The sequence below is a fragment of the Paracoccus zhejiangensis genome (assembly GCF_002847445.1).
Lineage (GTDB): Bacteria > Pseudomonadota > Alphaproteobacteria > Rhodobacterales > Rhodobacteraceae > Paracoccus > Paracoccus zhejiangensis.
In genome coordinates this window covers 1,852,751-2,078,561 of the sequence record NZ_CP025430.1, presented here as the reverse complement: position 1 = coordinate 2,078,561, position 225,811 = coordinate 1,852,751, and the positions used below count along the sequence as shown (strand labels likewise).

Genomic DNA, 225,811 nt, shown 5'->3' with positions numbered 1-225,811 from the left:
GGGTGGTAGATTTCGCACTGGTCGAGGGCGACGGCCATCTGGACCGCGCCATCGCCGATTCTGCGCTGACCCGGTTGGGCGTCGATGATCTGGGCCTTGACGGTGCCGACCGCCGTTACCTGACCTTGATGGCCGAGCATTACGGCGGCGGGCCGGTCGGGGTGGAAACCCTGTCGGCGGCCTTGTCGGAAAGCCGCGATGCCATCGAGGAGGTGATCGAGCCCTACCTGCTGCAGCAGGGCCTGATCGCCCGCACCCCCCGCGGCCGCCAGCTTGCCCCGCGCGCCTGGCGCCATCTTGGCATCGCCGCCCCCAGAACGGACCTGTTTGATGACTGAGCTTGCCCCCGAGATCGCCCCCGAGATTGCTGCCAAGGTGCGTGCCAGCTTTGACCGTCAGACGATGATGCAGACGCTTGGCGCCGAGATGGTCGAAATCGGCCCGGGCCGCATCATCATCACGGCGCCGATCCTGCCCACGGTCCTGCAGCAGCAGGGTGCGGGTCATGCCGGGCTGACATTCTCCATCGGTGATTCGGCGGCGGGCTTTGCCGCGCTCACGCTGATGCCGTCCGAGGCCGAGGTGATGACGGTCGAGATGAAGTTGAACCTGATGTCACCGGCCATTGGCGAGCGGCTGGTGGCCGAGGGCCGGGTGATCCGGCCGGGACGGCGCATCATGGTGGTCGCCGCCGATGTCTGGGCCGAGACCGGCGGCGCGCGCAAGCATGTGGCGATGCTGCAGGGGACGATGATCCCGGTGTGAAGAGGGCAGGGCGGCCTAGCGCCGCCGCACCCATTTCCAGCCGGTGATCATCGGTCGGACCAGGTCCTCGTTCTTCCAGACGCGGTAGAAGAGGATGATCGCCACGTGCAGCAGCACGAGGATCAGGATCAGGTTTGCGCCCAACTCGTGCCAGCCCGGGGCCTCGGTGGCGATATCGCTGCCCACCGCGCCGGCCAGCGGCCCGACATTGACGAAATCCTCGGGGTCCGAGATCAGACCGGTCACCACCTGGTAGATCAGCACCACCAGCATCGCGATGACCGACAGCCCGCCAAGCGGGTTATGTCCGGGCCAGTTGCTCGGCTCGCGGCGGAACATGTGGCCGAGGTAATCGCGGATCGCGCCCGGCCCGCGCAGGAAGCTGGAAAACCGCGCCGGCTCGGGGCCGACAAAGCCCCAGATCACCCGAAAGACCAGCAGCCCCGCGATCGTGTAGCCGAGATAGAAATGCAGCGACATGTCATTGGGCCCGAGCTTGCCCAGCAGCCAGTTCGCGATGACCAGTGTCGCCAGAAGCCAGTGGAACCCCCTGAGCAGGGGGTCCCAGATTCTGACCCGCTCAGTCTTTGCAGGGGCATCAGTCCTTGCGGTAGTCATCGTGGCAGGCCTTGCAGGCTTCACCCAGCTTCTGCACCACCGGCCCGACGGCCTCCTGACCGCCGCCGACAGCCGCGCCGGCCCCGGTCGCGGCCTCCTGCAGTCCGGCGAACTTGGTGGCGAAATCCTCGCTGTTCGCCCAGATCGCCGGCAGCGCCTCGGTCTCAACGCCGTCATCGGTCGAGGTGCCGTCGATGAACAGAGCCGGCAGGCCGTATTGGCTCAGCGCCTCGAGATTGGTGCACGCCTGCGTGGCGGCGGCGGCGTCATAGGCGATGTCACCCTTGGCCATGCCAGCCAGCGTGCCCATGTTGATGCTCAGCATTTTCATGAAGCCCTGCCGCGCTTCCAGCGCGTCCTCGACGGCATCGGCATGGGCAAGAACGGGAAAGGCCGCGATCGCGGCAACGAGGAACAGTTTCATCAAAACCTCCTGTTGGACGGCTCTCGGCCGTCCGACCAGTCTGGCAGGAGGTTTTTCACCGATCAACTGCAAGCTACATGCTGGCGAAAATGTGACCGGATTTCAGGAGCTTCGGACTGTTTCGCGCCGGGTGATAACGCCGGAAAGCCGCGCGGTTATCCCGCGCGGCGTCCAGTTCAGCAAATTGCCACGCCGTCAGGCGTAGAGGTTTTGCACACCGACCTGTTCGTGGATCTGGTTCACCACTTGCTGGTTCAGGCCCAGGCCCTGCGCGAGGCTGTGCAGGTATTCCGCCTCGGCCTTGCTGTCGAAATCGATCGCCATCAGCGACATCAGGTAGACCTGCGCTTCCAGCCCCGAGGGGACCTCGCGGGCCAGACCCTGCGCATCGATCGGCGCGGCCATTTGTTCGCGGATGAACTGGCGTTCCTCGTCGTCCAGATCACCCAGCTCGCTGGTCAGCCGCTGCTTCTCGGCATCGTCGATCTTGCCGTCCGACTTGGCGGCCTGGATCATCGCCCGCAGCATCAGCCCGGCGACGGCGTTCTGTTCGGGGGTCGGCGCCACTTCGGGCTCGTCCCCGCGCTGCAGCGAATCGTTGAACAGCTCGCCGAAGCTGGCATCATTGGTCTGCTGCGATCCCTTGCGCGACAGCGCATCCGCCGCACCTGCACCGGCCGCACCGCCCAGCACTGCACCCAGAATATCGCCGAGACCGCCGCCGCCCGAGGTGGAGCGGGTCTTGCTGCCGCCGGTCAACTGGCCGAGGATGTCACCCAGACCGCCGCCGGAACTGCCGCTGCGGCTGTTGCGGGCCTGGTTGGTCAGGTTGTCGAGGATGCCCCCCAGGCCGCCCTGCGCGCCGGTCGAGTTCGGCCCGCCATAACGCCGACCGGTCCCGGCCCCGCCGGCAGCGCCGCCACCCAGAACCTGGCCCAGAATATCGCCCAAGCCACCCGAACCGCTGCTGCGTCCGCCCGGCTGGCCGGTATTGTTGCCCAGAAGATCGCCCAGGATCCCGCCGCCGGTCTGGCGGCTGGAGGTGGTGCGGGTCGGCGTGCGCGAACGATCCCCTTGGGCGTTCTTCATCACCGTGCCGATGCCCTTGGCCAGCATCACACCAGCGGCCACGCGGGCGAGGGTTTTCATCAGACTCATGACTTCCTCCTGCATTCGGCCGCCTTGACCGTCAGGCCGGCGGCATCTATCGGAATTGCAACGCGATTTGACCGCCAGAAGTTCCCGGCGGCAAGCCGGTTTCGAAGCGCACGACCTGCCCTTGATTTTTCGCCGGGGGGCTTATACATCGCGGCGGATGTTTAACCGGGGTGTGGACCGTCTGCGCCCCGCGATAGGAGGCCGACATGGCAAAGGCAAAGTTTGAACGCAACAAGCCGCACGTCAACATCGGGACCATTGGTCACGTTGACCACGGCAAGACGACGCTGACGGCTGCGATCACGAAGTATTTCGGCGAGTTCCGGGCCTATGACCAGATCGATGGTGCGCCGGAAGAGAAAGCGCGCGGGATCACCATTTCGACCGCTCACGTCGAATACGAGTCGCCCAACCGTCACTACGCCCATGTCGACTGCCCGGGCCACGCCGACTATGTGAAGAACATGATCACCGGTGCGGCGCAGATGGACGGCGCGATCCTGGTGGTGAACGCGGCTGACGGCCCGATGCCGCAGACCCGCGAGCACATCCTGCTCGGCCGCCAGGTCGGCATCCCCTACATGGTCGTCTACCTGAACAAGGTCGACCAGGTGGATGACGAAGAGCTGCTGGAACTGGTCGAGATGGAAGTCCGCGAGCTGCTGAGCTCGTATGACTACCCGGGCGACGATATTCCGATCATCAAGGGCTCGGCCCTGGCGGCGATGGAAGGCCGTGATCCGGAGATCGGCGAGAACTCGATCCGCGCGCTGATCGCCGCGGTCGACGAATACATCCCGACGCCCGAGCGCGCCGTGGACCAGCCGTTCCTGCTGCCGATCGAAGACGTGTTCTCGATCTCGGGCCGCGGCACGGTTGTGACCGGCCGGATCGAGCGTGGCGCGGTGAACGTCGGCGACGAACTGGAAATCGTGGGCATCCGCGACACCAAGAAAACCACCTGCACCGGCGTGGAAATGTTCCGCAAGCTGCTGGACCGCGGGGAGGCTGGCGACAACGTCGGCGTTCTGCTGCGCGGCATCGACCGTGACGGCGTCGAGCGTGGCCAGGTGCTGGTGAAGCCGAAATCGGTGACCCCGCACACCACCTTCGAAGCCGAAGCCTACATCCTGACCAAGGAAGAGGGTGGCCGTCACACGCCGTTCTTCGCCAACTACCGTCCGCAGTTCTACTTCCGCACGACCGACGTGACCGGGACGGTGAAACTGCCGGAAGGCACCGAGATGGTGATGCCGGGCGACAACCTGAAGTTCGAGGTCGAGCTGATCGCCCCGATCGCGATGGAAGAAAAGCTGCGCTTCGCCATCCGCGAAGGCGGCCGCACCGTCGGCGCCGGCGTGGTGTCGAAGATCATCAAGTGATCTGACGCATCCGCGTGAGAGATGAGAAGGCCGCCCCGCGAGGGGCGGCCTTTTTCGTGGCAGATAGCGATACCAATTAAATATTTTCCGATACCTAGCGGATCCCTTGCAGATCGTGCAGTCTGGCCTGAAGGCCCGTTCGGGCCTGACCAAAAACACCAAATTCACGTCATGATCTGGAAGGGGAGACCATGCCGCAAAGACCTGCAATCGTTCTTGTCCACGGCTTCTGGGGCGGTGCCGCCCATTGGGCCGGCGTCATCAAGGAGCTGCACAAGCGTGGCTACAAAGACGTTCACGCCGTCGAAAACCCGCTGACCTCGCTGGCCGATGATGCCGAGCGCACGCGCAAGATGGTCAAGCAGATCCACGGCCCGGTGATCCTGGTCGGCCATTCCTATGGCGGTGCGGTCATCACCGAGATGGGCGACCTGCCGAACGTCAAGGGCCTGGTCTATGTCGCGGCCTTTGCACCCGATGCCGGCGAAAGCCCCGGCGGCATCAGCCAGGCGCACCCGCCGCAGGCCTTCCCGAACCTGGCACCGGACAGCGACGGCTATCTGTGGATCAAGCAGGACAAGTTCCACGAGAGCTTCTGCCAGGATCTGCCCGAAGCTGACGCGCTGGTCATGGCCGTGACGCAAAAGGCGCCGCTGGCCAGCACCTTCGGCGACAATGTCACCGCGCCGGCCTGGAAGGCCAAGCCCTGCTGGTACCAGCTGTCGACCCATGACCACAGATCCACCCGGACAACCAGAAGATGATGGCCGAGCGGATGAACCCGAAGAACCTGGTGCAACTGGCAGCCAGCCACGCCTCGCTCGCCTCGCATCCCGAAGAGATCGCCGACCTGATCGACGAGGCCTCGAGCGAATCCGGCTACTGATCAGCGGATCGCACTGACAGGAGGGGCCGTCCCGAGAGGGGCGGCCCCTTTTCCTTTGCGTCGCGTCCTTGCCTCCGGGTGAAACCCTCGCGGACCGGGCGTGTTATGTCCCGACACAAGCAGAGCAGGACACCATGGCGGACACCCCATTCGATCTGTCGCAAAGCCGCGTTTGCGTGATCCTGAACCTCGGTTCGGGCAGCAAGGACGATGACAGCTATGCCACCACCACCCGCGAGGCGCTGGAACCGGCCTGTGCAGAGTTCGACCTGCGCAAGACGGCGAAGGGCAGCGATATCGTCGCTCTGACCCGCAAGGCGGTTGATGACGGATTTGACGTCATCGTTGCCGCCGGCGGGGACGGGACGCAATCGGCGGTGGCCGGGGTGCTGGCCGATACCGATGTCGTCATGGGCGTGCTGCCGGCCGGCACTTTCAACTATTTCGCGCGCGATCTGGGCGTCGGCGAGGAGCTTGAACCCGCGCTGGAGACGATCCTCGACGCCCGGGTCGAGACGGTGGATATCGGCGAGATCGAGGGGCTGGTCTTTCTGAACAATGTCAGCCTCGGCATCTATCCCCATATCCTCAAGACCCGCGAAAGCATCTATCGCCGCTGGGGACGCTCGCGCATTGCGGCCTATTGGTCCGTGCTGGTGGCGATGCGCCGGCTGCGCCGCCCGATGTCGCTGACCGCGAAAGTGGATGGCGAAGAGAAGCATTTCACCACCGCGCTCGTCTTCGTTGCGCGCAGTGCCTACCAGCTGGAGAGCTTCGGGCTCGATGGCGCCGATGCGATCCGGGACGGGCAATTCGCCGTGCTGATCGCCAAGGCCCGCAAGCCGCTGCCGCTGATGCGCTCGGCCCTGCGGCTGGCGCTGGGGTTCTCGGCGCAGGACAATGATTTCGACCTGATCCAGACCGACGAGCTGACCATCGAGACGCCGAAGAAGCGTCGGCAGCTGGTCGCCCATGACGGCGAGAAATCCGCCATGGCCTCGCCCTTGTATCTGAAGGTGCGGCACGAGGCGTTGAAGGTGCTGCTGCCGGCGGATGGCACCAACAAGACGGCGGAGGCCGAGGCGTGACCCGTATCGCGCATCTGTCCGACCTGCATTTCGGCTTTCATCGCGAGGATCTGGTCGAGCCGCTGCTTGAGCGCGTGAACGGCTCTGGGGCCGATTTGGTTGTGGTGACGGGCGACCTGACCCATCGCGGCCGGCCCGGCCAGTTCCGGCAGGCAGCCGAGTTCCTCGCCCGCCTCACCGCGCCGCACATGGCGGTGCCGGGCAATCATGACGTGCCGCTCTACAATATCCCGGTGCGCTTCCTCAGGCCCTATGCGGATTACGACGAGGCGATCAGCCCTGACCGCGCGCCGACCGGGGCGGCGGGCTGGGCGCGGGTGCATGGCATCAACAGCGTCGATCCCTTTGCCTGGCAGCGCGGCGTGGTGCACGAGGACGACATCGGCCGGGTGCTTGGCAGTCTCGACGCGCTGGCCGTGAATATCGTGGCGCTGCATCATCCGCTGCAGCAACTGCCGCAGGTCGACAAGGAACTGGCCCGCCGCGCGCCCGAGGCGCTGGCGCGCTTCGAGGCAGGGGGTGTCAGGATCGCGCTGACCGGGCATCTGCATCTCTGGGCAGTGGGTTCGCTTCTGGGCCTGGGTCATCCGCATCTGTTGCAGGTCCAGGCCGGTACCGCGCTCTGCGCAAGGCTGGACGACCGGCAGAACGAGTTCGCGGTGCTGGAGATCGAGGGCGACGACCTTCGGATCGAGCGGCATGTCGCGCCGATGGACGAGGCCGGGTTCAGGGCGCCGGAGCTGTTGGATTTCACCCGGGGCGAGGGCGGCTGGATCGAGTTGGAAACGGATCGCGGCATCACGCCCTGAGCCGTTCGGGTGGTATTGACACCGCAGCGCCAATACGCCAAAAGCCGCCATCGCTACCGAATCCGCATCTTCTGCACAGGAATCGGTTGCCATTGTCAGGGCCGCCCGCTATGGGGGCGGCCTTGCAATTTTGTTATACGGTTCGACGCTGGCGCCACATGGGGTGTCGTCAGCCTCTCAACTGGAACTCCCCGCAAGAGGGATGACTATGCAAAGCCAAAACATCCGGATTCGGCTGAAGGCGTTTGACTATCGGGTTCTGGATGCCAGCACCCAGGAGATCGTCAACACCGCCAAGCGCACCGGCGCGACCGTTCGCGGCCCGATTCCTCTGCCGAACAAGATCGAGAAATTCACCGTTCTGCGCGGCCCGCACATCGACAAGAAATCGCGTGACCAGTGGGAGATCCGTACCCACAAGCGTCTGCTGGACATCGTCGATCCGACCCCGCAGACCGTTGACGCCCTGATGAAGCTCGACCTCGCCGCTGGCGTGGATGTCGAGATCAAGGTCTGAGGGGGCGAACATGCTGCGTACCGGTATTATCGCCAAGAAGCTGGGCATGACCCGGCTGTTCCTGGAAGACGGCCGTCAGGTCCCCGTCACCGTCCTGCAACTGGACGGTCTGCAAGTCGTTGATCAGCGCACCATCGAGCGTGACGGCTATACCGCCGTCCAGCTGGGCGCTGGTGAAGCCAAGGCCAAGCGCACCACTGCGGCGCTGCGTGGCCATTTCGCGAAAGCCTCGGTCGCGCCCAAGCGCAAGATCGCGGAATTCCGCGTCGCCGAAGAAAACCTGATCAAGGTTGGTGAAGAGATCACCGCTGACCATTACTTCGCCGGTCAGTTCGTGGACATCGCCGGCACCTCGATCGGTAAGGGTTTCGCCGGTGCGATGAAGCGCCACAACTTCGGTGGTCTGCGCGCCTCGCACGGCGTGTCGATCAGCCACCGTTCGCACGGTTCGACCGGCCAGTGCCAGGACCCCGGCAAGGTGTTCAAGGGCAAGAAGATGGCGGGTCACCTGGGTGCCGTTCGCGTCACCACGCAGAACCTGCAGGTTGTTCGCACCGACGCTGACCGTGGCCTGATCATGGTCAAGGGTTCGGTTCCGGGTTCGAAAGGTGGCTGGGTCACCGTCAAGGACGCCGTGAAGAAAGCGACGCCCGAGAACCTGATCTATCCCGCCGCGCTGAAATCGGCTGCTGCCGAAGCCAAGCGCCTGGCCGAGGAAGCTGCTGCCGCTGCTGCCGCCGAGGAAGAAGCCGCCCGCGAGGAAGCCGCCCGTCTGGCCGCCGAGCAGGAAGCTGCGGCGCTGGCCGAGGCCGAAGCCTCGATCGCTGCCGACAAGGAAGCTGCAGATCCGAATGCCGATCCGGCTGCCGACAAAGCCGATGACGCGGCCAAAGGCGATGCTCCGGAAGGAGAAGATAAATGAAACTCGATGTGATCAAGCTGGAAACCGGCAAAGCCGGTTCGATCGATCTCAGCGACGAGATCTTCGGGCTCGAGCCGCGCGGCGACCTGCTGCAGCGCGTCGTGCGCTGGCAGCACGCCAAGGCACAGGCCGGGACGCACTCGGTGCTGGGCAAGTCCGAGGTCAGCTACTCGACCAAGAAGATCTATCGCCAGAAGGGCACCGGCGGCGCTCGCCACGGGTCGCGCAAGGCGCCGATCTTCCGCAAGGGTGGTGTCTACAAGGGCCCGACCCCGCGCAGCCACGCCTTTGACCTGCCCAAGAAGGTCCGGGCTCTGGGTCTGAAGCACGCGCTGTCGGCCAAGGCCACCGCGGGCGAGCTGGTCATCATCGACAATCTCGATCTGGCCAATGCCAAGACCTCGGTCGTCGCCAAGGCAGTTCGCGAGAACGGCTGGAAGCGCGTCCTGATCATCGATGGTGCGGAAGTGAACGAGGGCTTTGCCCGCGCCGCCCGCAATGTCGAGGGCGTCGATGTGCTGCCGTCGATGGGCGCAAACGTGTATGACATCCTGAAGCGCGACACGCTGGTGATCACGCGGGCGGGCGTCGAAGCTCTGGAGGCTCGTCTGAAATGAGCGCGAAAGCTGAACATTACGACGTGATCGTCAAGCCGATCATCACCGAAAAGGCCACCATGACCTCGGACAACAACGGCGTTGTCTTCCAGGTCGCCAAGTCGGCCAGCAAACCCGAGATCAAATCTGCGGTCGAGGCGCTGTTCGGTGTGAAGGTGAAGGCGGTCAACACCACCATCACCAAGGGCAAGACCAAGCGCTTCAAGGGCATCAAAGGTGTCCGCAGCGACGTCAAGAAAGCCTATGTGACGCTGGAAGAAGGCAACACCATCGACGTCTCGACGGGACTCTGATAGGTAGCCGCTGATTTGCGGCCCCTGTGAAAACGGGGGCCGCGTGACTTTTGACTGAAACGGACCCTTGCTTCGAGAACGTGGGGCAGGTCCAAAGCAACGGAAGACAGAAAGATGGCATTGAAGTCGTATAAACCGACGACGCCTGGCCAGCGTGGGCTGGTTCTGATCGACCGTTCGGAGCTTTGGAAAGGGCGTCCGGTCAAATCCCTCACCGAGGGTTTGACCAAGAAGGGCGGTCGGAACAACACCGGACGGATCACCATGCGCCGCCAGGGCGGCGGGGCAAAGCGCCTGTATCGCATCGTCGATTTCAAGCGCAACAAGTTCGACGTGGCCGCCACGGTCGAGCGGATCGAATACGATCCCAACCGCACCGCCTTCATCGCGCTGGTGAAGTACGAAGACGGCGAGCAGGCCTATATCCTCGCGCCGCAGCGTCTGGCCGTGGGTGACAGCGTCATCGCCGGCGCCAAGGTCGACGTGAAGCCCGGTAACGCCATGCCCTTCAGCGGCATGCCGATCGGTACCATCGTCCACAACGTCGAGCTGAAGCCCGGCAAGGGTGGCCAGATCGCCCGTTCGGCTGGCACCTATGCCCAGTTCGTCGGCCGTGACGGTGGCTATGCCCAGATCCGCCTGAGCTCGGGTGAACTGCGCCTGGTCCGCCAGGAATGCATCGCCTCGATCGGCGCTGTGTCGAATGCCGACCACTCGAACCAGAACCTCGGTAAAGCCGGCCGGAACCGCCACAAGGGCATCCGTCCCTCGGTCCGTGGTGTCGCCATGAACCCGATCGATCACCCGCATGGTGGTGGTGAGGGTCGTACCTCGGGTGGCCGTACGCCGGTCACGCCCTGGGGTAAGGACACCAAGGGCAAGAAGACTCGCTCGAACAAGGCGACCGACAAGTACATCCTGCGGTCGCGTCACGCGAAGAAGAAGGGGCGTTAATCAATGGCACGTTCTGTTTGGAAGGGGCCTTTTGTCGACGCATATGTGCTTCGCAAGGCCGAGAAAGCTCGCGAGGCGGGCAAGTCGGACGTTATCAAGATCTGGTCGCGTCGCTCGACCATCCTGCCGCAATTCGTTGGCCTGACCTTCGGGGTCTACAACGGTCACAAGCACATTCCGGTCAACGTGTCGGAAGAGATGATCGGCCAGAAATTCGGTGAATATTCGCCCACGCGCACCTATTACGGTCACGCGGCGGACAAGAAAGCCAAGAGGAAGTAATCGTCATGGGTAAGGAAAACAATCCGCGCCGCGTGGCGGAGAACGAAGCCTTCGCGAAAACGAAGATGCTGCGCACCTCGCCGCAGAAGCTGAACCTCGTGGCTCAGCTGATCCGCGGCAAGAAGGTTGACAAGGCCCTGGCCGACCTCACCTTCTCGCACAAGCGCATCGCCGGCGACGTGAAGAAATGCCTTCAGTCGGCCATCGCCAACGCTGAAAACAACCACGGTCTCGACGTCGACAGCCTGATCGTCGCCGAAGCCTGGGTCGGCAAGAACCTGGTGATGAAGCGTGGCCGTCCGCGGGCACGTGGCCGCTATGGCAAGATCATGAAGCCGTTTTCGGAAATCACCATCAAGGTGCGTCAAGTCGAGGAGCAAGCGTAATGGGTCAGAAGGTTAACCCCATCGGGATGCGCCTCCAGGTCAACCGCACCTGGGACAGCCGCTGGTATGCGGATGACAAGGATTACGGCAATCTGCTGCTGGAAGACCTGAAGATTCGGGACTTCATCCACAAAGAAGCCAAGCAGGCCGGCATCAGCCGCGTCATCATCGAGCGTCCGCACAAGAAGTGCCGCGTGACCATTCACGCAGCGCGTCCGGGCGTCATCATCGGCAAGAAGGGCGCCGACATCGAGACTCTGCGCAAGAAAGTCGCAAAGTTCACCGATTCGGAACTGCACCTGAACATCGTCGAAGTGCGCAAGCCCGAGCTGGACGCCCAGCTGGTGGCCGAGTCGATCGCCCAGCAGCTCGAGCGTCGGGTCTCGTTCCGCCGCGCGATGAAGCGTGCCGTGCAGAACGCCATGCGCATGGGCGCCCTGGGTATCCGGGTGAACGTCGCCGGTCGTCTGGGTGGTGCGGAGATCGCGCGGACCGAATGGTACCGCGAGGGCCGCGTGCCGCTGCATACGCTGCGCGCCGACATCGACTATGCGCTGTCCGAAGCCACGACCCCCTATGGGATCATCGGCGTGAAGGTCTGGATCTTCAAAGGCGAGATCATGGAACATGATCCGCAGGCTCGCGACCGCAAGGCCGCCGAGGCCCAGGAAGGTCCGGCGCCCCGTGGCCCGCGTCGCGACGCCCGGTAAGGAGTAGATACAATGCTGCAACCGAAACGGACGAAGTTCCGCAAACAGTTCAAGGGCCGGATCCACGGCGAGGCGAAGGGCGGTTTCGACCTGAACTTCGGCCATTACGCCCTGAAGGCCACCGAACCCGAGCGCGTCACCGCCCGCCAGATCGAAGCGGCCCGCCGCGCGATCACCCGCCACATGAAGCGTCAGGGCCGGGTCTGGATCCGGATTTTCCCGGACCTGCCGGTCACCGGCAAGCCGACGGAAGTGCGGATGGGTAAAGGCAAGGGCTCGGTCGATTTCTGGGCTGCCCGCGTCCACCCGGGCCGGATCATGTTCGAGATCGACGGCGTGAACGACACCGTCGCCCGCGAGGCCCTGCGCCTCGGTGCGATGAAACTGCCGATCAAGTGCCGCATCGTCGAGCGCGCTGACTGGTAAGAATCTTGCGCTGACAGCGCAGGCAACGAAAGACCCCGCCGGGCAACTGGCGGGGTCAGGCTTTTCCGGAGGATCGGCCCGAAAACCCCTTGCAAGACTGGCCTTTGGGGGGTATGGGCAGGCCTTCATCACGAAACTCCACCGGAATCAGGGTGGCCCGGTATGACCGGGGCTCTCCGGTGATGTTGAAAGGACGAGGCGCATGAAAGCGCAGGAACTGAAAGACAAGACGCCCGACCAGCTGAAAGACCAGCTGATCGCGCTGAAAAAGGAAGCGTTCAACCTTCGCTTCCAGCAGGCCACCGGCCAGATCGAATCGACCGCCCGTATGCGTGCCGTCCGTCGTGACGTCGCGCGGGTGAAAACCATTCTGAACCAGAAGGCCGCCGACGCGGCCGCCCAGCAGTAAGGAGGCCGCCATGCCCAAACGCATCCTGCAAGGCACGGTGACCAGCGACAAGAACGAGCAGACCGTCACGGTCCTGGTCGAGCGTCGCTTCAAGCATCCGGTGCTGCACAAGATCGTCCGTTCGTCCAAGAAATACCGGGCGCATGACGCGGACAACCAGTTCAAGATCGGTGACACCGTTCGCATCATCGAATGCGCGCCGATCTCGAAGACGAAACGCTGGACCGTTCTGACGGAGGAAGCTGCTCAGTCCTGAGCGCTTCCTGATCCAGTTTGATCGAAACCCTGGGGCTGTAAGAGTAAGTCCCCAAAGGTCGGGAGTAACCAAATGATCCAGATGCAGACCAATCTGGATGTTGCTGACAACTCCGGCGCTCGCCGAGTTCAGTGCATCAAGGTCCTGGGTGGTTCGCACCGTCGCTATGCGTCGGTGGGCGACATCATTGTCGTGTCCGTCAAGGAAGCCATCCCGCGCGGTCGCGTGAAGAAAGGTGACGTCCGCAAGGCCGTCGTCGTGCGCACCGCCAAAGAAGTCACCCGTGAAGACGGCACTTCGATCCGCTTCGACCGCAACGCCGCCGTCATCCTGAACAACCAGGGCGAACCGGTCGGCACCCGTATTTTCGGGCCGGTCGTGCGCGAGCTGCGTGCGAAGAACTTCATGAAGATCATCTCGCTCGCTCCGGAGGTGCTGTGATGGCTGCCAAGCTGAAAAAAGGTGACAAGGTCGTCGTCCTTGCCGGCAAGGACAAGGGCCGTCAGGGTGAAATCACCGCCGTGTTCCCGAAAGAGAACAAGGCCGTGGTTGATGGCGTGAACATCGCCATCCGTCACCGCAAGCAAACCCAGTCCAGCCAGGGTGGCCGTGTGCCGGTCGCGATGCCGATCGACCTGTCGAACCTGTCGCTGCTGGACAAGAACGGCAAAGCGACCCGCGTCGGCTTCCGCCTGGAAGAAGACGGCAGCAAGGTCCGTTTCGCCAAGACCACGGGAGACGTGATCTGATGCTGGACCAATCCAAATACACGCCGCGTCTGAAAACGCTGTTCCGCGAGCAGATCCGGGCCGCGCTGAAAGAAGAATTCGGCTACAAGAACGACATGCAGATCCCGCGTCTGGACAAGATCGTCCTGAACATGGGCATCGGCGAAGCCGTGAAAGACACCAAGAAGGTCAAGCAGGGCGCAGAAGAACTGTCGCTGATCGCTGGCCAGAAGGCTGTCATCACCAAGGCGAAGAACTCGATCGCCGGCTTCCGCGTTCGCGAGGAAATGCCGCTTGGCGCCAAGGTCACCCTGCGCGGCGACCGGATGTATGAATTCCTCGATCGCCTGATCAACATCGCGCTGCCCCGCGTCCGCGACTTCCGCGGCGTGAAAGGCACCTCCTTCGACGGCCGCGGCAACTATGCCATGGGCCTGAAGGAACAGATCGTGTTCCCGGAAATCAACTTCGACAAGGTCGACGAAGTTCTGGGGATGGACATCATCATCTGCACCACCGCGAAGACCGACGCGGAAGCGAAGTCGCTGTTGAAGGCTTTCAACATGCCGTTCAACAGCTGATCGCGGAGGGAAAGAAGATATGGCTAAGAAATCCATGATCGAGCGCGAAGTGAAGCGCGAGAAGCTGGTCCAGAAATACGCCGCCAAGCGCGCTGCCCTGAACGAAATCGTCCGCAACCAGGACCTTCCGATGGAAGAGCGTTTCAAGGCCTCGCTGAAGCTCGCGGAACTGCCGCGCAACAGCTCGGCCACGCGCCTGCACAACCGGTGCCAACTGACCGGTCGTCCGCATGCGTATTACCGCAAACTGAAACTGTCGCGGATCATGCTGCGCGAGCTCGGCTCGAACGGCAAGATCCCCGGCCTGGTGAAATCCAGCTGGTAAGGGGGCGAAAATGAACATGAACGATCCTCTCGGCGATATGCTGACCCGTATCCGCAACTCGCAGATGCGCGGCAAATCGACCGTCCGTACGCCCGCCTCGAAACTGCGCGCCTGGGTTCTGGATGTGCTGAAATCCGAAGGCTACATCCGTGGTTATGAAGAAGTGACCACGCCCGAGGGCCACAAAGAGCTGGAAATCGGCCTGAAGTACCACGACGGCACTCCGGTCATCCGCGAGTTGGCTCGGGTCTCGAAGCCCGGTCGTCGCGTCTATGCCGGCGCCACGGAAATCCCGCAGGTCCGTCAGGGCCTGGGCGTCTCCATCGTCTCGACGCCGAAAGGCGTGATGTCGGATGCAGCGGCTCGCAACGCCAATGTTGGCGGCGAAGTCCTCTGCACCGTATTCTAAGGAGGGCAGGATGTCTCGTATTGGTAAGAAACCGGTCGAACTGCCCAAGGGCGTGACGGCGGAAATCAAGGGCCAGACCATCGAGGTCAAGGGTCCGAAGGGCTCGCGTTCCTTCACCGCGACCGACGATGTCGATCTGGTGCTGGAAGAGGGTGCCGTTTCGGTGAAGCCGCGCGGCCTCAGCAAGCGCGCGCGCCAGCAGTGGGGCATGACCCGCAGCATGGTGTCGAACCTCGCGACGGGCGTGTCGGAAGGCTTCAAGCGCGAGCTGGAGATCCAGGGTGTGGGTTACCGCGCCGCGATGCAGGGCAAGACCCTGAAGCTGTCGCTGGGTTACAGCCACGAGGTGAATTTCGAAACGCCCGAGGGCGTGACGATCACCGCGCCGAAGCAGACCGAGATCGTGGTGGAAGGCATCGACCAGCAGCTGGTCGGCCAGGTCGCCGCGAACATCCGCGAGTGGCGTCAGCCCGAGCCCTACAAGGGCAAAGGCATTCGCTACAAGGGCGAGTATGTCTTCCGCAAAGAAGGCAAGAAGAAGTAAGGGGCGCGAAAATGGCACTGAAAAAGCAAGAGCTGTTCCAGAAGCGCCGCCTGCGCGTGCGGAACAAACTGCGGGCCGAGGCCAATGGCCGCCCGCGTCTGTCGGTTCACCGGTCGTCGAAGAACATCAGCGTTCAGCTGATCGACGATGCTCGTGGCGTGACCCTGGCCTCGGCCAGCACGCTCGAGAAGGACTTCGGTCTGGTGGGCACGAACAACGTCGAAGCCGCTGCCAAGATCGGCGCGGCGATTGCCGAGCGGGCCAAGAAGGCCGGCGTGGAAGAAGTCTACTTCGACCGCGGCGGTTTCCTGTTCCACGGCAAGGTCAAGGCTTTGGCCGACGCAGCCCGCGAAGGCGGTCTGAAGTTCTGATCCTGCGGGTGGCGGTTTCGCCACCCCGATGATCCGGGGGTTGCCCATGCGGGTGACCCACCTGGATTGACATTTACGGCGCGGTTGATGCGCCAGATAAGAAGGAATGCCTTATGGCAGAACGTGAAAACCGTCGGGGCCGCCGCGAAGAGCGCGAGGAAACCCCGGAATTCGCCGATCGTCTGGTCGCGATCAACCGCGTGTCGAAAACCGTGAAGGGCGGCAAGCGCTTTGGCTTTGCGGCTCTCGTGGTTGTCGGTGACCAGCGCGGTCGCGTCGGCTTCGGCAAGGGCAAGGCCAAAGAGGTCCCCGAGGCGATCCGCAAGGCGACCGAGCAGGCCAAGCGCAACATGGTTCGCGTGCCGCTGCGCGACGGCCGGACTCTGCATCACGACATCGAGGGCCGCCATGGTGCGGGCCGCGTGGTGATGCGCACCGCCGTTCCGGGTACCGGGATCATCGCCGGTGGTCCGATGCGCGCCGTGTTCGAGATGCTGGGCGTTCAGGACGTCGTGGCCAAGTCGCTGGGGTCGCAGAACCCCTACAACATGATCCGCGCCACGCTGGACGGCCTGAAAGCCGAAGCCAGCCCCCGTTCGGTTGCGCAGCGTCGCGGCAAGAAAGTGGCTGACATCCTGGGCACCAACGACAAGCCGGCTGACGCCGCTGTCGAAGCGTAAGGAGAGGCTGCAATGGCTAAAACCATCGTCGTGAAGCAGATCGGCTCGCCGATCCGCCGCCCCGCCATCCAGCGCGAGACGCTGAAAGGCCTCGGGCTGAACAAGATGAACCGGACCCGCGAGTTGCAGGACACCCCTGCGATCCGCGGCATGGTCGCCAAGATCCCGCATCTGGCCGTCATCATCGAAGAGCGCGGCTGATCCCAGCCCGCTACTTTCGGAATACGAAACGCCCCGACCGCAAGGCCGGGGCGTTTTGCTGTGTCGTGCGCCGGAAGCGCATGGCGCAGATCACCGCTTGACCCGTGAGGCCCGGCAAGGGAACCTCGGCCCCATGAGGCAGACGGGGAGAGACGAGTAATGAAAATGACGATCACCGCCCTCGGCGCGCTGGCCGTGCTGACGGGCTGCGCCGCGCCCACAACGACCGCGCAGCGACCGCCGGTGCAGGTTACCCCGGGCCAGCCACAACCGAACGAGTTGACCATCGACACCATGGGCGGCGGCAATTTCCGCGGTCGCGCCGGCTCGGCCTGGACCCGCGAGGAAGTGCAGGCACAAGCGGCCAGCATGGAATGCGGCGGCAAGCGGCCGCGCGCCATCGATATCCAGCCCGTTTCCGGCGGTGGCCTCGGCTTCTCCGGGCGCTGCTGAGCAGGGCGGGGCCGGGCGTCAGGGCATCAGGAATTCGACACCGGGAAGGACGGCGATCTCGGCGATGTCGGCGTGATACTGGCGGGTCATCTCGTCGACCATCTCCTGCGTCCAGCCGGGCAGGGTGACGATCTCCTCGACCCGGCCGGACAGCGCGTGCTGCGCCAGGTGCGCAATGCACAGATCGCGGCGGGCGGCGATCGACAGCTGGTCGCGCTCTGCCATGGCCTTGGCAAGGCTGTCGCGCCCGGCATCGCTGAGCAGGTCGTAGACCGGTGCCAGGCCTTCCTTCAGCGGCGCCTCGATCGGCATCTGCGCCACCAGCCGAACGATCTCGGGCCAGACCAGCGGCCCGTCCTCGTTGCGCCAGAGAACCAGCCGCCGGCCCTGCAGGCTTTGCACCATGCGCCGGACCGTCGGCGCCCATCGCAGCGTGGAAAGGTCGATGCCCTGCATCACCTGGTCGTAACTGCGCCCGGGCGTCAGCGTGTAAAGCGCCTGCAGCAGCGTAACCGGGTTCTTCAGCGCCAGGAAGAACTCGGTCTCGCTGCTTGGAAACAGGTTCGCCATCGCGGCCATACGGGCGGGCGCCGCGGGATAGAGGCCCTCGGGTGCCACCACCTTGGACATGGCGCCGATAAAGCCGGGGATCGAGCAGATCACCCGCTCGGGATGATCGCTTTCCAGGATCGCGTCCAGCATGATCTGTTCCATCGCCGGGGTCGCGCTGCCGCCCTGCAGCGCCGCGAGCGATTCATCAAGCACCCCGCGCAGGCGGTTCGGCGTCAGCACCTCGGTATCGTTCTGATGCAGCCAGTCGCGGTTCATCAGCAGCGACTTGACCATGCGGTCATCGTCGGTGCCGTGTACACGCATGTGATAGACGATCTGCATCCTGCCCTGCCTGCCCGATTGCTCAACTTTTGCGGTACATTAGCCAGCATTCGTGGACAGGGAAACCGCTTTGCTGTAACCCGCCCGCATGGCCAGACACCCGCGAAACCCAACCGGCTCCGAGTCCCTGCGGCATGGCAGCGGCTGGGGCTGGTCGGCGGCTTCGGTGCTGATCGCGGCGCTGGTGCTGATGCCGGTTCTGGCGGTGGGCTGGATGGCGCTGTTCCCCAGCGAGAACATCTGGCCGCATCTCGTTTCGACCACCCTGCCGCGCTATGGGCTCAACACGCTGATCCTCGCGCTTGGCACCGGGCTTCTGTCGGCGGCGATGGGCACGGGCGCGGCCTGGTTGGTTTCGATCTTCGATTTCCCGGGGCGGCGGGGGCTGGAATGGCTGTTGCTGCTGCCGCTGGCGGTGCCGGCCTATATCGGCGCCTATGCGCTGTCTGATTTCCTCGACTATTCCGGCCCGGTGCAGATTGCCCTGCGCGAGGCCTTTGGCTGGACCTCGGCCCGGGATTACTGGTTCCCGGCGATCCATTCGCGTTGGGCGGCGGTACTGGTCCTGTCGGCGGCGCTCTATCCCTATGTCTACCTGCTGACCCGCGCCGCGTTGCATGAACAATCCGCCGGCGCCTACGAGGTCGCCCGCGCCCTCGGCACCGGCCCGTGGCGGCTGTTCTGGCGCGTCGGCCTGCCGCTCGCACGCCCGGCGATTGTCGCCGGTTCGGCCATCGCCATGATGGAGAGCGTCGCCGATTACGGCGTCGTCAGCTATTTCGGCATCCAGACGCTGAACACCGGCATCTTCACCACTTGGCTCGAGGCCCGCAATGCCGGGGGGGCGGCGCAGATCGCCTGCGTCATTCTGCTGATCATCGCGCTTCTGGCGGTGTGGGAGCGCGTCAGCCGCAGCCATGCCCGCTATCACCAGAGCGCGCGGCACAGCCGCCCGATCATCCGGCAGCGGTTGTCCGGGCTGAAGGGTTGGGCCGCCTTCATCGCCTGCGCCATTCCCTTTGTCCTCGGCTTCGTCATGCCGGTGGCGATCATCGGGCGCTATGCGCTGTCCTATCCGCAGGGCTGGCTGACGCCGGGTCTGGGCAGCGCGCTGTGGCACACCCTGTCGCTTGGCGCGGCGGCCTCGGTGCTGGCGGTGCTGCTGGCGCTGGTCATGGTCTATGGCGTCCGGCTGTCGAACCGGCGCCTGCCGCGTCTGCTTCTGCCGATCACAACCATCGGCTATGCCGCACCGGGCGCGGTGCTGGCGGTGGGCATCCTGATCCCGCTGGCGGCGCTGGATCACCGCGTGGCCGATGCCTGGCTGGCGCTGACCGGCACCGATCCGGGGCTGATGATGACCGGCACCGGCTTTGCCATCATCCTTGCCTATATCGTGCGCTTCTTTGCCATCGCGCAGGGGGCGGTGGACGGCGCGTTCACCCGCATCCCGCCCTCGCTGCCCATGGCCGCGCGCTCGCTGGGGCGCGATGCGCGCGGGGTGCTGCGCGATGTGCTGCTGCCGCTGATGAAGGGCTCGGTCGGCTCGGCACTGCTGCTGGTGTTCGTCGATTGCACCAAGGAACTGCCCGCCACGCTGCTGCTGCGGCCCTTCAACTACGAGACGCTGGCGACGCGGGTGCATGAAAAGGCCAGCCTCGAGGACCTGGGCAATGCCTCGCCCGCCGCGCTGCTGGTCGTCGGCGTCGGCCTCGTCGCCGTGGCGCTTCTGGCGCGGGCGAACCTTGGCTTGCGTCGTGGCCCGTCTCGCGCTATCGCAGCAGGGTCGGCGGCCCCCGAGGCCCAGTGACAAGGCCGGTTTAGCTCAGCAGGTAGAGCAGCTGATTTGTAATCAGAAGGTCGCGGGTTCGATTCCTGCAACCGGCACCAGCTTCCTCCTTCGCTTCGCTCTGGCGGGAATCTGCGATCCGCGACATGCTGCGCGCGTCATGGCGTGGGCGAGGGACGAGATGATCGACGGCAGGCGCAAGACCGGGCGGGCGCTCCGCTGGGGAATGATCGGTGGCGGTCAGGGCAGCCAGATTGGCTATATCCACAGATCAGCCGCGCTGCGGGACCGCTATTTCGATCTGCAGGCCGGGGCGCTGGACCTGAACCCGGAACGCGGGCGGTCCTTCGCGGCTGAACTGGGCATCGCGCATGACCGCGCCTATGCGGATTACGGTGCGCTGCTGGCGGGCGAGGCCGCGCGGCCCGACGGGGTCGAGGTCGTCACCATCGCCACGCCCAACAACACCCATTACCCGATCACCAGGGCGGCGTTGCAGGCCGGGCTGCATGTGATCTGCGAGAAGCCCCTGACCTTCACAAGTGCCGAGGCCGAGGAGTTGCGCAACATCGCGCAGCTGCGCGGGCTGATCGTCGGCGTCACCTATGGCTATGGCTTCTACCAGACCATCGAGCAGGCCCGGGCACTGGTCGCCAGTGGCGCGCTTGGCAAGGTAAGGCTGGTCAACATGACCTTTGCCCATGGCTTTCACTCGGCCCCGGTCGAAGACCTGAACCCGGCGATCCGCTGGCGTGTCGATCCGACCTTCGCCGGTCCGTCCTATGTGCTGGGCGATCTGGCGACGCATCCGCTGTACCTGTCGCAGGTGATCTGCCCCGATCTGAAGATCCGCCGGTTGCTTTGCGCAAGGCAAAGCTTCGTCGCCTCGCGCGCACCGCTGGAAGACAATGCCATGGTGTTGATGGACTACGGGTGCGGGGCCTTCGGCACGCTTTGGACCTCGGCCGTGAATGCCGGGGCGATGCACAGCCAGAAGCTGCGGATCGTGGGCGAGCAGGCCTCGCTGGAATGGTGGGACGAGTTTCCGAACCAGCTGCGGCTGGAGGTGCAGGGCCAGCCGGCGCAGGTGCTGGAGCGTGGCATGCCCTATCTGCACCCCGAGGCGCTGGCCGATGACCGCATCGGCGGCGGCCATCCCGAGGGCCTGTTTGAAAGCTGGGCGACCATGTACGAACGCATCGCCTGCGCCATCGAGGCGGCGCAGCAGGGTGACCACGCGCGGCTTGCCGGCATCCGCTATCCCGATGTCAGCGCCGGGATCGCCGGGGTCCGCTGGGTCGAGCATTGCGTCCGCTCGGCCGACAAGGGCGGCGTCTGGATCGATTACCGCTGATCGCCGCCGTCGAGCTTGCGATTCGATCCGGCTGTGATGTAATTCACTCACGACTGTGAGGGATTACGATCATGGCGCGCGTCACCATTGCCGATCTGGCCGAGGCTGCCGGCGTCAGCGTGGCGACGGTCGACCGGGTGCTGAACGGGCGACTGAAAGTGCGCGGCGAGACCGCGCTCAAGGTGCACGAGGCGGCGCGGCGGATTGGCTATCACGGCGCCAATGCCATCCACAGCCGCATTCTGGCCGACCGGCCCGAGCTGCAATTCGGAATCATCCTGCAAAAGCCGCGCCATGCCTTCTATCGCAATTTCGCGGCGCTGATCGAACAGCGCATGATGGCCGAAACCGGCTATCGCCTGCGCCCGACGATCCAGTTCGCCGAAACCACCATGCCCGGCGAACTGGCCGAACTGCTGAACGGGATGGCGGGCAAGGTTCATGCCGTTGCCGCCACCGGGCTCGATCATCACGAGGTGACGGCAGCGGTCAGCAATCTGAGGGCGCGGGGTATTCCGACCTCTTCGATGCTCTCGGATTTCGCCCAAGGCGTGCGGGAAAACTATATCGGCCTCAATAACTTGAAGGTCGGACGCGCGGTGGGTTGGCTGATGTCGAAGCTGGCCGACAAGCCGGGTCGGGTGGGTATCTTCCTGGGCGGGCATCGCTTTCACGGGCATGAATTGCGCGAGACCGGCTTTCGCAGCGCCCTGCGTGAATACGGGCCGGGCTTCGACCTGTTGAACCCACAGATCAATCTCGAGACCCGGCAACTGACCTACGAGGCGACGGTCGAGATGATCGAGACCCATCCCGATCTGGTCGGCATCTATTGCGCGGGCGGCGGCATGGAGGGTGCGATTGCGGCCCTGCGCGAGCTGCGGCCTGCGGGAGGGGTAACGCTGATCGTGAACGAGCTGACCGACGAGACCCGGCAGGCACTGCTGGACCGGACGGTCTCGATCGTCATGGGCACGCCGCTGGCCGCGCTTTGCAACGAGCTTGTGCCGATGATGATCGGCACGGTGCAGAACGGCATGGCCGAGACACCCGGCCAGCGCTTCCTGCCCTTTGACCTGTGGACGCCCGAGTCGCTGGTCTGATGGGTTTCCATCATTATTGGCGTCGTTTTCCATCAGGGATGATGGGATCAGATGATCTGCGCCGTTGACCGCGGGGGGCCAGATCGGGAATCCTTTGGCACGGAAGCGCAGGGAGGCGCGTCCACAAGGGAGGTTCTGCCAGCACGCATCCTGCCAGACCCGCGATTTTTGCGGGGCGGATGTCAGTGTCCGGCTGATCGGATTGGCAAGCCTGCAACTGAGAACAAGGCCCCGGGATGGGCCGACAGTGGAGGAACTAGCATGAAGAAATTCCTGATCTCGACCGCGTTCGTCGCGTCGATGGCGGGCGGGGCATCGGCCGAGAGCATTGGTGTTTCGATGGCGCTGTTCGACGACAATTTCCTGACCGTGCTGCGCAACGGCATGATCGAGACGGCCAAGGGCATGGAGGGGGTCGATCTGCAGGTCGAGGATGCCCAGAACGACGTGGCCAAGCAGCTTGACCAGATCAACAACTTCATCGCCTCTGGCGTGGACGCGATCATCGTGAACCCGGTCGACACCTCGGCCACCGAGGCCATGTCGGCTGCGGCCGAGGCCGCCGGTGTGCCGCTGGTCTATGTGAACCGCGAGCCGGTCAACGTCGACACGCTGCCCGACAACCAGGCTTTCGTTGCCTCGGACGAGCGTGAATCCGGCACGCTGGAGACCAAGGAGGTCTGCCGGCTGCTGGGTGAGAAGGGCAAGAACCCGGCCAAGATCTATATCATGATGGGCGAGCTGTCGAACCAGGCCGCCGTGCAGCGCACGCAGGACATCAAGGACGTGATGGCCTCGGGCGATTGCGAGGTGACGCTGGAGGTGGTGGACGAGCAGACCGCCAACTGGTCGCGCGACGAGGCGCAGAACCTGATGACCAACTGGCTCAGCTCGGGCGAGGCGTTCGACGCGCTGATCTCGAACAATGACGAGATGGCCATCGGCGCGATCCAGGCGATGAAGGCGGCCGGGCTGGACATGGGAGAGGTTGTCGTCGGCGGGGTCGATGCCACGCAGGACGCGCTGCAGGCGATGTCGGCGGGCGATCTGGACGTGACGGTGTTCCAGAACGCCGCCGGGCAGGGTGCCGGCGCGCTGGACGCGGCGCTGAAGCTGTCCAAGGGCGAGGCGGTCGAGCAGAAGGTCTACATCCCCTTCGAACTCGTGACGCCGGCCAATATCGGCGACTACATGGCCAAGAACTGAGGCCCGCCCCTCTGATCATCCGGCGCGCGGCCAACGTCGCGCGCCCATCCTGAGACAGTGGAAAGGACCAGCCGGCATGTCGGACACGTCCCACGGGATCGGTGGACTGAGCTTCGATTCCTCGAAACGCTCCTGGCCGCCAGAGATGAGCGTCTTCATCGCCCTGATCGCCATCGTCGCGATCTTCGAGATCCTCGGGCGGCTGTTCATGCATGACAGCTTCCTCTTCAACACCCGCGAGAACGTCGACACGCTGTTCAACGAGCAGCGGCTGAAGATCATCATCCTGCAGGTCGCCATTATCGGCATCATCGCGCTGGGGGTGACGCAGGTCATCATCACCGGCGGCATCGACCTCAGTTCCGGCTCGATCGTCGGCGCGACGGCGATGATCGCGATGAGCTTTGCGCAGGTCGGGCTGGTCAACGGCAATCCGAACCCCAAGGCCATGTTCGGCGCGCAGGGCTGGGTGGACCTGCCGGTGATCGTGCCGATCCTTGTCGGGTTGCTCTGTGGCTTTGTCGCGGGCTGCATCAACGGCATGCTGGTCGCCTATACCCGCATCCCGCCCTTCATCGCCACGCTGGGGATGATGGTCTCGGCCCGCGGGCTGGCGAAATGGTGGTCAAAGGGCCAGCCGATCTCGTTCCCGACCGACAGCTATGCCGCCATCGGCAAGGGAATGATGCCGGTCTTCATCTTCATCGTCCTCGCCATCCTGTTTCACCTGATCCTGAAATACACGGTCTACGGCAAGCACACCTATGCCATCGGCTCGAACGAGGATGCCGCGCGAATGTCGGGCATCAAGGTCGCCCGCCACAAGGTCATGGTCTATACCATCGCCGGGCTACTGGCCGCCGTCGCCGCCATCGTGCTGAGTTCCAAGAACCTGACCGCGCAGGCCGGCATGGGCGTGATGTATGAGCTGGATGCCATCGCCATGGCGGTGATCGGGGGCATCTCGCTGCAGGGCGGGCGCGGCTCGATCCTTGGCACCGTGCTGGGGGCGCTGATCTTTGGCGTCATCATCTCGGGTTTCACCTTTCTCAAGCTCGACGCCTATTACCAGGAGATGGTGAAGGGCGTGATCATCGTTGGCGCGGTGGTGCTGGACCAGTGGCGCCAGCGGCGTGCCGCGGCACGGATGTAGGGGGACAGGATCATGACCACCGATCAGGACATCGTTCTGGAAACCCGCGACCTGACCAAGCATTACGGCGGTGTTCACGCGCTGGAGGCGGCCGATTTCATCCTGCGCAAGGGCGAGCATGTCGCCATCATGGGCGATAACGGCGCCGGCAAATCGACCTTCGTGCGCCAGATCACCGCGGTCGAGCAGCGCACGCGGGGCGATGTGATCTTCGATGGCAGGCCGGTGCATTTCGCCGGCCCGCTCGAGGCGCGCGAGGCGGGGATCGAGACGGTGTTCCAGAACCTCGCGCTGGCCGATGACCTGGACGTGCCGTCGAACATGTTCCTTGGGCGCGAGAAGATCCTGTTCAACCTTGGCCCCTTCTCGATCCTCGACCGCCGCGCCATGCGCGAGGCGACCATGCGGGGCTTGCAGAAGACCGGGGTGAAGATCCCCAATATCAACAACACCATCCGCAACATGTCGGGCGGCCAGCGACAATGCGTGGCGATCGCCCGGACGGCGGCCTTTGCGTCAAAACTGACGATCATGGACGAGCCGACGGCCGCGCTTGGCGTACAGGAAACCGCGCAGGTCGAGAACATCATCCGCACGCTGAAGCAGCAGGGGGAATCGCTGATCCTCATCAGCCACAACATGCGGCAGGTCTTTGACCTGGTGGACCGCATCGTGGTGTTCCGCCGTGGTCGCATCTGCGCCAACTTGGCGGTGCAGGAGACCGATCCGCAGGATGTCGTGGCCTATATCACCGGCGCCAAGACCGGGGCCGACTATGCCGGCGCCGCCTGACCCCTTCCCATTCCAGAGGCTTCCGAGAACCCCATGAAAATCGCGCTCGACCCCTTCATGCACCGGCATCTGCCCCTGGAGGCGCTGCCCTCGAAAGTCGCCGAACTGGGCTATGACTGGATCGAGCTTAGCCCGCGCGGGGATTTCCTCGAATGGTTCAAGGCGCCACGGGTGTTCCCCGAGCGGGTGAAGGGCTTCAAGCGCGCCTTGCGTGACGCCAATGTCGGCATTGCCAGCCTGCTGCCGATGTATCGGTGGGCCAGTAATGACGAGGTCGAACGTCAGGCCGCCGTCCGACACTGGAAACGCGCCATCCACATTGCCGTGGAACTGGGCGTCGATACGATGAACAGCGAATTCGGCCGCGGACCGCATCCCGACAAAGGCAGCTGCTATTGCTGCCATACCGGGTCGATGATCGAGACCTGCGAGGATGCCTGGTGGCGGTCGATGGAGGAGCTTGTCCCGATCTTCGAGGCCGAGGGGATCAACCTCCATATCGAGCCGCATCCCGAGGATTGGTGCGAAACCCTGCAACCGGCGCTGGACATCATCCGCACCGTGAATTCGAAGCGGGTGAAATTCCTCTACTGCGCGCCCCATACCTTCTATTTCGGCGATGACACGGCACTGATGCTGCGCGAGGCCGCCGATGTGCTGGCCCATGTCCATGTCGGCGATACCTTCAACCACAAGGCCAGCTCGGGCCTGCGCTATATCCTGAACCCGCCGGGCACGCAGGCGCGGGTGCATCAGCATCTGGATATCGGGCAGGGCGAGGTGCCCTGGGACGATTTCTTCGGCACGCTGGCCGAGATCGGCTTTGACGGCATCATGACCGCCTGCGTCTTCGCGTGGGAGGATCGGGCCGACAAGTCGAGCCGCTTCATGCGGGACGAAATGCAACGCTATGTCGATCAATACTGGGGCAAGACATGAGTTTGAATATCGGTGTCATCGGGACCGGCGCCATCGGGCAGGACCACACGCGGCGGATCAACCAGGTGCTGGCAGGTGCCCGCGTCGTGGCGGTGAATGACGTGAACCGCGCCAACGCGGAAAAATGCGTGGCCGATTATGCCCCCGGCGCCACGATCTTCGACGATCCGAACGCGCTGATCGCGGATGCCGGCATCGATGCGGTGCTGGTCTGTTCCTGGGGCCAGACGCACGAGGAATACGTGCTGGCGACCATCGCCGCCGGGAAACCCTGCTTCTGCGAGAAACCGTTGGCCACCACCGCCGAGGGCGCGCGCCGCATCGTCGATGCCGAGGTGGCTGCCGGCAAGCGGCTGGTGCAGGTGGGCTTCATGCGCCGCTATGATCCCGGCTACCGGGCGCTGAAGCGCGCGGTCGACAGCCAGACCGGCGCGCCGCTGATGGTCCATGCCGCGCATCGCAACCCGCGCGTCGGCAATGCCTATGTCACCCCGATGGCGATCCATGACACGCTGATCCACGAGATCGACGTGCTGCGCTGGCTTCTGGATGACGACTATGTCAGCGCGCAGGTGCTGTTCCCGCGCAAATCGCCCCATGCACACGAGGCGCTGCGCGATCCGCAGGTGGTGATCCTGCAGACCGCGAAGGGCGTGGTCATCGATGTCGAGATCTTCGTCAACTCCCGTTACGGCTATGACATCCAGTGCGAGGTTGTGGGCGAGGAGGGCATTGCCCGCCTGCCCGAGCCGATGGGCATCCAGACCCGGCTGAACGCCACGCTTGGTCAGCCGATCCTGATGGACTGGAAGGACCGTTTCATCGACAGCTATGATTACGAGCTGACGGATTTCATCCGCGCAGCCAGCGCTGGCACCGCCGCCGGTCCGACCGCCTGGGATGGCTATGTCGCGGCCGTCACCTCGGATGCCTGCGTCGCCGCGCAGGAGGCCGAGGGCACCACCATCGCCATCGACCTGCCGGCGCGTCCGGCGATGTACGGGTAAGGGGATCGCCATGCGCTTTGCCATGAACCATATCGCTGCGCCCGGCCTGTCGGTCGAGAAGTTCTTTGCCATGGCCCGCAGTCTTGGCGTGACCGAGGTCGAGATCCGGAATGACCTGCCCGACGTTGTGGGAACCATCGCGCCGGATCGGGTGAAGGCAGCCGCCGAGGCCGCCGGCGTGACGATCCTGACGATCAACGCCCTCTATCCCTTCAACCTCTGGTCCGGCGACCTGCCCGAGCGGGCCGAACGGATGGCCGATTATGCGAGCGCCTGCGGGGCAGGGGCGCTGGTCATGTGCCCGCTGAACGATGGCCGCAAGGTCGCGCATTCGCGGGTAGTCGAGGCGTTGGACGCGATGAAACCGATCCTGACCACTCGCGGGTTGACCGGGCTGGTCGAGCCTCTGGGCTTTCCCGTCAGTTCGCTGCGCACCAAGGCCGAGGCCATTGCTGCGATCACCGAGGCGGGCGATGACGGCACCTATCGGTTGCTGCATGACACCTTCCACCACCATCTGTCCGGCGAAGTGCAGATCTATCCGCATCGCACCGGGCTGGTGCATGTCTCGGGCGTGACCGATCCGGCGTTGGCGGTGGCCGAGATGCTGGACGAGCACCGGGTGCTGATCGATGGCGAGGACCGGCTGGACAATGCCGGCCAGGTCCGCGCGCTGATCGACGGGGATTACGAGGGGCCGTTCAGCTTTGAACCCTTCGCGCCTGAGATCCATGCGCTGACCGATCCCGAGGCGGCGCTGCGCGCCAGCATTGCGCATCTGGTGAAGGTCGTCTGACTGGCGGGCAGGAAGGGGCAGAATATGGGCAAGAAACTGGATGTCATCACCATCGGCCGGTCCTCGGTCGACCTCTACGGCGCGCAGGTCGGTGGCCGGCTGGAAGATATGGGGTCGTTCCAGAAATATATCGGCGGCTCGCCCACCAATATCGCCTGCGGCGCGGCGCGGCTGGGGCTGCGCTCGGCCGTCATCACCAAGGTCGGTGACGAGCATATGGGCCGCTTCATCCGCGAGCAGCTGGCCCGCGAGGGCGTGGATACACGCGGCGTCATCACCGACCCCGCGCGGCTGACGGCGCTGGTGCTGCTGGGCATCCGCGATCAGGACCAGTTCCCGCTGATCTTCTACCGCGAGAACTGCGCCGACATGGCGCTGACCGAGGCGGATATCGACCCGAACTTCATCGCCGAGGCCCGCGCGGTCGTCGCCACCGGCACGCATCTGTCGAACCCGAAGACCGAGGCGGCGGTGCTGAAGGCGCTGCATCTGGCGCGCGATCAGGGCGCGCAGCTTGCGCTCGACATCGACTATCGCCCGAACCTCTGGGGCGTGGCGGGGCATGGTGCCGGCGAAAGCCGCTTTGTCGAAAGCGCCCGGGTGACCGAGAAGTTGCAATCGACGCTGCCGCTGTTCGATCTGATCGTGGGAACCGAGGAAGAGTTTCACATCGCCGGCGGCTCGACCGATACGATCGCCGCGCTCAGGGCCGTGCGGGCGGTGACCGATGCCACGCTGGTCTGCAAGCGCGGGGCCAAGGGGGCGGTGGCGATCACCGGCGCGGTTCCGGGCGATCTGGACGAGGCCGAAAGTGGCCCCGGTTTCCCGATCGAGGTGTTCAACGTGCTGGGCGCGGGTGACGGCTTCTTCGCCGGTCTGCTGAAGGGCTGGCTCGACGGGGAAAGCTGGCCCCGGGCGCTGGAATATGCCAATGCCTGCGGCGCTTTCGCGGTCAGCCGGCATGGCTGCACCCCGGCCTATCCCTCGCTGGTCGAGCTGGATTTCTTCCTTCGCCGCGGCATCATCCGCCCCGACCTGCGCAACGATCCCGAGCTGGAGCAGCTGCACTGGTCCACCAACCGGCAGGGGCGGATGGGGGGAGACTGGCGGCAATGCCGGGTCTTTGCCTTCGACCATCGCGCGCAGCTGGAGGAGATGCCCGGCTATACGCCGGCGCGAGGCGGGGCCTTCAAGCGGCTCTGCCTGCAGGCGGCGCTGCAGGTTCAGGGCGGGCGGCCGGGCTATGGCATTCTCTGCGACAGCCGCATCGGTCGGGACGCGCTGCACGCGGCCTCCGGGACGGGGCTGTGGATTGGCCGTCCGGCGGAATGGCCGGGTTCGCGGCCCCTGGCGCTCGAGCCGGAGCTCGGCCCGGATTGTGGTGGCTTGCAGGAATGGGCGCGCGAGAATGTGGTCAAGCTGCTGTGCTTCTGCCACCCCGAGGATGCGCCCGAGTTGCGGGCGGAACAGGAGGCGACCGTCAGGCGACTGTTCACCGCCGCCCGTCGCAACGGGCTGGAGTTCCTGCTGGAGATCATCCCCTCGAAGTCAGGTCCGGTCGATGATCGGAGCACCGCGACCCTGATCCGTCAGTTCTATGCTGCTGGCATCTATCCAGACTGGTGGAAGCTAGAGCCGATGACCACACGTGCCGCCTGGCAGAACGCCATCGACGCCATCGAGAGCCATGACCGCCATACGCGCGGCATCGTGGTGCTGGGTCTCGACGCGCCCGAGGAGGAACTGGCCGCCAGTTTCGAGGTCGCTGCCGGCTTCCCGCTGGTGCGCGGCTTTGCCGTCGGGCGCACGATTTTCGGCGCCGTTGCCCGCGCCTGGTTCGAAGAGGACCTGTCGGATGCCGAGGCGGTGGCCGAGATGGCCCGCCGCTATGGCCGGCTTTGCGATATCTGGGACAAGGCACGGCTGGCGGCGCAGGTGGCGGCGTGAGTGTTGAGATAACGGGCAGGAGTGAGTTGGTGATGAGCGGGACAATCAGGCTGACGGCGGCGCAGGCAATGGTGCGCTGGCTGTCCGTGCAGATGACGGAAGAGGGCGAACGCTTCATCGACGGGGTCTGGGCGATCTTCGGTCATGGCAATGTCGCGGGTCTGGGCGAGGCCTTGCACGGGATCGGTGATACGCTGCCCACATGGCGAGGGCAGAACGAACAGACCATGGCCCATGCCGCCATTGCCTATGCCAAGACCAAGAAGCGCCGCCGGGCGCAGGCGGTGACCAGTTCCATCGGGCCGGGGGCGACCAACATGGTCACGGCGGCGGCGCTGGCGCATGTGAACCGGCTGCCGCTGTTGCTCATTCCCGGCGATGTCTTTGCCAACCGCCGTCCCGACCCGGTATTGCAGCAGATCGAGGATTTCGACGATGGCACGGTCAGCGCCAATGACTGCTTTCGCCCGGTGGTGCGCTATTTCGACCGCATCGCCCGGCCCGAGCATCTCTTGACCTGCCTGCCGCGGGCGCTGTCGGTGATGACCGATCCGGCCAATTGCGGGCCGGTCTGCCTGGCCTTCTGTCAGGACGTGCAGGCCGAGGCCTATGATTACCCCGCCCAGTTCTTCGCGCCGAAGGTCTGGCGCATCCGCCGCCCCGAACCCGACCCGCGCGAGTTGGCCGAGGCGGCGGAGTTGATCCGTGCGGCCAAGGCACCGGTCATCATCTCGGGCGGGGGCGTGATCTATTCCGGGGCCGAGGCCGTGCTGGCCGAGTTTGCGCGCGCCCATAACATCCCCTTCGTCGAAACGCAGGCGGGCAAGGGGGCGAATGGCTGCGAGGACACGCTCAATTTCGGCTCCCCCGGCGTCACCGGCTCGGAGTCTGCGAACAAGCTCTGTGCAGAGGCGGACCTGGTGATCGGCGTCGGTACGCGGTTCCAGGATTTCACCACCGGCAGTTGGGCGCTGTTCCAGAACCCCGAGCGGCGGCTGGTCAGTATCAACCTGCATGGCTATGACGCGACCAAGCATGGCGCGCTGCCTGTGGTCGGAGACGCTCGGGTGGCGATGGAAAAACTTTCCACCCTTCTGGGCAGCCACCGCGCCCCGGATTTCGACGCGCAGTCGCGGCTCGACTGGTTCGAGGCAGTTGCCGGCGTGACCGCCGCGCCCTCCGACAGCAACGCCCTTCCCACCGATGCGCAGGTGATCGGTGCGGTGCAGCGGGTGGCCACGCCCGAAACCGTGGTGATGTGCGCCGCCGGCACCATGCCCGGCGCGCTGCAGGTGCTGTGGCAGGCGGCTCCCGGCGGCTATCACATGGAATACGGCTACAGCTGCATGGGCTACGAGGTCGCGGGCGCCATGGGCATCAAGCTGGCCGAGCCCGATAAGGAGGTCGTCTGCTTCGTCGGGGATGGCAGCTACATGATGGCCAATAGCGAGCTGGCCACGGCGGTCATGCGCCGGGTCCCCTTCACCATCGTTCTGACCGACAATCGCGGTTATGGCTGCATCAACCGCCTGCAGATCGCCTGCGGCGGGGCCGAGTTCAACAACCTCTACCGCGACAGTGCAGTCGAGGTGCAGCCACAGATCGATTTCGCCGCCCATGCCGCCAGCATGGGAGCCCATGCCGAGAAGGTCGATGGCATTGCCGGGCTGCAGGCCGCGATCGTGGCGGCACGGGCGCGCGACATTCCCTCGGTCATCGTCATCGACACCGATCCCGTACCCGGCACCGGTGCTGGCGGGGCGTGGTGGGATGTGGCCGTGCCGCAGGCGGGTGGGCCAGAGCGGCTGGAACGTGCCCGCGCCGAATACAACGACAACAGCGCGCAGCAGCGCAGCTTTGACTGAGTGAGTGACATGATCCTTTACGGTACCAACCCCATCGCCTGGTCCAATGACGACGACTGGTCCATCGGCGATCACCTGTCTCTGGACGATTGCCTGTCCGATTGCCGCGAGATCGGCTTCGACGGCATCGAGAAGGGCCACAAGATGCCCGATGACGGCAGCGTGCTGAAGGCGAAGCTGGGCGATTACGGGCTGCGCTTTGCCGCCGGCTGGTTCTCGACCAACCTGCTGGTCAATGATCTCGAGACCGAGATCGCCCGGCTGCAGGACTGGATCGACTTCACCCGTGCGGCTGGTGGCGATCACATCAATGCCTGCGAATGCTCGAATACAGTGCACGGCAATGACGCGGTGCCGGTGAATGACCGGCCGATCATGTCCGATGCCGAATGGGACCGTTTCTCGACCGGATACGAGGCCTTGTCGGCCCATGCGGCGGGGCAGGGGGTCAAGATGGGTTATCACCACCACATGGGCACGATCATCGAAAGCGGCGAGGATATCGATCGCTTCATGGCGATGGCGGGTCCGGCGACGCGGCTGCTGCTGGACACCGGGCACGCGCAGTTCGGCGGGGCCGATCCGGTGGCGCTGGCGCGGAACTACATGGACCGCGTGACCCATATCCATTGCAAGAACATCCGCCCGGCGATGATGGCCGAGGTGCGCGCGCAGAACCTGTCCTTTCTAGAGGGCGTCCGGCGTGGTGCCTTTACCGTGCCCGGCGATCCCGAGGGCTGCATCGATTTCGAGCCGGTGCTGAAACTCGCCGCCGATGCCGGCTACAAGGGTTGGGTGGTGATCGAGGCCGAACAGGACAGCGCCATCCGCAACCCGCTGCAGTACCAGGGTCTGGGTCTGAGGACGCTGAAGGAGATCGCGGGCCGCGTCGGTCTGCGCTAGGCTGGCATGACAGTGAAGGAGGCGCGTTTGCTCGTAGACCCCAAGGCCCCGTTCTTTCGCCCGCTCTGGGTCCGCATCCTCTGTGTGTTGCTGCCGCTGATCTGGGCCGGAGTCGAGGTTTCGACCGGCAAAATCGGCTGGGGGCTGATCTTTGGCGCGGCGGGGATCTACCTGCTCTACGTCCTGTTCCTGTCGGCGGACAAGCCATGAGACTGCTGCGGAAACCCTTTGGCACGCATGGCAAGGTGCACCAGATCACGCCCGAATCCGCCGGCTGGCGCTATGTCGGCTTCTCGCTCTACCGGTTGCGGGCGGGCGAGGTTGCTGCAGAGGCGACCGGGGATCGCGAGGTCATTCTGGTGATGGTCGAAGGCAAGGCCAGCCTTCAGGCCGCCGGGCAGGACTGGGGTGTGCTGGGTGACAGGATGTCGGTCTTCGAGCGCAGCGCGCCGCATTGCCTCTATGTGCCGAACGGGCAGGACTGGCGGGCAGAGGCGATGACGGATTGCACCATCGCTGTCTGTTCGGCGCCCGGCCACGGCACCCATCCGGCGCGGCGGCTTGGACCCGAGGGCATCACGCTGACCGAGCGGGGCAAGGGCACGAACACGCGCTACATCAACAATATCGCCATGGAGGATCGCGAGGTCGCCGACAGCCTCTTGGTGACCGAGGTCTTCACCCCGGCGGGCCATTGGTCATCCTATCCCAGCCATCGCCATGACGAGGACGACTTTCCGCGCATCACCTACCTGGAGGAGACCTATTATCACCGGCTCGAGCCGGCCGAGGGCTTCGGCATCCAGCGGGTCTATACCGACGATGGCGGGCTGGACGAGGTGATGGCGGTCAAGGACGGCGATGTGGTGCTGGTGCCGCGCGGGCATCATCCCTGCGGCGCGCCCTATGGGTTCCAGATGTATTACCTGAACGTCATGGCCGGGCCGCTGCGCAAATGGCGCTTCGTGCCGGCCCCCGAGGTAGACTGGATTCTGAAGCGCGACGCCTAACGCCGCCCGCCATTGATCCGCGCGGCTTCTGGCAGGCGACGCAGCCATATCATTGCGCTCGCGCCGATCACCGGGCCGGGAACCAGAAGCAGGAAGGCCCATTGCCAGCCGCCGATCCACTGCGCGAAGGCCGGCATCAGCCGCAGGGTGATGACGGTCAGGCCGAAGCCCACGCCCATCTGAAAGGCCAGTGCGGTGCCGACCAGCCGGCGCTCGGACAGCTCGGTGACCATGGTCGAGAACTGGGCCGAATCCGCCACGATGGTGAAGCCCCAGACCAGCGCCAGCAGCACCAGCAGCCAGCCCGGACCGGTGAAGGCAAAGCCGATCAGCGCGGCGCAGCCGCCGGACAGGATCAGCATGATCGCCGTCGTCGCCGTCCGCCCGATCCGGTCGGCCAGACAGCCGCCGGCAACGCAGCCGACGGCGCCCGCCGCGATCACCCAGAAGGTCAGCCACGAGGCCAGCGCGCCACCCAGTCCCGCCTGCGCCAGCGCGCCCGAGGCAAAGGCAAGAAACCAGCCCCACATGGCATAAAGCTCCCACATATGGCCGAAATAGCCGGTATTGGCGAGCATCAGGGGTTTGTTCAGGACGATGTTCTTCAGCTCGGACAGGCTGAAGGCGGCGGGGACATAGCCATGCGGCCCCTCGCGCACGATCAGCGCCACCATCAGCGCCGAGGTCAGGGCGGCGGCCGAGGTGATGACGACGACGACCCGCCAGTCCAGCCCGGCGCTGGCGGCGCGGACCAGGTGGGGAAAGGCCGAGCCAAAGGTCAGCGCCCCGGTCACCATGCCAAGCGCCAGCCCGCGTCCGCCGATGAACCAAGTCGTCACCAGCTTCATCGCGGGCGGGTAGACCCCGGCCAGCGCCATGCCGGTCAGGAAGCGCAGCAGGGTGGCGCTGCCCGGTCCCGGCGCGGCCAGCAGGGCGAGGTTGCAGAGGCCCGCCGCGCAGGCCGACCAGCCGATCAGCTGCCGCATCGGCAGCCGGTCGGCAAGGCCGGTCACGGTCAGCCCCAGCGCGCCGGTGACGAAGCCCAGCTGCACGGCAATGGTCATCCAAGAGGCCGTCACCTCATCCATCTGCCAGCGGGCGCTGAGTTCAGGCAGGATCGCAGTGGCGGAAAACCACGGCGTCATCGACAGCACCACAGCGGCGCAGATCAGCGCCAAGGCACGCCAGCGCCCGGTTGCGGGCGCCGGCAGGGTCGCAGAGACGCTCACCGCCCGCGGATGCGCGGATCCATCGCGTCGCGGAGGCCGTCGCCGATATAGTTCACGCAGAGCACCGTCAGCGAGATGAACAGCCCCGGCAGGATCACCCGCCACGGGTAAAGCACCATCTGGTCAACGGCGTCGAACAGAAGCCGCCCCCAGGTCGGGAAGTCGGGCGGGAAGCCCAGGCCGAGGAAGCTCAGCGCGCTTTCGGTGATGATCGCCGTGGCGATCCCCAGCGTCGCGGCCACCATGATCGGCGACAGGACGTTTGGCAGGATATGCCGCAGGATCATCCGCCGGGGCGGCGTGCCGATGGACTTGGCCGCCAGGATGAACTCGCGTTCCTTCAGGCCCAGCACCTCGCCCCGAACGATCCGGGCAGACTGCATCCAGCTGGTCGCGCCGATGGCGGTGACGATCAGCAGGAAAATCCCCATCGCCGGGCCGAAGGTCTGCGACAGCGGCTCGCGGAAAAGCGTGACCATCAGCAGCAAGAGCGGAAGAAGGGGCAGGGCCAGGAACAGCTCGGTCATGCGCATCAAGGGCGCGTCGAGGCGGCGGAAATAGCCCGACATGACGCCGATGAAACTGCCCAAGGTGATGGCGAGCGTCATCGCCGTCAGCCCGACCGCGATCGAGACCCGCCCGCCCGACATCAGCCGGGCCAGCATGTCGCGGCCCAACTGATCGGTGCCAAGCGGATGGGCAGCGGTGAAGCCGCTGTTGCGGGCGCGGATGTCCACATAGGTCGGGTCGATGGTCCAGATCAGCGGCCCGATGGTGACGAACAGGATCACGCCGAGGAACAGGACCAGCGCGACCATGGCGCCGGTATGGCTGCGGAACTGGCGCCACACGTCCAGCCACTGGCTGCGCGTCTCGCCGTCGGCATGGACCGGGTTGTTCGGCGGCAGCTCGCCGGTGACTGGGGCGGGGCCGGCGGTCTCGGCGACCAGCTCGGCGGTGTCCAGCTGCTGCTGGCGTTCGGTCTCAGTCATAGCGGATCCGCGGGTCTAGTAGGCCATAGACGATATCGGCGATCAGGGTGAAGGCGACGATCAGGATGGCGAAGATGAAGGTCAGGGTCAGCACCATCGGAATGTCATTCGCATGGATGGCCGAGATCAGAAGCTGGCCAAGCCCGTTCACCTTGAACACCTGCTCGGTGATGATGGCCCCGCCGAAGACGGCGGGCAGCCCCAGCGCGATGACGGTGACGACCGGGATCAGGCTGTTCCTGAGCACGTGTTTCAGCACCACGGTCTTTTCCGACAGGCCCTTGGCGCGGGCGGTGCGGACGTAATCCTGGTTCAGGTTGTCCAGCATCGAGGCACGCATGAAGCGGCTGATCTGGGCGGCGTTGTAGAGCGCCAGCACCGTCACCGGCATGACCATCTGCTTCACCTGCACAAGGAAGCTGGGCCAGTCCCTGACCACATGGGTGGTGTCATAGATCGAGGGGAACCATTGCAACTTGACCCCGAAGATGATGATCAGCACCACCCCGGTGAAGAAGGTCGGCATCGAGAAGCCGACCATCGACACGAAGGTGCCCAGCTGGTCGAACCAGCTGTATTGCTTGTAGGCCGAGATGATCCCGATCGGGATCGCGATCAGCACGCCGATCACGTAGGACATGCCGACCACGGTCAGGGTCTGCGGCACGCGCTGCGCGATCACGTCGAAGACCGGGCTGCGCGACTGGAAGCTGATGACGCGCTGCATCCCGGCGCTGTAGCTGGTGCCGAAGACCTGGTCGAACCAGTGCAGCGGTTCCACCCAGAAGAACTGCTTCAGCCACAGGACATAGCGGATGTACCAGGCCTGACCGAGGCCAAGCGCCTCGCGCATCCGCTCTTTCACCTCGGGCGGCACGGTCAGCGGCACATCGCCAAGCGGATCGCCGGGCGAGGCTTCCAGCAGCAGGAAGATCACCAGCGAGATGAACAGCAAGGTCGGAATGGCCAGCAGGGTCCGGCGAATGGTGAAGTTCAGCATCGCCACGCCCTCCGCATCCGGGGTCGTGACCCATGCCTCATGTCTTTGGTTCCGTTCATCAGACCACCCCCAGTGTCATGCGATCCGCGGCTTCTTGCCGTCCGCGGATCGCCTGTTTCATGTTATTCGGCCGCGCGCGACCAGTCGGCGACATTCCAGAACTCGCTGTCCCAAGCGTTCATCTGGACACCCGCCAGCGCGTTCGAGCTGACCGAGACGCGGCCCCGCGCGATCAGCGGCAGCAGCACCATCTCGTCGCGGGTCAGCATAAGGTTCATCGTCTTGGCCAGCTCCGCCCGTGCCTCGAGCCCGGCCGTCTTGCCCATCTCGACCGACATGGCATCGAAGGTCTCGCTGCAGAAGCGGGCGGCGTTCTCGCCCTGCCACTGGTTCTCGGGGCTGGGGATCGAGGCGCAGGTATGTTCCGACAGGAAGCTGCCCGGATCGGTGCCGTCATAGACATCCGTGTACATCTCGACATCGGCATAGAACTTGACCAGCGTGTCGGGCGAGCCGGGATCGCTGCCAAAGAAGACGCTGGCATCGATGGTCTTCAGCTCGGTCTCCACGCCGATCTCGGTCCACCATTGCTTGATCAACGCCTGGAAGTCCTGACGCACCGGGTTCACCGAGGTCTGGAACAGCATCTTCAGGCGCTGGCCATCCTTCTCGCGGATGCCATCAGCACCCGGCACCCAGCCGGCCTCGTCCAGCAGCGCCTTGGCGCCCTCGATGTCCTGGGTCAGGCAGTCGGGATTGTCGGCGGCGAAGATCTCGGGGGCGGGGACCATGTTGCAGGTCGCGCGGCCGGTATCGCCATAGCCGATCTCGTTCAAGAGCTGACGGTCGATCGCCATGGACAGCGCCCGGCGGACCTTCACATCCGAGAGGATCGGGTGCGGATGGGCCAGCGTCGAGCGTTCGCCTTCGGGCAGGCTCGACGAGGGATCGGTCATGTTCAGCTTGATATGCTCGACCGTGGCGCCGAAATCGACCTCGAGCTTGCCCTTGCCGGCGGCCAGCATCCCGTCCAGCACGTCGGGCGCGATCTGGATGTTCCAGGCATAGTCATATTCGCCGGTTTCCAGCACCGCCCGCGCCGCGGCCGAACTGTCGCCGCCGCCCTTCAGGTTCACCGTGGCAAAGGCGGGCTTGTCGGCCTCGCGATATTCGGGATTGGCCTCCAGCGAGGCCACGTCATTGGTGCGGAAATCGGTTACGCGGAAGGGGCCGGTGCCGATGGGGCCGAAATTCTGCGCGGTGCAGCTGGCCGAGGCGGCACCCATGCAGGATTCGAACTGCGCCTTTTGCAGCACCGGGGCCTGGCTGCCGACGAAGGCGTCGAAGGGATTGGGGCGCGGGCCGTCATAGGTGATCTTGACGGTCAGCGGATCGACCGCTTCGATCGAGGTAATGCCGCTGAACTTGGCGGCCTGGGCACAGCCACCCTCATCATTCATGCAGTAATCGGCGGTGAACTTCACGTCATCGGCGGTGACCGGCGTGCCGTCCGACCATTTAAGGCCTTCCTTCAGCTTCCAGGTGATGCTGGTCATGTCTTCCGAGATGCCGCCATTCTCGAGGCTGGGGATCTCGGCCGCAAGCCGGGGAATGATGCTGCCATCGGGACCGAAGGCGGCCAGGGGTTCGAGGATCAGGGACGAGGCCAGCATGTCCTTGGTGCCGGTCGACAGGTAGACGTTCAGGGTCGAAGGGGCCTGCCACAGAAGCAGATTCAACTGCCCATCGCTGCCGCGCTCGGCCATCGCGGTTGATGCTAGGCCCATGCCGGCCAATGCGGTTGCCGCGAAGAGTTGCGTGGTTCGTCTGGTCATCGGATCATACCTCCCTGTGGTTCCGAAAAACTGTGCGGCCCTGCAGGGCGCAGGGCCGCACATCGGGTCAAGGATGCATCACTGTGCGGCGCGATGCCAGTCTGCGGCGTTCCACAGCTCGCTGTCCCAGGTGTTCAGGATGACACCGCCAAGCGTGTTCGAATGCGCCGAGACGCGACCGCGATCGACCAGCGGGACGATGACCATGCTGTCCTTGGTCAGCATGTCGTTCATCTGTTTCGCCAGCGTGGCGCGGGCCTCGATCTCGCCGGTCTTGCCGAGTTCGACGACCTTGGCGTCATAGGCCTCGTCGCAGAAACGGTTCACGTTCTCGCCCTGCCACTGATCCTCGGGGCTGGGGATCTTCTCGCAGGTATATTGCGCCAGGTAGGGCTCGGGATCGGTGCCGTCGAAGTTGTTGGCGTACATTTCCACGTCGGCATAGAACTTCTGGAAGGTGTCGGGCGAACCCGCGTCACCGCCGAAGAACACCGAGCCATCGACGGTCTTCAGCTCGGTATCGACACCGATTTCCGACCACCACTGCTTGACCAGCGCCTGGAAGTCCTGGCGCACGGCATTGACGCTGGTCTGGTAGAGCAGCTTCAGCTTCATGCCGTCCTTTTCGCGGATGCCGTCGCCGCCGACGGTCCAGCCGGCCTCCTCCAGCAGTGCCTTGGCGCCTTCGATATCCTGCGGGATGCAGTCGGTATTGTCCGAGGCAAACAGCTCGGGTGCCGGCACCAGGTTGCAGGTCGGGCGGCCGGCGGTGCCATAGCCCACTTCCGTCAGCAGGGTGCGGTCGATGGCCATGGACAGCGCCCGGCGGACCTTCTCATCCGACAGGATCGGGTGCGGGTGCTTGGTGGTCGAGCGCTCGCCCTCGGGCAGGCTCGAGGAGGGGTCGGTCAGGTTCATCTCGATCCGTTCGACCAGCGTGCCGAAACCGGTGACCAGCTTGCCCTTGCCGGCGGCTTCCATGCTGGCCAGCACGTCGGGGGCCAGCTGCAGGTTCCAGGCATAGTCGAACTCGCCGGTTTCCAGCACCGCGCGACCGGCTGCCGCTGCATCGCCGCCGCCCTTGAGGTTCACCGTGGCGAAGGCCGGCTTGGCAGCATCGCGATATTCCGGGTTGGCTTCCAGCGACACCACGTCATTGGTCTTGAATTCGGTGACGCGGAAGGGGCCGGTGCCGATCGGGTTGAAGTTCTGCTCGGTGCAGCTCGACGCATTCGAGCCGAGGCAGGGCTCGAACTGGGCTTTCTGCAGGATCGGCGAGGTGGCACCGGTGAAGGCCGTGAACGGGTTCGGACGCGGTTCCTTGAAGTTGATCTTGATGGTCAGCGGGTCCGGCGTCTCGATATTGTCGATGCCCTCGTAACGCGCGGCCTGGGCGCAGCCCACATCGGGGTTGATGCAATAGCTGGCGGTGAACTTGGCATCTTCCGAGGTCACCGGCGTGCCGTCGGACCATTTCAGCCCTTCCTGCAGCTTCCAGGTGATCGACTTCAGGTCCTCGCTGATGCCGCCGTTCTCGAGGCTCGGGATCTCGGCCGCCAGTTTCGGGATCACCTCGCCCTTCTCGTTGAAGCCGGCCAGCCCTTCCAGCACCAGGCTCGAGGCTTCCACGTCCTTGGTGCCCGACGACAGGTAGGGGTTCATCGTCGACGGCGCCTGCCAGTAGATGATGTTCACCTGTCCGTCGGTGCCGCGCTCGGCAAAGGCGGCGGGAGCCATGACCGCGGTTGCGGCGGCGCCCAGCAGGATGGTTCTGAGTTTCATGAAACAAGCTCCTTGTTGGAAAACCCGGTCAGCGGGCAGTCAAACGCAGGGCGCGCGTCTTTGTGGCGTCGTTCTGACTTGGCGGCGTCGATGGCCGTCACTCCCCTGGCGTTCACCTTCCGGCCTCGTTGAGCGGGCGGAATGGGGTGAGTTTCAGCCGAGACCGTTTCGGAAATCAAGCTTAATTGCGGTTCGAGCTGATCGGGGTTTCAGGTTTGACTTTTGAGGCCGACCCGTTAACCATCTGCCGATCATCATGGATGGGAACGCCGATGCTGGACGAAAAACCCCTTGTTTCCATTGAGAAACTGCGCGTCGAGTTTGAAACCAACGATGGCGTGGTCGTCGGCGTCAAGGATATCAGCTTTGACATCAAGCCGGGCGAATGCGTCTGTGTGGTGGGCGAATCCGGTTCGGGCAAGTCGGTCAGCTCGCTGTCGCTGATGCGGCTGGTCGAATTCGGCGGTGGCACCATCACCAATGGCAAGCTGATGTTCGACCGTGGCAATGGCGAGGTGATCGACCTTGCCAAGCAGAATTCGCCGGTCATGCGCGACATTCGCGGCAACCAGATCGGCATGATCTTCCAGGAGCCGATGACGGCGCTGAACCCGGTCTTTACCGTCGGCGATCAGCTGACCGAGGGGCTGATGGTCCATCGCGGTATGGACAAGAAACAGGCGCGCGCGCGGGCGCTGGAGATTCTGAAACAGGTCCGCATTCCCGAGCCCGAGCGGCGGCTGGACCAGTACCCGCATGAACTGTCGGGCGGGATGCGCCAGCGCGTGGTCATCGCCATTGCCATGGCCTGCGAACCGCGCCTCCTGATCTGCGACGAGCCGACCACGGCGCTGGATGTGACCATCCAGGCCGAGATTCTGGCGCTGATCGACCGGCTGAAGCGCGAAAAGCAGATCGCCGTGCTGTTCATCACCCATGACATGGCGGTGGTGGCGCAGATGGCCGACCGGGTGGTGGTCATGTATCGCGGTGACAAGGTCGAAGAGGGCCCGGTCGAACAGATCTTCGAGGCGCCGCGCGAGGATTATACCAAGATGCTCCTGGCCGCCGTGCCGCGGCTGGGGGAAATGACCGGCAAGGCCGCACCCGAGCCGATGCGGCTGATGCGCGACGGCACGCGAGAGGCGGCGGCGCCGGTGATTTCCAAGGATCCGCGTCCGCTCTTGAAGGTCGAACACCTGACGACGCGCTTTGCCGTCAAGGGCGGGGTGCTGCGCCGCACCGTCGCGCGGGTCCATGCTGTCGAGGATGTCAGCTTCACCATCAACAACGGCGAAACCATGTCGCTGGTTGGCGAATCGGGCTCGGGCAAGTCGACGGTGGCGCGCTCGATCCTGCGGCTGGTGGAGCCGGAATCGGGCAGCGTCACGTTGGACGGCACCGATATCCTGGCGCTGTCGCAGGGCGGGCTGCGCAAGGCCCGGCGCGACATGCAGATGATCTTCCAGGACCCCTTCGCCAGCCTCGACCCGCATATGAAGCTGTACGATCAGGTGGCCGAGCCGCTGTTGAACTATGGCATCGGCAATCGCTCGGAACGGCAGGACCGGATTGCCGGTCTGTTTGACCGGGTGGAGCTGCCACGCAGCTTCATGCGCCGCTATCCGCACGAGATGTCAGGCGGTCAGCGTCAGCGCATCGCCATCGCCCGGGCGCTTGCGCTGAACCCCAAGCTGATCGTTGCCGACGAGGCCGTCAGCGCGCTGGATGTGTCGGTGCAGGCGCAGGTGCTGAACCTGCTGATGGAGTTGCAGCAGGAACTGGGCATCTCGATGCTGTTCATCAGCCATGACATGGCCGTGGTCGAGCGTGTCAGCCATTATGTCGGCGTCATGTATCTGGGTCGCATCGTCGAGATGGGCACCCGCCAGCAGGTCTTCGAGAACCCGCAGCACAGCTATACGCGGCAGCTGATGCTGGCGGTGCCGGTGGCCGATCCGCGCGAGAAGAAGATCAGCGAGGATCTGAACTTCAAACCGATTCCCTCGCCGATGCATCCGGTGGATTACGAGGCCCAGCCCTCGCGCTATCGCGAGATCGCGCCGGGGCATCGGGTGCTGATCGACCCGGTCACCCATTCCTGAGCAGGCGGACGGCGCCGGCTCAGGCGCTGGCCACCACCGCCAGATTGCCATGCGTGACCGGCGCGCGGCGCTGCTGTTTTTCCTTCATCATCAACAGGTCCGAGAGGTTCAGCCCGTCCTGCAGCGCGGCCTGCGACCGGGCGTAATGGCTGCCGAAGGTCAGCGTGACCGGCAGGCGCGTGCCGCCACCCAGATCGACTGTGATGCCGGCGATCTGGTGGCAGACCCGCTCCATCACCCGGCGGCTGTCCTCGGGGGCGACATCGCGCAGGATCATGACGAACTCGTCCCCGCCGACGCGGGCGGCCAGATCGCCGGTGTGCAATACCCGGCGCATCGCCTCGGCAACCGCGATCAGGCAGCGATCGCCGACCTGATGACCGTGGCTTTCGTTGAACGCCTTGAACTGGTCGATATCGGCGCTGATGACCAGCGCGCCCGCGTCTCTGGGCGCAACCGCCTGCCATTTCTCATAGGCGACGCTGAGACCGCGCCGGTTCAAGAGCCCGGTCAGCGGGTCGCGCATCGCAAGGCGCGAGAACTTGCGCTCCATCGAGATGGTGCGCAGCGCGCCGATCAGCAGCGAGCCGAGGAAGACCATGCCGACGACATTGCCGATGGCGACATAGTGCAGGTAGCCATGGGCAAGGGCGCGCAGGAAATAGTCGGGCCAGATCAGCGCCACGACCAGATAGGCCGACATCGACAGGCCCAGCAGTGCCAGCGGAATGGTGGCGTCGGCATCCCGCTCGACAAGCGAGGCGAAGGCCCTGCGCCAGACGACCGAGACGATGAAGCTGACCACCATCGACGAGACCCCGATCACCACGCCGTCGCCGCCGATCTGGACCCGGAACAGGATCGCAACGACGACCGTCGCCGTACCGGCGACCAGCCCGAAAAGGCCGGTGCTGAGACCGATGAACAGGCTGCGCAGATCGAAGAACACCCCCTCCTGCAGATGCAGCGGCGACAACATGGCGGTGCAGCAACCGATGCCGAAAATCAGCCCGAGCAGGGTCGAGCGCAGATGACCCGGTCCGGTCCGACGGATCAGGCCCCCAGCCATGAGCGAGCAGATCGACACGAGGCCGAACTGGTTGAGGACCACAAGTGCATCGCCGATCATTCAGCCTGCTTTCCGGGCAACGGCCCCTGACTGCCGCCCGGACCAACAGGGCGGACCGGGCGGACCTCGTTAACGATTCCGATCAGCCTGTTTAGAGCCAGGAGAGTTAACAAATAATTAATTGATTAATTTTGGGCTCGAAAGCGGCGGAATTTTGCTGCGACATAATGCGCAAGGGCGATAGTCTTTCGATGAAGGTCCGGCGCCGGGGCTGATCCGCGCCCGGCCCATTGCGACCCGCGCCGAAATCCTTACCCTGTCCGGCGAAGGAGAACCGAGATGCCAGTCAAGAACCGATTTGCCGAACTGCTGCCCGAGATCACGGCATGGCGACGCGACTTCCACGAACACCCAGAGCTTCTCTATGAAGTTCATCGCACCGCAGGCCGGGTCGCCGATCTGCTGCGCGAGTTCGGCGTGGACGAGGTGGTCGAGGGTATCGGCCAGACGGGCGTGGTCGGGGTGATCCGCGGCAAAACCGACAGCAAGGGCCGGGTCATCGGGCTGCGCGCCGACATGGACGCGCTGCCGATCATCGAGCAGACCGGCGTGGAATATGCCTCGAAGACCCCGGGCAAGATGCATGCCTGCGGCCATGACGGACATACGGCGATGCTGCTGGGCGCGGCCAAGTACCTGGCCGAGACGCGCAACTTCGACGGCACCGCCGTCGTCATCTTCCAGCCGGCCGAAGAGGGCGGGGCCGGGGGGCTGGCGATGATCGAGGACGGGCTGGTCGATCGCTGGGGCATCCAGGAATTCTATGGCATGCACAACATGCCGGGGATGCCGGTCGGCAGCTTCTCGATCCGTCCGGGCGCGATGATGGCGGCGGCCGACCAGTTCGACATCACCGTCACCGGCAAGGGCGGCCATGCGGCCAAGCCGCAATCGACCATCGATCCGGTGCTGGTCTCGGCCCAGATCATCACCGCGCTGCAGTCGATCGTCTCGCGCAATGTCGATCCGCTGAAGAATGCCGTGGTCTCGACCTGCGTGGTCTCGACCGATTCCACCGCCTATAACGTCATCCCGCAGGTGGTGCAGCTGAAGGGCACGGCGCGCAGCCTTGACCCGGATGTCCGCACCCAGCTGGAGGAGGGGATCACCCGCATCGCCACCAACGTCGCCGCAGCCTTCGGCGCCAAGGCCGAGGTGGTCTATCATCGGGGCTATCCGGTGACGATGAACAATGAAGAGGCGACGGTCTGGGCCGCCGACGTGGCGCGCGGCATTGCCGGTGACATCAACATGGACATGGAGCCGATGATGGGCGGCGAGGATTTCAGCTATATGCTGAACGAACGCCCCGGCGCCTATATCTGGGTCGGCAATGGCGATACGGCCATGGTCCATCACCCGGCCTATAATTTCAACGACGAGACCATTCCGGCCGGCAGCAGCTGGTATGCGGGCATGGTCGAGGCACGGATGCCTGCGGCCTGATGTCGCGCCGGGGATGATCCCGGACAAAGGAAAGCGCCCCGGAAGCCTGGCTCCGGGGCGCTTTTTCTTGAACGGTGACGCGACGTATCAGGCGCGCTCGCTGTATTCGAACAGTTCGGTATTGACAATGATGTCCTCGCCCTCGCCGACGAAGGGCGGGATCATGACGCGGACGCCATTGTCCAGAATCGCCGGCTTGTAGCTGTTGGCGGCGGTCTGACCCTTCACCACCGGCTCGGTCTCGACGACCTTGCAGGTGACCTTTTGCGGGATCGACACCGACAGCGCCTCGTCGCCGTAATATTCGACGGTTGCGGTCATGCCGTCCTGCAGGAAGGGGCGGCGGTCGCCCAGCAGGTCGGAATCCAGCTCGGTCTGTTCGAAGGTCTCGCTGTCCATGAAGACCAGCTTGCCATCGGATTCATACAGGAATTGCTGGTCTTTCTGCTCCAGCCGAACCTGCTCGACCTTGTCTTCGCTGCGGAAGCGCTCGTTCAGCTTGCGGCCGTCGCGCAGGTTCTTCAGCTCGACCTGGGCGAAGGCACCGCCCTTGCCGGGCTTCACATGGTTGACCTTGACGGCTGCCCAGAGGCCCCCGTCATGCTCCAGCGTATTGCCGGGACGAATCTCGTTGCCGTTGATCTTGGGCATTTGAAACCTTGAAACTGTGGTGATTTTTTGGGCAGGCGCCGGTTGACCGGCAATCGCGCGCACCTATATCGGTGCCGGGCCGGGCTGGCAACCTTTTGCGGGTTGACGGCGTTGGCCCTTGCTTACCGGCGCTGTCGCGCAACTGCAAGAAGATGTCGGTCTCGGAATAAAGTCTTGCCGGATGTGGCGATATGCAGTTACTGCATGGCTGTTCTGCACTGGGGGGCATACCGAATCAGGGGTTTGATCGGCTAATCAATGCGGCACCGCAGAAACGCCGGTCGAGCAAAACGAACGGCAGGCCCGATGGGCCGGCTGCTAATCAGAATAACAGGACGAACGACATGCGTGATTTCGTTGACGGTTCCGCTTTCAATTTCGAACAAGGTCAGCGCGCCCGCAAGCTTTTTGCCGCCGTCGTACTGGCGGCGCTGGATGATGCGATTGCCGATGACAAGAAATATGGCAATGGCCCGGAACAGATTGCCCGTTGGGCGCGCTCGCGCGATGGCCGCGAAGTGCTGTCCTGCGCCGGCATCGACCCGAACGAGCGGGTGGTGAAGGGGCTGATGGAATTCGTGTCCAAGGGCGTGCGCACCTCGGTCGCGCTGTCGCGCGAGGAAAGCGAACGCCGCATGGCCGCCGAGGCGGACGAGGCCGAAGCCGCCTGATCCAACAGGACCAACGCCGGTGAACAGGGACCGCCGCAGGGCGGTCCTTTTCGTTTCGGCGGGTCGCTATAGCTGCGTCACCACCCGCTGCTCGTAGAAGCGCCAGACATCCTCGGCCCGGCAGAGATCGGTGGCGGGCGTCATGCAGGCTGCCGAGGCGGCGGCGGCACCAAGCGCCAGCGTCTCATGGACCGGCTGGTTGCGGGCGGTGGCCAGCAGGAAGCCGGCGACGAAGCTGTCACCTGCGCCCACGGCGCTGACCACCGGCACCGAGATCGCCTCGGCGTGCCAGACGCCCTCGTCCCCGGCGATCACGGAACCATCCGCCCCGCGTGCCACGATCACCGCCCGGGCCACGCCGTCGCGCACCAGCCCGGCGGCGAACTCGGCGCTGTCGCGGCGATGGGGCAGGGGGCGGCCCGCCAGCCCCTCGGCCTCGAGACTGTCCATGCGCAGCACGTCGACCGGGGTGGACGAGGCGGCAATGGCCCGCAGCGCCTCGCCCGAGGTATCGACCAGCAGCCGCGCCGCGCTGTCCTTCAGCCGCACCGCCAGCATCTGCGCAAAGCCTGCCGGCACACCGGGCGGGTTCGAGCCCGACAGCACCACCCAGCCTCCCGCCCGCGCCGCCTCGGCGATGGCTGACATGGCATCGGCCACATGGGCGCGGTGCCATTCCGGCCCCGGCAGGACAAAGCGGAACTGATGGCCGGTCTCGCGTTCCGACACTGCCAGCGATTGCCGGGTCTCGCCCGGCGCGGTCAGGCGCATGACGCTGAGCCCGTCGGATTTCAGCATGTCGGCGATGCGCGTGCCTGTGGCGCCGCCAAGCGCGACCAGCGCCGTCGATTGCCCGCCGAGGATCTGGATGGCGCGGCTGACATTGATGCCGCCGCCACCCGGATCGACCTCGGGCTTCTCGCAGCGCAGCTTCTGGTCCGGCACCACGCGCTCGATCCCCGTGGACAGGTCCAGCGCCGGGTTCAGCGTGATGGTCAGGATCGGTTCCTGCATCACTCCCACCAGCGGTCGATGGTGGCGATGTCCTCGTCGGACCAGCCGAAATGATGCGCCAATTCGTGCACGACGATATGCCCGACCAGATCGCCGAGGGTGACATTCCCGCGCGAAGCCCATTCGTCCAGGATCGCCCGGCGGAACAGCCAGATGATGTCCGGCGAGCCCGGTTGGTCGGCAAAGGACTTCTCGGTCAGCGGGATGCCCTCGTAGAGCCCGGTCAGCTCGAAGGCATCATCCACTTGCAGCTCGTCCAGCACCTCTTCGGGGGCGAATTCGGCCACCTGCACAGCCACGTTCTGCGCATGGGCGGTGAAGGCCTCGGGCAGGGCGGCCATCGCGGCGCGGGCCATCGCCTCGATTTCGGCGGCGTCGGGGGCGGTCAGATCGGTCCAGTCGGCCATTCGTTACCTCGCTTCTCTGCCCCTCATATGGACAAAATCCGGCCATTGTGAAAGAGCGGGCGGGTACAGGAGACCGCCATGACCACCACCCGCTTCGCCCCGTCGCCCACCGGCCACATCCATGTGGGCAACCTGCGCACGGCGCTGTTCAACTATCTGATCGCACGCAAGGCGGGCGGCAGCTTCATCCTGCGGCTGGACGATACCGACCAGGAACGCAGCAAGGAAGAATATGCCGATGGCATCAAGCGCGATCTGGACTGGCTGGGCCTGAACTGGGACCGTGTCGAGCGCCAGTCGCTGCGTCTTGACCGCTATGCCGAGGCGGCGAACCAGCTGCGCGGCAGCGGCCGGCTTTACGAGGTGTTCGAGACCCCGACCGAGCTGGACCTGAAGCGCAAGAAGCAGCTGAACATGGGCAAGCCCCCGGTCTATGACCGTGCCGGACACGCGCTGTCCGAGGCCGACAAGGACCGCCTGCGGGCCGAGGGGCGCGAGGGCTACTGGCGCTTCCTCTTGGACCAGGAGCGCATCGAATGGACGGATGGCATCCTGGGCGATATTTCCATCGACGCGGCCTCGGTCAGCGATCCGGTGCTGATCCGCGCCGACGGGCAGGTGCTGTATACCTTCGCCAGTTCCGTCGATGACACCGACATGGGCGTCACCGACATCGTGCGCGGTGCCGACCATGTGACCAATACCGCCACCCAGATCCAGATCATCAAGGCCATCGGCGGCACGCCCCCGCGTTTCGCCCATCACAGCCTTCTGACCGGGGCGCAGGGCGAGGAATTGTCGAAGCGCATCGGCGCGCTGTCGATCCGCGATCTGCGCGAGGCGGGCGTGGCGCCCGAGGCGCTTCTGTCGATGATGGCGCGCCTGGGTTCGAGCCAGCCGGTCGAACTGCGCATGTCGCTGGACGAATTGGCGGACGGGTTTGATCTGTCGCAATTCGGTGCCTCGCCGACCAAGTTCGACGCCGATGACCTGTGGCCGCTGACCCGCGAGCGGAACCAGCACCTGCCCTTCGCCGCCGTGCAGGACCGTATCGCCGCGCTTGGCGTGCCGGCCGATCTGGCGGAACGTTTCTGGCGCGTGGCCAGCCACAATATCACCAAGCTGAACGATCTGGCCGGCTGGTGGACGATCTTCAGCGAGGGCGCCGAGCCGCAGATCGAGCCCGAGGATGCCGATTTCATCGCCGAGGCGATGAAACTGCTGCCGCCGCCGCCCTATACCGATGCGACCTGGGGCGAGTGGACCGCCGCGGTGAAAGAGGCGACGGGCCGCAAGGGCAAGGGCCTGTTCATGCCGCTGAGGAAGGCGGTGACCGGGCAGGCGCATGGTCCCGAGATGGCTGATGTGATGCCGCTTCTGCAGGTCGTCCGGGCGCGGGGCTGAAAGCCCGAGAGGCTGAGGCGCTGGAAAAACAGCGATAACGGTGGGCGTGAATGTCGAGTGTCGAAAAATCGGTAATTCGTGACGCGTCTCGCCTGTCCGTCGCCCCGATGATGGACTGGACGGATCGCAATTGCCGGATCTTCCACCGGATGATCTCGCGCCGCGCGCTGCTTTATACCGAGATGGTCACGGCGCCGGCGGTCATCCATGGCGACCGGGGGCGTCTGCTGGATTATGCGGCGGTCGAGCATCCCTTGGCCCTGCAACTGGGTGGGTCGGACCCGGCGGAGCTCCGGGCGGCGACGCGGATCGCGGCGGATTGGGGCTATGACGAGATCAACCTGAATGTCGGCTGCCCCAGCGACCGGGTGCAGTCGGGCTGTTTCGGCGCGGTGCTGATGAAGACGCCCGACCTGGTCGCCGATTGCGTTGCGGGCATGATCGCGGAAAGCCCGGTCGAGGTGACGGTGAAATGCCGCATCGGCGTGGACGAGCAGGACCCCGAGGAGGTGCTGCCCGCTTTTCTGGAGAAGATGCAGGCGGCAGGTGTGCGTCGCATCGCCATCCACGCCCGCAAGGCCTGGCTGCAGGGGCTGAGCCCCAAGGACAACCGCGAGATCCCGCCGCTGGACTATCCGCTGGTCCACCGGATGAAGGCGGCCTTTCCCGATCTCCACCTGTCGATCAATGGCGGGATCGAGACGCTGGACGCCGCGCGGGATCATCTGGAAGTGATGGACGGGGCGATGCTGGGCCGGGCGGCCTATCACCGGCCCTGGGATATTCTGGGCGAGGCTGACCGGCTGTGGGGCGACACGCCGCCCTTTGCCGATCCGGTCGATGTGGCGCTGGCGATGCGGCCGCTGCTGCTCGATCATCTCGCAGCGGGCGGACGGCTGCACCAGATGACCCGCCACATGCTGGGCCTGTTCCACGGCCGCAGTGGCGCGCGGAACTGGCGGCGGGTGCTGTCGGAGGGCGCGAGCCGCGGCGGGATCGAGGTCTATGACGCGGCGCTGGCCGAGGTGGCGCAGCCGGTCGGCTGAGCCTCAGTGACTGCCGCACATCGCGTGGCGATAGTCCTGCGCGACCACATAGCGGCCATCCTGCAGCACCAACTGCCGCCCGGCGATGGCCTGTTGCAGATGGTCCGTCTCGGCCTTGATGCGCGCCTCATTGTCGATCCGCTGGCGCACGATCATCTGCGGATCGCCCTGCGGTCCCAGGATCAGCGTCGCCCCGCCGCGCAAACGCACGGTGCCACCATCGATGGTCACCAGCCGATCCTGCGTCACCTCGGCGATGATCGAGAAATCCACATAGCCCTCGCGCCCAACCCGCAGCGTCGGGCGGATCGAGGTGACAACTGGCGGGGACACGTCACCACCCTTGACCTCGCCGGGGTCGGCCAGCCCCATCTCGCGCGCCAGTCGCGGATCGTCATCGATAGCCAGCGCCAGCGCCTGTGCCTGCCGGCGCACCTCATCCGCCGAACGCGGCAGCACCGGTGAGATGTCGAAGCGCAGTTCCGACAGGGCAAGACCCGGGATGCGCGAGACCGGGATGCTGGGCGCGTTCCATCGTAGCTCGGCCTCGGAGACGACATCGATATCCTCGGGATAGATGCCACGGTTGCGAAAGGCCTCGATCAGGCTCTCGCGATAGCCATAGCGATCATCCGCGACCAGGATCTGGTCGGCGGTGATCAGCGCGCGCAGGTAATCGGCAAAGCGGATCGAGGCCGGCGGGCAATAGTCCAGCGCCCGGATGCAGATTTCCAGAAAATGCCCTGCGGTGGTGGCGGCGATGTGCTGGATCTGCTCGATCAGATAGCGGTCTGCGACGCCGTTGCCCTGCGGCGCGACCAGATCCACCAGCGGCTTGATCCGCCGCATCAGCGCCTGAAGAAAGGCCTCGAACACCGCCGAGGACAACAGGCCACCGCGCTCATGGGCGGCAAGCTCGGCGGTGACATAGCGCGGCGTGTCGAAGGGCGCGAGACCGGCGTCGTAGTCGTTCGGCTCCACCGTCAGCGTCCGCAGCCCCGATTTCCGCACCAACCGGCCCAGTTCGGGCGCGAGACTGGTCATGAAGTCATATTTCAGCCCGCGCTTGCGGAAATCGGCCAGCACATAGGCCAGGTAATTCTGCCGGGTAAAGCGCGACAGCAGCGCCACGATATCGGCGACGGCCTCGTGAAAGGCAAAGACATCTGGATGCACCGGCAAGTCGTAATCCGGTCGCAGCCCGTCCAGCAGCGCGTGTGTCACCTCATGGGCCACCACGTCGCTGGACAGCGCGGTAAAGCGCAGCAGCCGGGCATCGGCCCGGGCGCTGTCGGGGCTGGCGCGGTCGAAGCCAAAGCCGATCTCGGCCCGGTCGCGGTCGTAATAGGCGTTCAGCGCCCTCTGGGCGAAGGGTCGCAGGCGCAGCGGCGGGTGCTTGTCCTCGCTCCAGAAGGCCCAGGCCACCGGCCGCCCCAGCGCGCGGCGGAACAGTTCATAGACCGACATGGCCGAGAAATAGACATTGCGGCAATGGGTCTCGAAATCGCCCTGGTCAAAGCCGAACTCACCGCCCCTGCTGCGGTCGAGATCGGGAAAACTGCGGTCCAGCCCGGTCTCGAAATCGGTGGCGCTGACGGCGAACAGCTTGCCCTCGGGTCCGGGCCGCAGCGGCTCGTGCGGGATGCTGATCTCGGAGAACGCGCCTTCGGAAATGCGGATCGCGCTGTCGACCGTATAGACCTGACCCTTGCGCAGCGCCGCGGGGATGTTGCCCTTCAGCAGGTAACAGGCCGCGGCCACCCCGGCCTCGCGGCCGATGAACGCGGAGACGGTGCAGCGGGGAAGATCGCCCATGGCTCAGCGCCCGGCCAGCGGAAAGGCAAGGTCGCGCCGGGATGGGTCGCAGTAGAGGCCCGGGGTCTGGTCATTGCCGGGGATCAGCTCGTTCACGCGCAGGCAGAAGTTCGCGTTGCTCAGCGTCGCTCCCGGGTTCTGCAGCAGGTCGCGAACCGCGCGCGTGAACAGGCCCTGCGGCGGCGTGCCGTCCTCCATCGCCGTCTGCGTGGCCGAGCAGGCGCTGAACAGCACATGGCCGGTGCCGTCATAGGCGCTGCGGATTCCGGGGTTGATCGGCGCGGTCAGCCCCCTGCCGCGACCGCTGCGGCCCGCCATGCGCAGGGTTCCCAGGCTGCGCTTGCGACCGCGAACCGAGAAGCGGGTGGCCGAGCCGGAAAAGCAGCTGTCCAGAAACACATAGCAGGCCGCCTGCGGGTTCACGCCCTGCAGGATGGCGTGCAGCTCGTCATCCATGATCGCATGGGACAATTGTCCGGTCAGGGTTTCGCTGGCATTCGCGGCAACAATGGCCTGATCGACGCCGCGGATCTCGGCATCATTGTCATCGCCCACGACCCCCTCTATCTCCATCCCGTGGCCCGAGAAATGCCAGACCAGGCTATCGCCCGGCGCCGATTGCCCGACAAAGTCGCGCAATTGCCGGGTGATCTGGTCGCGCCCCGTCTCTTCGCCCCGGATCAGTTGCGTGACGTTGTACCCCTGCGCCAACAGAAGGTCGCGCCAGATGTTCGAGTCGTTCACGCAACCCTGCAGCCGGTTCATCACGTCATAGTCGTTGATGCCGATGGTCAGCGCCAGCTTGCGACCCTGCCGCGCTTCGGCCGGAAGCGAGGGCGCGGGCGCCGGGTCAGTCGAGCCTGTGCCGCCCGCAGGCACGCCGGATCGTGCGAGCGCAAGATAGGTACGAACCTCCTCGGGCAGATCAAAGCTAGGGCTGTGCGCGCTGTCCCCGCGCGCGCTGTCCTCGAGCTTCGGGAATTCGGTGATCCTGTCCGGATCGCCGTCGCCGCGGATCAGCGCCATGACCGACCACATGGTTTCCGAGTCAGTGTCAAACGCGCCGTGACTGATCGCGCCGGACTTGAGCCGCTTGGGCGCATCCGGGGGCGTCGGCGAGAACACCATCGCCTCGCGTGTGACGCCCCCCGACCAATTCGACAGCAAGCCGACAAGGCGCCGGTCCGCGAGCAAATCCTTTTGCAGACCCGAAATCGGCTCGCCGAACTGTTCTTCGAAACCGCGCGACACCAGGTAGAGCAGCGACTTGCCATAGAGGCCCATGACATTGTCGTCACGCTCGAACCGATCCTGCATCGCGTATATGCGGGTTTTCAGCACGTCACCATGCGCAGCCAATCCATCGGCGTAGAGCCTGCAACTCGCCGCCGGGGCCAGGGTCTGGAGTGTTTCCACCGGGATCTTCTCGACCCGAAGCCGTGCGAGGAAGGCAAGATGCAGGATCGAACCGGCGCTGTGACCGACCAGATCGATCGGCGGGAAACCGGTGCCAAACGCCTCGTTCAACTTGGCGGCGAACAGCGTCAGTCCGAATTGCCGGCCATCGGCGGAACAGCGCGCCGCGCTGCGCTTGATCACGTCCCAGACCTGTTGGCCCAGCAGGTGAACCAGCCGCTCGATCGCCGCGTCGCGCATCTCGCCCCAGTCGAAGGGACCGCGCCGGTCGCCGCCCAGGGATTCGCGGACCAACTGCAGGATGCTGGTCAGGGCGTCGCTCTCCCAGATGCAGAAGACCGGGTAGACATCGTTCTCCAGCCACCAGCCAACGGTGTCGCGCGCGTATCTGACCGCGTCTTCCTCGCTGACCAACCCGCCATGGGCATAGACCACCAGCCTCCGCCCGTTGCCTGCCGCGATCCAGTCGCGGGCCTCGGCGGCGATGCGCGCCACATCGCTTTCCGTGGTCTGGAAATAGCCCCGATCCGACAGCTCGCCTTGCCGCATGTTGATGATGTGCAGCTTCATGTCGACATCTGCGCCGGCGGTGCGCATGGCTGGCGAGGCCGCGCGCTTGGGCGTTGAGGCCGCCGCCTTTTCCCGGGCAAGGCTCTCGTCATCATCCTTGCGCCGCTCGGCAAACCAGCGGACATGCGCTTCGACCACGTCGCGGTGACGCGATGTGAGCCGCTGCACGCCGGTGCTCTCCCGCTGCTCTGCCAGCTGGTTATAAGCCGCCTCGACCGCGTCGCGCGTAAAGAGTGCCGCAACCGCTTCCGGCCAGGCCATCTCCCGGCGTCCGCGCAGGGGCGCGCGCCCCGGCTTGTCGCCGACACAGTCGCGCAGGCCCAGCAGGGCCTGTGCCAGTGCCGCCAGCATGGGCGCGGCCTGATCGGGCGCGGCGGGGCAGATCATCACCCGGATGATCGTGTCGACCGGCTTCTCCTTGTCCTGCTGTTCGAGCCGGCCGAAATAGCCCATCACCGCCAGCGAGCCAGAGGGCAGAAGGATCAGTTGCGGCAGACCCCTGCCATTGCTGGCCCGGGCGATCTCATGGGTGATCTCTTCCTCGGCGGCGGTCCGCCCGGCGCGATCGACCAGCGCCTCATAGCTGCCGATCCGCGTCAGGGCGGGGCCATGCTCGACCAAGGCACGGATGCCCTGGGCGTCGACGAAGGGGGCGATGCGCCAGAAAAAGGCCTCGATCTCGGTCGGGCTGCGCAGGATGCGGAAATCGGTGACCAGTGACATGGGTATTCTCCCCACGGGATCGGGCGAGCGATTATTATATTATGATTTAATATTGGCAGAAATAGAAGATATTTATTACAATTATGATCGGTGGATGAACTCTATGTTGGAAATGCCAATAATTATATTAACGCATTGTAAATCAACATGAAATTCCGCCGTATGACTGCGCGATGGAGAATATTTCCGGATTGCTCGCGATCTCATGCCCGAAGGCCCCTTGGCCTATTGCCTGCAATAGCTCGCGCACCATCCGGCAGCTCATCTTGGATCGCGGGTACGCCGAGGCGCATTTGTCCTCGGGGATGCGGGGCTGCTCTCCCCCACAACCCTTGGCTGCGCCGCTGGCTCTGGTCAGCAACCGCGACAATGGGCTAGGACTTGGACCTGCGTCCTGATGTCCATGACCACCGAGGTTCCGGAATGAGTCGTTTTCTCGCCCCCATCTTTCTCCTGATGCTCGCGCAGGCCGCGAACGCGCACGCCGGCCATTCGCATGGCGATGCGCCCGCGCCGGTCGAGCCCGCAGCCGAGGCCGCCCAGGCCATGCCGCAAGATGCCGAAACCAGCGCGGCCTGCGACGAGGCTGCGGAGGTGCAGGATGCGTCGGCGCAGAACGCCACCGAAACGGGCGATCAGGCCGAGGCTGACGGGGCGACGACCGAGCGCGAGAGCACTGTCTGCCGCTGATTGTCACCGCCCTCCGTTGCGGGACTGCCCGCGCGGGGTTGGCGACTAAAGTGGCAGGGTGAAACCCGACGATCTCTGCTAGGCTGTCCCAAGATCGGGGGGCCGCACCGGATGAGCGACAAGGTCCATATCGAGGAAATCGAGCACGCGCTGCGGGGGCGGGCGACCGGGCGTGACGATCTGGTGTCCGAGTCCTGGCGGCGCTGTGTCGAGCTTTACGGCCTTGACCCCGCGCGGCGCGACCCGGCGCATATCGTCACCGATACCGAATTGCGCGAACATCGCGAGCAATCCGAGCGGCTGATCGCCACCGCAAGGTCCGGGCTGCAATCGCTGTTCCGGCAGGTGGCCGGGCAGAATTACGTGCTGCTTCTCTCGGATGCCAAGGGCGTCTGCGTCGACTATTTCGGCGATCCGCAATTCGAGGATGAATTGCGCGGCTCAGGTCTTTTTCTCGGCTCGGACTGGGCCGAGGACCGGGCGGGCACCAGCGCGGTCGGGGCCTGCCTCTATACCGGCCAGCCGCTGACCATCCATCAGACCGACCATTTCGGCATCGCCCATACGCCCTTGTCCTGCACCGCCGCGCCGATCTTTGACAGTCTGGGCAAGCTGACGGCGGTGCTGGACATCTCGCTGCTGCGTTCGCCGGGGCCGAAATCCAGCCAGCGTCTGGCGATGACGCTGGTGACATCCTCCGCGCGCCGGGTGGAACTGGCGAACCTGATGGCCGAGAGCCGCCGCGAATGGGTGTTGCGCTTGGCCGAGCGGCCCGAGTTTCTGGACGTGGACCCCGAGGCCGCGATCACGCTGGACGGGTCGGGCCGCATTGTCGGCTTTACCGGTGGGGCGGCGGCGATGCTGGCCGAGGGCGGGGCGGGGGCGCTGCTGGGGCAAAGCATCGACAGCTATCTGGACCTGTCGGTCGATGAACTGCCCGACCTGATGCGCGACCGCCCGACCGAGCAGCGGCTGATCCGCACCCGCAACGGGGGCGCGCTCTTCGGCCATGCCATCGCGCCGCAGAACCCGCGCGTCGGGCGCGCAGCGCCGGCGGCAACCCGGCGCGGGGGCGCGCTGGCCGATCTGGCCGGTGCCGATCCGGCGATGGATGCGCTTCTGGGTCAGGCCGAGCGGCTGGCACCGACCGATATTCCGCTCGTCCTGGCCGGCGAGACCGGCACCGGCAAGGCGCGGCTGGCGCGTGCCATCCATACGATCGGGCGCCCCGGTGCGCGCCTGCTGGTCGAGGATTGCGCCCGGCTGGACATCGCCCGGCTCGAGGCGGCGATGGCGGGCGGCGAGGGTCGGGCAGGCACGCTGCTTCTGCGTGGGCTCGATGACCTGCCGCAGGATCAGCAGCCGCAGCTGTCGGCCCTCCTCGACGCGCATCCCGAATGGCGGATCGTCACATCGGCCCGGCGCGATCTGGCGGGGCTCTTGCGGCCCGATCTCCTCTACCGCGTCAGCGGCGCGGTGCTGGCGGTTCCGCCCCTGCGGCAGCGGCGGGATTTCGACTGGCTGGTCGACCGGTTGCTGCGCCGGCGCATGTCGGACGATCCGCGCCTGTCGCCCGCCGCCCGCGCCGAACTGGCCGGCCGCAACTGGCCCGGCAATATCCGCGAGCTTGAGCGGGTGCTGGATGTGGCCGTGGCACTCGCCGGCAGCCCCGTCATCGACCTGACCGACCTGCCGCCTCCGCTTGCTGCCCCGGTCGCGGCGGACGAGGCCCCGGATGACGAGCTGGAACGGGTGCTGGAAGCCTGCGGCTGGAACATGTCCAAGGCGGCGCGCCGGCTGGGAGTCAACCGCTCGACCATCCTCAGGCGGATGCGCAAGGCCGGGATTGCCGTGCCGCAGTGACGGGTTGTTGCGCGTTCTGTTGCGCGCGCAACATCGCCCGCCGGCAAGGCTAGACCAAGGTCGTAAGCGCCGGATTTGGGGACTGCCCGGAATCGCGCCCTTGCGTCACCTTGGACCCATGTTGACAGACGGGAGGAGACGATGCTCGACACAACCGCAAGCGATCGCGTCCAGATCATTCTGGACCGGCTGAACGAGGCGCTGGCCAAGGGTGACACCGCCGCCGCCGCCGCGCTGTTCCTGACCGACAGCTACTGGCGCGATCTGGTCGCCATTACCTGGAACCTCAAGACTGTCGAGGGGCCCGAGGCGGTCAAGGCCATGCTCGACGCGCAGCTGTCGCAAGTGCAGCCGGTGCGCTTCCAGATCCAGGACGGCGAGGTGCCGGCGGAAGACGGCGGCGTCACCACCGGCTGGATCACCTTCGAGACCGCCAAGGGGCGCGGCTGGGGGCTGGTAAGAATTCGCGAGGACCGCATCTGGACCCTGCTCACTGCGTTGCAGGAGCTGAAGGATCACGAGGAGCCGAAGAACTTCCGCCGCCCGATGGGGGCCGAACATGGCGCCGACAAGGATCGCCAGACATGGAAGGAAAAGCGCGAGCACGAGGATGCGACCCTCGGCTACGAGACCCAGCCCTATACGGTCATCATCGGCGGCGGGCAGGGCGGCATCGCCCTTGGCGCGCGGCTGCGGCAGATGGGCGTTCCGACCATCATCCTCGACAAGCACAACCGTCCGGGCGACCAGTGGCGCAGCCGTTACAAGTCGCTGTGCCTGCATGACCCGATCTGGTACGACCACCTGCCCTATCTGAAGTTTCCCGACAATTGGCCGGTTTTTACCCCCAAGGACAAGATCGGCGACTGGCTGGAAATGTACACCAAGGTGATGGAGCTGAACTATTGGACCCGCTCCGAGGTGACAAAGGCCAGCTTCGACGAGGCCAGTGGTAAATGGACGGTCGAGGTCAATCGCGACGGTGAAAAGGTCGTGCTGCAGCCGACGCAGCTGGTGCTGGCCACCGGCATGTCGGGCAAGGCCAACAAGCCGAAATTCCCCGGCATGGACGACTTCAAGGGCGAGATCCAGCACAGCTCGGAGCACGAGGGGCCGGACCGCTGGAGCGGCAAGAAGGTGGTGGTCATCGGCTCGAACAACTCGGCCCATGATATCTGCGCCGCCTTGTGGGAAAACGGCGCAGACGTGACCATGGTGCAGCGGTCCTCCACCCATATCGTGCGCTCGGATTCGCTGATGGAGATCGGGCTGGGCTCGCTCTATTCCGAAGAGGCGGTGCAGAACGGCATGACGACCGAGAAGGCCGACATGATCTTTGCCTCGCTGCCCTACAAGATCATGCACGAATTCCAGATCCCGCTTTACGACCAGATGCGGGAACGGGATGCCGAATTCTATGCCGGTCTGGAACGGGCCGGCTTTGATCTCGACTGGGGCGATGACGGTTCGGGCCTGTTCATGAAATACCTGCGCCGCGGCTCGGGCTATTACATCGACGTCGGCGCCAGCCAGCTGATCATCGACGGCAAGGTGAAGCTGGTGAAGGGGCAGGTGGATCACTTCGAGGCTGACGGCGTGGTGCTGTCGGATGGCACGAAGCTCGAGGCCGATCTGATCGTGCTGGCCACCGGCTATGGCTCGATGAATGGCTGGGCCGCCGACCTGATCAGCCGCGAGGTTGCGGACAAGGTGGGCAAGGTCTGGGGCCTCGGCTCGGACACGACCAAGGACCCCGGCCCCTGGGAGGGAGAGCAGCGCAACATGTGGAAGCCGACCCGGCAGCAGAACCTGTGGTTCCACGGCGGCAACCTGCACCAGTCGCGGCACTATTCGCTGTATCTCGCGCTGCAATTGAAGGCGCGGCATGAGGGGATCGATACCCCCGTCTATGCGCTGCAAGAGGTGCATCACAAGGGGTAGCCAAAGCGGTATGGCCCGTGCGACCAGCACGGGCCGCGCCCGACCCTCCCACCGGGAGGGCGCATTGCAACGCCGCCATCAGCACAAGGCTTGGATGTGGCTTGCACCATAAAGTTCTGCAACCGAGTCGCCGCGAGCGCCCACCCGAGGGACGGTCGCGGCCCTCAACCCTGCAAGCGTAGCTTTGCTATGCCGTCATCTCATGCGCCCAGGGCGGGTTCGCCCCGTGGCGCGAGACGGTGATCGAGGCGGCCTGTGCGCCAAGGGTCAGCGCCGCCAGCAGATGCTCGGCTGCAAGCGACTCCAGCCCCTCGGGGGTCAGCATCCCCTGGCGCGACAGGCTGGTCAGCACGCCGGCATTGAAGGTATCGCCGGCGCCGATGGTGTCGGCGACCTGCACCCGGAACGAGGGGGCAAAGACCGTCTCGCCCGCCCAATGCGCCCGCGCGCCCTCGGAACCGCCGGTCTGCAGCACCACCTTGGGACCAAGGCCAAGCACGGCGCGCGCGGCCTCTTCATGCGAGGCGCCCGGATGCAGCCATTCCAGATCGTCGCCCGACAGCTTCACGATATCGGCCATGGGCAGCATCCGCGAAAGCCGGGCGCGATAGGCGGCCTCGTCCTGGATGAAGAAGGGGCGGATGTTCGGGTCGAGCATGATCGGCAAGCGCCCGCGTTCCCGCGCCACCAGCGATTCGACCGCCGCGCCGCAGGGATCGGGGACAAGGCTGATGCCACCGGCGAAAAGCGCGGTGATCTGCGAGGGAAGGGCGGGCACTTCGTCCGGGTGCAGCATCCGCCCCGCCGATCCCTCGTCATAGAAGGAATAGCGCGCCTCGCCGCCCGTCAGGGTGACGAAGGCCAGCGTGGTCAGCCGGTCGGTACGCGGGCAGAGGTCGATATCCACCCCGGCCTCGACCAGCGGGCGCAGCAATTGCTCGCCAAAGGGATCGCGCGAGATCGGCCAGAAATAGGCCGTGGGGACACCAAGCCGGCCAAGCGCGACGGTGGTGTTATAGACCGCCCCGCCCGACAGCGGACGGTACTGGCCGTTCTCCGGCACCATGTCGATCAGCGATTCGCCCGTGCACAGGATCATTCTGGCCCTCCCTCGAATAATGCCGGTATGTTAGCGTATGACAATGGCGCGAAACAGCCCCCTTGAGAGGTTGCGGCAAGGAAGGGCGGATTGTCCAGAACTTGCGCCACCTGGGCGCGCCCCAGACCCGCTAATAGCCCTGGATGATGTAGTCGCCATCGCGGTCGAACCCGCCCGGCAGGTTCAGCCCGCCGCCGCCGTCGAACTGGACATAGCCGCCCTCGTTCGCCAGCCAGACCATCGCCGCGATCGCCAGCGCCGCCAGCAGCACCGCCATTGCGATCTTCCACGCCGAATAGGGCCGTTCGCCCTGCACCCGGCCCGACTGGCCGTTGACGATGAAGCGATAGCTTTTGCCGTTGTATTTATAGGCGGCGGTCCAGACCGGCAGCAGGATGTGCTTGAAGGTCTCGCCCGAGAAATCGGTGCGGATCTGCTCCACCCGTTGCTCGTCCCCGCCGATGTCGCGGCGCGCATCCATCATGATCACCCCGGCCATCTCCTGCCGGGCGATGCCATGCCCCTCGGACAGCGGGATGGTGTAACGCTCGGCCTCGAAACCGGCGAGGTATTCGGGCCGGTAATCGACCAGATGCGACAGGTCCCAGGGCGTCAGCCCGTCGGTGAAGCGGCGCGGCAGTGACGATGAGGCCAGAACCAGAACATCGTTGAAATCCCGCGCCACCTGTCCCGCACTGCGGCGCCAGCGAATGCGGCGCACCTGCTGGGCGACCCGCTGGCTGCGGCCATTCACCTGCTGGGTGACATAGACCGTCTCGTAATAGTAATCGCCGCGCTGACCGGAATAGTCCGACCGCGTGCGCGCGTCGAAGGTCCAGAAGGGCGAATAGACCCCGGTCATCTTCCGCCCGCGCCGGGCATAGGCCAGAAGGCCCGAGGGCGCGAACCACAGCCGGCCCATCCAGTCCTCCATCGCAGCCCGCGCCTTGCCCTCGTCCAGCACGAAAGGCAGCACGCCCTGCGGCTTCAACTGCCGGGTGACGCCGGTATCTGTGACGACCGGGGTGGCGCAGAAGGGGCATTCGGTGGCGTGGCTGTCGGCATCCACCTCGATCTTGGCGCCGCAATTCGGGCAGGAGAGGGTTCGCACCTCCTCGACGAACTCGCTGCCCTGATCCAGCCGAAGGCCCTTGTCGAGCGGGATCTCGACCAGTCCCGGTGACTTGTGCTGCGCGTCCCATTGCAGCGCCCGGCCGGTCGAGGGATCCAGCAGGATCGCCGCCTCGCCATCTGCCCCGCCCTGTTTCTGCCGGGCGGGGGCGCGGGATTGGCCCTGTCCGATGCGCTGCGTGTGCCCGCAATAGTCGCAGACCAGCACCTCCTGACCCGGCTGGAAGCGCAGGCTGGCCCCGCAATTCTCGCAGGGATAGCGGTATTCGGACTGCGGCGTCGGCATTTACGCCTGCGGCGGTGCGGGCGGCGTGGGCAGGGGCGGCGGCATGTTGGTGAAAAGCTGCGCCAGTTCCGTCACCTCGTCGGCGGGTTTCCAGCCGTCCTGACCGGGGGTCCAGACCAGCGTCTCGCGGGTGAACGTGCCCTCGGCGGCCAGACGACCCAGATGGCCCCGTCCATAGGGACCCTGCGCTGCGCCATCGACGGCGATGTGCCAGACCGTTTCCGAAGCTTTGGGCATTGGCGGAGGAGTCGCCGCGCCCGCCTGCGCTGGACGGGCACCCCATGGCCCCATGGCCATCCCGCCCATCGCCATGCCCATGCCCATGCCTGCGCCAAGCCCGGCACCCAGACCTGCGCCCGCGCCGCCCGGATTGGTGCTGGCATTCAGCATCGCCTCGCCGGTCGCATATTGGTTGAAGCGGTCCAGATCGCCGATGATTCCCATGCTGGTGCGCTTGTCCAGCATCTTCTCGACCTCATCCGGCAGGCTTATATTCTCGATGTAGAATTCCGGGATGGTCAGCCCGTAGGCTGCGACGGTGGGCGCGATGGCCTTGGCGACCATCTTGCCCAGCTGTTCGGTATTCGCCGCCATATCGAGCACCGGAATCCCCGAACCAGCGATCATGCGCGAGAATTCCTGCACGATGATATTGCGCAGCTGGAAGCTGATTTCGTCCTTGGTGAATTCGCCATCGGTGCCGACAATCTCGGCCATGAACTTGGCCGGGTCGGTGACGCGCATGGAATAGGTGCCGAAGGCGCGAAGCCGCACCGGGCCGAATTCCGGGTCGCGGGCGATGATCGGGTTCTTCGTCCCCCATTTCAGATCGTTGAACCGCGTCGTGTTGACGAAATAGATCTCGGACTTGAACGGGCTTTTGAAGCCGTGATCCCAATGCTGCAGCTTGGTCAGGATCGGCAGGTTGTTGGTTTCCAGAAGATAGAGCCCCGGCCCGAAGACATCGGCCAGTTGCCCCTCGTGGATGAAGACGGCGGCCTGCCCCTCGCGCACGGTCAGCTTGGCGCCGTACTTGATCTCGTGGCCGTAACGCTCGAACCGCCAGACCATGGTGTCGCGGGTGTCATCGGTCCATTCGATGACATCGATGAACTCGCCAGAGAGGAAATCGAGAATGCCCATGGGATGCTCCGTCGGGAAAGGGGTTGCGATCAGCCGTCCAGCAACTCGGCAGCGATCTGCCGCACGATCGGGGCGGCTTCGGCCTGCGACATGCCGGGGCGCAGGCGGCGGTCATAGAGGATCCTCAGCAGCAATTCGTCATGCAGCGTCAACAGCGCGAATTCCTCGTCATCGTTGAAGATCGAGGGGCGGGACTCGGGGCTGTCATTGGCCAGACCCATGCCCTGCGCCAGTTCCTCGTGGATGCAGGAGCTGCGCAGGCGCGGCGGCAGTTCGGCCCGGATCAGCGCCACGGCATTCACATAGGTCGAGCCAGCACCGCGCGAATAGGCGAAGACGGTGCAGAAATTGCCTCGGTCCAGATCGCGCAGCGCCGCCACGTCGGTATTCGGGATGCCGGGCAGCAGGCGTTCCAGCCTCGGGCCCATCTCGCGGCGCTCGTCCTCGTTCAGGATCATGACGGCGAAATTTCCGCCCTCGCTGACCAGCCCGACCTCGTGGCCGGTGACACGGGCGAGGCGCGAGGCGAAGGCGGCGATCTCGCCCCGGTCGCGGCGTTGGGTGGCGATGTCGCTGGACGGCCCCCATTCGATCTGCATCCGCACCGGGTCCTGCCAGCGGCGCAGTGGCGCGGTGTGATGATCGGCGACGAGGCGCTGGCCGTCGCGGCCATATTCGTCGCGCAGGGCGACCTGCAGGAAATCGCGGGCCAGATCCTCGGCGGTGAAGGAGACATCCTCGGGCACGCGCTCGGTCCTGAGCTTGCCACGGGCAATCAGCGCGGCCTCGCTGCTGGCCAGATAGCTGCGGATATTGCCGACCGGGGCGCTGTCCTCCAAACGGGCGGCGGCATTGGTGGCGCGGGCACGTTCGGCCCGTGCCTCGCGGATCTCGGCCTGACGCAGCGAGGCGAGTTCCTCGGGCGTCGGTCCCTCGGGTTCCGGTTCGGGTTCGACCACCGGTGGCGGGGCAGGGGGTGGGGTGTCGGTGCAGGCGGTCAGGGCCAGCAATGCAGCCAGAAACGGGGCGGCCGGAACGCGGGGACGAAAACTCATGAACAGGCCAGCCGCCATCGGTTTACCTCGGGGACGTGATGCGGGCGGGCTGACCGGCGGCGGAGACCGGACGGGCGCGGGCCGAGGCCAGCGCGTCGCGCAGATCGCCCTCCATCTGCCGCAACTCCTCTTCGGCGGCAGCACGGCGGGCCTTGCCCTCGTCGGCGATGCGCAGGCTGTCCTCGATCGTGGCGATCAGATGGGCATTGGCGGTGCGGACGGATTCGATGTCGAAGACGCCGCGCTCCATCTCGGTGCGGATGGCGCTGTTGGCCTGGCGCAGGTTCTCGGCATTGCGGGTCAGAAGCTCGTTGGTCAGGTCGGTGGCCGCCTTCACCGCACCGGCGGCCTGTGCGCTGCGCTGGATGGTCACGGCCTGCGCCAGCTGGGTTTCCCACAGCGGCACGGTGTTCACCAGCGTCGAGTTGATCTTGGTCACCAGCGACTTGTCGTTCTCCTGAACCAGCCGGATCGAAGGCAGCGACTGCATGGTTACCTGCCGGGTCAGCTTCAGGTCATGGGTGCGGCGTTCCAGATCATCGCGCAGCGCCCGAAGGTCGCGCAGTTCCTGCGCCTCCATCACCTGATCGGCACCGCCGGCGGCCTGCAACTCGGCATCCTTGGCGGGAATGGTCTCGTAGTCCAACTCGCGCAGCTTTTCCTCGCCGGCGGCGATGTAGAGTGCCAGCTCGTCATAGAAGGCCAGCGTGCGTTCATAGAGCACGTCGAGCGACTTGATATCGACCAAGAGCCGCTGTTCGTGGCTTTCGAGATCGGTGGTGATCTTGTCGATCTGGGTCTGAACCTCTTCGTAATTCGCCACGAAACGGGCAAAGGGCGCTGCGCGGCCGGTCAGCTTTTCCCACCAGCTGCGGTTGCGGCGCATGTCGAGCTCGTTGACCGAGAAGCCGCGAATGGTGGTGACGATCTCGCGCAGCGATTCCCCGGCGGGTCCGACATCCTTGTTCTTCACATCGGCCAGCATCTTCTGGCTGATCTCTTGCAGGCCGGCCTGCGCGCGGCTGCCGAAATTCACCACCGAGCCGGTATTCTTCAGGTCGATCTCGTCCATCCGCTTGCGGATTTCCTCGGCCACCGGGGCGGGCGCATCGGTCAGCGGCACGATCTCGGGCGCAGGCTCGGGCAGGACCACGGCGGTCAGCTCTTCGATGTCCTTCGCCGCGGCCTCGGCGCGCGTCTTGCTGTCAGTGCTCATGGGCCGGTCCTTTGTCTGCGTCGGCTGTTGCGGGGCAGCATAGGCTGAAATCCCGGCGGTTCAACAGCATGTGCCCGGGGAAAGTTCCGGTCACGACCTACCGGATCGCAGCGCAAATGCAGCCGGGACAAGGGCCGCGGCGGCCAGCAGACCGGCCAGACCCAGCCCCGAGGCCTGCCAGCCCCAATGCGCGATGGCGGGGATGCTGAGCAGAGGCGAGAGGAACTGGCCCAGAAAGACCGAAGCGGTCAACATCGCCGCCATAGTGCCGCGACGATGGGCCGGGCTGTGCTGCAGCGACAGCGCGGTAAAGCCGGGAATGGTCAGGGCATAGCCGGCGCCGATGGCAGCGGCGGCCGTGCCAATGGTGGCGATGTCGCTGCCGCTGACGAGGAGCGCGAAGCCCAGAGCCATCAGCGCCAGGCCGATGGCCCAGTTTCCAAGGTTGCCGATGCGCGCACGCAGACGCGGATAGAACAGCGCGGAAATGCCACCGGCGATCATCAGCACGCCCAGAACCGCGCCGGTCAGCGCGGGTTCGGCATATCCGCGCACTTCGAGATAGAAGGGCAGTTGCGTTGGCATGGTGAAGAAGATCGTGGTGACGAGCATCTGCCCCAGCGACAACAGGCCGACGCCCAGCCCCCAGCCCGGTGCTGCCGCCGGATCAGTTGCGATCCTGTCGCCACGAATGCGGCGTGGTGGTTCGGTGATGGCGCGCGCCATGAAGGGCAAGACCAGCGTCGGCAGCGCGTAGATGGCGAAGGGTAGCCGGGCCGAGAGGCTGGCCAAGGCACCCGCAAGGGTGATGAAGGCGAAGCCGCCGAAATTCCGCGCGGCAACCTGCGCGCCGCTCAGCGCATGAAGCGCCGCACCGGAGAAATAGTCGCCCAGCAGCGCCGATTGCGCGGTCATGATCAGTGCCAGCGCCACGCCGAGAACCAGCCGGCTGGCGAGCATGTGGTTCAGGTCCTGTAGAACCAGCCCAGCACTGCCGGCCAGTGCGAAAAGGGTGATGCCGGTTAGCAGCAGCGGCCTGCGCCCGATCCGCTCGGCGGCGATGCCACAGAGCGCGGCGGTCAGGATGACCGCCAGCGAGGGCGCGGGCACCAGAAGCCGGATCAGCCAGGCATTCGCGGCGGTGTCGGGGAATTGTCGTTCCAGCCCCGGTAAGGCCGGGCTGATCGTCGCCGCCGCCATCACCGTCAGGCTCGCGGCCAGCAGCAGCGCGAGGGCGCGGGGATCATGGCGAAGCGCCTTGCTTTCGGGGAATTCGGTCTCGGTCATCGGGCTGCCCTCTTGCAGATTCGGGGTCTGACGGGCAGGCTACGAATTCAAGTCAACTTGAGGTCAAGTATGAAACTTCTGGATATTGCCGAGGTGGTCGAGGCCAGCGGCGTGCCGGCCTCGACGCTGCGCTATTACGAGGAACAGGGGCTGGTTCTGTCGGCGGCGCGGCACGGGCTGAGGCGGCAATACCTGCCGGGCGTGGTGCTGCAACTGGGCCTCATCAATATGGGCAAGGCCGCCGGCTTTTCGCTGGCCGAGATCGGCGCGATGTTCGGCGGCGATGGTCGGCCCGAGCTACCGCGCGACGATTTGCATCGTCGCGCCGACGCGCTGCAGGCGCAGGTGCGGCAGTTGGAGGCGCTTGCGGATGCCTTGCGCCATGTCGCCGACTGTCCGGCGCCCTCGCATCTCGAATGCCCGAAATTCCAGCGCCTGATGCGGGTCAGCACCGAGGCCGCGCGGCGTCGGACAAAAAGAAACGGGGGCCCGAAGGCCCCCGCGTCGTCTCGGACCTGAGGGATCAGGCCGCTTTCTTCTGCTGGCCGAAGCGGCCGTAGAAGCTTTCGCCCTTGGCGGCCATGTCGCGCAGCAGGGCGGGCGTCTTGAAGCGATCGCCATGGGCGGCAGTCAGACGGTCGCAGATCTCAACCGCGCGGGTTGCGCCCAGCATGTCGAGCCAGCTGAACGGGCCGCCCGACCAGGGCGCAAAGCCCCAGCCGAGGATGGCGCCGACATCGCCTTCGCGGATGTCTTCCAGCACGCCCTCTTCCAGCGCCCGGACGGCCTCCAGCGACTGCGCGAACATCAGGCGATGCTGAACGTCGGTCAGTTCGGGCTGCTCGTCCGAGACCGGCCATTCGGTGGCGAGGCCGGACCAGAAGTCACCGCGCTTGCCCTTCTCGTCATAGTCATAGAAGCCCGAGTTCGACTTCCGACCCAGACGGCCCTGATCGTAGAGCTTGAACAGCACCTCATCGACCGCGCCATCGGGATAGGCATCGCCCATCGCCGCGCGGGTCGCCTTGGCGATCTTCACGCCCAGATCGATCGAGGTTTCGTCGACCAGTTGCAGCGGACCGAGCGGCATCCCCATCAGCTTGGCGGCATTCTCGATCAGGGTCGGGCTGACGCCCTCGCCGACCATGCGGATGCCTTCGTTGATATAGGGGATGATGCAGCGGTTGGCATAGAAGAAGCGGGCGTCGTTGACGACGATCGGGGTCTTCTTGATCTGGCGGACGAAATCCAACGCCTTGGCGACGGCGCGCGGGCCGGTTTGCTTGCCCTTGATGATCTCGACCAGCAGCATCTTGTCGACCGGCGAGAAGAAGTGGATGCCGATGAACTGGTCCGGACGGCTGCTGGCCTTCGCCAACTCGCTGATCGGCAGGGTCGAGGTGTTGGTGGCGAAGATCGCGTCGGCGGGGATCACCGCCTCGGTCTTCTTGGTCACCTCGGCCTTCACGGCCACGTCCTCGAACACGGCTTCCACGATCAGGTCGCAGCCGTCCAGCGCGGCATAATCGGTGGTCGCGGTGATGCGGGCCAGAACTTCGGCCTTCTTCTCCTCGGTCGACTTCTTGCGGCTGATCGCCTTGTCCAGCAGACCTTCCGAATAGGCCTTGCCCTTGTCGGCCGACTCTTGCTTGGCGTCGATCAGCACGACCTGAATGCCGGCCATGGCCGAGACATAGGCAATGCCCGCGCCCATCATGCCGGCGCCAAGGATGCCGACCTTCTTCACCGACTGGTCCGGCGCTTCGGGACGGTTCGCGCCCTTCTCCAAGGCTTCCTTGTTGATGAACAGGCTGCGGATCATCGCGGTCGAGGAGGGGTTCATCAGCACATTGGTGAACCAGCGCGCCTCGATCTTCAGCGCCTGATCGAAGGGCACCATCGCGCCTTCATAGACCGCCGACAGCAGCGCCTTGGCCGCCGGATAGACACCCATGGTCTTGCCATGCACCATCGCGCTGGCGCCGACGAAGGTCGGGAAGCCTGGCGCGCTGTAGGGGTCGCCGCCCGGCATCTTGTAGCCCTTGGCATCCCAGGGTTTGACGATTTCGGCGTCAGTGGCCTTCAGCACCCAGTCGCGCGCAGCGGCAACCGGATCATCGACGACCTCGTCGATCAGCCCTGCAGCCTTGGCCTTGGCCGGGTCGGACATCTTGCCTTCCAGCAGGAAGGGGGCCGCCGCCATCGCGCCCAGCTTGCGCGACAGGCGGGTGGTGCCGCCGGCGCCGGGGAAGATGCCAACCAGGATCTCGGGCAGGCCGATCTTGGCCTTGGGGTTGTTCGCCGCGAAGATGCGATGGGTCGAGAGCGGCAGCTCCAGCCCGATCCCCAGCGCGGTGCCGGGCAGGGCGCTCGCGATCGGCTTGCCGCCCTTCAGGGTTTTGGCATCCATGCCGGCGCGCTCGATCTTGCGCAGCAGGTGATGCAGGGTCATCACGCCGTCGAACACGCCCTGCGCGCCGCCGTTAAGCTTCATCCCGGCGATGACGTTCAGGTCCATGCCGCCGGCAAAGTCCTTCTTGCCCGAGGTGATGACGATGCCCTTCACGGCCGCATCGGCCAGAGCGTCATCGATGAGGCCGTTCAGCGTGGCCGCGCCGTCAAGGCTCAGCACGTTCATCGACTTGTTGGGAACGTCCCAGGTGATCAGGGCGACGCCGTCGGCGTCCTTGGTCATGGTGAAATCGGTCATGTCGGAAACCTCCCCTTACACGCGTTCGATGATGGTGGCCGCGCCCATGCCGGACGCGATGCAGAGCGTGGCGAGGCCGACGTTCTTGTCCTGACGGTCCAGCTCGTCCAGCAGCGTGCCGATGATGATCGCGCCGGTCGCCCCCAGCGGGTGACCCATGGCGATCGAGCCGCCATTGACGTTGACCAGCGCCGGATCGACCTGGAAGGCCTGCATGAAGCGCAGGACGACCGAGGCGAAGGCCTCGTTCACTTCGAAGAGGTCGATGTCCTTGATGGACATGCCGCTGTCACGCAGGATCTTCTCGGTCACCGGCACCGGGCCGGTCAGCATGATCGTGGGATCGGTGCCGATCTTGGCGGTGGCGCGGATGCGGGCGCGGGGCTTCAGCCCATAGGCCTTGCCGAATTCCTCGTTGCCGATCAGCACGGCGCCGGCGCCATCGACGATGCCCGAGCTGTTGCCGGCATGGTGGATGTGGTTGATGCGGTCGAGATGGGGGTATTTCAGCATCGCCACCTTGTCGAAACCGGGCATCACCTCGCCCATGTCCTTGAAGCTGGCCTTCAGCTTGCCCAGGTCCTCGACCGTGGTGCCGGGGCGCATGTATTCGTCGCGGTCCAGGATGGTCAGGCCGTTCTGGTCCAGAACCGGCACGATCGAGCGGGCAAAACGGTTGTCGGCCCAGGCCTCGGCGGCGCGGCGCTGCGATTCAACCGCCAGCGCATCGGCCTCTTCGCGGGAGAAACCGTATTCGGTGGCGATGATGTCGGCGCTGATGCCCTGCGGCACGAAATAGGTGCCAAAGGTCAGCGTCGGGTCAACGGCAATGGCGGCGCCGTCGCTGCCCATCGGCACGCGGCTCATCATTTCCACGCCGCCGGCGATATAGGCCTGACCGGCCCCGCCCTTGACCTGGTTGGCGGCCAGGTTCACCGCCTCCATGCCGGACGCGCAGAAACGGTTGATCGCCAGACCCGGGATCGATTCATCGAGGTTCGAGGCCAGCACGGCCGAGCGGGCAAGGCAGGCGCCCTGTTCCTTGACCTGGGTGACATTGCCCCAGATGACGTCCTCAACCGCGTGACCTTCCAGGTTGTTGCGGTCCTTCACGGCATTCAGGAGGCGGGCGGACAGCGCCAGCGAGGTGACTTCGTGCAGGCTGCCATCGGCGCGGCCCTTGCCGCGCGGGGTGCGGACGGCGTCATAGATAAAGGCTTCGGTCATTGGTCCTCCTTTAGGCCCGGTCGGAGGGATTGCCGGGCATCAGATCATAGGGGTGTTTCCAGCCGGGCAGGGCGGCGATCGCGTCCAGCCAGCGGTTGATATGGGGCCAGTCGGCACGGTCGAAACCGAAAGGCTCGGGGTAATAGAGATAGCCGCAGCAGGCGAAGTCGGCGATGCTGGGATCCGTGCCCGCAACCCAGGTGCTGCGCGACAGGTGGTCGTTCAGGATCTTGTAGGTGCTTTTCAGCCGGCCCTGCTGGAAGGCGATGACCTCGGCCGGGCGCTTGTCCTCGGGCAGGAAATTCATCAGGAAACGGGTCGAACCCGCCACGCCCGACAGCTTGTGATTGTCGAACATCAGCCAGCGCAGGGTCTCGTTGCGGTCGGTGCCGAGGAATTTCCCGGTCTTCTCGGCGATGTGCAACTGGATCACCGCCGACTGGGTCAGGGTCAGGTCATCCTCGCGGAAGACCGGCACCTCGCCCATCTCGTTGAGGGCGCGGAAGGCCGGGCTGCGGGATTCGCCGCCGAAGAAATCGACATAGACCGGCTGCCAGTCGTAACCGGCCAGTTCCATGGTCAGCGCTGCCTTGTAGGCATTGCCGCTTTCGCCAAAGCACCAGAGTGTCGCGGTCATCTGCGGTTCCTCCTCGACAGCGGGGGCCTGCGCGGTCCCCGCACTCCCGCGGGATATTTTCCTGAAGAAGAAAGGGCGGATTAACCGTCCCGCAACCCTTCTTCCCTCGTCTCGGCCTCGCGGTCGAGGCTGGGAAGCCGATGACCGCTGAAGGAGAAAGCCCCGGTTTTCACCGCCCGCCGGTAACGCGCGGGCCGGGGCGGCCCTTCTTTCTCACTCAAATATCCCCGGCGGCGGCACACGGCACTCCGCCGGGGATGAGGGATCAGAACTGCTCGGCGTCCAGCGCCATGACCGGCTCGGCGCCCGACTGGATGCGCGCCAGGTGGGTGGCGGTGATCGGCAGCTGGCGCTTCATGAAATAGCGACCGGTGGCCAGCTTGGTGTTCAGGAACTGGGCATCGCCTTCGCCGGCATCCAGCTTGGCCTGAGCCGCAACCGCCATCTGCGCCCACATCAGGCCCATCACGGTCTGGCCGAAGAGATGCATGAAGTCATAGCTGCCCGACAGCGCCGCGTTCGGGTTCTTCATGCCGTTCTGCATGAAGAACATGCCGGCAGTCTGCAGATCCTTCGAGGCGGCCTTCAGCGGTTCTATGAAATCGGCGGCCAGCTTCTCGTTGGCGCCATGTTCCTTGCAGAAGCCCTTGACCATCTCGAAGAAGGCCATGACCGGCTTGCCGCCATCGGCTGCCAGCTTGCGGCCCACCAGGTCCAGCGCCTGCACGCCATTGGCGCCTTCGTAGATCATGGTGATCCGGGCGTCGCGGACGAACTGGCTCATGCCATGTTCCTCGATATAGCCGTGACCGCCGAAGACTTGCTGCGCCATGACCGCGGTGTCAAAGCCCTTGTCGGTCAGGAAGCCTTTCAGCACCGGGGTCAGCAGCGAGATCATGCCCTCGGCTGCGGCATCGCCCGAATGGGCGCGGTCGATCATGTGGGCGCCCCAGAACGTCATCATCCGCGCGCCTTCAAGAAAGCTTTTCTGATCCATCAGCGAGCGGCGGATATCGGGATGCACGATCAGCGGATCGGCCGGGCCCTTGGGATTGGCGTCACCGGTGACGGCGCGGCCCTGCAGGCGGTCCTTGGCATAGGCGACGGCGTTCTGGTAGGCGGGCACCGCCACGGCGTAGCCCTGCAGGCCGACGCCGACGCGGGCCTCGTTCATCATGGTGAACATGGCGCGCATGCCCTTGTGCAGATCACCAAGGAGCCAGCCCTTGGCCCCGTCATAGTTCATGACGCAGGTCGAGTTGCCGTGGATGCCCATCTTTTCTTCGATATTGCCGACGCTGACCGCGTTGCGCTCGCCAAGCGAACCATCCTCGTTCACCAGGAATTTCGGCACGATGAACAGCGAGATGCCCTTGGTGCTTTCGCCACCGCCCGGGGCCTTGGCCAGCACCAGGTGGATGACGTTCTCGGACATGTCATGGTCGCCCGCCGAGATGAAGATCTTCTGCCCGGTGATCAGGTAGCTGCCATCCGCCTGCGGTTCGGCCTTGGTGCGCAGCATGCCCAGATCGGTGCCGGCATGTGGCTCGGTCAGGTTCATGGTGCCGGTCCATTCGCAGCTGACCATCTTCGGCAGATAGGTCTGCTTCTGCGCGTCGGTGCCATGGGCATGGATCGCCGAATAGGCGCCGTGGGTCAGGCCCTGGTACATGTTGAACGCCATGTTGGCCGAGACGAACAGCTCGCCCGTGGCGACACCCAGCAGGTAGGGCATGCCCTGACCGCCATATTCCGGGTCGCAGTCGAGCGCGGTCCAGCCGCCTTCCTTCATCTGCTCGAAGGCTTCCGAAAAGCCCTTCGGCGTGCGGACCACGCCGTTCTCCAGTACGCAGCCCTGCTGGTCGCCCACCGTGTTCAGCGGCGCCAGCACTTCCTCGGCCAGCTTGCCGGCGGCTTCCAGGATAGCGTCGGTAAAGTCGCGATCCAGCTCGTCATGGCCGGGCAGGCCGGATTGCGACACGTTCAGCACGTCGTGAAGGATGAACTGCATGTCGCGGGTAGGGGCGTTGTAGATGGGCATGGTGTTATCCTGTTGTCTCGTCATCAGCCGTGATGGCGGCAAGGCGCCGTTCGGATTCGATCAATTGGTCTTTCAGTTCCTCGATCGCGCCGCGCAGTTCGGCATATTGCCGTTCCATGTCGGTCAGTCTTTCGCGCGAGGCGGAAATCGTGGCTTCGATCTGCGCCCGGTTATTCGGCCCGGGTTCGTAAAGTTCCAGCAGCTGGCGGATCTGCTCGAGGCTGAAGCCAAAGCGCTTGCCGCGCAGGATCAGCGTCAGCCGGGCGCGGTCGCGCCGGTCATACAGGCGGTGTTGCCCGCGGCGTTCGGGGAAGATCAGCTCTCGCGCCTCGTAGAAGCGCAGGGTGCGCGGCGTCACATCGAACGCGTCGCACATCTGGCGGATCGTCATCAATGAGTCTGGCATGTGTGGCGGCCTTTCGCGGGCTGCGGCTCCTCTGAACCCCGCTATAGACCAAAGTTTACGTTCGCGTAAGCGTAACGCGGCGTCACGACTTTCGGCGATCGAAAGGGCGACGCCGGGGGCCGGCTCAGCCGAGTTTGCTCAGCTCCTGCGCGGATTCGTCGCGGAGCTGCTTGAGGTCGGTGCGCGCCACTTCAAGCTCCAGGATCTGCTCGTTCAGCGCGTCAAGCTGTTCGTCCGCCCGGCGAATCCAGTATTGCAGCTGATCGCGGTTGCCCGCTTGCTCGTACATCAGCAGCCATTGCCGGATTTCCTCGAGCGAGAAGCCAAAGCGCCGCCCGCGCAGGATCAGGGTCATCCGGGCGATTTCCCGGGGTCCGTAAAAGCGGGCGCGGCCAACCTTGTTGGGGCTCAGCAGTTCAATATATTCGTAATAGCGCAGGGTGCGTGGCGTTACTTCAAATCGCGCGCACATTTCCTTGAAACTGACAAGCTGATTGTCTGGCATCCCGGTCCTCCGCACGCTTACATCGCAAGACTAAGTACTTGTCTCTCATATCACAACCACCGCATAGATTGCATAGACTTGTCGATGGTATGAAGGGACCGCAAGGCGAAAGCCGGTGAATCTGGATGGTAAGGCAATGACGGACGCGACAGACGGCCCGGTGAAAATCGATCGGGCGCAGCAATTCATAACCGCGCTGCCCTATGCAAGGGCGCTCGGGATGCGGATCGACGAGCTGGGCGAGGGCGTGGCGGTGGTGTCGATGCCGTTTGCCGATCACCTTGTCGGTGACCCACACAGCGGCGTGATTCATGGCGGTGTGGTCTCGGCGCTGATGGATACCTGCTGCGGCGCGGCGGTGCTGAGCCATCCGTCCGTCCGCTCGAGCACGGCGACGCTGGACCTGCGCATCGACTACATGCGCGCGGCGAAACCCGGCCAGCGGCTGAGTGCGCGGGCCGAATGCTATCACATCACCCGCTCGGTCGCCTTCGTGCGGGCGGTGACCACCGACGAGGACAGCGAGAACCCGGTGGCCAGCGCCACTGGCGCCTTCACCATCGAGGCGCCGCGCCATGGCTGACCGCAACGAACCCCTGTCGCAGATCAAGAGCCGCCGCGATGCGGCCCTGCAGGCGCTGGTCGCAGGCGTGCCGTTCATCCGCTGGCTGGGCATCCATTTCGACCGCCGCGGCAACGAACTGACGGCGGTGCTGCCCTTTGACGAGAAGCTGATCGGCAACCCGATGCTGCCGGCGCTGCATGGCGGGGCCACGGCGGCCTTTCTGGAAATCGCCGCCATCATCGAGCTGTCATGGACCGCCTCCTGGGCCGATGTGGAGGAAGGCCGGCTGACCCCCGATCCGGCCGATCCGAGCAGCATGCCGCGCCTGCCGAAGACCGTGGACATGACCGTCGACTACCTGCGCTCGGGCCTGCCGCGTGATGCCTATGCACGGGCGCGGGTGGTGCGGTCGGGCCGGCGTTATGCCAGCGTGCAGGTCGAGGCCTGGCAGGATGACCGCAGCCGCCCGATCGCGCAGGCTACCGGGCATTTCGTCATGCCGAAGAATGGTTGAACCCGTCCCGCAAGGGGCGGTGCCGGTCGAAGGGGCACCACTGACCAATCGCCGGGTGCTGGCGATCGCGTTGCCGATCGTGCTGTCGAATGCGACCGTGCCGCTGCTGGGGCTGGTCGATACCGGCGTGGTCGGCCAACTGGGTCAGGCCGCGCCCATCGGGGCGGTCGGCATCGGCGCGGTGGTGCTGACCTCGATCTACTGGGTCTTCGGCTTCCTGCGCATGGGCACCTCGGGGCTGGTGGCACAAAGCCACGGCGCCGGCGACGGGGCCGAGGTCGGTGCGCACCTTTTGCGGGCGCTGGTCATTGCCGGCGGGGCCGGGCTGGCGATGATCCTGCTGCAACTGCCGCTGTTCTGGGCGGCCTTCCAACTGGCACCGGCGACGCCCGAGGTCGAGGCGATGGCCCGCGACTACCTGGCGATTCGCATCTGGGGTGCGCCGGCCAGCATCGGGCTTTACGCCATCACCGGCTGGCTGATCGCCATTGAGCGGACCCGCGCGGTGCTGGCGCTGCAACTGTTGCAGAACGGGCTGAATGTCGGCCTCGACATCTGGTTCGTGCTGGGGCTTGGCCTCGGCGTGCCGGGGGTGGCCTGGGCCACGCTGATTGCCGAATGGTCGGGGCTGGCGCTTGGCCTCTGGTTCGCGCGCCACGCCCTGCGCGCGGCCATCGCTGCCGCGCGCAATGCCGCCACGCTGTTCGCCCGCGACAAGCTGTCGCGCTTTGCCCGCGTGAATGGCGATATCATGATCCGTTCGGTCATCCTGCAGGCCAGCTTCACCACCTTCATGTTCATGGCCGCGGGGCAGGGGGATGTGACGCTGGCCGCCAATCAGGTGCTGCTGCAATTCCTGTCGATCACCGCCTATGCGCTGGACGGCTTTGCCTTTGCCGCCGAGAGCCTTGTCGGGCAGGCGGTCGGCGCGCGCCAGCCGGCGCGGGTGCGGCGGGCCTCGATCCTGACCTCGCAATGGGGTGTTGCGGGGGCGGCGGCGCTGGGCGCGGTGTTCCTGCTGGGCGGGCCGGCGATCATCGATCTGCTGACCACCTCGCCCGAGGTCCGGGCCGAGGCGCGGCATTACCTGCTCTGGCTCGCCATCGCGCCGCTGATCGGCATTGCCAGCTGGATGTTCGACGGGATTTTCATCGGCGCCACCCTGACGCGCGAGATGCGGATCGCGATGCTGCAATCGGTGGCGGTCTATGCCGTGGCGCTGCTGGTGCTGCCGCCGCTTCTCGGAAATCACGGGCTCTGGGCGGCGCTGATGGTCTTGAACATAATGCGCGGCCTCAGCATGGCGCGGCTTTATCCGCGGGCCGAGGCGGCCGCCCAACCTGTCGCTGGCTGACGAATCAGCCCTACGCAGATCTTCTCGGGATGCGGGGGCAGGGCCCCCGCCGCCATGTCGGGCGCTCAGCGCGCCTCGTCGATGACCTGTTTCTTGGCCTCGATCATCAGCTCGACCATCTTGGTGCGGATGGTCTTCTCGTCGGCACGGCCTTCCAGGTCGCCGGCGAGCTTGCGATAGACATCGTCATCGCCGGGCTCTTCGAAATCCGAGGTGACCACGGTCATGGCATAGGCGCGCACGGCGTCGCCCTCCTTGCCCAGAAGCCCGGCCGCCCATTCGCCCAGAAGCCGGTTGCGCCGGGCCTCGGCCTTGAAGCGCAGTTCCGCATCCAGCGCGAATTTCGTCTCGTAGGAACGTTCGCGGTCGTCAAAGGTGGTCATTCAGGCCTCCAGCAAAAAACGTGAACCTGATATGCCCATTGCCGGGCCTTGCCGCAACCCTTATTGCCCCTGACCCCGTCCATGCCCTATAGCGCAAGCTCAGGGGCGACACCCGAAAGGACAGGTCACGCATGGCACCGCGGCGCAAGAAGATTTACGAAGGCAAGGCCAAGATCCTTTACGAAGGCACCGAGCCCGGCACGCTGATCCAGTATTTCAAGGATGATGCGACCGCCTTCAACGCCCAGAAAAAGGCCACGATCGAAGGCAAGGGCGTGCTGAACAACCGCCTGTCGGAATATTTCATGAACGGGCTGACCAATATCGGTGTGCCCAACCATTTCATCCGCCGCATCAATATGCGCGAGCAATTGATCCGCCAGGTCGAGATCATCCCGCTCGAGGTGATCGTGCGCAACTTTGCCGCGGGTTCGCTGTCCAAGCGCCTGGGGCTGGAAGAGGGTACCGCGCTGCCGCGCCCCATCGTCGAATACAGCTTCAAGAATGACGAGCTGGGCGACCCGATGGTCAGCGAGGAATACATCGTCGCCTTTGGCTGGGCCAGCCAGCAGGATCTGGACGATATCGTGTCGCTGGCGCTGCGCGTGAACGACTTCCTCTCGGGCGTGTTCTACGGTGTCGGTATCAAGCTGATCGACTTCAAGATCGAGATCGGCCGCATCTGGGACGGCGATTTCATGCGCCTGATCGTGGCCGACGAGATCAGCCCCGACAGCTGCCGGCTGTGGGACGTGAAGACCGGCCAGAAGCTGGACAAGGACGTGTTCCGCCGCGATCTGGGCAACCTGACCGACGCCTATACCGAGGTGGCCCGCCGCCTTGGCGTTCTGCCCGCCAATACCGCCAATCTGACCAAACCGACGCTGATCAACTAAAGGACTGCCGCCGATGAAAGCCCGTGTCACCATCATGCTGAAAGACGGCGTCCTTGATCCCCAGGGCGAGGCGATCCGCCATGCCCTGGCCGGGCTGGGCCACAAGGGGGTCAGCGGCGTGCGTCAGGGCAAGGTGATCGAGCTTGACCTGACGGGTGCCGACAAGGCCGCCGCCGAGGCCGAGGTCGCCCGGATGTGCGAGGGTCTGCTGGCCAATACGGTCATCGAGAAATACAGCGTCGAGATCCTCTGAGACGCCGCTCCGGCCGGAATTCCGGGCAGATTGCCCGAATTAACCGACATGGCGAGAGCGATGTGACCGTTGCATTTGGCGAAATAATATCGCCCTATGCCCGAACGATGCAGACAAACGCGCCCCAATCCCCCGCCCCGGTCATCGAGATCCGGGATCTCCACAAGGCCTATGGCTCTCTTGAGGTGCTCAAGGGCGTGTCCCTGACCGCGCCGCGCGGTCATGTGCTTAGCCTGATCGGGTCCTCCGGTTCGGGCAAGTCGACCTTGCTGCGCTGTTGCAACCTTCTGGAAAACAGCCAGCAGGGCCAGATCCTGTTCAATGGCGAAGAGGTTCGCTGGAAGGGAACGGGGCTTCACCGCCATCCGGCTGACCGGGCGCAGGTGACCCGGTTCCGTACCAACCTGTCCATGGTGTTCCAGCAGTTCAATCTGTGGTCGCACATGACCATCCTGCAGAACGTGATGGAGGCGCCGGTGACGGTGCTGGGCGAGAACCCGGCGGAGGTCGAGACCCGCGCCCGTTCGCTGCTGGCCAAGGTCGGCATCGGCGACAAGGCCGACAACTGGCCAGCCCAGCTTTCAGGCGGGCAGCAACAGCGCGCGGCCATCGCCCGGGCGCTCTGCATGCAGCCCACCGCGCTTCTCTTTGACGAGCCGACCAGCGCGCTGGACCCGGAACTTCAGCAGGAAGTGGTCAAGGTCATCAAGGACCTGGCCGGCGAGCATCGCACCATGATCATCGTCACCCATGACATGCGCCTTGCGGCGGATGTCAGTGACCATGTCGTCTTTCTGCATCAGGGCCTGATCTGCGAGGAAGGCCCGCCCGCCGAACTGTTCGGCGCCCCCAAGACCGAACGGTTGCAGCAATTTCTCAGCGCCACCATGGTCGCTTGATAAAGATTCCAACAGGAGAGTAAAAAAACATGAAGAAACTGATGCTTGCCGCCGCCGCTCTGGCCCTGACCGCGGGCATGGGCCTGGCGCAGGACACTGTCCGCATGGGCACCGAGGGCGCCTATCCTCCGTACAACTTCATCAATGACCAGACCGGCGAGGTCGACGGCTTCGAGCGCGAGCTGGGCGACGAGCTGTGCAAGCGGGCCGAACTGACCTGCACCTGGGTCAAGAACGACTGGGATTCGATCATCCCGAACCTCGTTTCCTCGAACTATGACACGATCATGGCGGGCATGAACATCAACGAGGAACGCAAGAAGGTCATCCAGTTCACCCAGCCCTACACGCCGGGCCTGCCTTCGGCCTATGCCGCGCTGGCCGCGGATGCCGACATCAAGGGCGGCGTCGTTGCCGCGCAGACCAGTACCATTCAGGCCAGCCATGTCGCCGAATCGGGCGCGACGCTGATGGAATTCGCCACCCCCGACGAGACTGTGGCCGCCGTCCGCAATGGCGAGGCTGACGCCGTCTTTGCCGACAAGGACTATCTGAAGCCGCTGGTCGAGCAGTCGAATGGCGAGCTGGTCTGGGTCGATGGCTTTGACACGGTGAAGCTGGGCGAGGGCATCGGCATGGGCCTGCGCCAGTCGGATAACGAGCTGAAGGAAAAATTCGACGCGGCCATTACCGCGATGAAGGAAGACGGCTCGCTGAACGAGATGCTGAAGAAGTGGTTCGGCGAAGACTCGCAGCTGTTCGAATGATCTGAAGCCGCCGCCGCCGGCCTGACACCGGCGGCGGCAAGCCAGGACTTATCATGTTCGCCCATTGCTCCGATCCGGCCTCGCTTGAAGGCCTGTCCTGGCTGATGTGTTATCTCACATCCAGCACGCATCTGCAGTTCTATGCCAGTTTCGGCACGGTTCTGGCGCTTCTGGCCATCACCGCCCCTATCGCGCTGCTGTTCGGATTTGGTGGGGCGATGGCCGCGCGATCAGGCTTCGCGCCGCTGCGGCTTTTCGGCAAAACCTATACCGCCATGGTGCGCGGCATTCCCGATATCATCTTCTTCCTCTTCGTGCCCATCGCGCTGGACCAGGGGCTGGAATGGATGCGCCACAAGGTGCTGTGCGACAGCGATGCGCCGGTGCGGCAGGGCAATGACTTCATCGTCTGCGCCGCGGCCAAGCTGCCGCTGTCGAACAGCCCCGAATGGGTGCATCAGGCCTATGGCTTTACCACCGCTGTCGTGGCCTTTGCCGTGGTCTTCGGCGCTTTCGCCGCCAACGTCCTTTACGGCGCCATGCAGGCGGTCCCGCGCGCGCAGCTGGAAACCGCCGAGGCCTATGGTATGTCGCCCCGCCAGGTGAATCGCCGGGTGCTGATCCCGCAGATGTGGACCTATGCCATTCCGGGCCTGTCGAACCTGTGGATGATCCTCATCAAGGCGACGCCGCTGCTGTTCATCCTTGGCATCGAGGACATCGTCTACTGGGCGCGCGAACTGGGCGGCACTAAGACCAGCGCCTTTGCCTATCCCCATCCCGACTGGCGGCTCTACTACTTCCTGTTCCTGCTGGTCTTCTACCTGTTCATGACCTGGATCTCGGAAAAGATCATCCATCGGCTGACCGGGCGGCTGTCGCGCGGACAGGCGACACTGGCAGGCGAAGCGCTGCGCAAGGCAGGTACGACATGAGCTGCGCTCAGACCTTCCAAGACTATGCCCTGCGCTCGATCGGCATTGGCGAGCGGCTGCTGCCGCGTTCGGATTTCGACCTCTGCCAGCAATTCGTGCTGATCGGCTCGGGCCTGATCTGGAACCTCTATTTCGGCATCCTGGCGCTGTTCTTCGGCTTCTTCCTCGCCAATGGCTTGGCCTTGGCCAAGGCCAGCCCCAATCCCTGGCTGAGAAAACCCGCGAACGGCTTCATCTTCCTGTTCCGGGGCAGCCCGCTGTTCATCCAGTTCTTCCTCGCCTATGCGGCGCTCGTCATGCTGCCCAAGCAGGGGATCAACATCTTCGGCATCACCATTGCAACGGGCTGGCTGACCCGGGCCTGGGCTGGCGCGCTGATCGTGCTGATCCTGAACACCGCCGCCTATTCGGCGCAGATCTTCTATGGTGCGCTGCAATCGGTGCCCAAGGGCGATCTCGAAGCGGCCGATGCCTATGGCATGACCGGCTGGAAACGCTTCCGCAAGATCGTCTGGCCGACCATGATGCGGCTGGCCTGGCCCTCCTATACCAACGAGGCGATCTTCCTGTTCCACGCCACCACGCTGGTCTTCTTCGCCAGCTTCCCGGCCTTCCAGCAGAGGGGCGACAGCCTCTATTACGCCGACTACTTCGCCGACAATACCTTCAACCCCTTCGTCGCCTATCCCATCGTCGCAGGCTACTTCATCCTGCTGACGCTGCTTCTGATCGGATTGTTCGGAATCGTGAACCGGCGGCTGAACCGGCATCTGCCCGGCGCCACCAGGCGCATCAAATACCGACCGCAACTGATCAGGTGAATTCATGGACTGGCTGAGGGAACACCCTGAGGTCAAGACGATCCGCATTGCCGCCGCCGACCTGAACGGGGTCGCGCGCGGCAAGCGTGTGCCCGCCCGCTTTGCCGAGAAGGTGCTGACCGAGGGGACCAAGTTCCCCTATTCGGTGCTCAACCTCGACATCTGGGGCGAGGATATCGAGGACAGCCCGCTGGTCTTCGAATCCGGCGATCCCGATGGCGTGCTCTTGCCGACCGAGCGCGGCTTCCTGCCCATGCCGTGGCTCGATGCGCCGACGGCGCTGCTGCCCCTGTGGATGTTTCATCCCGATGGCCGGCCCTATGACGGCGACCCGCGGCAGGCGCTGGCGCAGGTGGTCGCGCGCTATGACGCCGCCGGTCTGGTGCCGGTGGTGGCGACCGAACTGGAGTTTTACCTGATCGACGATTCCGGCCGCACGCTGCGCGTGCCGCCGAGCCCGCGTTCGGGCAAGCGCCGGACCGGGGGCGAGGTGCTGTCCTTGCGCGCGCTCGACGCCTTCGACCAGTTCTTCACCTCGCTCTACGATGCCTGCGAATCGATGGACATCCTTGCCGATACCGCCATCTCCGAGGCCGGGCCGGGGCAGTTCGAGATCAACCTGATGCATCAGGCCGACCCGCTCAAGGCCGCCGATGACACCTGGCTGTTCAAGATGCTGGTCAAGGGCGTCGCCCGGCAATACGGCTTTGCCGCCAGCTTCATGGCCAAGCCCTATAACATGTGGCCCGGCAACGGGATGCACATGCATTTCTCGGTGCTGACCAAAGCGGGCAAGAACATCTTCGACAATGGCGGCGATGCGGGCACCGACCAGTTGCGCCACGCCGTCGGCGGCTGCCTGCGCGCCATGCCCGGCTCGACCCTGCTTTTTGCCCCGCACGAGAATTCCTATGACCGGCTGGTCCCCAATGCCCACGCGCCGACCGGCATTGGCTGGGCCTACGAGAACCGCACCGCCGCGATCCGCATCCCCTCATCCGGTCCCAAGGCCCGCCGGATCGAGCATCGGGTGGCCGGCGGTGACGTGAACCCCTACCTGACCGTCGCCGCCATCCTCGGTGCGGCGCTGAACGGGATCGAGGAAAAGCTGGAACCGACCCCGGCCTTCCAGGGCAACGCCTATGACCAGAAGCTCGACCAGCTGCCCGGCACCTGGCAGGAAGCGATCGAGGCCTTCGCCAGCTGCCCCGACATCAAGAGTATCTTCCCCGCCCATCTCATCGAGAACTACCTGATGACCAAGCGCCAGGAACTGCACTACATGGCGGAACTGTCGGACGAGGAGACGGTGGAGCTGTATCTCGATACGGTGTGATTCTTCCGCGCCAGCGAACCGCGCATCACCAACCTAGGTTCGATCATCAGGTCGGCCGGGTGATCGTCGGCGACCGTTGACAGCCAGGCCACGCTTTTCGCCGCGATCTCGTCGACCGGCTGGCGGAAGGTTGACAGGTCATAGCCGTCCCATCCGGCCTGGGCGATGTCGTCGAAACCGATCAGCGACAGTTGCTGCGGGATCGCCAGCCCCAGCCGCCAGCGGGCCACATCCGCAATCCCGCAGGCCATCAGGTCGGTGGTGCAAAAGATCGCGTCCGGCCGCTCGGGCCGGGTCAAGAGGTCCATGCCCAGGTCCTGCCCGGTCTGGTACGAGGTCGGCCCGCCGCGCAGTGCCGTCCAGTCGATCCCTGCCCCCCGCGCCGCCTCGATGAAACCGCGTTCACGTTCCTTGAGGCTCGGCGTATCGGCGCTCGAGGTGGCGACGGCCAGCCGGCGGCAGCCGGCGGCGACCAGCAGGGCAACGGCGCGACGGCCAGCCTCGGCATCGGCGATGCGTACGCGCAGCGATCCCGGGCGCTCTTCGTCGCGGTTGATCAGCACCAGCCGCATCCCGTTCCTGAGGCAGGTCTCGCTGAGCGAACGCGCCGGCATACCGGAAAGGAAGATCGCCGCGTCGGTGCGATAGCTGATCGCCTGCCGCAGCGCGCGTTCCACGCTGTCATCCGAGCGGTCGGTATTGATGACCAGCGCCAGCTTGCCGGCCTGCTGCAGCGCCTGCGTCAGCGCCGACAGCAGTTCCGAGCGATAGGGGGTGGCGATCTCCGAGGCGATCAGCGCCACCAGCCCGCTTTCATTGCGGATCAGTCCGCTGGCCAGCCGGTTCACCTGGTAGCCCAGCTGATCGGCGGCCTTCAGGATGCGCGCACGGGTCTCGGCTGAGATGCTGGCCCCGGGGGTAAAGCAGCGCGACACCGCCGCCCGCGAGACGCCCGCCAACTCGGCGACATCCTTGGCGCTGACGGCGTTCTTGCGCAATCGGTGGCTCCCTCAGCGAGCGGCTGCAATCCTGTGCAGAACCATACCGACGGGAGCGATAGCAAGAAAGCGAAACCTTCCTGAAATTTCTTGACAGATTGGCGATTCGCAACGGAACCTGATTGCACAGCTTTGCAAAAAGGGCTGCCCCGACAGGGGCAAGGGAGGAACATCATGAAGATCCGTATTGCCGCCGCCACCGCCGGCGCCGTTCTGGCCTTGCCGGCCTCGGGCGCGCTCGCTGCCGAACTGAACCTGATCTGCTCGGCCGATGTGGTCATCTGCGAGAAGCTGGTGGCCGAGTTCGAGGCGTCCCATTCCGATATCAGCGTGAACATGGTCCGCATGTCCTCGGGCGAGGCCTATGCCAAGGTTCGTGCCGAGGCGCGCAATCCGCAGACCGACCTATGGTGGGGCGGCACCGGCGATCCGCATCTGCAGGCGGCCGCCGACGGGCTGACCGCGGAATACCAGTCGCCGCTGCTGCCGGACCTGCAGGACTGGGCGGTCGAGCAGGCCGAGACCTCGGGCTATCGCACCGTCGGCGTCTACAGTGGCGCATTGGGCTGGGGCTATAATACCGAGATCTTCGAGAAGAAGGGCTTGAAGGAACCGACCTGCTGGGCGGATCTTCTGGACCCTTCGCTGAAGGGCGAGATCCAGATCGCCGATCCGAACTCCTCGGGCACGGCTTACACGGCGCTCGCGACGCTGGTGCAGTTGATGGGCGAGGAGGAGGCTTTCACTTATCTGAAAAGCCTGAACGCCAACGTGTCGCAATATACCAAGTCGGGTTCAGCCCCGGTCAAGGCGGCGGCGCGGGGCGAGGCGGGGCTGGGCATCGTCTTCATGCATGACGCCGTGTCGCAATCGGTCGAGGGCTTCCCGATCAAGACCGTCGCGCCCTGCGAGGGCACCGGCTACGAGGTCGGCTCGATGTCGCTGATCGAGGGGGCGCAGAACCCGGACGAGGCCAAGGTCTTCTACGACTGGGTGCTGACTCCCGAGGTGCAGAACCTGATGCCCGCAGCCGGCTCGTTCCAATTGCCCTCGAACAAGGCGGCCGTGGCCTCGGAACATGCACCCGATCTCAGCCAGATCAAGCTGATCGACTATGACTTCGCCGAGTATGGCTCGTCCGAGCGGCGGCAGGCGCTGCTGTCGCGTTGGGACAGCGATGTCGGCGGGCGTGCCGCGGCTGAATGATCGGCGGAAAGGGCTGCCCTGCCGTCCGATCCAGATGGAAAGGGGATGCCGCTGATGCGTGCTGACGACCGGCGGCTGGACAGGGCGCTTGCGGTGGCGATCCTCGCGCTGCTGATCCTGCCCTGGTACAAGGTCCGGGGCGGCATCTTCGGTCTTGGCTGGCTGGGCGACCTGCCGGGCAAGGCCGATCTCTGGCCAGGCGCGCTGCAGGCAGCGATAGGCCGCTGGCAGCTCTGGCCGGTGCTGGTCCTTGTCGCGCTGGCCCTGTGGCTGCGGCTGACACGCCCGGCCGGTCCGGCGCGTGGGCACTGGCTGATGCGGCTCGGCGTTGCCGGGCTGATCTGGCTGGCGGTCGAGGGACTGTCGGTCGGCACGCGCGGCTGGAACTGGGGCCTGCTCGAATCCACCCTGGGCGAGGTCGCGGGCCAGCCGGCTTTCGGCGCGGGGGCGGTGTTGCTGGGGCTGGTCTTCACCTGCCTCATTTCCTTCGGCGCGGCCGAGCGCGGGGCGCTGAAGGGCGATGCCTTCATCCTGACCGCGATCGCGGTGCTGATCCTGCTGGTCGCGGTCTTCGTCTTCTACCCGATCCTGTCGATCTTCATCGTCGCCTTCCAGGATTTCGATGGCTCCTTCACCTCGGCAGGCGTGCTGAAGAATATCGGCGATCCGAAGATCTGGAGCCTCTCCTGCCTGACAGGCGGCTATTGCGGCGTGGCCTGGCGGACGCTGTTCCTGGCGCTCTGCACCGCCTCGGCGACCACCGCGCTCGGGCTGGCCTTCGCGCTGGCCGCCACTCGCACCCGCTTTCCCTTCAAGAAGGGTCTGCGGCTGCTGACCGTGCTGCCGATCATCACCCCGCCCTTCGTCGTCGGTCTGGCGCTGACCATGCTGCTGGGGCGCTCGGGCACGCTGACCCAGATGATCGAGGCCGCCACCGGATGGGAGCTGGGGCGCTGGCTTTACGGCCTCACCGGCATCTGGTTGGCGCAGGTGCTCAGCTTTACCCCCATCGCATTCCTTGTGCTGATTGGCGTGGTCGATGGCGTCAGCCCCTCGATGGAGGAAGCCAGCCAGACCCTGCGCGCGGACCGCTGGCGCACCTTCCGCCGGGTCTCTTTGCCGCTGATGGCGCCGGGGCTGGCCAATGCCTTCCTGATCGGCTTCATCGAGAGCATGGCCGATTTCGGCAATCCGCTGGTTTTGGGCGGCTCGGGCGGGGTGCTGTCGACCGAGATCTTCTTCTCGGTCGTCGGCGCACAGAACGATCCCTCGCGGGCGGCGGTGCTGGCGGCGGTTCTGCTGATGTTCACCCTCTCGGCCTTTCTGGCCCAGAGGCTCTGGCTCTCGGGGCGCAATTTCGCCACCGTCGGCGGCAAGGGCGATGGCGGCAGCCATGCCATGCTGCCGGCGCGTGTCGCCGTGCCGGTGATCGGCATTGTCACCGCGTGGGCTGCTTTCACCGTCATCGTCTACGCGATGATCCTGTTCGGCGGTTTCGTGAAGATCTGGGGTCTGGATCACAGCCTGACGCTGGACCATTACGCCCGCGCCTTCGGCGTCACCTTCGAGGGCGGCTTCCGCTGGACCGGCGTGGCGTGGAACAGTTTCTGGACCACCATGCTGATCGCGCTGATCGCGGCGCCGCTGACCGCCGCCGTGGGCCTCGTGACCGGATGGCTGATCGCGCGGCAGAAATTCCCCGGCAAATCGGTGTTCGAATTCATGCTGATGATGAGCTTTGCCATCCCCGGTACGGTGATCGGCATCAGCTACATCATGGCCTTCAACCTGCCGCCGATCCAGATGACCGGCACCGCGCTGATCCTGATCGTCTGCTTTGTCTTCCGTAACATGCCGGTCGGTGTGCGTGGCGGGGTGGCGGCGATGGCGCAGCTGGATGGCAGTCTCGACGAGGCCTCGCTGACGCTTGGCGCGACTTCGGGGCGAACGCTTCGGCGGGTGATCCTGCCGCTGCTGCGCCCGGCGATCATCGCCGCGCTGGTCTACAGCTTCGTGCGCGCGATCACCTCGATCTCGGCGGTGATCTTTCTCGTCTCGGCCAAGTACAACATGGCGACGGCCTATATCGTCGGGCTGGTCGAGAATGGGCAATATGGCGTGGCCATCGCCTATTCCTCGGTTCTGATCGTGGTGATGATCAGTGTCATCGGCGGCTTTCAACTCCTGGTCGGAGAGCGCCGGCTGCGCCGCCGCCCCACCCCTCCTGTCGCAAGCGAGGCAAGCGCATGAACAACGCCCAGAGAGGCGCGGTCGAGTTTCGCGCCGTGCGCAAGAATTACGGCGCCTTCACCGCCATCCCGCAGCTGGACCTGCGGATCGAGCCGGGGCAACTGGTCACGCTGCTGGGCCCCTCGGGCTGCGGCAAGACCACGACGCTCAGGATGCTGGCGGGGCTGGAGACGCCGAGCGAAGGCGCGATCCTGATCGGTGGCGAGGATGTGACCCGCCTGCCGCCCAACCGGCGCGACGTGACCATGGTGTTTCAAAGCTATGCGCTGTTCCCGCATATGAGCGTGATCGACAATGTTGCCTACGGGCTGGAATCGGGCGGGCTGAAACGGGCCGAGGCGCGGACGGCGGCAGGGCAGGGGCTGGAGCTTGTGGGCCTCTCGGGTCTCGGCGACCGGCTGCCCTCGGAACTGTCGGGCGGGCAGCAGCAGCGGGTGGCCGTCGCGCGCGCGCTGGTGCTGGAGCCGCAGGTCCTGCTGCTCGACGAGCCGCTGTCGAACCTCGATGCGCGCCTGCGCCGCCGGGTGCGCACCGAGATCCGCGAGCTGCAGCAGCGGCTGGGGTTCACCGCCGTCTATGTGACCCATGACCAGGACGAGGCGCTGGCGGTCTCGGACCGGATCGTGGTGATGAAGGACGGTCGCATCGCGCAGGACGGCACCCCGCGCGAACTTTATGAATCCCCCGCCTCGGAGTTCATCGCCGATTTCATCGGCGAGGCGAATGTCATCGATTGCGAGGTGCTGGCGGTGGGCGGCGATCAGGCGCGCATCCGCGTCGGAACGGCAGAGCTTGACCTGCCCGCACGCAGGGCGGCGCCCGGTCCGGCACGTCTGGCGGTTCGGCCGAATGCCTTTGCCGTCACGGGGGAGGGGCCGGGGCTCGAGGGGCGCGTGGTCAGCGCCGCCTATCTGGGTGACCATATCGAATACGAGATCGACGGACCGGCCGGCCGGCTGTTCGTCATGGACAGCAGCGGCACCGACCCGCTGCCGCAGGGGGCACCGGTCAGGCTGGGCCTGCGGCCGGGCGGCGCGGCTTTGATCGCCTGAGGGGACAACATGCTGACAGAGATCGACCTTGCCGCACGGCTGGCGCAGGTGGAGCAGATCGCCCGAAAGGCGGGGGCGTTGGCCCTGCGCCATTTCCATAGCCGCGACGCGCTGGAGATCGAGACCAAGCGGTCGCTGACCGACATGGTCTCGATTGCCGACCGCGAGGTCGAGGAGCTGATCCGGTCTGAACTGCTCTCCGCCTATCCCGAGGATGCGATGCTGGGCGAGGAATATGGGTTAATGCCCGGGCGTAGCGGGCTGACCTGGGTGGTGGACCCGATCGACGGCACCGCGCCCTTCCTGAACGGTCTGCCCGGCTGGTGCGTCTCGATCGGGCTGATGGATGCCGATGGCCCGCTGATGGGCGCGATCTTCGCGCCGGTTCTGGACGAGATGTTCCTGGGCGGGCGCGGCCTTGGGGCGACACTGAACGGGCGGGCGATCCGGGTGACCGAACGCTTCGATCTCACCTCGGGCCTGCTGGGGCTGGGCGCGAATGACCGCGTGCCACCGGCGCGGCTCGCGGACCTGCATGGCGAGCTTGCGGCCCGCAACATCGCCTGGGTTCGCTATGGCTCGGGGGCGCTGATGCTGGCCTATGTCGCCGCTGGCCGGCTGGTCGGCTATTGCGAGCCGCGCATGAGCCTCTGGGATTGCCTCGCTGCCTATGCGCTGATCGAGGCGGCAGGCGGTCGCGTGGCCAGCACCGCCGACAGCGCCCGGCACGCGACCGGCTTTGCCGTCCTTGGCGCGACCCGGCGTGATTATGATGCCATCGCCGCGCTGACCCGTTTTGACGAGGCCGACTGGGTGCTGCCGACATGAGAACGGGCGGGCCAATGGCCCGCCCGTCTCCGTGTGTCATCCGTGTTGGGATCCTCAGTTCATGCCCAGCATCTGTGGCAGGAACAGAGATATCTCGGGGATATAGGTCACCAGCATCAGGAAGATCAGCGCCGTCAGCAGCCACGGGATCGCCGCCTTGCTGACCTGCGTCAGCCCAAGCCGGGAGATCGCCGAGCCGACATAGAGGTTTAGCCCCACGGGTGGCGTACACAGCCCGATCTCCATGTTGACCACCATCATGATCCCGAAATGCACCGGATCGACGCCCAGCTTGACGGCGACCGGATAGAGGATCGGCGCCATGATCAGGACGATGGCCGAAGGCTCCATCACCATGCCGATCAACAGCAGCAGCACGTTGACGATCAACAGGAAGCCGATCTTGCCAAGGCCCAGGTCGACGATCCAGGACGACATCGCCTGCGGGATCTGTTCGCTGGTCAGGATGAAGGCGAACATGACCGCATTGGTGATGATATAGAGCAGCATCGCCGCCATCGCCGCCGAGCTGAGCAGCACCCGCGGCACGTCGCGCAGCTTGATGTCCTTGTAGACCCAGACGGCGATGACGAAGGCATAGACGGCGCTGACAGCAGCGGCCTCGGTCGGCGTGAAGATCCCGCCATAGATGCCGCCCATGATGATGACGATCAGCATCAGACCCCAGACCGAGGACCGGAAGGCCTGCCAACGCTCACCCCAGCTTGCGCGTGGCATGCGCGGATAGCCGTTCTTCCAGGCGCGGTAGGTGGTCGTGCCGCCGAGCATCGTCGCCAGCATCAGGCCGGGAATGACGCCGGCCATGAACAGCGTGCCGATCGAGGCCGACAGCACCGTCTCGCCATCGGGGCCGGTAACGACCATGCCCGAGGTGGCGACCGAATACATCACCATCACGATCGAGGGCGGGATCAGGATGCCAAGCCCGCCGGCGGTGGCGATGGAACCCACGCCGAATTGTGGCGGATAGCCCTGCTTGACCATGGCCGGGATCAGGATCGAGCCGACCGCCATCACGGTTGCGGGCGAGGAGCCCGAGATCGCCGCGAAGAGGGCGCAGGCGAAGACCGCGGCCAGACCCATGCCGCCATACCAGTGCCCGATCATCGCCGTGGCAAAGCGGATCATCCGCCGCGCCACCCCGCCATGGGTCAGGAAGTTGCCGGCGAGGATGAAGAACGGGATTGCCATGATCTCGAACTTCTCGATGCCGGTGAACAGCTTCAGCGCGATGCTGTCCATCGGGATCTGGGTAAAGCCGAAGAGGAAGGAAAAGACCGTCAGGCCAAGCGCGATCGAGACCGGCATGCCGGTGACCAGCAGGGCCGCAAGGATCAGAAAGATGATGAGTGCGGTCATGCCTTGCCCTCCGCGGCCGTCTCGGCCTCGTCCTCGATGCCATCCACCGCGCCGAGGTCGTGATGGGCGATGTAGCCGGTGGTCAGATAGAGATAGAGCGCCTGGATGAAGCGGAAGCACATCAGCGCCGAACCCAGCGGCACGGCCAGATAGATGATCCACATCTTCAGCTCGAGATCGGGCGAGGTCTGTCCGCCGTGATAGACATGCCAGACGAAATCGGTGCCGATCCAGGCGATGATGGCGGTGAAGAGGATGCCCCCCGACATGGCGATGGTGGTGATGATGGTCTTGGCCCGGCCCTCCAGCTTCTCGGCGAGGATATCGACGCCGACATGGATGCCGATCCGCACGCCATAAGCGGCGCCGAACTTGGCCATCCAGACGAACAGGTAGATGCAGGCCTCTTGCGCCCAGGTCAGCTTGATCGAGTTGATCGCCTTGAAGACCGAGCGGGCGGTGTCTTGCAGGCCGGGCATCTCATGGGCGCGGGCCCAACCGACCAGATCGGCGGCAAAGCCGATCGAGAAACGATGAACGACCGCAACGAAGATCAGGATGACCGCGAGGGCCATCAGCACCGAGATGAGGATTTCTTCGAAGCGGTCGAGGATGCGCAGGAACATGGCAAACCTCGGGGGTATGGGGGCGCCGCAGCGGGGCGCCCCACGTGTCAGGGAAGTTGGTCAGGAAAGGGTGGTCCGTGTGCCGGGTTCAGCGACCCCGGGGTCAGCTGTTGGTCCCCAGCGCGTCATAGACCTTTTGCAGCAGCTCGGGCCCGACGCGGTCGGCCATTTCCTCGTGCACTGGGCGCAGCACTTCCTGCCATTCGGCGCGCTCTTCCTCGGTCAGCTCGTGGAACTCGGTGGTGCCGGCATCCATCATCGCCTGCAGCGCCAGCTTGTTCTCTTCCTCGGCGATGCCATTGGCATAGACGGTCGCCTCGGCCATCGCCTTGTCCAGCTCGGCCCGCACGTCCTCGGGCAGCCCGTCCCAGAAGGCCTTGTTCACGATCACCGCGTAGCCGAGATAGCCGTGGTTCGACAGCGTGGCGTGCTTCTGAACCTCGTTCATCTTCTGCGTATACATGTTCGAGGGCGGGTTCTCGGTGCCGTCGACCACGCCGGTCTGCAGCGCCTGGTAAACCTCCGAGAAGGCCATGACCTGCGGCACGGCGCCAAGCGCCTCCATCTGCGCCTCGAGGATCTTCGAGGACTGGATGCGCATCTTCAACCCGAGGAAGTCATCGGGCACCTGCAGCGGGCTGTTGGCCGACATGATCTTGAAGCCGTTGTCCCAATAGGCCAGCCCGGTGATGCCCTTGTCCTGCAGAAGGCCCAGCATTTCCTTGCCGATCTCGCCCTCGGTCACCTTGCGCAGCTGGTCGCGGCCATCAAACAGCATCGGCAGGTCGAACAGTTCGAACTGCTGGACGCCAAGCGGACCGAACTTCGCCAGCGACGGGGCCAGCATCTGCACCGCGCCCAGTTGCAGCGCCTCGAGTTCTTCCTTGTCCTTGTAGAGCTGGCTGTTGGGATAGATTTCGACCGTGACCCGGCCCTCGGTATATTGCTCGGCCAGTTCCTTGAACTTCTCGGCGCCCTTGCCCTTGGGCGTATCGGGCGCGACGACATGGCTGAATTTGATGGTGATCGGTTCCTGCGCCAGCGCCGGCAGCGCGGCAGACAGGGCAATCACGGCAGCGCCGGCAAGGCGCGCAAAGCTGCGACGGTTCAGCATGGGATATCCTCCGTTGGTTCCGCCCTCCCGGCGGTCCGGAAGCTCTTGCCACGACGAAACCTGCATCGCTATTGTGGGTTCCCGCAATAGGGGGATCTGCGGCGTGCGCGACAGGATCGGTCTGGCGAAGGGCAGCCGCGGTGGCCGCGTGCAAGGCGCACTGCCCGGCGACCCCTGGTTGCCCGAAGGCGGGCAGCAGCCGGGTCGTCGTTGGGACATGCTGTCCATCGTGCCGCTGGTGGCGATCATCGCGCTGGTGACGCTGGTTGCGGCGGTGGTCTGGGCCGTCAGCCGCAACGAGACGGAACAGGCGCGGATCAAGCTGGCCACCGATGCGCTCTGGGTCGAGCAGACGCTGCGCTTCCAGATGTCGATGGACGAGGACATGCTGGCCCGGCTGTCGCTGGAATCGGCGGGCGGCGCCGATGTGGCGGCGCTGGATGCCCGCACCCGGCTGCACATCGCCAACAATCCCGAGATCCTGTCGGTCAACTGGTATGACGGCGCCGGCCAGCCCTTGCGGGTGGTGCCGGGGCTGGGGCCAACCGGCGATCCCGACCTGCTGCGGCTCCTGGCCGGTTCGGCCCGCAAGGCCGTGCGCCCGGTTTACGGCGCGGTGCAGCCCGATGGCACGGTGACGATGGGACTGCCGCTGGAAGGTGGCGCGGGCTTCGTGACCGCCACGACCTCGCTCAAGCTGCTGCTCGACCGGCATGTGCCCTGGTGGATCGCCGAGCAATATGGCGCGCGCATCCGAGATGCGGCCGGAACCGATTTCGCCACCCGCCAGCGGGTCGAGCCGCCGGACAGCAACCCCTCGCACAGCATCAGCTTCGACCCGCCCTTGCGCGGCACGCTGTTGACCATCACCGCCTATGACGCCCCCGCCGCCGTCCGCTCTGCGCTCATGATGGGGGCGATCGCGGCGCTGGCCAGCTTTGCCATCCTTGCCCTGCTGGTCCTTTTCCGCAACGCCGCCCGCCGCCGCGCGGCCGAGGCACGCTGGCGCGGCGAGACGGCGTTCCGTCGCTCGATGGAGGAAAGCCTGACCGTCGGGCTCAGGGCGCGCGACCATGACGGGCGCATCCTCTATGTCAATTCCGCCTTCTGCGATCTGGTTGGCTGGGAGGCCGCGGAGCTGGTCGGGCGCGAGCCGCCGATGCCCTATTGGGACCCACTGCGGATCGAGGAGACCGAGGCCCGGCACCGAAAGCTGGAAGAGGGCGGTCCGGTCCAGCAAAGCTTCGAGTCCCGCTTTCGTCACCGCGACGGAAAGATGATCGATGTGCAGGTCTTCGAATCGCCGCTGATCGATGCGGCGGGCCGGCATCGCGGCTGGATGGGCTCGATCATCGACATCACCGAGCAAAAGCGCGCCGCACGCAATGCCCGCCAGCAGGACGAGACGCTGGCCCGCACCGGCCGGCTGGTGACCCTGGGCGAGATGGCCTCGACTCTTGCCCATGAGCTGAACCAGCCGCTGTCCGCCATCGCCTCCTATTCCGCCGGCATGTCGAACCTGCTCGAGCGGCCGGGCAGCAATCCGGCGATGCTGGCCGAGGCCAATCGCAAGCTGGGGGTGCAGGCGGACCGCGCCGGCAAGATCATCCGCCATATCCAGGATCTGGTGAAGAAGCGCGAACCGCGCTTTGCCCCCACGCCACTGGATGCCGTGGTCGCCGAGACGGTGGGCTTCCTGGCCGCCGATGCGCGCGAGCACCGGGTCACGCTGGAGACACGGATCGAGGTCGCGCCGGTCATCGAGGCCGACCGCATCCTGTTGGAACAGGTGCTGATCAACCTGATCCGCAACGGCATGGAGGCCATGGCCGAGACCCGCAGCGGCGACACCGTGCAGATCCGGCTGGCTGTCGAGGAAGGGCAGGCGGTGATCGAGGTGACCGATCGCGGCGCCGGGATTTCCGACGAGATCGCCGGGCGCCTGTTCGACGCCTTCGCCAGCACCAAGGCGCAGGGCATGGGCATGGGGCTGAAGATCTGCCGCTCGGTCGCGGAATTGCATCGCGGGCAGCTGAGCTTTGCCGCGGCGCCGGGCGGCGGGACCGTGTTCCGGGTCGCCTTGCCGTTGCAGCGATCCGCGCAGCACGAGGAAGAGGAAGGGACATGATCCATATTGTCGATGACGACGAGGCCATCCGCGACGCGCTGGCCTTTCTCTTCGCCTCGCGCGGGCTCGACTCGCAGGTCTGGCCCTCGGGCGAGGCGTTTCTGGCGGCGCAGCCACTGGGAGATTGTGCCTGTGTCATCCTCGACGTGCGCATGGGCGGGCTCAGCGGCCCCGAGGTCTTTCCACGGCTGCGCGCGGCGGGAATGACCGCCCCGGTGATCTTCCTGACCGGCCATGCCGATGTGCCGATTGCCGTCGAGGCACTGAAGGCCGGGGCGTTCGACTTCCTCGAAAAGCCCTTCAACGACAACCAGATCGTCGATCTGGCCCTGCGCGCCATCGACCAGCATCAGGCCGACGAGACCGAGGCCGCGCAGCAGCGCGATCTGGCAGCGCGCCGGGCCTCGCTGTCGGGCCGCGAGGAAGAGGTGATGGAGGAGATGCTGAAAGGCGCGCTGAATAAGCAGATCGCCGACACGCTGAACATCGCCATCCGCACGGTCGAGGTGCATCGCAGCCGGGTCTTGCAGAAGATGGGCGCGCGGAACGGCATCGAGCTGGCGACGATGATGAACGGCGAGACCAAGCGATAGCGGCGTTTCCCGCCTATCGCGGTAATCCACAATAGTCCGCGGCGGCGACCGGCGGTTACTCTCCTCCCGAGGAATGTCATTGAGAGGAGGAACGATGACCTATCACAATCCGAAAGGTCGTATGGGACGGCGGCTGATTGCGCTGACGCTTGGCGGGACGGTTGCGGGCTTTGCCACGCTGGCCGCAGCGCAGTCCGAACCCGAACAACGGGATGAATTCTTCTGGCTCTCGCAGATCAACAAGGCCAGCGTCGTCATCAACAGCCAGGAGGGGCTGTTGGACCCGGCGCTCGCCCCCGAGATCGCCGGAGCCCTGACACAGGTCATCGCCGATGGCGACCAGCCCGATGCCGAGCGGCCCGGAACGGTCATCAGTTTCGAGCCGCTGTGGATAGAGAAGGGCGGCATCGATGTCACCCTCGTCCATGCCGGGCGGTCCAGCCAGGACATGCACGCCACCTATCGCGCCGCGATGCTGCGCGACAAGCTGCTGGACCTGGCCAGCCAGTTGGACGCGACCTCGACCACGCTGGTCGATCTGGCCGAGACCCATGCCGAGACCGTGGTGCCGAACTATACCAATGGCGTGGCTGCCCAGCCCAACAGCTATGGTCACTATCTGCTGGGCCATGCGGCGGGCCTTGCCCGCGACGCCGAACGCATCCGCGAGGCCTATGCCCGGATCGACCGCTCGGCGATGGGCACGACCGTTCTCAACGGCACCAGCTGGCCGCTGAACCGCCAGCGCATGGCCGACTATCTGGGCTTCGCCGCGCTGGTCGACAACGCTTATGATGCCTCGCAGATCTCGTCCATGGACCAGCCGGTCGAGGTTGCCGGCATCGTCACCTCGGTCTCGTTGCACGTGGGGAACTTCGTCGAGGACGTGATGACCCAATATGCCCAGACCCGGCCGTGGATCCTGCTGGAGGAGGGTGGCGATAACACCTATGTCAGCAGCGCCATGCCGCAGAAGCGCAATCCCGGCATCCTGAACAATGCCCGCAGCGATGCCTCGCAGGCGATCGCGCTGGCAATGGGCCCGGTGATCCAGACCCACAACATCACCCCCGGCATGTCCGACCCGAAATCGGTCGAAGACAATGCCGCCATGGTCGATGCCGGCATCTCCGCGCTGGGGCGGCTCGACCGGGTGCTGAAGGCGCTGCGGATCAATCCCGAACGGGCGCTGGAGGAACTGAACAGCGACTGGACCGCCTCGCAGGAACTGGCCGACCTCTTGATGCGCGAACATGGGCTGCCCTTCCGCGAGGGCCATCACTTCGCCTCGGAAGTGGTCACCTATGCCCGCGCGAATAATCTTGGCCCGCTGGATTTCCCCTATGCCGAGGCACAGCGCATCTATGCCGAGACCGTGGCCGAAACTGATCACGCGAAAGAACTGCCGCTGACCGAAGAGGTCTTCCGCGCCACGCTGGACCCGGTGGCAATCATCCGCAACCGCGCCACTGCCGGCGGCCCGCAACCGGCCGAGATGACCCGCATGATCACCGAGGCCCGTGCCGACCTGACGGAGCGGCAAGACTGGGTCAAGGCCCGGCGCGATCACATCGCCACCGCATTGTCGACGCTGGATGCCGATTTCGGCGCATTGCTGACCGAGTAAGCGGCACTCTCACAACTGCCGGCCCCGGACGCATGTCCTCCGGGGCCGGTCTGCATTCTGCCCCCGACCGCGATGGCTGCGCCGCATTCCCGCCGCGATCAGCAGAATGTCATTTCCTCAAAGCCTGACGATGCGTAAGAGAACAGCATGGATATCGTTGTTATCACGACAATCATTGCGTCGCTGTTCCTGGTCATTGGTCTTTCCGAACCGCTGGCCATTCGCCTGCGTCTGCCCTTCAGCGTGGTTCTGGCGCTGATCGGGGTCATCATCGCCACCGGGGCAGGGTTCCTGCTCAGGACCGAGCTGACCGACGCCTTCAACCAGCAGGCGGCGGCGATCCTGATGCTGCCGATCCGCTCGAACGTCTTCCTGTACATCTTCCTGCCGACGCTGATCTTTCAGGCGGTGATCGAGATGAACCTGCGCCGCATGGCCGATGACTGGGTGCCGATCCTCGTCCTCGCCGTGGTGGCGGTGCTGATCGCCACCTTCTTCGTCGGCATGGCGCTCAGCTGGACCGGGGCCATGCCCTTCGCCGCGGCCTTCCTGATCGGCGCCATTGTCTCGACCACCGACCCCTCGGCCGTCGTCGCCATCTTCCGCTCACTCGCGGCACCCCGGCGGCTGGCGCGGATCATCGAGGGCGAGAGCCTGTTGAACGACGCCGCCGCCATCGCGCTTTTCTCGCTGTTCATGGGGCTGGTGATGACCGGCGAGACCGCCCCGACCATCGGCTCGGCGCTGCTGCGCCTGCCGGTGCTGATGCTGGGCGGCGCGCTGATCGGCTGGCTGGCGGCGCGGGTTGCTGCTGCGGTCATGGCCATGGTGGCCGAGCACGAATTGGCCGTGATCTCGCTCTCCATTGCCTTGCCCTACCTTGCCTTCATCGCCGCCGAACAAAGCGGCTATGCCTCTGGCGTGATCGCGGTGGTCGTTTCGGCCATGACGCTGAACTTCCTCGGGCCGGGCCGGATGTCACCGGCGATCTGGGCCAACTTGCGGCAGATCTGGGCGGCGCTGGCGCATTGGGCCGGGGCGCTGATCTTCATCCTTGCCGCGCTGCTGATCCCGCGCCTTCTGGGCGACGCGCGGCTGAACGACCTGTTGCTGATCGGCGTGGTCATCGTCGCGGCCTTCGTGGCCCGCGCGGTGATCCTGTGGGGCGTGCTGCCGATCCTATCCCGGCTGCGCCTTTCGCCGGAAGTGCAGCGGCCCTACCGCGTGGCAATCCTGTGGGGCGGCCTTCGCGGCGCGGTGACGCTGGCGCTGGCGCTGGCGGTGACCGAGAATTTCCGCGTCGATCCTGACATCAAGCGGCAGGTCGGTATCCTGGCCACCGGCTTCACCCTTTTCACCCTCTTCGTGCAAGGGACGACCTTGCGGCGGGTCATCCGCCGGCTGGGGCTCAGCAAGCTGTCGCCCCTGGACAGCGCGCTCTCCAATCAGGTGGTCGCCGTGGCGCTGCAGCAGGTGCGCGAGGATATCGCCCAGACCGCCGAGGGCTTCCGCCTGACCCGCGAGACCGTCCGATCCGAGGCAAAACGATTTGCACAGCGGCTGGACGAAGCCGTGTCCAAGGCCGAGGAATCCGAGTCCATCCTGGACCGCGACCGGGTGACGCTTGGCCTGATCGCGCTGGCCGGGGCCGAGAGGGACCTGGTGCTGAAAGCCTTCCGCGAGCGCGAGATCTCCGCCCGCATTCTGGAAACGGTGCTGGCCCAGGCCGATCGGGTGATGGAGGGCGCGCGCACCGGTGGGCGGTTGGGCTATGCCCGGGCCGCGCGCGATTGGTTGCAACCGGGGATACGCTTGCGCGTGGCCATGACGCTCCACAACCGCCTCGGCCTGTCGCGGGGGCTGGAGCGGATGACCGCGAACGGCTTCGAGGAACTGATCGCACAGCGCCAGATCCTGTCGGAACTGCATGGCTTCATCGACCGCCGCATTCGCCGCATCCATGGCCGCCGGGTCTCGGACCTGCTGCACGAGATGCTGGAACGTCGCATGGAAGAGGTCGAGCAGACGCTGGAGGGGCTGCGGCTGCAGTTCCCGGAATTCGCCGAAGAACTGGAACGCCGGCTGATCCGCCGCACGGCCCTGCGGCTGGAGGAGCGCGAATACGAATCCTTCTACGAGGACGGGCTGATCGGGGACGAGCTGCACCTGTCGCTCAACCAGGGCATCGCCGCCCGCCGTGCCAGTTCCGAGGCCCGCCCGCACCTTGATCTGGCGGTGCAGAAGCTCGAACTGGTCCGCCGCCTGCCGGCCTTTGCCGGGCTGGATGATGCCACGCTGAAGCCGCTGTCCCGGGCGCTTCTGACCCGCTATGCCGCGCCGGGGCAGGTGATCCAGAGCAAGGATGCGCATGAGCGCGCGGTCTATTTCATCTCCTCGGGCGCGGTCGAGGCCGAGACGGCGGGCGTCCGCCACCGGCTTGGCCGGGGCGAGATGTTCGGGCAGATGTTCTTGCTGATGAAGAACCCGCTGCGGACCGAGGTGAAGGCCATCGTGCCCTCGACCCTGCTGAAGCTGGACGAGGAGCGCTTTCGCAAGCTGTTGAAGCGCAGCCCGGCCCTGCGTCAGGTCGTGCGCGACGCCGCAGTAAAGCGCGGCGTCGATCCCGATGCACTGGATGTGGCGCTCTGACCCATAGGGGTCAGAGGAGCTTGTCCACCGCCGGCTTGAGCCGCGCCAGCGTTCCGGCGACATCCTTCAGCTTGTCGAGGCCGAAAAGGCCAAGCCGGAAGGTCGAGAAGCCATCGCCTTCGCCCACCTGAAGCGGCACCCCGGCCGCGATCTGCAACCCCTCGGCGGCAAATTTCTTGCCGGTCTTGATCTCGGGATCGTCGGTATAGCTGACCACCACGCCCGGCGCGCCGAAGCCCTGTGCGGCCACCGAGCGGATGCCCTTCTCGGCCAGCATCTCGCGCACGCTGTCGCCCAGCTGCCATTGCGCCGCCCGCGCCGCCTCGAACCCCAGCGCCTCGGTCTCGGCCATCGCTGCGTGCAGCGCCAGCAGCGAGTCGGTCGGCATGGTGGCGTGATAGGCGTGCCCGCCGTCTTCATAGGCCTTCATGATCGCGCGCCATTTCGTCAAATCGAGCGCGAAGCTGTCGCTTTCGGTCTCGGCCAGCCGCCGCGCGCCCTCGGCCGAGAACATCACCAGCCCGGCGGCAGGGGTCGAGGACCAGCCCTTTTGCGGGGCCGAGATCAGCACATCGACGCCCGTTGCCGCCATGTCGACCCAGATCGCGCCCGAGGCAATGCAATCGAGCACCATCAGCGCGCCGACCTCATGCGCCGCCGCCGCCATGGCGGTGATGTAATCGTCGGGCAGGATCAGCCCGGCGGAAGTCTCGACATGGGGCGCAAAGACCGCATCGGGCCGTGCCTCGCGGATGCGGGCCACGACCTCCTCGATGGGTGGGGGCGCATAGGCGGGCTTGGCCTCGTTGCCGGCAGGCCGGGCATTGACCACGGTGGTTTCCCCGGCAAAGCCCCCGGCCTCGAAAATCTGCGTCCAGCGATAGCTGAACCAGCCGTTGCGGACGATCAGCGCATGGCCGCCACGGGCGAATTGCCGGGCCACCGATTCCATCGCATAGGTGCCGCCGCCCGGCACGATGGCCACGGAATCGGCCTTGTAGACGCCTTTCAGCGTGTCGTTCAGCCCGCGCATGACGCGCTGGAACTTCTGCGACATATGGTTCAGCGAACGGTCGGTGAAGACGACCGAGAATTCCTGCAATCCATCGGGGTCGATCTCGGGGCGCAGTCCGGGCATGGCGGGTCCTTTCCGTCAGGGTTGGGCGCAGGTTAGCGCGGCCAGCGAGGGCCGACCAGTCCGCCTTGCGGTGCAGAAGCGGGCTGGCTAGCCTGCCCGCGACAGAGGGGGTGCCATGTTCGATCGCAGGGAATTGGAAGAGGCGGCCGCGCTGGTTCACGCGCAGGTGCCGGCAACGCCGACCCATCACTGGCCGCAGCTGTCCACGCGGATCGGTGCCGAGGTCTGGGTCAAGCACGAGAACCACCTGCCCACCGGCGCCTTCAAGGTGCGGGGCGGCATCACCTTGATCGACTGGCTGCGGCGGACACAGCCCGATTGTCCCGGTGTCATCACCGCCACGCGCGGCAATCACGGCCAGAGCCAGTCGCGGGCGGCGACGGCGGCGGGTCTGCGCGCCGTCATTTATGTGCCGCGCGGCAATTCGCCCGAGAAGAACGCCGCCATGCGCGCCTATGGTGCCGAGCTGCGCGAGCATGGCGACGATTTCGACGAGGCGCGGCTGGCCGCCATGGCCGCCGCCGAGGCCGAGGGCCTGTTCCCGGTGCCGCCGTTCCACCGCGAGCTGGTGCGGGGCGTCGCCACCTATGGGTTCGAGATGTTCAACGACGCCCCGCCGCTCGATACGGTCTATGTCCCCATCGGTTGCGGATCGGGCATCTGCGGGGTGATCGCTGCCCGCGATGCGCTGGGGCTTGAGACGGAAGTGGTCGGCGTGGTGGCCGAAGGTGCAGCCGGGGCAAAGCTGTCGGTCGAGGCCGGGCGGGTGGTCGAGACGAACAGTGCCACCACCTTCGCCGATGGCATGGCGGTGCGGGTGCCGGTGGCCGAGGCGCTGGCGATCTATGGCAAGGGTGCGTCGCGGATCGTGGCAGTCAGCGATGCGCAGATTGCCGACGCGGCGCGGGCGCTGTTCACCGATACCCATAACATCGCCGAGGGGGCAGGGGCGGCGGCTTTGGCCGCGCTGATGGCCGAACGCGACCGGCAGGCGGGTAAACGGGTGGCGGTGATCCTCTCGGGCGGGAATATCGACAGCGCCAAGGCCGCGCGCCTGCTGTCGGGCGAGACGCCGGTCCCCTGAACCGTTCCGTCACTCGCTGCGGTCCCCCTTGCGGCAAAGGGGGGGACGGGCATAGGTTACAGGAATTGTTCATCTACAGGCCCCACATGCGCATCGGCATTCTTCAATGCGGTCAGTCCCCGGACGTTCTGAAAGCTTCGCTTGGGGACTACCCCGACATGTTCGTGAAGCTGCTGGCCGATCGCGGCTTTGACTTCCGCACCTTTCATGTCGAGGAGATGCAGTTTCCCGCGACCATCCACGATGCCGATGGCTGGCTGCTGACCGGCTCGCGCCACGGCGCCTACGAGGATCACGCCTTCATCCCGCCGCTCGAGGATTTCATCCGCCGCGCCTATGCCGAGGGCGTGCCGATGGTCGGCGTCTGCTTTGGGCACCAGATCATCGCGCAGGCGCTTGGCGGCAAAGTCATCAAGAATCCCGATGGCTGGGCCGTGGGGGCGCAGGATTACGATTTCGAGGGCGAAAAGGTCACGCTGAACGCCTGGCATCAGGATCAGGTGGTCAGCCTGCCCGAGGGGGCCGAGATCGTCGGCCGCAATGCCTTCTGCGAGAATGCGGCGCTGGTCTATGGCGACCGTGCCTATACCGTGCAGGCCCATCCCGAGTTTGACGACACCTTCATTCGTGGCCTGATCGAGCATCGCGCCAAGGGCAAGGTGGCACAGGAGCTTCTGGATGCCGCCGAGGCGCGGATGGGGCAGCAGAATGACAATGCCGGGCTGGCCGACCGTATCGAGGCCTTCTTCAAACAACCCCGCAGCGCTGCCCGCGGTGCTGCATGACGCCATGTCCCGCGACTCTCGCGGAAGCCCGGTCCGGTGTTCCGGCCGGGCAAAACAGGTCGCCGGCTGATCCTGCCGGCGTCGCAAACGCGCTGACCGGCCCGCATCCCGCGCCGGCCCGTGCGCTCGAGGAAACATGACCCAACCCGAATGGATCGCGCGCATCCCCAAAGCCGCGCAGGACTATATCAAGGACATCCGGCTGGACGAGGTGGAATGCATCGTCGCCGACATTGCCGGGGTCGCCCGGGGCAAGGCGATGCCGGCCTCGAAATTCGCCCGGCAGGACAAGTTCTTCCTGCCGAACTCGATCTTCCTGCAGACGATCACCGGCGAATGGGCCGATAACCCGACCGGCGCCTTTACCGAACCCGACATGATCCTGACGCCGGATTTCAGCACGGCGACCGCCGCTCCCTGGACGGCGGATTACACCGTGCAGGTGATCCATGACGTCTTCGATCAGGCCGGCAAGCCGGTGCCGGTCGCCCCGCGCAACGTGCTGAAGCGGATCGTCAGCCTTTACGAGGAGAAGGGCTGGAAACCCATCGTCGCTCCCGAGATGGAGTTTTTCCTCGTCGCCCGCAACATCGACCCGAACCAGCCGATCATCCCGCCCATGGGCCGCTCGGGCCGGCGCGCGGCGGCCAAGCAGGCCTATTCCATGTCGGCGGTGGACGAATATGGCAAGGTCATCGACGACATCTATGATTTCGCCGAGGCGCAGGGTTTCGAGATCGACGGCATCCTGCAGGAAGGCGGGGCCGGGCAGATCGAGATCAACCTGAACCACGGCGATCCGGTGGCGCTGGCCGACGAGATCTTCTATTTCAAGCGGCTGATCCGCGAGGCCGCGCTGCGCCATGACTGCTTTGCCACCTTCATGGCCAAACCCATCGAGGGCGAGCCGGGCAGCGCCATGCATATCCATCACTCGGTGGTGGATCTGAAGACCGGCCAGAACATCTTTTCCGACGAACGCGGTCGCGAGACGCCGGAATTCATGCATTTCATTGCCGGGATGCAGAAACACCTGCCCGCCGCCGTGGCGCTGCTGGCGCCCTATGTGAACAGCTATCGCCGCTATGTCCCCGACTTCGCCGCGCCGATCAATCTGGAATGGGGCCGCGACAACCGCACCACCGGCCTGCGCGTGCCGATCTCGGGCCCCGAAGCGCGGCGTATCGAGAACCGGCTGGCGGGGATGGATTGCAACCCCTATCTCGGCATCGCCGCATCGCTGGCCTGCGGCTATCTGGGTCTGATCGAGGCCGAGAACCCGCGCGCCGAATGTCTGGGCGACGCCTATATGTCCGAGGACGAGCTGCCGCTGACGCTTGGCGACGCGCTGGACATCATGGTCGAGAGCGAGCCGATGCGGGGCGTCTTGGGTGACGAATTCGTCTCGGTCTACGAATCGGTGAAGCGGAACGAGTACAAGGAATTCCTGCAGGTGATCTCGCCCTGGGAGCGGGAACATCTGCTGCTGAACGTCTAAAATCTCGGCTGAACGGTGAAAAAAAGGGGGGCGCATTGCGCCCCCTTTCGTGTTGGTCCGTCTAGTTCAGCCTTTCGCCGAATCCAGTTCTTCGCCCTCGTGCTCGACTTCGCGGGCCTTCGCATAGCTCTCGATCAGCAGCTGATATTCCGGGAAGATCTTCGTATAGATCTCGGCCCATTTCTCGGCGTCGTCGCGGTGCCAGGTCTTCTGGATCTCCGAGGCAACGGCGGCGGTATCCATCGGCACCGCACCGGCCTGCACCACGCGGGCGAGGGTGATTTCCTCGGCCATCTTCGAATAGGTGCCCGAGGCGTCGATCACCACGAAGACTTTGTAACCCTCGGCGATGGCGCTGATGGCGGGGAAGGCCATGCAAACGCTGGTGATGGTGCCGGCGATGATCAGGGTCTTGCGGCCGGTGGCCTCGACCGCCTTCACGAAGGCCGGGTTGTCCCAGGCATTGATCTCGCCGCGGCGGGCGACATAGACGGCATGGGGCGCGTTCTGGTGGATCTCGGGGATCAGCGGGCCGTTCGGGCCCTGCGGTACCGAAGCCGTGGTGATGACCGGGATGTTTGCCAGCGTCGCGATCGAGGCCAGAGCGCCGGCATGGCGGCGCAGCGTCGTCATCGGCATGTCGTTCACGGTCTGGAACAGCCCGCTCTGGTGATCGATCAGCAGCAGCACCGCATCATCGGGATTGATGACCGGCTTGGCGCCGTTGAAATTGGCAGGAGCACTCATCGCATTTCCTTTCAGTCGCTTTGGTTGGGGGCAGGGGCCTGTCAGGTCTTCCCTGCCGATGATCGAAAGATAGTTCACAAATCAGAACGAACAATTATAAATATGTTCGATAAAATAGAACACTGGGGTTCCCGCGACTGGATTGACAGGACCAACGCGCCAATGCCGGGGGCCTAGAGCTTTGCGCCGGGCTCTGGCAGAAAGGCGGAACGGTCCGGGGAAGGGCCGGGCAAGCGGAGGCGGCCTTGGACCTGCTTTATGTCAATGACCGGCGCGGGGAATACCCGCAGAGCCTCTATGCCGAGACCCGCGACCCACTGGAGCCTTTCCCGCAGCTGAAGGGCGAGACCCGGGCCGATGTGGCGGTGATCGGCGGCGGCTATACCGGCCTTTCGGCGGCGCTGCATCTGGCGCAGGCAGGGCTGGACGTGGTGCTGGTCGAGGCGCATCGGGTGGGCTTTGGCGCCTCGGGACGCAATGGCGGGCAGTTGGGCTCGGGCCAGCGGCAGGAGGTCGACTGGCTGGAGAAGAACCTCGGCCGCGATCAGGCGCGGCGGCTGTGGGATCTGGCCGAAGAGGCCAAGGCGTTGACCCGTGGCCTGGCCTGGGCGGCGGATGTGCCGGTGCATGATGGCGTTGCCCATGCTTGCCGCAGCGCCGATGAGGTCAGCCATGCCCGCAAGCTGGCCGGGCATCTGGCCCGGCATTACGACTACGACAAGGTGCAGCCGCTGGACCGCGACGCCTTCCGCGCGCTAGTGCCCTCGGACGCCTATATCGGCGGGGATCTGGATCGCGGGGCAGGGCATCTGCATCCGCTGAACCTCGCCATCGGCATGGCGCGGCTGGCCCGCGATGCGGGGGCGCGGCTTTACGAGAACAGCCATGTCCACCATGTCGAGCACGCGCGCGAGGCGACGGGCAAGACCATCGTGCGCTGCGATACCGGGCGGGTGATCTGCGATCAGGTCATCTATGCGGGGAATGGCTATCTTGGCCGGCTCAGCGCCCCGGTGGCGCGGCGGGTCATGCCGATCAACAATTACATCGTCGCGACCGAACCGCTGGGGGATCGCGCCGCCGAGGTGCTGACCCAGAACATCGCCGTCGCCGATACCAAGTTCGTGGTGAATTACTGGCGGCTCAGCGAGGACAGGCGGCTGATCTTTGGCGGTGGGGAATCGGTCGGCTATCGCTTCCCGAAGGACATCCGCGCGAAGGTGCGGCCGCATCTGCTGTCGGTCTATCCGGGCCTCAAGGATGTGGCGCTGACCCATGGCTGGGGCGGCACGCTGGCGATCACCATGAACCGGATGCCCTATTTCACCCGCCCGGCGCTGAATGCGCTGTCGGCCAGCGGCTATTCCGGTCATGGCGTGGCGCTGGCGACGCTGGCGGGCAAGCTGATGGCCAATGCCGTGGCGGGGCAGGCGGCGGGGTTTGATGCCATGTCCGCGGTGCCCAGCCACAACTTCCCCGGCGGCGCCATGCTGCGCAGTCCGCTGCTGGTCGCGGGGATGAGCTGGTACGCTTTGCGGGACCGTTTGGGATTCTGACCCACTTTGGCGGGACGGCGGTCCAGCTCTGGGAATTCGCCCCACTGGACCCGAAAATCCGAATCACCGGCCTGTGATCCGGCGTGATTCCGCCGGGAATTTCCGTGTAGAGCCGGGCTGGGGCGCAGCATCTGGCTTGGGCTGGGATTTTGCGCCACTTTTTTCAGACCGATCGGTCTGCACTAAATGTAGTGTGTTTGTCTCAAATGTGCGCAATAATTATGCTCGACAGCGACCGTCAATCGTAATGTTCTTGCCTCGTTCGATGCAATCGAGGTAGTCGTGACCCAAGGCTGCCCGCAAATTTCCATTGCGTCCCATATAATCCCATGTCACAACTGAATCACGAAGACGGGCAGTGAAGGGGCATCAAGACCCCGGAAGGCGAAGCAGGCTTCATACAGGCACCCGTTTTCCAATATCGCCGACCCGGCGCGCGAGCAGCACCTCCCCCAGGTGGCGCGCAAGGGCCAGGCCAACCCCGAAAATCGGGGCCCAGGAATGGGAACGAGGGCGGCGGATCGAGCAGTGGCAGCGGCTCGATCCGCCCTTTCTCTTTCGGGCGACCGGAAGAGTGGACGGTGAGGTAAGGAGCAGGCCCCGGTGGCGCGCAGGTTCAGAGGCTCGGAAGAGGTCAAGGTCGACGCGAAAGGCCGCGTTTCGATTCCGGCCAAGTTCCGTCGCGTCTTCGAGCAGTGCGATCCCGATTGGCAGGCCGGCGGTCGCCCGCAACTGGTCATCGTCTACGGCTCCAGCAAGCAAACCCATCTGCAGCTTTATACCATCGAGGCGATCGAGGATATTGACCGCCAGATCGACCGGATGCCGCGCGGCAGCCCCGAGCGGGGCGTGCTGGAAGCAACGATGAACGGCTTTGCCGAAGAGGCCGAGATCGACAATGACGGGCGGCTGCTGCTGCCCCTGAAGCTGCGCGAGAAGATCGGCCTTGCCGACCGCGCCTTCTTCATCGCCTCGGGCGAATATCTGAAGCTCTGGACGCCCGAGATCTATGCCGAAGAGGCCGAGGCGCTCGAGGCGCGGATACCCGATTTCGAACCCGGCGCCGATCCGCTGTCCCTGTTGCCGCCGCCGCTGGCGCGGGACGAGGGGTAAAGCCATGGCACAGCCGCATATCCCCGTCCTGCTGAAGTCGCTTCTCAGGGCGGTTGATCCCGTCTCGGGCACTTGGGTCGATGGCACCTTTGGCGCCGGCGGTTACGCGCGCGGGCTTCTGGAGGCCGGCGCCGATCAGGTCATCGGCATCGACCGCGACCCTTCGGTCTTTCGCATGGCCGAGGGCTGGAAGGGCCAGTATGGCGACCGGCTGCGTCTGGTTGAGGGGACATTCTCGAATCTGGATGAACTCGCGGGCGAGCCGGTCGATGGCGTGGTGCTGGACCTTGGCGTCAGCTCGATGCAGCTCGATCAGGCCGAGCGCGGCTTTTCCTTCCTGCGCGATGGACCGCTGGACATGCGCATGGGCGACAGCGGCCCCTCGGCCGCCGATCTGTTGAACAGCGCCGAGGAAAGCCAGATCGCCGATGTGCTCTATCACTATGGTGAGGAACGCGCCGCGCGCCGCATCGCCCGCGCCATCGTCGCCGCCCGGCCGCTGACCCGCACCGCCGAACTGGCCGAGATCGTGGCCTCCTGCCTGCCGCGCGCAAAGCCAGGCCAAAGCCACCCGGCGACCCGCAGCTTTCAGGCCATCCGCATCTGGGTGAACGACGAATTCGGCCAGCTTCTGGCCGGGCTCGAGGCCGCCGAGCGTGCGCTTCGCGCCGGGGGCAAGCTGGCCGTGGTCAGCTTCCATTCGCTGGAAGACCGCATCGTGAAGCGTTTCATGCAGGCCCGCGCCAATGCTGCCGGCGGCGGCAGCCGCTATGCCCCGCAGGCCGAGACGGCGCCCGCCGCCTTCAAGCTGCCCTTCCGCAAGGCCATCGGTCCCGATCCCGACGAACTGGACGGAAATCCCCGCGCGCGCTCGGCCCTCTTGCGCGTCGCCATCCGCACCGACGCGCCTGCCGGCCGCGCCGATGCGGCCACGCTTGGACTGCCAAGACTGCCGGCCATGGGGGGGGCGTGATGCGCTCGGTTATCTATTTGTCCTGTGTTCTGGCGGTGATGGGTCTGGCCTTCTGGGCCTATCGCGAAAACTACCGCACCCAGGCGGCCATCGACGAGATGCGGCAGGTCCAGCGCGAGATCGGCCAGATGCGCGAGGATCTGGGCGTCTTGCGCGCTGAATGGGCCTATCTGAACCGGCCCGAGCGGCTGCGCGACCTGGTGAACCTGAACTTCGACCGGCTGCGGCTGGTGCCGATCGAGGCCGGGCAGTTCGTGCAGTTGGCCCAGATCGACTATCCCGCGCCGCCGCCGGTGCCGCCCAAGCGTCCGCAGGCGCGCCCGCAATTCATCAGTGATCGTGCCGCCGGGATGCTCGTCCCGACGTCGAGCGAGGTTCAACCATGATCCGTACCCCCCTTCGCCCGCTGGCCCGCATCCTGCGCGCGCGTGAAACCGGCGCCGATCCCGACGAGATCGAGGCCGAGAACCGCGCCCGCCGCCATGCCGAGATCCAGGACAAGGCCCGCCGCCGTGCCGAGGGCCGGCTGATCCTGATGGCCGCCGTGTTCATCTGTGCCTTCGGCACGGTCGGCGTCCGAATGGGCAGCCTTGCCGCCAGCGAGCCGGTGGAACCGCAGGCCCAGGCCTCGACCGCGCGGATCATGTCGCAACGCGCCGACATCACCGACCGCAACGGCATGGTGCTGGCAACGAACCTGCTGACCTATTCGCTTTATGCCCATCCCCATCAGCTGGTCGATGCCGAGAACACCATCACCCAGCTGACCCGGATCTTCCCCGATCTCGACCCGGCGCGGCTGCGCACGGACCTGACCGGCGATCGCAAGTTCCTGTGGATCAAGAAGAAGATCAGCCCCGAGCAGATGCAGGAGGTGCATGACATCGGCGAGCCGGGGCTTCTGTTCGGTCCGCGCGAGATGCGGCTTTACCCCAACGGCCATATCGCCAGCCATATCCTTGGCGGCTCGGCCTTCGGCAAGGAGGGCGTCAGCAGCGCTGAGGTTCTGGGCGTCGCCGGGGTCGAGAAGGCCTTTGACGGCTGGCTGCGCGATCCTGCGAACGAGGGCGCACCGCTGGCGCTTTCCATCGACCTGACCGCGCAGGCGGCGATGGAGGAGGTGCTGGCCTCGGGCATGAGCGTGATGAACGCCAAGGGTGCCGCCGGAATACTGATGGAGGTCAAGACCGGTGAGATCGTCGCCATGGCGAGCCTGCCGGATTTCGACCCCAACGACCGGCCGAAGCCGCTGTTGAAGGGCGATCCGTCGGACAGCCCGCTGTTCAACCGGGCGGTGCAGGGCCAGTATGAGCTGGGCTCGACCTTCAAGATCTTCCCGGTGGCGCAGGCGATGGACCTGGGGCTGATCAACCCGAACACGATGATCAATGCCTCGAGCCCGATGCGCATCGGCAAGTATCGCATCAACGATTTCCACAATTACGGCGGGCAGCTGTCGGTCACCGATATCATCGTGAAATCCTCGAACGTGGGCACGGTGCGGATCGCCCAGATCCTCGGCCCCGACCGGCAGAAGGACTTCCTCGAGAAGCTGGGTTTCTTCGAGCCGACGCCGATCGAGATGGTCGAGGCCCCGACCGGCAAGCCGCTGGTCCCCACCCGCTGGCCCGCCGTCACCTCGGCCACGGTGGCCTTCGGTCACGGTCTGGCCGCCAGCCCGCTGCACCTTGCCGCCGCCTATGCCACCATCGCAAATGACGGCCGCAAGGTCACGCCCACGCTGGTCCATCGCCGGACCCGCCCCGAGGGCGCGCAGGTGCTGTCACCGCAGGCGGCCGATCTGGCCATCTCGATGCTGCGCCAGGTGGTGACGCGCGGCACCGCCCGCGCCTCGGAAGTGCCGGGCTACGAAATCGCCGGCAAGACCGGCACCGCCGACAAGCCGCGCCCGAGCGGTGGCTATTACGAGAACAAGGTGGTCTCGACCTTCGCCTCGGTCTTCCCGGCGTCGAACCCGCAATATGTGCTGCTGGTGACGCTTGACGAGCCCTCGATCAACCGCGGTGGCGGCGAGGCCCGCACCGCCGGCGTCACCGCCGCCCCGGTCGCGGCCGAACTGCTGCGCCGTTTGGCGCCGCTGGTCGGCCTGGCGCCGATCACCGAAGAAAAGCTGCCCGAGATCGCTGCTCGCTTCGAGCCGCGTGTTGAACAGACCGCCCCTGCTGCAGTAAAGCTCGTCGCAAATAACTGACGGGTGGCAGGGACTGTGACGATTAGCGACAAGAAGCTCTCGGATCTGGGGCTGAGGGCAAGGGACGGGCGCGACCCGCAGATCACCGGCATTTCGCTGGACAGCCGGCAGGTGCGCCCCGGCCACCTGTTCGCCGCGCTGCCGGGGTCGGAACGCCACGGTGCCGATTTCATCCAATATGCGCTGCGCATGGACGCGGGTGCCGTGCTGACCGACCGCAAGGGCGCCGAGATCGCGGCCGATGTGCTGAAAGGCTGGCCCGGTGCACTGATCATCGCCGAGGACCCGCGCGCCGCGCTGGCCGGTGCCGCCGCCTTGTGGTTCGAGACCCAGCCCGAGCATGTCGTGGCCGTCACCGGCACCGCCGGCAAGACCTCGGTCGCCAGCTTCACCCGGCAGATCTGGCAGGCGCTCGGCTGCAGCGCGATCTCGCTTGGCACGATGGGGGTGCAGGGCGACTATCAGGCGAAACTGGCCCATACCACGCCCGATCCGCTGACGCTGCACCGCATCCTGTCCGAAGCCGCCGAGGCCGGCGTGACCCATGCGGCGATGGAAGCCTCGTCCCACGGGCTCGACCAGCGGCGTCTGGACGGGGTGCGGGTGGAAGCCGCCGCCTTTACCAATTTCAGCCAGGACCACCTGGATTACCACAAAAACTTCGATGACTACTTCGCCGCCAAGGCATTGCTGTTCAACCATATTCTGGAAGAAGGCGCGAAGGCGGTCATCAATGTCGATGGCGAGCGTGGCCGCCAGATGGCGGGCATTGCCAAGGATCGCGGCCTGACGCTGACCACCTATGGCAAGGCCGAGGGCGCCGATCTGCGCATCCTCGATCAGCGTTATGACGCCACCGGGCAGGACCTGCGCTTCTCGATCAGCGGAAAGCCCTATCTGGTGCGCCTGCCGCTGATCGGCGGGTTCCAGGCCGAGAACGTGCTCGCCGCGATGGGGCTGGTCATGGCTGCCGGCAATACGGCGGACGAGATCATCCCGGCGCTCTCCGGCCTGACCACGGTGCGCGGCCGGATGGAGCTGGCGGCGCGGCGCGACAATGGCGCGACAGTGTTCGTGGACTACGCCCACAAGCCCGGCGCGGTGATCGCGGCGCTGCAATCGCTGCGCCCGCATGTCATGGGCCGGATCGTGGTGGTGATCGGGGCAGGGGGCGACCGCGACAGCGGCAAGCGCCCGCTGATGGGCGAGGCGGCACGGCAATTCGCCGATGTGGTCATCGTCACCGACGACAATCCCCGCACCGAGGACCCGGCGCTGATCCGCGCCGCCGTCATGGCGGGCGCCGGCCCCGAGGCGACCGAGGTTGCCGACCGGGCCGAGGCGATCCTGCGCGGTGTCGATGCGCTGCAGCCGGGCGATGCCCTGCTGATCGCAGGCAAGGGCCATGAAAGCGGCCAGATCATCGGTCAGGATGTCTATCCCTTTGACGATGCCGAACAGGCTTCGGTCGCCGTCGCGGCACTGGATGGCAAGATATGAGCCTCTGGACCTCAGCCGACGCCGCAGCCGCCACGGGTGGCCGCGCACAGGGCGACTGGACCGCTTCGGGTGTCAGCATCGACACCCGCACTCTGCAAAAGGGCGATCTCTTCGTCGCACTGCAGGCCGAACGCGACGGGCATGATTTCGTCGCGCAGGCGCTGGAAAAGGGTGCCAGCGCCGCGCTTGTCAGCCGCATTCCCGAAGGGGTCGCGCCCACCGCGCCGCTGCTGATCGTGCCTGAGGTGCTGCCCGCGCTGGAAGCCCTGGGCCGCGCCGGTCGCGCGCGGACGCAGGCCAAGGTCATCGCCATCACCGGCTCGGTCGGCAAGACCTCGACCAAGGACATGGCCCGCACCGCGCTCGTCGGGCAGGGCCGCATCCACGCCGCCGAAGCCTCCTACAACAACCATTGGGGCGTGCCGCTGACGCTGGCGCGGATGCCCGCCGCCACCGATTTCGCCATCATCGAGCTTGGCATGAACCATCCGGGCGAGATCGCTCCCTTGGCCCGCATGGCGCGGCCGCATGTGGCGATGATCACCACCATTGCGGCGGCGCATATGGAGGCCTTCGGCGCGCTGGAGGGCATCGCCCGCGAGAAGGGCGCGATCTTCGAGGGGCTTTTGCCGATGGGCACGGCGATCATCCCCGAAGACCTCGGCACCACACCGATCCTGCGCGATGCCGCCGATGCTGCCGGTGCGCTGGTCGTGGGTTTTGGCGCGCAGGGCGTTGCCAAACCCCTGAAGATCATGCCGGGCGATGGCGTGTTGCGGCTGCACGCCAACATCACCGGGCAGATCGTCGATTTCACCCTGCAGACCACCGGCGCGCATTTCGCCATGAACGCCATCGGCGTTCTGGCCGCGCTGTCGGCGGCGGGCGCGGATGTGAAGCTGGCGGCCAAGCGCCTTGGCGACTGGCTGCCGCCCAAGGGTCGCGGTGCGGTCGAGACCCTTGGCGGCATCCGCCTGATCGATGATGCCTATAACGCCAACCCGACCTCGCTTGCCGCGGGCCTTGCCACGCTGGCCGGGCTGCACGGCGGTCGCCGCGTGGCGATCCTTGGCGACATGCTGGAACTTGGCCCGGACGAGATGGCGCTGCACGCCGCCGTCGCCAGCGATCCGGCCATGGGCAGCATCGATCTGGTCCACCTCGCCGGCCCAAGGATGCGCCACCTGCACAAGGCGCTGCCTCCTGAAAAGCGCGGCGAATGGGCGGAAAGCGCCGCCGATCTGGCCGCCCGTGCGACCGAGCTGGTCACCGCCGGCGATATCGTGCTGGTCAAGGGCTCGAAAGGGTCGAAGATCTCGACGGTCGTTGACGCGCTGCGCAAATCGGGGCAGACGCCTCAGCCGGTAACAAGGGGTTAGAAGATGTTGTATTGGCTCAGCAGCCTGTCCGAAGGCGGCGACCTCTTCAACCTGTTCCGCTATATCACCTTCCGAGCAGGGGCGGCCTTCTTCACCGCGCTGATCTTCGGCTTCATCTTCGGGCGTCCGCTGATCAACTATCTGCGCCGCACCCAGAAGAAGGGCCAGCCGATCCGCGATGACGGCCCTGAAAGCCATTTCGTCAAGGCCGGCACGCCGACCATGGGGGGGCTGCTGATCCTCTCGGCTTTGTTTACCTCGACGCTCCTTTGGGCGCGGCTCGATACCGGCTATGTCTGGATGATCCTGATGGTCACGGCGGGCTATGCGGCCATCGGCTTTGCCGATGACTATGCCAAGGTCAGCAAGATGAACACCAAGGGTGTTTCGGGCCGCATTCGCATGGCGTTGGGGCTGGCTCTGGCCTTTCTCGCCGCCGCCTGGACCATGTATCTGCAGCCCGCCGAGCTGACCGGGCAGCTGGCCTTGCCGGTGTTCAAGGACGCGCTGATCAACCTCGGCTGGTTTTTCATCCCCTTCGCCATGATCGTCATCGTCGGAGCCGCCAATGCGGTGAACCTGACCGACGGTCTGGACGGGCTCGCGATCATGCCGGTGATGATCGCCGCCGGCAGCCTTGGCGTCATCGCCTATACGGTGGGCCGGGTCGACTTCACCAACTACCTCGGCGTCCACCATGTTCCGGGCACCGGCGAGATCCTGATCTTCGTCGCCGCGCTGATCGGCGGCGGCCTTGGGTTCCTGTGGTATAACGCGCCGCCCGCCGCCGTCTTCATGGGCGATACCGGCAGCCTCGCCCTTGGCGGCGCGCTTGGTGCCATCGCGGTCGCTACCAAGCACGAGATCGTGCTGGCGATCATCGGCGGGCTTTTCGTGGTCGAGGCGCTGTCGGTGATCATCCAGGTGCTCTACTTCAAGCGCACCGGCAAGCGGGTCTTCCTGATGGCCCCGATCCACCACCATTTCGAGAAGAAGGGCTGGGCCGAGCCGCAGATCGTCATTCGCTTCTGGATCATCGCCCTGATCCTCGCGCTGATCGGTCTGGCGACGCTGAAGCTGCGCTAGTGCGCTTGCCCACCGCCTTCATCTTGGCGCAAATATCCCGCAGGGGGACCGGGGGACGCGCAGTCCCCCGGCAACAGCAGGTGACAGAATGATTCCCGTCGAAGGCGTCGAAAACCAGACCATCGCCGTTCTTGGCCTTGGCCGCTCGGGCAAGGCCACCGCTGCCGCGCTGAAGGCCGGTGGCGCCCGCGTCATTGCCTGGGATGACGGGGTTGACACGCGCGAGGCTGCCGCCGCCGATGGCTGGGAGATCGTTGATCTGACCCGCGATGCAGGTTGGGACGGGGTGAGCGCCCTGATCACCAGCCCCGGCATCCCGCATCTCTATCCGAAGCCCCATCCGGTGATCGAGAAGGCCATGCGGCTTGGCGTGCCGGTCGACAATGATATCGGGCTGTTCTTCCGCAGCTTCGCCACCGATGAGTGGAACGAGTTCGACCGCATCCCCCGCGTCATCGCCGTCACCGGCTCGAATGGCAAATCGACCACCACGGCGCTGATCCACCATATCCTTGAGGAATGCGGTCGCCCGACGCAGATGGGCGGCAATATCGGCACCGGCGTGTTGTCGCTGAACCCGGCCGAGGATGGCGAGGTCGTGGTGCTGGAGCTCTCGAGCTATCAGACCGATCTGGCCCGTGCGCTGACCCCCGATGTCGCCGTCTTCACCAACCTTTCCCCTGACCATCTGGACCGCCATTCCGGCCTCGGCGGCTATTTCGCCGCCAAGCGCCGGCTCTTTGCCGAGGGCGGGCCGGATCGTGCGGTTGTGGGTGTGGATGAGATCGAGGGGCTCTATCTCGCCGATCAGCTGTCCATGGGGCCGAGCGATGACCGGGTGATCCGCATCTCGTCGGAAACCAAGCTCGACGGGCCGGGCTGGTCGGTCTTTGCCAAGAAGGGCTTCCTGTCGGAATACCGAAAGGGCCGTCAGGCGGCCTCGATCGATCTGCGCGAGGTCAAGGGTCTGCCCGGCGCGCATAACCATCAGAACGCCTGCGCCGCCTATGCCGCCTGCCGCGCCGTGGGCCTTGCCCCGCGCGAGATCGAGGCGGCGTTTCACAGCTTCTCGGGTCTGCCGCATCGCAGCCAGACGGTGGCCGAGATCGGCGGCGTGCGTTACGTCAACGACTCAAAGGCCACCAATGTCGATGCGGCCGCCAAGGCGCTGCAGGCCTTCGACCGTATCCGCTGGATCGCCGGGGGCTTGGGGAAAGAGGGCGGCATCACCGCGCTGCAGCCCTTCCTCGGTCGAGTGACGAAAGCCTATCTCATCGGCCATTCCGCCCGCGATTTCGCCCTCGAGATCGGCCAGACGCCTTACGAGATCGCCGAGACGATGGAGCAGGCCGTGGCCCACGCCGCCGCCGAGGCCGAGCCGGGCGAGACGGTGCTGCTGGCCCCGGCAGCGGCGAGTTTCGACCAGTATCCGAACTTCGAGAAACGCGGCGAGCACTTCGTGACGCTGGTCGAGGGTCTGAGGCCGGCCGAGGGCTGAGTCTCCGCCGGCCCTCGGCCGCGCTTACGCCAAGAGCTTGTCCATATTGGCATAGGTCGCTTCCATCCCCTCGGTCATGCCGACCTCCAGTGCCTGTGCGCGGGCCTCGGATGTGGCAAAGGTGATCACCATGCGCATCTCGGTGCCGCCCGGGGCTGGGCTAAGCCGGGTTTCGATCACGCTTTCCATGTAGCCGTATTCCGGCCAGGCCTCGCGGTGGCGGATCAGGCTAGGGGCCTCGAGCACGTCATAGGTGGCGATCATATTCATGTCTTTGCCGTCGGTGTCCCAGATGAAATGATGGGTGCCGCCAACCGTGGCCTCGCCGGTCAGCGATTTCAGCGGGCCGAAATCGCTGGTCATCCATTTCCGCATCAGCGCGGTGTCGGTCAGCGCGTGCCAGACCTTGTCCGGCGGGGCGGCGAAATGGCGGGTCACGATCACGTCGCGCTCGCCTTCGGATCTAGCGATCAGCTTGGTCATGGATCTGTCCTTTCGGTTGAAATCTCGGGTGAGGGGTCCGGCATCTCGGCCAGAACCCGGTCCAGCGCCCGGAACCGCGCATCCAGCGCGGCGAAGAAGGGGCCGAACCAGTCGGCGGTCTCGGTGAAGGCCTGCGCCCGAAGGCGGCGGGGCCGCGAGGTGCCGGCCACGCGTGCCTCGATCAGCCCGGCCTCTTCCAGCACCTTCAGATGACGCGAGATCGCCGGCTGGCTGATGGCGAAGGGCCGGGCCAGTTCGGCGACCGTGGCCTCGCCCAGGGCCAGCCGCTCGATCAGGGCGCGGCGAGTCGGGTCGGCAAGGGCGGTCAGTCGGGCATCGAGGTTTTCCATAATGTAAGAGTTATATAACGATTCGGTTATTTAATCAACCGGGTTGGCCCGGCCCGCGGGAAGATGAGGAATTTCCCCAGTAGCGTGACAGGGTAAATCAGGTTATGCTCGCGCCCAGATCCGGGAAAACCGGACGAGGCAGAGGCAGTGAAGGCGGTATACCCATGACCGAGATGGTCTTTGGCGCCACCCCCGTTCGGGCGGGTGATCCTATTCTTCCACGCTGGTGGCGGACGGTCGACAAATGGTCTCTGGCCTGCGTGCTGGGGCTGTTCGCGATGGGGCTGCTGCTGGGGCTTGCCGCCTCGGTGCCGCTGGCCGAGAAGAACAACCTGCCGCGATTCTACTATGTCCAGCGTCAGGCGGTGATGGGCGGGGTCGCACTGGTGGTGATGATCATCATCTCGATGATGTCGCCCCGGCAGGTGCGACGGCTCGGGGTGGTGGGCTTCATCGCCGCGTTTGCGGCCATTCTGGCCCTGCCGGTCATCGGCACCGATTTCGGCAAGGGCGCCGTGCGCTGGCTGTCGATCGCCGGCATGTCGGTCCAGCCCTCGGAATTCCTGAAGCCCGGCTTCGTCGCGCTTTGCGCCTGGTTCATGGCCGCAAGCCAGGAGGTCGGTGGCCCGCCGGGCAAGGCCTATTCCTTCCTCGCCGCCGTCACCGTGGTTCTGCTTCTGGCGCTGCAGCCTGATTTCGGCCAGGCCTCGCTGGTGCTGTTTTCCTGGGGCGTGATGTATTTCGTCGCCGGCGCGCCGATGATCCTGTTGATGATCGTCGCGGGCCTGACCATCTGCGGCGGCATCTTCGCCTATGGCGCCTCGGACCACTTTGCCCGACGCATCGACGGTTTCCTGTCGCCCGAGGTCGATCCGCGCACCCAGCTGGGCTATGCCACCAATGCCATTCAGGAGGGCGGCTTCTTCGGTGTAGGCGTGGGCGAGGGCACGGTGAAATGGTCGCTGCCCGATGCCCATACCGACTTCATCATCGCCGTGGCGGCCGAGGAATATGGCCTGATCATGGTGCTGGCGATCATCGCGCTGTACTGCACCATCGTCGTGCGTTCGCTGATGCGGCTGTTGAAAGAGCGTGATCCCTTCGTCCGCATCGCCGGCACCGGCCTTGCCTGCGCCTTCGGGGTGCAGGCGCTGATCAATATGGGCGTGGCCGTGCGTCTGCTGCCGGCCAAGGGGATGACGCTGCCTTTCGTCAGCTATGGCGGCTCGTCGGTCATCGCCTCGGGCATTGCCATGGGGATGCTCTTGGCGCTGACCCGCACCCGCCCGCAGGGCGAGATGGCCGAGATCCTGCGCAGGGCCGGGCGCTGATGTCGGGGAAATTGGCGCTGATCGCTGCCGGGGGAACCGGCGGCCACATGTTTCCGGCTCAGGCCCTGGCCGAGGTTCTGCTGGCCGAGGGCTGGCGGGTGAAGCTCTCGACCGATGACCGTGGCGCCCGCTATGCCGATGGCTTCCCCAAGACGGTGGAGCGCAGCGTGGTTCCCTCGGCCACCACCTCGCGCGGCGGGCTGATGGGCAAGCTGGCCGCGCCCTTCAAGATCGCCTCGGGCGTCTTGGCCGCGCGCAGCGGCTTTCGCCGCGACCGGCCCGATGTGGTGGTGGGGTTCGGCGGCTATCCGACCATCCCGGCCATGTCGGCGGCGCTCAGCATGGGCCTGCCGCGGATGATCCATGAGCAGAACGGGGTGATGGGCCGGGTGAACTCGCGCTTCGCCAGCCGCGTCAACCGCATCGCCTGCGGCACATGGCCCACCGAACTGCCGCAGGGCGTGACCGGCATCCACACCGGCAACCCGGTCCGCGCTTCGGTGATGGACTATGCCGGAAGCCCCTACCAGCCACCCGGCACCGGCCCGGTCCATATCGTCATCATCGGCGGCTCGCAGGGGGCGCGAATCCTGTCGGACATGGTGCCCGCCGCCATCGCCGCGCTGCCCTCGGACCTGCGCCCGCGCCTGCGCGTCGCCCATCAGGCCCGCAAGGAGGATCACGACCGCGTCGTTGCCGCCTATCGCGCGGCCGGTGTCGTGGCCGAGGTGCGGCACTTCTTCGACGACGTGCCGCGCCGCTTTGCCGAGGCGCAGCTGGTCATCGCCCGCTCGGGTGCCTCGACCATCGCCGACCTGACCGTCATCGGCCGGCCCTCGATCCTGATCCCGCTGCCCACCGCCACCAATGACCACCAATCCGCCAATGCGCGGCCGCTTGCCGATGCGGAAGCCGCGCTGATGCTGCCGGAATCGGTGCTTGACGTGGAAAGCCTGACGCGCGACATGCTCGCGGTCCTCAGCGATCCCGCCCGCGCCGCCCGCATGGCCGCCGCCGCCCTTGCCCTTGGCCGCCCCGATGCGGCCCGTCGCCTCTACGATCTCGTCACGGAGCTTGCCCGATGAATGCCGCCACCAAACTGCCCATGGAACTGGGCCCCATCCATTTTGTCGGCATTGGCGGCATCGGCATGTCGGGCATCGCCGAGGTGCTGCTGACACTGGGCTACCGCGTTCAGGGCTCGGACCTGAAACGCTCGAAGATCACCGACCGGCTGGAGAAGCTGGGCGCGACCATCTTCGAGGGGCAGCGCGCCGAGAATATCGGCGAGGCCGGTGTCATCGTCATCTCGACCGCGATCAAGAAGGGCAATCCCGAACTCGAGGAGGCCCGCCGCCGTGGCCTGCCGGTCGTCCGCCGCGCCGAGATGCTGGCCGAGCTGATGCGGATGAAATCGAACATCGCCATCGCCGGGACCCACGGCAAGACCACGACCACCACCATGGTCGCCACGCTCTTGGACGCCGGCAACCTTGACCCGACCGTCATCAATGGCGGCGTCATCCATGCCTATGGCTCGAACGCCCGCGCCGGGGCAGGGGAGTGGATGGTGGTCGAGGCCGATGAAAGCGATGGCAGCTTCAACCGCCTGCCCGCCGACATCGCCATCATCACCAATATCGATCCCGAGCATATGGAGCATTGGGGCAGCTTTGACGCGCTGCGTCAGGGATTCCTCGATTTCGCCTCGCGCATTCCCTTCTACGGCCTCGCCGTCTGCTGCACCGACCATGCCGAGGTGCAGGCGCTGGTCGGCAAGCTGACCGACCGCCGCGTGGTGACCTTCGGCTTCAATGCCCAGGCCGATGTGCGGGCGATGAACCTGCGCTATGAAAACGGCATCGCGCTGTTCGACATTGCCTTGCAATGCGAAGGCCCGACCGAGACCGGCGGGGTCGAGATGATCGAGGGCTGCAGCCTGCCCATGCCCGGCGATCACAATGTCTCGAATGCCTTGGCCGCCGTCGCTGTCGCCCGGCATCTGGGCATCAAGAAATCCGAGATCCGCGAGGCGCTGGCCAAGTTCGGCGGCGTCGGTCGCCGCTTCACCCGCGTGGGCGAGGTGAACGGGGTCACCATCATCGACGATTACGGCCACCACCCGGTCGAGATCGCCGCCGTGCTGAAGGCGGCGCGTCAGGCGACGCAGGGCCGGGTCATCGCCGTGCACCAGCCGCATCGCTATTCGCGGCTGTCGAACCTCTTCGAGGATTTCTGCACCTGCTTCAACGAGGCCGACGTGGTGGGCATCGCCGATGTCTATTCCGCCGGTGAAGACCCGATCCCCGGCGCCTCGCGCGACGATCTGGTCGCTGGCCTCATCGCCCACGGCCATCGCCACGCCCGCGCGGTGATGGACGAGGAAGACCTCGCCCGGCTGGTGCGTGAACAGGCGCGCCCCGGCGACATGGTCGTCTGCCTTGGCGCCGGCACCATCTCGACCTGGGCCAACGGGCTGCCCGAGCGGCTGCAAGGCAAGGCCGCGTGACGGCTGCGGTCTACACCTCGCTGGGTCTGGCCGCTGCCTGGCTGATCCTCGCCTTGCTGATCCCGCGCCTGCCCACCCATCGCCGCAGCCTTGCCACCCGGATCACCGTGGCGCTTGGCGTGCCGGTTCTGGGCCTCCTGACCCTGCGCTGCGGCCCGGCCGTGGGGCTTGCCGGCCTCGCGCTTGGCATGGCGCTGCTGCTCAGGCAGCGCCGCCCGCGCCAGCCGGCACCCGCGCCCGTGGCCCCGGCCGAATGAACCCGCTTCTCATCGGCGCGCTCTGCCTCGCCGGCGCCGGCTTCATCGCCTTCTGGTGCAGCTTCTCGCGAACATGGTGGCCGCTCATCGCCCTCGCCGCGCTTCTGGCGGTGATCGCCGTCCAGCTGCACGGCGCACAGGTCGGCGACGGCATCCACCACGATCTCTCTGCCTGGATCGCGATGCAAGCAACGGTGATCCCGGCGCTGGCAGGCACCGGTGTCGGTGTCGTTGCGGGCGAGGTGACCGGCGCCGGGCTTGGCTGGAAGAGTTGGCAGGGAGGTTTGGCCACCGCACTTCTGACCGTGGCCGCAGGCGCGGTGGTGCTGGCGGGGTTGGTGTGACCCGCCCCTCGTGCTGACTCGGTCCGAACGATTTTCCCGGCCCAGCTAAGACCCTCAATCCGATTGACACAGCAACCACCCGCGATCAGCCGCAGGCCCTGTACTGGAGTGGCCATCGCGTAATCCCACACCCCTCCGAGTTGACGCCCCCGCCGCCACTGGCTACCACCGCCGGATGACCTTTGATCTTCCCACGCCCCGTGGCACCCTGACCCCCGATCGCCCCCTCGACGCCCTGACCTGGCTGCGCGTCGGCGGACCTGCCGACTGGCTGTTCCAGCCCGCCGATGCCGAGGATCTGGCCGCATTCCTCGCTGCGCTCGACCCTGCCGTTCCAGTGTTTCCGATCGGCGTCGGCTCGAACCTCATCGTCCGCGATGGCGGTATCCGGGGGGTGGTGATCCGGCTTGGGCGCAGTTTCAACGGCATCGAGATCGACGGGGACACCGTCATCGCCGGCGCTGCCGCGCTGGATGCGCATGTGGCGCGGCGGGCGGCGGATGCGGGGCTGGACCTGACCTTCCTGCGCACCATTCCGGGCAGCGTCGGTGGGGCGGTTCGGATGAATGCCGGCTGCTATGGCAGCTATGTGGCCGACCATCTGGTCGAGGCCCGCGCCATCACCCGCGAGGGTCGCGAGGTGGTTCTGCAACCCGATGATTTCCGCTTTGCCTATCGCCATGCCGAACTGCCCGAGGGCTGGGTGCTGACCGAGGCCCTGTTCCGCGCCGAACGCGGCGACCCGGATGCGCTGCACGAGAAGATGGCGCAGCAACTGGCCAAGCGCGACGAGACCCAACCGACCAAGGACCGCAGCGCCGGCTCGACCTTCCGCAACCCGGCGGGCTTCTCCAGCACGGGCCGGGCCGATGACACGCATGAGCTGAAGGCCTGGTCGCTGATCGACGCGGCGGGGCTGCGCGGTCACAGTTGGGGCGGGGCTCAGATGTCGGAAAAGCACCCCAACTTCCTGGTGAATACCGGCGGCGCCACAGCGGCCGAGCTGGAGGGTCTGGGCGAGCTGGTCCGCCGCCGGGTGCTGGAAAGCAGCGGGCACGAGCTGCAATGGGAAGTGATCCGCATCGGCGATCCGCTGCCCGAGGCCGAGTGAGCCGCGCCAATCCCGAAAATTGGGCTTTTGCGATTCAGGGATTGCCGCTAAGGTGAATACATCCATAACGAATATCGCGCAGGACCGGGACGAACCCGGCCGCGCAGAGTGAAAGAAAGCCCGGAGAAACCGGGCGCGAAAGGCGAAACGTGGCGGGCAGGTCGAGCAGGACAGCCCACACCGTAGCCGTCCTGATGGGCGGACCCTCGGCCGAGCACGAGGTCTCCCTGTCGTCAGGGCGCGAATGCGCGAATGCGCTGCGGGTGGCGGGCTTTGATGTAACCGAGGTCGTGCTCGGCAAAGAGCGCAATGGCGACATCGTCGCGCGGCTGCAGGAATTGCGGCCCGATGCGGTCTTCAACGCGCTGCATGGTCGCTATGGCGAGGATGGCTGCGTGCAGGGCATCCTCGAATGGCTGGCCATTCCCTATACCCATTCCGGCGTGCTGGCCTCGGCACTGGCGCTGGACAAGACCCGGGCCAAGGCCGCCTTCCGCGCCGCCGGCCTGCCGGTGGTCGAGAGCATCATCGCCGATGCCGACGAGGTGCGCGCCCGCCATGTCATGGTGCCGCCCTATGTGGTGAAGCCCAATGACGATGGCTCGAGCGTTGGCGTCTATATCGTTCAGGCCGAGAATAACGGCCCGCCGGCCCTGTCGGCATCGATGCCCGAGCGCGTCATGGTCGAGACCTATGCGCCGGGGCGCGAGTTGACGACGACGGTCATGGGCGACCGGGCGCTGGGTGTGACCGAGATCATCGCCGAGGGCTGGTATGATTACGATGCCAAATACAAGCCCGGCGGCTCGCGCCATGTGATCCCGGCTGAGCTGCCTGCCGAGATCACCGCTGCCTGCCTCGACTACGCGCTGCGCGCGCATCAGGCCCTCGGCTGCACCAGCGTCAGCCGCACCGATTTCCGGTGGGACGAGACGCGCGGTCTGGACGGGCTGATCATTCTGGAACTGAACACCCAGCCCGGCATGACGCCGACCTCGCTGGCCCCCGAACAGGCCGCCCATGCGGGCTATGATTTCCCGGCGCTGATGCGCTGGATGATCGAGGACGCGCTGTGGCGAGCCTGAGCGATCAGCACGGGGCCCCGAAGCCCAAGCGCGACCCGGCGCCCTCGCGGCTGCAATACCGGCTGGAACGGATGTGGCTCAGGCCGCTCTATCGCCGCTTTCTGCGGATCGGGTTGCCGGCCTTCCTGCTGGCGATGACCGTCGGCATCTGGCTGTCGGACGAGGATCGCCGGGCGATGCTGTCCGAAGGGATCGACGGGTTGGTCGACAAGGTCCAGTCGCGCGAGGAATTCCAGGTCCGGATGATGACCATCGAGGGTGCCTCGCCCGCCGTCGACAAGGCGCTGCGGGCGATGCTGCCGGTGGATCTGCCGGCCTCGAGCTTCGACATCGACCTGACCGCGCTGCGCCTGCAGGTGCTGGCACTGGATGCGGTCGAGACCATCGAACTCAGGATCAAGCCGGGCGGCATCCTGTCGGCGGTGGTGACCGAGCGTCAGCCGGCGCTGCTCTGGCGCCATGCGCGCGGCATCGACATGCTGGACAAGACCGGACACCGCGTCGCCGGCGTCACCTCGCGCGAGATGCGGCCCGATTTGCCGATCATCTCGGGCGACGGGGCCGATCAGGTGACCGCCGAGGCGCTGGCGCTGATCGATGCCGCCGGCCCGATCCTGCCGCGGCTGCGCGGCTTGCAGCGGCAGGGCGAACGGCGGTGGGACGTGGTGCTGGATCACGGCCAGCGCATCCTGCTGCCCGAGCGCGGTTCCATCGTCGCGATGGAGCGCGCCATCAAGTTGCAGCGGGAACAGGACGTGCTGGGCCGCGACATCAGCGTGATCGACCTGCGCGACGGCGAGCGTCCGATCATCCGCATGGGGATCGATGCCAGAAACACCATCCGCGGCGCGCGCGGCCTGCCCCTGTTGGGGCCGGACGGGCAGGTGCTGCCGGATCAGGACAAGACGGGGGGCTAGGCAGACATGACCGATCTTTACCAGACGCAACGCGCCATGCGGAACATGCGCCGCGCCGCCATGCAACGCGGCGTGATCGGCATTCTCGATATCGGCACCTCGAAGATCGCCTGCCTCGTGCTGAAATTCGATGGCTCGGGCACCACGCGCGAGGCCGATGGCGTCGGACCGATGGCCGGGCAGGCCGAGTTCAAGGTGATCGGCGCTGCCACCACCCGCGCCCGCGGGATGCGCGGCGGCGAGATCGAGACCATGGCCGAGACCGAGCGCGCGGTGCGCACCGTGGTCGCGGCGGCGCAGAAGATGGCCGGGGTCCGGGTCGATCACGTCATCGCCTGCCTCTCGGGCGGCCGTCCGTCCTCCTATGGCCTGGCCGGAGAGATCACGCTGGAGCAGGGCAAGGTCACCGAACATGACGTGGCCTCGGTTCTGGCGGCCTGCGACGCGCCGGATTTCGGCCGAGGGCGCGAGGTGCTGCACGCGCAGCCGGTGAATTTCGCCGTTGATCACCGCAGCGGCCTGGGCGATCCGCGCGACCATGCCGGCAACCGGCTGGCCTGTGACATGCATGTGCTGACCGTAGATGGCGATGCGATCGGCAACCTGCTGCACTGCATCCGCCGCTGCGATCTGGAACTGGCGGGCGTGGCCAGCGCCTCCTATGCGGCGGGGCGCGCCAGCCTGGTCGAGGATGAGCAGGAACTGGGCGCGGCCTGCATCGATCTGGGCGGCGGCGGCACCGGCGTGTCGATCTTCATCAAGAAGCACATGATCTATGCCGATTGGGTGCGCATCGGCGGGCACCTGATCACTCAGGACATCAGCCAGGGCCTGCGCGTGCCCTATGCCGTGGCCGAACGGCTGAAGACCCTGAATGGCGGCATCGAGGCCACCGGCCGCGACGACCGCGAGATGCTCGAGGTGGGCGGCGAGACCGGCGATTGGGAATCCGACCGACGCAGCGTCAGCCGCAGCGACGTGATCGGCATCATGCGCCCAAGGGTCGAGGAAATTCTGGAAGAGGTCCGTCAACGGCTGGACGCGGCGGGCTTTGACTCGCTGCCCAGCCAGCAGATCGTGCTGACCGGCGGCGGCAGCCAGATCCCCGGGCTGGACGGTCTGGCGACCCGCATTCTGGGGCCCAATGTCCGCTGCGGGCGGCCTCTGCGCATCGACGGGCTGGCGCATCAGCTGACCGATCCCAGCTTCGCCAGCGCCGTCGGTCTGGCGCTGTTTGCCGCCCATCCGCAGGACGAATGGTGGGACTTCGAAATGCCCGCCGACCGCTATTCCGCGCGCAGCCTGCGCCGGGCCTATCGCTGGTTCCGCAACAACTGGTGAGACAGACATAACAACCGATATGCGGGGGCAGTTTGCCCTCCACCATATCCTGTCGCCTTGGCAAGATACCGCCGACACCCCCCGTCTGAACCGCCAGATTTTGCGGTTGACGGGTGTTTTTCGGGTGACGCAGGGGGGTATTGCCGCTACGATTGGACGGATAAACGGGGATTCGACCGGGTGGGCGAACAAGGCCCGGCAGACAGCGAAACAGGCGGACACCATGAACCTCAATCTGATGATGAACGATCAAGACGAACTGAAGCCGCGGATCACGGTCTTTGGCGTCGGCGGCGCGGGCGGCAACGCGGTCAACAACATGATCGAGAAGCAGCTCGACGGGGTCGAGTTCGTGGTTGCCAATACCGACGCGCAGGCTCTGGCCGGGTCGCGGGCCGAACAGCGCATCCAGATCGGTCCGAAAGTGACCGAGGGTCTGGGCGCCGGCGCGAAACCCTCGATCGGCGCCAAGGCGGCCGAGGAAACCATCGAGGACATCGTTGACCACCTGATGGGCGCCCATATGTGCTTCATCACCGCCGGCATGGGCGGCGGCACCGGCACCGGCGCCGCCCCGATCATCGCCCAGGCCGCCCGCGAGATGGGCATCCTGACCGTCGGCGTGGTGACCAAGCCCTTCCAGTTCGAAGGCACCAAGCGGATGCGTCAGGCCGAAGAGGGCGTCGAGGCCCTGCAGAAGGTCGTCGACACGCTGATCATCATCCCGAACCAGAACCTGTTCCGTCTGGCCAATGAGAAGACCACCTTCACCGAAGCCTTCGCCATGGCCGATGACGTGCTGTATCAGGGCGTCAAGGGCGTGACCGACCTGATGGTGCGTCCGGGCCTGATCAACCTCGACTTTGCCGACGTTCGCGCGGTGATGGACGAGATGGGCAAGGCGATGATGGGCACCGGCGAGGCCTCGGGCGACAACCGCGCCGTCGAAGCCGCCGAGCGTGCCATTGCCAACCCGCTGCTGGACGAGATCAGCCTGAACGGCGCGAAGGGCGTGCTGATCAACATCACCGGCGGTTACGACCTGACCCTGTTTGAACTGGACGAGGCGGCGAACATCATCCGCGACAAGGTGGATGCCGATGCCAACATCATCGTCGGCTCGACGCTGGACCCGTCGATGGACGGCACGCTGCGCGTCTCGGTCGTGGCGACCGGCATCGATGCCGAGCCGTCGGTGGCCGAGGTTCCGACCCCGCGCCGCAGCATGTCCGAGCCGCTGACCCAGAACCCGACCGTTGGTCAAAAGGCCCGTGAGGAAGACCTGCCGGTGCCGCCGCGCCGCGCGCCGGCCCCCGCCGCGCCCGTGGCCGAGACCCGTCCGGCCGCCCCGGTGGCCGAGCAGCGTCCGGCGATCGGTGATGACGACATGCCGCCCGCGGGCTGGACCCGTCCGCAGCCCGCCGCCAAGCCCGCCGTCGCGACCCCCGAGGTCGAGGATGAACTGGCTGGCTATTACACGCCGAAAGCCCCGGGTCAGGACCGCGTGACGGTGAAGCCCGAGGTGATGGCCCGCCTGCAGCGCGCGGTCGAGAATCACGGCGAGCGTCAAGCCCGCGGCGCCGCTCCGACCCCGCAGGCCAATGCCCAGCAAAGCCGCATGGGTGGCCTTGGCCGCCTGATCGAGCGGGTTGCCGGTCACGGCGAAGGCGCTGCCGCCAAGCCCGCCGCCAGCACGATTGCCGAGCGCGTGAGCGAGCGTGTGGCCAGCCGTGCGCGCCAGAGCGAATCCGATTTCGACAATCTTGCCAGCCCTGATGCCGGCGAAGACAATGTTGAAATCCCGGCCTTCCTGCGCCGTCAGGCGAACTGAGCCGCTCACAAAATCGTCACATGAGAATCCGGAAGGGCCGCACTAAGCGGCCCTTTTTTCATTTTGAAACAACGTGCTGACCAGCGGATGCAAGGTTCGGGCAAGACTCCGCCGGTGAATGTTTCAACCCGTTACAATTCGTTAATTGAGTGGTGGCAGGGCTGCGCCTACCTCAGGATCACCGGATGCCCTCATGGCCCGGAATCGAAGAGAAACGGCAGGCAGACCATGCAGGCAACGATCAAAAGCAAGGCAGAGTTCGCGGGCGTCGGGTTGCACTCGGGTGCCCCCGCGCGTCTGGTGATCAACCCCGCCCCGGCTGGTCACGGCATCGTCTTCCGCCGCCTGGACCTCGACGGGGTCGAGAACCGCATTGCCGCCCGTTGGGACAATGTCACGCTGTCGCCGCTCTGCACGCTCCTGGACAATGGTCAGGGAGCGACGCTGTCGACGGTCGAGCATATCATGGCCGCGCTGGCCGGCACCGGCATCCACAACGCGCTGGTTGACGTGGACGGGCCGGAAGTGCCGATCCTCGACGGGTCGAGCCAGCCCTTCGTGCGTGGCATCCTGAAAGTCGGCATCCGCCTGCAGGGCAAGACGCAGCGCGCCATTCGCGTGTTGCGCCCGGTCGAGGTGCGCGAGGGCGAGGTCTTTGCCCGGCTCGAGCCGGCGGATCACCTCGAGATCGATTTCCAGATCGATTTCACCGATGCCGCTATCGGCCATCAGGAAAAGCGGCTGGACATGGCCAATGGCGCCTTCCTGCGCGAACTGGCCGACAGCCGCACCTTCTGCCGCCAGTCCGATGTCGACGCCATGCGCGCGAACGGTCTCGCGCTCGGTGGTACCTACGAGAACGCGGTCGTCATCGATGGCGCCAAGGTACTGTCGCCGGGCGGGCTGCGCCATTCCGATGAGGCCGTCCGCCACAAGATGCTGGACGCGATGGGTGACCTGGCGCTGGCCGGTGCGCCGCTTCTGGCGCGCTATACCGGCCACCGTGCGGGCCATGCCATGACCAACAAGGTGCTGCGCGCGCTGTTTGCCCAGCCCGATGCCTGGGAATGGGTCGAGGTCTCGGCCGAGCTCGAGAATCGCCTGCCCGGTGCCGGCGTCTCGGCCTATGGTCCGCTGGCCGGAAACGAGGCGGTTCTGGGCTGAATGCCCGGGATCGCCGGACGAAAGCCAGCCGCAATCAACAGATTGCCATTTTGCGCCCTCTGATGTTCTGTGCTAGGACGACCGGGCCGTCGGGCGGAAGCACTGCGGTCACAAGACGGAATTAATGGACAGAGTGACCATGGCGCGATCGAAATCTTCGGCAATCCTGCTGGCAATGCTGCTTGTGGCATCGGTGACGGCCGGCTGCTCGCGCTTCGGAGGCGGTCAGTCCGACGCGCCGAAGAATCTCGAGAATTTCACCGCCGAGGAAATCTACAAGCGCGGCGAGTACGAGCTGGAGAACAGCCGCAAGCCCGAGGATGCGGTTTTCTATTTCAGCGAGATCGAGCGGCTTTACCCCTATTCCGAATGGGCCAAGCGGGCGTTGATCATGCAGGCCTATGGCTATCACCGGGCCAAGAATTACGAAGAGGCGCGGGGCGCGGCGCAGCGGTTCATCGATACCTATCCGGGTGACGAGGATGCTGCCTATGCGAAATACCTGCTGGCGCTCAGCTATTACGACCAGATCGACGAGGTTGGCCGCGACCAGGGCCTGACCTTCCAGGCGCTGCAATCGCTGCGCTCGGTCATCGAGGAATATCCGCAAAGCGAATATGCCCGCAGCTCGATCCTGAAATTCGACCTGGCCTTCGACCATCTCGCCGCGAAAGAGATGGAAATCGGCCGCTATTACCTGAAGCAGGGTCATTATTCCGCCGCGATCAACCGCTTCCGCGTGGTGGTCGAGGAATTCCAGACCACCACCCACACGCCCGAGGCGCTGATGCGTCTGGTCGAGGCCTATCTGGCCCTTGGCCTCAACGACGAGGCGCAGACGGCCGGTGCGATCCTGGGCCACAACTTCCAGTCCTCGCCCTTCTACGAGGATGCCTATGCCCAGCTGCGCGGACGCGGGCTGTCGGCGACGCCGCAGGGCAACAGCTGGCTGACCAATGTCTACCGCCAGGTGGTGCAGGGGCGCTGGCTGTGACGCGGCGCGGCTAGCGCCTGCAACGGATAGGGCGATGCTGCGTTCGCTGGACATTCGCGACATGTTGCTGATCGACCGGCTCGAGCTGACGTTCGGGCCGGGCTTGAACGTGCTGACCGGCGAGACCGGGGCCGGCAAGTCGATCCTGCTGGATTGTCTGGGCTTCGTTCTGGGCTGGCGCGGCCGGGCCGACCTGGTGCGCGCGGGCGCGGCGCAGGGCGAGGTGACGGCGGTGTTCGACCTGCCATCCGATCATCCCGCCCGGGCCGTTCTGGACGAGGCCGGGATCGAGGCCGGGGACGAGCTGATCCTGAGGCGCATCAATGGCGGCGACGGGCGCAAGACCGGATGGGTGAATGACCGCCGCGTCTCGGGCGAGGTGCTGCGGCAGCTTTCGGATCTGCTGGTGGAACTGCACGGCCAGCATGACGACCGGGGCCTGTTGAACCCGCGCGGGCACCGCGCGCTGCTGGATGCCTTTGCCGGGGTGGATCTGGCACCGACCCGGCGGACATGGGCGGCCCGGCGCGAGGCGCGGGCGGCGATGGCCGAGGCGCAGGCAGCGCTGGAGGCAGCGAAGAAGGAAGAGGATTTCCTGCGCCACGCGGTCAAGGAACTGGGTGATCTCGCCCCCGAGTCGGGCGAGGAGGTGGCGCTGGACGTGGCACGGCGGTCTATGCAGGCGGCCGAGCGCATTCGCGGTGACGTGGCACGTGCCCTGCAGATGATCGGACCAGAGGGCGCCGAGGGCGCGATGCTGGATGCCAACCGTTGGCTCGAGGGGGCCTCGGACCGGGCCGAGGGGCGGCTGGACGCGCCGATCGAGGCACTTGGCCGGGCATTGGTGGAACTGGGCGAGGCGGCATCGGGCGTCGAGACGGCGCTGGCGGCACTGGATTTCGACCCCCACGCGCTGGAACAGACCGAGGAGCGGCTGTTCGCCCTGCGTGCGCTGGCGCGCAAGCATGACGTGCTGCCCGATGATCTGGCCGGTCTGGCGGATGAACTGCGCGACCGGCTTGGCCGGATCGACGCCGGCGAGGAGCGGATAGCGGCGCTGCGCCGAGCGGTGACGGATGCCGATGCCGGTTATGACGCGGCGGCGGCGGCGCTAACGGCCACGCGCAGCAAGGCAGCCGGTCAGTTGGACAAGGCGGTTTCCGCCGAGCTGGCGCCGCTGAAGATGGAGCGGGCGGTTTTCGAGACGCTGGTCAGCGAGGCCGAACCCGGTCCCGATGGCCGCGATGCCGTGGCCTTCACCGTCGCCACCAATCCCGGTGCACCGGCGGGACCCTTGGACAAGATCGCCTCGGGCGGCGAGCTGTCGCGGTTCCTGCTGGCGCTGAAGGTCTGCCTGGCGCGGGGCAATGACGCGCTGGTGCTGATCTTCGACGAGATCGACCGGGGTGTTGGCGGTGCCACCGCAGATGCGGTGGGCCGGCGGCTGGCGAAACTCGCCCATGACACGCAGGTTCTGGTCGTCACCCACAGCCCGCAGGTCGCGGCGCTGGGGGCGCATCATTTCCAGGTTGCGAAATCGGTGACCAAGGGCATGACGACCAGTCGGGTCGCGGCGCTGGACGACGAGGCCCGCATCAACGAAATCGCCCGCATGCTGGCGGGCGACAAGGTCTCGGACGCGGCTGTGGAAGCGGCGCGGGCGCTGCTGGCCGGATAGCCGCAGCGCCCTGAACCTCGGTCAGTCGAGGATGGCGTTGACCAGCCGGATGATCGACAGAAGCCGACCTGTCTCCGAGTCGACCCGCACCAGCCGGCCGTCGACGATGGCATAGCGGTTGCCGTCCGGCGGATTGCCAAGCCCATAAAGGCCGGGATTGCTGACGATGTGGATGTCGTCCCAGTCAAGAATATCGCCGACATCGATCCCGTCATTCCGGTCATGTCCGTGGCGCGCCTGTCCCGGCGGGACACAGGGCGGGTTCTTCTTCGCCAGGCCGGGCGGGCAGTTGGCGACGACAATATTGCGGTCACGATGAACCACGCGGTCGCGGTCGATCACGACCACGGGGCTTTCAACCCGGACGTGGTGACGCCCGTTGCCCTTGCCGTTTCCATTACCCTTGCCATTGCCGGGATCGGCAAAGCTGCTGACCGGTGCCAACGCCATCATGACGCCAAGCGCGGCCGCAGTCATCATGCGTAGCTTGGTCATTTCTTCAGTCCTTCATTCTGTCTCTGGCCGTGTTGCCACGGCGGATTGCCGGCTTAACGAACCGCAACAAGCAGGGGTTCCCGGTGCTGCAGGATTCTCGCCAAGCTGTGACGGAACCCCGCCGGTGCATGCAGCAAGACGCGCGGTGGAGCGCCTCAGTCGAGAATTGCGCGCTGTGGCCTCAGGATCGAGAGAACCTTCATGGTCTTCGGGTCGATGCGGATCAACTGGCCCTTGGCGACGGCATATTCGCTGCCGCCGACATTGCGGCCAAGGCCATAGAGGCCCGGCTCGCTGATGATATGCACCTGGCCTGCGGGCAGGACATCGCCGACGGCCAGCGGCTGCTGTGCCTCGGCCGTAGCCCCGCCGGATTTCGACTGAGTGAATCCGGCCACGCCGAAGGCAGAGATGCCTGCGGCGGTTGCCAAGATCAGCGCAAGAGAGCGCGCGGTGGTCATCAGTCTGCCCTGGTTCAGCTACATCACGTCAAAAGGCGAACATGGGCGCGCCGGGTCGGGTTCCATCACATGCACAAAAAACTGGCGCTGTGGTTAATCCTACCCGTTCAACTTGTTGAATCGCGGCAGCATGGCGGAAAAATCCTTGCCACGGCCATCCTCGTGTTCGACAAATTGGGCGTAAAGATCGCGCGCCTGCCGGCCCATGGGCGTGTCGGCCCCGGCCGAATTGGCCGCGTCCTGCGACAGGTTCAGGTCCTTCAGCATCAGTTCGGCGGCGAAACCCGGCTTGTAATCGTTGTCGGCGGGCGATTTCGGGCCGATGCCCGGGGCGGGGCAATAGGCGTTCATGCTCCAGCTATAGCCGGAGCTGGTCGAGACCACGTCGAACATCTTCTGCCGGTCCAGCCCCAGCTTGTCGGCCAGCGCGAAGGCCTCGCAGGTGGCGATCATGGTGACGCCAAGGATCATGTTGTTGCAGATCTTCGCGGCCTGGCCGGCACCTGCTTCGCCACAATGCACGGCCTTCTGGCCCATGATGTCGAACAGCGGCTGCACGGTCGCGAAAGCGGCATCCGGGCCGCCGACCATGAAGGTCAGCGTGCCGCCCTGCGCCCCGCCGATCCCGCCCGAGACCGGCGCATCCAGCGCGCCCTTGCCCGCCGCATTGGCCTGCTCTGCCACGGCACGGGCGCTGTCCACGTCGACGGTCGAGCAGTCGCAAAGCACCGCACCTTCCGCCATCGCCGGGATGACCTGGTCGGCGACGCTGCGCAGGATCTTGCCATTGGGCAGCATGGTGATGACCACATCCGCACCCGTCGCCGCAGCGGCGGCGCTGTCCGCCTTGGTCACGCCCTCGGGCATCGGTGCGGCGGTATCGAAGCCCGCCACCTCATGCCCGGCCTTGGCCAGATTGGCGGCCATCGGCCCGCCCATGTTCCCCAGCCCGATGAATCCGATCTTCATGCCTTGTCCTCCCAGTTCAGTTCCTCATCGCCCAGGGATGCCAGCATCGCCGCGACATGCGCGTCCGAGGCATCGGCCGTCCAGTTGGGCTTGCGGTCCTTGTCGATGATCTGGGCGCGCACGCCCTCGATGAAATCGCCCATTTCGGTGGCGCGATAGGTGAAGCGGTATTCGCGCGCCAGCGAGTCCTGGATGCGCCGGTCGCCGCGCGCCGCGCGGATCATCGCCAGCCCCGCCGCCATCGACAGGGGCGAGTTGCGGCGGATCGGTTTCAGCGTCGCCTCGTCGCCCGCTTCCTCCAGCGCCGCCACGATCTCGGTCAGGTTCGCGCCGCCAAGCGCCGACAGGTCGCGATCGGCCAGCGGCGCCGGGGGCGGGGTCTGGCCCTCGATCACGCTGGTCGAGCCGGTTTCCTCCAGCCGCGCGATCAGGGCGGGCCAGTCGGCCTCGGGCAGGTAGTAATCGGCAAAGCCTGCATGGATGGCGTCGCCCGGACCCATGCGGTCGCTGGTCAGCATCAGGTATTCGCCGATTCGGCCCGGCGCCCGCGCCAGAAGCCAGGTGCCGCCGACATCGGGGATCAGCCCGATGGTGCTTTCGGGCATGGCGATCTGCGTCGTGTCACCGACGATGCGGTCGCTGGCATGGCCGCCGACACCGACACCGCCGCCCATGACGAAGCCTTGCATGAAGGCGACGATGGGTTTGGGATAGTCGGCAATGGCCGCGTTCATCTGGTATTCGTCGCGGAAGAAGTCGCGGCCGATCTGGTGATTGCCCTCCAGCCCGCCGCGATAGACTTGCGCGATGTCGCCGCCGGCGCAGAAGGCGCGGTCGCCCTCGGCATCGATCACGATCAGCGCCACTTCGGGGTCGTCGCTCCAGTCCCTCAGCGCCTGGTGGATTGCCAGCGCCATCTTATGCGTCAGTGCGTTCAGCGCCTTGGGGCGGGTAAAGGTGATGCGGCCGGCGCGGCCGGTCTTGCGGATCTTGAGGTCGTCCATCTTACCCCCGTTCGGACAGAAGCGCGCGGCCGACGATCAGCCGCATGATTTCATTCGTGCCTTCAAGGATCTGGTGCACGCGCAGGTCGCGCACGATCTTCTCGATGCCGTAATCGGCCAGGTAGCCATAGCCACCATGCAGTTGCAGGCAGTGATTGGCCACCTCGAAGGCGCGGTCGGTGACATAGAGCTTGGCCATGGCGCAGAACTTGGTCGCGTCGGGCGCGCCGGTATCCAGCTTCCACGCCGCCTGACGCAGGAAGATGCGCGCCGATTGCAGCGCGGTCTCCATCTCGGCCAGCCGGAACTGCAACGCCTGAAACTGGTCGAGGCTCTGGCCGAAGGCCCTCCGCTCGCCCATATAGGCCAGCGTGGCGTTCAGCGCCCCCTGCGCCCCGCCAAGGGCGCCGGCGCTGATGTTCAGCCGCCCGCCGTCGAGGCCCGCCATGGCATAGCTGAAGCCCTTGCCCTCGTGCCCCAGCAGGTTTTCCGCCGGGACGGTGCAATCATCGAACTGCACCTGCGCGGTGGGCTGGGCGCGCCAGCCCATCTTGTCCTCCATCGCGCCGAAGCTGAGGCCGGGCGTGCCATCCTCGACGATCACCGTGCTGATGCCCTTCGGCCCGTCCTCTCCGGTGCGGACCATCACCACATAGGCATCGGAATAGCCGCCGCCCGAGATGAAGGCCTTGGTGCCGTTCAGGCGATAATCCTCGTTCGTCCGCTCGGCCCGGGTGCGCAGCGCCGCGGCGTCCGAGCCCGATCCGGGCTCGGTCAGGCAATAGCTGAAAACCTTCTCCATGCTGCAGAGACCGGGCAGCCAGCGCGACTTGGTCTCGGGGCTACCGAACTTGTCGATCATGCCGCCGCACATGTTGTGGATCGAGAGGAACGAGCCGACCGAGGGATCGGCCATGGCCAGCGCCTCGAAGACCAGCGTCGCGTCAAGCCGCGAGAGGCCCGAGCCGCCATAGTCCTCGCTGACATAAAGCCCGCCGAAGCCCAGCTGGGCGATCTCGGTCCAGAGGTCTTTCGGGATCGTGCCGTCGGCTTCCCATGCGCGCGAATAGGGCGCGATGCGGGTTTCGCCAAAGTCGCGGGCCATGTCGAATATGGCCTGCTGCTCCTCGCTCAGCGCGAAATCCATCGGCGGTCCTCCCCCTTGACCTGAAAAATCGAACGAACGTCCGGTTGTTGTTGCGGGGCGGCCCGTGACAGGCCGCCCCGTGGGAAGGGTAGGGGATGGCCCCGCCCCCCTTATGTATGCACCAGCGCGGGCTGGATCAGTCCATGGCCTTGAAGTTGAACTCGCCGCCTTCCTTGATGCCCGAGGGCCAGCGCGCGGTCACCGTCTTGGTGCGCGTGTAGAAGCGGAAGGCATCGGGGCCGTGCTGGTTCAGGTCGCCAAAGCCGGATTTCTTCCAGCCGCCGAAGGTGTGATAGGCCAGCGGAACCGGGATCGGCACGTTGACGCCGACCATGCCGATATTGATGCGGCTGGCGAAGTCGCGGGCGGTATCGCCGTCACGGGTATAGATCGCGGTGCCGTTGCCATATTCATGGTCGATGGCAAGCTGGATCGCCTCTTCATAGCTCTGGGCGCGGACGGTCGAGAGGACCGGACCGAAGATCTCGGTCTTGTAGATGTCCATGTCCGGGGTCACGCGGTCGAACAGGTGCGGACCGACGAAGAAGCCGTCTTCATAGCCCTGCAGGTTGAAGTCGCGGCCATCGACGACCAGCTCGGCACCCTGATCGACACCCGACTGCACCAGCCGCAGAATGTTCTCCTTGGCGGCCTTGGTCACGACCGGGCCGTAATCCACGTCATTGCCGGCGGTATAGGGGCCGACCTTCAGCTTCTCGATCCGCGGGATCAGCCGCTCGATCAGCGCATCGGCGGTCTTGTCGCCCACCGGCACCGCGACCGAGATCGCCATGCAGCGTTCGCCCGCCGCACCATAACCGGCGCCGACCAGCGCATCCGCCGCCTGATCCAGATCGGCATCGGGCATGATGATCATGTGGTTCTTCGCGCCGCCGAAGCATTGCGCACGCTTGCCGTTCTGGGCGGCACGCTCATAGATATATTGCGCGATCGGGGTCGAGCCGACGAAGCCCACCGCCTGGATCACCGGGTTGTCGAGGATCGCATCGACGCTGCCCTTGTCGCCATTGACGACCTGCAGCACGCCATCGGGCAGGCCGGCTTCCTGCAGCAGCTTGGCCAGCATCAGCGGCACCGAGGGGTCGCGCTCGGACGGCTTCAGGATCATGGCATTGCCGGCCGCGAGTGCCGGGCCCATCTTCCACAGCGGGATCATGGCGGGGAAGTTGAAGGGCGTGATGCCCGCGACGACGCCAAGCGGCTGGCGCATCGAGTAGATGTCGATGCCGGGGCCGGCGCTGTCGGTGAACTCGCCCTTCAGCAGATGCGGCGCGCCGATGCAGAATTCGATCACTTCCAGACCGCGCTGCACGTCGCCCTTGGCATCGGGGAAGGTCTTGCCGTGTTCCGACGACAGCGTCTCGGCCAGCACGTCCATGTCACGGTTGATGAGGCGCACGAATTCCATCATCACGCGCGCCCGGCGCTGCGGGTTGGTGGCGCCCCAGGCGACCTGCGCCTTGGCGGCGCTGGCAACGGCGGCGTCAAGCTCGTCCTTGGTGGCCAGCGACAGCTTGGCCTGCACCTCGCCGGTGGCGGGGTTGTAGACATCCGAGAAGCGGCCCGAAGTGCCCTTGTATTCCTTGCCGTCGATCCAGTGATGAATCTCTTTCATCGCATCCTCCATACATGGCTCGCCCGACAATAGCCTTGCGGAAATGCCGGTAAAAGAGGCAGTCTGGCAAAAGCATTTTGCGATTCTGCAAAGCCGGGGGCGCATGGACTGGGACGATCTGCGCATATTCCTGGCCGTGGCGCGGGCCGAGAGCCTTTCGGGGGCGGGGCGGCGGCTGGGGCTGGATGCCTCGACCATGGGCCGGCGCATCGCGCGGCTGGAAGCCTCGATCGGGGCCACGCTGTTTCTGAAGACGCCGCAGGGCTATGCCCTGACCGAGGAGGGCGCGCGGCTGATGGCCCCGGCCGAGGCGGCCGAGCAGGCGGTCACCGCCGCCTCGGAAGCGGCCAGCCACGAAACCGGGATCGGGGGGCAGCTGCGCATCGGCGCGCCGGATGGCTGCGCGAACTACCTGCTGCCGCAGGTCGCCCGGCAACTTTCCGATGCCCATCCGGGGCTGGAAATCCAGATCGTCGCCCTGCCGCGGGTCTTCAACCTGTCGAAACGCGAGGCCGACATGGCCATCGGTGTCTCGCCCCCGGAAACCGGGCGGTTGGTGGTGCAGCGGCTGGTCGATTACCGGCTGCATCTGGCGGCACATCGGGACTACCTGGCCGCTAGCCCGCCGCTGACCAGCCGCGCCGATCTGCGCCACCATCGGATGATCGGCTATATTCCCGACCTGATCTTTGACCGCGAACTGGATTACCTGGCTGAAACCGGGGTCGAGGCGGCGGCGATCACCTCGAACTCGGTCTCGGTGCAGATGCAGACCATCCGCGCCGGGGCGGGGATGGGCATCGTCCATGATTTCGCCATTCCCTTCACCCCCGGAGTGGTGCCGGTTCTGACGGACGAGATTTCGCTGACCCGAAGCTTCTGGCTGCTGCGCCATGCCGATGACCGCGCCAGTCGTCGCCTGAGCCTCTTGGCCGAGGCGCTGGCGCAGGCTCTGAGGCGCGAAGTGACCCGTCTCGAGGCACTGGTTCGGGCCGAGCTACCATCGGCGGACTTGACGGCCCGCCAGAAGGTGAAAAAGATAAGTTCAACGTAAGCGCGAAACGGGGGCACCCATGCTGGTCAATCAACTGCTGTCCATGAAGGGCGATTCGGGGAAGCCGGGGGTCGAAGGCGCGACCATCGTGACGGTGAAGCCCACCGATACCGTCGCCGACGCCGTCCGCGTCCTGTCGGATCTACGCATCGGTGCCGTCGTCGTCTCGAGTGATGGCAAGCGCCCCGACGGCATCCTGTCCGAGCGTGACATCGTCCGCCAGCTGGGCAAGAACGGCGCGGCCGTGCTGGACACCCCGATCAGCGACCTGATGACGAAACAGGTGCAGACCTGCACCCGCTCCGAGGATGCGCTGGTGATTCTGGACCGCATGACCAAGGGCCGCTTCCGCCACCTGCCGGTGGTCGATGACGAGGGCAACATGCTGGGCGTGGTCTCGATCGGCGATGCCGTCAGCGGCCGGCTGAAGGAACTCGCCGCCGAGAAAGAGGCGCTGACCGGGATGATCATGGGCAACTGAGCCCGCGACTGCGAGGGTAATGGCTTGAAATCGCCCGCGTGATCGGGTTTCTGGGCCACGGCGGCGACGAACCGGAGGGAACCCGTTGATGCGTATCGGCCTCTATCCCGGCACTTTTGACCCGATCACCCTGGGTCACATCGACATCATCCAGCGCGCCATGGCGCTGGTCGATCGTCTGGTGATCGGGGTGGCGATCAACAAGGACAAGAACCCGCTGTTCAGCCTTGAAGAGCGGGTGGCGATGGTCACGAGCGAATGCGCGGCCATCACCGCCAAGACCGGCGGCGAGATCCAGGTTCATCCCTTCGACAACCTCTTGATCCATTGCGCCCGCGATGTGGGCGCCTCGGTGATCGTGCGCGGGCTGCGGGCGGTGGCGGATTTCGAGTATGAATTCCAGATGGTCGGGATGAACCGGGCGATGGATGCCAACGTCGAGACGGTGTTCCTGATGGCCGATGCCCGGCGGCAGGCAATCGCCTCGCGGCTGGTGAAAGAGATCGCCCGGCTGGGGGGCGACGTGTCGAAATTCGTGACCCCCGATATCGACGTGGCCCTGCGCGAGCGCTTCGCCTGACAAGCCCGTTGATCGGCGCGTGACTCGGTTCTAGGTTGTGGCGAAACGAGCGAGTTCGCCATGCCCGATCCTGTTGTCACGCCCGTCACCATGGGGCTGCCGCGCAGCCCGGATGTCGTCCCCGAACCGGCGAGACTTTCAACGGCGGCGATCTGGGCCGCACTGGCCGCAGGCTGGAGTGATTTCCGCCGAGCTCCGGGTTTTGGCCTCCTGTTCTCGGCCTTCTATGTCCTCGGCGGTCTGGCACTGACGGCGGTGGCTCTGGCGGCGGGGCAGGAATGGTGGCTGATCCCCTTCGTCGTTGGTTTTCCCCTTCTCGCGCCCTTCGCCGCTGTCGGTCTCTACGAGGTCAGCCGCCGGCTCGAGGCGGGCGAGCCGCTGGACTGGCCGGCGGTGGCCGGCGTGGTCTTTGCCCAGAAGGATCGGCAGATCCCGTCCATGGCGATGGTGATCCTGCTGATGTTCATGTTCTGGGTCTTCGTCGCCCATACCATCTTCGCGCTGTTCATGGGCCTGTCGGCGCTGACCAATATCACCACCTCGCCCGAGGTGCTGTTTCAGGGCCGGGGGCTGCTGATGCTGGCCATCGGCACGCTGATCGGGGCGGGATTTGCCGGGGTGCTGTTCTGCATCACCGTGATCGGCCTGCCGCTGCTGCTGGACCGCGAGGTGGATTTCATCACGGCGATCATCACCTCGTTTCGGGCGGTATTTCGCAATCCCCTGCCAATGCTGGTCTGGGGCGTGGTCATCGCTGTCGTGCTGGCGCTCGGCATCCTGCCGGCCTTTCTGGGGCTGTTCATCGCCCTGCCAGTGCTGGGCCATGCCAGCTGGCATGTCTATCGCGCGGTAATTCCGGCTGCGGACGCTCCGCAGGATCGTCCGGACTGATCACTTCGTTCTGCTGTTCGCCGAACATGAAAAAGGGGGCCGCGGCCCCCTTTTCTATGCTGACAGACCAGCCTGCGATCAGTTCGCGGCGGTCGGCGGGGCCAGTTTCTTGGTACCTTCGCCCGACAGCGGATCGTCCTGACGCTGGACCGAACCCTCGAAATGGGCGCCCGATTCGATGGCGATGGTCTTGTGGACGATATCGCCCTCGACCCGTGCGGTGGCCGAGAGACGTACCTTCAGCCCGCGCACGCGGCCGACGACTCGGCCATTGACGATCACGTCATCAGCGACCACTTCGCCCTTGATGGTGGCGGTTTCACCGACGATCAGCTGATGGGCGCGGATGTCGCCCTCGATATTGCCTTCGATCTGGATATCGCCCTGGGTGCGGATATTACCAGTCACGGTCAGGTCCGAGGACAGGACCGAGGGCGTGGTTCGCGGGCGCGGCGCGGCGGCAGGAGCCGCCGAGAAGTCGCTTGCGCGCTCGGGCATCGCCGGGGCCGGTTGCGGGGTCGCCATCTCGGCCTCCTTGGGGGCCGGGGTGCCCGGGTTTTTGTTTCCGGTGTCGGTTACACGGGATTTACTGAACATTGCTTGCTGCCTCGATGAAGCTCATAGGATTGACAGCCCGACCATTCACCCGAACTTCGTAATGCAGATGCGGGCCGGTCGAACGACCTGTATTGCCCATATCACCAATTCGATCGCCTTGCGACACGCGTTGCCCAGTTTTCACGCGAATTTTGGACAAATGGGCGTAACGGGTCTCGGTGCCCAGCTCGTGCTGGATCTTGATCAGATTGCCATAGGCGCCCTGGCGGCCGGCAAAGATCACCACGCCGTCGCCGGTCGCGCTGACGGGTGTGCCGACCGGTGCCGCCATGTCGATGCCCTCATGCGCGCGGCCCCAGCGGCGGCCGTAGCCCGAGGTATAGCGGAAGGACGAGGATACCGGCATGGCCAGCGGCAGCTTTTCCATGGCGATGCGGTAGGTGTTGATCTGGTCCAGCGTCACGATGATCTGGTTGGCCTTGGTCTCGCCCTGCGAGATCGCGGCATTGCCGTGGCTGGAATAGGCGATCGGGTTCAGCGGGCCGCCCTGGCCGGAATAGCCGCTGCGGATGGTGCGCAGCACGTCATCGGGGTTCATGCCGACCGAGCGGAAGACCTTGTCCAGCGGCTCGACCGAGATGCTGACGGCGTCTTCCAGCTGGGCGAAGATCTCATCGTGACGGGCCAGGATCTCGTCGCGCTCGACGGCGATCTCTTCGGCGGTCTGGCGGGCCTCTTCGGCCTCGGCCACGGCTTCGGCGCGCTGGCTCGAGGCCTGTTTCAGCTCGCCCGACAGGATGTCGAGCGCCACCGAGAATTCTTCATTGCGACCGGCCTGCGGCAGCGGCTGGCCGGTATTGTCCTCGATCGCGGCGGTCAGCGTCTTGGCCTCGTCCTGGGCGCTGTCACGCTCGGTGATGGCGGTACGCAGGGTGGATTGCACCGCGCCCATGCCGGTCTCCAGCTCGCGGCGGGCTTCCTCGGAGGCCAGCAATTGCGACTGCATCTTCGAGACCTGGTCCAGCGCGACGGTGAAGCGGTTCTGGGCGGCGGCTGCATCGGCGGCGCGGGCATCACGCTCGGCCGAAAGCTGTTCCAGACGCTCCTCGAAGGCGCTCTGGGCGCGCAGGACCTGATCGCGGGACGAGCCGGCGCTGATCGAATCGATGGCGAGAATCGAGCTGGCAAGGATGGCCCAGCCAAAGACCAGCGTGGTGCCGCCGATGGCGACGAACTGGGTCAGCGGGCGCAGTCGGACGAACCGGGTGCTGTCGTCGGAACGAAGGAAAAGCCGTTGCTCGGGCAGCCAGCGCTCAAGCGACGAATTCAGACGGTTCGTGATCCCAAAAGCCAATGCATGTCCCCAAGCTGCCAAGTCCCGTTGATCCGGGACCCTTATGGTTCCAGTCTGACTTTCGTAAACAGGGGCTGTGCCTTCAATGCAACAGCCTAGCTGCCGGGCTATACCCAGTTGGGCAGATTCACGCCAGTTGCGGCGGAAACCCGCCGAGCTTTGAATGAAATCGTCAGGCGATTTCATAGGGTAAAGGACCGTTGCGATCCGCAGGCACGCGCAGGCTGCGATCGATGGGCGGGACCGAACGCTGGTGGCAGTCGGGCCGGGGGCAGATTCGGCAGGAAATGCCGATGGGTTCATAGGAAGGTGGGTTGGTCAGATCCAGTCCGTCAGCATAGACCATGCCGGCGGCATGGGTGATCTCGCAGCCTAGGCCGATGGCAAAGCGCCGCACCGGCGCGCCGAAGGCACCGCCGGGTTTCGAGACATCGCGGGACAGAAGCAGATAGCGCGCACCATCGGGCGTCTGCGCCATCTGCCGAAGGAAGCGGCCGGGCTGTTCGAAGGCCTGATGCACGTTCCACAGCGGGCAGGCGCCGCCGAAGCGGGCAAATTGCAGTCGCGTGGCGGAATGGCGCTTGGTGATGGTGCCGGCCTGATCGACGCGAACGAAGAAGAAGGGCACGCCCTTCTCCGCCGGGCGCTGCAGGGTCGAGAGCCGGTGCGCCACCTGTTCCAGCGAGGCATCGAACAGATGGGCAAGCCGCTCGAGGTCGTGACGTTCGGCCCGGGCGGCGCGCAGGAAGGCGCGATAGGGCATCAGCGCGGCCCCGGCGAAGTAGTTGGCAAGGCCGATCCGGGCGATCTCGCGCGCGGTCTCGCTGCGGAAACGCGCCAGATCCAGTGTCGCCTCCAGAAGCTCGCCATGCCGGGCCAGCGCGACCTGATGCAGCAGCTGGAAGCGCCGGGTCGGCGCCTCGGCCGAGGCATTGACCAGAAGCGCGCGGCCCTCGCGGCGGAACACCGCGCCGGCAGGCAGTTCGGTCATCCGCACAGTGAAACCCGCACCCGCCAGCGCCTCTTGCGCCAGCACCCATGGATCGCCGCGCTGGCCATCGGGGCAGGCGAAACGCTCGGCCGCGCGGTCCACCGCGTCGATGTAATTGTCGCAGTAATGAAAGAAATCCCGCACCTCTTCCCAGGGGGCGGGTGTGGCGTTCTGGCCCGCCGCGCCGATCGCCTCGTCCAGCGCCGCCAGCCGCTCCTGCCCCGAGCGATGGGCGCGGTAGAGGTCAAGGAATGCGCGGGCCAGCACCGGCGCATTGGTCGCGGCCAGACGCAGGTCGGCGAGCGCAGGCGCGGCATCGAAGACCGGATCCGCCAAGGCCTCCTGCATGTCGATGACCAGCCGCTCGGCATCGCCGGCGGACAGCGCGGTCAGGTCGATGCCGAACTCCTGTGCCAGCCGCAGCAGCACGCCGGCCGAGATGGGGCGGTGGTTGTTCTCCATCTGCGAGAGATAGGGCAGGCTGACCCCCAGCCGTTCGGCAAAGGCGCGCTGGTTCAGCCCGGCCCGCGCCCGGGTCTCGCGCAGCGAGACGCCCGCATAGATCTTTTGCACCGACATGATTGCCCCTCCGCTTTGCAAATCGGCGTGTAGCCTTTGCAAACTGCTCGAGGCAAGAGGCTGCATTGCCAGAGCCGGCGGGGCCAGCAGCAGAAGGAACAGAAAAAGTCGGTGCAATCGGAACATGCCGGCCAGATTAGCCGGCAAAGCTTAAGATATGGTTCGCCCCGCCTACATATTCGGGGGTCAGATCTCGTCGGTCAGGATCCGCTCTCGCCGGATCACCCAGAGAATCGCCACGAGCGAGCCGAGCGCCGATGCTGTCATGATGGCCAGAAGCGGCAGCGCCCCGGCGCCTTCATGGAGCAGCGCCCCGGCCAGCGCCGAGAGCACCGCGCCCCCGGCCACGGCCAGCGCCCCGCCGAGACCCGAGGCCGTGCCGGCCAGTTCGGGACGCACGCTCATCATCCCGGCATTGGCATTGGGCAGCACCAGCCCGTTGCCGACGCCCATCAGCGCGATGGCGCCGAAGAAGATCAGCGGATGATGCAGCCCCGCCAGATCGGCGAGCAGCGCCACCGCCAGCGCCGCAAAGCAGATGATCGAACCGCCGAGGATCATCGGGTTCAGGCCAAGCCGCGCCGAGAAGCGCCCGGACATGAAATTGCCGGCCAGATAGCCGATGGACGGCGCGGCGAAGTAATAGCCGACCTGGGCCGAGGTGAGACCAAAGACATGCTCACCGACGAAGGGCGCGCCGCCGAGATAGGCGAAGAACGCCCCCGAAGACAGCGCCGCCGCCGCGCAATAGCCCCAGAAGCGGACCGAGCGCGCCAGCACCGGGTAGTTGGCGATCTGCTGGCGCAGCGGCACGCCGCCATCGCGGACCGTTTCGCCCAGATCGAGCCAGACCCAGACCAGCACGACGAGCCCCAGAACGCCCATCAGCGCGAAATTCGCCCGCCAGCCAAAGGCCTCGTCCAGCACGCCACCGATGATCGGCGCGATCATCGGCACCACCGACATGCCCATGGTGACATAGCCGATCATGCTGGCGGCGCGATTGCCGTCGAACATGTCGCGCACGGCGGCGCGCGAGACCAGCATGCAGGGGGCAATGGCGGCCTGAATGATGCGGAACACAAGGAAGGTCGTGGCGTCGCGCGCCAGAAGCGTCCCGAGCGTGGCCAGAAGGAAGATCACCAGCGACCACAGCACCACCGGACGCCGCCCCAGCCGGTCGCTGATCGGCCCGGCCAGAAGCTGCAGCACGGCGCTGGCACCGATATAGGCCGAGACCGACAACTGCATCAGCGCGTAATCGACGCCGAAATCCCGCGCCATTCCCGGCAGCGAGGGCAGGAACACGTTCATCGACAGCGCCGCGACGCCCGACAGTGCCACCAGCGTCATCAGGTGCGGCGGCGTCCGGCTGCCTGTCCTAGCCCCAGTCATGGAAGACGAACCAGGCGCCAAGGCAGATGAAGCCAAAGCCGACGCCATGCTGCCAGGTCAGCCGCTCGCCCAGGTAAACCCAGGAGAAGATGGCGAAGACCGAGAGGCTGATGACCTCCTGAATGGTCTTCAGCTGGGCGGCCGAGAAATAGCCGTGGCCGATGCGGTTCGCCGGCACCTGCATGGTGTACTCGAAGAACGCGATCATCCAGCTGACGAAGATGACGGTCAGCAACGGCGCCGATTTGTACTTCAGATGACCATACCATGCGACTGTCATGAAGACATTCGAGGCGATCAGCAAGCCGATGGTGGCAACCGGGATCGGCAGGTTCAGTCCCATTGCGTCTGGCGGTCCTTGGCGAGGTTGCCGAAGCGGGTGAACTGGCCCTCGAAGGACAGCTCGACCGTGCCAATGGGGCCGTGACGCTGCTTGCCCAGGATGACCTCGGCTTTGCCGTGGCAGGATTCCATCTGCTTCTGCCACTCGGCCATCTTGTCCAGCTCGTGATCGGCCGGCTTCTCGCGCTCGCGGTAATATTCCTCGCGATAGACGAACATGACGATATCGGCGTCCTGCTCGATCGAGCCGGATTCGCGCAGGTCCGAAAGCTGCGGGCGCTTGTCCTCGCGGTTCTCGACCTGCCGCGACAGCTGCGACAGCGCGATGACCGGGATGTTCAACTCCTTGGCAATGGCCTTGAGCCCCTGGGTGATCTCGCTCACCTCGTTCACCCGGCTGTCCTTGGCCGATGCCGCTTTCAGAAGCTGCAGGTAGTCGACCATCAGCACATCGAGGCCATGCGTCCGCTTCAGCTTGCGGGCGCGGGCGGCCATCTGGTTGATCGGCAGCGCCGGGGTGTCGTCGATGTAAAGCGGGCAACTTTGCAGGGCATGGGCGGCCTCGACGAAACGGCGGAACTCGGCCTCGTCCATGTCACCGCGACGGATGCGTTCCGAGGGCACCTCGGCGGCCTCAGAGAGGATACGCGCCGCCAACTGCTCGGCCGACATCTCGAGGCTGAAGAAGCCCACCACGCCGCCGGCGACGGTGCCGTGGGTGCCATCGGACCGCTCGCCCATCTTGTGCGCCTTGGCGACGTTGAAGGCGATGTTGGTCGCTAGCGAGGTCTTCCCCATCGACGGACGACCGGCGAGGATGATGAGGTCGGAATTGTTCAAGCCGCCCATCTTGCGGTCCAGATCGACCAGCCCGGTCGAGGTGCCCGACAGGTCGCCATCGCGCTGATAGGCGGCATTGGCGGCGTTGACGGCGCTGGTCACTGCCTTGAGGAAGCTCTGGAAGCCGCGCTCGGCCGTGCCCTGTTCGCCCAGCTTGTAAAGCACCTGTTCGGCCGCGGTGATCTGCTGCTCGGCATCGTCATCGACGACGACGCTGGCGGCGCGGGCGGAAATGTCCTGCCCCAGCGCGATCAGGTCGCGGCGCAGGGCAAACTCGCGGATCATCTGGGCATAGTCGCGCGCCGCATAGGCCGAGATCGCTGCTCCGGCGATCCGCGCCAGGTAGGCCGGGCCGCCCAGATCCTTCAGCCCGGAATCGGCGTCCATGAAGGCCTTGATGGTGACCGGGCTCGCCAGCGCGTTCTTGCGGATCCGGTCCGAGCAGATCTCGAAGATGCGGGCATGGACCGGTTCATAGAAATGCTCGGCCTTGATGATCTGGCTGATCCGGTCGAAGACGTCGTTATTGGTCAGCAGCGCGCCCAGAAGCTGCTGCTCGGCCTCGATGGAATAGGGCACGGCCTGTTCTTCGGCGTCCTTGCTGGCCTGCCGAATCGTGATTGCCGTCGCCTCTGCCATGATTCCTGCCCTCGTTATGATTTGTGCCGAAACTTACCCGATCGCGGCCCTTCAGGGAACGCGGCCCGGCGAAAAAACATGTGATCAGATCGCCCCGGCGGCGGTGGATAGCCTGTGGACGACCTGTGGATGAAATATCGTAAGTAGCTGAACTAAATCAACTATGCGCCGCCTGCCACACGCGGGGATTGGTCAGGAAGGTCTCGACCTCGGCCAGTGTCGCCGCGTCAAAGGCCTCCTGCGCGCGGGCTTCGGCAAGAACATCCCACCAGGTGCAGAGATGATGCAGTTGCACGCCGTGATCGGCCAGCCGCTGGGTCGTCTCGGGGAAGATGCCGTAATAGAAGATCACCGCCGTATGGGCGCAGCTGGCCCCGGTCTCGCGGATCGCGTCGACGAAGCTCAGCTTCGAGCCGCCATCGGTGGTCAGATCCTCGACCAGCAGCACCCGCTGGCCCTCGGTCATGACGCCCTCGATCCGGGCATTGCGGCCATAGCCCTTGGGCTTCTTGCGCACATAGGTCATCGGCAGGCCAAGCCGTTCGGCCACCATGGCGCCGAAGGGAATGCCCGCCGTCTCGCCGCCTGCCACGTTGTCGAAGGCCTCGAAACCGGCATCGCGCATGACGGTCGCGGCCATGAAATCCATCAGTGTCTGGCGCACGCGCGGAAAGCTGATGATCCGGCGGCAATCGACATAGGTCGGCCCCTTCAGACCCGAGGCATAGGTGAAGGGCGTCTCGGCATTGAAATCGACGGCCTTGATTTCCAAGAGCATCCGGGCCGAGAGGCGGGCGATTTCCTCGCGCGTGGGGTAGGGCAGGCTCATGTGGACTCCAGGTGCCAGAACAGCGGATAGCCGGGATCGAAAAGGGTGACCGTCTCGACGCCGGCGGTGATGGTTTCGGGGTAGGTGGCGGGAGTGGCGCGCCGGGTCAGGGTGATGCGATCCTCGTTCGGCGGCAGGCCATAGAAGGCGGCGCCGTTCAGGCTGGCAAAGGCCTCGAGCCGGTCCAGCGCGCCGTCTTCCTCGAAGACATGGGCGAGAATCGACATGGTGTTCGGCGCGGTGAAGCAGCCGGCGCAGCCGCAGGGCATCAGTTTGGCGCGGTCGGGATGCGGCGCGCTGTCGGTGCCGAGGAAGAACCGCGCCTCGCCCGAGGTCGCCGCCTCTCGCAGGGCCAGCCGGTGGCTTTCGCGCTTGGCGACCGGCAGGCAATAGTAATGCGGCCGGATGCCGCCGGCGAGGATGGCATTGCGGTTGATGACCAGGTGATGGGTGGTGATCGTCGCGCCCAGATCCTCGCCACCCGAACGGGCATAGGCGACGCCATCGGCGGTGGTGATATGCTCCATCACCACCCGCAGGCCCGGCGTGGCGCGGCGCACCGGGTCCAGCACGCGGTCGATGAACACAGCTTCGCGGTCGAAGATGTCGACCGCAGGATCGGTAACCTCGCCATGTACGCACAGCGGAATGCCGGTTTCGGCCATGGCTTCCAGTACCGGGCGCACCCGGTCGAAATCGGTGACGCCGCTGGCCGAATTGGTGGTGGCCCCGGCAGGATAAAGCTTCACCGCGCGGATGATGCCCGACTGATGCGCGGCGACCACATCGCCCGGATCGGTCGTGTCGGTCAGGTAAAGTGTCATCTGCGGCTGAAGCGCAGCACCCTCGGGCAGGGCGGCGATGATCCGCTCGCGATAGGCGGCGGCCTGCGCGCCGGTCACCACCGGCGGCACCAGGTTGGGCATGATGATCGCGCGGCCGAAACCGGCGGAATGCGGGGCCACGGCTGCCAGCATCTCGCCATCGCGCAGATGCAGGTGCCAGTCGTCGGGGCGGCGGATCGTGATGCTGTGGGTCATGGCCTGCCTCTATAGCGTGGCGGCCACAAATGCCAAGCCATCTACACCCAATCCTAAAGTTGTGGTTGTAAAATGAGGGATGCGTATGCAGTTAGTGCAATCGGGGAGACAGGAAAGGACGCTGCAACATGAATAATTCCTTCAATTTCTTGGCTGCTCCCTCGGCCCAGATCGCCCTGATGAGCCAGATGACCCGCATCGCCATCGAATCGCAATTCGTCATCGGAATGCGGGTCCTCGGCATGATGGGCATGATGAACCAGTCCCCGGGCGAGCCTTTCCGCATGGTCGCCGAGAAACAGGCCGCCGCGACCGAATCGCTGTTCGCGATGACCCGCGCCGCCAGCCGCGGCGCCAGTGCCGAGCGGGTCATGTCCGCCGCCCTGCGCCCCTATGGCAAACGCACCCGCGCCAATTCGCGTCGGCTGACTGGCAGCCGGTAAGCGCCATTCACCCCGGCCTGGCGGTTCAGATCAGACAGCCAGAATGAAAAACGGCGGGGACATGCCCCGCCGTTTTCAATTTGTCCTGACGGCTTGCGCTCAGATCAGCTTGCCCATCGCCACGGCAGTGTCGGACATGCGGTTCGAGAAGCCCCATTCGTTGTCATACCAGGTCAGGATGCGGACCATGTTGCCTTCCAGCACCTTGGTCTGATCCAGGTGGAAGATCGAAGAATGCGGGTCGTGGTTGAAGTCGATCGAGACGTTCGGCTGATCGGTATAGCCGAGGATGCCCTTCAGCGGGCCATCGGCGGCCGCCTTGATCGCCGCGTTCACCTCTTCGACGGTGGTCGGGCGCTCGGCTTCGAAGACCAGGTCGACGACCGAGACGTTCGGCGTCGGCACGCGGATGGCAACGCCGTCCAGCTTGCCGTTCAGCTCGGGCAGGACCAGACCCACGGCCTTCGCGGCACCGGTCGAGGTCGGGATCATCGACATGGCGGCGGCGCGGGCGCGGTACAAGTCCTTGTGCATCGTGTCCAGCGTCGGCTGGTCGCCGGTATAGCTGTGGATGGTGGTCATGAAGCCCTTCTTGATGCCGATGGCATCGTTCAGGACCTTGGCCACCGGCGACAGGCAGTTGGTGGTGCAGCTGGCATTCGAGACGATCAGGTCTTCCGAGGTCAGCGTGTCATCGTTGACGCCGAAGACGATGGTCTTGCTGGCGCCTTTCGAGGGGGCCGAGACCAGAACGCGGCTGGAGCCGTTTTCCAGGTGGACCTTGGCCTTGTCGGCATCGGTGAAGATGCCGGTGCATTCCAGCACAACGTCGACATCGCCCCAGGGCAGGTCGGCCGGGTTGCGGATCGCGGTCACCTTGATCGGGCCACGGCCCACGTCGATGCTGTCACCGTTGACGGTAACCGTGCCGGGGAAACGGCCATGCACGCTGTCAAAGCGGATCAGGTGGGCATTGGTCTCGACCGGACCCAGATCGTTGATCGCGATGACCTCGATATCGGTGCGGCCCGATTCGATGATCGCGCGCAGAACGTTGCGTCCGATCCGCCCGAAGCCGTTGATCGCTACCTTGACTGCCATGGTGCATACTCCGCCTGATGAATTTGGCTTCCCATACCGCCGATCCGCCGGTGATGCAAATGGCGAGAGCGGGATCGGCAGGCCATGTGAGGAAAATGGGTCAATTGCTTATGTTATGCGCTAACATCCAGCTTTTGGACGCGGTGAACTGGCTTGAGCACGCAGCGCTGGCGTGATTCTTGAAACCCGGGGGTGACGGCGCCGACCGCGTTCAGCGCCAGAAGCTGACCCATTCGATCAGCGAGGCGAATTGCCGGGCGAGAAACAGCGGCAGGCCCCAGTGGAACAGGTAGTGATCGGCCAGGAACAGGCCGAGGATGAACAGCGCAAGGAAAATGGCGATCCGGTTGGTCATGATGTTGGTGCTAGGCCAGAACCGTGCCTGCCCGCAAGCTGAGAAGGCTGACGGGACATGCGCCGTCAGGCCGCGGTCTCGCCGTCTTCGGGAAGCGGCACGAAGGCCAGATCGCCGGCATCGACAAGCTTCCGGATCGCGGTCACGACCTCGCCCATGGCTGCCTCGGCGTCGCGCGTGCGGATGGCGCCTGCGCTTTCCATGTCGCCCCGCAGCGATTCGGCCAGGCGCTGCGGCAGGTTCGACAGGATGAAGATCGCCGCCTCGGCGTCATTGTCCTTGGCACCGGCAAGGGCGCGGACCAGCACGGCATTGTCGACCTCGCGGGTGATGCGCGGAATGTCGCGGGGGGCGATCCGCTCGGGGATATGGCGGAAGGTGAAGATGGTCTTGCGCACGCCGCCGGCGAAATCCGCATCGTCCTGGTCCAGACCGTCAAGGATCGCGTCGCGAAGATCCGAGCTGGCGAAGTTCAGCATCGCACCCACCCGCTCGGTCGCGGGCGAGTCGATGGCCGGGCGGGGCAGGCTGTCGGCAGCCTGAAGCAGCACGAGGCCGATGCGCTGCAAGGCCGATTGCGTCACCGCGCCGGTCATCGACATGGCCAGGGCCACGGCGCGCGCGCGCTCGCGCGGCAGGCCGGCGAAGACCTCGGACGAGGTTTCGACCGGCAGTTTCGACAGCATCAGGGCGGCGATCTCGACCGCCTCGCTGCTGGCCAGGGTGACCAGGCGGTCAACTGCCAGCGCCGCCACCCGCTCCCACGGGTCGCTGCGCCCACTCAGCGCAGCCGCGCGCCGCAGTCGGTCGGTGGCATCCTCGGACAGTTGCTGCCCCAACAGTTCCAGCGTTGCACCCAGAGTCCCCGGAAAGGTGAGCCCGATCCGTTCCAGCTGTTCGCAGAACTCGGTGATGACGGCGTCGCGGGTGCTGCGGTCGATCAACTGCATCGCCGCCATTTCCTCGGCCAGAAGCGCCTGAACCTCGGCATCCAGTTCCGAGATCGGCAACTGGTCCTCGTCGTCCAGCAGCAGCCGCACGATCACCGCAGCCTTCTGCCGCGCCGTCAGCTCTGTCGTGCTGGCCATCACCGTCCCCCGGAATCGATTCATTCCGGGGAACAATGACAGAACTTTGCTAAGGACCGGTTAGCTACCGGTCTATTTCGCCTCGGCCGGGCCAAAGACCCGCGCAAAGATCGTGTCGACATGCTTGGTGTGGTAGCCGAGGTCGAATTTCTCCTCGATCTCGGCCGGCGACAGCGCCGCCGTCACTTCCGGGTCGGCCTGCAATTCCTCTTTGAAATCCTTGCCCTGTTCCCAGACCTTCATGGCGTTTCTCTGTACCAGCCGATAGGCATCCTCGCGCGAGACGCCGGCTTGGGTCAAAGCCAGCAGCACCCGCTGGCTCATCACCAGACCTTTGAACTTGTTCATGTTCTTCAGCATGTTGTCGGGATAGACAACCAGCTTCTCGATCACGCCCGCCAGCCGGTTCAGGGCGAAATCCAGCGTGATGGTGGCATCCGGCGCGATGCCGCGCTCGACCGAGCTGTGCGAGATATCGCGCTCGTGCCACAGGGCCACGTTCTCCATTGCCGGAACGACGGTCATGCGCACCAGACGGGCGAGGCCGGTCAGGTTCTCGGTCAGGACCGGGTTGCGCTTGTGCGGCATCGCGGACGAGCCCTTCTGGCCGGGGCTGAAGAATTCCTCGGCCTCCAGCACCTCGGTGCGCTGCATGTGGCGGATCTCGATGGCGACGTTCTCGATGCTGCTCGCGATGACGCCGAGCGTGGCGAAGAACATGGCGTGGCGATCGCGCGGGATCACCTGCGTGCTGATCGGCTCGGGACGCAGGCCCAGCATCTTGCACACATGCTCCTCGACCGCCGGATCGATATTGGCGAAGGTGCCGACCGCGCCCGAGATCGCGCCGGTGGCGACTTCCCACCGGGCCTTTTCCAGCCGGTTCTTGTTGCGGTCCATCTCGGCATAGAAGCGGGCGAAGGTCAGGCCAAGCGTGGTCGGTTCGGCATGGATGCCGTGGCTGCGGCCGATGCGCACGGTATCCTTGTGCTCCAGCGCGCGGCGCTTCAGCGCGGCCAGGACCTTGTCCATGTCGGCCAAGAGGATGTCGGCGGCGCGCACCAGCTGCACGTTCAGCGTGGTGTCGAGCACGTCCGAGCTGGTCATGCCCTGATGGACAAAGCGGGCCTCGTCGGCGCCGATGATCTCGGCCAGATGGGTCAGGAAGGCGATGACGTCATGCTTGGTGACGGCCTCGATCTCGTCGATGCGCGCGACGTCGAATTCCACATCCTTGGCCTTCCAGACCGCCTCGGCGCTGGCGCGCGGGATCACCCCCAACTCGGCCTGGGCGTCGCAGGCATGGGCCTCGATCTCGTACCAGATACGGAACTTGGTTTCGGGCGACCAGATGGCGGTCATTTCGGGGCGGGCATAGCGAGGGATCATCGGCGGGCTCCTGTCTGGCTTGGGCGCGGGATAGCGGGACTGTGGCCGGGGGGCAAGATTTCACCGCAGCCGGAACATTCCGCCGGGGTGGCGGGTTGACCTGCAAACAGCCATTCCCGAGGTCCGCCATGTCATCCGAGCGCGATGTGAACCCGAAACCAAGTGAAACCGAAACCGCCGCCAGCCTGCGCGGCCCCACTCATTCCTCGCGGATTCCGCCATCTGAACCGGGGCCTTACGGTGATGCCGCGCGTTCCGCCAGCCGCCCGCGCCGGCAAACGCTGACCGGCAAGGTGATCTATTACGGCGGTGCCGGCATCCTCGCCGCGGCCGCGACGGCGGCTGTTGTGCTGGCGGCGCGCAAGCTGACCGAACGGGGCGATGAGCCTGTCGCCGACAGCCCGCCTGCCCCCCAGCTTGCGCCGCGCTTTGCCACGCTGGACGAGGACGAGCGTGAAGAGATTCGCCGCCGCGCCCGGGAACAGGCGCGCGCCGATCGCAACCGGGCGGCCCGTCTGCGCGCCAAGGCTGCGCGCGCGCGCGTTGCCCCGCGCCGCAATATCGCGCGCGACGTGACCGAGACCGCCGACAATCTCTCGGGCAGCATCCACGGGGTTATCGGCGCGCTGACCAGCGCCTTGTCCGGTTTCCGGCAGGTCGCCGGGCAGGCCGGGGGGATCGTGCGCGATTTCTCGGACGCCGCCGATACCGTGCGCAGCCTGCTCGACCGGCCCGAGGATCGGCGCGACACCCGCCCTGCGGATCGAGCCGAGACCCGGGCGCCGCAGGACGAGACAGCCCCGCGTGACAGCACGGTGAGGGTCGAGGACGAGGACCGGCGATCCCATGACCGCCTGCATCGCCTGTAACTCTCCCCGTTGCTGACCCTTGCCTGACTGGATGCCGATGACGAACCCGCCGCCCCGCAAAGCCTCGGTTCTCGATGCCTTGTTCGACGATCTGGATGACAGCACGCGGGCCCGGTTCGGCATCCGGCAGGCCGAGGCGGAGGCCGGGCGGGACTGGCAGGCGAGGCGCCGGAAGCTCGATTTCGACAAGGTCCTGCCGCCGCCCGAACGCGTCGGCCCGCCGGGCTCGGCGAAAACGCCCCTGCAGCTGCGCCGCCAGGACTGGGTCGCCATCGCCAAGCGGGTGCTGACCCAGGTGAACGAGGACCGGGTGCCCGAGGTGGCGGGGGGCGTGACCTTCTTCGCCCTTCTGGCGCTGTTCCCGGCGCTGACCGCCTTTGTCTCGATCTACGGGCTTTTTGCCGATCCGCAGAAGATCATCGACAATTTCGAGATGTTGAACCGCTTCATTCCCGAAAGCGCGTTGACCATTCTTCTGGACCAGACCGAGGCCATCACCTCGGCCCCGCAGGCGGCGCTGTCGTTGGCGACCGTCATGGGCCTGCTGATCGCCTTCTATTCGGCCAATGGCGGCACCAAGGCGATGATCTCGGCGATGAACGTGGCGTGGTTCCAGAAGGAGAGGCGCGGCTTCCTGCAGTTGAACCTGCTGGCGATGGGCTTCACCGTCGGCGCCGCCCTGCTGGTCGTCACCATGTTCAGCGCCATCGCGGTCTTGCCGGCGGTCTTCGGCTTCCTGCCGGTCGACCGCTATACCGAGTCCCTGGTGAACTGGCTGCGCTGGCCGATCATCTTCGTGGCGATGCTGCTGGCGCTGGCGGTGTTTTACCGCTTCGGCCCCAGCCGGCGCAGCGCGCGCTGGCACTGGATCTCGCCCGGTGCGCTGTTCGCGGCGCTTGGCCTTGCCGTCGCCTCGCTGCTTTTCTCGTGGTACGCGGCGAATTTCGCCAATTTCAACCAGACCTATGGCTCGCTCGGGGCGGCCATCGGCCTGATGATGTGGCTGTGGATCGCCTCGATGGTGGTGATCGTCGGCGCCGAGATCAATTCCGAGGTCGAGCGGCAGATCAAGATCGAGAACGAGATCCCGGTCCCCGGCGATCCCGAGGCCGACGAGGCAGGCACGACGCCGGTTGCCTGACGGGTCAGAACTTCGCCAGATTGGGGTCCGATTCCAGCACGCCGCGGCGCCATTCGGGTATGCTGTTCGGATAGGACCAGAACTCGACCTGCTTGCAGATCTTGCCGTCGCGGATGTCGTGGAAGCTGGCCGCGCGCGCGATCATGTGCAGGTCGCGCTGCATCACCCGCACATCGCTGGCGGCGTGATCGCCCTCGGTCACCACCCGCATCACCTCGAAAAGCCAGCCGTGCTGGCCCGCCAGCGAGGCATTGGCGGCAACGAAGGCCTCGCGCCCACGGAAGATCTCGCCGGTTTGCGGCCAGATGCCGACGAAGTCATCGGTCAGGAAATGCTCGGCCACGGCGGCCCATTCGTTGCCGTTCATGGCGGTCCAGAAATCGCGGATCAGTGACATGGCGCGGTCCTCCCTGCCGGGGATCATGGCCAGCGGGGTGGCGGCTGGCAAGCGGGATCGCGCGGGCGCGCGTCAGGCGTCGAGAAAGGCCGTCAGCGCGGCCGAGAGTTCGCCCGGCGCCTCCATCGGGATCATGTGACCGGCATCGATGGTGACCATGCGCGCGCCGGGGATCGCCGCCAGCATCTCGCCGGATTCCGTGACCGAGCGCAGCCGGTCCTGACTGCCGGCGACGATCAGCGTCGGGCAGGTGATGGCGGCAAGCTGCTGCAGGTCGCCATCACGCCGGAACAGCGACTGGCGGCGGAAGGCCTCGCCGCCAAGCCTGAGGCTCATGGCATGAATGCGTTCGACCAGCGCCGTATCGCCCTCGCGGTCCGGGGCAAGCGCCATGCGGATCGCCCGGTGGCTGATCCCACCGAAAAGCGCCGGGTCCGCATTCGCAACCAGCGCCTTGCGCTGCGCCTGAAAGGCCGAATCGCCGCGCGCCGAGGTGGCGACCAGCACCATGCGCCGCACGCGGTCCGGTGCTGCCCGCTGGATCGCGCGGGCGACATAGCCGCCCATCGAGAAGCCGATCAGGTCGAACCGCTTGGGCGCGGCCTCCAAGGTCTGTGCCGCCATCTCCTCGATGGAGTGACCGCGCGAGGGATCGGCATGATGGATCGGTCCGAAGCGGGCGAGGGCGTCACCCATATCGGTCCAGAGATCATCGTCGAGCATGAAGCCGGGCGCGAGAACAAGGGCCATCGCGGTTTCTCCTCTGTCGGTCCCGCGGGCGACGGTCTTGCGCCCACAGGATATGAAAAGGCCCCGCCTGTTCAGGCGGGGCCGATCTGTCAGGCTTGGGCCGGAACGATCAGAGTTCGTCCAGCGCCTCGACGGCCTTTTCCAGATCCTCTTTCGAGACTTCCTTGTCCTTGACCTTGGCGCCCTCGGCGATGTGGTCGACGACCTTGTCCTCGAAGATCGGCGCGCGCAGCTGCTGCTGGGCGGCCTGGTTCTGCTGGATGAACTCGAAGAAGGCGCGCTCCTGGCCCGGATACTGACGGGCGGCGTTCATCACCGCCTGGGTCATTTCCTGGTCGCTCACGGCGATCTCGGCCTTCTGGCCGATATCGGCCAGCAGGAGGCCAAGGCGCACGCGGCGCTCGGCCAGTTTCTTGTGCTCGTCGGTCGGCTCGATGGCGCCGTGGTTATGGCCGTGATCGTCCGGGTGCTCTTCGTGATAGAGCTGGTGGGCGATCTGGGCGGCCTCGGCCTCGACCAGCGATTCCGGCAGGTCGAAGCTGACCATGCCGTCCAGCTGGTCCAGCAGGGCGCGCTTCAGCACGGCGCGCGAGGCACCGGCATATTCGGCTTCCAGGCGGTCGGCGATCTGCTTCTTCAGCGCGTCCAGGTCCTCGGCACCGAATTTCTTGGCCAGCTCGTCATCGATCTCGGCGGCTTTCGGGGCTTTCACGGATTTCACCGTGGTCTCGAAGGTCGCGGCCTTGCCGGCCAGATGCGGGGCGCCGTATTCGGCGGGGAAGCTGACTTCCACCTTCACCTCGTCACCGGCCTTGGCGCCGACCAGCTGCTCTTCGAAGCCGGGGATGAAGCTGCCCGAACCCAGAACCAGCGGATAGTCCTCGGCTGCACCGCCTTCGAAGGCCTCGCCATCGACGAAGCCCTTGAAGTCGATCACGACCTGGTCGCCGTCCTTGGACTTCGTGCCCTTCTTGCGGTCTTCGAAGTTCTGGGCGTTCTTGGCCAGGTTCTCCAGCGCCTCGGTGACGGCGCTGTCCTCGGCCTTCACCTTCAGCCGCTCGAGTTTCACCTTGGACACGTCCAGCTCGGGGATCTGGGGCAGGGTCTCGTAGGAGACGTTGACGACCATGTCGTCGCCCTCTTTCCAGTTCTCGCCGTTCTCCATCTCGATCTTGGGCTGGGTCGCCGGACGGTCGCCCGAGCTTTCCAAGTGGTCGCGCAGCGCGCCATCGATCGATTCCTGCATGGCTTCGCCCATCAGGCGCTGGCCGAACTGCTTCTTCAGCAGCGCCATCGGCACCTTGCCCTTGCGGAAGCCCTTCATCTCGATCTCGGGCTGGGCCTCTTTCAGCTTGCCGTCAACCTTGGTGGCCAGCTCGTCGCCGGTCAGCGTGATCTGGTAGCCGCGCTTCAGACCTTCGTTCTGGGTTTCCTTGACCTGCATGGTTCTTCCTTCATCATCCATCTTGGTGCGGGTGGAGGGACTTGAACCCCCACGCCTTGCGGCGCCAGAACCTAAATCTGGTGCGTCTACCAATTTCGCCACACCCGCAATGTCAAACGGGCGGACCAAAAGCCCGCCGCGCAAATTCCGCGCCGTGATAGCAGGGTCGCGCGCGGGGTGCGAGGGGATTCTTACAGGCCGAGATCGCGGAAGACGCCGGGCAGTTCTTCGGGCAGGTCATCGGCGATGAGGCCCGGGCCAAAGCGGCGCGCGGCGGCGGCGTGAAGCCAGGCGCCGGTCGCGGCGGCGTCGAGCGGCGGCAGGCCACGGGCCAAGATTCCGGTGATGATCCCGGCCAGCACATCGCCTGACCCTGCGGTGGCGAGCCAGGGGACAGCGTCCGGTCCTGCGGCCGGATTGATCCATGCCTCGACCGGCGGCTTGCCGCGCAGGCGCGGCGCATTCGCCGAGATGACCGTGGTCGGACCTTTCAGCAGGATCACGGCTTTGGCCCGGTCGGCTGCCTCACGCACGGCGTCCAGCGTGGAGAGGGTCGGGTGCTTCTGTTTCAGACGCGCCCCGAGATCGGGAAAGACCCGCGCGAACTCGCCCTCATGCGGAGTCAGGATCGTGTTCACATGCAGACCTTGCAGAAAGGCCTGGCCCTGTGCCGCACCGGCGGTCAGCGCGTCGGCGTCCAGCACCGTCGGCCGTCCGGCACGAAAGGGCAGATCGAAGGTGAACTTCTGGTTGCCAACCCAGGTAACCGGCTTGGGGTCGCGGGCATCTTCCGCGAGCACGGGCAGCAGCGTCGCGGCGCGCTCTACCCCAAGGCCCGGCCCGGCGCAGATGGCGTTGATGCGCTTGTCAGCCAGCAGTTTCCGCAGGTCATCAGGCTCGTCCAGAGGCCGGAGCATGACCGCGTCCGGAAGGGAGGCCGCATTCTCCGCGATCGCGTCCCGCGGACAGGCGAGGGTCACAAGGCCCGCGCCGCATCGAAGGGCCGCGCGCGCCGCCAATCGCGCTGCCCCGCCCCGGCCCGCTGCCCCGGCCAGGATCAGCGCGTGACCGTGGTCGAATTTGTGACCGGAGGACTTGCTCAACGGGCGAGCCAGCGCCGGCGAGGTCAGCCGGATGGACGGCACCGGTTCGTGACGCAAGGCAGGGCCGTCAAAATGGCGCCTGACATCCTGTTCCAGCCCGATATCGGCAACGACCAGTTCGCCCGACCGATCCGGTCCCTCCTCGAGCTTGTGGCCGACCTTTGCCCGCTGGAAGGTGACCGTCAGAGTCGCACGTATGTGGGACCGTTCGCGCCCGTCGATGGCATAGCGTCCCGAATCCAGATCGAGCCCGCTCAGCGCATCGACCGCGATGACGGGGTTTCCCCCTTCAACGGCATCCGAAAGATGATTGGCCCAGGTCGATGGCAGCGGGCGATTGGCGCCCGTTCCAAGCATGGCATCGATAACAACATCGCTCGACCCGATCTCGAAGTCGGGTGAGGTCAAATCGGTATCTTCCGCCGGATCTGGCAACCAGAAATCCCCGTCGCCCAGCATCTGCTGCCAGCGGTCATGGTTGACGGCGGCATCTGGCGACAGTCGGTCGCGTTCACCCAGAAACAGGGTGGTCACCTCTGTTCCACGATCCTTCAACAATCGCGCGATGACAAAGCCGTCGCCCCCATTGTTGCCAGGTCCGCAGAGCACGAATGCCCGCCCCGGGTCAGGCCACCGCTCGAGCAGCGCCGCGACCACCGCCGCGCCCGCCCGTTCCATCAGCTCCAGCCCCGTGACCGCGCCGCTGTCCATCGCGGCAGATTCGATGGCGCGCATTTGGGCGGTGGTCAGGATTTCGGTGCCATTCAGCATAGGTGTTGCCTAAATTTTGGGCGTCATGCACTATTTTTAACCAGAGAGGCGCGCTTCGCGTTTTCCGCCCCGCCTTGGCCGCTCTGTCGCTTTACCCCGGCCATCAAACCCGCCAATCAGGCTTCAGGCAAGCCGCTGAGGATGCAGGAAGGATCAATTGCGATGAAGAAGGTCGAGGCGATCATCAAGCCGTTCAAGCTGGACGATGTGAAGGAAGCTCTGCAAGAGGCTGGCGTTCAGGGCCTGTCGGTGACCGAGGTCAAGGGCTTTGGCCGTCAGAAGGGCCATACCGAACTGTATCGCGGCGCGGAATACGTTGTGGACTTCCTGCCCAAGGTGAAGATCGAGATGGTCCTGCCCGACGATCAGGTCGATGCCGCCATCGACGCCATCGTGGCCGCCGCGCGCACCGAGAAGATCGGCGACGGCAAGATTTTCGTGTCGCCGGTCGAGCAGGCGATCCGCATCCGCACCGGTGAAACCGGCGACGACGCCGTCTGAAGCGCGCGCCGGATCAACGTAATACCGGCCCGGCCTTCGTGCCGGGTCGGCCCATGAAGAAGAAGGGGAAGAGATGAAAGTCAAAGACGTATTGAAGCTGATCGAGGACGAAGAGGTCGCCTATGTCGACGTTCGCTTCACCGATCCCAAGGGCAAGCTTCAGCATGTGACGCTGGACCGCGATCTGGTCGACGAGGACTTCTTTGAGGAAGGCTTCATGTTCGACGGCAGCTCGATTGCCGGCTGGAAGTCGATCGACCAGTCCGACATGAAGCTGATCCTCGACCCGGCCTCGGTCTATATCGATCCGTTCTATGCCGAGAAGACCCTCTGCGTGCATTGCAACGTGGTCGAGCCGGATACCGGCGAGGCCTATAGCCGCGACCCGCGTGGTACCGCCGTCAAGGCCGAGGCTTACCTGAAATCCTCGGGCATCGGCGACACGGCCTATTTTGGCCCGGAAGCCGAGTTCTTCATCTTCGACGACGTGCGCTATTCGGTCACGCCGCAGAAGGTGTCGTTCCAGATCGACGCGGCCGATGCCGCCTGGAACACCGACACCGAATACGAGATGGGCAACCAGGCCCACCGCGCCCAGCACAAGGGCGGCTATTTCCCGGTGAACCCGATCGATACCGGCCAGGACATCCGCGGCGAGATGCTGTCGACCATGAAGCGCATGGGCATCAAGGTCGACAAGCACCACCACGAGGTCGCCACCTGCCAGCACGAGCTGGGGATGATCTTCGGCGGGCTGACCGAGCAGGCCGACAACATCCAGAAATACAAATACGTCATCCACAACGTCGCCGCCGCCTATGGCAAGACGGTGACCTTCATGCCGAAGCCGATGAAGGGCGATAACGGCTCGGGGATGCACGTCAACATGTCGATCTGGAAGGGCGGCAAGCCGCTGTTCGCGGGCGACAAGTATGCCGACCTGTCGCAGGAAGCCCTGTGGTTCATCGGCGGCGTGCTGAAACATGCCAAGGCGCTGAACGCGCTGACCAACCCCTCGACCAACAGCTACAAGCGTCTGATCCCGGGCTTCGAGGCCCCCGTGCTGCGCGCCTATTCGGCCCGCAACCGCTCGGGCTGCGTCCGTATCCCGTGGACCGAATCGCCCAAGGCCAAGCGCGTCGAAGCCCGCTTCCCCGATCCCTCGGCCAACCCCTACCTGTGCTTTGCCGCCCTGCTGATGGCCGGTCTCGACGGCATCAAGAACAAGATCGATCCGGGCCCGGCTTCGGACAAGGATCTCTATGATCTGCCGCCGGAAGAACTGGCCGAGATCCCGACCGTCTGCGGCAGCCTGCGCGAGGCGCTGGAAGAGCTGGAGAAGGACATGGACTTCCTTTTGGCGGGCGATGTCTTCACCCGCGACCAGCTGGAATCCTACATGGCGCTGAAATGGGAAGAGGTCTATGCCTACGAGCACACGCCTCACCCGGTTGAATACCTGATGTATTACAGCTGCTGAACGGCAGGACCGAGGAACGGGAAAGGGCGCCGCGAGGCGCCCTTTTTCTTTGGCAACGAAGGGTCTGGCGGTGTTACTCCGCCGCGATCTCGGCCAGCGCCGGATAGTCGGTATAGCCATTGGCCCCGCCGACATAGAGGGTCGAGGGGTCGAGCTTGTTCAGCGCCACACCGGCGCGGACGCGCGCGACCAGATCGGGGGTGGCGATGAAGTCGCGGCCAAAGCCCACGGCATCGGCGCGGCCTTCCGCGACCAGCGTCTCGGCACTGGCGGGGGTCAGGCCCTCATTGGCGATGACCGGGCCGCCGAAGGCCTCGCGGATGGCGCTGAGCAGGCTGTCATCGCCCGGATGTTCGCGCAGCATCAGGAAGGCCAGACCCCGCGCACCCATCTCGCGCGCCACATGGGTGAAGAGGGCATGGGGATCGCTGTCGCCCACGTCATGGCTGTCGCCGCGCGGCGCCAGATGCAGGCCCACGCGATCCGCGCCCCAGACCGAGATCACCGCATCAGCCACCTCGGTCAGCAGACGCGCGCGGTTCTCGATCGAGCCGCCATAGCCATCCTCGCGGCGGTTCGACTTGTCCTGCAGGAACTGGTCGATCAGGTAGCCATTGGCGCCATGGATCTCGACCCCGTCAAAGCCGGCGCGCTTGGCGTTCTCGGCGCCCTTGCGATAGGCCTCGACGATGCCCGGCAGCTCATCGGTTTCCAGCGCGCGGGGCGTGGCGTAGGGGCGCTGCGGGCGAAGCAGGCTGACATGGCCGGCCGGCTGGATCGCCGAGGGGGCGACGGGCAGATCGCCGTTCAGCAACTCGGGGTCCGAGATGCGGCCGACATGCCAGAGCTGCAACAGGATGCGGCCGCCGCGGGCATGGACGGCCTCGGTCACCAGCTTCCAGCCCTCGACCTGTTCGTCGCTCCAGATGCCCGGGGTGGCGGCATAGCCCACGCCCTGCGGCGTGACGCTGGTCGCCTCGCTGATGATCAGCCCGGCCTCGGCGCGTTGCGCGTAATATTCGGCCATCAGCGCATTCGGCAGGCGCTCGTCGCCGGCGCGGCTGCGGGTCAGCGGGGCCATCACGATGCGGTTGGGCAGATGCAGCGCGCCCAGGTCAAGCGGCGTGAAAAGCGTGGTCATTACAGGTCCTTTCGGGTTGTCCGACGATTGCAGCTATGTCTGGGGCGGAACTGCGACAAGCCGGCAGCTGGGTGATTTTCGCAAGGGCGTGTTGCGGAAATGGCATGGAACCGGCCTGTCTCGGGCCACCGGGGGCAGGGGGCTTGAACGCCGATCAAGCCTGCCCCATATCCGCCTCTCGGGTTCAGGCCCCGGCCGCTCACAAGGCAAGACGCCTCTGGTGAAGTCCTGAACAGCTACCCGCTTTCGGCAATATGCCCGATGGCGGCAATGTGAGCCCCGCCCTGCTAAGGCATCATTGTCTGAAGGACTGAAAACCATGGCCATGACCCATGATATGAATACGTTGAAATCGCAGGCCAAGAACCTGCGCGCCGCGCTGACCCGTGCGGGTAATCCCGTAACCCATTCGCAGGCGCTGGAACTGGTGGCGCAAAGCCACGGCGCGCGCGACTGGAACACCGCCCATGCGACCGCCGAAACGGCGCCGCTGTGGCAATTCGGCGGCGCGGTGCGCGGCCGTTACCTGGGCCAGCCCTTTACCGGGCGGGTGATCGCGGCCAGCGAACGCGGCCGCAACCACCACGCGCTGACCATCGCCTTTGACAAGCCGGTCGACGTGTCGCGCTCGGACCTGTTCGAGGCGCCGCGCAAGCGGATCAACGCCACGGTGAACACCGACGGGCGCAGCATCAGCCGCACCTCGGACGGCCAGCCGCACCTGGTTCTGGAAACCGCCTGAGCGACCCGGACCAGTGAGGAACGGAGCAAGGGGGCCATTGGCCCCCTTGTTTCGTTTCGCCCCTCAGGACGAGCGGCGGATCGGAAACTCCTCCAGCAGCGCGGCCTGTTCCGGGCTCAGCGCATCGGGGTGGATCATGCTGGTATGGATGGAAAACACCACTGCGCGGCTTTCGGGCAGGCGGAACAGGCATTGCCGCTCGACCCGGATGAAGGGCGTCTCGCCGGGCGGGATCGCCTTGCGCTCTTCGGTCAGCGGGTGGTGCAACCCGGAACTGGCCCAATGGGCGGTGCCGCGCATCAGCCCGCGACCCGGCTGCACCCCGTCCAGCAGCCGCTGGACCCGGCGCGCGACATCCTCGTCATAGCGGGCGACGGGCTGGTGGATGCGGATCATCGGGCGCAGGAATTTCTGCGCCAATGTCCAGCCCGCCGGAAAACAGAGGGCGGCGGCGACCAGCAGATGTTCCTCGCTGCCCTCGCGTCGGTCCATCAGGCACAGATCCTCGGCGGTCAGCCGGCCAAGCGTCGCCATCGGGACATCTCGGTCCAGCGGCACGGTGACGCCATCGGGTCGGGTGACACTGCCATCCGCGACCCGGTGCCCGAGTGCCGGCAGCAGCGGCAGGATCATCTCGAGCAATTCCCGCGCAGCCGGGCTGGCGCGCTCGTCCAGTGCCAGCACCGCCTCGGGCTGATCGGCGATCAGCCGGTCACGCAAGGCCATCTGGCCGGCATAGGCATCATCGACGCGCAGCCAGTCCGCGGGCGTGACCGGGATGGTGCCGGGCAGGCGGCGGGTAGCCGGGTCGGCCCAGGGGGCGAAGTCGAGGCGGGATTGCAGGACGGTGCTCATGGCCCATCTGTGCCGCCGGCGCGCGCTGCAAGCAAGGGGTTTGCGATAGATCAACTTGTCCGCATTCCGATCGTGTTCTATCTTTGTTCCATCATGCGCAAAACCCTGCAGGACAAGCTGGCCATTCTTGCCGATGCCGCGAAATACGACGCCTCCTGCGCGTCCAGCGGCACGTCCCGGCGCGATTCCAGCAAGGGCGGCATCGGCAGCGCCGGGGGCAGTGGGATCTGCCATGCCTATGCGCCGGACGGGCGCTGCATCAGCCTGCTGAAAATCCTGATGACGAATTTCTGCATCTACGACTGCGCCTATTGCATCAACCGCGTTTCGTCGGGCGTCGAGCGTGCGCGCTTTTCCCCCGAAGAGGTCGTCACCCTGACGCTGGAATTCTATCGCCGCAACTATATCGAGGGGCTGTTCCTCAGCTCGGGCATCATCCGCAGCCCCGACGACACCATGGCCGACATGGTGCGCATCGCGCGGATGCTGCGGCTGGATCACGGCTTCAAGGGCTATATCCACCTGAAATCCATCCCCGAGGCGAGCCGCGATCTGACGGACGAGGCCGGGCGCTATGCCGACCGGCTGTCGATCAATATCGAACTGCCGCAGGATGCCAGCACCCGGCGTCTCGCGCCGCAGAAGCGCCCCGAGACGATCCGCGCGGCCATGGCTGATGTGCGCCTTGCGCGCGAGGCCAGCCGAGATCGCAGCCATGGCGGCAAGCGGCCCGCGCGCTTTGCCCCGGCGGGGCAGTCGACCCAGATGATCGTGGGGGCAGATGCTGCCACCGATCGCGACATACTCGGCACGGCCTCGCGGCTCTACACCGGCTATCGGCTGAGCCGGGTCTATTACTCGGCCTTCAGCCCGATCCCCGATGCCTCGGCCGCGCTGCCGCTGATCCGGCCGCCGATGATGCGCGAGCACCGGCTGTATCAGGCGGATTGGCTGATGCGTTTCTACGGCTTCGACGCGGACGAGATCGCCGGGGCCGCCCCCTCGGGCAATCTGGACCTTGCGCTTGATCCCAAGCTGGCCTGGGCCCTGGCCAATCGCCATCTCTTCCCGGTCGAGGTGAACCGGGCCGGGCGCGAGATGCTGCTGCGCGTGCCGGGCTTTGGCACGCGCAGTGTCGAACGGATCATCGCGGCGCGACGCTCGGGACCGGTGCGCTATGGCGATCTTCTGCGGATCGGGGCGCAGATGGGCAAGGCGCGGCCCTTTGTCTCGCTGCCGGACTGGTCGCCGGGCGGTTTGACCGACAGCGCCGGGCTGCGCGCGCGGTTCGAGCCGGCACCGCAGCAATTGTCGCTGTTCTGATGTATAGGGTGGCCTTGCCGGCTCTGGGCATGGCACCCGCCTGGCGGAAGGCGGCGCGGCGGCTGGCCTCGCACCGGATCGCGGCGGACCGCATTGCGTGGAGTCGGGGTGAAGCAGAAACCGGGGGGCTCTTTGATGACCTGGCCCTGCCCGATGCCGACGGGCCGGCGGAGGTGCGTGCCAGCAAGCCGGTGATCGACCTGTTGGCGACGGTCATCTGCCATGCTGATCCCCAGGCGTCCGCGCTGGCCTATCAGGCGCTGCTGCGTCACCAGCGGGACCGCCTCGCGCTGTCGAATCCGGCCGATCCGCTGACCCTGCGACTGACGGCGCTGGCCCGATCAGTCCGCCGCGACATCCACAAGATGCATGCCTTTCTGCGCTTTCGCGAGCTGCCGGGAGATGGCCCGCGCCGCCGCTTTGCCGCCTGGTTCGAGCCCTCGCACCTGATCGAGGAACGCGCCGCGCCGTTCTTTGCGCGCCGCTTTGGCGACATGGACTGGATGATCCTGACACCTCGGGCGACGCTGCGTTTCGACACGGGCGGGCTGAGCTTCGGGCCGCCGCCCAAGGCCCGTCCCGAGTTGCCCGAAGATGCCAGCGAGGCGCTGTGGGGCACCTATTTCCAGAACATCTTCAACCCGGCGCGGGTGAAGATCGCGGCGATGAAGTCGGAAATGCCGGTGAAATACTGGAAGAACCTGCCCGAGACACGGCTGATTCCGCAGATGCTGGCGGATGCCGAAGGGCGGGTGGCGGCGATGCGCGCGGCCATGCCCTCGCAGCCGCCGGCCCATGTCGCGCGCATTCTGGACCGGCTTGCCGCGGCACCGCTGCCCGATCTGCCCGAAACGCTGGATCAGGCCGCCGAGGCCGCGCGAAGCTGCACCCGTTGCGGATTGTGCGAGGCTGCCACGCAGACGGTCTGGGGTGAAGGCGATCCCACGGCGCCGCTGATGATCGTGGGCGAACAGCCGGGCGATCACGAGGACCTGCAGGGTCGGCCCTTTGTCGGGCCGGCCGGGCAGCTGCTGCGCGAGGAGATGGCGCAGGCGGATCTGGGGCCGGTCTGGCTGACCAATGCAGTCAAGCATTTCAAGTTCCGTCCGCGCGGCAAGCTGCGCCTGCACCAGAGCCCCGACCGGGGCGAGATCGAGCATTGCCGCTGGTGGCTGGGGCTCGAGCGCCGCTTTGTTGCGCCGCGCCTGACGGTCGCCCTGGGCGGGTCCGCCGCCTATGCGCTGACCGGGCGGGCGGATCGCCTGAGCGAACGGCGCGGGCGGGTCGAACGGACGCTGGATGGCGGCGATGTGCTGGTCAGCTGGCATCCGAGTTACATCCTGCGGCTGGATAGCAGGGCGGCAGGGCAGGCGCGGCAGCAATTGCGCGACGATTTGGCGCTGGCCGGGCGGCTGGCGGCTCAGGGGGGCGCTGCCCCCATCGCCTGACGGCGATTCCCCCGGGATATTTGCACCAAGATGAAAGGGCCGGCGCTTGCAGCTTGCGGGCGGCATTCCTATAGAGAACGGCATGAGATTTCTGGGTTTCGGCATACGAATTAGCAGCCCGGCGGTGTGAGCCTTCGCGCCGCCGGGATCGATTCTGCCGAAACGACCGACCCAAAGGACCGCCCGATGAGCGCCGAGACCCCCGACTATCGCGATACCGTCTTCCTGCCCGAGACCGATTTCCCCATGCGCGCCGGCCTGCCCGCGCGCGAGCCCGAATGGCTGGAGCGTTGGGCGCAGATCGGCATCTATGACCGCCTGCGCGAGCGCGGGCAGGGCCGCACACCCTTCATCCTGCATGACGGTCCGCCCTATGCGAACGGGAACCTGCATATCGGCCACGCGCTGAACAAGACCCTGAAGGACATGGTGGTCCGCAGCCAGCAGATGATGGGCCGCGATGCGCGCTATGTGCCGGGCTGGGATTGCCACGGGTTGCCGATCGAATGGAAGATCGAGGAGCAGTATCGTCAGAAGGGGCAGGACAAGGACGCAATCGACGTGGTCGAGTTCCGCAAGGAATGCCGCCGCTTTGCCGAGCACTGGATCGATGTCCAGCGCGAGGAGTTCAAGCGCCTCGGCGTCACCGGCAAGTGGGACGATCCCTATCTGACGATGAACTACCATGCCGAGGCGGTGATCGCGGCCGAGTTCATGAAGCTGTTGATGGATGGGTCGCTGTATCAGGGGTCGAAGCCGGTAATGTGGTCGCCGGTCGAGAAGACCGCATTGGCCGAGGCGGAGGTCGAGTATCACGACCATACCAGTCACACGATCTGGGTGCGGTTCAAGCCGGTGGACGGGGCGCTCGACGGCGCCTCGGTGGTGATCTGGACCACCACCCCCTGGACCATCCCGCAGAACCGCGCCGTGGCCTTCAACCCGACGATCAGCTATGGCCTCTATGAGGTTGGCACGGTTCAGGAAAACGCCACCGCCAAACCCAGAGAGAAACTGCTGCTGGCCGATGCGCTGGCCGATGCGGTGATGGCCTCGGCCAAGGTCGAGAGCCACTCGCGCCTGCGCGATGTTTCGGCCGAGGAGCTTTCTGGCCTGATGCTGGCCCACCCGCTGCGCGGCGTCGAAGGCGGTGCGGGCGAATGGGATTATGATGTCCCCATGCTGCCCGGCGATCATGTCACCGAGGAGGCGGGCACCGGCTTTGTCCATACCGCCCCCAGCCATGGCGATGACGACTATCAGCTGGGCCAGAAATTCGGCCTGCCGATGACCTATAATGTCGAGCCGGACGGGTCTTACCGCGCCGACCTGCCGATCTTCGGCGGCGAGGCGATCATCCTGCCCGATGGCAAGGATGGCCCGGCCAATGTCAGCGTCATCAAGCAGCTGGCCTATGCCGGCGCGCTTCTGGCCAAGGGCAAGGTCAAGCACAGCTATCCGCACAGCTGGCGGTCCAAGGCGCCGCTGATCTATCGCAACACCCCGCAATGGTTCGCGGCCATCGACAAGAAGCTGGACGATGGCATGGGTGAATATGGCGACACGATCCGCACCCGCGCGCTGACCTCGATCGACAAGCTGGTGAAATGGACGCCGCAGACCGGGCGGAACCGGATCTTCTCGATGGTCGAGAACCGGCCCGACTGGGTGCTGTCGCGCCAGCGCGCCTGGGGTGTGCCGCTGACCTGCTTCGTGAAGAAGGGCGCGCGGCCCGATGACGCCGATTTCCTGCTGCGCGACGCCCGAGTGAACGACCGGGTGATTGCCGCCTTCGAGAAGGACGGGGCGGATGCCTGGTATCGGCCGGGCTTCAAGGAGACCGCGCTGGAGGGGGTGGCCAACCCCGAGGATTACGATCAGGTCATGGACGTGCTGGACGTCTGGTTCGACAGCGGTTCGACCCATGCCTTCGTGATCCGCGACCGGGCCGATGGCGCGCCGGACGGGATTGCCGACCTCTATCTCGAGGGCACCGACCAGCATCGCGGCTGGTTCCATTCCTCGCTGCTGCAAGCCTCGGCCACCAAGGGACGGGCGCCCTATCGCGGAGTGCTGACCCATGGCTTCACGCTGGACGAGAAGGGCATGAAGATGTCCAAATCGCTTGGCAATACCATCGTGCCGGCCGAGGTGATCAAGCAATATGGCGCGGATATCCTGCGGCTCTGGGTGGCGCATGTGGATTATACCGCCGACCAGCGGATCGGGCCCGAGATTCTGAAGGGCACCGCCGACAGCTATCGCCGGCTGCGCAACACGCTGCGCTTCATGCTGGGGAACCTTGCCGGGTTCAGCGAGGCCGAAAAGGTCGCGCCCGCGGACATGCCCGAGCTTGAACAGTGGATCCTGCACCGCCTCGCGCAGCTGGATCACAAGGTGCGGCAGGGCTATGACGCCTATGACTTCCAGGGCGTGTTCCAGACGCTGTTCCAGTTCTGCACCGTCGATCTGTCGGCCTTCTATTTCGACATCCGCAAGGACAGCCTCTATTGCGACGCGCCGGACAGCGTTCGCCGCCGCTCAGCCCGCACGGTCCTGGACATCCTGTTCCATCGCCTCGTGACCTGGCTGGCGCCGATCCTGCCCTTCACCATGGAGGATGTCTGGCTGTCGCGCTTCCCGTCCGAGGATGACAGCGTGCATCTGCACGACTTCCCGGTGACGCCCGCCGACTGGCTGAACGAGCCGCTGGCCGCGAAATGGGAGCATATCCGCCGCGCCCGCCGGGTGGTGACGGCGGCGCTGGAGGTCAAGCGCGCCGACAAGACCATTGGTGCCAGCCTCGAGGCCGCGCCGGTGGTGCATGTCGAGGAGGCGCCGATCCTTGCGGCGCTGAAATCGATCAACTTCGCCGATCTCTGCATCGTCTCGGACCTGTCGCTGACCGCCGATCCGGCCCCGAACGAGGCATTCCGTCTGGCCGAGGTGCCGGGCGTGGGCGTCGTCTTCGAACTGGCCGAGGGCGAGAAATGCGAGCGGTGCTGGAAGATCCTGCCGGATGTCGGCACGCACAAGCATCCGGGCCTCTGCGCCCGCTGTGACGCGGTGGTGAGCAATGCCTGAGCGTCCGCCGAAGCCCAAGGAGCCGGTCTGGCACCCGGCCGAGGATCGTTATGAACGGATGATCTATCGCCGATGCGGTCGCTCGGGCCTGCGGCTGCCGGCCATCAGCCTTGGGCTTTGGCACAATTTCGGCGATGACACGCCGCATCGGGTGAAGCAGGCCATTGCCCGGACCGCCTTTGACCATGGCATCACCCATTTCGACCTGGCCAATAACTACGGTCCCCGGGCGGGCCGTGCCGAAGAGGCCTTCGGCGAGATCCTGCGAAATGAGTTCAGGGGCCTGCGGGACGAACTGATTATCAGCAGCAAGGCCGGCTACGAGATGTGGGCCGGTCCCTACGGTGAATGGGGCAGCCGCAAGAGCCTGATCGCGTCCTGCGACCAGTCGCTGAAGCGGCTGGGGCTCGACTATGTCGATATCTTCTATTCCCACCGCTTCGATCCCGACACGCCGCTGGAGGAAACCATGGGCGCGCTGGATCATATCGTCCGCTCGGGGCGGGCGCTTTACGTGGGGATCTCGAGCTATAACACCGACCGCACGCGGGCGGCGGCGGCGATCCTGAAGGATCTGGGCACGCCCTGCCTGATCCACCAGCCGAGCTACAACATGCTGAACCGCTGGGTTGAGCGGGACGGGCTGTTGGACGCGCTGGAGGAGTTGGGGATAGGCAGCATCGGCTTTTCGGCCTTGGCGCAGGGGTTGCTGAGCGGGAAATATCTGCAAGGCATTCCGTCGGACAGCCGGGCGGCGCAGGGGAAATCGCTGTCGCCGGACTGGCTCGGCCCGGACATGATCGCGCGGCTCAACGGGCTGAACGATCTGGCCGAGGCGCGCGGGCAGACGCTGGCGCAGATGGCCATTGCCTGGTGCCTCAGGGGCGGGCGGTTGACCACGGCGCTGATCGGGGCCTCGCGGCCCGAGCAGGTGGTCGATTGCGTCGGTGCGCTGAAAAATCTCGAGTTCAGCGCCGAGGAGCTGGCGCGGATCGATACGCTCAGCGAAGGGGGCGATGTGAACCTCTGGGCGCGATCCTCGGAAGGCGCGGGCGAGCGCTGAGGTTCAGACCAGCCACCAGTCGGTCTTCTTCAGCACCTGACGGATCGGGCGTTCCTGGCTGGGCAATGGCGCGCCGGCGAAAAGCGGGCGGATCTTGTCGCGGCCCTTGCCCTGGTAGATCAGCTTGCGGGCCGGGAACCACTCGCGCAGCACCTGCTTGATGCGGTTCGGCGCGGTGGCCTGTTCCAGCACCTCGATCACGCGGTCGGATTCGCGGGCATAGAGCAGCGGCAGGTTGCGGTAATGGCAGGTGACATCGCCATCCAGCCCGGTAAGCTCCGGCCCCGGCCTGCCGCCGCCGAGGGAATGGATGACCAAGGGAAGCACCGTCTGATCGAGCCAGGGATCCAGAACCTGATTGGCAAGCTCGTCCTGCGGCTCGTCGCGGACGGCCAGCGCCCAGCTGAGGAAGCGGCGGTGGAATTCGGCTGGATCGGCCCCGAAGAACCAGCCGGCATTGAAATAGAGATAGCGTTCCCAATGCTCGTCGGGCTGGCTGAGGTCCAGAGTGGTCTCGTAGTCGAGGCCGAAGCGGCGATACATGGAGCGCCAGATTTCGCCGTAGCCCGGTCCGTAGAGCGGCGGATGCGGCCAGGTCCCCTCGCGCCGCATCGAGGCCGAGGGGCGGGTGAAATCGATGGCCAGATCGGCCAGTTCGCCGGTGATCAGCGTGTCGCTGTCGAGAAACAGGAAGGGCTCGCCGCCGGGCAGCAGCGCCAGCGCCTCGATCTTGTTGCCATGGGGATAGGCGGCGCCGAAATGCCGGGCGGTGAAGGGGGTGATCTCGGTCCCCATCTCGGTCAGCAGCGCCCTGTGCGCTGGCGAGATCGCGGTCTGATGCCCGCCCCAGGCCCCCTCGGGCAGCGGCTCGGCGACGATCAGCCGCCCCTGCCAGCGGGGCGAGCTGGCGCGAAGGCTGGCCGTCAGGATCAGCGCCTGCTGCTCCAGCTTGCCGGATTGGGCGAGGATCAGGATGTTGAAGGGTGGGGTGGTCTGCTCTGATATGCCCGGCGCTTTCGCCATGCGTGAATCCCTTGCGCGCGGATGAGCGGGCGTGATCGGCCCCGAAACAGCCGTGTTTGCACGCCGCGCCGGTCACCTGACAGGGTTAGGGCAGGGCGGGGCATTCGTCAACGCAGCGGCACCTGCGACGAATTGCCCTCGCTTTTCAGGGCGCTGATCGGCATTCTTCCGCCAGCTGTCGACCACGGGTGCCTTACCCGCGCGCCAGCCGAAATTTTGATCCGGTACGAGGTTCCAGATGATGTCACGCCGTTCGCTCATTCAGTCGCTGGCCGCCCTTGGCGGTCTGTCGCTTCTCTCGGGGCGCGCCGAGGCGCAGGGCGGCGCCCGCGCCGCCGGCTTCTGGTATCCCGAGGAAACCGACCCGCATGAGCGGACCTTCATGCAATGGCCGGTTAACCGGAAGGTGCATGACGACCCGGATTTCCTTTTCGACCTGCAGGGCACCATCGCCGAGATCGCCAGCACCATCGCCGAGTTCGAGCCGGTGGTGATGCTGGCCGCCGCCGAGCATCACAAGGCTATCAGGAGGCTGGTCTCGGGTCAGGTCGAGCTGTGGGACATTCCGACCGACGATCTGTGGTGCCGCGACAGCGGGCCGTCCTTTGTCATCGACGGCAAGGGCGGGCTGGCTGTGACCCAATTCAACTTCAACGGCTGGGGTGGGAAGCAGGTGCATGGCGCCGACGGGCTGATCGCCGCGCGGGTGGCCGAGCGGATGGGGCTGCAGGTTTTCGATACTGGGCTTGTGGGCGAGGCCGGCGGCGTCGAGACCGATGGTCACGGCACGCTGATCGCGCATGAAAGCACCTTCATCAACCCGAACCGCAACAAGGGCAGCAAGGCCGAGATCGAGGCGATGCTGCTGGAAACCATGGGCGCGAAGAAGTTGATCTGGGCGCCGGGGATCATCGGCGCCGATATCACCGATTACCACATCGACGCGCTGGCGCGTTTCGTGAAGCCCGGGCAGGTGCTGATCCAGATGGGCGAGGAGATCGATCCCGAGGACCCCTGGTCGGTCTCGGCCTTCGAGACCCATGACATTCTGGCCGAAGCCACCGACGCCGAAGGGAACAAGCTCGAGCTGGTCATCCTGCCCGAGCCGCTGGACATCCGCGTGGACAGCCCCGATTTCGTCTCGTCCTATGTCAACTACTACGTCTGCAACGGTGCGGTGATTGCCGCCGAATTCGGCGACCGCGAGGCGGATGAGGAGGCGGCCGAGATCCTGGCCGAGCTCTATCCCGACCGCGAGATCGTGATGCTGAACATCGATCCGGTGGGCGAGGTCGGCGGCGGCATCCATTGCGCCACCCATGAGCAGCCGAAGGTCTAGGCCATGCGCGACTGGCTGATCCGCCATGCCGAACCCCTGCAGGCGGTAGGGGCGCTGGCCACCGCCTTTGCCGCCCTGACCGCGCTGGTGGTCATCCCCTACCAGGTGGCGCAGGCCGACCGCATCCAGCGCGACCAGACCGCCCGCGAGATCTATCGGGAATTCCTGAACCTGACGGTGCAGAAGCCCGAACTGGCCGCAGCCGATTACTGTGCGCTGACGGATGGCCCGCAGATGACCGGCTATGCGGCCTATGTCGACTACCTGCTCTATACCGCCGAGCAGATGGTCGACACCTCGCCTGACTGGCAGGCACCGATGGCTTCCTATATGGGCGGGCACATGGCCTATCTCTGCGACCCGGCGAACCGCGAGACGCAGACCGATGATGTGCGGGAGTTGATTGACGACCTGGGGCTGGGCTGTGAGCGGGTGAAGCTCTGTGGGTAGCCGCATAATTCTCGACAACCTCGGCAGTCACAAGGCTTCTGTCATCCGCCGGGCGATCCGCGCGGCAGGCGCGAGGCTATTCTTCCTCCCCGCCTCCCCGCCTACTCGCCCGACCTCAACCCGATCGAGCAGGTCATTGCCAAGCTCAAGCATCTGCTCGGCAAAGCCGCCGAACGCACCAAGGAAGCCGACTTACGAAAGAGCGGATCGCTTCTCGACCAGTTCACCCCGCAGGACTGCGAAAACGACATCCGAAACGCAGGATAAGGTTCCGCCTAAACTCACCCCGCTCCGGACGATGCGCGATCGGCTGATCCGCCATGCCGAACTTGGGCTGGTGCCTTGTGCGGGACAGCCTTTGGGCTGACCCGCTTGGTGCTCAATACGACACCTGCGTCGCGCCGGACTCGCTCACATAGATGTCGGCAAGCTCGCAGAGATTCAGGTCCCAGAGTGTCACATCCTGCCCGTTCTCATAGCCGATCACGACGTCGAAGCGGCAGTAATCTTGGTGATTCCGCGGCTCGACAAACGCATATGACCCGGGTTGGATGATGGTGGTCGGCCCGAGCAGATCAGGTCCGGGCCACGGCGTGTCGATATGAGAGATCTGGACCGTGTAGATCGCGAGATCACCTTGATTGTGGACATAGACCCAACGTTCTTGTGCGATGGCAGGGCCGGATGCGGCGATGGCAAGCAGGGCCGCGAGGGCAGACAGTTCGATTTTCATGACGCTTCCTTCCTTGGCAGCTTGGATGATGAGTCCCGCAGAACCGTGCGGGATAGCGCCATTATCCTCGGCTTGCGTCATTGCTCCGTCATCGCGCGGGGCCCGGAGTGTCAGGTTAGGTTTCCGTCGCGGCGGACTTGGCTGGAAGGAAAGGCGCGACGATAGCCATGTGCGAGGAGCTGTCGTCCTCGGGTCGAGGGCGTGAGGGATGAGCCCCATAGCTGGCGACCGTTCTGCCGATGGGTGCAACGCCAGGCCATCGGCTCGTCCATTTGCCGTCAGAATGAACCATGCGGACTTGCATGGCAGGGCCGCACGGGGTGAATGATATTAGGGGAAGTGGTGGGCGACCCTGGAATCGAACCAGGCATGGGTCTCCCCGGCGGAGTTACAGTCCGCTGCCGCACCTTGCAGCTCGTCGCCCGCCGTCGCTTTCGGCGTGTGCGGGTGATTAGCTGGCGTGCGGGGGGGCGTCAAGCGGATTTCCGGGCAGAATCTGCGCAAGCCGTCAGAGGACTTGCGCGGGGACTTGCGCGCGGCGGGGCTTCCGCGCAATGAGGACCGGACGCGAAAGGAATGCCAGATGGCCGAGAAGCCCGGAAAAGCCAAGAAACCCACCTGGGTGATCGACAAGGAGCGCGCCCGGCGCGCCTCGGCGGCCGAGACGGTCTGGCTGTTCGGCCTGCATGCGGTGCGCGATGCGCTGGCCAATCCGGCGCGCGAGAAGCTGCGGCTTGTCATTACCCCCAATGCTCGGGACCGGCTTGGCGATCTGCACGGGATCGAGCCCGAGATCACCGATCCGCGGGTCTTCGACAAGGCCGTGCCGCTGGCCGGCGAAAGCGTCCACCAGGGCGCGGCGCTGGAGGTGAAGCCGCTGAAATGGGGCAGCCTCAGCGAGGCAGCTTTACGCGCGGCACCGGGCGAGGTGCGGCCGCTGGTGGTGGCGCTCGACCGGGTGACCGACCCGCACAATATCGGCGCGGTCTTACGCACGGCCGAGGTCTTCGGTGCCCGCGCGGTCATCGCGCCAGCGCGGCATTCGGCCCCCGAGACCGGCGCCCTGGCCAAGACCGCCTCGGGCGCGCTGGAGCGTCAGCCCTACCTGCGGGTGCCGAACCTCGCCGATGCGCTGATCTCGCTGAAGGAGATGGGCTTCATCCTGATCGGTCTCGATGGCACCGGGACCGCGACGCTGCCCGATCTGCTGGCGGACCTGCCGGGCCGGGCGATCTGCGTTGTGCTGGGCGCAGAAGGGCCGGGGATGCGGTCGCGGACGATGGAGCTGTGTGACCATATCGTGCGGATTCCCTTCGCCGCCGATTTCGGATCGCTGAACGTCTCGAACGCCGCGGCTGTTGCGCTTTATGCAGCAACGCGGCCTTAAGGTCACATCAGCGCGACAAGTTGCGCGAGCACATTGAGAATCGGCGGCGCGACTGCCAGATTTGTCAGGTTCCGCTGCCAGATCCTGCCATGAAAACCCTGCTCTTCACCCTGTTCACCCTGCTGACCCCGATCGCGCCCGTCCATGCACAGGACTGGGCACTGGGAGGCTTTGATCCCGTCGGCTACCAGGCCGAGGGTCGGGCGGTGCCGGGGCGCAATGACATCTCGACGCTGTGGCAGGGCATGGTCTGGCATTTCGCGACCGTCGAGAACCGGGCGATGTTCGAGGCCGATCCGCGCAGCTATGCGCCGGGGCTGAACGGGCTCTGCCCGGTGGCGCTGTCGCGCGGGCGCAGCATTCCGGGCGATCCGCGCCATTTCGTCATCGTCGGGCAGCGGGTCTATCTGTTGGGCTCGGACGACAACCAGCGCAGCTTCATGCAGGACCCTCGGTCGATTCTGATGGAGGCACGCAAGGTCTGGGCCTCGCTGCAATAGGCTGCTGCAATCACGAATTCGCGACGCCTCTGGAACTTTTTGCCGCCGTCACCCATTTATCACTGTAGAACGTGACCCCGGAACGGTCATGTTCGGATCACTGTCCCTCGTTCCGCGACTTGCGCCCGGCCAGATCTCTGGACCGGGCGCCTTTTATATGCAAGGCTGGCGCAACCTTTGGATGAGGGAATGCCATGTCACAAAGTTTGGCCGAGAGCATCGACGAAGCTGATCTGCTTGACCGCGAAATCGCTGAGATTGCGCGCAAAACCCGTGTGGTGGCCATGGTGGGCCTGTCGCCGAATCAGGACCGTCCCAGCTGGGGTGTGGCCCGTTACCTGCAGTCGCAGGGCATCCGGGTGATCCCGGTGAATCCGGGCCATGCCGGCCATACCATTCTGGACGAGGTGGTCTATCCCGACCTTGCCTCGATCCCCGAGGATGCCGGGATCGACATGGTCGACATCTTCCGCCGTTCGGATGCCGTGGGCCCGATCGTCGATCAGGCCTTGACTCACCTGCCGCGTCTCAAGGTGATCTGGACCCAGCTTGGCGTCTACGATGATGCCGCCGCCGCGCAGGCTCGTCGCCGTGGCGTGAGCGTGGTGCAGGACCGCTGCCCGAAAATCGAGTTTCCGCGCTTCCTGTAAGTCGCGCAGCCCCGGAACGGAAAAAGGCCGCAGCATCTGCTGCGGCCTTTCTCGTTCGGGTCAGTGGCGATAGGCTCAGTTCGCCTGCGCGGTCTGCAGCAGGTCGGTGATCCGGCGGACCGACGCGCGGCGATTGGCGCGGATATCGCCCTCGGCGCGGACCTTCAGGAACTGCTCGCCATAGCCCTGCACCACCATGTTCTCTGGCGGCACGTCGAAATATTCCGACAGCGCCAGCGCCACCGATTCCGCCCGGCGGTCCGACAGTGCCAGATTCATCGCGCCGGCGCCCACGGTGTCGGTGTGGCCCTCGATCATGAAGACTTCGCGCGGATTCTTGGCGACGGCATCCTGGATCACCCGGCCAAGCGAGGCCAGCTGCTGCGCCTGGTTGGGGTTGATCGCGGCCGAGCCGGTGTCGAAGGTAATGGCATCGATGTTCACCGGAGCGACAAGCGCGCGCACCTCGGGGATGTTGCGGATCTGGCCAAGGGTAAAGCGGCGGTCGATATCCGATTCGCGCTGAAGGGCGGCGCGCAGCTCGTCCTCGGACAGCGTGCCGGTGGTGGTCTGGACCGGCGCGGGTTCGGGCAGGCTGGCCACGTCCACGGGCTTCACATCGGCGGTGTCGTCGATCAGCATGGTGGACTTGCCATCGGCTGCAATCAGCGTGCGACGAAGCACGCGCAGGTCGGTGTCGCGGATCGTCACCACCTTGCTGCCATCCTCGCGGGTCACGATGGTGCGGGACGAGCCGTCATCGAAATTCTCGGTGGCCACGGTGCTGCCGGGCTGGCGCAGCAAGGCGACCTCGTCCTTGATCACCTCCTGGCTGCCATCAGCGCGCTCGACGACCACGCGGTCGGGCGTCGCCAGTGCCACCTGACGGTTGTTGTTCAGCATCGAACCCACGGCCACGGCCCCAAGGCCAAGGATCAGCGCCTTGGCAAGGTCGTTGTCATCTTCGTTCTCGGCGGCGGCATTGCGCTGCGGGGCCTCGCCGGTGGCGGCCTGCTGCAGGGCCGCGCGAAGGCTGGCCTCGAAATCCTCGGCGGAAGAGCGGGTATTCTCTTCGGTCACCTTTTCCTCTTCGACCATGTGCCCCTGACCCATGGCCGCCTCCAGCGCCGCCGCCACCGGAGAGGTGGCGGCGGCAGCTGCCTCTTTGGCTGCGGCGGTCGCGATGGTGTCGGATTCGGGCGCACGCGGCAAGACATCGCCTTCCGCGGTGACGGTGTTAGTCTGCTGCGAGAGCTGCCTTAGGGCGACGTTACCGGTTTCGGTATTGACGGCGACCGCGATGCCGCGCGGGGTCACCATAGTCACACCCTTGGGGCATGGCAGGGCATCCCCATTCTGGCACGACAGGTCGCCCAGAGTCAGACCCTGCCCGATCTCGGCTCTCAGCACCCGTGCGAGGCGCGGCATTTCGTCATACCGCTGCCGGGCCTGATCGGACTCCAGGAGACGCAGCGGCAAGGACGGGTCAAGCGCGACAGCGGGTTTCGCGGACTCGGCAGACCGTTGCCGCGGTCGCTGCTCGGGTTTGGGCACTGCCTCCTGCAGCAATGTTTCGGCAGCCTTCACCGCCGCCTCGGTGGCATCATCTCCCTGCGCCTGCCGCAGGGCTTCGGCCAGCGCGCCGGCTACGGATTCGGTGGTGGCCTCTGCGACAACGGGCTCCGCCCCGACCGGATTGGCGGCGGCGCGCGCGCCATCGCGCGGGGTCAGCTTGCCCTCGGCATCGGCCTCGTTCACCTGCTGCCGCTCCGGCGCGAGGATGATGGTGTCGTCCTCGGCCACCTCGACCATGACGCCGCGCGGGGTCATCAGCCGCACCTTGTCGCCACAGGGCCGGGCGTCGCCATTGGCGCAGATCAGGCTGTCGACGGTCAGCCCGGCGGCCAGTTCATCCTGCAGCGCCGAGGCGAGGTTGGGCATCTTGGTCGAGCGTTTCTCGGCCTCTTTCGACGCGCGGTCATTCGGCAGGCGCATCTCGGCCAAGGCAAGCTGCGGCATCAGCAGCGCGATGGTGGCGGCGATGGCTGTGGTATTATGAATGATCCGGCGCATGGCGCTCCTCTCCGGCTGATCGGTCCTCAGCCTTGATAACAGGCGGCAAACCGACCGGTTCCCAACAACTGCGTGACAGTTCCGTGAGATCGTGGACGGACCGCATGCGTTGAGGGCAGACTGGGAAAACGCACAGCGCAATTGTTCGTGAGCCGCGCTGTCATGGGAAAGGGCGCCGCGTCGACCGCTGCGCCCTCATCATCTTCACCGAAATATCCCCGTCCGAGAGGCAGCGCCCCTCGATCAGCCTCAGACGCCGTCGCCGACGAAGGCCTTTTCGACCACGAATTGCTTCGGGTCCGAGTTTGCACCTTCGGCGAGGCCGAAGCCTTCCAGCACCGCCTTCACATCGACGTTGAAGGCAAGGCTGCCGCAGATCATGGCGCGGTCGTTCTCGATCGACATGGGCGGCAGGTTCAGGTCGGTGAAGACCTTGCCCGAGGTCAGGTTGTCGGTGATGCGACCCATGAAGGGCGTCTCTTCCCGGGTGGTGGTCGGGTAGTAGAGCAGGCGGCTGGCAAATTCCTCGCCGTAAAGCTCGCCCAGCAGCGGGTCGTGGCGCAGGTTCTCGACCAGCTCGCGACCATAGGCCAGTTCGTCGGCATTGCGGCAGGTATGCATCATGATGACCTGCTCGTAGCGCTCATAGGTCTCGGGGTCGCGCATCAGGCTGGCGAAGGGCGCGATGCCGGTGCCCGTGGCCAGGAACCACATGCGCTTGCCCGGCAACAGCGCGTCGAGAACCAGCGTGCCCACGGGCTTCGGACGCAGGATGATCTCGTCTCCCGGCTGGATGTGCTGCAGCTTCGACGTCAGCGGGCCATCCGGAACCTTGATCGAATAGAATTCCAGCTCGTCATCCCAGTTGGGCGAGGCGATGGAATAGGCGCGCAGCAGCGGTTTGCCATTGTCGCCCGGCAGGCCGATCATGACGAACTCGCCCGAGCGGAAGCGCAGGCTGGCCGGACGGGTCACGCGGAACGAGAACAGGTGATCGTTCCAGTGGCGCACCGCGGTCACGGTCTGCGCATCGGGCATGGTCTTGGCCGGCTTGGCGGCAGCGGTCGCGTCGGTCACGGTAAGGTCCAGCGTCATGGTCGGTCTTCCTGAAGTCTTTAGGTCAAGCGCGGGGCAGGGGGAAGCCCGCCGCCGCCTGCGGTTTGCTCAGCCGGCAAGGCGGTCGCGGTGGTTCCAGTCCTGCCAGTCGGCGCGGGCCAGCCATTGCTCCTGCGGCTGGCGCTTGGCCAGATCGGCGGGAATCTCGACCTCGTCGAAGCCCACGCGGCGGGCCATGGCATATTGATCGGCGATCAGCTTGCCCGTCGCGCGCAGCCGGCCTTCATAGCCGAGGGCGCGCAGCCGGCGGGCCAGCGTAAAGCCGCGCCCGTCGGTCATGGCCGGGAAATCGATGGCGATCAGGCTGCGATGCAGGTGATCCACCAGCTCCTCGGGCGAACTGTCCGGGGCCAGCGTGACCTCGGCGGCTTCGCCCTGCGGATGAAACCCGTCGTCGCGGACGATGATGGTTTCGCTGTCGCTCATGCCGGAACCTTTCCGCCCTGCGGTACACGCACCATGCGTCCGCCAATGAAGTGAATGCCGCATTCGGTCTTTTCCGAACCGCGCCAACGGCCGGCACGCGGATCTTCGCCCGGTTTCACCGGCGAGGTGCAGGGCGCGCAGCCGATCGAGGGATAGCCCTTGGCCACCAGCGGATGCCGGGGCAGGTTGTTCTCGATCATGTAATCCTGCACGTCGCTGGAACGCCAATGTGCCAGCGGGTTGATGCGCAGGCGCGAGGGGGGCTCGGGTTCGAAGAATTCGAGCTCGGTCCGCTGGCCGCCCTGGAAACGCTTGCGCCCGGTGATCCAGGCGTCAAAGCCCGAGAGCGCGGCTTCCAGCGGAACGGTCTTGCGCAGGTCGCAGCAGGCGTCGGTGTTGAACTGGTGCAGCGTGCCATCGGGGTCATGGCGGGCGATCTCGGCCTCGGAGGCCTGGATCACCTGTACATTGGTCAGCCCCAGCTTCTGCGCCACCTCGCGCTGATAGGCCAGCGTCTCGGGGAACAGCATCTGCGTGTCGATGAAGAGGACCGGCAGGCCGGGGGCAACGACGCTGACCATGTGCAGCAGCACCACCGATTCCGCCCCGAAGGACGAGACCAGTGCCACCCGACCCAACTCGGGGTCCTTGACCGCGCGGCGCAGAACTTCGGTCGCCGCGTGGTGGCGATACCGGTCGTTCAGGCGCGCGGCACGGCTGTCAAGCGTGCCATCAAGCATCGGCCTTCTCCGGATAGAGCGCGGCCTTGAACGGTGCGACGCCAAGGCGGCGATAGGTGTCGATGAAGGGTTCGTTCGCGTTCTCGCGCTGCTCCAGGTAGGCGCGCATCAGCCGGTCGATGGCAGGCACCACCTCTTCGGCGGGGAAGCCCGCGCCGGCACGCTCGCCGATGGCCGGAATGTCGAAGCCGTCACCGCCGAGGGTGATCTGGTAGTTCTCGACGCCCGCGCGGTCCAGCCCGAGGATGCCGATATGGCCCAGATGGTGATGGCCGCAGGCGTTGATGCAGCCCGAGATGCGGATCTTCAGCTGGCCGATCTCGTCTTCGAGACCCTCGGCGCGGAAATGATCGGCAATGTCCTGCGCGATCGGGATCGAGCGGGCGGTCGCCAGCGTGCAGTAATCCATGCCGGGGCAGGCGATGATGTCGCTGGTCTTGCCGGCATTGGCGGTCGCAAGCCCGGCAGGCAGCAGCGCGTCATAGATCGCCGGCAGGTCCGAGACATGGACATGGGCCAGCACGACGTTCTGGTCGTGGTTGATGCGCAGGTCGCCATGGCCGTATTTCTCGGCCAGATCGGCCAGCAGCAGCATCTGTTCCGAGGTTGCATCGCCCGGCGTGGCGCCCGGAGCCTTCAGGGTGACGACGACGCTGGCATAGCCCGGCGCGCGGTGCGCGTGCAGGTTGGTGTCGGTCCAGCTGCGGAAGGCCGGGCGAGCGGCGCGGGCGGCCTCGTAACCATCGGTCGGCGCCACGCGGAACTCGGGCGCGGCGAAATGGGCGCGATAGCCGGCCAGCGCCTCGCGGTCGACGCCCTTGAAGGCGGCGCGGCGGCGGATGAATTCCTCTTCGGTCTCGGCGCGGAACACGTCGATGCCGCGCTCGGACACGGTGATCTTGATCCGGGCCTTGTACTTGTTGTCGCGGCGGCCGGAGAGGTTGTAGGTGGCGATGATCGCTTCCAGATAGGGCAGCAGGTCCTCTTCCGGCAGGAAGTCGCGGATTACCACGCCCAGCATCGGCGTGCGGCCAAGGCCACCGCCAACCCAGACCTGGAAGCCCAGCTTGCCATCCTGCTCGACGATGCGCAGGCCGATGTCATGGGCCGTCACCAGCGCGCGGTCGCGCTTGCCGGCCGAGATGGCGATCTTGAACTTGCGCGGCAGGAATTGGTACTCACCATGGTCGGTCGACCATTGCCGGATCAGCTCGGCATAGGGGCGGGGATCGGTCAGCTCGTCCGCGGCGGCACCGGCGAAGACGTCGGTGGTGGTGTTGCGGATGGTGTTGCCCGAGGTCTGGATGGCGTGCATGCCGACGGCGGCCAGCGCGTCCAGCATATCCGGGATATCGACCAGCTTCGGCCAGTGGAACTGGATATTCTGCCGGGTGGTGAAATGGCCGTAGCCCTTGTCCCACTTGCTGCCCAGAAGCGCCAGCGTGCGCATCTGGTCGGGGCTGATCGTGCCATACGGAATGGCCACTCGCAGCATATAGGCATGAAGCTGCAGATAGACGCCGTTCATCAGCCGCAGCGGCCGAAACTCGTCCTCGGTCAGCGAGCCGTCAAGGCGCCGCGCCACCTGCGCGCGGAACTGCGCGGCGCGGTGGCGGACATATTCGGTATCGATGGGGCGTGCATCAAACATGGCTGGCCTCGAGCGCGTGGACGGCGGCATTTTCGTTGGCGGCCTTCTTCTCAGCCTGGATGCCGTGGAAATAGTTCGACGGGCCGCGCTGGCGGAAGGCCTCGCGGAAATGCGTGGGCTCCGGGCCGTTGGGGCCGCGACGGGCCTCGACCAAATAGGGGCCGACGACGATGTTGGACTGACCGATGGCCTTGAGCAGGGCGAGGTCGGCAATCGCCTCGTCTTCGAAGATCGTCGCCTGCGCGGGATCGGCGGTCCAGCCATCCTCGCACATCCAGACGTTATGGCCTTCGCGCAGATTGTTCGCGGTGATGACGCCGGGTTTGGCAATCGTCGGTGTGAAGGCTTTGCTCATCTTTCTGCCCTTTCGGTGGATGCATCCAATATAGAATTTTGTTCTGGATTTTGGCAGACGGGTCTGTGAAATAAGGACGATACGACCCGCGGGGCCAAGATGTCGGAACATGCTTCCCAGAATGCTGCACATGCACAAACACCTGTCCGTTTGGACGAGGTAGACCGCAAAATCCTGTCCCTGCTGCAAGAGGACGCCAGCTTGTCGCTGGACCAGATTGCCGACCGGGTGGGGGCCTCGAAAACGCCTGTCTGGAACCGGATCCGCAAGCTGCGCGAGGCCGGGGTGATCCGCCGGCAGGTGGCGATTCTGGACCCCGAGGCGCTGGGGCTGGAGGCCTGTTTCTTCGTGCTGATCCGCACCAGCGAACACGAGAAAGACTGGGCCGCGCGCTTCCTGAAGGCGCTGCGCGAGCGGCCCGAGGTGATCGAGGCGCATCGCCTTGCCGGGGACATCGATTACATCCTGAAAGTACAGGTGCGGAACGCCCGCGCCTATGACCGCTTCTACCAGTCGCTGATCGCCGAGGTCAGGATTCATAATGTCACGGCGCTGTTGTCGATGGAGGAGATCAAGAACTCCACCGCGCTTCCCATCCCCGAGGCGACCCTCTAGGGTTCCGGGGCAAAGTTCGGGGCAATAAAGGGGGCGTCATGGCGGGCGACTATACGATCTGGCACAATCCGAGATGTTCGACCTCGCGCTTTGTGCTGGAGGCACTGCGGCGCGGCGGCATCGAGCCGGTGGTGCGGGATTACCAGAAGGACCCGCCATCGGCTGATGAATTGCGTGCGGTCTTGGCCGCGATGGACGGCACGCCACGCGACCTGCTGCGGCGCAAGGGCGATCTCTATCTCGAGATGGGCCTGGACGATCCCGGGTTGACCGACGAGCAGCTGCTGAATGTGCTGTCGTCGCATCCGCAATTGATCGAGCGTCCGCTGGTGATCGCGCCGATGGGCACCGTGCTGTGCCGCCCCAAGGATCGGGTCTTCGATCTGCTGCCGCAGAGCCAGACGACCTGATGCGGCTGATCAACCTGCCCGATCCCGACCACCTGCCGGCGCTGGACCGGGCGATGTTCAACCCCGATGTTGCGGCGGGGCTGGGGCCGACCGATCCGCCGGTCAAGGTGGCGCTGCTGTTCGGCAGCCTGCGCGAACGCAGCTATTCCCGCTTTGCCGCCGAGGAGGCCGCGCGGCTTCTGCGGCTGATGGGGGCCGAGACACGGATCTTCGACCCCTCGGACCTGCCTTTCCCCGACCAGCACAAGGACGGCCACCCGGCCATCGGCGAATTGCGCGATCTGGCCGTCTGGTCGGATGCGATGGTCTGGTCCACGCCCGAGACCCATGGCCAGATGTCGGGGCTGATGAAGGCGCAGATCGACCATATCCCGCTGTCCATCGGCGCCGTCCGCCCCACGCAGGGGCGCTGCCTCGCGCTAATGCAGGTGAACGGCGGCAGCCAGAGCTTCAACGCTGTCAGCAACATGCGCATTCTCGGCCGCTGGATGCGCATGTTCACCATCCCGAACCAGTCCTCGATCGCCCGCGCACATGAACAGTTCGACGAGCAGGGGCGAATGCGCCCCTCGCCGTTCTATGACCGGATCGTCGACGTGATGGAGGAGCTGATACGCTTCACCGTCCTGACCCGGCCGCATCGCGACCAACTGGTCGACCGATACTCCGAACGGATCGAGGCCGGGAAGAAGGCCGAGGCGATCCGGCAGAAGCTCTGAGAGGCGCCGCCGTCACGGCGCCAGTTGCTCGTAATCCAGCATCATGTAGCGCGCGGGCTCGTTCTTCTTTTCGCTGCCCTCGTCGCTCATGATCAAGAGGCGCGGCTCCCCGGCGAAGGTGATCGAGTCGATGGATTCGACGTTGTTCAGGTTGATGATGTCGGGCAGGGCGATCGGTTCGGGGCGAACACTCGGCGCGCCCGACCATGACCAGAGCTGCGAATAGCGGTTGCCCTCGTATCCCTCGATCTCGTTCACCATCAGGAAGCTGCCGAGGATTGGGTCAAAGCTGAGCGCGCGGATGCCGCCGCCCTGGAGGTCGAGAAGCATGGGCGGGCCAAAGCGCGGTGCGGCGCCGCCGTCGAAGACCTGGTCGGGATTCTCGATGGCGATGATGATCGATCGGTCATTCGCCAGGGGCGCGCGCAGGCCGAGATAGAGATGGCCGCTCTGACGCACATAGGCCAGTCCCTCGATGTTCAGATCGTCGAAATCGGGCTCCTCGCCCAGTTCTGCGGCCAGTGCCTCGGTGACCACCGGATCGCTGGCCAGCGCGTCGCGCAACTGGGCGAAGCTGTGGATGTCGCCGACGCTGCCACCCGAGACACGGAAGCGCAGCAACTGTTCGCGGTCGGGATTGCGCTCGCCCTTGTTGGTCAGCGAATGCGAGGTGATGGCATAGACGCGATCCTGTGCGTCGATGGTCAACCCCTCGAGATCGTTCAACTGCCGTCCGAAGCTGCGGGCCATGCGCAGCCCGGTGGCCCGGTCCTCGCTGAGGCTGCCATCCTCGGACAGCGTCAGCAGGTTCATCGCTCGCGTCGCCTCGTCCTCGACCACGAGGATGCGGCCATCCGAGAGCTGCTGGACAGCCGAAGGTTCGTAGATCGCTTCGAAGGAACCGATGCCAAGGTTACGCAATCGCACGATATTCTCGCTGCTGGCGGTGCCGATGGCAGCGATGACCCCCTTCAGCCCGATGAAGGTGACGACCGAGGCCAGAAGTCCCCAGCGGAAGCTGGTATAGGACAGGTTCAGCAGGCGGAACTTGCGGTCGGCGACGGCACCCAGCCAGTAGAGTTGATCGCTCATCCGGTAATAGACCTGCTCGCGGTCGCGCATCAGCGCCTGCATCCGCGACCAGTAATCCTCGCGCGTCAGCCGCACGCGATCCTCGTAGATCAGCACGTTCAGATCCTCGCTCGGCGCGGGCTCCTGCGCCACCAGAACCCGCGCGCGCAGGTCACGCAGTCGGGCGCGACGCGCGGCCACATCGCGCATCCAGCCCCAGACGGCGCCGATCAGGTCGGCGCGCTCGGGCGAGGCCGAGAGCAGCGCGAAGATGATCGAGACGGCGGCGGTAAACATGAAGACGCCGGCGGGCAGCAGGAAGGCGGGCGAGGAGGCGAAGATGAAGGCGCCCGAGATCATCAGCGCCGAGATGATGAAGCCATTCAGCGAGATCATGATATTGGCCTTGGTCGCGGCCAGGGCGATGGTGTCCAGTTCCGCCCGGTAGGCGTTGCGGAACATCGTCTCGACTGCCTTGTTCGACCCAAGCACCTCTGGTTCGGCCTTGTCCTTCTTCCCCTTCTTGCCCTTCTTCCGGGAACCGGCGTCGTGACCGTTCGCGGCCATCGTCCCAGTGTCCGGTTCGGGTTCGGGATCTGACAGGGTCATGGCGGGATGGTCGCCGTCATCGGTCTCGGCACTGATGCTGGTAAGGTCTTGTCGGGACAGGTCAGCCTCCTGACCGTCTTCGGCCGATCGGTCCTTCTTCTTTTTCGCCATCTCTTTCCCCCTGCGCCATGGCCTGACGGCCCGTCCAAGGACAGCGCAGCGAGCCTGCGGTCGCCGGGCGTCACATCGGTGTCAGTGAACTGACACAGTCACTATTCCCGAGAACGCCTCTGGTTCCCCAGAAATGATGAAATCAGACATTTGGTGCAGGCCGATGCGCGGAATCACGCACAAACGATGCAAGTAATTGCAGATGCTGCAAAAAATTTGACGACCCCGGTTGCCGGTCGCGGGCGGGTCAGTCGTCCACGACGCTGAAGAGGCGCGGCAAGGCCGGGCAGGGCAGCAGCTGGTTCTTCGCCACATCTGCCAGCGTGTGGTTGTGCAGGAACACGTAGACATGGGCCGAAAGGCTCTCCCACAGCCGGTTTGACAGCGTCTGTGCGCGCGAGCCCGACACGCCGCCCGAGGCGCCGGCGCCCACATGCATGGCGCTGACCGTCTCGTCCACGGCTTCGAGGACTTCGGCGATGCGGATGGTTTCGGGCGTCCGGGCGAGGCGGTAGCCGCCGCCGGGGCCGCGCACGCTGTCGACCAGCCCGGCGCGGCGCAGCCGGACGAACAGCTGCTCAAGGTAGGCCAGCGAGATGTCCTGACGCGCCGCGATCTCGGCCAGCGAGGTCAACTCGTCGGGCTTGGCGATGGCCAGATCGGTCAGCGCGATGATCGCGTAACGCCCCTTGGTCGAGAGCTTCATTTCGTTCCCCTGTCATTCGGGCCGCAGCGGATTTCTTGACGGCCCGCTTGGCGCTGCGCTATGCCGCAGATGCCCTGTTCTTGCGCTTTCGGCGCCGCAGCACCAGATAGTGTGGTCTAGAGCCCGACCGCTTTTGCGTCAAGAAATCCCTGTCCGTGAAGGAAGCCCATGCCCGAGTTGATTTTTGCCGGCCCCGAAGGCCGTCTGGAAGGCCGCTATCATCCGCAGCCCGGCAAGCCCGACGCGCCCATCGCCATCGTGCTGCATCCGCATCCGCAATATGGCGGAACGATGAACAACCGGGTGGTCTATAACCTGCATTACGCCTTCTACAACATGGGCTTCACCGTGATGCGGTTCAATTTCCGCGGTGTGGGCCGTTCGCAGGGCGAGTTCGACCAGGGCATCGGCGAATTGTCCGACGCCGCCTCGGCGCTGGATTACCTGCAGGCGATGAACCCGAATTCCAAGCATTGCTGGGTCGCGGGCTTCAGCTTTGGTGCCTGGATCGGGATGCAACTGCTGATGCGCCGCCCCGAGATCACCGGCTTCATCTCGGTCGCGCCGCAGGCCAATGTCTATGATTTCAGCTTCCTCGCGCCGTGCCCCTCGTCGGGCCTGATCGTGAACGGCACCGCCGACCGCGTGGCGCCGCCCAAGGACACCCATTCACTGGTCGGCAAGCTGCGCGAGCAGAAGGGGATCACCGTCACCCACGAGGAAATCGAGGGCGCGGACCACTTCTTCCGCGATGACGAGGTGCACATGAAGCCGATGATCGATCTGGTGCAGACCTACGTGCGGCGACGGCTGACAGAGACCAGCCGTTGAGCCTGACGGCCGGGACCCGGCTGGATCGGCAATTCGCCTTTCTGGTCGAGGCCGACCGGCTGAAATCGGTCCTGCGGGCCAATGTGCTCTTGAACCTGTCGCGGCCCGAGAACAGCGCCGAGCATAGCTGGCATGTGGCGCTATATGCGCTGGCCTTCGGCGCCAGTGACCGGGCGATCGCCATGCTTTTGCTGCACGATCTGGTCGAGATCGACACGGGCGACCACCCGATCCATCTGGCCCATGATCCCGAGGCGCTGCGTCTGGCCGAGGCGCGCGCGGCCGAGCGGATTTTTGGGCTCTCGCCGGATGGCGCTGAGTTGCTGGCGCTGTGGCAGGAATTCGAGGCCGGGGTCACGCCCGACGCGGCCATGGCCAAGCGCATGGATCACAGCCAGCCGCTGTTCCAGGCGCTGATGGCCACTGAGCCGCTACCCGACCATGTGCAGATCGTGCGCGACAACCTGTCGGGCGGGCGCGCGGCGCGACTGCAGGCCGAATGGCCCGAGGTGATGGCGGTGGCGCAGGCGCTGATCGACGGTCAGCCCTTGCCTGAGGGGGATCTGGCGGCGCGGCTGCGGTTTCTGGCCGAGGCCGACCAGCTGAAATCGGTCTATCGCGCCAATACCCTGATCGATGCCTCGCGCCCCGAGAACAGCGGCGAGCATAGCTGGCATCTGGCGCTCTACGCCCTCGTGCTGGCCGATCAGGCCGGGCCGGGCGTCGAGATCGGTCGTGTGATCCGGATGCTGCTCATTCATGATCTGGTCGAGATCGACGTGGGTGATGTGCCGCTGCATTCGGCGGGCGGTCAGGCGCATGGCTCGGCGGAAATTCAGGTCGCGGAATTGGCCGCCGCGCGGCGGATGTTCGGAATGCTGCCCGAGGGGCAGGGGGCCGAGTTGATGGCGCTCTGGCAGGAATTCGAGGCGGCCGAGACGCCCGATGCCGTCTTTGCCAAGTCTCTGGACCGCTGCCAGCCGGTGTTGCAGAACCTCGGCTCTGGCGGGGCGGGCTGGGTCGAATATGACGTGACCTATGATCAGGTCGAGGCCCGCGTGGGCGAGAAGATCGCGCGCGGGGCGCCGGTGGTCTGGGACTGGCTGCGCCAGCGGGTGCGGGACCACTTCGACAGGGACGTCGCTTCGGTCTAAGCCACGGCATCCACCCGCGTGATTGTAACGGCATACCATCGCATACCGTCTTTTCTTTCGGCGCGATTGCGGCTATGAGGCGGCAACTCGCATTCAATCGAAGGGACCACCCATGTCGAAGATCAAGGTAGCAAACCCGGTCGTCGAGCTCGACGGCGACGAGATGACCCGGATCATCTGGGATTTCATCAAGCAGAAGCTGATCCTGCCCTATCTCGATGTCGACCTGAAATATTACGATCTGGGCATCGAGGAGCGTGACCGCACCGACGACCAGATCACCGTGGACGCTGCCGAGGCGATCAAGAAATACGGTGTCGGCGTCAAATGCGCGACCATCACCCCGGACGAGCAGCGGGTCGAGGAATTCGGCCTGAAGAAGATGTGGCGCAGCCCGAACGGCACCATCCGGAACATCCTCGGCGGCGTGATCTTCCGCGAGCCGATCATCTGCAAGAACGTGCCGCGTCTGGTGCCGGGCTGGACCCAGCCGATCGTCGTTGGCCGTCACGCCTTTGGCGACCAGTATCGCGCCACCGATTTCCGCTTCCCCGGCAAGGGCAAGCTGACCATCAAGTTCGTCGGCGAGGATGGCGAGACCATCGAGCACGAGGTGTTCCAGTCGCCGGGTTCGGGCGTGGCCATGGCCATGTACAACCTTGACGACTCGATCCGCGATTTCGCCCGCGCCAGCTTCAACTATGGCCTTCAGCGGAACTATCCGGTCTATCTGTCGACCAAGAACACCATCCTGAAAGCCTATGACGGCCGCTTCAAGGATCTGTTCCAGGAGGTCTATGACGCCGAGTTCGCCGATGCCTTCAAGAAGGCCGGCATCTTCTACGAACACCGGCTGATCGACGACATGGTGGCTTCGGCGCTGAAATGGTCGGGCGGCTATGTCTGGGCCTGCAAGAACTATGATGGCGACGTGCAGTCCGACATCGTGGCGCAGGGCTTCGGCTCGCTGGGTCTGATGACCTCGGTCCTGATGACGCCCGATGGCAAGATCGTCGAATCCGAGGCCGCGCATGGCACGGTGACGCGCCACTACCGCGAGCACCAAAAGGGCAATGCCACCTCGACCAACTCGATCGCCTCGATCTTCGCCTGGACCGGCGGCCTGAAGCACCGCGCCAAGCTGGACGGCAACGAGCAGCTGATGAAATTCGTCGAGACGCTGGAAAAGGTCACCGTGCAGGCCGTCGAAGATGGCTACATGACCAAGGACCTGGCGTTGCTGGTTGGTCCGGACCAGAAATGGCTGACCACCATGGGTTACCTGGAAAAGGTCGACGAATACCTGAACAAGGCGCTGAACTGAGGCGCAGAATTGACACGCTGAAACGAGGGCCGGGCAGATTGCCCGGCCCTTTTTCATTGGGCCGGTGGTACCTCGCCACGCCCGACCGCTGCTTCTGTTGCAGGCCTAGCCCCGGCACAGCGCGGTTGCTTCGGCGCCCGTGTGGGCGCCGGTTTCGAGCGTCATGGCGGTTTGGGCTCTGTCTGGTCTGACCGCAGCCTTCGCAGACCTTTGCGGCCCTGCCGGGATTCGGCCAAGGGGCAGCGGTTCTCTGCTCTGGGTTGATAGTTGTTCCCGCGGTTTTCGACGGGGCATCGGCGCGGTGCTGGGGCCCGCTCGTCGCTCGCGCACAGAAGTTGACGTTAGGGAAGCCCGGCTTGAGTCCATAGGCTGAATTTCGCCAACGAATCTGTGATCTGGCGCAATATGCTGATTTATAGTCATTTTCACTGCGACTCCTCGACAGGGAAAAACGTGGACAGGCCCCGGTTCCCGCCGCATTGTTAACCAAGGTGGGAGGTCTCCAACACGGAACATGCGATGCCGGCTATTGGCCGACAGCGGATGAGTCATGCCTTCTTAACCACTTATAGTTGTTACACAGGGAGCGAGAAAAAATGCCGTCACCGAATCAGACCGTCGAACAATGGTGGGTGAACGATCAGACCCCGGACAATCCCTATGGCAAGAGCGAGGATTACGATGCCTTCCTCGACTATCTCGGCGCGCTGCCGCGCAGCCTGACGCCGGCCATCGCCGCGAACCCGCTGCGGATCAATGTCTCGGAGCTGAACGATCACCCCGACTACAAGGCGGCGGCAGTCGGTGCCCTGACGATGTGGTCCTCGGTCACGCCGCTCGAGTTCGAGATCGTTGAAGACACGCCGTGGAACCCCGCGACCGACTGGATGCGGGTGGTCAGCCCCGAGATCGGCGAGCCGAGTGACGGCAGCGCTTTCTCCAGCAACCGCTATGTCAGCGTCGGCCAGCGCTTCCACGATACCGAGCCGAACCTGACCGATATCGGCGGCTATGTCTTCGACAGCTTCATCCATGAGTTCGGCCATGAGTTCGGCCTGAACCACCCCGGCCTTTACAATTACAGCGGCCCCGGTGGCGTGCAGATCAACTACCTGAACAACGCGACCTGGACCTATGACCGCCAGCAGTACAGCGTCATGTCCTATTTCGACGGCATCGACGTGGGCGAGGACAGCCGCTGGTCGGCCTCGACGCCGCTGATGGCCGATATCGAGGCGGTCATCCGCCGCTTCTTCTCGACCGTGGACGAGAACGGCGTGCGCACCTACCAGGTCATCAACCTGAATACCGGCGACAACCATTACGGCTTCAACAGCACGCAATATGGCTATGAGCTGACCGCCACCGGGATGCAGCACGATATCGGCTTCGTCATCCATGACACCGGCGGGGAAGACACGATCGACTTCTCGGGCTCGACCCATGCGACGATCCTCGACCTGCGCGCCGGCCAATTCTCCAGCGTCAACGGCCACAGCAACAACGTCTCGATCTTTGCCGGCCACAATGCCGACGAGACCGAGTATTACATCGAGAACGGCATCGGCAGCGACTATGCCGATGTGCTGATCGGCAATGACGGCAACAACGTGTTGGACGGGCGCGGCGGTGCCGACAGCATGGCCGGGAATGGCGGCGACGACACCTATATCATCGACTCGCGCGATGACGTGGTGCGCGAGCTGGCGAATGGTGGGAACGACACGGTCATCATCATGGACCGCTCGATCCGGATCCGGAACATCGCCAATGTCGAGAACATCATCTACGCCGACGCCACGCCCACCGAGCCGGGCAATGGTGGCAGCACCAATCCGCCGGGCGGCGGCACCATCGGCAACCTCATCTTCGGCGACGCGGGCGACAACACCATCAACGCCGGTGCGGGCAGCAGCACGATCTTTGGCCTCGATGGCGATGACCTGCTGATCGGCGGCCGCGATACGCTGGCCAGCCGCGACATCAACAACACCATTCCCATCGCCGAGCTGGAGGACCAGACCGAGACCGACGATGCGGCGGACGCGCTTTATGGCGGGCGTGGCAATGACACACTGGTCGGCGGCGCCGGCGACGACACGCTGGACGGCGGCGAGGGCGATGACGTGCTGCGCGGGCAGGACGGCGCTGACGTGTTCCGTGGCGGCGCGGGGTCCGACACGGTCGATTACAGCACGGAAAGCCCGTTCCAGCTTCTGGTGAACCTGGAAACCAACGTTGCCAGCGGCGGCACCGGTTCGGGTGATACCTTCTACAGCATCGAGAACCTGATCGGCTCGGATGACCGGATCGACCGCTTCATCGGGACTGCTGCGGCCAACCACTTCATCGGTCGTGGCGGCGGTGACGTGTTCAATGGCCGGGCCGGCAACGATATCCTCGATGGCGGCAATGACGGCGACATCCTCTATGGCGAGGCCGGCAATGACACGCTGATCGGCGGTACCGGTCAGGACTACCTGGATGGCGGTGACGGGATCGACACCATCGTCTATTCCGGCAGCTCCGCCGGGGTGACGGTCGATCTGTTGAATGGCACGGCCAATGGCGGCGATGGCGACGGGCCAGTGCAGATCGTCGGGCGTGGCACGGTCATCCGGCATGACATCATCGCCAATGTCGAGAATGTCGTCGGCTCGCTTCACGATGACTACCTGATCGGCAATGGTCAGGCCAACAACCTGGCCGGTGGTTCGGGCGATGACCGCCTGACCGGTGGTGGCGGGGCCGACACGCTGAATGGCGGCGCCGGCAGCGACACGGCGGATTACGCCGACGCGACGCGCGGGGTCAATCTTGACCTTGGCCGTGCCAAGAATGCCGGGGATACCTATGTCTCGATCGAGAACCTAGCGGGATCGGGCTTCGATGACCGGTTGAAGGGCAATGGCGCCGCCAACGTTCTAACCGGGCAGGGGGGCGATGACAGGATCGACGGCGGCGGTGGCGATGATGTCCTGCAGGGCGATTTCGCCTACCAGGGCGAGCCGCTGCCGCGTCCCGGCATGGGCACCGGCTATGCCACGCTGGGGCCCGATGCGACCAACAACTCGATCGCGACCGCCTTCGACATCTCGAACAACTTCTCGCTGGCGGAAGATCCCGACATCTTCGACTCGACCACGGTGCTGCACACCACCGTCAATGCCACCGGCAACGGTCAGGGCGGCTATTACCGCATCGATCTGGCGGCCGGCACGGTCATCACCATCGACATCGACCATATCGCCGATCCCAACATCCATGACAGCTGGGTCAGGCTTCTGGACAGCGAAGGCAATATCGTTGCCGAGAATGACGATGGCGGCGGTGACCCCGGTTCGTCCAGTGGCCGGGATTCGAGCACGGTCTTTGTCGTCGAAGAATCCGGTACCTACTACATCCTCGAAGGCGAGTGGAATCCCACCGCTCCGGGCGATGGCTGGTCGGAGGCCGTGCCGGCAGGCTCGACCTACGAGCTGAACGTCTCGGTCGACTTCCCGCCGGCTCCGGCCGAGCCGGGCGAGGCCGGGAACGACCGGCTGAACGGTGGCGCGGGCAACGACCTGCTGGATGGTGGACTGGGTGCCGATATCCTGACCGGCGGCGCGGGTGAGGACAGCTTCCGCTTCTCGACCGAACTTGGCCCGGACAATGTCGACCGGATCACTGACTTCAACGTGGCCGACGACACGATCCTGCTGGATCTGGACCGGTTCAGCGAACTCGGCGACACCGGCGTTCTGACCTTCGGTGCGTTCCACAGCAGTCAGGCCGGCACGGCACAGGATGCCAATGACCGGATCATCTATGATACCAATGACGGCACCCTGTCCTATGACGCCGATGGGTCTGGCGACGGCGAGGCGATCCAGTTCGCGCAGCTTGCGGCGCGGCTGAACCTCTCGGCGGCGGATTTCGTCATCATCTGATAGCGGCGAGGAGGGGGAACCTTCCGGTCTCCCCTTCCGTTTTCTGCATGACCATCCGGGGCGCCCGACCAGTGGCGCCCCGCACCGTTCAATCGGAAGGAACATCCTGATGAAGCGCCAGACAGATCGCCGTCGATTGCTGTTTGCCGCTGGAACCGCTGCGGTTGCGGTGGTTGCCGGTTCGGTTTCAGCGCAATCAAGCGGCGTCAGCGGCACCGTCACCTTCGAGGGCGGCGGGCCTATCCCCAAGGGTCAGATCGAGATCACACTCGAGAATTCGGCAGTCGCGAAGACGGCGCAGTCTCTCGCCGCGACGGCAGGCGTTGAAAGCAATGGCAAGGCAACGGCGCTGGAGTTCACGCTTCCCGCCACGACGCTGGCAAAGGCCGCGCCCACACAGGAGATCGTCGCCCAGCTTCTGCGCGAGGATGGCTGGCTGCTGGCCCGTGGCAGCGCCCAGATCAAGCCCGGCGCGCCGGTCGAGATCACGCTTTATACCGTCATGTACTAACCAGCGCCGCCCAGCGCTGCCTCACTCAGGCAAAAGGCCTGTCGATCGAATCCGACGGCGCGACGAACCAGCGCGGGCCGGTCTCGGTCATGTAGGCGATGTCCTCCAGCCGGACGCCACATTCGCCATAGACGCACAGCATCGGCTCGATGGAGAAGCACATGCCGGGGGCCAGCGGCGTCTGGTTGCCGGCGACAATCCACGGTTCCTCGTGGATCTCCAGCCCCAGCCCGTGGCCGGTCCGATGCGGCAGGCCGGGCACGAGGTAGCCCGGGCCGAACCCGTCCGCCAGCAGCGAGACGCGGGAGGCGGCATCGACAGCGGCGCAGGGCACGCCTGGACGCGCAGCGTTGAAGCCGGCCTGATGGGCGCGCTGCTCACACGCCCACAGATGCCGCTGCCGCGCCGAGGGCGTGCCGTAGATATAGGTCCGGGTGATGTCGGAGTGATAACCGTGCAGCTTGCCACCCAGATCGACCAGCACCATGTCGCCGTCGGCCAGGGTTTGTTCATAGGGCACGCCATGCGGATAGGCGGTGGCCTCGCCGAATTGCACGGCGGCAAAGACCGGCGTCAGGCCAAGCGTCTGATGCGCCGCCTCGATGAAATCCCTGACCTCGCGCGTGCCGATGCCGGGGCGCAAGCCGGTATGAACGGCCTTTTGCACCGCATGGCTGGCCTCCATCGCCACCTGCAGGATTGCCAACTCGGCGGCGGATTTGATCCGCCGCTGCGTCGCGATCAGCTCGCCAGCCGAGACAACTGCAAGGCCGGGCAGGGCCATCAGCCGATGGGCAAAGCCGAAGGGCATGGCCGGGTCCAGCGCCACCCGCCCCTGCGCCTGCGCGGCGATCAGGGCAAAGGGGTCCTCGTCCTCTTCCCAGACCGCGATATCGCCGGGAAGCCGGATCAGGGTTTCGAGCTTTGGTCGTTCGAAATTCGGCGTCACATAGGTCAGCCGGCCATCCGCGCCGATCAGCGCGCCGTGCAGCCGTTCCGACAGGCCGAGCGACAGGCCGGTGTAATAGGTCAGCGAGGCGCTGGCATCCAGCCAGACGGCATCAATACCCTGCGCCCGCATCGCGGCCCGCAAGGTGTCGATACGGCCCGAGAACTCGGCATCGGGAATGGCCGGGGCGTCCACGCGCGTGAACGCCGCCAGCGCGGTGTCGTAATCGGTGACGCTCACGCCCGTTGTGCCTGCCGGGCCGCCTGACGCTGCACCACCCGCGCGCGGATCGCCTCGACATCCGTAACCGGCGTCGCGGCGAAAAGCGATTTGGTATAGGGATGCTGCGGATCGGCAAACAGCGCCTCGCGCGTGCCCTGTTCGACCGCCTCGCCCTTGGACAGAACCATCACGTCATCGGCGATATAGCGGACCACCGACAGGTCATGGCTGACGAAGACATAGGTCAGCTCGAACTCGTCCTGAAGATCGGCCAGAAGGTTCAGCACCTGCGCCTGCACCGACAGGTCCAGCGCCGAGACCGGCTCGTCCAGCACCAGCAGCTGCGGGTTCAGCATCAGTGCGCGGGCAATGGCGATCCGCTGCCGCTGGCCGCCCGAGAACATGTGCGGATAGCGGTTGAAGTGTTCGGGCCCGAGGCCGACCTTGACCAGCATCGCCTCGGCCCGCTCGCGCCGTTCGGCGGCGGGGGTGCGGGTGTTGATGATCAAGGGCTCCATCAGCACATCGCCGACCTTCTGGCGCGGGTTGAGGCTGCCATAGGGGTTCTGGAACACCATCTGCACCTTGGACCGCAGGGCGCTGTCGGGGCGGTGTTTCGAGATATCAACCGGCTGTCCGTCGATGCGCAATTCGCCGCCCGAGGGCGCATCGATCAGCGCGATGATCCTTGCCAGCGTCGACTTGCCCGAGCCGCTTTCGCCGACGATGGCCAGCGTCTTGCCCTTCTGGACCGCGAAATCGATGCCCTTCAGCGCGCGCACCGTCTTGCTGCCGGTGAAGAGGCTGCCGGGGACATGATAGTCCTGAACGATGGCGCGGCCTTCGACGACGGGGGTATTCTCTGCCATCACGCACCCTCCTTCTGGAAGAACTCGGAGACGGTGGGCAGTCGGTCACCGGTCGCGTGTTCCGGCAGGGCCGACAGCAGCGCGCGGGTATAGGGGTTCTGCGGTGCCTCGAACAGCGACAGCACGTCGGCCTCTTCCATCTTCTTGCCCTTGTATTGCACCACCACCCGGTCGGCGGTTTCGGCTACCACGCCCATGTCATGGGTGATGAGGATCAGCGCCATGCCGTAATCCTCTTGCAGCTTCATCAACAGGTCGAGGATCTGCTTCTGGATGGTCACGTCCAGCGCCGTGGTCGGCTCGTCCGCAATGAGCAGGCGCGGATTACTGGCAATCGCCATGGCGATCATCACCCGTTGGCTCTGCCCGCCCGACATCTGGTGCGGATAGGCCTTCAGCTTTTCCTCGGGCTGTGGGATGCCGACGGCGGTGAACAGCTCGATCGCACGGGCGCGGGCCTCGCGCTTCGACATGCCCAGATTGATCCGCAGCACCTCCTCGATCTGGAAGCCGGCGGTGAAGGCCGGGTTCAGCGAGGCAATGGGTTCCTGGAAGATCATGGTGATCTCGCGCCCGATCAGCTTGCGCTTCTCGGCCTTCGACATCTTCAGAAGATCGCGCCCGTCGTAGGTCATCTCGTCCGCGGTGATGGTGGCGGTGTCGGGCAGAAGCCCCATCACCGCCAGCATCGAGACCGATTTGCCCGACCCGGATTCGCCGACGATGGCAAGCACCTCGCCCTTGTCGACATGCACGTCGATCCCGTCCACGGCGGTAAAGCTGCCGGTGGCTGTGGCGAATTTGACCGTCAGGTTCTTGATGTTCAACAGCGCCATGGCTCAGCTCCGCTTCAGCTTGGGGTCAAGCGCGTCGCGCAAGCCATCGCCCATCAGGTTGATCGCCAGCACCGAGACGAGGATGGCGAGGCCGGGGAAGGTGACAACCCACCAGGCGCGCAGGATGAACTCGCGCGCCTCGGCCAGCATGGTGCCCCATTCCGGCGCAGGCGGCTGCGCGCCCATGCCGAGAAAGCCCAGGGCCGCCGAGTCGAGCACCGCGCTGGAGAAGGACAGCGTTGCCTGCACGATCAGCGGCGCAAGGCAGTTGGGCAGGATGGTCTTGAACATCAGCCGCAGGTTACCGGCGCCGGCCACGCGGGCGGCGGTGACATATTCGCGCTTCTGTTCCGACATCACGGCGGCGCGGGTCAGGCGGGCGAAATGCGGCTGGTAGACGATGGCGATGGCGATCATCGCGTTGGTCAGGCCCGGCCCCAGCACGGCGACCAGCACAAGGGCCAGAAGCAGCGAGGGGAAGGCCAGGATCACGTCCATGACCCGCATGATGACATTGTCGACCCAGCCACCGAAGAAGCCGGCGACCAGCCCGATGATGATGCCGCCGACCAGCGCGATCGAGACGACGACGATGCCGATGAACAGCGAATACTGCGCGCCGAAGATCAGGCGGGACAGGATGTCCCGGCCCACCGCATCGGTGCCTAGGATGAAACCCTCGCGCCCGCCCTCTTGCCAGATCGGCGGCACCAGCAGCGCGTCGCGGTATTGCTGCGTGGGGCTGTGGGGTGCCAGCACCGGGGCGAAGATCGCCACCAGCACGAGCAGGATGAATACGACGAGGCCGATGACCGCGCCGCGGTTCTGGCTGAAGTAGAACCAGAATTCGGCCATCATGCGGCGGCGGATGGCGGCGTTCGACAGCCTGACCGGGGTGTTGGTTTGGATGGTGTCGGTCATTTCACACGGATCCTCGGATTGATGAGGCCATAGGTCAGGTCAACCAGCAGGTTCACCAGCATCACCATGACGGCGATCAGAAGCAGGCCGGATTGCACCACCGGGTAATCTCGGCGCGAGATGGAATCGATCATCCACTTGCCGATGCCCGGCCAGGAAAAGATCGTCTCGGTCAGGATTGCCCCGGCCATCAGCACGCCGACCTGCAGGCCGATGGTGGTGATCACCGGGATCATCGCGTTGCGCAGCGCGTGAATGCCGATCACCCGGCGCGGCGGCATCCCCTTGGCACGGGCGGTGCGGACGTAATCCTCGCCCATCACCTCGAGCATGGCCGAACGGGTCTGGCGGGCGATGACGGCCAGCGGAATGGTCGCCAGCACCACCGAGGGCAGGATCAGGTGGCTGACCGCCGACATGAAGGCGCCCTTCTGGCCCGACAGCAGGCTGTCGATCAGCATGAAGCCGGTGACGTTCGGGAAGTAGTAGAGCAGGCTGATCCGGCCGCTGACCGGTGTCCAGCCCAGCATCCCAGAGAAGAAGATGATCAGCAGCAGGCCCCACCAGAAGATCGGCATGGAAAAGCCGACCAGCGCGGCGGTCATCGAGATCTGGTCGAACCAGCTGCCGCGCTTGATCGCGGCCAGCACGCCGACCGGCACGCCGATCAGTGTGGCGATGATGATGGCGCAGAAGCCCAGCTCCAGCGTCGCCGGGAACAGGGCCAGGAACTCGGTCATGACCGGCTTCTTGGTGACAAGCGAATTGCCGAGGTCGCCCTGCATCAGCCGGCCGAGGAAATCGAGATACTGAAGCGGCAGCGACTTGTCATAGCCAAGCTGCGCGGAAAGTTCGGCATGGCGCTCGGGCGTCACGCCACGCTCGCCGGCCATCAGCAGCACCGGATCGCCGGGAAGGATCCGCACCAGCCCGAAGGCGATGATGGTGATGCCGAGGAATGTCGGGATCAGATAAAGAAGCTTTGTCAGGATGAAACGGACCATGCGCCCTTGTCCTTGTGAAACGCGCGGGGAACTGGTCCCCGCGCGTCCGGTTTCGGTTCAGTCGGATCCGATTACTCGGCGATATCGACGGTCTCGAAGGTGAAGTCGCCCAGGGGGCTCATCACGAAGCCCGACACCTTGGCCGACATCGGCACGTACTGGGTCGAATGGGCAATCGTGTACCACGGGGCCTGCTCCTTGAAGATCACCTGCGCCTGCTCATAGAGCGCGGTGCGCTCGGCCTGATCGGCGGTGATCTTGGCATCCTTCAGCAGCTTCGAGAAATCCTCGTTGCACCAGAATGCGCGGTTCGCACCGCCTTCGCCAGCGGAATCGCAGCTGAGCAGCACCTGCAGGAAGTTGTCCGGGTCACCGTTGTCGCCGGTCCAGCCCAGGATCACCGCGCCGTCACGGCCGGCTTCCATCGACTTGGCCAGGTACTCGCCCCATTCGTAGGAGACGATCTCGACATTGACGCCGACCTTGGACAGGTCTTCCTGCATCAGCTCGGCCGTGCGTCGGGCGTTCGGCATGTAGGGACGCTGCACCGGCATCGCCCAGATTTTCATCGACAGGTCGGTGACGCCGGCGGCTTCCAGTGCGGCCTTGGCGGCTTCCGGGTCATAGGCGTCGTCGGTGACGGCGTCGTTATAGGACCACATGGTCGGCGGGATCGGGTTCTTGGCCGGTTCGGCCGCGCCCTGGAACACCGCGTCGACGATCGCCTGCTTGTTGATCGCCATGTTCAGCGCCTTGCGGACCTCGGGCTTGTCGAAGGGCGCAACGGTGGTGTTATAGGCCAGATAGCCGACGTTCAGACCTGCCTGCTCGTCCAGCTTCAGATTGCTGTCGGCGCGGATCGCCTCGAGATCGGCCGGTGCGGGGTAGGGCATCAGGTGGCATTCGCCGGCCTTCAGCTTCTGCAGGCGCACGGCGGCGTCGGGGGTGATGGCAAAGACCAGGTCATCGATGATCGGCGCCGTGCCCCAGTAATCCGGGTTCTTGGCGTAACGGATCACCGCGTCCTTCTGGTAGGCCACGAACTTGAACGGTCCGGTGCCGATCGGCATGTTGTTCAGGTCTTCCTTGGTGCCGGCGGCGTCCAGCGCATCGGCATATTCCTTGGACACGATCGAGGCGAAGGGCATGGCGATGTTCGCAAGGAACGGCGCTTCCGGCGAGTTCAGCGTGATCTTGACGGTATAGTCGTCAATCTTCTCGACCGACTTCACCAGGTCCGGCATCGACATCGAGGTATAGTATTCATAGGTGATGCCCGGGATATACTGGTGCCACGGGTTCTCGGCATTGCCCTGACGGTCGAACGAGAAGATCACGTCATCGGCGTTGAAATCACGGGTCGGGGTGAATTTCTCGTTCGAATGCCACTTCACGCCCTGGCGCAGCTTGAAGGTGTATTCGGTGCCGTCCTCGGAGACTTCCCAGCTTTCGGCCAGGCCCGGCTCGACCTCGGTCGTGCCCTTCTTGAACTCGGTCAGGCGGTTGTAGATCGGATGCGCCGAGGCATCGAAGGTGGTGCCGGCGGTGTAGGGCGCGGGGTCAAACCCCTCGGGCGAGGCCTCCGAGCAATAGACGAAGGTCTTGGCTTCGGCCATCGCGGCGGTCATCGCCAGCGCTGACGCAAAGATAAAGAATTTTTTCATAGGTCGTTCTCCCTGTTGTGGTTCGAATTGGGCCGGCCGGATTAGCCAGCAGGTTTTTCGGTCACGCCCGAAGGCGTAACAGAGGCCTTTGACCCCTGCGACGCCGCCGCGACATGACGTCGCGGCACATAAGCCGAAGGGGTCAGCGGATTCAACATCTTGCCGGTCCAGAGCAGTCGCGCCATGCCGGCGCCGGGATTGGACCATGAATGCGGATGCTGTCCGAGATAATGAATGCTGTCGCCCTCGCGCAGCTGAAATTGCTCGTCATCAACAACCAGCATGATCTCGCCTTCCAAGACGAAGATCAACTCCTCGCCGGCGTGCTGGACAACTTCCGAGCGAAAATCTGGCGGCACGTTCATCACGAATGAGGTCAATTCGTGCCCCGGAAACTCCGCGCCGATCTGTTCGTAGACGATCGAGCTTTCGGCGATCGAGAAGCGCGGTCGCTCGGCCGCGCGGGTAACGCTGTCGGACTGGCGCGGGGTGGCGACGAAATAATCGAGGCTCACGTCCAGCGCGGCGGCGATATCCGCCAGCGTGCCAAGCGTTGGCACCGCATTGTCGCGCTCGACCTGGCTGATATGGCTGACCGACACGCCGCAGGCGGTGCTGAGGTCCTGCAGGGTCATCGACAGCGATTGCCGGCGTTTGCGGATGCGACGCCCCAAGGCAAAGGGCACGCCAGCGGATTTCCTCGTCATCGTCCGTCCTGATGAAAGCGGCAGCGCCCGGGCGGGAGTTCAACCGAAACCCCGCCCGAGTGCAACGAAAAATTTTTTGTCGTGGAAAACGAATTCTTCTGCATTGCAGCATCCGCCGGCCTGCGCCACTCTCGGCCGACCGTCGCGCCCCGAGACCGAAAGACCCATGACCCAATCCACAGGTATCCAGTTCGACCCGCTCTCGGCCTCGTTTGCCGATGATCCCTATGCCGTCTACAAGGCCCTGCGCAAGGCCGATGGCCCGACCTTCTTTCCGGCCCAGAACCTGTGGCTGCTGTCGCCCCATGCCGATGTCGCCAAGGTCGCGACCGACCCGAACATGGTGCGTTCGCTCGACGGGCTAGAGACGGCGGACGAGGCCGCCACGCGGCAGCGGCAGGCCAATTGGCACGACATGCCCTATCACCAGCGTTTCGTGCAGGTCTCGCTCTTGGACAGCGATGGCGAGCCGCATCGGCGTTTGCGCCGGCTGCTTCTGGGCAAGTTCACCGCCTCGGCCGTCGCCGGGCTGGAGCCGATGGTCCGGCAGATCGTGAACGGGTTGCTGGACGATCTGGAGGGGCGCGAGGAGATCGAGTTCATCGAGGATTTCGCTGCCCATGTCCCCGGCCGGGTCATCGCCCATATCCTCGGCGCGCCGCAGGAATACTCGGCCCAGATGCGTGCTTGGTCCGAGGATGTGGTGCAGTATTTCGATGTGGATCGCAGCGATGCCCGCAAGGCGCTGGCCGAGAATGCCACGCGCGAATTCCACGATTTCCTTGTCGAACTGAAGGCCGAACGGCAGAAGAACCCGCAGGACGACCTGATCTCGCGCATGATCGCGGACGAGGCGGCGGGGCAGTATCAGGGTGACGAATTCATCTCGACCTGCATGCTGATCCTGATGGCAGGTCATGGCTCGACCATCGACGTTCTGGGCAGCGGCATGCATCTTCTGCTGAAGCATCCCGAGGCGATGGCGGCGCTGCGCGAACACCCCGAGGGCCTGCCGGTGGCGATCCAGGAGATCTTCCGCTACGAGCCGCCGCTGCCCTTCTTCCACCGCCACGCCACCGCCGAGATCGAGATCGGCGGGCGGGTCTGGGCCGCCGGCACCACCTTCGGCCTGCTCTACGGTGCCGCCAACCGCGATCCGGCGATGTTCGACGAGCCCGAAAGCTTCCGCATCGACCGCAGCCCGAACCGGCACCTGGCCTTCGGGCAGGGGGCGCATCTCTGCCTTGGCAACAATATTGCCCGGTTGAACATGAAGGTGATCTTCGAGACGCTGCTGGCGCGGTTCGGGACCATCTCGCTGGCGCAGGAGCAGGTGGCGTACAAGCGCGGGCTTTCGGTGCGGGGGCCGGTGGCGCTGAACCTGTGCTTGTCGCGGCAGGGATGACCCTCGCCTAGGGTCCGCTGCGCGCGGTCGGGCTGTCCAGCATCCCGCCGGTATAGACGGATACTCGGTTCAGGTCGTCGCCAAAGATATCCCGCGCCAGATCGGCAAGTTGGTCGTCGTCCTTGACCCTGACACGGGTTTCGCGCCGACTGCCCGGGTGCTGCGAGATGATCGAATGGGTCAACCGTCCGTGGTCGAACCCGATCTCGTGGCGAAGGATACCCGCATCGCGCAGCGCGCGGGCGGATGCCGGCAATCCGCGCCCGGTCGCCGACATGCGATGGCGCATCAGGATCGTCATCAGTTGCTCGACATCAGCCGGGTCGATACAACCAGAGTGTTTGTCGATCGGGGTGACGTTCTCGATTTCGGCGTCTTCCCGGTCACTGGCGATGACGAGATAGCAGTAAAGGCCGAAGGCCGCGATTGTCATCGCCGGCCAGATCGAAATCGCGCCGCTCTCAACCAGCAGCCCGATCAGCGCCAAGGCCGCAAGGCCAGCAAAAACGACCGGCTGCGGCGGCGTGTGAAAAGGATTCCAGTTATGTTCGAGGTAGCCCTGACCGGAAATCACCCGATTGGCCGGGGAAACCGGGCTCCGGGAACCATTCCCGGCATGGGTGAAGTCGAGCGCGTGGATCATTCCCGTTCATGCTTCCCGTTCACAGGCACCGCCCGAACGCGCGTTTGGGTGAACGCTCACCCGGACATTGCGCAATGGACAGGGCACTTACGACTCAATCTAGGGTTGTAATGCACAAACTGCAATGAAAAAGATGGGCGATTCTCGGCGCCACATTTTCAAGCCTAGCAAACCGTTCAGTCCAGCAGAAGCCAAAACCTGCAGTCAATGCAAGATTCTTGTCCTGCAGGCGTGAATCCCGCGCGTCTAGAAGCTGCCCACCACGTTCATGAACACGCCGGCTTTTCGCCCATCGAGGCTGCGCAGGTCGTCCGAGACATCGCCCCATTGGTAGCCAAGCCCCAGCTTCATGTTCGGGCCGACATGGCGCCAGACGCCGGCCAGCACGCCATGCTCGGTCACCTCGGCCTCCTTGAAGCGCATGGTGCGCAGCTCTGCCATCAGGTCCCAGTTGTGCATGACGTGATAGTCCGCCCTCAGGATCGCCAAGTAGGCGGTGTTCGGGACGCTGGCGCTGCCGCTTTCGCGCTCGGTCCAGACCTCGGCGCGGCGATAGCCAAGCTTGCCGCCGACGGTCCAGAGATCGTTCAGCTTGTAGTTGGCGTCGATGCCGAAGATGTGGCTTTTCTGGCGCGGCCCACCCTCATCGCCGTCGAGATTGACCTGATCTGGGCCCGGCAGGTCCTCGAGATAGGTATAACGCATCAGCATGTTCAACCGGTCATTGCTCACGGGGCGATAGGCGAGGCCCAGGTTGCCCTCGATATAGCGCCCGTCACGCAGGGCCGACTCGCTTGAATCCGAGATGATTGCGTCCAGATCGCTGACCAGCCGCCACTCTTCGCTGAGCTTGTAGCGCAGGTGGCCGCTGAGGCCCCAGCTTTCCCGGTCGCGGTCGTCATCATCGCCGTCATCGGTGCGGTATTCGCCGCGCAGCCCGGTCTTCAACGCATCGCCATCGCTGAAGGCCGCGGCCAACGAGATGCCCTTGCGGCGGATCTCGCCACCATCGGGATCGGCCAGCCGTCCATTGGTCAGCGTGCCATCGACCTGCCAACCCTCGGTGGCATAGCGCAGGCCATGGGTCACGCCCCGCGAATGCCGGTCGCCGAAGCGGTCGATGGTCTGTTCGGTGCGGAAGGTGGTGTTGCTGCCCAGCTGCCGCTCGGCCCCCAGAACCCAGATGCCGCGATCCCGGCCCTCGAAATCGGTCCGGTCAAAGCGCCGCATCGGGTCCATCCGGTACGAGACCCAGGTGCTGCCATTCTCCCCGCGCCAGCGCAGCGAGGCATCGGCGCCGAAACCAAGGTTGCCGTCCGACACTTCGGCGGCGGCGCTGAGACGGTCCGACAGATCGGCCTCGGCCCCAAGTCCCGCGCGGTTGTTGCGGGGCAGGCCGCCCTGATGGCTGGCCGTCGCCTGACCGAAGGCCCAGAGCCGATAGCCGCGACCGGGATCATAGGTCAGCCTCGCCCCCAGATCGGTGCGCTGGCCCTGCGCCTCGTCATCGCCATCCGGGTCCAGCCGGTCGGTATGGGCGACCTCGCCCTCGAGGGTCCAGTGCGGGGCGATCTGATGGGCCATGCCAAGCCGGCTGTCACGGCGCTTCTCACCGCCATCGCGGCGGAAATCCTTGTGGCCGAAGGTCAGCGTGCTGGCCGGTCCAAGGGCCAGTTCGCCGAGGAAACCCCAATCGGTCTGGTCGCGGTCGATATCGTCATCGGCCGAGACAAAGCCTTCCTGCTTGTCGTCGTACCAGAGTCCGATCGCCCCCTGTGCGCGGCCGCCGGTCAGTTCGGCCAGATCGGCCCGGCCTTCCAGCCGCACGGCATTGGCACTCAGCCCGCGCCGCCCGGCCGAGAGCAGGTCGTCCTCCTCGTATTCCAGACCGCCATCCAGCGATTCCGATGTGCCGAAGCCCGGCCCCTCGCTTTGCGCCACGTCCAGCGACAGCCAGGTCGAGGCCGAGCGCTGCCAGCGCAGGTCGACACCCGCCAGCCTGTTGTCGGCGATCCCGGTGGTTTCCTTCTGCGCCGAAACCCCAAGCCGCACGGTTTCGCCGATCCAGCTTTGCGCCCGCGCGCCAAGCGCCATGCCGTCAACATCGCCGGTGGTCGGGACATATTCATACTGCACGACCAGATCGACCAGATCGTCGCCAAGCGGGTTGTCCACGATCAGCCCGCCATCGCTGGCCGAGCCGGTCAACGGGATGCCGAGATCGATGATGCCCTGGAAATAGTTGATGTCGTAATCGGTTCCGGGCACCAGCCGCTGGCTGCGGATCACCCGGCCCGAGGTGCTGTCACGCCAGCGGATCGTCACCACCTCGGTGCCGCGCAGGATGTCCTGACGCTTGAGGAAATAGACCGAGCCGCCGGTGCCGCGCAGCACGTCGCGCTGCATCAGCCGGTCGGGCTGCGAGGCATAGGCCGAAACGACATGACGCGGCTCGCCCGCCGCGGTCTCCTCGGCCGAGCGCCACAGCGCCTGCGCCCCGTAAAGCGTGCGGTCGCTGCGCACCAGCTGATGCGGATCGTCCTGGGCGTTGTGGAAATCGCCCCACATGACATGGCTGCCATCCTTCTCGACCCGGGCATAGATCCGGCCCGATGTGGGGGCATCGGCATAGCTGGTCGAATCGTCGCCGAAGGTTGGGTAGACGTCATCCGGCGCGATCCGGTCCAGCACCTGCCGGGGGTTCTTCTCGTCCAGCCCGTCCAGCAGCTCGTCCAGCTCGTCCTCGCCGGTGTCGATGGCGGCGGTGACGGTATAGCCCGAGCGGGTCATGCCCTTGGTATAACCGGCCAGCCGTCCGAGCGAGTAATCCTCGCCGCCGCGTTCGCGGCCATAGGTCAGGTCGGCCTGACCGACCCAGAACCAGCCGGGCCGGTCAAAGCGCAGTCGGCCCTCGACCGGGGTGATGCCGTTCTCGTCGGTTTCCAGCGCGATGGTCGCGGGGTTTTCCATCTCGGGCGAGACCACGCCGACCGGCAGCGGCGGCACGATGGGTTCGGCGGGCGTGAGGGCCTCTTCGATGGCCGGGGCAGGGGGCGGAGGTTCCGTCGCTGTGACCGTCGCCGCTGCGGGAACCTCGGGCGCGGCTGCGGGCGCTGCGGTTGCGGGCACCGGCTCGGACGGTGCACCGATGACGATGCTGAAGCCCGGGCCGGAGCTTTCCTGCGCCTGCGCCATGCCTGCCGCCGTCAGCGCCAGAAGGCTGACCGAGGCCAACACCATGCCATTGGTCCTCGCGGTCCGCTTCGGCCTTGCGCCCTGATCCATGCGCCGCATCATCGCGCCCCCCCTCAATTTCCTGCCCTCTGGCGGGTGATCTGCGTGTCGATCCGGGGCTGATAGCTCGCGGTGGCGGGCCAGATCGCCCGGATCGTCCGGGTCACGGCCTGCAAGCGCGCCAGAATCAACTCGCGGCTTTCCTGCGCCTCGGTATAGTTGAGGCGGATCAGCGAGGGCCGGGTGGCGATCTGTGCCACCATGCCTTGAAGCCCGTCGACCAGTGCCGGGATCGGGTCATTGCCCGCGAAGGCCATGGCCGCCAGATCGACCGCGACAACCTGCAGCCGCGCCACGCCGAAATTCGCCTCGGTCATCTTGCCGGCGGTCAGCCGGATCACCCGCGGGTTTTCCGAGGTGACGGCGGTGTCGGCCGGCAGGCTGCTTTCATCCAGCTTCAGCACGAAGTTGCTGCCGATGTCGCGGGGCAGGTCCGGGCAGGGCAGGTGGAAGCGGCCATGCTGGTCACTGGTCACGAACACACCGTTGACCGTGACCAGCCGCACGCCGCCGATGCCCAGTTCGCCCGGTTGCTGATAGCCGTCGCCGCTCTGGTCGTCGAAGACCCGGCCGATGACGGTGCCGCAGTCAAAGACCGGTTCGGCCTCGATCGTGACGGTCGCGGTCGCCTCGTTGCCCAGCTGGTTGCCGGTGTCGCTGTCCCGCGCGATGACGCGGTTGACGTATTCGCCCGGTGTCACGCTGCCCGGTACGAAGGCGGTCAGGCGGATCACCACAGTCTCGCCCGGCTCGATGGTGACCTCGTCAAAGGTCACCCGGTTGCCGGCCTCGCGGGTCTCGACCGCCTCGCCGTCAACGCGACCGCTACCCCGCCGGTAGAGGAAGCCCGGCGGCAGGGTGTCGATGACATCGACGACGGCCCGCTGTTCGGTCTCAAGGTTTTCCACCGTGATCTCGAAGGGCACGTCCTGGCCTGCCGTCACGCGCGTCAGCAGGGCGCGCTTGGTCAGTTCCAGCGTTGGTTCGACCGGTTGGGCGACGGGTTCGGCCGCCACGGCCTCGGCCGTCACCGCCGCGCCCCAGGGATCCTCGCCCGAGGCTTCGGCGGTCATGGTGATCTCGCCCGCCTGCATGTCGGCCTCGGTGACGGTATATTCCGCCCCGGTGCAGCGCAGCACCACGGTTTCGCCGGGCGCCAGATCGACGGGCACACAGACCAGCCCCGGCAGCGGCAGCGAGGTCGTCGCGACCGTCACCCCGGTCAGGGGGACATTGCCGGTATTGGTGACGGTGAACTCGAAAACCGCGATGTCGCCGGCATCGAAGATGCCATTGCCGTTCACATCGCGGTTGCCGACGATCTCGTTCTGCAGATCCAGCCCGGTGCGCGCGTAGGTCACCGTCACCGTCGCCGAGTTCGACACCACGCCAGCCATGGTCGAGACGAGATAGCGGATCGGATCGGGATCGCCGGTGAATCCGGTGGCGGGCGCAAAGGTCAGCACGCCCGTCGCCGGATCGACCGTCCAGATGCCCTGTCCCTCGACCACCAGCCTGCGGCCATCGCCCGGCGCACCGACGATCCGGACCGAGGCCGGGTCAAGTGCCGCACCTCCGGTCGTGCTGTCATTCGACAGGATCGTGATGGTGACCGGCTGGCCCGGCTGCTGCAGCAGCCGCTCGTCATTCTCGGCGGTGGGGGCGGCGACCAGCGAGGTGATCAACTGGTCCTGCCCGGTGACGGTTTCCCCGTCCGGGCGGGCGCCGCTGGCGGTGGCGGTGTTGGTCACGCTGCCCGCTGCCACGTCGGCCTCGGTGATGACATGGCTGCCGGTTTCGGGGATCGGCCGGGTTTCGCCCGGCGCAAGGATCGCCACCGTGCCGAAGGGGCTTCCAGCCAGCATCGGGTCCGAAACGGTGATCCCGCGCAGCACGACATTGCCCGCGTTCTGGACCGTGAAGCTGTAGACCAGTGTCTCGCCCAGGCTCATCGCGCCATCGCCATTGGCGTCGTCATGGCGGGCGGACTTGACCAGCACCAGTTCGGCGGCGGGATCCAGCGGCACGACAGTCGGTGCGTCGGTCGCGGGATCGGGACCCGACAGATCGCGTAGATCGGTGCGGTCAGGGCGGGTGCCCGAAACCAGCGCCTGGTTGCTGACCAGCCCGCGATCAAGATCGTCCTGGGTCAGCGCATAGGTGCCGGTCAGCTCGACCGTGGCGCCCGCCGCCAGTTGGGCGACCGTCGTGCGCGGCAGCTCCATCCCCTCTTTCGGGTCGGTCAGCGTGACATTGTCCAGCCGCTGCTGTCCGGTATTGGTGATGCGGAACGTATAGGTGACCACGTCACCCGGCTGAGCTGGATCGGACAGGGCGGCGCTGGCGGTCTTGACCAGATCAAGCCCGGTTTCGGCCTCGATCCGCGTCGGGGCCTCGGCGATCACGGCAAGCGATGTATTGGCCGCGGTGATGCGGATTCGGTTCACCAGATCGCTGCCATCGTCAATCTGCTCCTGCCCGACGGCATAGCTGGCCCGCCAGGTCCAGACCTCGCCCGGCGACAGCGTATCATTGCCGTCGCCGCGATCGACTGGGGTCGGCTGCAATGTGGCGACAGGCACGTCATCCTGCCGAACCTGGTCCTCCAGCGCGATGCCGCGCAGCGTGGTCGCGCCGGTATTCTCGAGCGTGATGGTATAGGCGATGACCCCCGCCTGGCCGATGACCTCCTGATCGGCAACCTTGGTCACGGTCATCGCCGGGGTCGTATCCAGCGGGGTGGTCGTCCCGGCCTCGCGGGTCAAAAGCTCGCCGTTCGGGGCATAGGCTTGCGCGGTCGCCTCGTTGGTGACCGAGCCCGCGTCGATATCGTCCTGGGTCAGCGGGTATTCGGCCAGCACGCTCTGTTCCTGATTGGGCTCAAGTGCGCCGGTCTGCGCCACCACCCCGCCCAGCAGCGGATCGCTGATCTCAATGCCGTTCAGCGTGACGGTGCCGGTGTTGCGTACCACCAGCCGATAGACGATCTCATCGCCGAACGAGATCCGGCCATCACCGTTGCTGTCCTGATAGGCGGCATCCTTGGTCAGAGTGAAATCGGCCTGCTGTTCCAGCGGCACTTCGGCAAAGGCCTGCTGCCCGGTCGCGCTGCCATTGGGGCGGGTGCCGGCGGCGTCGGCGAGGTTGTCGCGCGTGCCCTCGTCGATGTCGGACTGGCGCAGGACATAGCTGCGGGTCACCAGTTCGGTGGCGCCCGGCGCCATGCGGGCGATGGTCTGGCTCAACGACAGAAGCGGGTCGCTGACCACCACGGGTGCCAGCGTCTCGGTTCCGGTATTGGTCACCTCCAGCACGTAGTCGATCCGGTCGCCGACATTCATCGTGCCGCTGCTGTCGGCATCGACATAGGTGCCGGTCTTCACCAGGCGCAGCGCGCCGACCGAGTCGAGATTGGTGCTGTGGCTCGCCTGATCGGTGACCTCGCCGCTATTGGGGGTCTGTGCGGTGACGGTCGCGTCGTTCGCCAGCGTGCCGCGATCGATATCGTCCTGCGTCAGCTCGTAGCTGCCGGTGATGCTGCGATCTGTGTCGCCCGGCGCGATTCTGGCAAGGGGCGAGCCGGTCACGGTGACCCCGACCAGCGCATCTGTCAGCACCACATTGGTCAGCGTGACCGTGCCGGTGTTGGTGATCGCGAAGACATAGGCCATCTGGTCACCGGCATTGGCGCGGCCATCGCCATCCTGGTCGATGAAGGTGCCGGTCTTGACCAGATCGACCCCCTCGCGCCCGGCCAGCGGCAAGCTGGCGCTGGCGGGCGGGGCGGTGACCGTGGCGTCATCGGGATCGCGGCCCGAGGCGTTCGCGGTGTTGGTGATCTGGCCCGAGGGATCGTCCAGTTGGGCCTGGGTCAGGGTATGGCTGCGCACCAGGCTGCGGCTGTCGCCGGGCAGCAACTGGGCCAGCGTCAGCACCGGCGACGCGCCGAGCATGGGGTCGTTGATCTCGACCCCGCGCAGGGTCACGTTGCCCGTATTGCGGACCGTCAGCGTATATTCGACGGCGTCGCCCAGGCTGGCGACGCCGTCGCCATTCTGGTCGACCAGCGCCGCAACCTTGGCCAGATCAAGGGCCGGCGCGCCGGTCTGGGTCTGGTGAACCGCGGTGGCCGTGGCCGAGAGCTGCACGCCATTGCCACCCGACGCGGGCGGTGGGGCGAAGGCGGTCGCGGTCGCGGTATTCGAAACCTCTCCGGCGTCGATATCGGCCTGGGTGACCTGCCAGCTTCCGCTGCAGACCATGGTTTCACCCGGCGCAAGCACCGCCAGAGGCGAGGGGCAGGCGAAATCGGCCAGCATCGGGTCAAGGACGCGCAGGTCGCGCAGAGTCTGCGAGCCGTCATTGCGGGCGGTGACGGTAAAGGCGATCACGTCGCCCAGTGCCGCGCCGGCCGCAGGTTCGGCGGTCTTGGTCAGGCTCAGCGCCGGGGCCGCGTTGGATTGTGCCGTTGCGGTGGCGGGCGGCGAGGTGATCTCGGCCAGGCCGCCGATGCCGTCGGGGATATTGCCGGTGGCCGTCGCGGTGTTGACCAGCTGGCCGCGATCCAGATCGGCCTGCGTCACCACATGGTCCAGATCGCAGGTCACGGTCTCGCCGATGGTCAGGGCGATGCCGCTGCCGGCGCTGCAGGTGACCGTCTCGCCGAGGGTCGCGTCATCGACGCGCAGCGGGCCGAAGATGTCGGTCTGCCCGGTGTTCCGCACGGTGAAGCGATAGGTGATGGTGTCGCCCGCGCCATAGGTCAGGCTGTCGCTGACCGTTCCGCCCGTCACGAACTGCTTGGCCAGGGTCAGTGCCGGATCGGCATCCGCCGGCACCGTCACCGAGGCCGGGGGCGATTGCACCGGGCCATTCGGGCCCTGTCCGGTGGCAGTGGCGTTGTTGGTGACCGAGCCGGCCCGTGAGTCGATCTCGGTTACCGTATAGGACGCGGTGCAGATCCGGGAATTGCCCGGCAGCAGGACGGAACCCGAGGGCAGGCATTCGATGCCGCCCGGGATCCTGTTGTCGCTGACGGTGATCGGCCCGCTGATCGTCTGGTTGCCGCTGTTCGTCACCTCGTAGCTGTAGTTGACGACGATGCCCTCGCCGAATGCGCCGCTGTGATCCGAGCTTTTGACCAGCGTCAGGGCCGGGGACTGCACCGCCAGCATGATCAGTCTATCGGTCGCGCTTTGACCATCCGCATTCGCGGTCGCGGTGTTGTCGATCTCGCCGCGATCCAGATCGGCCTGTGTCACGCGCGAACTGGCGGTGCATATCATCGAGGCACCCGGCAGCAGGTTGCCCGCCGGGCAGACCGGTGTCGTGGTCAGGCTGTCGGTCACCGTCACCGGCCCGGCAAGGGTCACGTTGCCGGTATTCGTCACCTCGAATTCATAGTTGATGATGCGCCCGAGGCGGCTGTAGGTCGGGTCCTCGCCCGCAGCCAGGCGCTTGTCCAGCGACAGTCCGGGCTGGGCGGGCAAGGTCACGACCGTCGGCGTGTCGTTGCCGGTGCCGCTGCCCGAGGTGTCCTCGACCGGGGCTCCGTTCGCCGTCTGACCTCGGGCCAGGGCGGTGTTGGTCACGCGGCCGCGATCGATGTCTTCTTGTGTCAGCGCGTAGCTGGCGCGCAGGGTCGCCGTCGCGCCGGGCGCAAGCTGCGCGACCGTGCCGACCAGTTGGGGGCTCAGCGACGCATCGGTCACGTCGATCTGGCGCAGCGCCACATTGCCGGTATTGCTGACGGTGAAGACATAGTTGACCCGCTCGCCCGCATCCGCGCGGCTATTGCCGTTGGCATCTTCGTGGCTGCCGGTCTTGACCAGCGCCAGGCCCGGATCCTGCTGGATCGTCACCTGCGCCGCATCCGACTGCGGACTGGTTTCGGCGGTGTCGAAGCTGGCGGTATTGAGGATCGGGCTGCCCGCGTCGATCATCTCCTGCGTGATGTCATAGGGCAGGGTCCAGACCCAGATTTCGCCGATCTCCATCAGGCCGTTGCCATCGTCGCCGCTGGTCGGCGCGCCGGCAGGGATCAGCGGATCGCTGAGCACGGGGCTCGTCAGGGTGACATTACCGGTATTCTCGGCCCGGACGGTGAAGCTGACCGTCTCAGGGGCGGAAACCGTGGTCGGGCTGACGGTCTTGCTGATCGAAGCCAAGGGGCTGCGCGTGACCTGCGTCACCGCCTCGTCGGATTGCGGCTGGGTCTCGCTGCTGCTGAAGGTGGCGCTGTTGCTGATCGGCGTGCCTGCATCGATCATCGCCTGAGTGACCTGGCGCGTGCCGGTCCAGACCCAGGTTTCGCCCACGTCCAGCAACCCGTTGCCATTGCCGTCGCCCGCCGGAGCCGACAGACCGGGCAGGGCCGGATCGGAGAGGCTGGGATTGGTCAGGGTGACGTTGCCGGTATTCCTGACCGTGATCGTGTAGGTCAGCGAGCCGGGGGCGCTGATGGTCGCCGCGCTGACGGTCTTGTCGATGCTGAAGCCGGGATTGCGGCCTACCACGGTCACGGCCTGCGCCGAATCCGGGCTGACATTTTCGGCATCAAAGGTGGCGGTGTTGGTGATCGCCGTGCCGCGATCGATCATCGCCTGCGTCACGGTGAAGGGCATGGACCAGGTCCAGCTTTGCCCCGGCGCGAGGACCGTCTGGCTGGCCGAGCAGACCGGCGCGGTCGCCGGAAGCACGACCGTGCCGCCGCTCGTGCTGTCCTGCGTCACCCGGTCGGTCAGTTCGCAGCCATTGATGCTGACATTGCCGGTATTGGTGACGGTGATGGCATAGTTCAGCGTACCGGGCGCATCGATGGCGGTGCGGTCGACCTGCTTGCCGATGGCGAAACGCTGGCGCTGCTCGATCTGCGAGGTGGCACTGGCCTGCGCGGCATTCGCGGGCAACCCGTCGGCGCTGGCGGTCACGGTGTTCACGATGGCCCCGCCGGCATCCAGATCGGCCTGGGTCACGTTATAGACGGCGGTGAACAGCCGGGTCTGGCCGGGGGCCAGTGACAGGCCCATCGGATCGGGCGAGATGCTGGCGCTTGGCACCAGGCTGTCATTCAGCACCAGGTTCTGCAGCGTCACGTTGCCAGAGTTGCGAACCGAGATCGTGTAGTTCAACGGCCCGACCGCCGAGACCGTCGGCTGGTCGACGGTTTTGGTCACGCTCAGCGCTGGCAGCGACTGGATCGTGGTCGAGGCATTGGCGGTGGCGGCCGGCGTCTGGCTCGAGGTGACGGTGACGCTGTTGCGGATCGTGCCGCCGGCATCGATCGCCGCCTGGTTGACCGCGTAGGTCGCTACATAGGTCCAGCGCTCGCCGACGTTCAGGACGCCGTCGCCATTGCTGTCACCCGCGCTCAGCGTCGGCCCGCTGGTGGGGCGCGTCTCGGTGCCCCCTTGGGTGATCCGGTCGTCCAGCGCGATGCCGGTAAGGGCCACGTTTCCGGTATTCTCGACGGTGATCGTGTAGGCCAGCGAACCGGGCGCGGCGATGCTGGTGCGGTCGACAGATTTCAGCACCGACATGGCCGGGCCGCGAGTGACCGTCGTGGTCGCGATATCGGTGCGGATCAGCGCATTGCCCCCGAAGCTCGCGGCGGCGCGGACGGTGTTCACGATGTCAAAGCCCGTCGCCCCGGGGTTCGAGGGATCGCCCGCATCGATGGCGGCCTGCGTCAGGGCATAGCTGGTGCTGAGCAGCCAGACCTCGCCCACATCGAGCATCTGGTCGGCGTCGGTATCGCCCTCGTCCAGCGCGACCTGCGGCGTGGCCGTACCACCCGGCGCATTGACGCGATCGGTGATCTCGGCCAGCGGCAGGCTCAGCGAGACATTGCCGTCGTTTTGAATGCGGATCTGGTAGGTCAGCGTGCCGGGCGATGCCGTGGTGACCGGATCGACGGTCTTCTCGACCGAGAAGGCCGGGCTTTGGGTGATCTGCGTCCGCACCGAGCCCGAGACCGGGCTGGGCGTCTGGGTCGAGGTCATCGCAAAGGTGTTTTCCAGCCGCGCGCCATTGTCGATCTGGGCCTGGGTCACGGTAAACACCGCCCGATATTGCCAGAACTCGCCGACATCGAGGATCTCGTCGCCGTTGCCATTGGCGGTCCGGGTCGGAACAGGGGCAGGGGTCAGCACCGTGCCACCCTGGTTTATGGTATCGGTGAAGGCCAATCCGGTCAGATCGGTATTCCCGACGTTCCGGACGACGATGGTATAGGTCAGCGGTCCGGGCGTGGTGATCGAGCCGAGATCGACCGTCTTGGTGACCGACATCGCCGCAGCCTGGTTGACCAACGTGGTCGCGGTGGCAAAGCGCCGCTCGGGGATCTGGTCAAAGCCGGTCTCGACGCGGTTGGTGATCGGCTGGCCAGCGTTGATCATCGCCTGCGTGACCGCGTAGGTTGCGGCATAGGTCCATGTCTCGCCGACATCCAGCACCCCGTTGCCGTTGGTGTCGCCGCCGCTGCGGGTCGGGCCTGTCGTCGGCGGGACCGGGGCGGTCGAGCCGCGCTGGATCTGGTCGCTGATCGCGGGATTAGTCAGCGCGATATTGCCGGTATTGGCGATGGTGATGGTATAGGTCAGCGTGCCGGGCGCGGTGATATTGGCCTGGTTGACGGCCTTCGACAGGGTATAGGCCGGCTGGCGGACCATGTTGACGACGGCGGTATCAACCCGTGGCGTCGGGCTTTGCACCGTGGTCACCGAGACCGAGTTGCTGAGCCTCCGCCCGTCATCCAGATCGGCCTGCGTGACGGGATAGCTGGCGGTGTAGGTCCAGGTTTCGCCCACATCCAGCTGGGTGTTGGTGTTCGTGTCGCCGCTGCTCAGCGTGGGGGTCAGGGTGACGGTCGTGCCGTTGCCGCGCGTCAGCGTGTCGGCAAGGCTGACGCCGGTCAGGGTGACGTTGCCCTCGTTCCGGACGGTGATGGTGAAACTGACCGGACCGGGCGCGCTGACGCTGGTCGCCCCGGCGGTCTTGGTGACCGAGAAGGCGGGCGAGGCGGCAAGCGTCGTCGTGGCTGTGGCACTTTGTCCGCTGGCGCCCGGCGTGGTGCTGGCTACAGTGGCGGTGTTCAGCAGGTTGGCGCCATTGTTGATATCGGCCTGGGTGACGGTGTAGCTGGCCGAATAGATCCAGGTTTCGCCGACATCGAGGCGGCTGTTCGAATTGGTGTCGCCCGAGACGCGCGTGGTGGCGGGCGTGGCGCGGCTGGTGCCGCCCTGGGTGACGGTATCGGTGAGGGCGATGCCGTTCAGTGTGACATTGCCGCGGTTGGCGACGCGGATGTCATAGGTGATGACCTGACCGGCGGCGGTGGCGGTGGTCTGCGCCGTGGTCTTGGTGATGGACATGGCCGGGCTGGCGCTGATCGCGGTGGTGGCGGTCGCGACCTGCGGCGTGGTGATCTGGGTCGTGCGCGCAGACACGCTGTTCAGGATGCTGTTGCCATTGTCGATATTGGCCTGCGTCGCCGCATAGCTGGCGCGGTAGACCCAGCTTTCGCCGACATCGAGGCTGTTGTTGCTGTTCGTATCGCCCGAAACAAAGGTCGGCGCCGGCGTGGCCAGCGTCGTGCCCTGCTGGGTCACGGTGTCGGTCAACGCCAAGCCGGTCAGCGGAATGTTCCCGGTATTGCGCACGGTAATGTTGTAGGTCAGCGTGCCCGGCGCCGTGATCGAGGTCGGCGAGACGGTCTTCTCGACCGTCATCTGCGGGTTGTCGAGCGTGTTGGTGAAGGTGCAGGTGATCAGCCGGTTGGTCGATCCGGTCGGCAGGTTGGTCAGCGTGACACCGGTGCTGAGGCTCGAGCTGACGCCGCTCAGGTTGCCGTCGCTGGCGACGCAGGCAAGGTTGGTCAGCTGCCAGCCGGCCAGCGCGCTTTCGCGGATGTTGATCGTGCCGCCGGCATAGGTGCGAATGATCTCGCTGGTGCTGGTGCTGTTGGCGCCGGTCAGGGTGAAGCTCGCCGGGAAGGCGGTGGCGGTGCCGCCGCTTTGGGTCGAGGTGAAGGCGAAATTGGTCGTGGCAGCCGCAGGGTTGGCGGATTTGACGATGCGGATGGCGTTGACCGGCGAGATCCTTGCATAGACACAGAACACGGTCGTCGCCCGTTCCGGCACGTCGTAATAGACAGCGCCCTGACGGGTCGGAGCGGCGGGGCAGACTCCGTCCGTGGCCGGCGCGACACCGCCGACATTCAGCGTATAGGCATTCCCGTCCGAGGCGATGAACGCGGCGGTTCCGGTCTCGCTCGCTGCGGCGAGGGTGATCCGGTCATAGCAATCGGTGATCTGCGGGCCATAGACGCAGTTGCCGTTGTTCGGGGTCTCGTGCTTGCTGATCGTATAGGGCAGGGCGGGGCTGCCCATGACCGACAGGAGGAGGTTCGAGGTGATGGTCGGACCTGCCGCAGGGCCGCCCAAGCCGGCAAAGACCGGGTTGTTGAAATCGGTGATGGTGGCGACCGGCACGAATTGTCCGGGCGTGAAGGCTCCCGGTTGTGTCGGCGCGATCTGGACCCCGCTGCTCGCCGTCGGTTGGCCGCAATTCGTTCCGGAGTTCGCGTTAGGGTTGCCATACCGGAACCCGACGGCCGAGGTCGCATAGCCCTGCTGGGGATAGAAGACGCTGCAATACAGCGTGGTGAGGTTCGAGGTGACATTCTCGACGCGCCCGCGGATGTCGCTGATCGATTGCGCGCCTGCTGTTCCGGCAAGGGAAATCAGTAGAAGAGTAATGCAGAGCCTGATGAATCCCGACATTTTTCCGTGGCCTCGGTCGCGGGGACCTGAACGCGCGGAAAGTCAGGCCCGGTAGAAATTCACGCGGCTCGACCAGATCCCCGGTCGCTCCTCGCGCAGTCGAAAATTTGCCAGAAGCGCAATGCCTGCCCCTGCCACCCATCCGGCGATGAAGCCGTCGGTCCCTCGGGCGGTGCCCTCGGAGTCGTGGTTAACCATAAGTTGTGCTGACGGGGGGAGATAGTGAGGCTGCATGATCTGCAGAATTAACTCTCTGGTTGTGGCAAATCGGACAAAAGGTCGGTCGCGAATCGATCTAATGGGCAATCTGTCAGGGGCTGTGTGACCGCCCGCCCATTGCTGGGGACGATAATGGAAGTGGCGGTTGTGGTTATGCTGTTCACGCGCAGGGTGACGCAGACGCAGCAGCAGTTTCCTAGCTGATGATTGCGGTCGGTACGGGCCCCCGCGACGAGTGCCTCTGGCCCGGCCTTTCCCCGCTTGACGTCCCCCGCGCCAAACCCTATCAGGGCCGAACCGCAGGGGTATAGCTCAGTTGGTAGAGCATCGGTCTCCAAAACCGAGGGTCGTGGGTTCGAGTCCCCCTGCCCCTGCCAGGTCTCTTTCCGCATCACATCGGACCGCCTGTCCGGCCACGTTGACCTGATCCGCCGCCGGGCGTATCGGGGCTGATGCTGTCCCAGAAAGCCCGCTACGCCTTCCACGCCATGACCTATCTTGCCCGCAAGGGCGAGCCGGCATCGGTTGCCGAGATTGCCGCCTCTGAAGGGATGCCGGCGAAGTTTCTGGAACAGGTGATGGCCGCGCTGAAGGCTGGCGGGCTGGTGGCATCCCGTCGCGGGGCAGGGGGCGGCTATCGGCTGGCCCGGCCTGCCGTCGAGATCAGTTTTGCCGCCATCATGCGCTGCATCGACGGACCCTTGGCTCTGGCCCCCTGTGCCAGCCAACACGCCTATGGCCCCTGCGCCGATTGCAAGACCCCCGAGGCCTGCGAGATCCGGCAGGTGCTGATCTCCGTGCGCGATACAACCGCGCTGTTGTTGGAAGGCACATCGCTGGCCGAGATGATCGGCGGACGGAAGATCTCGTTCATCTGAGCCAGACTGCCTGTTTTTCAGGCAGGGACAGCAATTCAGTGCCTGCGAGAGAACATTATCCTACCATGCCGATGGGAATTGTGGATTTATCTGCCAAATCTCACGGGAGAGAGAGATGGAAGATTCGTTTCTGCTGTTCGCGCTGGTGGGCTTTCTGGCCCAGATCGTCGATGGCGCATTGGGCATGGCTTATGGGGTGGTGTCCTCCTCGGTGCTGCTCAGCTTTGGCGTGACGCCCGCGGCGGCCTCGGCGGCGGTCCATGCGGCAGAGTGCTTTACCACCGGGGCCAGCGCCGCCAGCCATGTCTGGCATCGCAACGTCAACTGGCGGCTGTTCTGGGCGCTGATGCCCGCAGGCGTGCTGGGCGGGGTGCTGGGCGCCTATCTGCTGACCAGCTTCGATGCCGGCTTCATGCGTCCGATCGTCGCGGGCTATCTGGGGATCATGGGCCTCTATATCCTCTGGCGCGCCTATCACTATCCCGACCAGTATCGCGAGCATTCGCGCGGCTTTGCCGGTGGGCTTGGCGTGGTCGGCGGGTTCATGGACGCGGCGGGTGGTGGCGGCTGGGGGCCGGTGGTCTCGACCGGTCTGCTGGGCACCGGCGGCGCGCCGCGCCCGGTGATCGGCACCGTCAACACCGCCGAGTTCTTCCTGACGCTCGCGGTCTCGGTGGCCTTCCTTGGCGCGCTTCTGACCGGGCATTGGCAAAGCGAGGATGGGCTGGCCGGGCATGGCAGCGCCATTCTGGGCCTGATCGTCGGTGGGCTGATCGCCGCACCGCTGGCCGGCTATGTCATCCGCGTCATTCCGCACCGGGTGTTGCTGGTCATCGTCGGGCTGCTGATCTGCGCCCTGTCGATCTACCAGACCTCGCGTCTGCTGTGACGCCCATGATCCTGCAATGCGGGTCAGGGGCAGGGTTGAAAGCCGCGCGCGAAGGCGCTATCTGACCGCCTGCACGTCCAAAGGAGCCGCTCAGTGGCCAACCCAGTCCAGTTCATCGCGCAGGTGCGCGCCGAGGCCGCCAAGATCACCTGGCCCACGCGCCGCGAGGTCGTCACCACCACCATCATGGTGCTGATCATGGCCGCGCTGACCAGCGTGTTCTTCTTTCTGGTCGACCTGATCATCCGGTTCGGTCTGACCGAGGGCCTCAAGGCGATCAGCGGCTAACAGGGGCTTGCATTCGCGCGCTGCCGGGTCTATGCCCTTGCGACCTGCCCGGAACGCGGCGTGCATCGATTCGGTATGCGCGCCGATTTCAATTTTGCCGGGCAAAAAGAATTCAACGGGTTAGCTTGGTGTGTGTGCGCCGCGCCCTTCAAGATCGGGGACCGATACAGACATGGCAAAGCGTTGGTACTCCGTCAGCGTCCTGTCGAACTTCGAGAAAAAGGTCGCCGAGGCGATCCGTCAGGCCGTGGCCGAAAAGGGTCTGGAAGAACTGATCGACGAAGTTCTGGTGCCGACCGAGGAAGTGATCGAGATCCGCCGCGGCAAAAAGGTGACCTCCGAGCGTCGCTTCATGCCGGGTTACGTGCTGGTTCACATGGACATGTCGGACCGCACCTATCACCTGGTGAACTCGATCAACCGCGTGACCGGGTTCCTCGGTGCGCAGGGCAAGCCGATGCCGATGCGGGATGACGAGGTGAACACCATCCTCCACCGCACGAGCGATGGCGAGAAGGCCGCGCCGCGCAACCTGATCCGCTTCGACGTGGGCGAGACGGTGAACGTGACCGACGGTCCGTTCGAGGGTTTTTCGGGCATGGTGGAAGAAGTCGACGAGATCTCGTCGCGCATCAAGGTCACCGTGTCGATCTTTGGCCGGCCGACGCCGGTCGAACTGGAATTCACGCAGGTCTCCAAGACCGCGTGATGTCGCTGCGGGAGGTTCCGGTCCTTCGGGATACGGGCCGCACCGCTAAATCGGCCCCTCGGGGTCTGATGAAGAAGGAGAGGGCCAGATGGCCAAGAAAATCGTCGGCAGCCTGAAGCTGCAAATCAAGGCGCAGGAAGCGACCCCTTCGCCCCCGGTCGGCCCGGCTCTGGGTCAGCGCGGGATCAACATCATGGAATTCTGCAAGGCGTTCAACGCCCGCACGCAGGAAATGACCAAGGGTTCGCCCGTCCCGGTGGTGATCACCTATTACCAGGACAAGTCGTTCACCTTCGAGACCAAGACCTCGCCGGCCTCCTATCTGCTGAAGCAGGCCGCTGGCCTGAAGCCGGTCGGCAAGCGCAACCGCGCCAAGGGTTCGGACAAGCCGGGCCGCACGGTCGCTGGCACCGTCACCGTCAAGCAGGTGCGCGAGATCGCCGAAGCCAAGATGAAAGACCTGTCGGCCAATGACGTCGATCAGGCGATGAAGATCATCCTGGGCTCGGCCCGCTCGATCGGTATCGAGGTGAAAGGCTAAGCCATGGCAAAGATCGCAAAGAAAAAAGCCGCCGCCCGCGCCGCTTTCGACGGCAAGTCGAACCTGTCGGTCGCCGATGCGGTGAAACTGGTCAAGGACAATGCCACCGCGAAATTCGACGAAACCGTCGAGATCGCGATGAACCTGGGCGTTGACCCGCGCCACGCCGACCAGATGGTCCGCGGCGTCGTCACGCTGCCCGCCGGCACCGGCAAGGACGTTCGCGTCGCCGTTTTCGCCCGTGGCCCCAAGGCTGACGAAGCCAAGGCCGCCGGTGCGGATATCGTTGGCGCCGAAGACCTGATGGAAAGCATTCAGGGCGGCAAGATCGACTTCGATCGCTGCATCGCCACGCCGGACATGATGGCGCTGGTTGGCCGCCTGGGCAAGATCCTGGGCCCGCGCAACCTGATGCCGAACCCGCGCGTCGGTACTGTGACGATGGACGTGAAAGCGGCCGTCGAAGCTGCCAAGGGCGGTGAAGTCCAGTTCAAGGCCGAGAAGGCTGGCGTCGTCCATGCCGGCATCGGCAAGGTGTCGTTCAGCGCCGACAAGCTGGCCGAGAACCTGCGCGCCTTTGTCGAGGCTGTCGGCCGTGCCAAGCCCACGGGCGCGAAAGGGACCTATATGAAAAAGGTCTCGATCAGCTCGACCATGGGCCCGGGCGTGTCGGTCGATATCGCCGACGCCACCGGCAACTGAGGAATTTCGCCGGCGCCCGCGTGAACGGGGGCCGGCGGATGACGGGGCCAGACCATCGGCCTCGTCCTGTCCGAGACGGAGGGTGCGGGGAAACCTGCTTAATGTCCTTCCTGAGATGGGGAAAAGCATTTTTCCGAGGTTCGCCTCGGGCGATCTTGACCCTACGGACCCGAACCTGCCCGCTTGCGGGTGGGAAAAGTGAGAGCTGGGGGGGAACCCCCAAATTGGAGTGAAACCGTGGATAGAGCACAGAAAGAACAGCTGGTCGAAGAACTCGGCCAGATCTTTGAAAGCTCTGGCGTCGTGGTGGTTGCCCACTACGAGGGGATGACGGTTGCGCAGATGCAAGACCTTCGCACGCGCATGCGTGAAGAAGGTGGCGCGGTGCGCGTTGCCAAGAACAAGCTCGCCAAGATCGCCCTGGAAGGTAAGCCTTGCGCCAGCATCGCCGACTACCTGACGGGCATGACCGTGCTCACCTATTCGGAAGACCCCGTGGCTGCTGCCAAGGTCGCCGACAAATACGCCAAGGATAACGATAAATTCGTCATCCTCGGCGGTGCAATGGGTGACACGGCGCTTGATCCGGCCGGTGTGAAAGCCGTGGCCGCCATGCCGTCGCGCGAGGAGCTTATTGCTTCGATCGTGGCCAGCATTGGCGCCCCCGCCTCGAACATCGCCGGTGCGATTGGCGCGCCTGCTTCGAACATCGCAGGCATCCTCACGACTCTGGAAGAGCGCGAAGCTGCCTGAGGCAAACCTTATCCCGTCGTGGGGTTGAAACCCGACGTTGGAACACCTTTATGAGAGAACGGAAAAATGGCTGATCTGAAAAAACTCGCCGAAGAAATCGTGGGCCTGACCCTGCTGCAAGCCCAGGAACTGAAAACCATCCTGAAAGACGAATACGGCATCGAGCCCGCCGCTGGTGGCGCCGTCATGATGGCCGGCCCGGCTGCTGGTGCTGCCGAAGCCGCTGAAGAGAAAACCGAATTCGACGTCGTTCTGACCGATGCCGGCGCCAACAAGATCAACGTGATCAAAGAAGTGCGCGCCATCACCGGTCTTGGCCTGAAAGAAGCCAAGGACCTGGTCGAAGCCGGTGGCAAAGTCAAAGAAGCTGCTGCCAAGGACGAAGCCGAAGAGCTGAAGAAGAAGCTCGAAGCGGCTGGCGCCAAGGTCGAGCTGAAGTAATCCGGTCTGCCGCCGGCATTCTGCCGGCGGCAACCCTTAGCCGGGGCGGTTGGTGTCGCGCATTCTGTTTTACATTCCAGCGATCAATGCGCCGGTCGGCGGCGCGGGCGTTCTGCTCGAATGGGCGGCATGGCTCGGCCAAGAAGGCTATGCGGTGGGGTTGTTCAGCGACGAGCCTGGACAGACATACCCCTATATCGCGCATGACCTGACCGTCGGCTACGAGCCGGTGGTGAAGCACAGAAAGATGGCCTGGCTGCCCTTGCGACAGCGTTTGCGAACACCCGGGTACTGGACACCGACCCCGTCCGCGCGCAACGTTCGTCCCGACGATCTGATCGTGGTTCCCGAGTTCGCCGCCGAGTTGATAATCCGGTCTTTCCCGGAAAATCGCCGCGTTCTGGTGGTGCAGGCACAGGATTGGCTCGTCAACGGGAGCCTGACCCGCGACTATATCGCCAGCAACTTCGAGGCGGTCATCGCGACCTCGCAGATCTGCAGTGACGCGATCGAGCTGTTGGGACTGCCGCCAGCCTTGCGGGTTCCGCTGGCCATCGACCGCAGCCTGTTTGCGTTCGGTGAGGCGAAGAAACAGGTCATTGCCTATATGCCGCGCCGCCGTGGCGCAGAAGTCAGACTGATCGTGGATGCCCTGAAGATGCGCGGCAAGCTGCAGGACTTCGAGTTCCGTCCGCTGGACGGGATGACCCGCGCCGAAGTCGCGGCCAATCTGCGCGACGCGCTGGTCTTTCTGGCCTTCTCGCAGTCCGAGGGTTTCGGCCTGCCGCCGGCCGAGGCCATGGCCAGCGGTTGCCTGGTGATCGGCTATACCGGCGCGGGCGGCGATGAGTATTTCGACGGTGATGTGGGATTTCCGATCTCGGACGGCAATGTCGGCGCCTATGTGCGCAAGGTCGAAGAGGTCGTTCAGCGCCATCGCGCCGATCCCGCGGCACTGGACGCGATGCGGCGCCGGGCCTCGGCGAGAATCCTCGAAGTCTATGATCCGGCGGGGTCACGGGCGGCGCTTCTCGCGGCGTTCGCGGGGATCGCAGGGGAGGTCCGGGCGGCCATGTAGAAAAAAGTTGACTTTCCGCCGGAATATGTCTTGAAGGTCGCTCTTCCGTATTTAAATGGCAAGAGCTCCCTTCAGGGTGTATTCGCGATTCGGGAGCCGCACGGTGGGACGCGCGGCGGGCATGGAATCGCAACTCCTGAGATTCGCAGGTCGAATCTGGTCGTGCCCCGACGATCAGTGCCGACCAAGACGAAAGGTGACACGACCCCATGGCGCAAGCTTATGTCGGCCAGAAGCGCATCCGGCG

General features: G+C 65.5%; 211 protein-coding genes and 4 tRNA genes (2 of these 215 cut by a window edge). 133 read left to right on the top strand and 82 right to left on the bottom strand.

Translation table 11 applies throughout. The features are described from left to right. Both ruvB and CX676_RS10085 read left to right on the top strand, forming a co-directional pair. Positions 1–338 carry the 3' portion of a Holliday junction branch migration DNA helicase RuvB gene (gene ruvB / locus CX676_RS10090; RefSeq protein ID WP_101752499.1) on the top strand. Its footprint begins 682 nt before the window's first position, so 338 of the gene's 1,020 nt are visible here — the last part of the coding sequence; the start codon falls outside the window, past its left edge; the stop codon is at positions 336–338. Further along, positions 331–765 carry a PaaI family thioesterase gene (locus CX676_RS10085; RefSeq protein WP_198590173.1) on the top strand — a complete coding sequence of 145 codons (435 nt, stop codon included), beginning with the start codon at positions 331–333 and terminating at the stop codon, positions 763–765. The genes ruvB and CX676_RS10085 overlap by 8 nt, the downstream gene beginning before the upstream one ends. A 15-nt stretch (positions 766–780) precedes the next feature. On the opposite strand, the gene CX676_RS10080 is transcribed toward CX676_RS10085, so the two are convergent. The 3 genes from CX676_RS10080 to CX676_RS10070 all read right to left on the bottom strand — a co-directional run bounded on the left by CX676_RS10080 (position 781) and on the right by CX676_RS10070 (position 2,965). Further along, on the bottom strand, positions 781–1,383 hold the full coding sequence (locus CX676_RS10080; RefSeq protein WP_101752498.1) for a cytochrome b/b6 domain-containing protein: 603 nt from the start codon (positions 1,381–1,383) through the stop codon (positions 781–783). Beyond that, positions 1,364–1,807, bottom strand: a complete 444-nt coding sequence (locus CX676_RS10075; protein ID WP_101752497.1) for a c-type cytochrome — start codon at positions 1,805–1,807, stop codon at positions 1,364–1,366. Before CX676_RS10075 ends, CX676_RS10080 begins: the two co-directional genes overlap by 20 nt. Positions 1,808–2,002: 195 nt before the next feature. Then, positions 2,003–2,965: a tellurite resistance TerB family protein gene (locus CX676_RS10070; protein WP_101754253.1), complete on the bottom strand. Its 963-nt coding sequence runs from the start codon at positions 2,963–2,965 to the stop codon at positions 2,003–2,005. Between the two features lie 206 nt (positions 2,966–3,171). Here CX676_RS10070 and tuf point away from each other — a divergent pair, with 206 nt between their 5' ends. The 25 genes from tuf (at position 3,172) to CX676_RS09945 (ending at position 17,194) form a co-directional block, all read left to right on the top strand. Next, complete coding sequence (gene tuf, locus CX676_RS10065; protein WP_101752314.1) at positions 3,172–4,347, top strand: elongation factor Tu; 1,176 nt, start codon at positions 3,172–3,174, stop codon at positions 4,345–4,347. Between the two features lie 191 nt (positions 4,348–4,538). Continuing rightward, on the top strand, positions 4,539–5,111 hold the full coding sequence (locus CX676_RS10060; protein WP_198590172.1) for an alpha/beta hydrolase: 573 nt from the start codon (positions 4,539–4,541) through the stop codon (positions 5,109–5,111). Positions 5,112–5,367: 256 nt separating this feature from the next. Next, the gene (locus CX676_RS10055) at positions 5,368–6,321 is read left to right on the top strand and encodes a diacylglycerol/lipid kinase family protein (protein WP_101752496.1); all 954 of its coding nucleotides are present in this window, start codon (positions 5,368–5,370) and stop codon (positions 6,319–6,321) included. After that, positions 6,318–7,130 carry a metallophosphoesterase family protein gene (locus tag CX676_RS10050; RefSeq protein WP_101752495.1) on the top strand — a complete coding sequence of 271 codons (813 nt, stop codon included), beginning with the start codon at positions 6,318–6,320 and terminating at the stop codon, positions 7,128–7,130. The genes CX676_RS10055 and CX676_RS10050 overlap by 4 nt, the downstream gene beginning before the upstream one ends. A 208-nt stretch (positions 7,131–7,338) precedes the next feature. Beyond that, complete coding sequence (rpsJ, locus tag CX676_RS10045; RefSeq protein WP_042247848.1) at positions 7,339–7,647, top strand: 30S ribosomal protein S10; 309 nt, start codon at positions 7,339–7,341, stop codon at positions 7,645–7,647. A 10-nt stretch (positions 7,648–7,657) separates the two neighbouring features. Further along, positions 7,658–8,569, top strand: a complete 912-nt coding sequence (rplC, locus tag CX676_RS10040; RefSeq protein ID WP_101752494.1) for a 50S ribosomal protein L3 — start codon at positions 7,658–7,660, stop codon at positions 8,567–8,569. Continuing rightward, positions 8,566–9,186 (top strand): 50S ribosomal protein L4, encoded by a 621-nt coding sequence (gene rplD / locus CX676_RS10035; RefSeq protein ID WP_101752493.1) that lies wholly within the window; start codon positions 8,566–8,568, stop codon positions 9,184–9,186. The genes rplC and rplD overlap by 4 nt, the downstream gene beginning before the upstream one ends. After that, entirely contained in the window at positions 9,183–9,479 is a 297-nt protein-coding gene (locus tag CX676_RS10030; RefSeq protein WP_101752492.1) for a 50S ribosomal protein L23, read from the top strand. Before rplD ends, CX676_RS10030 begins: the two co-directional genes overlap by 4 nt. Before the next feature lie 114 nt (positions 9,480–9,593). Further along, positions 9,594–10,433, top strand: a complete 840-nt coding sequence (gene rplB / locus CX676_RS10025) for a 50S ribosomal protein L2 (RefSeq protein WP_101752491.1) — start codon at positions 9,594–9,596, stop codon at positions 10,431–10,433. A gap of 3 nt (positions 10,434–10,436) precedes the next feature. After that, positions 10,437–10,715, top strand: a complete 279-nt coding sequence (gene rpsS, locus CX676_RS10020; protein ID WP_101752490.1) for a 30S ribosomal protein S19 — start codon at positions 10,437–10,439, stop codon at positions 10,713–10,715. A gap of 5 nt (positions 10,716–10,720) precedes the next feature. Next, positions 10,721–11,101 (top strand): 50S ribosomal protein L22, encoded by a 381-nt coding sequence (rplV, locus tag CX676_RS10015; RefSeq protein WP_101459500.1) that lies wholly within the window; start codon positions 10,721–10,723, stop codon positions 11,099–11,101. Continuing rightward, the gene (gene rpsC, locus CX676_RS10010; protein WP_101752489.1) at positions 11,101–11,811 is read left to right on the top strand and encodes a 30S ribosomal protein S3; all 711 of its coding nucleotides are present in this window, start codon (positions 11,101–11,103) and stop codon (positions 11,809–11,811) included. Before rplV ends, rpsC begins: the two co-directional genes overlap by 1 nt. A gap of 12 nt (positions 11,812–11,823) precedes the next feature. Then, entirely contained in the window at positions 11,824–12,237 is a 414-nt protein-coding gene (gene rplP, locus CX676_RS10005; protein ID WP_101752488.1) for a 50S ribosomal protein L16, read from the top strand. 202 nt (positions 12,238–12,439) lie between these two features. Then, complete coding sequence (gene rpmC / locus CX676_RS10000; protein WP_101752487.1) at positions 12,440–12,646, top strand: 50S ribosomal protein L29; 207 nt, start codon at positions 12,440–12,442, stop codon at positions 12,644–12,646. Positions 12,647–12,656: 10 nt separating this feature from the next. Continuing rightward, positions 12,657–12,902 (top strand): 30S ribosomal protein S17, encoded by a 246-nt coding sequence (gene rpsQ / locus CX676_RS09995; protein WP_101752486.1) that lies wholly within the window; start codon positions 12,657–12,659, stop codon positions 12,900–12,902. 72 nt (positions 12,903–12,974) lie between these two features. Then, positions 12,975–13,343: a 50S ribosomal protein L14 gene (gene rplN / locus CX676_RS09990; RefSeq protein ID WP_090746457.1), complete on the top strand. Its 369-nt coding sequence runs from the start codon at positions 12,975–12,977 to the stop codon at positions 13,341–13,343. Beyond that, positions 13,343–13,651 carry a 50S ribosomal protein L24 gene (gene rplX, locus CX676_RS09985; RefSeq protein ID WP_101752485.1) on the top strand — a complete coding sequence of 103 codons (309 nt, stop codon included), beginning with the start codon at positions 13,343–13,345 and terminating at the stop codon, positions 13,649–13,651. The genes rplN and rplX overlap by 1 nt, the downstream gene beginning before the upstream one ends. After that, entirely contained in the window at positions 13,651–14,211 is a 561-nt protein-coding gene (gene rplE, locus CX676_RS09980; protein ID WP_101752484.1) for a 50S ribosomal protein L5, read from the top strand. Before rplX ends, rplE begins: the two co-directional genes overlap by 1 nt. A gap of 19 nt (positions 14,212–14,230) precedes the next feature. After that, entirely contained in the window at positions 14,231–14,536 is a 306-nt protein-coding gene (gene rpsN / locus CX676_RS09975; RefSeq protein WP_101752483.1) for a 30S ribosomal protein S14, read from the top strand. Between the two features lie 10 nt (positions 14,537–14,546). Then, a complete protein-coding gene (rpsH, locus tag CX676_RS09970) occupies positions 14,547–14,945 on the top strand; it encodes a 30S ribosomal protein S8 (protein ID WP_198590171.1) in 399 nt (132 codons plus the stop codon). Positions 14,946–14,955: 10 nt separating this feature from the next. Next, positions 14,956–15,489 (top strand): 50S ribosomal protein L6, encoded by a 534-nt coding sequence (gene rplF, locus CX676_RS09965; RefSeq protein ID WP_101752482.1) that lies wholly within the window; start codon positions 14,956–14,958, stop codon positions 15,487–15,489. A gap of 11 nt (positions 15,490–15,500) precedes the next feature. Beyond that, positions 15,501–15,860, top strand: coding sequence for a 50S ribosomal protein L18 (gene rplR / locus CX676_RS09960; protein WP_101752481.1), 360 nt, complete (start codon positions 15,501–15,503; stop codon positions 15,858–15,860). A 113-nt stretch (positions 15,861–15,973) separates the two neighbouring features. Next, positions 15,974–16,540 carry a 30S ribosomal protein S5 gene (gene rpsE, locus CX676_RS09955; protein ID WP_101752480.1) on the top strand — a complete coding sequence of 189 codons (567 nt, stop codon included), beginning with the start codon at positions 15,974–15,976 and terminating at the stop codon, positions 16,538–16,540. Between the two features lie 12 nt (positions 16,541–16,552). Further along, entirely contained in the window at positions 16,553–16,741 is a 189-nt protein-coding gene (gene rpmD, locus CX676_RS09950) for a 50S ribosomal protein L30 (protein WP_101752479.1), read from the top strand. A gap of 159 nt (positions 16,742–16,900) precedes the next feature. Next, positions 16,901–17,194 carry a hypothetical protein gene (locus CX676_RS09945; RefSeq protein ID WP_101752478.1) on the top strand — a complete coding sequence of 98 codons (294 nt, stop codon included), beginning with the start codon at positions 16,901–16,903 and terminating at the stop codon, positions 17,192–17,194. A gap of 18 nt (positions 17,195–17,212) precedes the next feature. On the opposite strand, the gene CX676_RS09940 is transcribed toward CX676_RS09945, so the two are convergent. Further along, positions 17,213–18,088 (bottom strand): hypothetical protein, encoded by an 876-nt coding sequence (locus CX676_RS09940; RefSeq protein ID WP_101752477.1) that lies wholly within the window; start codon positions 18,086–18,088, stop codon positions 17,213–17,215. Positions 18,089–18,176: 88 nt separating this feature from the next. On the opposite strand from CX676_RS09940, the gene CX676_RS09935 reads away from it, so the two are divergent. From CX676_RS09935 to iolB, 15 genes are all read left to right on the top strand, one after another. Next, positions 18,177–19,898: an ABC transporter permease gene (locus tag CX676_RS09935; protein WP_101752476.1), complete on the top strand. Its 1,722-nt coding sequence runs from the start codon at positions 18,177–18,179 to the stop codon at positions 19,896–19,898. Positions 19,899–19,902: 4 nt separating this feature from the next. Beyond that, positions 19,903–19,978 (top strand) — tRNA-Thr (locus CX676_RS09930). An 80-nt stretch (positions 19,979–20,058) separates the two neighbouring features. Further along, the gene (locus CX676_RS09925) at positions 20,059–21,231 is read left to right on the top strand and encodes a Gfo/Idh/MocA family protein (RefSeq protein ID WP_198590170.1); all 1,173 of its coding nucleotides are present in this window, start codon (positions 20,059–20,061) and stop codon (positions 21,229–21,231) included. 71 nt (positions 21,232–21,302) lie between these two features. Further along, positions 21,303–22,334 (top strand): LacI family DNA-binding transcriptional regulator, encoded by a 1,032-nt coding sequence (locus CX676_RS09920; RefSeq protein ID WP_101752474.1) that lies wholly within the window; start codon positions 21,303–21,305, stop codon positions 22,332–22,334. 261 nt (positions 22,335–22,595) lie between these two features. Beyond that, positions 22,596–23,540: a sugar ABC transporter substrate-binding protein gene (locus CX676_RS09915; RefSeq protein ID WP_101752473.1), complete on the top strand. Its 945-nt coding sequence runs from the start codon at positions 22,596–22,598 to the stop codon at positions 23,538–23,540. A 76-nt stretch (positions 23,541–23,616) separates the two neighbouring features. Beyond that, complete coding sequence (locus CX676_RS09910; RefSeq protein ID WP_101752472.1) at positions 23,617–24,693, top strand: ABC transporter permease; 1,077 nt, start codon at positions 23,617–23,619, stop codon at positions 24,691–24,693. Between the two features lie 12 nt (positions 24,694–24,705). Beyond that, positions 24,706–25,485, top strand: a complete 780-nt coding sequence (locus tag CX676_RS09905) for an ATP-binding cassette domain-containing protein (RefSeq protein ID WP_101752471.1) — start codon at positions 24,706–24,708, stop codon at positions 25,483–25,485. Between the two features lie 33 nt (positions 25,486–25,518). Continuing rightward, positions 25,519–26,424, top strand: a complete 906-nt coding sequence (locus CX676_RS09900) for a sugar phosphate isomerase/epimerase family protein (RefSeq protein ID WP_101752470.1) — start codon at positions 25,519–25,521, stop codon at positions 26,422–26,424. After that, complete coding sequence (locus tag CX676_RS09895; RefSeq protein WP_101752469.1) at positions 26,421–27,431, top strand: Gfo/Idh/MocA family protein; 1,011 nt, start codon at positions 26,421–26,423, stop codon at positions 27,429–27,431. The genes CX676_RS09900 and CX676_RS09895 overlap by 4 nt, the downstream gene beginning before the upstream one ends. Before the next feature lie 10 nt (positions 27,432–27,441). Continuing rightward, positions 27,442–28,227: a TIM barrel protein gene (locus CX676_RS09890; RefSeq protein ID WP_101752468.1), complete on the top strand. Its 786-nt coding sequence runs from the start codon at positions 27,442–27,444 to the stop codon at positions 28,225–28,227. 24 nt (positions 28,228–28,251) lie between these two features. Next, positions 28,252–30,174, top strand: a complete 1,923-nt coding sequence (locus tag CX676_RS09885) for a bifunctional 5-dehydro-2-deoxygluconokinase/5-dehydro-2-deoxyphosphogluconate aldolase (protein WP_101752467.1) — start codon at positions 28,252–28,254, stop codon at positions 30,172–30,174. A gap of 32 nt (positions 30,175–30,206) precedes the next feature. After that, positions 30,207–32,039 carry a 3D-(3,5/4)-trihydroxycyclohexane-1,2-dione acylhydrolase (decyclizing) gene (gene iolD / locus CX676_RS09880; protein WP_198590169.1) on the top strand — a complete coding sequence of 611 codons (1,833 nt, stop codon included), beginning with the start codon at positions 30,207–30,209 and terminating at the stop codon, positions 32,037–32,039. 9 nt (positions 32,040–32,048) lie between these two features. Further along, entirely contained in the window at positions 32,049–32,942 is an 894-nt protein-coding gene (iolE, locus tag CX676_RS09875) for a myo-inosose-2 dehydratase (RefSeq protein ID WP_101752466.1), read from the top strand. Positions 32,943–32,969: 27 nt separating this feature from the next. Then, positions 32,970–33,152, top strand: coding sequence for a hypothetical protein (locus tag CX676_RS09870; RefSeq protein WP_101754250.1), 183 nt, complete (start codon positions 32,970–32,972; stop codon positions 33,150–33,152). After that, on the top strand, positions 33,149–33,952 hold the full coding sequence (iolB, locus tag CX676_RS09865; RefSeq protein ID WP_101752465.1) for a 5-deoxy-glucuronate isomerase: 804 nt from the start codon (positions 33,149–33,151) through the stop codon (positions 33,950–33,952). The genes CX676_RS09870 and iolB overlap by 4 nt, the downstream gene beginning before the upstream one ends. Here the strand turns inward: iolB and CX676_RS09860 are convergent. The 5 genes from CX676_RS09860 to CX676_RS09840 all read right to left on the bottom strand — a co-directional run bounded on the left by CX676_RS09860 (position 33,949) and on the right by CX676_RS09840 (position 40,790). Continuing rightward, entirely contained in the window at positions 33,949–35,181 is a 1,233-nt protein-coding gene (locus CX676_RS09860) for an MFS transporter (RefSeq protein WP_232816404.1), read from the bottom strand. The genes iolB and CX676_RS09860 overlap by 4 nt on opposite strands. Beyond that, positions 35,178–36,173 (bottom strand): ABC transporter permease, encoded by a 996-nt coding sequence (locus CX676_RS09855; protein WP_101752464.1) that lies wholly within the window; start codon positions 36,171–36,173, stop codon positions 35,178–35,180. The genes CX676_RS09860 and CX676_RS09855 overlap by 4 nt, the downstream gene beginning before the upstream one ends. Continuing rightward, positions 36,166–37,173 carry an ABC transporter permease gene (locus CX676_RS09850; RefSeq protein WP_101754248.1) on the bottom strand — a complete coding sequence of 336 codons (1,008 nt, stop codon included), beginning with the start codon at positions 37,171–37,173 and terminating at the stop codon, positions 36,166–36,168. Before CX676_RS09850 ends, CX676_RS09855 begins: the two co-directional genes overlap by 8 nt. 122 nt (positions 37,174–37,295) lie before the next feature. Continuing rightward, positions 37,296–39,008 (bottom strand): peptide ABC transporter substrate-binding protein, encoded by a 1,713-nt coding sequence (locus CX676_RS09845; RefSeq protein ID WP_101752463.1) that lies wholly within the window; start codon positions 39,006–39,008, stop codon positions 37,296–37,298. A 78-nt stretch (positions 39,009–39,086) separates the two neighbouring features. After that, positions 39,087–40,790, bottom strand: coding sequence for a peptide ABC transporter substrate-binding protein (locus CX676_RS09840; RefSeq protein ID WP_101752462.1), 1,704 nt, complete (start codon positions 40,788–40,790; stop codon positions 39,087–39,089). A 272-nt stretch (positions 40,791–41,062) separates the two neighbouring features. On the opposite strand from CX676_RS09840, the gene CX676_RS09835 reads away from it, so the two are divergent. Beyond that, complete coding sequence (locus CX676_RS09835) at positions 41,063–42,895, top strand: ABC transporter ATP-binding protein (RefSeq protein ID WP_101752461.1); 1,833 nt, start codon at positions 41,063–41,065, stop codon at positions 42,893–42,895. Positions 42,896–42,914: 19 nt separating this feature from the next. Here the strand turns inward: CX676_RS09835 and CX676_RS09830 are convergent, their stop codons facing one another. Next, entirely contained in the window at positions 42,915–44,024 is a 1,110-nt protein-coding gene (locus CX676_RS09830; RefSeq protein ID WP_101752460.1) for a diguanylate cyclase, read from the bottom strand. A 279-nt stretch (positions 44,025–44,303) separates the two neighbouring features. Between CX676_RS09830 and CX676_RS09825 the strand changes: the two genes are divergently transcribed. Next, positions 44,304–45,470, top strand: coding sequence for a M20 aminoacylase family protein (locus CX676_RS09825; protein WP_101752459.1), 1,167 nt, complete (start codon positions 44,304–44,306; stop codon positions 45,468–45,470). 87 nt (positions 45,471–45,557) lie between these two features. On the opposite strand, the gene efp is transcribed toward CX676_RS09825, so the two are convergent. Continuing rightward, complete coding sequence (gene efp / locus CX676_RS09820) at positions 45,558–46,121, bottom strand: elongation factor P (RefSeq protein WP_101752458.1); 564 nt, start codon at positions 46,119–46,121, stop codon at positions 45,558–45,560. A gap of 344 nt (positions 46,122–46,465) precedes the next feature. On the opposite strand from efp, the gene CX676_RS09815 reads away from it, so the two are divergent. After that, the gene (locus tag CX676_RS09815) at positions 46,466–46,792 is read left to right on the top strand and encodes a DUF6280 family protein (protein ID WP_101752457.1); all 327 of its coding nucleotides are present in this window, start codon (positions 46,466–46,468) and stop codon (positions 46,790–46,792) included. 66 nt (positions 46,793–46,858) lie between these two features. On the opposite strand, the gene CX676_RS09810 is transcribed toward CX676_RS09815, so the two are convergent. Both CX676_RS09810 and CX676_RS09805 read right to left on the bottom strand, forming a co-directional pair. Beyond that, complete coding sequence (locus tag CX676_RS09810) at positions 46,859–47,806, bottom strand: 1-phosphofructokinase family hexose kinase (RefSeq protein WP_198590168.1); 948 nt, start codon at positions 47,804–47,806, stop codon at positions 46,859–46,861. Continuing rightward, positions 47,806–48,213: a metallopeptidase family protein gene (locus CX676_RS09805; RefSeq protein WP_101752455.1), complete on the bottom strand. Its 408-nt coding sequence runs from the start codon at positions 48,211–48,213 to the stop codon at positions 47,806–47,808. The genes CX676_RS09810 and CX676_RS09805 overlap by 1 nt, the downstream gene beginning before the upstream one ends. Positions 48,214–48,291: 78 nt before the next feature. On the opposite strand from CX676_RS09805, the gene gltX reads away from it, so the two are divergent. Both gltX and dusA read left to right on the top strand, forming a co-directional pair. Further along, the gene (gene gltX / locus CX676_RS09800) at positions 48,292–49,617 is read left to right on the top strand and encodes a glutamate--tRNA ligase (RefSeq protein ID WP_101752454.1); all 1,326 of its coding nucleotides are present in this window, start codon (positions 48,292–48,294) and stop codon (positions 49,615–49,617) included. 50 nt (positions 49,618–49,667) lie between these two features. Next, the gene (gene dusA / locus CX676_RS09795; protein WP_101752453.1) at positions 49,668–50,663 is read left to right on the top strand and encodes a tRNA dihydrouridine(20/20a) synthase DusA; all 996 of its coding nucleotides are present in this window, start codon (positions 49,668–49,670) and stop codon (positions 50,661–50,663) included. Positions 50,664–50,666: 3 nt separating this feature from the next. Here dusA and CX676_RS09790 read toward each other — a convergent pair whose 3' ends face one another. Both CX676_RS09790 and CX676_RS09785 read right to left on the bottom strand, forming a co-directional pair. Next, positions 50,667–52,478: a gluzincin family metallopeptidase gene (locus tag CX676_RS09790; RefSeq protein ID WP_101752452.1), complete on the bottom strand. Its 1,812-nt coding sequence runs from the start codon at positions 52,476–52,478 to the stop codon at positions 50,667–50,669. A gap of 3 nt (positions 52,479–52,481) precedes the next feature. Further along, entirely contained in the window at positions 52,482–55,187 is a 2,706-nt protein-coding gene (locus tag CX676_RS09785) for a caspase family protein (RefSeq protein WP_101752451.1), read from the bottom strand. A gap of 423 nt (positions 55,188–55,610) precedes the next feature. Between CX676_RS09785 and CX676_RS09780 the strand changes: the two genes are divergently transcribed. The 3 genes from CX676_RS09780 to CX676_RS09770 all read left to right on the top strand — a co-directional run bounded on the left by CX676_RS09780 (position 55,611) and on the right by CX676_RS09770 (position 59,681). After that, on the top strand, positions 55,611–55,877 hold the full coding sequence (locus CX676_RS09780) for a hypothetical protein (protein ID WP_101752450.1): 267 nt from the start codon (positions 55,611–55,613) through the stop codon (positions 55,875–55,877). Between the two features lie 111 nt (positions 55,878–55,988). Continuing rightward, positions 55,989–57,740, top strand: a complete 1,752-nt coding sequence (locus CX676_RS09775; RefSeq protein ID WP_101752449.1) for a sigma-54-dependent Fis family transcriptional regulator — start codon at positions 55,989–55,991, stop codon at positions 57,738–57,740. 141 nt (positions 57,741–57,881) lie between these two features. Continuing rightward, positions 57,882–59,681, top strand: a complete 1,800-nt coding sequence (locus tag CX676_RS09770) for an NAD(P)/FAD-dependent oxidoreductase (protein ID WP_101752448.1) — start codon at positions 57,882–57,884, stop codon at positions 59,679–59,681. Between the two features lie 187 nt (positions 59,682–59,868). Here CX676_RS09770 and CX676_RS09765 read toward each other — a convergent pair whose 3' ends face one another. From CX676_RS09765 to CX676_RS09740, 6 genes are all read right to left on the bottom strand, one after another. Further along, positions 59,869–60,780 (bottom strand): carbohydrate kinase family protein, encoded by a 912-nt coding sequence (locus CX676_RS09765; RefSeq protein WP_101752447.1) that lies wholly within the window; start codon positions 60,778–60,780, stop codon positions 59,869–59,871. A gap of 130 nt (positions 60,781–60,910) precedes the next feature. Further along, a complete protein-coding gene (locus CX676_RS09760) occupies positions 60,911–62,197 on the bottom strand; it encodes a zinc ribbon domain-containing protein (protein ID WP_232816403.1) in 1,287 nt (428 codons plus the stop codon). Then, positions 62,198–63,340, bottom strand: a complete 1,143-nt coding sequence (locus tag CX676_RS09755; RefSeq protein ID WP_101752446.1) for an SPFH domain-containing protein — start codon at positions 63,338–63,340, stop codon at positions 62,198–62,200. It abuts the gene before it with no gap. Positions 63,341–63,369: 29 nt separating this feature from the next. Continuing rightward, complete coding sequence (locus CX676_RS09750; RefSeq protein WP_232816402.1) at positions 63,370–64,395, bottom strand: DUF2927 domain-containing protein; 1,026 nt, start codon at positions 64,393–64,395, stop codon at positions 63,370–63,372. A gap of 22 nt (positions 64,396–64,417) precedes the next feature. Next, positions 64,418–65,611, bottom strand: a complete 1,194-nt coding sequence (locus tag CX676_RS09745) for a toxic anion resistance protein (protein WP_101752445.1) — start codon at positions 65,609–65,611, stop codon at positions 64,418–64,420. A 90-nt stretch (positions 65,612–65,701) separates the two neighbouring features. Then, positions 65,702–66,898: an MFS transporter gene (locus tag CX676_RS09740; protein ID WP_101752444.1), complete on the bottom strand. Its 1,197-nt coding sequence runs from the start codon at positions 66,896–66,898 to the stop codon at positions 65,702–65,704. 69 nt (positions 66,899–66,967) lie between these two features. Here CX676_RS09740 and CX676_RS09735 point away from each other — a divergent pair, with 69 nt between their 5' ends. Continuing rightward, the gene (locus CX676_RS09735; protein WP_101752443.1) at positions 66,968–67,417 is read left to right on the top strand and encodes a helix-turn-helix domain-containing protein; all 450 of its coding nucleotides are present in this window, start codon (positions 66,968–66,970) and stop codon (positions 67,415–67,417) included. 4 nt (positions 67,418–67,421) lie between these two features. Here CX676_RS09735 and CX676_RS09730 read toward each other — a convergent pair whose 3' ends face one another. The 6 genes from CX676_RS09730 to CX676_RS09705 form a co-directional block, all read right to left on the bottom strand. Continuing rightward, positions 67,422–69,608 carry a 3-hydroxyacyl-CoA dehydrogenase NAD-binding domain-containing protein gene (locus tag CX676_RS09730; protein ID WP_101752442.1) on the bottom strand — a complete coding sequence of 729 codons (2,187 nt, stop codon included), beginning with the start codon at positions 69,606–69,608 and terminating at the stop codon, positions 67,422–67,424. A 15-nt stretch (positions 69,609–69,623) separates the two neighbouring features. Next, positions 69,624–70,835 carry an acetyl-CoA C-acetyltransferase gene (locus tag CX676_RS09725; protein ID WP_101752441.1) on the bottom strand — a complete coding sequence of 404 codons (1,212 nt, stop codon included), beginning with the start codon at positions 70,833–70,835 and terminating at the stop codon, positions 69,624–69,626. A 10-nt stretch (positions 70,836–70,845) separates the two neighbouring features. Continuing rightward, positions 70,846–71,472 (bottom strand): glutathione S-transferase family protein, encoded by a 627-nt coding sequence (locus tag CX676_RS09720; RefSeq protein ID WP_101752440.1) that lies wholly within the window; start codon positions 71,470–71,472, stop codon positions 70,846–70,848. A 265-nt stretch (positions 71,473–71,737) separates the two neighbouring features. After that, positions 71,738–73,513, bottom strand: a complete 1,776-nt coding sequence (locus CX676_RS09715; RefSeq protein ID WP_101752439.1) for an acyl-CoA dehydrogenase C-terminal domain-containing protein — start codon at positions 73,511–73,513, stop codon at positions 71,738–71,740. Positions 73,514–73,517: 4 nt separating this feature from the next. Next, positions 73,518–73,919, bottom strand: coding sequence for a MerR family transcriptional regulator (locus CX676_RS09710; protein ID WP_101752438.1), 402 nt, complete (start codon positions 73,917–73,919; stop codon positions 73,518–73,520). 124 nt (positions 73,920–74,043) lie between these two features. Beyond that, positions 74,044–74,424 carry a MerR family transcriptional regulator gene (locus CX676_RS09705; RefSeq protein ID WP_101752437.1) on the bottom strand — a complete coding sequence of 127 codons (381 nt, stop codon included), beginning with the start codon at positions 74,422–74,424 and terminating at the stop codon, positions 74,044–74,046. A gap of 136 nt (positions 74,425–74,560) precedes the next feature. On the opposite strand from CX676_RS09705, the gene CX676_RS09700 reads away from it, so the two are divergent. From CX676_RS09700 to CX676_RS09690, 3 genes are read left to right on the top strand one after another with little or no spacing between them, the layout of a single operon-like run. After that, positions 74,561–75,007, top strand: a complete 447-nt coding sequence (locus CX676_RS09700; RefSeq protein ID WP_101752436.1) for a PaaI family thioesterase — start codon at positions 74,561–74,563, stop codon at positions 75,005–75,007. Further along, entirely contained in the window at positions 75,000–75,503 is a 504-nt protein-coding gene (locus tag CX676_RS09695; protein ID WP_101752435.1) for a PaaI family thioesterase, read from the top strand. The genes CX676_RS09700 and CX676_RS09695 overlap by 8 nt, the downstream gene beginning before the upstream one ends. Then, complete coding sequence (locus CX676_RS09690; RefSeq protein ID WP_101752434.1) at positions 75,496–76,857, top strand: MATE family efflux transporter; 1,362 nt, start codon at positions 75,496–75,498, stop codon at positions 76,855–76,857. The genes CX676_RS09695 and CX676_RS09690 overlap by 8 nt, the downstream gene beginning before the upstream one ends. Positions 76,858–76,922: 65 nt before the next feature. Here CX676_RS09690 and CX676_RS09685 read toward each other — a convergent pair whose 3' ends face one another. Continuing rightward, positions 76,923–77,240, bottom strand: a complete 318-nt coding sequence (locus CX676_RS09685; RefSeq protein WP_101752433.1) for a DUF1476 domain-containing protein — start codon at positions 77,238–77,240, stop codon at positions 76,923–76,925. A gap of 131 nt (positions 77,241–77,371) precedes the next feature. On the opposite strand from CX676_RS09685, the gene purC reads away from it, so the two are divergent. The 7 genes from purC (at position 77,372) to CX676_RS09650 (ending at position 83,147) form a co-directional block, all read left to right on the top strand. After that, positions 77,372–78,136: a phosphoribosylaminoimidazolesuccinocarboxamide synthase gene (gene purC / locus CX676_RS09680; RefSeq protein WP_101752432.1), complete on the top strand. Its 765-nt coding sequence runs from the start codon at positions 77,372–77,374 to the stop codon at positions 78,134–78,136. Positions 78,137–78,149: 13 nt separating this feature from the next. Continuing rightward, positions 78,150–78,389: a phosphoribosylformylglycinamidine synthase subunit PurS gene (gene purS / locus CX676_RS09675; RefSeq protein ID WP_101752431.1), complete on the top strand. Its 240-nt coding sequence runs from the start codon at positions 78,150–78,152 to the stop codon at positions 78,387–78,389. 107 nt (positions 78,390–78,496) lie between these two features. Further along, entirely contained in the window at positions 78,497–79,288 is a 792-nt protein-coding gene (locus CX676_RS09670) for an ABC transporter ATP-binding protein (protein WP_101752430.1), read from the top strand. A gap of 29 nt (positions 79,289–79,317) precedes the next feature. Beyond that, complete coding sequence (locus CX676_RS09665; RefSeq protein ID WP_101752429.1) at positions 79,318–80,055, top strand: transporter substrate-binding domain-containing protein; 738 nt, start codon at positions 79,318–79,320, stop codon at positions 80,053–80,055. Between the two features lie 53 nt (positions 80,056–80,108). After that, positions 80,109–80,990 (top strand): ABC transporter permease, encoded by an 882-nt coding sequence (locus CX676_RS09660; protein WP_101752428.1) that lies wholly within the window; start codon positions 80,109–80,111, stop codon positions 80,988–80,990. Further along, positions 80,987–81,811: an ABC transporter permease gene (locus CX676_RS09655; RefSeq protein WP_101752427.1), complete on the top strand. Its 825-nt coding sequence runs from the start codon at positions 80,987–80,989 to the stop codon at positions 81,809–81,811. Before CX676_RS09660 ends, CX676_RS09655 begins: the two co-directional genes overlap by 4 nt. Positions 81,812–81,815: 4 nt before the next feature. Next, complete coding sequence (locus CX676_RS09650) at positions 81,816–83,147, top strand: glutamine synthetase family protein (RefSeq protein ID WP_101752426.1); 1,332 nt, start codon at positions 81,816–81,818, stop codon at positions 83,145–83,147. Here the strand turns inward: CX676_RS09650 and CX676_RS09645 are convergent. Next, a complete protein-coding gene (locus CX676_RS09645) occupies positions 83,090–84,145 on the bottom strand; it encodes a LacI family DNA-binding transcriptional regulator (protein ID WP_101752425.1) in 1,056 nt (351 codons plus the stop codon). The genes CX676_RS09650 and CX676_RS09645 overlap by 58 nt on opposite strands. A 174-nt stretch (positions 84,146–84,319) precedes the next feature. On the opposite strand from CX676_RS09645, the gene CX676_RS09640 reads away from it, so the two are divergent. Genes CX676_RS09640 through CX676_RS09625 form a run of 4 tightly spaced genes read left to right on the top strand, consistent with a single transcriptional unit; the run spans position 84,320 to position 89,481 of the window. Continuing rightward, positions 84,320–85,351 carry an ABC transporter substrate-binding protein gene (locus tag CX676_RS09640; protein WP_101752424.1) on the top strand — a complete coding sequence of 344 codons (1,032 nt, stop codon included), beginning with the start codon at positions 84,320–84,322 and terminating at the stop codon, positions 85,349–85,351. Positions 85,352–85,405: 54 nt separating this feature from the next. Next, a complete protein-coding gene (locus CX676_RS09635; RefSeq protein ID WP_101754246.1) occupies positions 85,406–87,601 on the top strand; it encodes an ABC transporter permease in 2,196 nt (731 codons plus the stop codon). Beyond that, on the top strand, positions 87,598–88,653 hold the full coding sequence (locus CX676_RS09630) for an ABC transporter ATP-binding protein (RefSeq protein WP_101752423.1): 1,056 nt from the start codon (positions 87,598–87,600) through the stop codon (positions 88,651–88,653). Before CX676_RS09635 ends, CX676_RS09630 begins: the two co-directional genes overlap by 4 nt. Positions 88,654–88,662: 9 nt before the next feature. Beyond that, entirely contained in the window at positions 88,663–89,481 is an 819-nt protein-coding gene (locus tag CX676_RS09625; RefSeq protein WP_101752422.1) for an inositol monophosphatase family protein, read from the top strand. A gap of 54 nt (positions 89,482–89,535) precedes the next feature. Here CX676_RS09625 and CX676_RS09620 read toward each other — a convergent pair whose 3' ends face one another. The 3 genes from CX676_RS09620 to CX676_RS09610 form a co-directional block, all read right to left on the bottom strand. Further along, positions 89,536–90,861 (bottom strand): TRAP transporter large permease, encoded by a 1,326-nt coding sequence (locus CX676_RS09620; RefSeq protein ID WP_101752421.1) that lies wholly within the window; start codon positions 90,859–90,861, stop codon positions 89,536–89,538. After that, positions 90,858–91,487 carry a TRAP transporter small permease gene (locus CX676_RS09615; protein WP_101752420.1) on the bottom strand — a complete coding sequence of 210 codons (630 nt, stop codon included), beginning with the start codon at positions 91,485–91,487 and terminating at the stop codon, positions 90,858–90,860. The genes CX676_RS09620 and CX676_RS09615 overlap by 4 nt, the downstream gene beginning before the upstream one ends. Before the next feature lie 103 nt (positions 91,488–91,590). Further along, positions 91,591–92,601: a TRAP transporter substrate-binding protein gene (locus CX676_RS09610; protein ID WP_101752419.1), complete on the bottom strand. Its 1,011-nt coding sequence runs from the start codon at positions 92,599–92,601 to the stop codon at positions 91,591–91,593. Positions 92,602–92,704: 103 nt separating this feature from the next. Here CX676_RS09610 and CX676_RS09605 point away from each other — a divergent pair, with 103 nt between their 5' ends. The 4 genes from CX676_RS09605 to CX676_RS09590 all read left to right on the top strand — a co-directional run bounded on the left by CX676_RS09605 (position 92,705) and on the right by CX676_RS09590 (position 99,598). Continuing rightward, complete coding sequence (locus CX676_RS09605; protein WP_232816636.1) at positions 92,705–94,729, top strand: sensor histidine kinase; 2,025 nt, start codon at positions 92,705–92,707, stop codon at positions 94,727–94,729. Further along, positions 94,726–95,322 (top strand): response regulator transcription factor, encoded by a 597-nt coding sequence (locus CX676_RS09600; RefSeq protein ID WP_101752417.1) that lies wholly within the window; start codon positions 94,726–94,728, stop codon positions 95,320–95,322. Before CX676_RS09605 ends, CX676_RS09600 begins: the two co-directional genes overlap by 4 nt. Before the next feature lie 94 nt (positions 95,323–95,416). Next, the gene (locus tag CX676_RS09595) at positions 95,417–96,949 is read left to right on the top strand and encodes an argininosuccinate lyase (RefSeq protein ID WP_198590313.1); all 1,533 of its coding nucleotides are present in this window, start codon (positions 95,417–95,419) and stop codon (positions 96,947–96,949) included. A gap of 147 nt (positions 96,950–97,096) precedes the next feature. Next, positions 97,097–99,598: a cation:proton antiporter gene (locus tag CX676_RS09590; protein WP_101752415.1), complete on the top strand. Its 2,502-nt coding sequence runs from the start codon at positions 97,097–97,099 to the stop codon at positions 99,596–99,598. Positions 99,599–99,608: 10 nt separating this feature from the next. Here the strand turns inward: CX676_RS09590 and CX676_RS09585 are convergent, their stop codons facing one another. Then, positions 99,609–100,736, bottom strand: a complete 1,128-nt coding sequence (locus CX676_RS09585; RefSeq protein WP_101752414.1) for an aminotransferase class V-fold PLP-dependent enzyme — start codon at positions 100,734–100,736, stop codon at positions 99,609–99,611. 115 nt (positions 100,737–100,851) lie between these two features. Between CX676_RS09585 and CX676_RS09580 the strand changes: the two genes are divergently transcribed. The 3 genes from CX676_RS09580 to CX676_RS09570 all read left to right on the top strand — a co-directional run bounded on the left by CX676_RS09580 (position 100,852) and on the right by CX676_RS09570 (position 104,103). Continuing rightward, a complete protein-coding gene (locus tag CX676_RS09580) occupies positions 100,852–101,820 on the top strand; it encodes a threonine dehydratase (protein ID WP_101752413.1) in 969 nt (322 codons plus the stop codon). Positions 101,821–101,906: 86 nt separating this feature from the next. Beyond that, positions 101,907–102,605, top strand: coding sequence for a type 1 glutamine amidotransferase (locus CX676_RS09575; RefSeq protein ID WP_101752412.1), 699 nt, complete (start codon positions 101,907–101,909; stop codon positions 102,603–102,605). Between the two features lie 136 nt (positions 102,606–102,741). Further along, positions 102,742–104,103, top strand: coding sequence for a glutamine synthetase family protein (locus CX676_RS09570; protein WP_101752411.1), 1,362 nt, complete (start codon positions 102,742–102,744; stop codon positions 104,101–104,103). A 66-nt stretch (positions 104,104–104,169) separates the two neighbouring features. On the opposite strand, the gene CX676_RS09565 is transcribed toward CX676_RS09570, so the two are convergent. Beyond that, entirely contained in the window at positions 104,170–104,850 is a 681-nt protein-coding gene (locus CX676_RS09565) for a hydrolase (RefSeq protein WP_101752410.1), read from the bottom strand. Positions 104,851–105,095: 245 nt separating this feature from the next. Here CX676_RS09565 and CX676_RS09560 point away from each other — a divergent pair, with 245 nt between their 5' ends. The 9 genes from CX676_RS09560 to murD all read left to right on the top strand — a co-directional run bounded on the left by CX676_RS09560 (position 105,096) and on the right by murD (position 116,167). After that, on the top strand, positions 105,096–106,406 hold the full coding sequence (locus CX676_RS09560) for an NAD(P)/FAD-dependent oxidoreductase (RefSeq protein ID WP_101752409.1): 1,311 nt from the start codon (positions 105,096–105,098) through the stop codon (positions 106,404–106,406). Between the two features lie 603 nt (positions 106,407–107,009). Next, positions 107,010–107,519: a division/cell wall cluster transcriptional repressor MraZ gene (mraZ, locus tag CX676_RS09555; RefSeq protein WP_101752408.1), complete on the top strand. Its 510-nt coding sequence runs from the start codon at positions 107,010–107,012 to the stop codon at positions 107,517–107,519. 4 nt (positions 107,520–107,523) lie between these two features. Beyond that, positions 107,524–108,492: a 16S rRNA (cytosine(1402)-N(4))-methyltransferase RsmH gene (gene rsmH / locus CX676_RS09550; protein ID WP_101752407.1), complete on the top strand. Its 969-nt coding sequence runs from the start codon at positions 107,524–107,526 to the stop codon at positions 108,490–108,492. Next, entirely contained in the window at positions 108,492–108,878 is a 387-nt protein-coding gene (gene ftsL, locus CX676_RS09545; RefSeq protein ID WP_232816635.1) for a cell division protein FtsL, read from the top strand. Before rsmH ends, ftsL begins: the two co-directional genes overlap by 1 nt. Further along, positions 108,875–110,704, top strand: coding sequence for a peptidoglycan D,D-transpeptidase FtsI family protein (locus CX676_RS09540; RefSeq protein WP_101752406.1), 1,830 nt, complete (start codon positions 108,875–108,877; stop codon positions 110,702–110,704). Before ftsL ends, CX676_RS09540 begins: the two co-directional genes overlap by 4 nt. A gap of 15 nt (positions 110,705–110,719) precedes the next feature. Next, the gene (locus CX676_RS09535; protein ID WP_408634484.1) at positions 110,720–112,204 is read left to right on the top strand and encodes a UDP-N-acetylmuramoyl-L-alanyl-D-glutamate--2,6-diaminopimelate ligase; all 1,485 of its coding nucleotides are present in this window, start codon (positions 110,720–110,722) and stop codon (positions 112,202–112,204) included. Then, the gene (locus tag CX676_RS09530; RefSeq protein ID WP_101752405.1) at positions 112,201–113,583 is read left to right on the top strand and encodes a UDP-N-acetylmuramoyl-tripeptide--D-alanyl-D-alanine ligase; all 1,383 of its coding nucleotides are present in this window, start codon (positions 112,201–112,203) and stop codon (positions 113,581–113,583) included. The genes CX676_RS09535 and CX676_RS09530 overlap by 4 nt, the downstream gene beginning before the upstream one ends. Before the next feature lie 3 nt (positions 113,584–113,586). After that, positions 113,587–114,669: a phospho-N-acetylmuramoyl-pentapeptide-transferase gene (gene mraY, locus CX676_RS09525; RefSeq protein WP_101752404.1), complete on the top strand. Its 1,083-nt coding sequence runs from the start codon at positions 113,587–113,589 to the stop codon at positions 114,667–114,669. A gap of 34 nt (positions 114,670–114,703) precedes the next feature. Then, a complete protein-coding gene (gene murD / locus CX676_RS09520; RefSeq protein WP_157936000.1) occupies positions 114,704–116,167 on the top strand; it encodes a UDP-N-acetylmuramoyl-L-alanine--D-glutamate ligase in 1,464 nt (487 codons plus the stop codon). 24 nt (positions 116,168–116,191) lie between these two features. Here the strand turns inward: murD and CX676_RS09515 are convergent, their stop codons facing one another. Together CX676_RS09515 and CX676_RS09510 are read right to left on the bottom strand one after the other, a co-directional pair. Beyond that, on the bottom strand, positions 116,192–116,650 hold the full coding sequence (locus tag CX676_RS09515) for an SRPBCC family protein (RefSeq protein WP_101752402.1): 459 nt from the start codon (positions 116,648–116,650) through the stop codon (positions 116,192–116,194). Beyond that, a complete protein-coding gene (locus tag CX676_RS09510; RefSeq protein WP_101752401.1) occupies positions 116,647–117,000 on the bottom strand; it encodes an ArsR/SmtB family transcription factor in 354 nt (117 codons plus the stop codon). The genes CX676_RS09515 and CX676_RS09510 overlap by 4 nt, the downstream gene beginning before the upstream one ends. A gap of 164 nt (positions 117,001–117,164) precedes the next feature. Between CX676_RS09510 and ftsW the strand changes: the two genes are divergently transcribed. From ftsW to recN, 13 genes are all read left to right on the top strand, one after another. Then, positions 117,165–118,331, top strand: coding sequence for a putative lipid II flippase FtsW (gene ftsW / locus CX676_RS09505; RefSeq protein WP_101752400.1), 1,167 nt, complete (start codon positions 117,165–117,167; stop codon positions 118,329–118,331). Beyond that, entirely contained in the window at positions 118,331–119,416 is a 1,086-nt protein-coding gene (locus CX676_RS09500; RefSeq protein ID WP_101752399.1) for a UDP-N-acetylglucosamine--N-acetylmuramyl-(pentapeptide) pyrophosphoryl-undecaprenol N-acetylglucosamine transferase, read from the top strand. Before ftsW ends, CX676_RS09500 begins: the two co-directional genes overlap by 1 nt. Further along, the gene (gene murC / locus CX676_RS09495; protein WP_101752398.1) at positions 119,413–120,840 is read left to right on the top strand and encodes a UDP-N-acetylmuramate--L-alanine ligase; all 1,428 of its coding nucleotides are present in this window, start codon (positions 119,413–119,415) and stop codon (positions 120,838–120,840) included. Before CX676_RS09500 ends, murC begins: the two co-directional genes overlap by 4 nt. Then, positions 120,837–121,097, top strand: a complete 261-nt coding sequence (locus CX676_RS09490) for a DUF2484 family protein (RefSeq protein WP_101752397.1) — start codon at positions 120,837–120,839, stop codon at positions 121,095–121,097. Before murC ends, CX676_RS09490 begins: the two co-directional genes overlap by 4 nt. Further along, positions 121,094–121,441 (top strand): hypothetical protein, encoded by a 348-nt coding sequence (locus CX676_RS09485; RefSeq protein ID WP_101752396.1) that lies wholly within the window; start codon positions 121,094–121,096, stop codon positions 121,439–121,441. The genes CX676_RS09490 and CX676_RS09485 overlap by 4 nt, the downstream gene beginning before the upstream one ends. A gap of 175 nt (positions 121,442–121,616) precedes the next feature. Further along, positions 121,617–122,552: a UDP-N-acetylmuramate dehydrogenase gene (murB, locus tag CX676_RS09480; RefSeq protein WP_101752395.1), complete on the top strand. Its 936-nt coding sequence runs from the start codon at positions 121,617–121,619 to the stop codon at positions 122,550–122,552. 149 nt (positions 122,553–122,701) lie between these two features. Beyond that, positions 122,702–123,637, top strand: a complete 936-nt coding sequence (locus CX676_RS09475; protein WP_101752394.1) for a D-alanine--D-alanine ligase — start codon at positions 122,702–122,704, stop codon at positions 123,635–123,637. Beyond that, a complete protein-coding gene (locus CX676_RS09470) occupies positions 123,625–124,554 on the top strand; it encodes a cell division protein FtsQ/DivIB (RefSeq protein WP_232816634.1) in 930 nt (309 codons plus the stop codon). Before CX676_RS09475 ends, CX676_RS09470 begins: the two co-directional genes overlap by 13 nt. Positions 124,555–124,560: 6 nt before the next feature. Beyond that, the gene (gene ftsA, locus CX676_RS09465; RefSeq protein WP_101752393.1) at positions 124,561–125,895 is read left to right on the top strand and encodes a cell division protein FtsA; all 1,335 of its coding nucleotides are present in this window, start codon (positions 124,561–124,563) and stop codon (positions 125,893–125,895) included. Positions 125,896–126,118: 223 nt separating this feature from the next. Next, positions 126,119–127,726 (top strand): cell division protein FtsZ, encoded by a 1,608-nt coding sequence (ftsZ, locus tag CX676_RS09460; RefSeq protein ID WP_101752392.1) that lies wholly within the window; start codon positions 126,119–126,121, stop codon positions 127,724–127,726. Between the two features lie 228 nt (positions 127,727–127,954). Further along, positions 127,955–128,890, top strand: coding sequence for a UDP-3-O-acyl-N-acetylglucosamine deacetylase (lpxC, locus tag CX676_RS09455; RefSeq protein ID WP_101752391.1), 936 nt, complete (start codon positions 127,955–127,957; stop codon positions 128,888–128,890). 139 nt (positions 128,891–129,029) lie between these two features. Continuing rightward, positions 129,030–129,884: an outer membrane protein assembly factor BamD gene (locus tag CX676_RS09450; protein WP_101752390.1), complete on the top strand. Its 855-nt coding sequence runs from the start codon at positions 129,030–129,032 to the stop codon at positions 129,882–129,884. A gap of 34 nt (positions 129,885–129,918) precedes the next feature. Continuing rightward, positions 129,919–131,562: a DNA repair protein RecN gene (gene recN / locus CX676_RS09445; protein ID WP_101752389.1), complete on the top strand. Its 1,644-nt coding sequence runs from the start codon at positions 129,919–129,921 to the stop codon at positions 131,560–131,562. A 21-nt stretch (positions 131,563–131,583) separates the two neighbouring features. Here recN and CX676_RS09440 read toward each other — a convergent pair whose 3' ends face one another. From CX676_RS09440 to CX676_RS09415, 6 genes are all read right to left on the bottom strand, one after another. Further along, positions 131,584–132,057 (bottom strand): hypothetical protein, encoded by a 474-nt coding sequence (locus CX676_RS09440; RefSeq protein WP_101752388.1) that lies wholly within the window; start codon positions 132,055–132,057, stop codon positions 131,584–131,586. 155 nt (positions 132,058–132,212) lie between these two features. Continuing rightward, complete coding sequence (locus CX676_RS09435; RefSeq protein WP_101752387.1) at positions 132,213–132,518, bottom strand: hypothetical protein; 306 nt, start codon at positions 132,516–132,518, stop codon at positions 132,213–132,215. A 99-nt stretch (positions 132,519–132,617) separates the two neighbouring features. Beyond that, on the bottom strand, positions 132,618–133,487 hold the full coding sequence (gene mmsB, locus CX676_RS09430; protein ID WP_101752386.1) for a 3-hydroxyisobutyrate dehydrogenase: 870 nt from the start codon (positions 133,485–133,487) through the stop codon (positions 132,618–132,620). Then, positions 133,484–134,491 (bottom strand): enoyl-CoA hydratase/isomerase family protein, encoded by a 1,008-nt coding sequence (locus tag CX676_RS09425; protein WP_101752385.1) that lies wholly within the window; start codon positions 134,489–134,491, stop codon positions 133,484–133,486. Before CX676_RS09425 ends, mmsB begins: the two co-directional genes overlap by 4 nt. Before the next feature lies 1 nt (position 134,492). Further along, entirely contained in the window at positions 134,493–135,638 is a 1,146-nt protein-coding gene (locus CX676_RS09420) for an acyl-CoA dehydrogenase family protein (RefSeq protein ID WP_101752384.1), read from the bottom strand. Between the two features lie 136 nt (positions 135,639–135,774). Beyond that, on the bottom strand, positions 135,775–137,274 hold the full coding sequence (locus tag CX676_RS09415) for a CoA-acylating methylmalonate-semialdehyde dehydrogenase (protein ID WP_101754243.1): 1,500 nt from the start codon (positions 137,272–137,274) through the stop codon (positions 135,775–135,777). Between the two features lie 103 nt (positions 137,275–137,377). Here CX676_RS09415 and CX676_RS09410 point away from each other — a divergent pair, with 103 nt between their 5' ends. From CX676_RS09410 to CX676_RS09395, 4 genes are all read left to right on the top strand, one after another. Continuing rightward, positions 137,378–138,328 (top strand): LysR family transcriptional regulator, encoded by a 951-nt coding sequence (locus tag CX676_RS09410; protein WP_101754242.1) that lies wholly within the window; start codon positions 137,378–137,380, stop codon positions 138,326–138,328. Between the two features lie 19 nt (positions 138,329–138,347). Further along, entirely contained in the window at positions 138,348–138,809 is a 462-nt protein-coding gene (locus tag CX676_RS09405) for a CBS domain-containing protein (RefSeq protein ID WP_101752383.1), read from the top strand. 88 nt (positions 138,810–138,897) lie between these two features. Further along, entirely contained in the window at positions 138,898–139,389 is a 492-nt protein-coding gene (coaD, locus tag CX676_RS09400) for a pantetheine-phosphate adenylyltransferase (RefSeq protein ID WP_101754241.1), read from the top strand. Between the two features lie 60 nt (positions 139,390–139,449). Then, positions 139,450–140,280, top strand: a complete 831-nt coding sequence (locus CX676_RS09395; RefSeq protein WP_101752382.1) for a DUF2189 domain-containing protein — start codon at positions 139,450–139,452, stop codon at positions 140,278–140,280. Between the two features lie 78 nt (positions 140,281–140,358). Here the strand turns inward: CX676_RS09395 and CX676_RS09390 are convergent, their stop codons facing one another. From CX676_RS09390 to pyrC, 8 genes are all read right to left on the bottom strand, one after another. Beyond that, the gene (locus CX676_RS09390; RefSeq protein ID WP_101752381.1) at positions 140,359–140,877 is read right to left on the bottom strand and encodes a bactofilin family protein; all 519 of its coding nucleotides are present in this window, start codon (positions 140,875–140,877) and stop codon (positions 140,359–140,361) included. Continuing rightward, a complete protein-coding gene (locus CX676_RS09385; RefSeq protein ID WP_232816633.1) occupies positions 140,867–142,192 on the bottom strand; it encodes a M23 family metallopeptidase in 1,326 nt (441 codons plus the stop codon). Before CX676_RS09385 ends, CX676_RS09390 begins: the two co-directional genes overlap by 11 nt. A 172-nt stretch (positions 142,193–142,364) precedes the next feature. Beyond that, a complete protein-coding gene (locus CX676_RS09380) occupies positions 142,365–143,762 on the bottom strand; it encodes a helix-turn-helix domain-containing protein (RefSeq protein ID WP_101752379.1) in 1,398 nt (465 codons plus the stop codon). A 186-nt stretch (positions 143,763–143,948) separates the two neighbouring features. Beyond that, positions 143,949–145,157 carry a multidrug effflux MFS transporter gene (locus CX676_RS09375; protein WP_101752378.1) on the bottom strand — a complete coding sequence of 403 codons (1,209 nt, stop codon included), beginning with the start codon at positions 145,155–145,157 and terminating at the stop codon, positions 143,949–143,951. Beyond that, positions 145,144–145,500 carry a DMT family protein gene (locus CX676_RS09370; protein ID WP_101752377.1) on the bottom strand — a complete coding sequence of 119 codons (357 nt, stop codon included), beginning with the start codon at positions 145,498–145,500 and terminating at the stop codon, positions 145,144–145,146. The genes CX676_RS09375 and CX676_RS09370 overlap by 14 nt, the downstream gene beginning before the upstream one ends. Next, complete coding sequence (locus tag CX676_RS09365; protein WP_101752376.1) at positions 145,491–146,978, bottom strand: replicative DNA helicase; 1,488 nt, start codon at positions 146,976–146,978, stop codon at positions 145,491–145,493. Before CX676_RS09365 ends, CX676_RS09370 begins: the two co-directional genes overlap by 10 nt. Before the next feature lie 157 nt (positions 146,979–147,135). Next, positions 147,136–147,807 carry an orotate phosphoribosyltransferase gene (locus CX676_RS09360; protein ID WP_101752375.1) on the bottom strand — a complete coding sequence of 224 codons (672 nt, stop codon included), beginning with the start codon at positions 147,805–147,807 and terminating at the stop codon, positions 147,136–147,138. Then, the gene (gene pyrC, locus CX676_RS09355) at positions 147,804–148,847 is read right to left on the bottom strand and encodes a dihydroorotase (RefSeq protein WP_101752374.1); all 1,044 of its coding nucleotides are present in this window, start codon (positions 148,845–148,847) and stop codon (positions 147,804–147,806) included. The genes CX676_RS09360 and pyrC overlap by 4 nt, the downstream gene beginning before the upstream one ends. A 128-nt stretch (positions 148,848–148,975) precedes the next feature. On the opposite strand from pyrC, the gene CX676_RS09350 reads away from it, so the two are divergent. After that, positions 148,976–149,290: an antibiotic ABC transporter gene (locus CX676_RS09350; RefSeq protein ID WP_101752373.1), complete on the top strand. Its 315-nt coding sequence runs from the start codon at positions 148,976–148,978 to the stop codon at positions 149,288–149,290. Between the two features lie 99 nt (positions 149,291–149,389). Here CX676_RS09350 and gap read toward each other — a convergent pair whose 3' ends face one another. From gap to purB, 4 genes are all read right to left on the bottom strand, one after another. Next, on the bottom strand, positions 149,390–150,391 hold the full coding sequence (gene gap, locus CX676_RS09345) for a type I glyceraldehyde-3-phosphate dehydrogenase (protein WP_101752372.1): 1,002 nt from the start codon (positions 150,389–150,391) through the stop codon (positions 149,390–149,392). A gap of 211 nt (positions 150,392–150,602) precedes the next feature. Continuing rightward, complete coding sequence (locus CX676_RS22765; RefSeq protein WP_198590312.1) at positions 150,603–150,746, bottom strand: hypothetical protein; 144 nt, start codon at positions 150,744–150,746, stop codon at positions 150,603–150,605. A 65-nt stretch (positions 150,747–150,811) separates the two neighbouring features. Next, on the bottom strand, positions 150,812–151,834 hold the full coding sequence (locus CX676_RS09340) for a FliG C-terminal domain-containing protein (RefSeq protein WP_101752371.1): 1,023 nt from the start codon (positions 151,832–151,834) through the stop codon (positions 150,812–150,814). A gap of 72 nt (positions 151,835–151,906) precedes the next feature. Continuing rightward, the gene (gene purB / locus CX676_RS09335) at positions 151,907–153,223 is read right to left on the bottom strand and encodes an adenylosuccinate lyase (protein ID WP_101752370.1); all 1,317 of its coding nucleotides are present in this window, start codon (positions 153,221–153,223) and stop codon (positions 151,907–151,909) included. A 128-nt stretch (positions 153,224–153,351) separates the two neighbouring features. On the opposite strand from purB, the gene CX676_RS09330 reads away from it, so the two are divergent. Together CX676_RS09330 and CX676_RS09325 are read left to right on the top strand one after the other, a co-directional pair. Continuing rightward, complete coding sequence (locus tag CX676_RS09330) at positions 153,352–154,092, top strand: hypothetical protein (protein WP_101752369.1); 741 nt, start codon at positions 153,352–153,354, stop codon at positions 154,090–154,092. Positions 154,093–154,129: 37 nt separating this feature from the next. Continuing rightward, positions 154,130–155,233 carry a YihY/virulence factor BrkB family protein gene (locus tag CX676_RS09325; protein ID WP_157935893.1) on the top strand — a complete coding sequence of 368 codons (1,104 nt, stop codon included), beginning with the start codon at positions 154,130–154,132 and terminating at the stop codon, positions 155,231–155,233. A 4-nt stretch (positions 155,234–155,237) separates the two neighbouring features. On the opposite strand, the gene CX676_RS09320 is transcribed toward CX676_RS09325, so the two are convergent. The 5 genes from CX676_RS09320 to CX676_RS09300 form a co-directional block, all read right to left on the bottom strand. After that, entirely contained in the window at positions 155,238–155,630 is a 393-nt protein-coding gene (locus CX676_RS09320; RefSeq protein ID WP_157935892.1) for a nuclear transport factor 2 family protein, read from the bottom strand. A gap of 72 nt (positions 155,631–155,702) precedes the next feature. Continuing rightward, positions 155,703–156,380, bottom strand: coding sequence for an alpha/beta fold hydrolase (locus tag CX676_RS09315; protein WP_101752366.1), 678 nt, complete (start codon positions 156,378–156,380; stop codon positions 155,703–155,705). A 109-nt stretch (positions 156,381–156,489) separates the two neighbouring features. Continuing rightward, positions 156,490–157,824 carry a trigger factor gene (gene tig / locus CX676_RS09310; protein ID WP_101754240.1) on the bottom strand — a complete coding sequence of 445 codons (1,335 nt, stop codon included), beginning with the start codon at positions 157,822–157,824 and terminating at the stop codon, positions 156,490–156,492. Between the two features lie 23 nt (positions 157,825–157,847). Then, positions 157,848–157,932, bottom strand: a tRNA-Leu gene (locus CX676_RS09305). 83 nt (positions 157,933–158,015) lie between these two features. Continuing rightward, complete coding sequence (locus CX676_RS09300) at positions 158,016–159,638, bottom strand: NAD(P)H-hydrate dehydratase (protein WP_332872955.1); 1,623 nt, start codon at positions 159,636–159,638, stop codon at positions 158,016–158,018. A gap of 222 nt (positions 159,639–159,860) precedes the next feature. Here CX676_RS09300 and CX676_RS09295 point away from each other — a divergent pair, with 222 nt between their 5' ends. Beyond that, positions 159,861–160,199, top strand: coding sequence for a P-II family nitrogen regulator (locus CX676_RS09295; RefSeq protein ID WP_101752364.1), 339 nt, complete (start codon positions 159,861–159,863; stop codon positions 160,197–160,199). Between the two features lie 73 nt (positions 160,200–160,272). Further along, on the top strand, positions 160,273–161,679 hold the full coding sequence (gene glnA, locus CX676_RS09290) for a type I glutamate--ammonia ligase (protein WP_101752363.1): 1,407 nt from the start codon (positions 160,273–160,275) through the stop codon (positions 161,677–161,679). A gap of 73 nt (positions 161,680–161,752) precedes the next feature. Here glnA and CX676_RS09285 read toward each other — a convergent pair whose 3' ends face one another. Continuing rightward, entirely contained in the window at positions 161,753–162,820 is a 1,068-nt protein-coding gene (locus tag CX676_RS09285) for an alkene reductase (RefSeq protein WP_101752362.1), read from the bottom strand. Between the two features lie 319 nt (positions 162,821–163,139). On the opposite strand from CX676_RS09285, the gene CX676_RS09280 reads away from it, so the two are divergent. Continuing rightward, positions 163,140–163,562 carry a glyoxalase superfamily protein gene (locus tag CX676_RS09280; RefSeq protein ID WP_198590311.1) on the top strand — a complete coding sequence of 141 codons (423 nt, stop codon included), beginning with the start codon at positions 163,140–163,142 and terminating at the stop codon, positions 163,560–163,562. Positions 163,563–163,625: 63 nt separating this feature from the next. Here the strand turns inward: CX676_RS09280 and CX676_RS09275 are convergent, their stop codons facing one another. After that, positions 163,626–164,417 (bottom strand): heme-dependent oxidative N-demethylase family protein, encoded by a 792-nt coding sequence (locus CX676_RS09275; protein ID WP_101752361.1) that lies wholly within the window; start codon positions 164,415–164,417, stop codon positions 163,626–163,628. Between the two features lie 93 nt (positions 164,418–164,510). Here CX676_RS09275 and CX676_RS09270 point away from each other — a divergent pair, with 93 nt between their 5' ends. The 4 genes from CX676_RS09270 (at position 164,511) to mgrA (ending at position 171,335) form a co-directional block, all read left to right on the top strand. Further along, positions 164,511–165,740: a putative DNA modification/repair radical SAM protein gene (locus CX676_RS09270; RefSeq protein WP_408634483.1), complete on the top strand. Its 1,230-nt coding sequence runs from the start codon at positions 164,511–164,513 to the stop codon at positions 165,738–165,740. Further along, positions 165,740–167,188: a UdgX family uracil-DNA binding protein gene (locus tag CX676_RS09265; protein ID WP_101752360.1), complete on the top strand. Its 1,449-nt coding sequence runs from the start codon at positions 165,740–165,742 to the stop codon at positions 167,186–167,188. Before CX676_RS09270 ends, CX676_RS09265 begins: the two co-directional genes overlap by 1 nt. 186 nt (positions 167,189–167,374) lie before the next feature. Then, positions 167,375–170,272 (top strand): isoleucine--tRNA ligase, encoded by a 2,898-nt coding sequence (gene ileS / locus CX676_RS09260; RefSeq protein ID WP_101754237.1) that lies wholly within the window; start codon positions 167,375–167,377, stop codon positions 170,270–170,272. Next, positions 170,265–171,335, top strand: coding sequence for an L-glyceraldehyde 3-phosphate reductase (gene mgrA, locus CX676_RS09255; protein WP_101752359.1), 1,071 nt, complete (start codon positions 170,265–170,267; stop codon positions 171,333–171,335). Before ileS ends, mgrA begins: the two co-directional genes overlap by 8 nt. Positions 171,336–171,338: 3 nt before the next feature. Here the strand turns inward: mgrA and CX676_RS09250 are convergent, their stop codons facing one another. Then, entirely contained in the window at positions 171,339–172,358 is a 1,020-nt protein-coding gene (locus tag CX676_RS09250) for a hypothetical protein (protein WP_101752358.1), read from the bottom strand. 241 nt (positions 172,359–172,599) lie between these two features. On the opposite strand from CX676_RS09250, the gene CX676_RS09245 reads away from it, so the two are divergent. Both CX676_RS09245 and CX676_RS09240 read left to right on the top strand, forming a co-directional pair. Continuing rightward, on the top strand, positions 172,600–173,697 hold the full coding sequence (locus CX676_RS09245; protein WP_101754236.1) for an agmatine deiminase family protein: 1,098 nt from the start codon (positions 172,600–172,602) through the stop codon (positions 173,695–173,697). 3 nt (positions 173,698–173,700) lie between these two features. Then, the gene (locus tag CX676_RS09240) at positions 173,701–174,147 is read left to right on the top strand and encodes a hypothetical protein (RefSeq protein WP_198590310.1); all 447 of its coding nucleotides are present in this window, start codon (positions 173,701–173,703) and stop codon (positions 174,145–174,147) included. A 379-nt stretch (positions 174,148–174,526) separates the two neighbouring features. Here CX676_RS09240 and CX676_RS09230 read toward each other — a convergent pair whose 3' ends face one another. Together CX676_RS09230 and CX676_RS22535 are read right to left on the bottom strand one after the other, a co-directional pair. Beyond that, positions 174,527–174,880 (bottom strand): hypothetical protein, encoded by a 354-nt coding sequence (locus tag CX676_RS09230; RefSeq protein WP_101752357.1) that lies wholly within the window; start codon positions 174,878–174,880, stop codon positions 174,527–174,529. A 340-nt stretch (positions 174,881–175,220) separates the two neighbouring features. After that, positions 175,221–175,304 (bottom strand) — tRNA-Tyr (locus CX676_RS22535). A 159-nt stretch (positions 175,305–175,463) separates the two neighbouring features. Here CX676_RS22535 and CX676_RS09225 point away from each other — a divergent pair. From CX676_RS09225 to CX676_RS09215, 3 genes are all read left to right on the top strand, one after another. Further along, positions 175,464–176,267 carry a TrmH family RNA methyltransferase gene (locus tag CX676_RS09225; RefSeq protein WP_101754235.1) on the top strand — a complete coding sequence of 268 codons (804 nt, stop codon included), beginning with the start codon at positions 175,464–175,466 and terminating at the stop codon, positions 176,265–176,267. An 89-nt stretch (positions 176,268–176,356) separates the two neighbouring features. Further along, positions 176,357–176,767: a YHS domain-containing (seleno)protein gene (locus CX676_RS09220; RefSeq protein ID WP_101752356.1), complete on the top strand. Its 411-nt coding sequence runs from the start codon at positions 176,357–176,359 to the stop codon at positions 176,765–176,767. 194 nt (positions 176,768–176,961) lie between these two features. Further along, complete coding sequence (locus CX676_RS09215; protein ID WP_101752355.1) at positions 176,962–177,417, top strand: CoA-binding protein; 456 nt, start codon at positions 176,962–176,964, stop codon at positions 177,415–177,417. Between the two features lie 75 nt (positions 177,418–177,492). Here CX676_RS09215 and CX676_RS09210 read toward each other — a convergent pair whose 3' ends face one another. From CX676_RS09210 to CX676_RS09185, 6 genes are all read right to left on the bottom strand, one after another. After that, positions 177,493–179,490, bottom strand: a complete 1,998-nt coding sequence (locus tag CX676_RS09210; RefSeq protein WP_101752354.1) for an OmpA family protein — start codon at positions 179,488–179,490, stop codon at positions 177,493–177,495. Positions 179,491–179,739: 249 nt separating this feature from the next. Further along, entirely contained in the window at positions 179,740–180,585 is an 846-nt protein-coding gene (locus CX676_RS09205) for a ferredoxin--NADP reductase (protein ID WP_101752353.1), read from the bottom strand. Positions 180,586–180,654: 69 nt separating this feature from the next. Next, positions 180,655–181,032 (bottom strand): DUF934 domain-containing protein, encoded by a 378-nt coding sequence (locus CX676_RS09200; protein ID WP_101752352.1) that lies wholly within the window; start codon positions 181,030–181,032, stop codon positions 180,655–180,657. Next, complete coding sequence (locus tag CX676_RS09195; RefSeq protein ID WP_101752351.1) at positions 181,029–181,772, bottom strand: phosphoadenylyl-sulfate reductase; 744 nt, start codon at positions 181,770–181,772, stop codon at positions 181,029–181,031. The genes CX676_RS09200 and CX676_RS09195 overlap by 4 nt, the downstream gene beginning before the upstream one ends. Then, the gene (locus tag CX676_RS09190; RefSeq protein ID WP_101752350.1) at positions 181,765–183,423 is read right to left on the bottom strand and encodes a nitrite/sulfite reductase; all 1,659 of its coding nucleotides are present in this window, start codon (positions 183,421–183,423) and stop codon (positions 181,765–181,767) included. Before CX676_RS09190 ends, CX676_RS09195 begins: the two co-directional genes overlap by 8 nt. Further along, positions 183,416–183,778, bottom strand: coding sequence for a DUF2849 domain-containing protein (locus CX676_RS09185; protein WP_101752349.1), 363 nt, complete (start codon positions 183,776–183,778; stop codon positions 183,416–183,418). The genes CX676_RS09190 and CX676_RS09185 overlap by 8 nt, the downstream gene beginning before the upstream one ends. 99 nt (positions 183,779–183,877) lie before the next feature. Here CX676_RS09185 and CX676_RS09180 point away from each other — a divergent pair, with 99 nt between their 5' ends. From CX676_RS09180 to arsH, 3 genes are read left to right on the top strand one after another with little or no spacing between them, the layout of a single operon-like run. Then, entirely contained in the window at positions 183,878–184,393 is a 516-nt protein-coding gene (locus tag CX676_RS09180) for an Lrp/AsnC family transcriptional regulator (RefSeq protein ID WP_101752348.1), read from the top strand. Between the two features lie 38 nt (positions 184,394–184,431). Next, complete coding sequence (arsC, locus tag CX676_RS09175) at positions 184,432–184,803, top strand: arsenate reductase (glutaredoxin) (RefSeq protein WP_101752347.1); 372 nt, start codon at positions 184,432–184,434, stop codon at positions 184,801–184,803. After that, entirely contained in the window at positions 184,803–185,522 is a 720-nt protein-coding gene (gene arsH, locus CX676_RS09170; protein ID WP_157935891.1) for an arsenical resistance protein ArsH, read from the top strand. Before arsC ends, arsH begins: the two co-directional genes overlap by 1 nt. A gap of 12 nt (positions 185,523–185,534) precedes the next feature. Here arsH and CX676_RS09165 read toward each other — a convergent pair whose 3' ends face one another. Both CX676_RS09165 and iscR read right to left on the bottom strand, forming a co-directional pair. After that, positions 185,535–187,313, bottom strand: a complete 1,779-nt coding sequence (locus CX676_RS09165; RefSeq protein ID WP_101752346.1) for a Pycsar system effector family protein — start codon at positions 187,311–187,313, stop codon at positions 185,535–185,537. A 247-nt stretch (positions 187,314–187,560) separates the two neighbouring features. Then, complete coding sequence (gene iscR / locus CX676_RS09160) at positions 187,561–188,019, bottom strand: Fe-S cluster assembly transcriptional regulator IscR (protein WP_101752345.1); 459 nt, start codon at positions 188,017–188,019, stop codon at positions 187,561–187,563. Between the two features lie 168 nt (positions 188,020–188,187). Here iscR and CX676_RS09155 point away from each other — a divergent pair, with 168 nt between their 5' ends. The 5 genes from CX676_RS09155 to CX676_RS09135 all read left to right on the top strand — a co-directional run bounded on the left by CX676_RS09155 (position 188,188) and on the right by CX676_RS09135 (position 195,771). Further along, complete coding sequence (locus tag CX676_RS09155; protein ID WP_101752344.1) at positions 188,188–188,850, top strand: alpha/beta hydrolase; 663 nt, start codon at positions 188,188–188,190, stop codon at positions 188,848–188,850. Beyond that, the gene (locus CX676_RS09150) at positions 188,847–190,004 is read left to right on the top strand and encodes an HD domain-containing protein (protein ID WP_232816632.1); all 1,158 of its coding nucleotides are present in this window, start codon (positions 188,847–188,849) and stop codon (positions 190,002–190,004) included. Before CX676_RS09155 ends, CX676_RS09150 begins: the two co-directional genes overlap by 4 nt. Before the next feature lie 112 nt (positions 190,005–190,116). Then, the gene (locus tag CX676_RS09145) at positions 190,117–191,328 is read left to right on the top strand and encodes an NADP-dependent isocitrate dehydrogenase (RefSeq protein ID WP_101752343.1); all 1,212 of its coding nucleotides are present in this window, start codon (positions 190,117–190,119) and stop codon (positions 191,326–191,328) included. A 596-nt stretch (positions 191,329–191,924) separates the two neighbouring features. After that, positions 191,925–195,260 (top strand): M10 family metallopeptidase C-terminal domain-containing protein, encoded by a 3,336-nt coding sequence (locus CX676_RS23210; RefSeq protein WP_101752342.1) that lies wholly within the window; start codon positions 191,925–191,927, stop codon positions 195,258–195,260. A gap of 109 nt (positions 195,261–195,369) precedes the next feature. Next, the gene (locus CX676_RS09135) at positions 195,370–195,771 is read left to right on the top strand and encodes a hypothetical protein (protein WP_101752341.1); all 402 of its coding nucleotides are present in this window, start codon (positions 195,370–195,372) and stop codon (positions 195,769–195,771) included. 25 nt (positions 195,772–195,796) lie between these two features. Here the strand turns inward: CX676_RS09135 and CX676_RS09130 are convergent, their stop codons facing one another. The 7 genes from CX676_RS09130 to CX676_RS09100 form a co-directional block, all read right to left on the bottom strand. Then, a complete protein-coding gene (locus tag CX676_RS09130) occupies positions 195,797–196,960 on the bottom strand; it encodes a M24 family metallopeptidase (protein ID WP_198590309.1) in 1,164 nt (387 codons plus the stop codon). Continuing rightward, entirely contained in the window at positions 196,957–197,811 is an 855-nt protein-coding gene (locus CX676_RS09125) for an ATP-binding cassette domain-containing protein (RefSeq protein ID WP_101752339.1), read from the bottom strand. The genes CX676_RS09130 and CX676_RS09125 overlap by 4 nt, the downstream gene beginning before the upstream one ends. Then, the gene (locus CX676_RS09120; RefSeq protein WP_101752338.1) at positions 197,811–198,647 is read right to left on the bottom strand and encodes an ABC transporter ATP-binding protein; all 837 of its coding nucleotides are present in this window, start codon (positions 198,645–198,647) and stop codon (positions 197,811–197,813) included. The genes CX676_RS09125 and CX676_RS09120 overlap by 1 nt, the downstream gene beginning before the upstream one ends. A gap of 3 nt (positions 198,648–198,650) precedes the next feature. Next, a complete protein-coding gene (locus CX676_RS09115) occupies positions 198,651–199,505 on the bottom strand; it encodes an ABC transporter permease subunit (RefSeq protein ID WP_408634488.1) in 855 nt (284 codons plus the stop codon). Positions 199,506–199,564: 59 nt separating this feature from the next. Continuing rightward, positions 199,565–200,572, bottom strand: a complete 1,008-nt coding sequence (locus tag CX676_RS09110) for an ABC transporter permease subunit (protein WP_101752336.1) — start codon at positions 200,570–200,572, stop codon at positions 199,565–199,567. Between the two features lie 71 nt (positions 200,573–200,643). Further along, on the bottom strand, positions 200,644–202,236 hold the full coding sequence (locus CX676_RS09105) for an ABC transporter substrate-binding protein (RefSeq protein ID WP_101752335.1): 1,593 nt from the start codon (positions 202,234–202,236) through the stop codon (positions 200,644–200,646). 41 nt (positions 202,237–202,277) lie between these two features. Continuing rightward, entirely contained in the window at positions 202,278–202,943 is a 666-nt protein-coding gene (locus tag CX676_RS09100) for a helix-turn-helix domain-containing protein (RefSeq protein WP_101752334.1), read from the bottom strand. A 166-nt stretch (positions 202,944–203,109) separates the two neighbouring features. Here CX676_RS09100 and CX676_RS09095 point away from each other — a divergent pair, with 166 nt between their 5' ends. Continuing rightward, complete coding sequence (locus tag CX676_RS09095) at positions 203,110–204,348, top strand: cytochrome P450 (RefSeq protein WP_101754232.1); 1,239 nt, start codon at positions 203,110–203,112, stop codon at positions 204,346–204,348. A 7-nt stretch (positions 204,349–204,355) separates the two neighbouring features. Here the strand turns inward: CX676_RS09095 and CX676_RS09090 are convergent, their stop codons facing one another. The 3 genes from CX676_RS09090 to CX676_RS09080 form a co-directional block, all read right to left on the bottom strand. Next, on the bottom strand, positions 204,356–204,991 hold the full coding sequence (locus CX676_RS09090) for a hypothetical protein (protein ID WP_101752333.1): 636 nt from the start codon (positions 204,989–204,991) through the stop codon (positions 204,356–204,358). A 246-nt stretch (positions 204,992–205,237) separates the two neighbouring features. Continuing rightward, entirely contained in the window at positions 205,238–208,288 is a 3,051-nt protein-coding gene (locus CX676_RS09085; RefSeq protein WP_101752332.1) for a TonB-dependent receptor, read from the bottom strand. A gap of 11 nt (positions 208,289–208,299) precedes the next feature. Further along, positions 208,300–219,066 carry a DUF7507 domain-containing protein gene (locus CX676_RS09080; protein ID WP_101752331.1) on the bottom strand — a complete coding sequence of 3,589 codons (10,767 nt, stop codon included), beginning with the start codon at positions 219,064–219,066 and terminating at the stop codon, positions 208,300–208,302. 520 nt (positions 219,067–219,586) lie between these two features. Here CX676_RS09080 and CX676_RS09075 point away from each other — a divergent pair. The 11 genes from CX676_RS09075 to rpoB all read left to right on the top strand — a co-directional run. Then, positions 219,587–219,662, top strand: a tRNA-Trp gene (locus CX676_RS09075). A 75-nt stretch (positions 219,663–219,737) separates the two neighbouring features. Further along, complete coding sequence (locus CX676_RS09070; RefSeq protein ID WP_101752330.1) at positions 219,738–220,163, top strand: RrF2 family transcriptional regulator; 426 nt, start codon at positions 219,738–219,740, stop codon at positions 220,161–220,163. Positions 220,164–220,278: 115 nt separating this feature from the next. Continuing rightward, entirely contained in the window at positions 220,279–221,052 is a 774-nt protein-coding gene (locus CX676_RS09065) for a sulfite exporter TauE/SafE family protein (protein WP_101752329.1), read from the top strand. Positions 221,053–221,145: 93 nt separating this feature from the next. After that, complete coding sequence (gene secE, locus CX676_RS09060) at positions 221,146–221,340, top strand: preprotein translocase subunit SecE (protein WP_101752328.1); 195 nt, start codon at positions 221,146–221,148, stop codon at positions 221,338–221,340. 172 nt (positions 221,341–221,512) lie between these two features. Continuing rightward, entirely contained in the window at positions 221,513–222,049 is a 537-nt protein-coding gene (gene nusG, locus CX676_RS09055) for a transcription termination/antitermination protein NusG (RefSeq protein ID WP_101752327.1), read from the top strand. An 88-nt stretch (positions 222,050–222,137) separates the two neighbouring features. Then, entirely contained in the window at positions 222,138–222,590 is a 453-nt protein-coding gene (rplK, locus tag CX676_RS09050) for a 50S ribosomal protein L11 (RefSeq protein ID WP_101752326.1), read from the top strand. 3 nt (positions 222,591–222,593) lie between these two features. After that, a complete protein-coding gene (gene rplA, locus CX676_RS09045) occupies positions 222,594–223,292 on the top strand; it encodes a 50S ribosomal protein L1 (protein WP_101752325.1) in 699 nt (232 codons plus the stop codon). Between the two features lie 237 nt (positions 223,293–223,529). Continuing rightward, entirely contained in the window at positions 223,530–224,045 is a 516-nt protein-coding gene (rplJ, locus tag CX676_RS09040) for a 50S ribosomal protein L10 (RefSeq protein WP_101752324.1), read from the top strand. Between the two features lie 66 nt (positions 224,046–224,111). Continuing rightward, positions 224,112–224,486 (top strand): 50S ribosomal protein L7/L12, encoded by a 375-nt coding sequence (rplL, locus tag CX676_RS09035; RefSeq protein WP_101752323.1) that lies wholly within the window; start codon positions 224,112–224,114, stop codon positions 224,484–224,486. Between the two features lie 52 nt (positions 224,487–224,538). Next, the gene (locus CX676_RS09030) at positions 224,539–225,564 is read left to right on the top strand and encodes a glycosyltransferase family 4 protein (protein ID WP_157935890.1); all 1,026 of its coding nucleotides are present in this window, start codon (positions 224,539–224,541) and stop codon (positions 225,562–225,564) included. A 209-nt stretch (positions 225,565–225,773) separates the two neighbouring features. Continuing rightward, positions 225,774–225,811, top strand: partial view of a DNA-directed RNA polymerase subunit beta gene (gene rpoB, locus CX676_RS09025; protein ID WP_101752321.1) — the start only. The gene runs 4,114 nt beyond the window's last position; only the first 38 of its 4,152 coding nucleotides appear in the window; the start codon lies at positions 225,774–225,776; the stop codon falls past the right edge of the window.

Excerpts from the sequence above, each read along its gene's own strand:
- CX676_RS09575 (WP_101752412.1), top strand. The coding sequence starts at position 101,907 with ATGCGCATCGGCATTCTTCAATGCGGTCAGTCCCCGGACGTTCTGAAA.
- CX676_RS09300 (WP_332872955.1), bottom strand. The coding sequence starts at position 159,638 with ATGGACAGCGGCGCGGTCACGGGGCTGGAGCTGATGGAACGGGCGGGC.
- CX676_RS09775 (WP_101752449.1), top strand. The coding sequence starts at position 55,989 with ATGAGCGACAAGGTCCATATCGAGGAAATCGAGCACGCGCTGCGGGGG.
- iolE (WP_101752466.1), top strand. The coding sequence starts at position 32,049 with ATGATCCTTTACGGTACCAACCCCATCGCCTGGTCCAATGACGACGAC.
- CX676_RS09515 (WP_101752402.1), bottom strand. The coding sequence starts at position 116,650 with ATGACCAAGCTGATCGCTAGATCCGAAGGCGAGCGCGACGTGATCGTG.
- CX676_RS09845 (WP_101752463.1), bottom strand. The coding sequence starts at position 39,008 with ATGACCAGACGAACCACGCAACTCTTCGCGGCAACCGCATTGGCCGGC.
- CX676_RS09760 (WP_232816403.1), bottom strand. The coding sequence starts at position 62,197 with ATGCCGACGCCGCAGTCCGAATACCGCTATCCCTGCGAGAATTGCGGG.
- CX676_RS09135 (WP_101752341.1), top strand. The coding sequence starts at position 195,370 with ATGAAGCGCCAGACAGATCGCCGTCGATTGCTGTTTGCCGCTGGAACC.
- CX676_RS09850 (WP_101754248.1), bottom strand. The coding sequence starts at position 37,173 with ATGCTGAACTTCACCATTCGCCGGACCCTGCTGGCCATTCCGACCTTG.
- purC (WP_101752432.1), top strand. The coding sequence starts at position 77,372 with ATGGCACCGCGGCGCAAGAAGATTTACGAAGGCAAGGCCAAGATCCTT.
- rplD (WP_101752493.1), top strand. The coding sequence starts at position 8,566 with ATGAAACTCGATGTGATCAAGCTGGAAACCGGCAAAGCCGGTTCGATC.
- CX676_RS09435 (WP_101752387.1), bottom strand. The coding sequence starts at position 132,518 with ATGACCACCGCGCGCTCTCTTGCGCTGATCTTGGCAACCGCCGCAGGC.
- CX676_RS09380 (WP_101752379.1), bottom strand. The coding sequence starts at position 143,762 with ATGTCGGTGCAAAAGATCTATGCGGGCGTCTCGCTGCGCGAGACCCGG.
- CX676_RS09840 (WP_101752462.1), bottom strand. The coding sequence starts at position 40,790 with ATGAAACTCAGAACCATCCTGCTGGGCGCCGCCGCAACCGCGGTCATG.
- CX676_RS09735 (WP_101752443.1), top strand. The coding sequence starts at position 66,968 with ATGAAACTTCTGGATATTGCCGAGGTGGTCGAGGCCAGCGGCGTGCCG.
- CX676_RS09315 (WP_101752366.1), bottom strand. The coding sequence starts at position 156,380 with ATGGCCCTTGTTCTCGCGCCCGGCTTCATGCTCGACGATGATCTCTGG.
- rplE (WP_101752484.1), top strand. The coding sequence starts at position 13,651 with ATGCTGGACCAATCCAAATACACGCCGCGTCTGAAAACGCTGTTCCGC.
- CX676_RS09250 (WP_101752358.1), bottom strand. The coding sequence starts at position 172,358 with ATGGCGAAAGCGCCGGGCATATCAGAGCAGACCACCCCACCCTTCAAC.
- rpsS (WP_101752490.1), top strand. The coding sequence starts at position 10,437 with ATGGCACGTTCTGTTTGGAAGGGGCCTTTTGTCGACGCATATGTGCTT.
- rplP (WP_101752488.1), top strand. The coding sequence starts at position 11,824 with ATGCTGCAACCGAAACGGACGAAGTTCCGCAAACAGTTCAAGGGCCGG.
- CX676_RS09205 (WP_101752353.1), bottom strand. The coding sequence starts at position 180,585 with ATGACGCTGGACCTTACCGTGACCGACGCGACCGCTGCCGCCAAGCCG.
- recN (WP_101752389.1), top strand. The coding sequence starts at position 129,919 with ATGCTGCGTTCGCTGGACATTCGCGACATGTTGCTGATCGACCGGCTC.
- CX676_RS09715 (WP_101752439.1), bottom strand. The coding sequence starts at position 73,513 with ATGCCCATCTACAACGCCCCTACCCGCGACATGCAGTTCATCCTTCAC.
- CX676_RS09825 (WP_101752459.1), top strand. The coding sequence starts at position 44,304 with ATGCCAGTCAAGAACCGATTTGCCGAACTGCTGCCCGAGATCACGGCA.
- rplL (WP_101752323.1), top strand. The coding sequence starts at position 224,112 with ATGGCTGATCTGAAAAAACTCGCCGAAGAAATCGTGGGCCTGACCCTG.
- CX676_RS09095 (WP_101754232.1), top strand. The coding sequence starts at position 203,110 with ATGACCCAATCCACAGGTATCCAGTTCGACCCGCTCTCGGCCTCGTTT.
- CX676_RS09900 (WP_101752470.1), top strand. The coding sequence starts at position 25,519 with ATGAAAATCGCGCTCGACCCCTTCATGCACCGGCATCTGCCCCTGGAG.
- CX676_RS09120 (WP_101752338.1), bottom strand. The coding sequence starts at position 198,647 with ATGGCGCTGTTGAACATCAAGAACCTGACGGTCAAATTCGCCACAGCC.
- CX676_RS09070 (WP_101752330.1), top strand. The coding sequence starts at position 219,738 with ATGCTGTCCCAGAAAGCCCGCTACGCCTTCCACGCCATGACCTATCTT.
- CX676_RS09940 (WP_101752477.1), bottom strand. The coding sequence starts at position 18,088 with ATGCAGATCGTCTATCACATGCGTGTACACGGCACCGACGATGACCGC.
- CX676_RS09165 (WP_101752346.1), bottom strand. The coding sequence starts at position 187,313 with ATGGCGAAAAAGAAGAAGGACCGATCGGCCGAAGACGGTCAGGAGGCT.
- coaD (WP_101754241.1), top strand. The coding sequence starts at position 138,898 with ATGCGTATCGGCCTCTATCCCGGCACTTTTGACCCGATCACCCTGGGT.
- CX676_RS09115 (WP_408634488.1), bottom strand. The coding sequence starts at position 199,505 with ATGATGGCCGAATTCTGGTTCTACTTCAGCCAGAACCGCGGCGCGGTC.
- tig (WP_101754240.1), bottom strand. The coding sequence starts at position 157,824 with ATGCAGGTCAAGGAAACCCAGAACGAAGGTCTGAAGCGCGGCTACCAG.
- CX676_RS09770 (WP_101752448.1), top strand. The coding sequence starts at position 57,882 with ATGCTCGACACAACCGCAAGCGATCGCGTCCAGATCATTCTGGACCGG.
- CX676_RS09365 (WP_101752376.1), bottom strand. The coding sequence starts at position 146,978 with ATGGCAGAGGCGACGGCAATCACGATTCGGCAGGCCAGCAAGGACGCC.
- CX676_RS09855 (WP_101752464.1), bottom strand. The coding sequence starts at position 36,173 with ATGACTGAGACCGAACGCCAGCAGCAGCTGGACACCGCCGAGCTGGTC.
- CX676_RS09935 (WP_101752476.1), top strand. The coding sequence starts at position 18,177 with ATGGCCAGACACCCGCGAAACCCAACCGGCTCCGAGTCCCTGCGGCAT.
- ftsW (WP_101752400.1), top strand. The coding sequence starts at position 117,165 with ATGACCGAGATGGTCTTTGGCGCCACCCCCGTTCGGGCGGGTGATCCT.
- CX676_RS09200 (WP_101752352.1), bottom strand. The coding sequence starts at position 181,032 with ATGAGCGACAGCGAAACCATCATCGTCCGCGACGACGGGTTTCATCCG.
- CX676_RS09195 (WP_101752351.1), bottom strand. The coding sequence starts at position 181,772 with ATGCTTGATGGCACGCTTGACAGCCGTGCCGCGCGCCTGAACGACCGG.
- arsH (WP_157935891.1), top strand. The coding sequence starts at position 184,803 with ATGCGGCTGATCAACCTGCCCGATCCCGACCACCTGCCGGCGCTGGAC.
- CX676_RS09280 (WP_198590311.1), top strand. The coding sequence starts at position 163,140 with ATGGCCATGACCCATGATATGAATACGTTGAAATCGCAGGCCAAGAAC.
- iolB (WP_101752465.1), top strand. The coding sequence starts at position 33,149 with ATGAGACTGCTGCGGAAACCCTTTGGCACGCATGGCAAGGTGCACCAG.
- CX676_RS09125 (WP_101752339.1), bottom strand. The coding sequence starts at position 197,811 with ATGGCAGAGAATACCCCCGTCGTCGAAGGCCGCGCCATCGTTCAGGAC.
- CX676_RS09720 (WP_101752440.1), bottom strand. The coding sequence starts at position 71,472 with ATGACCGCGACACTCTGGTGCTTTGGCGAAAGCGGCAATGCCTACAAG.
- CX676_RS09810 (WP_198590168.1), bottom strand. The coding sequence starts at position 47,806 with ATGCAGGAACCGATCCTGACCATCACGCTGAACCCGGCGCTGGACCTG.
- ftsA (WP_101752393.1), top strand. The coding sequence starts at position 124,561 with ATGACCGATCTTTACCAGACGCAACGCGCCATGCGGAACATGCGCCGC.
- mraY (WP_101752404.1), top strand. The coding sequence starts at position 113,587 with ATGTTGTATTGGCTCAGCAGCCTGTCCGAAGGCGGCGACCTCTTCAAC.
- CX676_RS09360 (WP_101752375.1), bottom strand. The coding sequence starts at position 147,807 with ATGAGCCTGCCCTACCCCACGCGCGAGGAAATCGCCCGCCTCTCGGCC.
- CX676_RS09785 (WP_101752451.1), bottom strand. The coding sequence starts at position 55,187 with ATGTCACTGGTCACCGATTTCCGCATCCTGCGCAGCCCGACCGAGATC.
- CX676_RS09890 (WP_101752468.1), top strand. The coding sequence starts at position 27,442 with ATGCGCTTTGCCATGAACCATATCGCTGCGCCCGGCCTGTCGGTCGAG.
- CX676_RS09660 (WP_101752428.1), top strand. The coding sequence starts at position 80,109 with ATGTTCGCCCATTGCTCCGATCCGGCCTCGCTTGAAGGCCTGTCCTGG.
- CX676_RS09540 (WP_101752406.1), top strand. The coding sequence starts at position 108,875 with ATGATCCGTACCCCCCTTCGCCCGCTGGCCCGCATCCTGCGCGCGCGT.
- CX676_RS09390 (WP_101752381.1), bottom strand. The coding sequence starts at position 140,877 with ATGTTCAGTAAATCCCGTGTAACCGACACCGGAAACAAAAACCCGGGC.
- CX676_RS09690 (WP_101752434.1), top strand. The coding sequence starts at position 75,496 with ATGGTTGAACCCGTCCCGCAAGGGGCGGTGCCGGTCGAAGGGGCACCA.
- ftsZ (WP_101752392.1), top strand. The coding sequence starts at position 126,119 with ATGAACCTCAATCTGATGATGAACGATCAAGACGAACTGAAGCCGCGG.
- CX676_RS09245 (WP_101754236.1), top strand. The coding sequence starts at position 172,600 with ATGTCACGCCGTTCGCTCATTCAGTCGCTGGCCGCCCTTGGCGGTCTG.
- rpsQ (WP_101752486.1), top strand. The coding sequence starts at position 12,657 with ATGCCCAAACGCATCCTGCAAGGCACGGTGACCAGCGACAAGAACGAG.
- murB (WP_101752395.1), top strand. The coding sequence starts at position 121,617 with ATGACCTTTGATCTTCCCACGCCCCGTGGCACCCTGACCCCCGATCGC.
- CX676_RS09275 (WP_101752361.1), bottom strand. The coding sequence starts at position 164,417 with ATGAGCACCGTCCTGCAATCCCGCCTCGACTTCGCCCCCTGGGCCGAC.
- efp (WP_101752458.1), bottom strand. The coding sequence starts at position 46,121 with ATGCCCAAGATCAACGGCAACGAGATTCGTCCCGGCAATACGCTGGAG.
- CX676_RS09905 (WP_101752471.1), top strand. The coding sequence starts at position 24,706 with ATGACCACCGATCAGGACATCGTTCTGGAAACCCGCGACCTGACCAAG.
- rpsJ (WP_042247848.1), top strand. The coding sequence starts at position 7,339 with ATGCAAAGCCAAAACATCCGGATTCGGCTGAAGGCGTTTGACTATCGG.
- rplK (WP_101752326.1), top strand. The coding sequence starts at position 222,138 with ATGGCCAAGAAAATCGTCGGCAGCCTGAAGCTGCAAATCAAGGCGCAG.
- CX676_RS09915 (WP_101752473.1), top strand. The coding sequence starts at position 22,596 with ATGAAGAAATTCCTGATCTCGACCGCGTTCGTCGCGTCGATGGCGGGC.
- rpmC (WP_101752487.1), top strand. The coding sequence starts at position 12,440 with ATGAAAGCGCAGGAACTGAAAGACAAGACGCCCGACCAGCTGAAAGAC.
- murC (WP_101752398.1), top strand. The coding sequence starts at position 119,413 with ATGAATGCCGCCACCAAACTGCCCATGGAACTGGGCCCCATCCATTTT.
- CX676_RS09570 (WP_101752411.1), top strand. The coding sequence starts at position 102,742 with ATGACCCAACCCGAATGGATCGCGCGCATCCCCAAAGCCGCGCAGGAC.
- CX676_RS09370 (WP_101752377.1), bottom strand. The coding sequence starts at position 145,500 with ATGGGACTGAACCTGCCGATCCCGGTTGCCACCATCGGCTTGCTGATC.
- CX676_RS09610 (WP_101752419.1), bottom strand. The coding sequence starts at position 92,601 with ATGCTGAACCGTCGCAGCTTTGCGCGCCTTGCCGGCGCTGCCGTGATT.
- CX676_RS22765 (WP_198590312.1), bottom strand. The coding sequence starts at position 150,746 with ATGACCAACCGGATCGCCATTTTCCTTGCGCTGTTCATCCTCGGCCTG.
- rplV (WP_101459500.1), top strand. The coding sequence starts at position 10,721 with ATGGGTAAGGAAAACAATCCGCGCCGCGTGGCGGAGAACGAAGCCTTC.
- CX676_RS09080 (WP_101752331.1), bottom strand. The coding sequence starts at position 219,066 with ATGTCGGGATTCATCAGGCTCTGCATTACTCTTCTACTGATTTCCCTT.
- CX676_RS09220 (WP_101752356.1), top strand. The coding sequence starts at position 176,357 with ATGAAAACCCTGCTCTTCACCCTGTTCACCCTGCTGACCCCGATCGCG.
- CX676_RS09090 (WP_101752333.1), bottom strand. The coding sequence starts at position 204,991 with ATGATCCACGCGCTCGACTTCACCCATGCCGGGAATGGTTCCCGGAGC.
- CX676_RS09565 (WP_101752410.1), bottom strand. The coding sequence starts at position 104,850 with ATGAGTGCTCCTGCCAATTTCAACGGCGCCAAGCCGGTCATCAATCCC.
- CX676_RS09655 (WP_101752427.1), top strand. The coding sequence starts at position 80,987 with ATGAGCTGCGCTCAGACCTTCCAAGACTATGCCCTGCGCTCGATCGGC.
- CX676_RS09895 (WP_101752469.1), top strand. The coding sequence starts at position 26,421 with ATGAGTTTGAATATCGGTGTCATCGGGACCGGCGCCATCGGGCAGGAC.
- iscR (WP_101752345.1), bottom strand. The coding sequence starts at position 188,019 with ATGAAGCTCTCGACCAAGGGGCGTTACGCGATCATCGCGCTGACCGAT.
- CX676_RS09925 (WP_198590170.1), top strand. The coding sequence starts at position 20,059 with ATGATCGACGGCAGGCGCAAGACCGGGCGGGCGCTCCGCTGGGGAATG.
- CX676_RS09755 (WP_101752446.1), bottom strand. The coding sequence starts at position 63,340 with ATGGGCATTCTCGATTTCCTCTCTGGCGAGTTCATCGATGTCATCGAA.
- CX676_RS09640 (WP_101752424.1), top strand. The coding sequence starts at position 84,320 with ATGAAGATCCGTATTGCCGCCGCCACCGCCGGCGCCGTTCTGGCCTTG.
- CX676_RS09805 (WP_101752455.1), bottom strand. The coding sequence starts at position 48,213 with ATGGCCGACTGGACCGATCTGACCGCCCCCGACGCCGCCGAAATCGAG.
- CX676_RS09945 (WP_101752478.1), top strand. The coding sequence starts at position 16,901 with ATGAAAATGACGATCACCGCCCTCGGCGCGCTGGCCGTGCTGACGGGC.
- CX676_RS09425 (WP_101752385.1), bottom strand. The coding sequence starts at position 134,491 with ATGGACGACCTCAAGATCCGCAAGACCGGCCGCGCCGGCCGCATCACC.
- gap (WP_101752372.1), bottom strand. The coding sequence starts at position 150,391 with ATGGCAGTCAAGGTAGCGATCAACGGCTTCGGGCGGATCGGACGCAAC.
- glnA (WP_101752363.1), top strand. The coding sequence starts at position 160,273 with ATGAAAGTCAAAGACGTATTGAAGCTGATCGAGGACGAAGAGGTCGCC.
- rplC (WP_101752494.1), top strand. The coding sequence starts at position 7,658 with ATGCTGCGTACCGGTATTATCGCCAAGAAGCTGGGCATGACCCGGCTG.
- rpmD (WP_101752479.1), top strand. The coding sequence starts at position 16,553 with ATGGCTAAAACCATCGTCGTGAAGCAGATCGGCTCGCCGATCCGCCGC.
- CX676_RS09440 (WP_101752388.1), bottom strand. The coding sequence starts at position 132,057 with ATGACCAAGCTACGCATGATGACTGCGGCCGCGCTTGGCGTCATGATG.
- CX676_RS09620 (WP_101752421.1), bottom strand. The coding sequence starts at position 90,861 with ATGACCGCACTCATCATCTTTCTGATCCTTGCGGCCCTGCTGGTCACC.
- ftsL (WP_232816635.1), top strand. The coding sequence starts at position 108,492 with ATGCGCTCGGTTATCTATTTGTCCTGTGTTCTGGCGGTGATGGGTCTG.
- CX676_RS09485 (WP_101752396.1), top strand. The coding sequence starts at position 121,094 with ATGAACCCGCTTCTCATCGGCGCGCTCTGCCTCGCCGGCGCCGGCTTC.
- CX676_RS09410 (WP_101754242.1), top strand. The coding sequence starts at position 137,378 with ATGGACTGGGACGATCTGCGCATATTCCTGGCCGTGGCGCGGGCCGAG.
- CX676_RS09920 (WP_101752474.1), top strand. The coding sequence starts at position 21,303 with ATGGCGCGCGTCACCATTGCCGATCTGGCCGAGGCTGCCGGCGTCAGC.
- nusG (WP_101752327.1), top strand. The coding sequence starts at position 221,513 with ATGGCAAAGCGTTGGTACTCCGTCAGCGTCCTGTCGAACTTCGAGAAA.
- purS (WP_101752431.1), top strand. The coding sequence starts at position 78,150 with ATGAAAGCCCGTGTCACCATCATGCTGAAAGACGGCGTCCTTGATCCC.
- CX676_RS09240 (WP_198590310.1), top strand. The coding sequence starts at position 173,701 with ATGCGCGACTGGCTGATCCGCCATGCCGAACCCCTGCAGGCGGTAGGG.
- CX676_RS10055 (WP_101752496.1), top strand. The coding sequence starts at position 5,368 with ATGGCGGACACCCCATTCGATCTGTCGCAAAGCCGCGTTTGCGTGATC.
- tuf (WP_101752314.1), top strand. The coding sequence starts at position 3,172 with ATGGCAAAGGCAAAGTTTGAACGCAACAAGCCGCACGTCAACATCGGG.
- CX676_RS09740 (WP_101752444.1), bottom strand. The coding sequence starts at position 66,898 with ATGACCGAGACCGAATTCCCCGAAAGCAAGGCGCTTCGCCATGATCCC.
- CX676_RS09815 (WP_101752457.1), top strand. The coding sequence starts at position 46,466 with ATGCGTGATTTCGTTGACGGTTCCGCTTTCAATTTCGAACAAGGTCAG.
- CX676_RS09110 (WP_101752336.1), bottom strand. The coding sequence starts at position 200,572 with ATGGTCCGTTTCATCCTGACAAAGCTTCTTTATCTGATCCCGACATTC.
- rplA (WP_101752325.1), top strand. The coding sequence starts at position 222,594 with ATGGCAAAGATCGCAAAGAAAAAAGCCGCCGCCCGCGCCGCTTTCGAC.
- CX676_RS09210 (WP_101752354.1), bottom strand. The coding sequence starts at position 179,490 with ATGCGCCGGATCATTCATAATACCACAGCCATCGCCGCCACCATCGCG.
- CX676_RS09665 (WP_101752429.1), top strand. The coding sequence starts at position 79,318 with ATGAAGAAACTGATGCTTGCCGCCGCCGCTCTGGCCCTGACCGCGGGC.
- CX676_RS09180 (WP_101752348.1), top strand. The coding sequence starts at position 183,878 with ATGTCGGAACATGCTTCCCAGAATGCTGCACATGCACAAACACCTGTC.
- CX676_RS09085 (WP_101752332.1), bottom strand. The coding sequence starts at position 208,288 with ATGATGCGGCGCATGGATCAGGGCGCAAGGCCGAAGCGGACCGCGAGG.
- rplB (WP_101752491.1), top strand. The coding sequence starts at position 9,594 with ATGGCATTGAAGTCGTATAAACCGACGACGCCTGGCCAGCGTGGGCTG.
- CX676_RS09215 (WP_101752355.1), top strand. The coding sequence starts at position 176,962 with ATGTCACAAAGTTTGGCCGAGAGCATCGACGAAGCTGATCTGCTTGAC.
- iolD (WP_198590169.1), top strand. The coding sequence starts at position 30,207 with ATGAGCGGGACAATCAGGCTGACGGCGGCGCAGGCAATGGTGCGCTGG.
- CX676_RS09695 (WP_101752435.1), top strand. The coding sequence starts at position 75,000 with ATGGCTGACCGCAACGAACCCCTGTCGCAGATCAAGAGCCGCCGCGAT.
- CX676_RS09375 (WP_101752378.1), bottom strand. The coding sequence starts at position 145,157 with ATGACTGGGGCTAGGACAGGCAGCCGGACGCCGCCGCACCTGATGACG.
- CX676_RS09500 (WP_101752399.1), top strand. The coding sequence starts at position 118,331 with ATGTCGGGGAAATTGGCGCTGATCGCTGCCGGGGGAACCGGCGGCCAC.
- rplX (WP_101752485.1), top strand. The coding sequence starts at position 13,343 with ATGGCTGCCAAGCTGAAAAAAGGTGACAAGGTCGTCGTCCTTGCCGGC.
- CX676_RS09745 (WP_101752445.1), bottom strand. The coding sequence starts at position 65,611 with ATGAGCACTGACAGCAAGACGCGCGCCGAGGCCGCGGCGAAGGACATC.
- CX676_RS09580 (WP_101752413.1), top strand. The coding sequence starts at position 100,852 with ATGTTCGATCGCAGGGAATTGGAAGAGGCGGCCGCGCTGGTTCACGCG.
- CX676_RS09340 (WP_101752371.1), bottom strand. The coding sequence starts at position 151,834 with ATGGCCAGCACGACAGAGCTGACGGCGCGGCAGAAGGCTGCGGTGATC.
- CX676_RS09530 (WP_101752405.1), top strand. The coding sequence starts at position 112,201 with ATGAGCCTCTGGACCTCAGCCGACGCCGCAGCCGCCACGGGTGGCCGC.
- CX676_RS09730 (WP_101752442.1), bottom strand. The coding sequence starts at position 69,608 with ATGACCGATTTCACCATGACCAAGGACGCCGACGGCGTCGCCCTGATC.
- rplR (WP_101752481.1), top strand. The coding sequence starts at position 15,501 with ATGGCACTGAAAAAGCAAGAGCTGTTCCAGAAGCGCCGCCTGCGCGTG.
- CX676_RS09590 (WP_101752415.1), top strand. The coding sequence starts at position 97,097 with ATGGATATCGTTGTTATCACGACAATCATTGCGTCGCTGTTCCTGGTC.
- CX676_RS09265 (WP_101752360.1), top strand. The coding sequence starts at position 165,740 with ATGTATAGGGTGGCCTTGCCGGCTCTGGGCATGGCACCCGCCTGGCGG.
- CX676_RS09415 (WP_101754243.1), bottom strand. The coding sequence starts at position 137,274 with ATGAAAGAGATTCATCACTGGATCGACGGCAAGGAATACAAGGGCACT.
- CX676_RS09285 (WP_101752362.1), bottom strand. The coding sequence starts at position 162,820 with ATGACCACGCTTTTCACGCCGCTTGACCTGGGCGCGCTGCATCTGCCC.
- ileS (WP_101754237.1), top strand. The coding sequence starts at position 167,375 with ATGAGCGCCGAGACCCCCGACTATCGCGATACCGTCTTCCTGCCCGAG.
- CX676_RS10085 (WP_198590173.1), top strand. The coding sequence starts at position 331 with ATGACTGAGCTTGCCCCCGAGATCGCCCCCGAGATTGCTGCCAAGGTG.
- CX676_RS09325 (WP_157935893.1), top strand. The coding sequence starts at position 154,130 with ATGACGAACCCGCCGCCCCGCAAAGCCTCGGTTCTCGATGCCTTGTTC.
- gltX (WP_101752454.1), top strand. The coding sequence starts at position 48,292 with ATGACCACCACCCGCTTCGCCCCGTCGCCCACCGGCCACATCCATGTG.
- CX676_RS09330 (WP_101752369.1), top strand. The coding sequence starts at position 153,352 with ATGTCATCCGAGCGCGATGTGAACCCGAAACCAAGTGAAACCGAAACC.
- CX676_RS09405 (WP_101752383.1), top strand. The coding sequence starts at position 138,348 with ATGCTGGTCAATCAACTGCTGTCCATGAAGGGCGATTCGGGGAAGCCG.
- CX676_RS09395 (WP_101752382.1), top strand. The coding sequence starts at position 139,450 with ATGCCCGATCCTGTTGTCACGCCCGTCACCATGGGGCTGCCGCGCAGC.
- CX676_RS09615 (WP_101752420.1), bottom strand. The coding sequence starts at position 91,487 with ATGTTCCTGCGCATCCTCGACCGCTTCGAAGAAATCCTCATCTCGGTG.
- CX676_RS09145 (WP_101752343.1), top strand. The coding sequence starts at position 190,117 with ATGTCGAAGATCAAGGTAGCAAACCCGGTCGTCGAGCTCGACGGCGAC.
- CX676_RS09105 (WP_101752335.1), bottom strand. The coding sequence starts at position 202,236 with ATGAAAAAATTCTTTATCTTTGCGTCAGCGCTGGCGATGACCGCCGCG.
- CX676_RS09625 (WP_101752422.1), top strand. The coding sequence starts at position 88,663 with ATGCTGACAGAGATCGACCTTGCCGCACGGCTGGCGCAGGTGGAGCAG.
- CX676_RS09600 (WP_101752417.1), top strand. The coding sequence starts at position 94,726 with ATGATCCATATTGTCGATGACGACGAGGCCATCCGCGACGCGCTGGCC.
- CX676_RS23210 (WP_101752342.1), top strand. The coding sequence starts at position 191,925 with ATGCCGTCACCGAATCAGACCGTCGAACAATGGTGGGTGAACGATCAG.
- CX676_RS10060 (WP_198590172.1), top strand. The coding sequence starts at position 4,539 with ATGCCGCAAAGACCTGCAATCGTTCTTGTCCACGGCTTCTGGGGCGGT.
- CX676_RS09100 (WP_101752334.1), bottom strand. The coding sequence starts at position 202,943 with ATGACGAGGAAATCCGCTGGCGTGCCCTTTGCCTTGGGGCGTCGCATC.
- purB (WP_101752370.1), bottom strand. The coding sequence starts at position 153,223 with ATGATCCCTCGCTATGCCCGCCCCGAAATGACCGCCATCTGGTCGCCC.
- CX676_RS09705 (WP_101752437.1), bottom strand. The coding sequence starts at position 74,424 with ATGCCAGACAATCAGCTTGTCAGTTTCAAGGAAATGTGCGCGCGATTT.
- CX676_RS09065 (WP_101752329.1), top strand. The coding sequence starts at position 220,279 with ATGGAAGATTCGTTTCTGCTGTTCGCGCTGGTGGGCTTTCTGGCCCAG.
- CX676_RS09830 (WP_101752460.1), bottom strand. The coding sequence starts at position 44,024 with ATGATCGGCGATGCACTTGTGGTCCTCAACCAGTTCGGCCTCGTGTCG.
- rpsE (WP_101752480.1), top strand. The coding sequence starts at position 15,974 with ATGGCAGAACGTGAAAACCGTCGGGGCCGCCGCGAAGAGCGCGAGGAA.
- rpsC (WP_101752489.1), top strand. The coding sequence starts at position 11,101 with ATGGGTCAGAAGGTTAACCCCATCGGGATGCGCCTCCAGGTCAACCGC.
- CX676_RS10030 (WP_101752492.1), top strand. The coding sequence starts at position 9,183 with ATGAGCGCGAAAGCTGAACATTACGACGTGATCGTCAAGCCGATCATC.
- CX676_RS09685 (WP_101752433.1), bottom strand. The coding sequence starts at position 77,240 with ATGACCACCTTTGACGACCGCGAACGTTCCTACGAGACGAAATTCGCG.
- CX676_RS09230 (WP_101752357.1), bottom strand. The coding sequence starts at position 174,880 with ATGAAAATCGAACTGTCTGCCCTCGCGGCCCTGCTTGCCATCGCCGCA.
- CX676_RS09270 (WP_408634483.1), top strand. The coding sequence starts at position 164,511 with ATGCGCAAAACCCTGCAGGACAAGCTGGCCATTCTTGCCGATGCCGCG.
- CX676_RS09595 (WP_198590313.1), top strand. The coding sequence starts at position 95,417 with ATGACCTATCACAATCCGAAAGGTCGTATGGGACGGCGGCTGATTGCG.
- CX676_RS10070 (WP_101754253.1), bottom strand. The coding sequence starts at position 2,965 with ATGAGTCTGATGAAAACCCTCGCCCGCGTGGCCGCTGGTGTGATGCTG.
- CX676_RS09295 (WP_101752364.1), top strand. The coding sequence starts at position 159,861 with ATGAAGAAGGTCGAGGCGATCATCAAGCCGTTCAAGCTGGACGATGTG.
- CX676_RS09700 (WP_101752436.1), top strand. The coding sequence starts at position 74,561 with ATGACGGACGCGACAGACGGCCCGGTGAAAATCGATCGGGCGCAGCAA.
- CX676_RS09780 (WP_101752450.1), top strand. The coding sequence starts at position 55,611 with ATGAGTCGTTTTCTCGCCCCCATCTTTCTCCTGATGCTCGCGCAGGCC.
- rplF (WP_101752482.1), top strand. The coding sequence starts at position 14,956 with ATGTCTCGTATTGGTAAGAAACCGGTCGAACTGCCCAAGGGCGTGACG.
- CX676_RS09420 (WP_101752384.1), bottom strand. The coding sequence starts at position 135,638 with ATGGATTTCGCGCTGAGCGAGGAGCAGCAGGCCATATTCGACATGGCC.
- CX676_RS09320 (WP_157935892.1), bottom strand. The coding sequence starts at position 155,630 with ATGTCACTGATCCGCGATTTCTGGACCGCCATGAACGGCAACGAATGG.
- CX676_RS09750 (WP_232816402.1), bottom strand. The coding sequence starts at position 64,395 with ATGAGTTTTCGTCCCCGCGTTCCGGCCGCCCCGTTTCTGGCTGCATTG.
- rsmH (WP_101752407.1), top strand. The coding sequence starts at position 107,524 with ATGGCACAGCCGCATATCCCCGTCCTGCTGAAGTCGCTTCTCAGGGCG.
- CX676_RS09710 (WP_101752438.1), bottom strand. The coding sequence starts at position 73,919 with ATGCCAGACTCATTGATGACGATCCGCCAGATGTGCGACGCGTTCGAT.
- CX676_RS09630 (WP_101752423.1), top strand. The coding sequence starts at position 87,598 with ATGAACAACGCCCAGAGAGGCGCGGTCGAGTTTCGCGCCGTGCGCAAG.
- CX676_RS09185 (WP_101752349.1), bottom strand. The coding sequence starts at position 183,778 with ATGAGCAAAGCCTTCACACCGACGATTGCCAAACCCGGCGTCATCACC.
- lpxC (WP_101752391.1), top strand. The coding sequence starts at position 127,955 with ATGCAGGCAACGATCAAAAGCAAGGCAGAGTTCGCGGGCGTCGGGTTG.
- CX676_RS09885 (WP_101752467.1), top strand. The coding sequence starts at position 28,252 with ATGGGCAAGAAACTGGATGTCATCACCATCGGCCGGTCCTCGGTCGAC.
- mgrA (WP_101752359.1), top strand. The coding sequence starts at position 170,265 with ATGCCTGAGCGTCCGCCGAAGCCCAAGGAGCCGGTCTGGCACCCGGCC.
- CX676_RS09450 (WP_101752390.1), top strand. The coding sequence starts at position 129,030 with ATGGCGCGATCGAAATCTTCGGCAATCCTGCTGGCAATGCTGCTTGTG.
- arsC (WP_101752347.1), top strand. The coding sequence starts at position 184,432 with ATGGCGGGCGACTATACGATCTGGCACAATCCGAGATGTTCGACCTCG.
- CX676_RS09910 (WP_101752472.1), top strand. The coding sequence starts at position 23,617 with ATGTCGGACACGTCCCACGGGATCGGTGGACTGAGCTTCGATTCCTCG.
- rpsN (WP_101752483.1), top strand. The coding sequence starts at position 14,231 with ATGGCTAAGAAATCCATGATCGAGCGCGAAGTGAAGCGCGAGAAGCTG.
- CX676_RS09190 (WP_101752350.1), bottom strand. The coding sequence starts at position 183,423 with ATGTTTGATGCACGCCCCATCGATACCGAATATGTCCGCCACCGCGCC.
- CX676_RS10080 (WP_101752498.1), bottom strand. The coding sequence starts at position 1,383 with ATGACTACCGCAAGGACTGATGCCCCTGCAAAGACTGAGCGGGTCAGA.
- CX676_RS09835 (WP_101752461.1), top strand. The coding sequence starts at position 41,063 with ATGCTGGACGAAAAACCCCTTGTTTCCATTGAGAAACTGCGCGTCGAG.
- rplN (WP_090746457.1), top strand. The coding sequence starts at position 12,975 with ATGATCCAGATGCAGACCAATCTGGATGTTGCTGACAACTCCGGCGCT.
- CX676_RS09225 (WP_101754235.1), top strand. The coding sequence starts at position 175,464 with ATGGCCGAGAAGCCCGGAAAAGCCAAGAAACCCACCTGGGTGATCGAC.
- CX676_RS09585 (WP_101752414.1), bottom strand. The coding sequence starts at position 100,736 with ATGCCCGGACTGCGCCCCGAGATCGACCCCGATGGATTGCAGGAATTC.
- CX676_RS09350 (WP_101752373.1), top strand. The coding sequence starts at position 148,976 with ATGAATAATTCCTTCAATTTCTTGGCTGCTCCCTCGGCCCAGATCGCC.
- CX676_RS09765 (WP_101752447.1), bottom strand. The coding sequence starts at position 60,780 with ATGATCCTGTGCACGGGCGAATCGCTGATCGACATGGTGCCGGAGAAC.
- pyrC (WP_101752374.1), bottom strand. The coding sequence starts at position 148,847 with ATGACCCACAGCATCACGATCCGCCGCCCCGACGACTGGCACCTGCAT.
- CX676_RS09650 (WP_101752426.1), top strand. The coding sequence starts at position 81,816 with ATGGACTGGCTGAGGGAACACCCTGAGGTCAAGACGATCCGCATTGCC.
- mmsB (WP_101752386.1), bottom strand. The coding sequence starts at position 133,487 with ATGAAGATCGGATTCATCGGGCTGGGGAACATGGGCGGGCCGATGGCC.
- CX676_RS09670 (WP_101752430.1), top strand. The coding sequence starts at position 78,497 with ATGCAGACAAACGCGCCCCAATCCCCCGCCCCGGTCATCGAGATCCGG.
- rpsH (WP_198590171.1), top strand. The coding sequence starts at position 14,547 with ATGAACATGAACGATCCTCTCGGCGATATGCTGACCCGTATCCGCAAC.
- dusA (WP_101752453.1), top strand. The coding sequence starts at position 49,668 with ATGTCGAGTGTCGAAAAATCGGTAATTCGTGACGCGTCTCGCCTGTCC.
- CX676_RS09155 (WP_101752344.1), top strand. The coding sequence starts at position 188,188 with ATGCCCGAGTTGATTTTTGCCGGCCCCGAAGGCCGTCTGGAAGGCCGC.
- CX676_RS09725 (WP_101752441.1), bottom strand. The coding sequence starts at position 70,835 with ATGACCGAAGCCTTTATCTATGACGCCGTCCGCACCCCGCGCGGCAAG.
- CX676_RS10075 (WP_101752497.1), bottom strand. The coding sequence starts at position 1,807 with ATGAAACTGTTCCTCGTTGCCGCGATCGCGGCCTTTCCCGTTCTTGCC.
- CX676_RS09790 (WP_101752452.1), bottom strand. The coding sequence starts at position 52,478 with ATGGGCGATCTTCCCCGCTGCACCGTCTCCGCGTTCATCGGCCGCGAG.
- CX676_RS09510 (WP_101752401.1), bottom strand. The coding sequence starts at position 117,000 with ATGGAAAACCTCGATGCCCGACTGACCGCCCTTGCCGACCCGACTCGC.
- CX676_RS09635 (WP_101754246.1), top strand. The coding sequence starts at position 85,406 with ATGCGTGCTGACGACCGGCGGCTGGACAGGGCGCTTGCGGTGGCGATC.